At 55.9% G+C, this 230,686-nt stretch carries 201 protein-coding genes, 4 tRNA genes and 2 pseudogenes (1 of these 207 cut by a window edge); 139 read left to right on the top strand and 68 right to left on the bottom strand.

Features of this window, described 5'->3' with window-relative positions; translation table 11 throughout:
- On the top strand, positions 1–419 hold the final stretch of the coding sequence (locus KUV22_RS05380) for an NAD(P)H-quinone oxidoreductase (protein ID WP_222229132.1). 559 nt of this gene lie to the left of the window's left edge; 419 of the gene's 978 nt are visible here — the last part of the coding sequence; the start codon falls outside the window, past its left edge; its stop codon occupies positions 417–419.
- Here KUV22_RS05380 and KUV22_RS05375 read toward each other — a convergent pair.
- Together KUV22_RS05375 and xseA are read right to left on the bottom strand one after the other, a co-directional pair.
- Entirely contained in the window at positions 334–2,517 is a 2,184-nt protein-coding gene (locus KUV22_RS05375) for a transporter substrate-binding domain-containing protein (protein ID WP_222229130.1), read from the bottom strand. The genes KUV22_RS05380 and KUV22_RS05375 overlap by 86 nt on opposite strands.
- 229 nt (positions 2,518–2,746) lie before the next feature.
- The gene (gene xseA, locus KUV22_RS05370; RefSeq protein WP_222229128.1) at positions 2,747–4,123 is read right to left on the bottom strand and encodes an exodeoxyribonuclease VII large subunit; all 1,377 of its coding nucleotides are present in this window, start codon (positions 4,121–4,123) and stop codon (positions 2,747–2,749) included.
- 160 nt (positions 4,124–4,283) lie between these two features.
- Between xseA and guaB the strand changes: the two genes are divergently transcribed.
- Positions 4,284–5,768, top strand: a complete 1,485-nt coding sequence (gene guaB, locus KUV22_RS05365; RefSeq protein ID WP_222229126.1) for an IMP dehydrogenase — start codon at positions 4,284–4,286, stop codon at positions 5,766–5,768.
- Positions 5,769–5,877: 109 nt separating this feature from the next.
- Entirely contained in the window at positions 5,878–7,455 is a 1,578-nt protein-coding gene (guaA, locus tag KUV22_RS05360) for a glutamine-hydrolyzing GMP synthase (protein ID WP_222229124.1), read from the top strand.
- 80 nt (positions 7,456–7,535) lie between these two features.
- On the opposite strand, the gene KUV22_RS05355 is transcribed toward guaA, so the two are convergent.
- Positions 7,536–8,597, bottom strand: a complete 1,062-nt coding sequence (locus KUV22_RS05355; RefSeq protein WP_222229122.1) for a hypothetical protein — start codon at positions 8,595–8,597, stop codon at positions 7,536–7,538.
- A gap of 40 nt (positions 8,598–8,637) precedes the next feature.
- Complete coding sequence (locus tag KUV22_RS05350) at positions 8,638–10,161, bottom strand: adenylate/guanylate cyclase domain-containing protein (RefSeq protein ID WP_222229120.1); 1,524 nt, start codon at positions 10,159–10,161, stop codon at positions 8,638–8,640.
- A 413-nt stretch (positions 10,162–10,574) separates the two neighbouring features.
- Between KUV22_RS05350 and KUV22_RS05345 the strand changes: the two genes are divergently transcribed.
- The 4 genes from KUV22_RS05345 to KUV22_RS05330 all read left to right on the top strand — a co-directional run bounded on the left by KUV22_RS05345 (position 10,575) and on the right by KUV22_RS05330 (position 15,070).
- Positions 10,575–11,393, top strand: a complete 819-nt coding sequence (locus KUV22_RS05345) for a hypothetical protein (RefSeq protein WP_222229118.1) — start codon at positions 10,575–10,577, stop codon at positions 11,391–11,393.
- Positions 11,394–11,487: 94 nt separating this feature from the next.
- Positions 11,488–12,546, top strand: a complete 1,059-nt coding sequence (locus KUV22_RS05340; RefSeq protein WP_222229116.1) for an ABC transporter substrate-binding protein — start codon at positions 11,488–11,490, stop codon at positions 12,544–12,546.
- On the top strand, positions 12,543–14,054 hold the full coding sequence (locus KUV22_RS05335; protein ID WP_222229114.1) for an ABC transporter permease: 1,512 nt from the start codon (positions 12,543–12,545) through the stop codon (positions 14,052–14,054). Before KUV22_RS05340 ends, KUV22_RS05335 begins: the two co-directional genes overlap by 4 nt.
- Before the next feature lie 8 nt (positions 14,055–14,062).
- Positions 14,063–15,070 (top strand): ABC transporter ATP-binding protein, encoded by a 1,008-nt coding sequence (locus KUV22_RS05330; protein ID WP_222229112.1) that lies wholly within the window; start codon positions 14,063–14,065, stop codon positions 15,068–15,070.
- A 610-nt stretch (positions 15,071–15,680) separates the two neighbouring features.
- On the opposite strand, the gene KUV22_RS05325 is transcribed toward KUV22_RS05330, so the two are convergent.
- The 7 genes from KUV22_RS05325 to KUV22_RS05295 form a co-directional block, all read right to left on the bottom strand.
- Positions 15,681–16,451: a TrmH family RNA methyltransferase gene (locus KUV22_RS05325; RefSeq protein ID WP_222229110.1), complete on the bottom strand. Its 771-nt coding sequence runs from the start codon at positions 16,449–16,451 to the stop codon at positions 15,681–15,683.
- Positions 16,452–16,453: 2 nt separating this feature from the next.
- Positions 16,454–17,386, bottom strand: a complete 933-nt coding sequence (locus tag KUV22_RS05320; RefSeq protein ID WP_222229108.1) for a Rossmann-like and DUF2520 domain-containing protein — start codon at positions 17,384–17,386, stop codon at positions 16,454–16,456.
- Entirely contained in the window at positions 17,387–18,142 is a 756-nt protein-coding gene (locus KUV22_RS05315; RefSeq protein WP_222229106.1) for a pyridoxine 5'-phosphate synthase, read from the bottom strand.
- Positions 18,139–18,747, bottom strand: coding sequence for a peptidylprolyl isomerase (locus tag KUV22_RS05310; RefSeq protein WP_222229104.1), 609 nt, complete (start codon positions 18,745–18,747; stop codon positions 18,139–18,141). Before KUV22_RS05310 ends, KUV22_RS05315 begins: the two co-directional genes overlap by 4 nt.
- A 118-nt stretch (positions 18,748–18,865) precedes the next feature.
- The gene (locus KUV22_RS05305) at positions 18,866–19,552 is read right to left on the bottom strand and encodes a TIGR04211 family SH3 domain-containing protein (protein ID WP_222229102.1); all 687 of its coding nucleotides are present in this window, start codon (positions 19,550–19,552) and stop codon (positions 18,866–18,868) included.
- A 50-nt stretch (positions 19,553–19,602) separates the two neighbouring features.
- Positions 19,603–19,902, bottom strand: coding sequence for a YciI family protein (locus KUV22_RS05300; RefSeq protein WP_222229100.1), 300 nt, complete (start codon positions 19,900–19,902; stop codon positions 19,603–19,605).
- A gap of 85 nt (positions 19,903–19,987) precedes the next feature.
- On the bottom strand, positions 19,988–20,764 hold the full coding sequence (locus KUV22_RS05295) for a VC0807 family protein (RefSeq protein WP_222229098.1): 777 nt from the start codon (positions 20,762–20,764) through the stop codon (positions 19,988–19,990).
- 261 nt (positions 20,765–21,025) lie between these two features.
- Between KUV22_RS05295 and KUV22_RS05290 the strand changes: the two genes are divergently transcribed.
- The 5 genes and pseudogenes from KUV22_RS05290 (at position 21,026) to rluB (ending at position 25,953) form a co-directional block, all read left to right on the top strand.
- Positions 21,026–21,922, top strand: coding sequence for a PHP domain-containing protein (locus KUV22_RS05290; protein ID WP_222229096.1), 897 nt, complete (start codon positions 21,026–21,028; stop codon positions 21,920–21,922).
- 46 nt (positions 21,923–21,968) lie between these two features.
- Positions 21,969–22,592 carry an L-threonylcarbamoyladenylate synthase gene (locus tag KUV22_RS05285; protein ID WP_222229094.1) on the top strand — a complete coding sequence of 208 codons (624 nt, stop codon included), beginning with the start codon at positions 21,969–21,971 and terminating at the stop codon, positions 22,590–22,592.
- Between the two features lie 132 nt (positions 22,593–22,724).
- Positions 22,725–23,648: pseudogene (locus tag KUV22_RS05280) on the top strand (segregation and condensation protein A); the annotation flags it as partial.
- Positions 23,649–23,959: 311 nt separating this feature from the next.
- Positions 23,960–25,087, top strand: coding sequence for an SMC-Scp complex subunit ScpB (scpB, locus tag KUV22_RS05275; RefSeq protein WP_222229090.1), 1,128 nt, complete (start codon positions 23,960–23,962; stop codon positions 25,085–25,087).
- On the top strand, positions 25,084–25,953 hold the full coding sequence (rluB, locus tag KUV22_RS05270) for a 23S rRNA pseudouridine(2605) synthase RluB (protein ID WP_222229088.1): 870 nt from the start codon (positions 25,084–25,086) through the stop codon (positions 25,951–25,953). Before scpB ends, rluB begins: the two co-directional genes overlap by 4 nt.
- Before the next feature lie 75 nt (positions 25,954–26,028).
- Here rluB and KUV22_RS05265 read toward each other — a convergent pair whose 3' ends face one another.
- From KUV22_RS05265 to KUV22_RS05255, 3 genes are all read right to left on the bottom strand, one after another.
- Positions 26,029–26,727, bottom strand: coding sequence for an SRPBCC family protein (locus tag KUV22_RS05265; RefSeq protein ID WP_222229086.1), 699 nt, complete (start codon positions 26,725–26,727; stop codon positions 26,029–26,031).
- Positions 26,728–26,885: 158 nt separating this feature from the next.
- Complete coding sequence (locus KUV22_RS05260) at positions 26,886–28,298, bottom strand: ATP-binding protein (protein ID WP_222229084.1); 1,413 nt, start codon at positions 28,296–28,298, stop codon at positions 26,886–26,888.
- Positions 28,299–28,301: 3 nt separating this feature from the next.
- Complete coding sequence (locus KUV22_RS05255; RefSeq protein ID WP_222229082.1) at positions 28,302–29,009, bottom strand: response regulator transcription factor; 708 nt, start codon at positions 29,007–29,009, stop codon at positions 28,302–28,304.
- Between the two features lie 254 nt (positions 29,010–29,263).
- Here KUV22_RS05255 and KUV22_RS05250 point away from each other — a divergent pair, with 254 nt between their 5' ends.
- From KUV22_RS05250 to KUV22_RS05240, 3 genes are all read left to right on the top strand, one after another.
- Positions 29,264–29,782 carry a Spy/CpxP family protein refolding chaperone gene (locus KUV22_RS05250; protein WP_222229080.1) on the top strand — a complete coding sequence of 173 codons (519 nt, stop codon included), beginning with the start codon at positions 29,264–29,266 and terminating at the stop codon, positions 29,780–29,782.
- Between the two features lie 282 nt (positions 29,783–30,064).
- Positions 30,065–30,616 carry a flavodoxin gene (locus KUV22_RS05245; RefSeq protein WP_222229079.1) on the top strand — a complete coding sequence of 184 codons (552 nt, stop codon included), beginning with the start codon at positions 30,065–30,067 and terminating at the stop codon, positions 30,614–30,616.
- A gap of 7 nt (positions 30,617–30,623) precedes the next feature.
- On the top strand, positions 30,624–31,025 hold the full coding sequence (locus tag KUV22_RS05240; RefSeq protein ID WP_222229078.1) for a hypothetical protein: 402 nt from the start codon (positions 30,624–30,626) through the stop codon (positions 31,023–31,025).
- A 40-nt stretch (positions 31,026–31,065) separates the two neighbouring features.
- Here KUV22_RS05240 and dapE read toward each other — a convergent pair whose 3' ends face one another.
- From dapE to map, 7 genes are all read right to left on the bottom strand, one after another.
- Entirely contained in the window at positions 31,066–32,193 is a 1,128-nt protein-coding gene (dapE, locus tag KUV22_RS05235; protein ID WP_222229077.1) for a succinyl-diaminopimelate desuccinylase, read from the bottom strand.
- 104 nt (positions 32,194–32,297) lie between these two features.
- Positions 32,298–33,329 (bottom strand): 2,3,4,5-tetrahydropyridine-2,6-dicarboxylate N-succinyltransferase, encoded by a 1,032-nt coding sequence (dapD, locus tag KUV22_RS05230; RefSeq protein WP_222229076.1) that lies wholly within the window; start codon positions 33,327–33,329, stop codon positions 32,298–32,300.
- 52 nt (positions 33,330–33,381) lie between these two features.
- On the bottom strand, positions 33,382–33,726 hold the full coding sequence (locus KUV22_RS05225) for an ArsC family reductase (RefSeq protein WP_222229075.1): 345 nt from the start codon (positions 33,724–33,726) through the stop codon (positions 33,382–33,384).
- Positions 33,727–33,762: 36 nt separating this feature from the next.
- Positions 33,763–34,443, bottom strand: coding sequence for an endonuclease III (gene nth, locus KUV22_RS05220; RefSeq protein ID WP_222229074.1), 681 nt, complete (start codon positions 34,441–34,443; stop codon positions 33,763–33,765).
- Between the two features lie 9 nt (positions 34,444–34,452).
- Entirely contained in the window at positions 34,453–35,628 is a 1,176-nt protein-coding gene (dapC, locus tag KUV22_RS05215; RefSeq protein ID WP_222229073.1) for a succinyldiaminopimelate transaminase, read from the bottom strand.
- A gap of 71 nt (positions 35,629–35,699) precedes the next feature.
- Positions 35,700–38,435: a [protein-PII] uridylyltransferase gene (locus tag KUV22_RS05210; protein WP_222229072.1), complete on the bottom strand. Its 2,736-nt coding sequence runs from the start codon at positions 38,433–38,435 to the stop codon at positions 35,700–35,702.
- A gap of 62 nt (positions 38,436–38,497) precedes the next feature.
- Positions 38,498–39,268, bottom strand: coding sequence for a type I methionyl aminopeptidase (gene map / locus KUV22_RS05205; RefSeq protein ID WP_222229070.1), 771 nt, complete (start codon positions 39,266–39,268; stop codon positions 38,498–38,500).
- Positions 39,269–39,797: 529 nt separating this feature from the next.
- Here map and rpsB point away from each other — a divergent pair.
- From rpsB to rnhB, 15 genes are all read left to right on the top strand, one after another.
- Positions 39,798–40,547, top strand: a complete 750-nt coding sequence (gene rpsB / locus KUV22_RS05200; RefSeq protein ID WP_010132961.1) for a 30S ribosomal protein S2 — start codon at positions 39,798–39,800, stop codon at positions 40,545–40,547.
- Between the two features lie 132 nt (positions 40,548–40,679).
- Positions 40,680–41,543: a translation elongation factor Ts gene (gene tsf / locus KUV22_RS05195; RefSeq protein ID WP_222229068.1), complete on the top strand. Its 864-nt coding sequence runs from the start codon at positions 40,680–40,682 to the stop codon at positions 41,541–41,543.
- Positions 41,544–41,834: 291 nt separating this feature from the next.
- Entirely contained in the window at positions 41,835–42,575 is a 741-nt protein-coding gene (gene pyrH / locus KUV22_RS05190; protein ID WP_010132959.1) for a UMP kinase, read from the top strand.
- Positions 42,568–43,125: a ribosome recycling factor gene (frr, locus tag KUV22_RS05185; RefSeq protein WP_222229066.1), complete on the top strand. Its 558-nt coding sequence runs from the start codon at positions 42,568–42,570 to the stop codon at positions 43,123–43,125. Before pyrH ends, frr begins: the two co-directional genes overlap by 8 nt.
- On the top strand, positions 43,125–43,886 hold the full coding sequence (gene uppS / locus KUV22_RS05180) for a polyprenyl diphosphate synthase (RefSeq protein ID WP_222229064.1): 762 nt from the start codon (positions 43,125–43,127) through the stop codon (positions 43,884–43,886). Before frr ends, uppS begins: the two co-directional genes overlap by 1 nt.
- 65 nt (positions 43,887–43,951) lie before the next feature.
- Positions 43,952–44,797: a phosphatidate cytidylyltransferase gene (locus tag KUV22_RS05175; protein WP_222229062.1), complete on the top strand. Its 846-nt coding sequence runs from the start codon at positions 43,952–43,954 to the stop codon at positions 44,795–44,797.
- Between the two features lie 30 nt (positions 44,798–44,827).
- Positions 44,828–46,024, top strand: a complete 1,197-nt coding sequence (ispC, locus tag KUV22_RS05170; RefSeq protein ID WP_222229060.1) for a 1-deoxy-D-xylulose-5-phosphate reductoisomerase — start codon at positions 44,828–44,830, stop codon at positions 46,022–46,024.
- A gap of 82 nt (positions 46,025–46,106) precedes the next feature.
- Entirely contained in the window at positions 46,107–47,465 is a 1,359-nt protein-coding gene (gene rseP / locus KUV22_RS05165) for an RIP metalloprotease RseP (RefSeq protein ID WP_222229058.1), read from the top strand.
- Between the two features lie 176 nt (positions 47,466–47,641).
- Positions 47,642–50,212, top strand: a complete 2,571-nt coding sequence (bamA, locus tag KUV22_RS05160; protein WP_222229056.1) for an outer membrane protein assembly factor BamA — start codon at positions 47,642–47,644, stop codon at positions 50,210–50,212.
- 122 nt (positions 50,213–50,334) lie between these two features.
- Positions 50,335–50,850: an OmpH family outer membrane protein gene (locus KUV22_RS05155; protein ID WP_224917054.1), complete on the top strand. Its 516-nt coding sequence runs from the start codon at positions 50,335–50,337 to the stop codon at positions 50,848–50,850.
- Between the two features lie 33 nt (positions 50,851–50,883).
- Positions 50,884–51,939 carry a UDP-3-O-(3-hydroxymyristoyl)glucosamine N-acyltransferase gene (gene lpxD, locus KUV22_RS05150; RefSeq protein ID WP_222229052.1) on the top strand — a complete coding sequence of 352 codons (1,056 nt, stop codon included), beginning with the start codon at positions 50,884–50,886 and terminating at the stop codon, positions 51,937–51,939.
- A gap of 90 nt (positions 51,940–52,029) precedes the next feature.
- Positions 52,030–52,467, top strand: a complete 438-nt coding sequence (fabZ, locus tag KUV22_RS05145) for a 3-hydroxyacyl-ACP dehydratase FabZ (RefSeq protein WP_222229050.1) — start codon at positions 52,030–52,032, stop codon at positions 52,465–52,467.
- A 196-nt stretch (positions 52,468–52,663) separates the two neighbouring features.
- Positions 52,664–53,443 (top strand): acyl-ACP--UDP-N-acetylglucosamine O-acyltransferase, encoded by a 780-nt coding sequence (gene lpxA / locus KUV22_RS05140; RefSeq protein ID WP_222229049.1) that lies wholly within the window; start codon positions 52,664–52,666, stop codon positions 53,441–53,443.
- A gap of 44 nt (positions 53,444–53,487) precedes the next feature.
- Positions 53,488–54,615, top strand: coding sequence for a lipid-A-disaccharide synthase (gene lpxB / locus KUV22_RS05135; RefSeq protein ID WP_222229276.1), 1,128 nt, complete (start codon positions 53,488–53,490; stop codon positions 54,613–54,615).
- A 26-nt stretch (positions 54,616–54,641) separates the two neighbouring features.
- Complete coding sequence (rnhB, locus tag KUV22_RS05130) at positions 54,642–55,253, top strand: ribonuclease HII (RefSeq protein WP_222229048.1); 612 nt, start codon at positions 54,642–54,644, stop codon at positions 55,251–55,253.
- Here the strand turns inward: rnhB and KUV22_RS05125 are convergent.
- The gene (locus KUV22_RS05125) at positions 55,250–56,518 is read right to left on the bottom strand and encodes an HlyC/CorC family transporter (RefSeq protein ID WP_222229047.1); all 1,269 of its coding nucleotides are present in this window, start codon (positions 56,516–56,518) and stop codon (positions 55,250–55,252) included. The two genes, rnhB and KUV22_RS05125, sit on opposite strands and share 4 nt — an antisense overlap.
- Positions 56,519–56,610: 92 nt before the next feature.
- Complete coding sequence (locus KUV22_RS05120; RefSeq protein WP_222229045.1) at positions 56,611–57,414, bottom strand: cytochrome C assembly family protein; 804 nt, start codon at positions 57,412–57,414, stop codon at positions 56,611–56,613.
- 197 nt (positions 57,415–57,611) lie between these two features.
- Between KUV22_RS05120 and ffh the strand changes: the two genes are divergently transcribed.
- The 17 genes from ffh to KUV22_RS05035 all read left to right on the top strand — a co-directional run bounded on the left by ffh (position 57,612) and on the right by KUV22_RS05035 (position 75,416).
- A complete protein-coding gene (ffh, locus tag KUV22_RS05115; RefSeq protein ID WP_222229042.1) occupies positions 57,612–59,036 on the top strand; it encodes a signal recognition particle protein in 1,425 nt (474 codons plus the stop codon).
- 224 nt (positions 59,037–59,260) lie between these two features.
- Positions 59,261–59,500, top strand: a complete 240-nt coding sequence (rpsP, locus tag KUV22_RS05110) for a 30S ribosomal protein S16 (RefSeq protein WP_010132940.1) — start codon at positions 59,261–59,263, stop codon at positions 59,498–59,500.
- A gap of 39 nt (positions 59,501–59,539) precedes the next feature.
- Positions 59,540–60,103: a ribosome maturation factor RimM gene (gene rimM / locus KUV22_RS05105; RefSeq protein WP_222229040.1), complete on the top strand. Its 564-nt coding sequence runs from the start codon at positions 59,540–59,542 to the stop codon at positions 60,101–60,103.
- A complete protein-coding gene (gene trmD, locus KUV22_RS05100) occupies positions 60,103–60,870 on the top strand; it encodes a tRNA (guanosine(37)-N1)-methyltransferase TrmD (protein ID WP_222229038.1) in 768 nt (255 codons plus the stop codon). Before rimM ends, trmD begins: the two co-directional genes overlap by 1 nt.
- A gap of 78 nt (positions 60,871–60,948) precedes the next feature.
- Positions 60,949–61,302, top strand: a complete 354-nt coding sequence (rplS, locus tag KUV22_RS05095) for a 50S ribosomal protein L19 (RefSeq protein WP_010132937.1) — start codon at positions 60,949–60,951, stop codon at positions 61,300–61,302.
- A gap of 255 nt (positions 61,303–61,557) precedes the next feature.
- Positions 61,558–62,313: a DsbC family protein gene (locus KUV22_RS05090; RefSeq protein WP_222229036.1), complete on the top strand. Its 756-nt coding sequence runs from the start codon at positions 61,558–61,560 to the stop codon at positions 62,311–62,313.
- Between the two features lie 433 nt (positions 62,314–62,746).
- The gene (locus KUV22_RS05085) at positions 62,747–63,991 is read left to right on the top strand and encodes a homoserine dehydrogenase (RefSeq protein ID WP_390625230.1); all 1,245 of its coding nucleotides are present in this window, start codon (positions 62,747–62,749) and stop codon (positions 63,989–63,991) included.
- Positions 63,992–64,080: 89 nt separating this feature from the next.
- Complete coding sequence (gene thrC, locus KUV22_RS05080) at positions 64,081–65,472, top strand: threonine synthase (protein ID WP_222229034.1); 1,392 nt, start codon at positions 64,081–64,083, stop codon at positions 65,470–65,472.
- Positions 65,473–65,561: 89 nt separating this feature from the next.
- Positions 65,562–67,292, top strand: coding sequence for a single-stranded-DNA-specific exonuclease RecJ (gene recJ, locus KUV22_RS05075; RefSeq protein WP_222229032.1), 1,731 nt, complete (start codon positions 65,562–65,564; stop codon positions 67,290–67,292).
- 39 nt (positions 67,293–67,331) lie between these two features.
- Positions 67,332–68,243, top strand: a complete 912-nt coding sequence (locus KUV22_RS05070) for a DMT family transporter (protein ID WP_222229030.1) — start codon at positions 67,332–67,334, stop codon at positions 68,241–68,243.
- An 85-nt stretch (positions 68,244–68,328) separates the two neighbouring features.
- Complete coding sequence (locus KUV22_RS05065) at positions 68,329–68,955, top strand: LysE family translocator (RefSeq protein WP_222229028.1); 627 nt, start codon at positions 68,329–68,331, stop codon at positions 68,953–68,955.
- A 76-nt stretch (positions 68,956–69,031) separates the two neighbouring features.
- The gene (locus tag KUV22_RS05060) at positions 69,032–69,523 is read left to right on the top strand and encodes a hypothetical protein (RefSeq protein ID WP_222229026.1); all 492 of its coding nucleotides are present in this window, start codon (positions 69,032–69,034) and stop codon (positions 69,521–69,523) included.
- A gap of 97 nt (positions 69,524–69,620) precedes the next feature.
- Positions 69,621–70,010 (top strand): Cu(I)-responsive transcriptional regulator, encoded by a 390-nt coding sequence (gene cueR / locus KUV22_RS05055; protein ID WP_222229024.1) that lies wholly within the window; start codon positions 69,621–69,623, stop codon positions 70,008–70,010.
- A gap of 96 nt (positions 70,011–70,106) precedes the next feature.
- A protein-coding gene (prfB, locus tag KUV22_RS05050) for a peptide chain release factor 2 (protein WP_100169375.1) occupies positions 70,107–71,202 on the top strand; the annotation gives its coding sequence in 2 pieces (ribosomal slippage) (positions 70,107–70,178 and positions 70,180–71,202; 1,095 coding nt in all).
- Positions 71,203–71,436: 234 nt separating this feature from the next.
- Complete coding sequence (lysS, locus tag KUV22_RS05045; protein WP_222229022.1) at positions 71,437–72,924, top strand: lysine--tRNA ligase; 1,488 nt, start codon at positions 71,437–71,439, stop codon at positions 72,922–72,924.
- A gap of 315 nt (positions 72,925–73,239) precedes the next feature.
- On the top strand, positions 73,240–74,502 hold the full coding sequence (gene gntH / locus KUV22_RS05040; RefSeq protein WP_222229020.1) for a guanitoxin biosynthesis MBL fold metallo-hydrolase GntH: 1,263 nt from the start codon (positions 73,240–73,242) through the stop codon (positions 74,500–74,502).
- A gap of 50 nt (positions 74,503–74,552) precedes the next feature.
- The gene (locus KUV22_RS05035; RefSeq protein WP_261319182.1) at positions 74,553–75,416 is read left to right on the top strand and encodes a hypothetical protein; all 864 of its coding nucleotides are present in this window, start codon (positions 74,553–74,555) and stop codon (positions 75,414–75,416) included.
- Between the two features lie 25 nt (positions 75,417–75,441).
- Here KUV22_RS05035 and KUV22_RS05030 read toward each other — a convergent pair whose 3' ends face one another.
- From KUV22_RS05030 to KUV22_RS05005, 6 genes are all read right to left on the bottom strand, one after another.
- Positions 75,442–76,818, bottom strand: coding sequence for a HupE/UreJ family protein (locus tag KUV22_RS05030; protein ID WP_222229018.1), 1,377 nt, complete (start codon positions 76,816–76,818; stop codon positions 75,442–75,444).
- The gene (locus KUV22_RS05025; RefSeq protein ID WP_222229016.1) at positions 76,799–78,736 is read right to left on the bottom strand and encodes a hypothetical protein; all 1,938 of its coding nucleotides are present in this window, start codon (positions 78,734–78,736) and stop codon (positions 76,799–76,801) included. Before KUV22_RS05025 ends, KUV22_RS05030 begins: the two co-directional genes overlap by 20 nt.
- A 321-nt stretch (positions 78,737–79,057) precedes the next feature.
- Positions 79,058–79,951: a PDZ domain-containing protein gene (locus KUV22_RS05020; protein WP_222229014.1), complete on the bottom strand. Its 894-nt coding sequence runs from the start codon at positions 79,949–79,951 to the stop codon at positions 79,058–79,060.
- A gap of 52 nt (positions 79,952–80,003) precedes the next feature.
- Positions 80,004–80,615 carry a TPM domain-containing protein gene (locus tag KUV22_RS05015; RefSeq protein WP_222229012.1) on the bottom strand — a complete coding sequence of 204 codons (612 nt, stop codon included), beginning with the start codon at positions 80,613–80,615 and terminating at the stop codon, positions 80,004–80,006.
- 55 nt (positions 80,616–80,670) lie between these two features.
- Positions 80,671–81,423: a TPM domain-containing protein gene (locus KUV22_RS05010; RefSeq protein ID WP_222229010.1), complete on the bottom strand. Its 753-nt coding sequence runs from the start codon at positions 81,421–81,423 to the stop codon at positions 80,671–80,673.
- Between the two features lie 36 nt (positions 81,424–81,459).
- The gene (locus KUV22_RS05005) at positions 81,460–82,101 is read right to left on the bottom strand and encodes a LemA family protein (RefSeq protein WP_222229008.1); all 642 of its coding nucleotides are present in this window, start codon (positions 82,099–82,101) and stop codon (positions 81,460–81,462) included.
- Between the two features lie 160 nt (positions 82,102–82,261).
- Here KUV22_RS05005 and KUV22_RS05000 point away from each other — a divergent pair, with 160 nt between their 5' ends.
- The 5 genes from KUV22_RS05000 (at position 82,262) to ung (ending at position 85,761) form a co-directional block, all read left to right on the top strand.
- Complete coding sequence (locus KUV22_RS05000; RefSeq protein WP_222229006.1) at positions 82,262–82,798, top strand: YaeQ family protein; 537 nt, start codon at positions 82,262–82,264, stop codon at positions 82,796–82,798.
- Positions 82,799–82,871: 73 nt separating this feature from the next.
- Positions 82,872–83,354, top strand: coding sequence for a YajQ family cyclic di-GMP-binding protein (locus tag KUV22_RS04995; RefSeq protein ID WP_222229004.1), 483 nt, complete (start codon positions 82,872–82,874; stop codon positions 83,352–83,354).
- Positions 83,355–83,388: 34 nt separating this feature from the next.
- The gene (locus KUV22_RS04990) at positions 83,389–84,393 is read left to right on the top strand and encodes a hypothetical protein (protein ID WP_261319181.1); all 1,005 of its coding nucleotides are present in this window, start codon (positions 83,389–83,391) and stop codon (positions 84,391–84,393) included.
- An 89-nt stretch (positions 84,394–84,482) separates the two neighbouring features.
- Positions 84,483–85,052, top strand: coding sequence for a uracil-DNA glycosylase family protein (locus KUV22_RS04985; protein WP_315857507.1), 570 nt, complete (start codon positions 84,483–84,485; stop codon positions 85,050–85,052).
- The gene (gene ung, locus KUV22_RS04980; protein ID WP_222229000.1) at positions 85,039–85,761 is read left to right on the top strand and encodes a uracil-DNA glycosylase; all 723 of its coding nucleotides are present in this window, start codon (positions 85,039–85,041) and stop codon (positions 85,759–85,761) included. The genes KUV22_RS04985 and ung overlap by 14 nt, the downstream gene beginning before the upstream one ends.
- Before the next feature lie 95 nt (positions 85,762–85,856).
- Here the strand turns inward: ung and ygfZ are convergent, their stop codons facing one another.
- Positions 85,857–86,918, bottom strand: coding sequence for a CAF17-like 4Fe-4S cluster assembly/insertion protein YgfZ (gene ygfZ, locus KUV22_RS04975; RefSeq protein WP_222228998.1), 1,062 nt, complete (start codon positions 86,916–86,918; stop codon positions 85,857–85,859).
- Positions 86,919–87,057: 139 nt separating this feature from the next.
- Here ygfZ and KUV22_RS04970 point away from each other — a divergent pair, with 139 nt between their 5' ends.
- Both KUV22_RS04970 and KUV22_RS17475 read left to right on the top strand, forming a co-directional pair.
- The gene (locus KUV22_RS04970) at positions 87,058–87,303 is read left to right on the top strand and encodes an FAD assembly factor SdhE (protein WP_077404522.1); all 246 of its coding nucleotides are present in this window, start codon (positions 87,058–87,060) and stop codon (positions 87,301–87,303) included.
- Positions 87,263–87,796 (top strand): protein YgfX, encoded by a 534-nt coding sequence (locus KUV22_RS17475; RefSeq protein WP_315857503.1) that lies wholly within the window; start codon positions 87,263–87,265, stop codon positions 87,794–87,796. The genes KUV22_RS04970 and KUV22_RS17475 overlap by 41 nt, the downstream gene beginning before the upstream one ends.
- A 41-nt stretch (positions 87,797–87,837) precedes the next feature.
- Here the strand turns inward: KUV22_RS17475 and nadB are convergent, their stop codons facing one another.
- On the bottom strand, positions 87,838–89,472 hold the full coding sequence (nadB, locus tag KUV22_RS04960) for an L-aspartate oxidase (protein WP_222228994.1): 1,635 nt from the start codon (positions 89,470–89,472) through the stop codon (positions 87,838–87,840).
- 180 nt (positions 89,473–89,652) lie between these two features.
- On the opposite strand from nadB, the gene rpoE reads away from it, so the two are divergent.
- The 5 genes from rpoE to ycjG all read left to right on the top strand — a co-directional run bounded on the left by rpoE (position 89,653) and on the right by ycjG (position 93,941).
- Positions 89,653–90,267: an RNA polymerase sigma factor RpoE gene (gene rpoE, locus KUV22_RS04955; protein ID WP_010132909.1), complete on the top strand. Its 615-nt coding sequence runs from the start codon at positions 89,653–89,655 to the stop codon at positions 90,265–90,267.
- Between the two features lie 239 nt (positions 90,268–90,506).
- Positions 90,507–91,202, top strand: coding sequence for a sigma-E factor negative regulatory protein (locus KUV22_RS04950; protein ID WP_222228991.1), 696 nt, complete (start codon positions 90,507–90,509; stop codon positions 91,200–91,202).
- A gap of 52 nt (positions 91,203–91,254) precedes the next feature.
- On the top strand, positions 91,255–92,256 hold the full coding sequence (locus KUV22_RS04945) for a MucB/RseB C-terminal domain-containing protein (protein WP_222228989.1): 1,002 nt from the start codon (positions 91,255–91,257) through the stop codon (positions 92,254–92,256).
- A 37-nt stretch (positions 92,257–92,293) separates the two neighbouring features.
- The gene (locus KUV22_RS04940) at positions 92,294–92,767 is read left to right on the top strand and encodes a SoxR reducing system RseC family protein (RefSeq protein WP_222228987.1); all 474 of its coding nucleotides are present in this window, start codon (positions 92,294–92,296) and stop codon (positions 92,765–92,767) included.
- Between the two features lie 193 nt (positions 92,768–92,960).
- Complete coding sequence (ycjG, locus tag KUV22_RS04935) at positions 92,961–93,941, top strand: L-Ala-D/L-Glu epimerase (RefSeq protein WP_222228985.1); 981 nt, start codon at positions 92,961–92,963, stop codon at positions 93,939–93,941.
- Between the two features lie 27 nt (positions 93,942–93,968).
- On the opposite strand, the gene mpaA is transcribed toward ycjG, so the two are convergent.
- A complete protein-coding gene (gene mpaA, locus KUV22_RS04930) occupies positions 93,969–94,715 on the bottom strand; it encodes a murein tripeptide amidase MpaA (protein ID WP_222228983.1) in 747 nt (248 codons plus the stop codon).
- Between the two features lie 202 nt (positions 94,716–94,917).
- Between mpaA and KUV22_RS04925 the strand changes: the two genes are divergently transcribed.
- The 7 genes from KUV22_RS04925 (at position 94,918) to recO (ending at position 102,157) form a co-directional block, all read left to right on the top strand.
- Positions 94,918–96,318 (top strand): DegQ family serine endoprotease, encoded by a 1,401-nt coding sequence (locus KUV22_RS04925; protein WP_222228981.1) that lies wholly within the window; start codon positions 94,918–94,920, stop codon positions 96,316–96,318.
- Positions 96,319–96,495: 177 nt separating this feature from the next.
- A complete protein-coding gene (gene lepA / locus KUV22_RS04920; RefSeq protein WP_222228979.1) occupies positions 96,496–98,301 on the top strand; it encodes a translation elongation factor 4 in 1,806 nt (601 codons plus the stop codon).
- A gap of 103 nt (positions 98,302–98,404) precedes the next feature.
- A complete protein-coding gene (lepB, locus tag KUV22_RS04915) occupies positions 98,405–99,172 on the top strand; it encodes a signal peptidase I (protein ID WP_222228977.1) in 768 nt (255 codons plus the stop codon).
- Positions 99,173–99,240: 68 nt separating this feature from the next.
- Positions 99,241–99,693: a DUF4845 domain-containing protein gene (locus KUV22_RS04910; protein ID WP_222228975.1), complete on the top strand. Its 453-nt coding sequence runs from the start codon at positions 99,241–99,243 to the stop codon at positions 99,691–99,693.
- A 3-nt stretch (positions 99,694–99,696) separates the two neighbouring features.
- Positions 99,697–100,377, top strand: coding sequence for a ribonuclease III (rnc, locus tag KUV22_RS04905; protein ID WP_222228973.1), 681 nt, complete (start codon positions 99,697–99,699; stop codon positions 100,375–100,377).
- Positions 100,378–100,448: 71 nt separating this feature from the next.
- Positions 100,449–101,360 carry a GTPase Era gene (era, locus tag KUV22_RS04900; RefSeq protein ID WP_224917026.1) on the top strand — a complete coding sequence of 304 codons (912 nt, stop codon included), beginning with the start codon at positions 100,449–100,451 and terminating at the stop codon, positions 101,358–101,360.
- A gap of 17 nt (positions 101,361–101,377) precedes the next feature.
- Positions 101,378–102,157, top strand: a complete 780-nt coding sequence (gene recO / locus KUV22_RS04895) for a DNA repair protein RecO (RefSeq protein ID WP_315856911.1) — start codon at positions 101,378–101,380, stop codon at positions 102,155–102,157.
- Between the two features lie 12 nt (positions 102,158–102,169).
- Here the strand turns inward: recO and KUV22_RS04890 are convergent, their stop codons facing one another.
- The gene (locus KUV22_RS04890; protein WP_261319179.1) at positions 102,170–105,055 is read right to left on the bottom strand and encodes a response regulator; all 2,886 of its coding nucleotides are present in this window, start codon (positions 105,053–105,055) and stop codon (positions 102,170–102,172) included.
- 187 nt (positions 105,056–105,242) lie between these two features.
- Here KUV22_RS04890 and cysM point away from each other — a divergent pair, with 187 nt between their 5' ends.
- The 11 genes from cysM to KUV22_RS04835 all read left to right on the top strand — a co-directional run bounded on the left by cysM (position 105,243) and on the right by KUV22_RS04835 (position 117,723).
- On the top strand, positions 105,243–106,151 hold the full coding sequence (gene cysM / locus KUV22_RS04885) for a cysteine synthase CysM (protein ID WP_222228969.1): 909 nt from the start codon (positions 105,243–105,245) through the stop codon (positions 106,149–106,151).
- A 28-nt stretch (positions 106,152–106,179) separates the two neighbouring features.
- Positions 106,180–108,432 carry a GTP diphosphokinase gene (gene relA, locus KUV22_RS04880; protein ID WP_222228967.1) on the top strand — a complete coding sequence of 751 codons (2,253 nt, stop codon included), beginning with the start codon at positions 106,180–106,182 and terminating at the stop codon, positions 108,430–108,432.
- Between the two features lie 46 nt (positions 108,433–108,478).
- Entirely contained in the window at positions 108,479–109,306 is an 828-nt protein-coding gene (gene mazG, locus KUV22_RS04875) for a nucleoside triphosphate pyrophosphohydrolase (RefSeq protein ID WP_222228965.1), read from the top strand.
- 256 nt (positions 109,307–109,562) lie between these two features.
- The gene (gene adk / locus KUV22_RS04870) at positions 109,563–110,216 is read left to right on the top strand and encodes an adenylate kinase (protein WP_222228964.1); all 654 of its coding nucleotides are present in this window, start codon (positions 109,563–109,565) and stop codon (positions 110,214–110,216) included.
- A gap of 327 nt (positions 110,217–110,543) precedes the next feature.
- Positions 110,544–111,563: a ferrochelatase gene (gene hemH, locus KUV22_RS04865; protein ID WP_222228963.1), complete on the top strand. Its 1,020-nt coding sequence runs from the start codon at positions 110,544–110,546 to the stop codon at positions 111,561–111,563.
- A 506-nt stretch (positions 111,564–112,069) separates the two neighbouring features.
- Positions 112,070–112,675, top strand: coding sequence for a hypothetical protein (locus KUV22_RS04860; RefSeq protein ID WP_261319178.1), 606 nt, complete (start codon positions 112,070–112,072; stop codon positions 112,673–112,675).
- Positions 112,676–112,916: 241 nt separating this feature from the next.
- Entirely contained in the window at positions 112,917–113,660 is a 744-nt protein-coding gene (gene tsaB / locus KUV22_RS04855; protein WP_261319176.1) for a tRNA (adenosine(37)-N6)-threonylcarbamoyltransferase complex dimerization subunit type 1 TsaB, read from the top strand.
- 23 nt (positions 113,661–113,683) lie between these two features.
- The gene (locus KUV22_RS04850) at positions 113,684–114,484 is read left to right on the top strand and encodes an undecaprenyl-diphosphate phosphatase (RefSeq protein WP_077404466.1); all 801 of its coding nucleotides are present in this window, start codon (positions 113,684–113,686) and stop codon (positions 114,482–114,484) included.
- 135 nt (positions 114,485–114,619) lie between these two features.
- Positions 114,620–115,504: an NAD(P)-dependent oxidoreductase gene (locus tag KUV22_RS04845; RefSeq protein WP_222228960.1), complete on the top strand. Its 885-nt coding sequence runs from the start codon at positions 114,620–114,622 to the stop codon at positions 115,502–115,504.
- Positions 115,504–116,589, top strand: coding sequence for a tRNA-queuosine alpha-mannosyltransferase domain-containing protein (locus KUV22_RS04840; protein ID WP_222228959.1), 1,086 nt, complete (start codon positions 115,504–115,506; stop codon positions 116,587–116,589). Before KUV22_RS04845 ends, KUV22_RS04840 begins: the two co-directional genes overlap by 1 nt.
- A gap of 126 nt (positions 116,590–116,715) precedes the next feature.
- Positions 116,716–117,723 carry a tryptophan--tRNA ligase gene (locus KUV22_RS04835; protein ID WP_222228958.1) on the top strand — a complete coding sequence of 336 codons (1,008 nt, stop codon included), beginning with the start codon at positions 116,716–116,718 and terminating at the stop codon, positions 117,721–117,723.
- 72 nt (positions 117,724–117,795) lie between these two features.
- Here the strand turns inward: KUV22_RS04835 and KUV22_RS04830 are convergent, their stop codons facing one another.
- From KUV22_RS04830 to KUV22_RS04810, 5 genes are all read right to left on the bottom strand, one after another.
- On the bottom strand, positions 117,796–118,830 hold the full coding sequence (locus tag KUV22_RS04830; RefSeq protein ID WP_222228957.1) for a mechanosensitive ion channel family protein: 1,035 nt from the start codon (positions 118,828–118,830) through the stop codon (positions 117,796–117,798).
- A 43-nt stretch (positions 118,831–118,873) separates the two neighbouring features.
- Positions 118,874–119,455 carry a hypothetical protein gene (locus KUV22_RS04825; protein ID WP_222228955.1) on the bottom strand — a complete coding sequence of 194 codons (582 nt, stop codon included), beginning with the start codon at positions 119,453–119,455 and terminating at the stop codon, positions 118,874–118,876.
- 55 nt (positions 119,456–119,510) lie between these two features.
- Positions 119,511–120,281 (bottom strand): esterase/lipase family protein, encoded by a 771-nt coding sequence (locus KUV22_RS04820; protein ID WP_261319175.1) that lies wholly within the window; start codon positions 120,279–120,281, stop codon positions 119,511–119,513.
- A 49-nt stretch (positions 120,282–120,330) separates the two neighbouring features.
- The gene (locus KUV22_RS04815; RefSeq protein WP_222228951.1) at positions 120,331–120,858 is read right to left on the bottom strand and encodes a hypothetical protein; all 528 of its coding nucleotides are present in this window, start codon (positions 120,856–120,858) and stop codon (positions 120,331–120,333) included.
- A gap of 67 nt (positions 120,859–120,925) precedes the next feature.
- Positions 120,926–121,459, bottom strand: a complete 534-nt coding sequence (locus KUV22_RS04810) for a PH domain-containing protein (protein ID WP_222228949.1) — start codon at positions 121,457–121,459, stop codon at positions 120,926–120,928.
- A gap of 252 nt (positions 121,460–121,711) precedes the next feature.
- On the opposite strand from KUV22_RS04810, the gene gndA reads away from it, so the two are divergent.
- Positions 121,712–123,232, top strand: a complete 1,521-nt coding sequence (gene gndA / locus KUV22_RS04805; protein WP_222228947.1) for an NADP-dependent phosphogluconate dehydrogenase — start codon at positions 121,712–121,714, stop codon at positions 123,230–123,232.
- Positions 123,233–123,308: 76 nt separating this feature from the next.
- On the opposite strand, the gene KUV22_RS04800 is transcribed toward gndA, so the two are convergent.
- The 5 genes from KUV22_RS04800 to KUV22_RS04780 form a co-directional block, all read right to left on the bottom strand.
- Positions 123,309–123,860: a DUF4136 domain-containing protein gene (locus tag KUV22_RS04800; protein WP_222228945.1), complete on the bottom strand. Its 552-nt coding sequence runs from the start codon at positions 123,858–123,860 to the stop codon at positions 123,309–123,311.
- Between the two features lie 86 nt (positions 123,861–123,946).
- The gene (rdgC, locus tag KUV22_RS04795) at positions 123,947–124,939 is read right to left on the bottom strand and encodes a recombination-associated protein RdgC (RefSeq protein WP_222228944.1); all 993 of its coding nucleotides are present in this window, start codon (positions 124,937–124,939) and stop codon (positions 123,947–123,949) included.
- Between the two features lie 127 nt (positions 124,940–125,066).
- Positions 125,067–125,714, bottom strand: coding sequence for an HAD family hydrolase (locus tag KUV22_RS04790; RefSeq protein WP_222228943.1), 648 nt, complete (start codon positions 125,712–125,714; stop codon positions 125,067–125,069).
- A gap of 121 nt (positions 125,715–125,835) precedes the next feature.
- The gene (locus tag KUV22_RS04785) at positions 125,836–127,305 is read right to left on the bottom strand and encodes an aminoacyl-histidine dipeptidase (RefSeq protein ID WP_222228942.1); all 1,470 of its coding nucleotides are present in this window, start codon (positions 127,303–127,305) and stop codon (positions 125,836–125,838) included.
- 159 nt (positions 127,306–127,464) lie between these two features.
- Entirely contained in the window at positions 127,465–129,414 is a 1,950-nt protein-coding gene (locus KUV22_RS04780) for a VacB/RNase II family 3'-5' exoribonuclease (RefSeq protein WP_222228941.1), read from the bottom strand.
- Positions 129,415–129,774: 360 nt separating this feature from the next.
- Between KUV22_RS04780 and KUV22_RS04775 the strand changes: the two genes are divergently transcribed.
- The 3 genes from KUV22_RS04775 (at position 129,775) to KUV22_RS04765 (ending at position 135,480) form a co-directional block, all read left to right on the top strand.
- The gene (locus tag KUV22_RS04775) at positions 129,775–130,863 is read left to right on the top strand and encodes a Glu/Leu/Phe/Val dehydrogenase dimerization domain-containing protein (RefSeq protein WP_222228940.1); all 1,089 of its coding nucleotides are present in this window, start codon (positions 129,775–129,777) and stop codon (positions 130,861–130,863) included.
- Positions 130,864–131,125: 262 nt separating this feature from the next.
- Positions 131,126–133,972: a M16 family metallopeptidase gene (locus tag KUV22_RS04770; protein ID WP_222228939.1), complete on the top strand. Its 2,847-nt coding sequence runs from the start codon at positions 131,126–131,128 to the stop codon at positions 133,970–133,972.
- 185 nt (positions 133,973–134,157) lie between these two features.
- Complete coding sequence (locus KUV22_RS04765; protein WP_222228938.1) at positions 134,158–135,480, top strand: metal-dependent hydrolase family protein; 1,323 nt, start codon at positions 134,158–134,160, stop codon at positions 135,478–135,480.
- A gap of 201 nt (positions 135,481–135,681) precedes the next feature.
- On the opposite strand, the gene KUV22_RS04760 is transcribed toward KUV22_RS04765, so the two are convergent.
- Together KUV22_RS04760 and KUV22_RS04755 are read right to left on the bottom strand one after the other, a co-directional pair.
- Positions 135,682–136,437: an SIMPL domain-containing protein gene (locus KUV22_RS04760; protein ID WP_222228937.1), complete on the bottom strand. Its 756-nt coding sequence runs from the start codon at positions 136,435–136,437 to the stop codon at positions 135,682–135,684.
- A 112-nt stretch (positions 136,438–136,549) separates the two neighbouring features.
- The gene (locus tag KUV22_RS04755; RefSeq protein WP_261319174.1) at positions 136,550–137,647 is read right to left on the bottom strand and encodes a hypothetical protein; all 1,098 of its coding nucleotides are present in this window, start codon (positions 137,645–137,647) and stop codon (positions 136,550–136,552) included.
- Positions 137,648–137,813: 166 nt separating this feature from the next.
- On the opposite strand from KUV22_RS04755, the gene gloA reads away from it, so the two are divergent.
- The 5 genes from gloA (at position 137,814) to KUV22_RS04730 (ending at position 142,016) form a co-directional block, all read left to right on the top strand.
- On the top strand, positions 137,814–138,254 hold the full coding sequence (gene gloA / locus KUV22_RS04750; RefSeq protein WP_222228934.1) for a lactoylglutathione lyase: 441 nt from the start codon (positions 137,814–137,816) through the stop codon (positions 138,252–138,254).
- A gap of 38 nt (positions 138,255–138,292) precedes the next feature.
- Positions 138,293–139,405, top strand: a complete 1,113-nt coding sequence (locus KUV22_RS04745) for a hypothetical protein (RefSeq protein WP_222228932.1) — start codon at positions 138,293–138,295, stop codon at positions 139,403–139,405.
- A 64-nt stretch (positions 139,406–139,469) separates the two neighbouring features.
- The gene (locus KUV22_RS04740; RefSeq protein WP_222228930.1) at positions 139,470–140,144 is read left to right on the top strand and encodes a GntR family transcriptional regulator; all 675 of its coding nucleotides are present in this window, start codon (positions 139,470–139,472) and stop codon (positions 140,142–140,144) included.
- Entirely contained in the window at positions 140,144–140,452 is a 309-nt protein-coding gene (locus KUV22_RS04735) for a DUF6122 family protein (RefSeq protein WP_222228927.1), read from the top strand. Before KUV22_RS04740 ends, KUV22_RS04735 begins: the two co-directional genes overlap by 1 nt.
- Positions 140,453–140,594: 142 nt before the next feature.
- Entirely contained in the window at positions 140,595–142,016 is a 1,422-nt protein-coding gene (locus KUV22_RS04730) for a cyanophycinase (RefSeq protein ID WP_222228925.1), read from the top strand.
- A 136-nt stretch (positions 142,017–142,152) separates the two neighbouring features.
- On the opposite strand, the gene KUV22_RS04725 is transcribed toward KUV22_RS04730, so the two are convergent.
- Entirely contained in the window at positions 142,153–142,458 is a 306-nt protein-coding gene (locus KUV22_RS04725) for a hypothetical protein (RefSeq protein WP_222228923.1), read from the bottom strand.
- A 292-nt stretch (positions 142,459–142,750) separates the two neighbouring features.
- Between KUV22_RS04725 and KUV22_RS04720 the strand changes: the two genes are divergently transcribed.
- The 11 genes from KUV22_RS04720 (at position 142,751) to KUV22_RS04670 (ending at position 158,220) form a co-directional block, all read left to right on the top strand.
- Positions 142,751–145,618: a TonB-dependent receptor domain-containing protein gene (locus KUV22_RS04720; RefSeq protein ID WP_222228921.1), complete on the top strand. Its 2,868-nt coding sequence runs from the start codon at positions 142,751–142,753 to the stop codon at positions 145,616–145,618.
- 81 nt (positions 145,619–145,699) lie between these two features.
- On the top strand, positions 145,700–147,226 hold the full coding sequence (gene yfcC / locus KUV22_RS04715; protein ID WP_222228919.1) for a putative basic amino acid antiporter YfcC: 1,527 nt from the start codon (positions 145,700–145,702) through the stop codon (positions 147,224–147,226).
- 17 nt (positions 147,227–147,243) lie between these two features.
- A complete protein-coding gene (gene iadA / locus KUV22_RS04710) occupies positions 147,244–148,416 on the top strand; it encodes a beta-aspartyl-peptidase (RefSeq protein WP_222228917.1) in 1,173 nt (390 codons plus the stop codon).
- Positions 148,417–148,455: 39 nt separating this feature from the next.
- Positions 148,456–148,836, top strand: a complete 381-nt coding sequence (locus tag KUV22_RS04705; protein WP_222228915.1) for a helix-turn-helix domain-containing protein — start codon at positions 148,456–148,458, stop codon at positions 148,834–148,836.
- Positions 148,833–150,161, top strand: coding sequence for a cyanophycinase (locus tag KUV22_RS04700; RefSeq protein WP_222228912.1), 1,329 nt, complete (start codon positions 148,833–148,835; stop codon positions 150,159–150,161). The genes KUV22_RS04705 and KUV22_RS04700 overlap by 4 nt, the downstream gene beginning before the upstream one ends.
- Before the next feature lie 333 nt (positions 150,162–150,494).
- Positions 150,495–151,844: an aspartate aminotransferase family protein gene (locus KUV22_RS04695; protein WP_222228911.1), complete on the top strand. Its 1,350-nt coding sequence runs from the start codon at positions 150,495–150,497 to the stop codon at positions 151,842–151,844.
- Positions 151,845–151,925: 81 nt separating this feature from the next.
- A complete protein-coding gene (locus KUV22_RS04690; RefSeq protein ID WP_222228909.1) occupies positions 151,926–153,311 on the top strand; it encodes a glutamine synthetase family protein in 1,386 nt (461 codons plus the stop codon).
- A 408-nt stretch (positions 153,312–153,719) separates the two neighbouring features.
- The gene (locus tag KUV22_RS04685; RefSeq protein WP_222228907.1) at positions 153,720–154,535 is read left to right on the top strand and encodes an OmpW/AlkL family protein; all 816 of its coding nucleotides are present in this window, start codon (positions 153,720–153,722) and stop codon (positions 154,533–154,535) included.
- A 279-nt stretch (positions 154,536–154,814) separates the two neighbouring features.
- The gene (locus KUV22_RS04680) at positions 154,815–156,242 is read left to right on the top strand and encodes a glycosyltransferase family 4 protein (protein ID WP_222228905.1); all 1,428 of its coding nucleotides are present in this window, start codon (positions 154,815–154,817) and stop codon (positions 156,240–156,242) included.
- Positions 156,242–157,045 carry a class I SAM-dependent methyltransferase gene (locus KUV22_RS04675; RefSeq protein WP_222228904.1) on the top strand — a complete coding sequence of 268 codons (804 nt, stop codon included), beginning with the start codon at positions 156,242–156,244 and terminating at the stop codon, positions 157,043–157,045. The genes KUV22_RS04680 and KUV22_RS04675 overlap by 1 nt, the downstream gene beginning before the upstream one ends.
- Positions 157,042–158,220, top strand: a complete 1,179-nt coding sequence (locus KUV22_RS04670) for a prenyltransferase/squalene oxidase repeat-containing protein (RefSeq protein WP_390625228.1) — start codon at positions 157,042–157,044, stop codon at positions 158,218–158,220. Before KUV22_RS04675 ends, KUV22_RS04670 begins: the two co-directional genes overlap by 4 nt.
- Here the strand turns inward: KUV22_RS04670 and KUV22_RS04665 are convergent.
- Complete coding sequence (locus tag KUV22_RS04665; protein WP_222228903.1) at positions 158,149–158,778, bottom strand: class I SAM-dependent methyltransferase; 630 nt, start codon at positions 158,776–158,778, stop codon at positions 158,149–158,151. The genes KUV22_RS04670 and KUV22_RS04665 overlap by 72 nt on opposite strands.
- A gap of 226 nt (positions 158,779–159,004) precedes the next feature.
- Between KUV22_RS04665 and KUV22_RS04660 the strand changes: the two genes are divergently transcribed.
- Together KUV22_RS04660 and KUV22_RS04655 are read left to right on the top strand one after the other, a co-directional pair.
- Positions 159,005–159,727: an acyltransferase gene (locus KUV22_RS04660; RefSeq protein WP_222228901.1), complete on the top strand. Its 723-nt coding sequence runs from the start codon at positions 159,005–159,007 to the stop codon at positions 159,725–159,727.
- A 23-nt stretch (positions 159,728–159,750) separates the two neighbouring features.
- The gene (locus tag KUV22_RS04655; protein WP_222228899.1) at positions 159,751–160,260 is read left to right on the top strand and encodes a shikimate kinase; all 510 of its coding nucleotides are present in this window, start codon (positions 159,751–159,753) and stop codon (positions 160,258–160,260) included.
- A gap of 132 nt (positions 160,261–160,392) precedes the next feature.
- On the opposite strand, the gene KUV22_RS04650 is transcribed toward KUV22_RS04655, so the two are convergent.
- A complete protein-coding gene (locus KUV22_RS04650) occupies positions 160,393–160,863 on the bottom strand; it encodes an Lrp/AsnC family transcriptional regulator (protein ID WP_010131435.1) in 471 nt (156 codons plus the stop codon).
- 257 nt (positions 160,864–161,120) lie between these two features.
- Between KUV22_RS04650 and KUV22_RS04645 the strand changes: the two genes are divergently transcribed.
- Complete coding sequence (locus KUV22_RS04645; protein ID WP_222228897.1) at positions 161,121–164,717, top strand: indolepyruvate ferredoxin oxidoreductase family protein; 3,597 nt, start codon at positions 161,121–161,123, stop codon at positions 164,715–164,717.
- Between the two features lie 67 nt (positions 164,718–164,784).
- Here the strand turns inward: KUV22_RS04645 and KUV22_RS04640 are convergent, their stop codons facing one another.
- Together KUV22_RS04640 and KUV22_RS04635 are read right to left on the bottom strand one after the other, a co-directional pair.
- Entirely contained in the window at positions 164,785–166,062 is a 1,278-nt protein-coding gene (locus KUV22_RS04640) for an OprO/OprP family phosphate-selective porin (RefSeq protein WP_222228895.1), read from the bottom strand.
- Positions 166,063–166,141: 79 nt separating this feature from the next.
- Positions 166,142–167,086 (bottom strand): TraB/GumN family protein, encoded by a 945-nt coding sequence (locus KUV22_RS04635; protein WP_222228893.1) that lies wholly within the window; start codon positions 167,084–167,086, stop codon positions 166,142–166,144.
- 220 nt (positions 167,087–167,306) lie between these two features.
- Between KUV22_RS04635 and KUV22_RS04630 the strand changes: the two genes are divergently transcribed.
- A complete protein-coding gene (locus KUV22_RS04630) occupies positions 167,307–168,482 on the top strand; it encodes a glycosyltransferase (protein ID WP_222228891.1) in 1,176 nt (391 codons plus the stop codon).
- A 20-nt stretch (positions 168,483–168,502) separates the two neighbouring features.
- Here KUV22_RS04630 and KUV22_RS04625 read toward each other — a convergent pair whose 3' ends face one another.
- The 4 genes from KUV22_RS04625 to KUV22_RS04610 form a co-directional block, all read right to left on the bottom strand.
- A complete protein-coding gene (locus KUV22_RS04625; RefSeq protein WP_222228889.1) occupies positions 168,503–169,549 on the bottom strand; it encodes a glycosyltransferase family 4 protein in 1,047 nt (348 codons plus the stop codon).
- A 241-nt stretch (positions 169,550–169,790) separates the two neighbouring features.
- A complete protein-coding gene (locus KUV22_RS04620; protein ID WP_261319172.1) occupies positions 169,791–170,348 on the bottom strand; it encodes an acyloxyacyl hydrolase in 558 nt (185 codons plus the stop codon).
- A gap of 219 nt (positions 170,349–170,567) precedes the next feature.
- The gene (locus tag KUV22_RS04615) at positions 170,568–171,719 is read right to left on the bottom strand and encodes a sigma-70 family RNA polymerase sigma factor (protein WP_222228888.1); all 1,152 of its coding nucleotides are present in this window, start codon (positions 171,717–171,719) and stop codon (positions 170,568–170,570) included.
- 367 nt (positions 171,720–172,086) lie between these two features.
- Entirely contained in the window at positions 172,087–172,548 is a 462-nt protein-coding gene (locus KUV22_RS04610) for a hypothetical protein (protein ID WP_222228887.1), read from the bottom strand.
- Between the two features lie 174 nt (positions 172,549–172,722).
- Between KUV22_RS04610 and KUV22_RS04605 the strand changes: the two genes are divergently transcribed.
- Positions 172,723–173,055, top strand: a complete 333-nt coding sequence (locus KUV22_RS04605) for a hypothetical protein (RefSeq protein WP_222228886.1) — start codon at positions 172,723–172,725, stop codon at positions 173,053–173,055.
- 102 nt (positions 173,056–173,157) lie between these two features.
- On the opposite strand, the gene murQ is transcribed toward KUV22_RS04605, so the two are convergent.
- Positions 173,158–174,105: an N-acetylmuramic acid 6-phosphate etherase gene (gene murQ / locus KUV22_RS04600; protein WP_222228885.1), complete on the bottom strand. Its 948-nt coding sequence runs from the start codon at positions 174,103–174,105 to the stop codon at positions 173,158–173,160.
- A gap of 198 nt (positions 174,106–174,303) precedes the next feature.
- Entirely contained in the window at positions 174,304–175,116 is an 813-nt protein-coding gene (locus KUV22_RS04595; protein WP_222228884.1) for an MBL fold metallo-hydrolase, read from the bottom strand.
- 433 nt (positions 175,117–175,549) lie between these two features.
- Between KUV22_RS04595 and KUV22_RS04590 the strand changes: the two genes are divergently transcribed.
- Genes KUV22_RS04590 through KUV22_RS04580 form a run of 3 tightly spaced genes read left to right on the top strand, consistent with a single transcriptional unit; the run spans position 175,550 to position 179,049 of the window.
- Positions 175,550–176,476, top strand: a complete 927-nt coding sequence (locus KUV22_RS04590) for a bile acid:sodium symporter family protein (RefSeq protein WP_222228883.1) — start codon at positions 175,550–175,552, stop codon at positions 176,474–176,476.
- Between the two features lie 21 nt (positions 176,477–176,497).
- Positions 176,498–177,241 (top strand): sulfite exporter TauE/SafE family protein, encoded by a 744-nt coding sequence (locus KUV22_RS04585; protein WP_222228882.1) that lies wholly within the window; start codon positions 176,498–176,500, stop codon positions 177,239–177,241.
- A gap of 29 nt (positions 177,242–177,270) precedes the next feature.
- Complete coding sequence (locus KUV22_RS04580) at positions 177,271–179,049, top strand: N-acyl-D-amino-acid deacylase family protein (protein WP_222228881.1); 1,779 nt, start codon at positions 177,271–177,273, stop codon at positions 179,047–179,049.
- A gap of 77 nt (positions 179,050–179,126) precedes the next feature.
- Here KUV22_RS04580 and KUV22_RS04575 read toward each other — a convergent pair whose 3' ends face one another.
- The 7 genes from KUV22_RS04575 to KUV22_RS04545 all read right to left on the bottom strand — a co-directional run bounded on the left by KUV22_RS04575 (position 179,127) and on the right by KUV22_RS04545 (position 187,128).
- On the bottom strand, positions 179,127–180,005 hold the full coding sequence (locus KUV22_RS04575; protein ID WP_222228879.1) for a hypothetical protein: 879 nt from the start codon (positions 180,003–180,005) through the stop codon (positions 179,127–179,129).
- Positions 180,006–180,017: 12 nt separating this feature from the next.
- A complete protein-coding gene (locus KUV22_RS04570; RefSeq protein ID WP_222228877.1) occupies positions 180,018–181,655 on the bottom strand; it encodes a hypothetical protein in 1,638 nt (545 codons plus the stop codon).
- A 386-nt stretch (positions 181,656–182,041) separates the two neighbouring features.
- Positions 182,042–183,304 carry a serine hydrolase domain-containing protein gene (locus tag KUV22_RS04565; protein ID WP_222228875.1) on the bottom strand — a complete coding sequence of 421 codons (1,263 nt, stop codon included), beginning with the start codon at positions 183,302–183,304 and terminating at the stop codon, positions 182,042–182,044.
- A 268-nt stretch (positions 183,305–183,572) separates the two neighbouring features.
- Positions 183,573–184,328, bottom strand: coding sequence for a YciK family oxidoreductase (locus KUV22_RS04560; RefSeq protein ID WP_222228873.1), 756 nt, complete (start codon positions 184,326–184,328; stop codon positions 183,573–183,575).
- 31 nt (positions 184,329–184,359) lie between these two features.
- Positions 184,360–185,025 (bottom strand): HAD family hydrolase, encoded by a 666-nt coding sequence (locus tag KUV22_RS04555; protein WP_222228871.1) that lies wholly within the window; start codon positions 185,023–185,025, stop codon positions 184,360–184,362.
- 19 nt (positions 185,026–185,044) lie between these two features.
- Positions 185,045–185,749, bottom strand: coding sequence for a bifunctional 2-polyprenyl-6-hydroxyphenol methylase/3-demethylubiquinol 3-O-methyltransferase UbiG (ubiG, locus tag KUV22_RS04550; protein ID WP_222228869.1), 705 nt, complete (start codon positions 185,747–185,749; stop codon positions 185,045–185,047).
- An 11-nt stretch (positions 185,750–185,760) separates the two neighbouring features.
- On the bottom strand, positions 185,761–187,128 hold the full coding sequence (locus KUV22_RS04545; RefSeq protein ID WP_222228867.1) for a TRZ/ATZ family hydrolase: 1,368 nt from the start codon (positions 187,126–187,128) through the stop codon (positions 185,761–185,763).
- 245 nt (positions 187,129–187,373) lie between these two features.
- On the opposite strand from KUV22_RS04545, the gene gyrA reads away from it, so the two are divergent.
- The 14 genes from gyrA to KUV22_RS04475 all read left to right on the top strand — a co-directional run bounded on the left by gyrA (position 187,374) and on the right by KUV22_RS04475 (position 204,590).
- Entirely contained in the window at positions 187,374–189,947 is a 2,574-nt protein-coding gene (gene gyrA, locus KUV22_RS04540) for a DNA gyrase subunit A (protein ID WP_222228865.1), read from the top strand.
- 187 nt (positions 189,948–190,134) lie between these two features.
- On the top strand, positions 190,135–191,214 hold the full coding sequence (gene serC / locus KUV22_RS04535; RefSeq protein ID WP_222228863.1) for a 3-phosphoserine/phosphohydroxythreonine transaminase: 1,080 nt from the start codon (positions 190,135–190,137) through the stop codon (positions 191,212–191,214).
- A 53-nt stretch (positions 191,215–191,267) separates the two neighbouring features.
- Positions 191,268–192,371, top strand: coding sequence for a prephenate dehydratase (gene pheA, locus KUV22_RS04530; protein WP_222228861.1), 1,104 nt, complete (start codon positions 191,268–191,270; stop codon positions 192,369–192,371).
- Positions 192,372–194,639 carry a bifunctional prephenate dehydrogenase/3-phosphoshikimate 1-carboxyvinyltransferase gene (locus tag KUV22_RS04525; RefSeq protein WP_222228859.1) on the top strand — a complete coding sequence of 756 codons (2,268 nt, stop codon included), beginning with the start codon at positions 192,372–192,374 and terminating at the stop codon, positions 194,637–194,639.
- Positions 194,640–194,735: 96 nt separating this feature from the next.
- Positions 194,736–195,443, top strand: coding sequence for a (d)CMP kinase (cmk, locus tag KUV22_RS04520; RefSeq protein ID WP_222228857.1), 708 nt, complete (start codon positions 194,736–194,738; stop codon positions 195,441–195,443).
- A gap of 182 nt (positions 195,444–195,625) precedes the next feature.
- Entirely contained in the window at positions 195,626–197,305 is a 1,680-nt protein-coding gene (gene rpsA / locus KUV22_RS04515) for a 30S ribosomal protein S1 (RefSeq protein ID WP_077404278.1), read from the top strand.
- Positions 197,306–197,445: 140 nt separating this feature from the next.
- Entirely contained in the window at positions 197,446–197,754 is a 309-nt protein-coding gene (gene ihfB, locus KUV22_RS04510) for an integration host factor subunit beta (protein WP_010131404.1), read from the top strand.
- A 77-nt stretch (positions 197,755–197,831) separates the two neighbouring features.
- Entirely contained in the window at positions 197,832–198,140 is a 309-nt protein-coding gene (locus KUV22_RS04505) for a LapA family protein (protein ID WP_224916962.1), read from the top strand.
- 1 nt (position 198,141) lies between these two features.
- The gene (gene lapB / locus KUV22_RS04500; RefSeq protein WP_222228855.1) at positions 198,142–199,332 is read left to right on the top strand and encodes a lipopolysaccharide assembly protein LapB; all 1,191 of its coding nucleotides are present in this window, start codon (positions 198,142–198,144) and stop codon (positions 199,330–199,332) included.
- Positions 199,333–199,383: 51 nt separating this feature from the next.
- Positions 199,384–200,100 (top strand): orotidine-5'-phosphate decarboxylase, encoded by a 717-nt coding sequence (pyrF, locus tag KUV22_RS04495; protein WP_222228853.1) that lies wholly within the window; start codon positions 199,384–199,386, stop codon positions 200,098–200,100.
- Between the two features lie 211 nt (positions 200,101–200,311).
- Complete coding sequence (locus tag KUV22_RS17300) at positions 200,312–200,608, top strand: ComEA family DNA-binding protein (protein ID WP_261319170.1); 297 nt, start codon at positions 200,312–200,314, stop codon at positions 200,606–200,608.
- A gap of 63 nt (positions 200,609–200,671) precedes the next feature.
- Positions 200,672–201,628: an NAD-dependent epimerase/dehydratase family protein gene (locus tag KUV22_RS04485; protein ID WP_222228851.1), complete on the top strand. Its 957-nt coding sequence runs from the start codon at positions 200,672–200,674 to the stop codon at positions 201,626–201,628.
- Between the two features lie 71 nt (positions 201,629–201,699).
- Positions 201,700–202,539 (top strand): MraY family glycosyltransferase, encoded by an 840-nt coding sequence (locus tag KUV22_RS04480; protein WP_222228848.1) that lies wholly within the window; start codon positions 201,700–201,702, stop codon positions 202,537–202,539.
- 107 nt (positions 202,540–202,646) lie between these two features.
- The gene (locus KUV22_RS04475) at positions 202,647–204,590 is read left to right on the top strand and encodes a polysaccharide biosynthesis protein (RefSeq protein WP_222228846.1); all 1,944 of its coding nucleotides are present in this window, start codon (positions 202,647–202,649) and stop codon (positions 204,588–204,590) included.
- A gap of 140 nt (positions 204,591–204,730) precedes the next feature.
- Here KUV22_RS04475 and KUV22_RS04470 read toward each other — a convergent pair.
- A tRNA-Asn gene (locus tag KUV22_RS04470) sits at positions 204,731–204,806 on the bottom strand.
- Positions 204,807–204,903: 97 nt separating this feature from the next.
- Positions 204,904–204,979: transfer RNA gene (locus tag KUV22_RS04465), tRNA-Asn, on the bottom strand.
- A gap of 216 nt (positions 204,980–205,195) precedes the next feature.
- Here KUV22_RS04465 and uvrB point away from each other — a divergent pair.
- Positions 205,196–207,235 carry an excinuclease ABC subunit UvrB gene (uvrB, locus tag KUV22_RS04460; RefSeq protein WP_315857501.1) on the top strand — a complete coding sequence of 680 codons (2,040 nt, stop codon included), beginning with the start codon at positions 205,196–205,198 and terminating at the stop codon, positions 207,233–207,235.
- A gap of 150 nt (positions 207,236–207,385) precedes the next feature.
- On the opposite strand, the gene KUV22_RS04455 is transcribed toward uvrB, so the two are convergent.
- Positions 207,386–208,324, bottom strand: a complete 939-nt coding sequence (locus KUV22_RS04455; RefSeq protein ID WP_222228844.1) for a DMT family transporter — start codon at positions 208,322–208,324, stop codon at positions 207,386–207,388.
- Positions 208,325–208,630: 306 nt separating this feature from the next.
- Between KUV22_RS04455 and KUV22_RS04450 the strand changes: the two genes are divergently transcribed.
- The 6 genes from KUV22_RS04450 (at position 208,631) to KUV22_RS04425 (ending at position 216,822) form a co-directional block, all read left to right on the top strand.
- The gene (locus tag KUV22_RS04450; RefSeq protein ID WP_222228842.1) at positions 208,631–209,311 is read left to right on the top strand and encodes an ABC transporter ATP-binding protein; all 681 of its coding nucleotides are present in this window, start codon (positions 208,631–208,633) and stop codon (positions 209,309–209,311) included.
- Positions 209,299–210,264: an HlyD family secretion protein gene (locus KUV22_RS04445; protein WP_222228840.1), complete on the top strand. Its 966-nt coding sequence runs from the start codon at positions 209,299–209,301 to the stop codon at positions 210,262–210,264. The genes KUV22_RS04450 and KUV22_RS04445 overlap by 13 nt, the downstream gene beginning before the upstream one ends.
- A complete protein-coding gene (locus KUV22_RS04440) occupies positions 210,261–211,298 on the top strand; it encodes an HlyD family secretion protein (RefSeq protein WP_222228838.1) in 1,038 nt (345 codons plus the stop codon). Before KUV22_RS04445 ends, KUV22_RS04440 begins: the two co-directional genes overlap by 4 nt.
- Complete coding sequence (locus KUV22_RS04435; RefSeq protein ID WP_222228836.1) at positions 211,295–212,539, top strand: efflux RND transporter periplasmic adaptor subunit; 1,245 nt, start codon at positions 211,295–211,297, stop codon at positions 212,537–212,539. Before KUV22_RS04440 ends, KUV22_RS04435 begins: the two co-directional genes overlap by 4 nt.
- On the top strand, positions 212,539–213,819 hold the full coding sequence (locus KUV22_RS04430) for an ABC transporter permease (RefSeq protein WP_261319169.1): 1,281 nt from the start codon (positions 212,539–212,541) through the stop codon (positions 213,817–213,819). The genes KUV22_RS04435 and KUV22_RS04430 overlap by 1 nt, the downstream gene beginning before the upstream one ends.
- Before the next feature lie 180 nt (positions 213,820–213,999).
- Positions 214,000–216,822 carry a M16 family metallopeptidase gene (locus tag KUV22_RS04425; protein WP_222228834.1) on the top strand — a complete coding sequence of 941 codons (2,823 nt, stop codon included), beginning with the start codon at positions 214,000–214,002 and terminating at the stop codon, positions 216,820–216,822.
- Between the two features lie 150 nt (positions 216,823–216,972).
- On the opposite strand, the gene KUV22_RS04420 is transcribed toward KUV22_RS04425, so the two are convergent.
- Both KUV22_RS04420 and KUV22_RS04415 read right to left on the bottom strand, forming a co-directional pair.
- On the bottom strand, positions 216,973–217,161 hold the full coding sequence (locus KUV22_RS04420) for a helix-turn-helix transcriptional regulator (protein ID WP_222228832.1): 189 nt from the start codon (positions 217,159–217,161) through the stop codon (positions 216,973–216,975).
- Complete coding sequence (locus tag KUV22_RS04415) at positions 217,158–217,583, bottom strand: hypothetical protein (RefSeq protein ID WP_222228830.1); 426 nt, start codon at positions 217,581–217,583, stop codon at positions 217,158–217,160. The genes KUV22_RS04420 and KUV22_RS04415 overlap by 4 nt, the downstream gene beginning before the upstream one ends.
- A gap of 224 nt (positions 217,584–217,807) precedes the next feature.
- Between KUV22_RS04415 and KUV22_RS04410 the strand changes: the two genes are divergently transcribed.
- The 13 genes and pseudogenes from KUV22_RS04410 to KUV22_RS04350 all read left to right on the top strand — a co-directional run.
- A tRNA-Val gene (locus KUV22_RS04410) sits at positions 217,808–217,884 on the top strand.
- 119 nt (positions 217,885–218,003) lie between these two features.
- The gene (gene thrS / locus KUV22_RS04405) at positions 218,004–219,938 is read left to right on the top strand and encodes a threonine--tRNA ligase (protein WP_077404240.1); all 1,935 of its coding nucleotides are present in this window, start codon (positions 218,004–218,006) and stop codon (positions 219,936–219,938) included.
- Positions 219,939–219,991: 53 nt separating this feature from the next.
- Positions 219,992–220,519, top strand: a complete 528-nt coding sequence (gene infC, locus KUV22_RS04400) for a translation initiation factor IF-3 (protein WP_222228828.1) — start codon at positions 219,992–219,994, stop codon at positions 220,517–220,519.
- Positions 220,520–220,663: 144 nt separating this feature from the next.
- A complete protein-coding gene (rpmI, locus tag KUV22_RS04395) occupies positions 220,664–220,858 on the top strand; it encodes a 50S ribosomal protein L35 (RefSeq protein WP_077404237.1) in 195 nt (64 codons plus the stop codon).
- A gap of 36 nt (positions 220,859–220,894) precedes the next feature.
- Positions 220,895–221,254, top strand: a complete 360-nt coding sequence (rplT, locus tag KUV22_RS04390; RefSeq protein ID WP_077404234.1) for a 50S ribosomal protein L20 — start codon at positions 220,895–220,897, stop codon at positions 221,252–221,254.
- 184 nt (positions 221,255–221,438) lie between these two features.
- Positions 221,439–222,452 carry a phenylalanine--tRNA ligase subunit alpha gene (gene pheS / locus KUV22_RS04385; protein WP_077404232.1) on the top strand — a complete coding sequence of 338 codons (1,014 nt, stop codon included), beginning with the start codon at positions 221,439–221,441 and terminating at the stop codon, positions 222,450–222,452.
- Between the two features lie 83 nt (positions 222,453–222,535).
- Positions 222,536–224,926 (top strand): phenylalanine--tRNA ligase subunit beta, encoded by a 2,391-nt coding sequence (gene pheT, locus KUV22_RS04380; protein WP_222228826.1) that lies wholly within the window; start codon positions 222,536–222,538, stop codon positions 224,924–224,926.
- 130 nt (positions 224,927–225,056) lie between these two features.
- Positions 225,057–225,362: an integration host factor subunit alpha gene (gene ihfA, locus KUV22_RS04375; RefSeq protein ID WP_010131375.1), complete on the top strand. Its 306-nt coding sequence runs from the start codon at positions 225,057–225,059 to the stop codon at positions 225,360–225,362.
- Positions 225,343–225,714 carry a MerR family transcriptional regulator gene (locus tag KUV22_RS04370; RefSeq protein WP_222228825.1) on the top strand — a complete coding sequence of 124 codons (372 nt, stop codon included), beginning with the start codon at positions 225,343–225,345 and terminating at the stop codon, positions 225,712–225,714. Before ihfA ends, KUV22_RS04370 begins: the two co-directional genes overlap by 20 nt.
- Before the next feature lie 127 nt (positions 225,715–225,841).
- A tRNA-Pro gene (locus KUV22_RS04365) sits at positions 225,842–225,918 on the top strand.
- 468 nt (positions 225,919–226,386) lie between these two features.
- A complete protein-coding gene (locus KUV22_RS04360) occupies positions 226,387–227,052 on the top strand; it encodes a hypothetical protein (RefSeq protein ID WP_222228824.1) in 666 nt (221 codons plus the stop codon).
- On the top strand, positions 227,042–227,914 hold the full coding sequence (locus tag KUV22_RS17470) for a transglutaminase-like domain-containing protein (protein ID WP_222228823.1): 873 nt from the start codon (positions 227,042–227,044) through the stop codon (positions 227,912–227,914). The genes KUV22_RS04360 and KUV22_RS17470 overlap by 11 nt, the downstream gene beginning before the upstream one ends.
- Before the next feature lie 16 nt (positions 227,915–227,930).
- Positions 227,931–230,686: pseudogene (locus KUV22_RS04350) on the top strand (hypothetical protein); the annotation flags it as partial.

Below are 230,686 nucleotides of genomic sequence, written 5' to 3'. Positions count from 1 at the left end.
TTGCAATCAATTACCGCGAGCAGGATTTTGTGGAAGCGGTAAAAGCGGCAACCGATGGCAAGGGTGCAGACGTCATCCTCGATATGGTCGGTGGCGACTATGTGGATCGCAATATCCAGTGTGCCGCGCGTGACGGGCGCATCGTGAATATCGCATTCCTGCAGGGCGCGAAAGTGGAGGTCAATATGCTGCCGGTGATGCTGAAGCGCCTGACCCTGACTGGCTCTACCTTGCGGCCCCAGTCACCAGAGGTGAAAGCTGCGATTGCGAGTGACCTGCGTGAACAGGTCTGGCCGTTGGTTGAGGCGGGTAAAATTCGCCCGCTGATTGCCGCTAGCTTCCCACTGGCTGACGTCGCGGAGGCGCATCGGTTGATGGAGTCGAGCAGCCATATCGGCAAGATTGTACTGACTGTTTGAAGAGACTAATGAACCATTGATGGGGTGTCTTCATTGGGGGGCGCCAGCTCACATCACCACTGGTGATTTGTGTATAGGACTGGTACAGGTGGCTGATCTTGCGTACATAGGCTATCGGTTCATCCCCATGAACAAAGCCGTACCGCGCCTTTTCGAAATAGCGTGGTTCTGACAACTTACGGATGGCAACTTCCACATTGTCGAACCATTTGTTGGGATCGAGCCCTAGTTTCGCTGCCAGTCGGCGCGCGTCGCGGACGTGGCCAAAGCCGGCATTGTAGGAGGCAAGGGTAAACCAGAGTCTTTCCGTGGCGGGCAGGTTTTCTTCAAAGCGGTCGCGTACCCAGTTGAGATATTTCACCCCGGCGTCGATACCTCTCTCAGGGTCGAAAACCGGTGGGGGAAAGCCCATGTCGCGAGCGGTTCCGGGCATCACCTGCAAAAGACCCTGGGCACCGGTGGACGATACCGCTTTAGGGTCGAAACTGCTCTCGGTCCACATCTGCGCAACGATCATGCGCCAGTCAAAATCATGCCTTTGCGCGGCATCTTTTATCAATTCATCAAACGGTGAAAGCGGTTCACCGGGTTTTATTTTTGCGGTAGATCTTTTTAGAAAAGCGTCATTAGGGCGGAAATAGCGTGTAAAAATAGCTTCCGTCTCGGGATCTTTTCGGTATTTTTTAACGAACCTGTTGAGCCTCCTGAGTAGGCTGCGGTTTCCCCGGATGACCATCCACCCCTGGGGTAGCGGTTCTTCCACCTGTATGCCCACACGTAAATTTGGGTTGAATGCTGCCCGCATCTCAACCCTATGGGTGTCCTCCAGCGTCGCATCGTATTTGCCCTCGGCGACACCGTTGATGATCTGTGCCTGGGAAACATCTTCCGGGGCTTCTTCTACTTTTACGTCAATGCCACCTTCTCTGAGTTGCTTGGCAGCGTCAATGTAAATGGAATGTGCTCTGACCGTCAGGGTACGGCCATTAAGGTCTTCCAGGTTCTTAATCGGGCTATCGTTTTCGTTGCTGATCACGCGAATGCCTGACTCAAAGTGTGTATTGGTGAAATCGACACCTTCGGCCTTGCGCTTGTCTGTAATCGTGGTTGACGCACCGGCAAAGTCTGCCCGTCCTTCCGTTACCCACTTGGTGAGCGATTCATGTGTGGGTACTACGATGACATTTAACTGCAGGTTATGTTCATCGGCGAATAGCTTGGCGAGTTCGTAATCGAAACCCATCAATACACCGCGCCAGATAAAGTAGCTGGTCGCCTTGTTATAGGTTGCGAACCGAATCACGCCGGATTTTTTGATCGCCCGCCAGTCGGGAGCACGGTCTGCAGTATCCTGAATGAGTTGTCGCGTGAGAAAGGTATTAAGGCGGTTTAGCAGGTCCGGCGATGCTTCGCGTACCGCCCAGCTTACGTTGATTTCGTCCCCCACCTTCTGGCCGATCTTGAGGTCACTGCGATAGCTGGCTACTTCGTTCGCAAGGGCCAGGCTGCCGATAGTAACTGCGTTCGGGTAGCGGGCCATCTGATCGAGAAAGTGGTCAGTGTCATCACCCGGTGTTGGGTCAATTTGGATTCGGGCAAATGCCTCCGGGTAGTCCTTCACCAGCTGCTTTCCAAACTGTAAGTGCGCGGTGCCTTCCCATAAGTAGATGGTAGCGCCCTTTAGTTTGCTGATGTCCGAGACATTGGGGCCATCTGCAGTGGACAGTAAAGCGCGATAGGTTTGTGTCAGGGGAACACTCAGGGTAACGGCATCACCCTGAGCGAGGCTCAAGGTGATGTAGTCGGCGACGATGTCTGCTTCCCCGTTCTCGATCATGTCGATTGCAGCCTGTGGGCTGCGTGCGATGATCCACATGGGTTTTACGCCCAGTCGCTTGGCAAACTCGTTGGCGAGAAATCGGGTGCGCTGGTTGATGATGCTGTCGCGGGGCAGCATTTCCGGATAGCCGCCAGTTACATTCGCAAATCGGACATAGCCGCGCTTGCGAATGGCATCGAGATCTCCCGTTTCTGTGTAAGCGCTTGTGGTTGCGACGATCTCCTGGCTTTCGAGCTCTGGTGCGGCGTCTTTGGGCACCGGAGGTTTGCTCGTCTTTTCGCAACCCGCAACAAACATTATCAGTGCGGCGATGAGGGTAAGAAATGTATTCCTCGATGGGCTCGGTCGAGAAGAAAGGTTAAAGCAAACAGGCACAGGCGACAGCTTCTCAGGGAGTAGGCTGTCAATGATAAGGTGCGGGATTAAGGTGCGGAAATCAGGGGCACCAACTGTCGTTCGTGATACTTCACGTGCGGGGTGAGGGGGCTCACTCCCGCACTGGGTGAATCGTATTTACCGTGGCTTCAAATTCGCCACTCGCGAGAATGACCGAAACCTGCTCACCCGCGGTGACTTGCTGGACGCTCTTGATGACCTCACCGTCAGCATTGCGGCTGATGGCGTAACCGCGTTGAAGCACCGAGAGCGGGCTGACATTGTTCAGCATTGCTGCAGCGTGCTGTAGGCGGTCATGTCGACGCGTAATCAGTTCCTTGCAGCTGCGTTGAAGATTTTGGGTTGCGGTCGCGAGCTGATGGCGCTTGGCTGCGATCTGCTGTTCGGGGTGAACCCGCGCAAAGCTACGCAAGCTGGAAGAAAGCAATTGGTGGCGACGTTCTACCTGATTATCCATTGCCGCTTTCAGGCGTAACTCCAGGTGGTCCAGTTGCTGTGCGCGGTTATGTAGCTGCTCGCGCGGATGGCGCAGTCGGTTGCGGGTAATCTGGAGACGTTGGCCCACATGGCGGAGTTGCTGCTGCATGGCGCGTTGCAGCCGGCGGCTGATGGCCGCGGTGGTGTCCAGCAAGGTGGCAGCATTGGCGCTGGCAATTTCTGCGGCGGCGGAAGGTGTTGGTGCGCGCACATCGGCCACCAGATCCGCGATGGTGTTGTCGGTCTCATGACCGACTGCCGAAATGGTCGGTATCGGGCAGGCGGCTAGCGCGCGTGCGACGACTTCTTCATTGAAGGCCCACAGGTCTTCCAGAGAACCGCCGCCACGCCCCACAATCAACAGGTCGTGGCGCTGCAGGTGCCCGGCCAGAGCGATAGCATTGGCAATCTGCTGAGCTGCCCCCTGGCCTTGGACCGCCACCGGGATGAGTTCGACTTTCGCTGCGGGATAGCGGCGCCCCAGTACCTGGATCATATCCCGCACGGCAGCACCGGTAGGTGAGGTGATGATTCCGATGGTGGCTGGCAGGAAGGGCAGGGGCTTTTTCCGAGTCAGTTCGAACAGCCCCTCTGCCTGTAGCTTGGCCTTGAGTTCCTCCAGTCGGCGCATCAGTACGCCAAAGCCAGCTTCTTCCAGATGCTCAATGATTAGCTGAAATTCGCCGCGCCCCTCATACAGGCTGACCCGCGCACGCGCCAAAACTTCGCGTCCGTTACCGGGCTGGAAGCGCACGTTGCGGTTGCGCCCACGGAACATGGCGCAGCGCACCTGGGCGCGTGCGTCCTTTAGTGTGAAATACCAGTGGCCTGAGCTCGGCGCGGCAAAGTTAGAAATTTCACCACCCACCCACAGGAGAGGGACGCTCCCCTCCAAAAGCTGCTTCACTTCCCGGTTCAGTTCGCTGACGGTCATCACCGGACGGCCGTCTGTGGGGAGCGGGTTGGGTGCGCCGGGGGGATTGTTGAGCATTTCGGTCTCTGTTGGGGACATCAGGGCGGCCAATATTGCAGGGATGTGCCGTCAGGTAAAGGGATTTGCCATTCCGGCGTAAATACTCTTTTGTTTCCGCGAAGGTTGCGGCTATAATCGCGCCGATACCCATTCCCGCTCCTTTGAGGTTTGAGTGTCCATGTCTGAATCTCTGCGTATAGCACGCGAAGCCCTCACTTTTGACGACGTCCTACTTGTGCCCGGATATTCCGAGGTTACGGCGAAAGACGTTTCCCTGAAGACAAAACTGTCTCGCAACATCACCCTGAATATTCCGCTGGTGTCCGCTGCTATGGATACCGTGACCGAGTCGCGCCTGGCCATTGCGTTGGCCCAGGAAGGCGGTATCGGCATTATTCACAAGAGCATGTCTATTGAAGAACAGGCTCTGGCGGTACGCGCGGTGAAGAAATTTGAAGCCGGTGTCGTAAAGGATCCGATCACCATCGAATCCGACGCCACCCTGCGCGAACTGATCGCGCTCACCAGCCACCACAACATTTCCGGTGTTCCGGTGATGGAGAAGGGTGACCTAGTAGGTATCGTGACCAGCCGCGACGTGCGTTTCCAGACCAATCTGGAACTGCCTGTGGCCCAGGTTATGACGCCGAAAGAGCGCCTGGTGACCTGCGACGAAGGCGCATCACCGGAAGAAGTGCGCGAACTGCTGCACAAACACCGCATCGAAAAGGTGCTGGTGGTAAATAGCAATTTCCAGCTGCGCGGCCTGATTACCGTTACCGACTACAACAAGGCGGAGCAGTACCCGAACTCCTGTAAAGACGCCGATGGCCGCCTGCGTGTAGGTGCCTCTGTAGGCACCAGCCCGGATACCGATGACCGTGTTGCGGCCCTGGTGGAAGCCGGTGTTGACGTGTTGGTAGTTGATACTGCCCACGGCCACAGCAAAAACGTGATCGATCGCGTACGTCGTATCAAGGAAATGCATCCGCAAGTCGACGTAATCGGCGGCAACATTGCCACCGGCGCAGCGGCGAAGGCCCTGGTAGAAGCCGGCGCTGATGCGGTGAAAGTGGGCATTGGCCCCGGTTCCATCTGTACCACTCGTATCGTGACCGGTATCGGTGTTCCTCAGGTGACCGCGATTGCCGAAGTAGCGGCTGCACTGGCCGATAGCGGTGTGCCGCTGATCGCCGATGGCGGTATCCGTTTCTCTGGCGATATCTCCAAGGCGATCGCTGCCGGTGCTTATTCCGTCATGATGGGCTCCATGTTTGCCGGTACCGAAGAGGCGCCGGGCGAGGTTGAGCTGTATCAGGGCCGTACCTACAAGTCTTACCGTGGTATGGGTTCCCTCGGCGCAATGTCGCGCACCCAGGGTTCCTCCGACCGCTACTTCCAGGACGCCAGCAAAGGCGCGGAAAAGCTGGTACCGGAAGGCATTGAAGGTCGCGTGCCGTACAAAGGCCCGATTTCCGCAATCGTGCACCAGATGATGGGTGGCCTGCGCTCCGCGATGGGCTATACCGGCAGTCTGGATATGGAAATTATGCGCACCAAGCCCGAGTTTGTACGGGTAACTGCTGCGGGCATGGGCGAATCCCATGTACACGATGTGCAGATTACCAAGGAAGCGCCGAACTACCCGGTAGGCGGACGTTAATTCCTGTACGCAAATTTTGTGTCCTGAAAAATAGAAGTGCACTTTAAGTGAACCGCAAACGGACCTCTCAGGGTCCGTTTGCCGTTTATATAACCGTTACGAGTAAGTCATGAGCCAAGACATCCATTCCAGCCGAATTCTGATCCTCGACTTTGGATCTCAGTACACCCAGCTGATTGCCCGTCGCGTGCGTGAGCTTGGGGTTTTCTCCGAGATTCGCGCGTTCGACATGACCGATGAAGAGATTCGCGAATACAACCCGAAGGGCATCATTCTCGCCGGTGGCCCCGAGTCTGTGCCGGAAGAGGGTTCGCCGCGTGCGCCGCAGGCGGTATATGAGCTTGGCGTACCGGTACTGGGTATTTGCTACGGCATGCAAACCATGGCGCACCAGCTGGGCGGCGCAGTGGAAGGCAGTGACGTGCGTGAGTTTGGCTACGCACAGGTAAAGGTGGAAGGTGAGTCTGCACTGCTGCACGACATCAAGGACCACCTGGATGACGCCGGCAGCGCGCTGCTGGACGTGTGGATGAGCCACGGTGACAAAGTGGTAAAAATGCCGGAAGGCTTTGAGCTGATGGCGTCTACCCCATCCTGTCCGATTGCCGGCATGTACAACGCGGAGAAGAAATTTTTCGGTGTGCAGTTCCACCCGGAAGTCACCCACACCCTGCAGGGCACCCGCATCTACGAACACTTCGTGATTGGCCTGTGCGGCTGTGAAAAGCTTTGGACGCCGGAAAATATTATCGAAGACTCCATCGCCAAGGTGCGTGAGCAGGTCGGCGATTCAAAAGTGCTGTTGGGCCTGTCTGGTGGTGTCGACAGTTCTGTTGTTGCGGCCCTGCTGCACAAAGCCATCGGTGATCAGCTGACTTGTGTATTCGTGGATAACGGCCTGCTGCGTAAAAACGAAGGCGACCAGGTCATGCAGATGTTCGCGGACAATATGGGCGTGCGTGTGATTCGCAGCGATGCGGAAGAAGCGTTTTTGTCCCGCCTTGCCGGTGTGGACGAGCCGGAAGCCAAGCGCAAGATTATCGGCAACACCTTTATCGAAATCTTCGACAAGGAAGCCACCAAGCTCAAGGATGTGAAGTTCCTCGCGCAGGGCACTATTTACCCGGACGTGATCGAATCTGCCGCCGCCAAAACCGGCAAGGCGCACGTGATCAAGTCACACCACAATGTGGGCGGTTTGCCGGAAGATATGGCGTTCGAGCTGGTTGAGCCACTGCGCGAACTGTTCAAAGACGAAGTGCGCAAGATCGGCCTGGAGCTGGGCCTGCCGTATGACATGGTCTACCGCCACCCGTTCCCGGGACCGGGCCTGGGTGTACGTATTCTGGGTGAAGTGAAGAAAGAGTACGCGGATATCCTGCGGGAAGCCGATGCGATCTTTATTGAGGAACTGCACAACGCGGATTGGTACCACAAAACCAGCCAGGCATTTGTGGTATTCCTGCCGGTGAAATCTGTGGGTGTGGTTGGTGATGGTCGTCGCTACGAGTACGTGGTTGCACTGCGTGCGGTAGAAACCGTGGACTTTATGACCGCGCGTTGGGCACACCTGCCTTACGAGCTTATCGAGAAGGTCTCCAACCGTATCATCAACGAGATCGAGCATATCTCGCGTGTGGCCTACGACGTTTCCAGTAAGCCGCCTGCCACCATTGAGTGGGAATAAGTCTTAATCGATTAACCTGGGGCCCGCGGGCCCTGGGTTAGTGCTGGCGAGGGCTGTTTGCGGCTCCCGACAAGGGTTGCTTAGGGTTTAGCACCGTTGGGTGTGCTCAATGCTCTCAGGTTTTCCAGCACTCTTTCCGCGCGGCTGATGTTGCCGCGCAGCTCCATATTTTCCGGTGCGAGGGTATGCGCTTCCCGCCATACTGCCAGCGCCTGTTCGATTTCCCCCTGACTGTATAGCTCATTGCCACGCTGTAACGCGGTCTCCAGTTGAGCGCTCACCATTGAATCAAAGCGTGCCTGTAGTGTCTGCAGTTCAGGGTGGTCGGGTGCCTGTTGTTCCAGCTCGGTGAGCTGTTGGCGTGCGCTGGGCAGGTCACCGTTATCCAATGTCCGTTCCAGTTCCGCTGTAGGAATGGGCTGCGCTTTTGTGGGCAAGGGTTTGCGGGCTACGACTTTTGTGCGCCGAGGATTTCGTTTGCGCAACTGGCGGTTGGCTTCTGCGAGGCTTTGTTCCAGTTGTTGTTTGTTTTCTTTATCTTGCACGAGGTCGTCGCTGTACAGGGCTTTGGCGACTTTCAGGCCGCTCTGGGCCAAGCCGTAATCTTTCCGCAGCAGCGCCAGCTCCGCGTATTTCTGCAGTTCTTCAGCAGAAGCGCGTCGCTTGCGGTTGAAATTTTTTAACTCCACCCAGGTCAATACATCGCGGCCCTGCAGTTGCTGCAAGCGCTTGTATGCATCGATGTCTTTTAACAGTTGTTCGCCCTGATGGATCGCGATTTCCATGCGGACGCGTTCACCCCGCAATTTGCGACGCTCTTGAAATTCACCATAGGCGGCGGTGAGTACCGGGCTGGTGGGTAAAACAGCAATAGCGCCCTCGAGCTGCTGAGCTGCGCGGTACCATTCGTTTTTCCGCTCGAGCCGGCTTGCAGATTCCAGCACTTCCCGTTCAAAGCGTTGCAGTTCGCGGCGTAATTGTCGTAGTTGTCTCTGTTGAGATGGCGATGGCGTGTTGAGGCTTTGCAGTTGCTCGAGTTCGGCCGATTGCTGGCGGACGACTTGTACAGTTTCCGCAGGGAAGCCTTCGAGTGTTGGTTGCGTGGTGGGGACTAGGCTGCAGGCAGGGAGCAATGCCGCCATGGAGAAGCAAAAGAATAACCGCTTGAGTGTTATTCGACAGTTAAGCATGGTCGACGGTTTTTTCATCCTGTAGCGCGTTAAAGCTATTGCGCAGTGCCTTCAGATGATTACGCAGCTGCGATTTTCCTTCTTTAGATAAGTCATTCACGGAATAAATCTGCACTGGAGCGGATTTGCCGCGAATCTTTATCGACTGGCCCGCTTGAGCCACAATTCGGCACTGTAAATTATTGTGCAGCTGCTCGCGAATAATAATTTGATCGGGCTCAGCTTCACTGCACAGGCGAGAGGCCAAGTTTACGGCATCACCGACCACCGTGTACTCCATGCGGTCATCAGAGCCCAGGTTGCCTGCCAGCATTGTGCCGGAATTAATACCGATGCGGAAATGCACTTCCGGCTTGCCTTCTGTCAGGCGCTGCTGATTCAGCTCTGCCGCCAGGTGCTGAATCAGCACTCCACAGCTTACCGCGTTAAATGCGTGGTCTGAATCGTCTTCGGCGACACCAAACACCAGCATGGCGCAGTCGCCGATAAATTTATCGACCACACCGCCGTGCAACGCACAAGCGTGGGAAATATACGAAAAGTATTCGTTAAGCAGCCCGGAGACCTGGCTTGGTTCCAGATTTTCCGACATGGCGGTGAAGCCGCTGATGTCGGCAAACAGTACTGTTGCCTCGATGGGGCGATCCACCAGGCGGACTTCATCGAGGTTGGCGAGTACCTTATCGGCAACGCTTTTCGACACATAGCGGGAGAAGACCTGTTCCACCTGCGACTTTTTCAGAAGTCCCGCGGCCATATTGTTGAAGCCTTCAAACAGGTAGCCGAGTTCGTCATTGCGGCGCTGGTCGATGCGGGTGGCGAGGTCACCACGGCCGATGGCCTCGGTGGCCTTCATTAAATGATGAATCGGTAGGGAGAGCCTTCGGCTGAGCCAGTAGGCGAAAAGGGAGGCCAGCAGTGTCATGGCCAGTGTGGCGTAGATGACAGCTTCGCGGGCCTCGGCTGCGGCCTGGTCCATCAGGGAGGCGGACAGGGTGATGACTACCGAGCCGGCCCTTACGCCCTGATAGTTGGCGGGTGCGATAAAGCTGATCAGGCGTTCACTATTGCCATTATTATCCACGCCAAACCACGGGTGGGCGATCACTGCGTTGGATTCGAACAGGGTTTTGCCCAGGTTGGGCAGGCGGCCTGTGCCCGAGAGGGGCTGGCCATCGTGGGCATAAATGGCGGCACCCAGGATTTTCTCTTCTTGCCCCAGATTGCTCGTGAGCATCTGCAGGTTGAGACCATTCTCGGAGAGAATGGGTTCGCTGGCCTGCTTGGCGAGTTGCAGCGCCATGGCGTTGCCAAATTCATCCAGCTGGGTACGGATCAGTTGATTCTGGTTGTCGCTAATCACCAGACCGAGACTGGTCATTCCCACCACCAGAAGGAGGGTCATGACCAGCGCCAGTTTGAATGCGATGGGGACGTGACGCGGCAACAGCCGGGCCAGGCGCACTTGCAGACCGCGGGCGAGTATTCGCAAGTTGTCTTTGGTCTTGGTGATCAAGGTGCGCTCTAGTTTAAATCTTGTTGGTCGTGTGACTCTGCGAGCCGGGACACAGACTATACCAGCTCTTTGCTGCTAGCTCCTCGCTCGTTTGCTGTGCGCAAGTGGTCTTCACCTGAGAATCTAGCCCAATTCGGCCCGGTAGAGGGTCGGATCGGCGCTGGTGAAGATGAAAAAACCGGCCCGGACTGTTAGTATCCCGTCGCTGTTCGCTCCGCTGGGCGCCCGAAATGGCACCAGTTTGATCCGATATGCCGTTTTCTGGCGCCAATATTAGAAGCCTGTTCCAAGCTGCGTCTCGGATGGAGGCAGAACATTGAGTCTTTGCTCCGGACTACTTTATTCCATTTTTGATAATGAGTATCATTTGCGCACTGTCTGTAATAAAGAAACGCAAAAGAGAGTGGGAATTCATGCAAGCTAAATCTTTTATCCGCAAGCCTCGCAATCTCGGCATGGTACTGGGTCTTGTGGCACTGCTGGGTGCCAGCCAAGTTTCCGCGAACGGGGAAATCGGCGATCACGTTAATGATCTGAAGTCCCATATTGGGCAGTACTCAGAAGAGGTGAACTGGCTGGTCGGCAAATTTGGCGCTGTCGTCGACACCTACGAAGAGAAAGGGCAAAAGGGCACCAACACCAATGCGATGCCCGAGTACTGGGAAGAGGTCGATTTCCACTCCGCTATCGAAACCAGTTATGTACCCGTTTACGCCAACATCTGGCAGGGTATTTTCGGCGTAAAACAGGCGATTGATGCCGGCGCACCGATTGCCAAAGTGCGTGAAGAGCAAAGCAAACTGAATCAGGCCCTGTGGCAGGCGCTGGGCGCAGTTAAGTTGGCTGCCCAGTATCAGGAAAAAGGGCTGGTGGCCAAGGTTCAAACCACTGAAGCAGAACCCACCACGGTGCCGGAGACCCTGGACGACATTAAGCACCGCCTGGATCGCGTGGTCGCCAAATACGCAGAGAAACTGCCGGAAGCCGCTACCAGCATCGTTCACGACACCTACCTGCATCGCTTTGAGGGCGTTGAAGGTGTTCTGATCGAACAGGATGCTGATCTGGTGGAAGATCTGGAAAAAGACTTCAACGTAACCCTGCCGCAGGCCATTGACGGCAAGTCCAGTGTTGACGATGTGCGCAAGGTCGTTGAATCCATGCAAGCAAAACTGGATCGCGCGAAGGATCTGGTGGCTGCCGCAGAGAAAAAACGCAAGGACGTTTTTTAAGGTCTTCATAGAAGCCCCAATTCATTCCCCAGGGAAAAGCAGGGGGCTTAATTGCCCTCTGACGAGCTTGTGAATTTTCGATTAAGGATTATCCGTGCAGCGCAGAGCTTTTTTACGTAGTGCCTGTTTGAATAGTTTTGCTGCGGCAGGTGCCCTGGGGGCCCTGCCGTTTTCTGTATTTGCATCTGATGTAGCGGGTGTAAGGCCAGATGCGGTGTCCGTTGATCAATTGCCGCCGCTGGAAGGGGACCTCACCCTGTATCTGGGGCGCGGGGAAGGCGGGCTTTACGAAAACGTCCTCGATGCTATTCGCAAGCGCAATCCCAAGTTTAATTTACAGGTCCGCCGCGGTGTGACTGCGGCGCTGGCTAATACCATTGTTGCCGAGTCCAAGGCGGGCGTGCGGCGGGCAGATGTGTTTTGGGCGGTAGATTCCGGAGCCATTGGCCTTGTCGCCGATGCGGGCCTGGCTCGACCATTGCCGGCCGATATCACCGAAGCATTGCGCCCGGGGTTCCAGTACCCGCAGTGGGCACCGGTGACTGGCCGTATTCGGACCATCCCTTACAACACCGAGCGGGTGACGCGCGCACAAATTCCGGACAGCGTTATGGCGCTGGCGGATAGCGACTTTTCTATTGGCTGGGCGCCGGCCTATGCCTCCTTCCAATCCTTTGTTACCGCCATGCGTTTGCTTGAGGGCGAAAAAGCCACGGCAGATTGGCTGCGCGGCGTAAATCAGCGTGCCAAGAGCTACGCCGGTGAACTGGGTGTCGTAATGGGCGTGGAGCGCGGCGAAGTGGATATTGGCTTTGCCAACCACTATTACACCCTGCGCCTGAAAGCCGGCAAACCCGATGCGAATGTCGACTTGGCGTTTACCAAGAATGATGCAGGCTGCCTGGTGAATGCCTCCGGCATTCTGGCATTAAGCGAAGGGGATCTGCCGATCAACTTCATCCGCTACCTGCTGACGCGCGAAGTGCAGTCCTACCTGGCGCGTGAGGCCTACGAGATTCCTCTCGTCAATGGTGTACAGCCGCCGCAAGGCTTGCCGCCATTGAGTGAGATTTCGCCGCCCAAGCTGGATCTCACCAAGCTGGCTGATTTGCGCCCCACCTTGAATCTGATGCGTCGCACCGGGGTGTTATGACCCACTGGCCCCGGTCCTACCCGCTGGCCGCGCTGATCGCGCTGCTGGCTATCCTGCCCATCGGTGTGTTGTTCGACCTCGCGGCGAGCGAAGCGCAGTTTTTCGACGCGCACAATTTGCGCGTGCTCACCAATACCCTGCTGCTGATGGTATTTACCGTACTTGGCTCGGTGCTGATCGGCGTACCGTTGGCGTTTGTAACCGCTTACGTGCAATTTCCCATGCGCAGGCTGTGGCTGGTGATTCTCGCCGCGCCGCTTGCTATCCCCAGCTATATAGGCGCATTTACCATCTATGCGGCATTTGGCCGTGGTGGTGAAATCCACAATTTGCTGGGTATTCCGTTGCCCGCTATGGATGGTTTACTCGGCGCCTCGCTGGTAATGATTCTCTACTCTTACCCGTTTGTGATGCTGACCACCCGCGCTTCCCTGTTAAGCCTCGATGCGAGCCTGGTGAACGCGGCGCGCACGCTGGGCATGTCTCTGGGAATGAGTCTGCTGAAGGTGGTGCTGCCCCGGGTCGCTACTGGCATTGCTGCAGGCGGATTACTGGTGGCCCTGTATACCCTGTCCGATTTTGGTACTCCAGCGATTATGCGGCTGGATACTTTCACAAGGGTGATCTTTGTCGAGTACAACGCATTTGGTTTGAGCCAGGCGGCGATGCTGTCCCTGCAGTTGCTGGCAATTGTCGGGCTGGTGCTGTTTTTGGAATCCCGGGTGCGCGGCAGTCGCGAGAAACCCGGCCGCCACCTCACGCTCTGGCCCAATGGCTGGCAGCGCTGGATGATTGGTGTGGCCGTTTCCCCGGTGATTCTGCTGGCGGTAGTGTTGCCTCTCGCCATTTTCGCGGTGTGGCTTGCGCGCGAGGGCAGCGCCGGTTTTGACCTGCGCTACGCGTGGAACTCTGTGCACGCGTCAATCCTGGCTGCGGTATGTGCGGTGGTACTCGCGATTCCGGTCGCGCACGCCGCTATTGCCGGGCGCGCGGGCCGTATTATGGAGCGGGTGACATATTTTGGGTTTGGTGTGCCCGGTATCGTAATGGGTACCGCACTGGTGTATGTCGGGCTGAAGCTGCCATTTCTGTACCAGACGCTGGGCTTGCTGGTGCTGTGTTACGTATTGCGATTTTTGCCGCTGGCGGTCAGTTCTGTGCGCTCAACCGCCGAGGGTTTGGATTCAAGTCTGGTAAAGGCAGCGCGTGTATTGGGTGCCAGCCCCCGGGAAGCGTTTCAGCGGGTTACATTACCGCTGACCATGCGCGGTATGATTGCCGGCGCCGCACTGGTGTTCCTCGAGGCCATGCGGGAGCTGCCGGCCACGCTGATGTTGGGCCCCACCGGATTCGAAACCCTGGCGACCTACTTGTGGCGTGTATACGAAGCGGGGTATTTTGGCCGCGCAGCCATTCCCGGGCTGTTGCTGGTGTTGATGTCAGCACTGGGGCTGGCGCTGATGTTGTCCGGTGAGCGCCGGGCTGAACTCGAAGTTTCTGGAAAATAGTCGCGATAATGCTGAACGTTCGCAACCTGTCTGTTGATTACGGCTCCACGAGTGTGGTGGACAATCTCAACCTTGCCCTGGGAAGGGACGAGGTGTTGATGCTTGTCGGGCCGACCGGCTGCGGTAAAACCACTATTTTACAGGCGCTAGCTGGATTGATTCCGGTAACCGAAGGTGAGATTTCATTGGGTGACTGGTGCTCAACAGCCAAGCGCCCGGTGCCGCCCGAGAAGCGCAATGTCGGCATGGTGTTTCAGGATTTCGCCCTGTTTCCCCATCTCACCGTGCAGGAAAATGTGTGCTTCCGCCTGAAAGACACGTCTCTGGCAGACCACTGGTTGAAGCTGCTGGGACTGGAGGCGTTCCGTCAGGCCAAACCCGCCAGCCTTTCGGGCGGACAAAAGCAGCGTGTAGCGCTGGCTCGAACCATTGCACACCAGCCCGCGTTTATTCTTCTCGATGAGCCGCTGTCCAATCTGGATGCGGCCTTGAAAGACAGTTTGCGCTGGGAAATCCGCGAGGCGCTCAAGGCCGCCGGTATCCCCGCGATCTGGGTTACCCATGACCAGGAAGAGGCACTTTCGGTTGGTGACCGTGTGGGAATCCTCAACGGTGGCAAGTTGGAGCAGTTGGACTCCCCAGAGAAATGCTTCGCCGAGCCTGCCAGCCGTTTCGTTGCCCGATTTCTGGGGGAGGCAAGTTTTCTCCCCGGGGTGCTCGATGGGCGCCAGGTAACCACCGACCTTGGCCCGGCACCGGGCATTCCGATCGATGGTGCCCGTGGGCAGGTTGATCTACTTCTGCGGCCAGATGATTTGTCTCTGGTGCCATCTGAAATTGGCAATGGTGTGGTGGACTGGGTGCGCTATGAGGGTTGCTCGCGCCTGTATGCGGTGCAAGTTGGTGACGGCGTGCAGCTCAAGGTGCGTACCAGTCACGAAGTGCAGGCCGAGCCCGGTGCGCGGGTGCAAATGGGGATCACCACAACTCACCCCCTGGCCGCGTTTCCCAAATAACCTCACTCAATCTGTTCCCGTCGGCACTCATTAGCTTGAGGGCCGCGGGGCTGCGTCTTTGCCGTCTCGGCGCCTAATTTCTTTTATACGCTCTTCTGTGGTGCCCGCTGGTTGACCAGTGTTGGGCGCCTGTGCGGTATGTGGGCAAGCCGCTTACTTTTCACCAGTTGACTAATTAAATGCCAAAAATTTTTAGCCCTTTGGGGCTAGAGGGAAAAGCTTTCCACAGCGCAGTGTGAACGAATGCGGGTAGATAGTTACGAAAGAAATTTGTCAATCCTGTTTTGAAGTTTTTTGTAACTTGCTGATTTATAAAGAAAAAACTTATTTGGTTAAATTTTCTTCACAAACTGGTTACAACGGATCATGGGGGCTGGCGGCGTTTTCCCGGGTGTTGTTAACAGAGATATCCACAGATTCTGTGGATTGTGAATAAAATGAGCCGGCAGTTGCTGGCAATTGTGCTACCAGGTGAATTCTGCGGCTGAAGTTTGGCTTCAAGTATGTAAATTGGTCAGATCAGCGGAAGGTCAGTTTGACGCGGCGGTTGCATGCGCCGTCAGATAGTGCGGCGATAATTAGTGGGCGCTGCGTACTTTTTTGCTGGGCGTCAGAACTGATGACGAAAGCTGATCAATGCCGCGGTAATTGCCACATTCAGGCTTTCCACATCATTCTTCATCGGGATGCGAATTTTATGGGTGCAGGACTTTTCCACCGCGGGGCTTACGCCATGGGTTTCATTTCCCAAAACGAATACCGTGGGCGCACTGGTATCGAGCGTACCCAGGGTATCTTGCGCGTGTGAGGAAAGTGCGCAAACGCGCGCGCCCTGCTCACCGAATTTTTGTAGCACGGGTGCCAGCTGGTCACAGCGTAGAATACGGCTCTTAAACAGCGTGCCCACACTGGCCTTGATAACCAGAGGGTCTATTTGCGCACAGCCTTTTTTCGGCAGCAAGATTCCATCGATTCCGCCTGCGCACGCCGAGCGAATAATCATGCCCAGGTTTTGCGGATTGGTGATGCCGTCCAGCGCGAGTAACTCAAAGTGTTTGCCCTGGCTTTTTTTAAGGAAAGTATCGGCACTGCCGTATTTCGGTAGCGCCAGGTCCAGTGCCACGCCCTGGTCCTGCTTGGCATTTTTTGAAATGCGGGACAGGCCTTTGCGGTCCCAGTGGGCGACCTGAATATTGCGTTCTTCGGCCAGTTGTTCGATACGGGAAATCAGCTGGTCCTTGCGGTTACTTTCCGCCAGGTGCAGCTTGTGCACGGGCAGGCTGCTGTCCTCCAGTGCTTCGAGAACCGGCTTGCGTCCATAGATGGTGAGCAGGCTGTCGAAGAATGCGCGTTTTTTCAGATATTCGGGGGAGTCGTTCACGGTTACGATTCGTCAAAAATGGATTGCAGTTGCCGGCGAGCATCTTGGCTCAGGCCGGCTTTTTTCGCCAGAGGCAATGCAGCTTTTCCGAGCGCGCGATACATTTCGGCAAGCGTCGCGGCTTGGATGTCAGGCGTGGTGTCGGAGTCGTTATTGGTTGTGCTGTTTGATTTCGCAAGTTGACGTAGCGCTTCGGCCTGTCGCGCCACCGTTGCGACGTCGCCGCGTACCAGCGGACCGGTAAGCGCCTTGGCCGGCCCCAGAGCAAAATTGTTTTTCACCGTCTGCACCACAATGGGTTCGAGTAGCGCCATTGCGCTTTTGTTATCGATACCGGCGGCCTGAAAGACCTGCAGGCTTAGATCCATAAGTACGGTGAGATAGTTGCAGGCCATTACCGAGCCCGTGTGGTACAGCACCTTTTGCGATGGGCTCAGGTGAATACAGTTACAGCTCAATGCCCTGAATGCCGGCTCAAGAACATCGATCACTTCTTCGCTGCCCTCCAGGGCTACCGTGGAGCCAGGAAGATCCGTGAGCGAGCGTTTGGGGTCGGCAAAGCTGTGTACCGGGTGTGCGCTGGCGAGCAGATCTGCGCCACTGGCGGCAAGCACAGAAGCGGGTAGGGCGCCGCTACAGTGGAATAGCATTGGGGACTTGCCTGCCAGAGGCTGATACTGCGCAATGATTGGGGCCAGGGCGGCGGCCGTGGTTGCAATTTGATCGTCCGGTACCGCCAGCAGCCAGACTTGTGCGTGGGGCAACTTGTTCAGGTCTGAGACGGCAGTACCCGCACCGATAAAGTCCTGGGCTTCACGAGTGCTTGCCGCACTGCGATTGAACAGCCCGGCAATCTCGAACACGCCTTGTTGATGCCAAAGGGTGGCCAGCGTGCGCCCGAGCTTGCCCGCACCTACAACGTTCAGGGATCGCAATTAATTGCCCGCCAGGCAGGTCACATACGCCGCGGTGGCGTCCGCCAGACCCATCTGGATGGCGTCGACCGTCAATGCGTGACCGATAGAGACTTCCTGCAACCCGGGCAGCGTACGATAGCGGCGCAGGTTGATCAGGTTCAGGTCATGGCCGGCGTTCACACCGAGCCCGAGGTGGAGTGCGTGCTCCGCAGCGGCACAGTGTTCGGCAAAGATCTTGTCTACATCGCCGGACTGGTTGGTGACGGCCTCCGCAAAGGGGCCGGTGTATAGCTCGATACGATCGGCGCCCACTTCTTTGGCCAGACTGATCTGGCTTTTGTCTGGATCCATAAACAGGCTTACCCGGATGCCAGCGTCTTTGAGTTGCTGAATCATGGGCACCAGGCGCTCGCCGTCGCGGGTGAGGTCAAAGCCATGATCGGAGGTCAGCTGATCGTTACTGTCGGGTACTAATGTGCACTGTTGTGGTTTGGTTTCGAATACCAGCGGCAACAGGCCAGGATAGCTGCCCATGGGGCCCGCGAATGGGTTGCCCTCTACGTTGAATTCTACCGAGCGTGCAGCGCACAGCGCGGCCAGGTTTCGCACGTCGTCAGGGCGAATGTGGCGCTGGTCCGGGCGCGGGTGCACGGTGATTCCGTGGGCACCGGCGTCCAGACAGGTGCGGCCATGAGCGACCACATCGGGATAGTTCCCCTCGCGGGAGTTGCGAATCAGGGCGATCTTGTTCAGGTTGACGCTGAGTGCAATCACTGGGCGTTTTCTCCGCTATCCGAATCTTTTCGTTTCGCCTTCAGTATACGCACCGCCATGTTGGGTGCGTCGGGATATGCGCGATGTTGGCCGCGCGGCTCTGCGGCGATTTGCTGCACGACACCCATCCCCAGCAATACCTTACCAAATACGGTGTAGCCGGGTTTATCGGCGCTGCCGTCGAGACGGCTGTTGTCTACCAGGTTAATAAAGAACTGGGAGGTGGCGCTGTCGGGAACGCTGGTGCGGGCCATGGCGATGGTGCCGCGCTGATTGGAAAGCCCATTGTCCGATTCATTTTTGATCGGATCGTCGGTGGGCTTTTCCTGAAAATCAAAGGTGAAGCCGCCGCCCTGGGCCATAAAACCGGGGATTACGCGGTGAAAAATGGTGCCATCGTAAAATCCACTGTCGACATACTTCAGGAAATTTTCCACGGTAATGGGCGCCTTATCGGCGTACAGGACCAGCTCAATGGTGCCGAGGTCAGTTTGCAACTCCACTCGAGGGTTGTTGGTAACCGCCAGTGCCAGGCTGGAGAGGCCCAGTAACAGTGTGGCGAGAGCGGTTTGGAATAAGGTGCGAAAGGGCGTAAGGCGTTTCATAATCTCTTCCATTAGCGAACACAAAAAGGCCCGGTCAGTGACCAGGCCCGGAGAGCCGACTAGGGATTCTACCCGTAGCCTCGCGTGTAGGGGAACTCGCGTGTAGCGGAAAGCGGGATCAGTTGGCCCACTCGGAGTGGCGCTTGCGGCGGCGCATATGCGGGGCAATCATTGCGATGAGTGCACCCATTGCCACAGAGAAGGCACCGTACATATAGGTTTTGTGCGAGTCGCTGGAGGACAGGCGTTGGATTTCTGCCTGATCCATAGACTGCTTCTGTTTGAGCAGCTCGTGCTGGTTAAGCAGTTTCTGGTGGCGCTGGTTAAGGGCAACAGCATCCGAGGACAGTGCCTTCAGATCCTTGAGTTCTTTGGCCAGGGCCTGGGCGCGCTCCTGTTCAATCTTCAGGGCGGTGGACAGTTTGGTGTTGTCTTCTTCGAGGCGACGTACCTCACCACCAAGGTCGCCCTGCAGGCTTTCGATATGTTCCAGCCGTTGCTGAGCCTGTACCAGTTTGATCTTGGCAACAGGTTCGGATTCCAGATACTGACGGCGTACCCAGCCCTCTTCACCGCCGGGAGTGCGCACTTGCGCCCAGCCCGTATCCGGAGAATCCTGCAGCAGGGTCAGTTTGGTACCACTGGGCAAACCCCGGTGCAGAATACGGAACTCGTTACCCTGGCCGGAACGCATCGGGACATGCAGCTCGTCGGTAATATAACGTTCGGAGCTGATGGCCAGTGCTGGGCTAGCGGCGATGGCGATCAGGGTAGAGGTAACGGCGGTGGTGAACAGTTTTTTCATGGCCAGTAAAAGTCGAACTCGGAAATCTTGTTTTGGTTTAGCTGGTGCGCTTAAGGCAGAACCAGCTTGTAAGGCTTAACGGTGACCGATGCATAGACGCCGGCACTCATGTACGGGTCGTCGTCGGCCCAGCTCTGGGCTTCGGCCAATGACGGGAACTCGGCAACCACCAGGCTACCGGTAAAACCGGCTTCGCCCGGCTCTTCACTGTCGATGGCGGGGTGTGGCCCGGCGATCAGCAGACGTCCCTCGTCTTTCAGTGCGGTGAGTCGCGCGATATGCGCAGCGCGCGCGGTTTTACGCAAGGGTAAGCTGTTTTCTACATCCTGACTGATAATTGCGTACCACATAAGCTGTGTCGTATTCCTTAGTTTTTTTATGTTGTTGAGTGGCCGGTCGGTCCGTATACAGTGCGCAGTAGGTGCTCGGCCTGATTTACTGCTGCACCATAATTTCTTCCAGTGAGAGCCCGGTCAGTTTGCCGATACGACGGAACAGGAATACCAGCACCAGCATTAAGATAATGGTGGCGGGCAGGGCAATCACGGGGAAGCTGAGGGCGGTCATCTTGCCCAGTTCTTCATTGAACGCTTCGGTTCCGGGAGAGCTTTGCAGTAGTACTTCGGCCAAAATGTAATTCAGCGTGGACGACAGGAAAAAGGAACCGGCAATCATCCACGATGCCTGTTGCAGGGTCCGCTCGAAGGCAGTTTCATTGCCATTCAACGAGAGGCGGTCGGCGATCTTGCCGGTGTCGAGGATGCGATCGTTGTAAATCAGCGTGCGTACCAGCGGCCAGCGGGTATACAGGCTGACAATAGTGGCTACACCCAGCAGTCCGGGAATGGCAGCTTCTTTGATTGCAATGTACTTGGCGTCCAGTTCCAGCAGGCTGATGCCGCCGGTCAGCAGGATACTGATGACGCCCAGGGCGGAAAAGAAGTTGACCTTGCCGGAGCGCAGCAGGTCGCGCAGACCGTAGATAAGGGGGAAGGCCAGCGCTACGACGATCGCCCATTTGGTGCCCAGCCAGTCATCGCCAGACAGCTTGGTAAGGATCAGGGTGGGGATCACGATATTGAGCAACAGGTTGCCGAGCAGGCTTTCCTTTTGCGCGGGTTTCTGTGCTTGCTGCACAGAACTGCCGCCCGCAGTTTCGGGCTGAGGGGCAGCGTTCGTCGTATTTGAATGTGCTTGTTTGCTATCGGTCATGTTCTGTTCCGGTGATAATGCCCGCTGGCTGACGATACAGCTGTCAGTGGCGAAGTTGCTTTCCCCAGTAAGGGGCCTTATCCCTGAAACCGGCAATCCGGTTAGCCCGGCAGGTCTGAAAACCTGTCGGTCGGCGGCGCTTACTTCGCCACCACATGGCCTGTGCAGGATTCCAAACCTGCAACTCTCTGTGACAGCAACCGTTCTCGATGGTTCCGTTTAACGGTGACCATCTGATCTCGCAAAAGTATGGACCTTGCTATGTACACCGCCCGATCTGTTGTGACCGACGATGCTGTTTCTGGTCAGGTCGACCTACACTGCCACAGTACTGCGTCGGACGGTATTTTAAGTCCTACAGCGCTGGTGTCGAGGGCCAAATCCGCTGGTGTGACGCTGTTGGCGCTAACCGACCACGACACCGTTGGCGGGATTGCAGAGGCCAGTCAGGCCGCGGCGGAGCAGGGGGTCACCCTGTTGCCCGGCGTGGAGTTTACCGCATGCTGGGGGCGACGGGTTGTTCACGTTGTCGGGCTCAATGTTGACTGTACGTCCGCAGCCCTCGCCGAAGCGGTGTCAGTACGCGCGGCGCTGCGTCGCGAGCGTGCAATGGAGATTGCCCGTCGTCTGGAAAAGCGTGGATTTGTCGGCGCGTTTGAGGGCGCTCGGCAACTGGCCAGTGGTGATGAGATTGGTCGCCCGCATTTTGCCCGCTGGATGGTCGCCGAGGGGCACGTAACGGATACGGCCAAGGCGTTCAAACGCTATCTGGGAGCCGGCAAAATCGGTGACGTAGCGGTCCCCTGGCCGGATCTCGCGGAAACGATCGCGAGTATTGAGGCCGCTGGGGGTGCGGCGGTACTGGCGCATCCGCTCAAATACGGTTTGACGCGCACACGCTTGCAGGCGCTATTGAGCGATTTCCAGCGTGCGGGTGGCGCTGCCGCAGAGGTGGTGTGCGGCCAGCAAAACCCGGTGCAGACCCGCGAAATTTTGCAGCTGTTGGCGCAGACAAGTAATGGTGAACGGCCGTTACTCGCTTCACTGGGAAGCGATTTCCACCAGCCAGACCAGCCCTGGCGAGCACTGGGTTGCGTGCGCCTGCCAGCGGACGTCGAGCCGGTCTGGAATCTGTGGCAAACTGGCGCCAGTAAATAGTATTCGGGCAGGGAGCGCCCTGTTCACATTGGCAAAGGGGGTATTAATGGCGCAATTCTTCCAGATTCATCCGGAGAACCCGCAGGCGCGGCTGATCAATCAGGCCGCGGATATCGTGTCATCGGGCGGTGTTATCGTGTTTCCCACGGACTCCGCGTATGCGATCGGCTGTCGATTGGGAGAAAAAATGGCGGTGGAGCGCATTCGCGCGCTGCGTCAGCTGGACAAGGACCACAATTTCACCCTGATGTGTCGCGATCTATCCGAGCTCGCCACGTACGCCAAGGTGGACAATCAGATGTTCCGCCTACTGAAAAATCACACCCCCGGCCCCTACACCTTTATTATGCCGGCGACGTCCGAAGTGCCTCGCCGCCTGGCCCATGCCAAGCGCAAGACCATTGGTTTGCGCGTGCCAGATAACCCCATTGTGCAGGCCCTCGTTAGCACCCTTGGTGAGCCGCTGATGAGCTGTAGCCTGATTATGCCCGGTGAAGAGCAGCCGCTGACCGACCCTTACGACATTCGCGATACCCTCGAACATCAGGTGGAGCTGGTGATAGACGGCGGTTTCTGTGGCTTTGAGGCGACCACCGTGGTGGACCTCACCGGCGATGATCCAGTACTGGTGCGTCAGGGTTGCGGTGCAATAGATGAAATTCTCGGCTGACCCTGATGTATAATCGCGCGTTTGGCCTGCCCGAAAGGTGGTCAGTTAGTCGGTCAAGCTGGGTTCGGTGATACAGTGTCCATTGAAGAAATACAAGAAACGGTAGAGGTCGCCTCCGTTGAGGATGAGACCGTGCAGGCGCCCGTAGCTGCCTCAGAGCCTGCTGCCGAGCCCTCAGTGCAAGAGGCTGAAGAGCCTTCAGTGGAAGTGTCCGAAGAGCCGTCTGAAGCGTCTCCTGAGGCACAGGATTCTGTCGCCCCCGACGCTGGGCCGCGTCAGGGCGAGATGCCGTTTGCGATGGTGGAAGGCAAAGCCTTCACCGACCTGCCGAGCGATCTGTACATCCCACCGGATGCGCTGGAAGTCATTCTCGAGGCCTTTGAAGGGCCTCTCGACCTGCTCCTGTACCTTATTCGCCGTCAGAACCTCGATATTCTCGAGATCAATGTGGCCGAAATTACCCGCCAGTACATGGGCTACGTGGAGATGATGTCCTCCATGCGCTTTGAGCTGGCCGCAGAGTATCTGGTGATGGCAGCGATGCTGGCGGAAATCAAATCCCGCATGCTGCTGCCGCGCCCGCCAGAGGCGGAAGAGGAAGAGGGCGAAGATCCACGCGCCGCACTGATTCGCCGCCTGCAGGAGTACGAGCGTTTCAAGACCGCCGCCGAAGATATCGACGAGCTGCCGCGGGTGGGCCGTGATATTCATCAGGCCAGCGCCAGTGGGCCGGATCGCAAGTTGACCCGTCCAGAGCCTGAGGTGGACCTGAAAGAGGTACTGGTGGCCCTTGCGGACGTGTTGCGTCGTGCGGACATGTTCGAAAGTCACCAGGTGGAAAAGGAAAAACTTTCCACCCGTGAGCGTATGACGCAGGTACTGGATTCGATCAAACATCGTCAGTTTGTGCCATTTGTAAACCTTTTCCGCGTGGAAGAGGGGCGCCTGGGGGTGGTGGTTACCTTCCTGGCCGTAATGGAGCTGGTGAAGGAGTCCCTGGTAGAGCTGGTGCAGAACGAATCCTTCGGCCCTATCCACGTGCGTGCCCGCGGTGAGGTTGCCGATGGAAGCGAGCCAGAGGTTGATGAGACGGGAACCGAATATGGTGCAGGTACTGGTGCAGACACTGAGGATGCATTGGACACTGAAATCCCGGCTGAAAATCGCGGTGAAACCAAAGATGGCCGCTACAGCTATGAGTTTTCGTTCGCCTCCGAAGCCGATGCACGAGAGTTTGCGTCACAGGCAGCGGAGCCCGTAGACACGCCGGTTGCCGGCGACGATGTCGAGCCGGAACAAGAATCGAGTAGCACAGCTCGAGTACGTCCTATATCGCTGTTCAGCGAAGAGTGAGTGAAGCGAATAACATGAGTATCGCCCCGGAATTATTGCGCCGGATCGTGGAAGGCGCGCTGATGGCGGCGGGCCAGCCGCTGTCGGAAGATCGCCTGCTTTCCCTGATTGACGAAGGGGAGCGCCCCGAAAAATCTGAGCTGAAGCAGGCGCTGGAAGAGATTGCCGAAAGCTGTGCCGAGCGCGGCTTTGAGCTCAAGCAGGTGGCCAGTGGTTGGCGCTTCCAGGTGCCTGAGGAACTCGCGCCCTGGGTGAACAAATTGTGGGAGGAAAAACCCCAGAAGTACTCCCGTGCGACCTTGGAAACCCTCGCCATTATTGCTTACCGTCAACCGATTACGCGGGGTGACATCGAGGAAATCCGCGGTGTCGCAGTAAGCTCGCATATTGTTAAGAGCCTCTCCGAGCGCGGCTGGATCAAGGTTGTGGGCCAGAGAGATGTGCCGGGCAAGCCTTCGCTCTATGCCACCACCCGAGAATTCCTCGATTACTTCAATTTGAAGAGCCTCGACGATCTGCCGACGTTGGCGGAAATACGCGATATTGAAAGCCTGAACGCGGCGCTGGATCTCGGTGATGGCGCGCCGGTCCCTGAGGGTGACGCGCAAGCTGCCGAGGCGGGCGCAGAAGATGCGGCAGAAGCGGAAGTCGCAGACGAGACTGTGGCGGAAGATGCTGGTGAAGCAGCCGCTCAAGACGCGGATGAGAGCTCGGAAGAGACTGTGGGTGAGGTTGCGGACGAAGACATCGATCACGACACCGACGAAGACTCTGACGAAGAAATCGACGAAGAACCCGTAGCGACGTTCTACGAGGGTGCGCAAAGTAAAGGCCTGTTCGCGGCGGCCGACGAAGCCGCTGCTGCGCAAGTAGAAATCGCGCAGGACGACAGCGAGGTCTACCCTGAAGAGGCGGCAGCAGACGAAAACGTGCCTGCCGTCGAAGAGGAGAGTGCAGCACAGGATCTTTCAGAGGAGTCCGTCACACAAGAGCTGGCCGCCGAGGAACCAGTTGCAGAGGGCGTGCTCGACGAAGACGATCTGCAGCAAGATGCACAGGCGGAAGAGAATCTGCAGGATGTTGCCGAAGGCGACGGGCAGGATGAAGATGAACAACAATCCCCGGAAAACCTCCATTCATGAGTAATGAAGCAGCGCCATTGGGCGAAAAACTGCAAAAAGTATTGGCCAGGGCTGGCATGGGTTCGCGCCGGGAGATGGAGCGAGCCATTGAGGCGGGCCGGGTCACCGTAAACGGCGAAGTCGCCGGACTCGGTGAGCGGGTCAGCGAAGACGACCAGATTGAATTCGACGGCAAGCGCATTTCCGGTGGCGATGAAAACCGCGTACGTGTGATTCTGTATAACAAGCCCACGGGAGAAATCTGTTCCCGTCACGACCCGGAAGGTCGCCCGACGGTGTACGATCGGCTGCCGCGCCTGAAAAGCGGGCGCTGGATTTCCGTTGGACGACTGGACTTCAATACCAGTGGTCTTCTCTTGTTCACCAATAGTGGTGAGCTGGCCAACAAACTGATGCACCCGTCATCGGTCATTGACCGCGAGTATCTGGTTCGCATTCAGGGCGACGTGGATGACGACATGAAAAAGCGCCTGACCAAAGGTGTTTTGCTGGATGACGGTCAGGCGCGGTTTACCGATATCGTGGAAAGCGGTGGTGAAGGCACCAACCGTTGGTTCTACTGTGTCGTTATGGAAGGGCGTAACCGCGAGGTGCGTCGTTTGTGGGAATCGCAGGGCGTGCGCGTCAGCCGCCTGAAGCGCGTGCGTTACGGCAGCGTGTTTATTCCGTCGCATGTACGCGTGGGCCAGTGGATTGAAATGGAGCCCAAGGAAATCGACGACCTGTGTGTTACCGCTGGTCTGCCGAAGCTTGGCCAGCGCACGCTGACCCAGTCGGAAAAAGAAATCCTGCAGCGTCAGCGCCGCAAACTGCGCAAGTCGCCGGTGGCAGCGGGAGGGCGTGCGCCCAAACGCAAGAGCCGTTGATTGGGCGCTGATAGATATGAAAAAGGCAGCCATTGGCTGCCTTTTTTGGTTTGTATGCGCGCAAACTTCGCCGTGTCAGGGTTGAATCTCTTGTTTTGGCTCGCCCAGTTCGTCGCCGCTGCTATCCGGTGACTCTACATCATCACCCTCGATAATCTCGTTTTCCATTCCCGGGTCTACATTTTCCGGTTCAATATTGCTGCCTTCCGAAGGCAGCGCGTCGCGGGTGTCTACCGCGGGAGCGCCCGCATTGGCTTCGGACTCTACCAGCGCTTTGAGCTTGTCGAGCCCTTCGGCATAGGACTCGCCAACCATTCTTGAAACCATCAGTCCCATCCAGCGTGCAATGGGGCTGCCGCCCATGTCGGAACTGAATGACCAGGTGACGTTTGTGCCACTACCCTGCGGTTTGAGGGTGAATTCCGCTTTGGCCTTTCCCTGGGCGCCGAAGTCGAGATCGGTCGCAATCCGGGAGTAGGGCTCGCTCGCGGTAATGGTCTGGGTGCCATTGCCCACGTTGGGATCTTCGCTCTTCCAGTGCATTTCCGCGCCTTTACCTTCGGGGTTCCCGGTATAGGTGTATTCCGTACTCGGATCGATCTGGTACCAGGGCGACCATTTATTGAAGTTCTGGAAGTTGTTTAGGTAGGGGAACACCACTTGTGGAGGCTGGGCGATATACACGCTGCGCTCGGTGGTTGCCTCGCGCGGAAACAGAAAGCCCGCCAGTACCAGCAGAGCCAGGAAAATCAGAAGGTACAGTAACCAGCGCATGGCGGACTCCGGGTAGCAAAGGGGCAAGATATCTGTGTCGACGACTGGCAGCGGCAAACATGATGCTGTGCGGGCGGCCGGCAGCTCGACAAAGTGTACTGGCTAGAATTGTGGTTCGCCAGTCAGCGCGTGGCGCGAATATTTTTCTAATATGACGACTAGAAACCGCTTTCCAGTGTAGGCAGGGTAATGTTCACCGTCAGGCCGCCCTGTGCAGCGTTGCATGCCTCGATACTTCCCTGATGCTGGGCCACGGTGCGCTGTGCGATGGCGAGTCCCAGGCCAAACCCGCCACTCTCGCGACTGCGCGCTTCGTCGGTGCGATAGAAGGGCCGGAAGATCGCTTCCAGTTCAGACTCGGGCACGCCGTTACCGGAGTCGCTAACCTGAATTTGGCAGTGACCCGGCTCGGTGGCGTTGCCGGTCTGAGCGGTTGTTTTCGCCGGAATACCGGTGACGGTCACGGTAGCCTGGCCACCCGAAGGGCTGTATTTGATCGCGTTGCGGAGAATATTCTCTAGTGCGGCGGTGAGCGAACTGCCGCGTGTGGCGACCAATAGTTCTGTGTCGTCGAGGCGCAGGTTGATGGAGACATGCTTTTGTTGCGCCTCATCTTTGAGCTCGTCGCAAAGCGCCGCGAGCAGACTGTTAATTTCCACTACGTCGTCCAGCGGCCGCTGATTGTCGCCACTGACGGGTAGGGAAAGTATGTCGGCGATGATGTCTTCCAGGTAGTCTGCCGCTTTGCCTATTTTGTCCAGTTCCGGGTCCAGGGCGTGGACGTTTTTCTGGCGGGCAATGGCGAGTGCTACTTGCAGGCGTGCCAGCGGCGAGCGTAACTCGTGGGAGACATCCTTGATGAGCCGGCGCTGCTCGGTCATCGACTCCTGCAGTTGTGCCGTCATCGAGTCGAAATCCGCAGCCAGCTCACCCAGTTCGCGGCCGTGACCGTGTAGCGAGGGTGTCACCCGGTAGCTCAGATCGCCCGCCGCCACCCGCCGCGTCGCCACCCGCAGGTTGTCGAGGGGCTTACTCAGATAGCGTGCCAGCAGATAGCAGGCCAGTCCGGAAGCCAGCGTGGCTAGCACCAGGATTGGCCAGAAACTACGCAGGATAAATCGCAGCACCAGCTCTTCTTTACTCTTGCCCGCCATGAACACCACACGCAGGGTTTCGCCACCGCGTCGCTGCACGAAGAAACCGATACTGGGTTTTTTATCCACGAGTCCACGGGTTTCGCGGTTGCGGTAATTCAGGCTGGCAAAAAGAGGGGCCATGTTCCTCGGGATGGGGCGCTGCAGTACTTCCTGGCCAAATTCGTCGATGGCGTATATGCGCTGTTGAACCTCTTTCGGTTGTTGCCCTAGCCAGTGGCCAAAGTGCTCTGTACCGTGTCGGCGGGTCATGCGCAGATTGTGGGTCACTTCGCGGAACAGCTCAACGCCTTCCCAGCGATCCTGTTGCGCGGGGTCGCCAAACTCGCGGATGTGGGTGATGTACACCGCAACCAATACCATGATGACCGCGGTCAGCCAGGCTCCGAAAAAGATTCGTCCAAACAAGCTGCGCATGGTTTACCCCTGAGAGCGGGTGAGCATATATCCTGCACCGCGAATATTGATAATCAGTTCACGGCTGGCTCCCTGTTCGCCCAGCTTCTTGCGAATATTACTGACGTGCACATCGATCGAGCGGTCGTAGGGCATTAATTTTCGCCCCAGCGCCTGTTCGGTGATGATTTCCTTACTGACAACCTGGCCGGCATTCTCCACGAGTACCTTGAGCACGGAGAATTCCGCACCGGTCAGGTTTACCGGTTGCTCGTTCCACTGGCACTGGTGCTCTCGGGGCAGCAGGCGCAGTGGCCCACTGACGAGCACATCGTTGCTCACTTCTTTTTCTTCTGCGCGCCCGCGCCGCAATATGGCGCGTAGTCGCGCCGCGAGTTCACGGGGATTACAGGGCTTGGGGAGGTAGTCGTCGGCGCCCATTTCCAGGCCCACGATGCGGTCCACGGTGTCGCCTTTTGCGGTCAGCATCACTACCGGCAGGGAGTGGCCGGGATTACTGGCATCTTCGCGCAGCTTACGCAGAACCTCGAAGCCGTTGTGCACGGGTAGCATCACATCCAGCACCAGAGCGTCAAAGGCTTCACTGCGGGCCAGCTCCAGGCCGCGACCACCGTCGTTGGCGACCGTCACCTGAAACCCTTCACCCACCAGAAACTCTTCGAGCAGCTCGGTGAGTTCAATATCGTCATCTACCAGCAGGATATGGCTCATGGGGTGAAGTCTCTTTATTGGCGCGGCGGCACTGAATTACTGGAGGAATTATATGCATAGTGCTGGGGCTATTCGGGAAATGGTATCGCGTGTTTTACCGTTCTTAACAAATGTTTACCTGCTTTATCCCCTATTTACACTGCACGAGCCTAGTATGCACCTACCGACTCGGGAAACACGCAAACTCACAGGCCAACCGATTAAGCCGAAACCCAAGTTTGCCTTACAGCACAGCGAAATTTGAGGAATCGAATATGAAACATCTCGTTATAAATAAATGGAAAGCTTTGGCCGGTACTGTGGTTCTCGGCGGCGCATTAGCAACCTCCGGAATGGTCATGGCTTTCCCGGAGGGCGACAAAGGGCACGGATACCACAAAGCGAGCCATCACAAGGGTGGTGACCACCACGATCGTATGTTTGAGCGGCTGGCGGAAAAGCTGGAGCTCACCGAAGGCCAGAAGGCGCAGCTAAAGGCGAATCGTGACGCAGGTAAGGAGGCGCGTGAGGCGGACCGCAAGGCAATGCACGAGGTGCGCAAGCAATTGAAGGAAGCCATCGATTCCGGTGCAGACCGGGCCACGTTGAATAGTCTGGGTACCAAGCTTGGTGAGCTGGAAGTGCGCAAGATGCAGCACAGGGCCGAGATGCGTAAACAGTTCGAGGCGATTCTCACGGATGACCAGAAGGCCAAGATGGAGCAGATGAAGGCCGAGCGCAAGGCCCGTTGGGAGCAGCGCAAAGAGCGTCGTGCGGGCAAGCAGTCAGATTAAGCGTTTCGCCTCGCTCAGTTTTCAGCCAGTCATACTCTCTCGCTGTTGGACTTATCGGTCCCCCAGCATTGGACTCGCCGGCCCCAACCCCAACCGCCGGCAGAGTCCCCATCCTGATGCCCCTGTCTTACAGGGGCTTTTTTTGTGCCTGAGAATGTACCTCTAAATGTACCCCCAAGATTGTCTCTGCGCCTTGCTGAACCCGGCTATTGTTGGGAAAATGCCCGCCCCATAGACGCCCGCCCAAGTGGCAGGGTGGTTTCGAGTAGTTGAGGAGACACTGTGAGTAAGATCGGCCTGTTTTACGGTAGCGACGAGGGCAATACCGAAGGGGTGGCCCAGAGAATCGCCGCGCGCCTGGGAGAGGACCGGGTGGACATCCACGATATCGCGGATGTCACACAGTTGGAGATCGCCGACTACACGCAGCTGATCCTGGGCATCCCAACCTGGGATTTCGGCCAGATTCAATCTGACTGGGAAGACTTCTGGGAAGATGTTCAGGAGATCGACTTTACCGGTAAGACCGTAGCGCTGTTTGGTCTGGGTGATCAGTTCGGCTACGGTGACTACTTCCTGGACGCCATGGGCATGCTACACGACGTCATCGTCGCCAACGGTGCCACTGTTATCGGCTATTGGTCTACGGAAGGGTATGAGTTCGAAGCATCCAAGGCTGAAATCTCGGGGCAGAACCTGTTTATGGGGCTGGCTATTGACGAGGACCAGCAGGAAGAACTGACCTGCGGGCGACTGAACGAATGGTGCCAGCAGATTGCCGTCGAGTTTGATCTGGAGGGTGGTGCCGAGAGCGTCACCCAGCTCGAGGACTGACAGGTTAATGGATAATCCCGAAATGGCGGCGCCGTCCGATTCCGGTTCGCTCGTGCTACAAGACTTCTGGCCGTGGCTCTCTGATCACTGCAACTGTATTTTGCGCGCCGGTACCCCGGACGTCATCATGTACGATCATGATGATTTCCACTGGCGGTTCACCCAGGAAAACCCGCGCACGCTGCTGGTTCAGCTGGTGCGTGGCAAGCGCCTGATCGGTGAAGTGTTTATTGAGCCGGATCTGGTCTCCGCGGTGCGGATGACTCCGGGTGACAAAGATGAAGTGATTTTCGACCTGATGGCCGAAGCCGATGGCGAGGAGCAGGTGATGTATTACTTTGTAATGGCCCACGGCTACGACGGTCACGCGCAGCCGGAGCCCACAGTGCGGCACGGCAGGTTGCATTAACTTCTGGGCGAAGCCTGTAAACCTGCCGGGCCGACTGTAATCAGGCCAGTAGGCCGCGCAAGACTTCCCGGTACATATCCTTTACCAGATCCAAATCTTCCGCTTTTACGCACTCATCCACTTTGTGGATGGTGGCGTTCACTGGGCCCAGCTCCACAACCTGTGCACCGGTTGGCGCAATAAAGCGGCCATCGGATGTGCCTCCCGCAGTGGACAGCTCGGTTTCCCGTCCGGTCACTTTGCGAATCGCTGCCTGCGCGGATTCAACCAGCGGGCCGGCGGCGGTCAGAAAGGGTTGTCCGCTCAGGTTGAAATTGGCTTCATATTTGAGCCCGTGCTTATCGAAAATAGCGCGGGCGCGGCTCTCCAGTTCTTCCGCCGTGGTTTCGGTGGAGAAGCGCCAGTTGCACACGACCTTCACATCACCGGGAATCACGTTGGTAGCACCGGTGCCGCCGTTGATATTGGAAACCTGGAAGCTGGTGGCCGGGAAGAAATCATTGCCCTGATCCCACTCTTCGGCTGCGAGTTCTGCCAGTGCCGGTGCCAGCATGTGTACCGGGTTTTCTGCCAGGTGCGGGTAGGCCACGTGGCCCTGAATTCCGAACACGGTCAGTTCCAGCCCGAGCGAACCGCGGCGGCCATTTTTGATGACGTCGCCGGCGAGGGCGGTACTGGATGGCTCGCCAACCAGACACCAGTCGATTTTCTCGTTGCGCTGTTCCAGCCACTCCACCACTTTCACGGTGCCGTGTTTTGCGGGGCCTTCTTCATCACTGGTAATCAAAAAGGCGATGCGGCCTTTGTGGTTGGGGTGCGCGGCGACAAACTCTTCACAGGCGATGACCATGGCGGCCAGAGAACCTTTCATATCGGCGGCGCCACGGCCGTAGAGCATACCTTCGACGATTTCCGGCTCGAACGGCGGGATCTTCCAGTTTTCTTCGGGGCCGGTGGGTACCACGTCGGTGTGGCCGGCGAAGGCAAACAGTGGGCCTTCTTCACCGCGCACAGACCAGAAGTTGTCGGTATCACCGAAGCGTAGGTGTTCGGTTTTGAAGCCGATTTTTTCCAGGCGTTCGAGCATAAGCTGCATGCAGCCCGCGTCTTCTGGGGTTACGGAGCGGCGACTAATCAGGTCGCAGGTTAATTGTACTGTCGGGGTCATGGGGTGCTTCTGGCTCCGTGGTAGTTGGAGCGCTATTCCTGTATGTGGGCGGGCGGCTGCCGGTCACTTCAATCGAGTTCCGGCAGCGGCCAGTGCGAGACAAATTAGTTGCTGTGCAACTCCGCGTTCAGCTCAATGGCACTTTTGTTGGTCAAACATTCAACCGCGCCGGTCGCAGAGTTGCGGCGGAACAGCAGGTCGGACTTGCCCGCGAGGTCGCGCGCTTTTACCGACTCGGCAACCTCGCCTTTGTCATCCAGTACGGCAACCTTGGTGCCGGAAGTGATGTAGAGACCAGACTCAACAGTGCAGCGGTCGCCCAGAGGAATACCGGTACCGGCGTTGGCGCCGAGCAGGCAGCCTTCGCCCAGGGAGATCACGATATTGCCACCGCCCGACAGGGTACCCATGGTGGAGCTGCCGCCGCCGAGGTCAGAGCCGGCACCCACGAATACGCCAGCGGAAATACGGCCTTCGATCATGCCTGGGCCTTCGGTGCCCGCATTAAAGTTTACAAAACCTTCGTGCATGATGGTGGTGCCTTCACCCAGGTAAGCGCCTAGGCGTACACGGGCGGTATGGGCGATACGGACACCAGTCGGTACCACGTAGTTGGTCATTTTCGGGAACTTGTCCACGCAGGAAACTTCCAGCAGTTCGCCCTTGAGGCGCGCTTCCAGCTGGCGCTGGGGAAGTTCTGCCAGATCGATTGCACCCTGATTGGTCCAGGCCACGTTGGCCAGTTGGCCGAAGATACCATCCAGTTTGGTGCCGTGCGGCTTGACCAGGCGGTGAGACAGCAGGTGCAGCTTCAGGTAAGACTCGGGCACGGACTGTGGCGCGTCGTCACTGTGCAGTACCACCGCAACCAGAGGACGCTGACTGCTGGCGAATTGACGCAAAATGGCTGCTTGCTCTTCGGCGCCGGCACTCGCCAGGTTATCCGCGAGCGGCTGCAGCTGCGCCTCTTCCAGAGCAATCGCGACATTGCCGCCGTCGATATCGAGGGTGCTGGTTACTGCTTTGGCGATATCGTCGGACGGATTTAGCAGCGGCTGCGGGAAGTAGACTTCCAGCCACTCGCCCTTGCTGTTGCAGGTGCCAATGCCGAAGCCAATGCTGTATACGTTGCTCATGATGGTTTCCTTGTACTGAGTCTGATTTTTTTGCGGATTAGATGCGGTCCGCTTATTTGGCGAAACTGGCGTAGGTATCGGCCTTGAAGCCAAACAGGGTATCGCCGCCCTTGGTGAGTACCGGACGCTTGATGAGTGTCGGTGTCTCGTTGGCCAGGGTCGCCGCGCTGGTGTTATCCATAGCGTCTTTCTGCGTCTGATCTAAGGCGCGCCAGCTGGTGGAACGGCGGTTCAGTACCTGCTCCCAGCCGAATTGTTCCAGCCAGCTAGCCAGGGGTACCGTATCCATACCGTCTTCACGGAAATCGTGGAAGCGGTATTCCACTGCATTTTGCTCTAGCCATTTACGGGCTTTTTTTACGGTGTCACAATTTTTAATGCCGTACAGGGTAATCATTTCAAATCCTGTGTCTGTCACGCCGAACCGAATGGATCAGGCCTTTTTGGTTTTCTTGGGGTGTTTTCTTGCCGGATAGCAGGTGGTGCAAATTTCACACACGGTGCCATCACAACCGCGCGCGGAGCAGAATTCGCGGCCGTAAAAAATGATCTGCAGGTGCAGCTTGTTCCACTTTTCTCGCGGAAAAACCCGCTTCAGGTCTTTCTCTGTCTGCGTCACGTTTTTGCCAGAGGTCAGACCCCAGCGCTGGGCCAGGCGGTGAATGTGGGTGTCCACCGGGAAGGCGGGGTGCCCAAAGGATTGGGCCATCACCACACTGGCGGTTTTGTGGCCCACACCGGGAAGTGTCTCCAGTGCTGCCATGTTTTCTGGCACCCGACCGTGATATTCGTTGACCAGAATTTCTGACAGCTTCTGAATCGCCTTGGATTTCTGCGGTGACAGACCGCAGGGGCGAATGACTGCCTGTATTTTCTCGACCGGTACCTTGGCCATGTCGTAGGGGTTGTCTGCCAGTTCCCACAGGGCGGGGGTGATTTGGTTTACGCGTTCGTCGGTGCACTGGGCAGAGAGCAATACCGCCACCAGCAGGGAGTAGGTATCGAAGTGATCAAGAGGGACCGGGGTTTCCGGGTACAACTCTTCCAGCCGCTGGAGAATAAAATCTACACGCTCTTGTTTGAGCAGGTTTTTGGCTGTCATGACATCGCTCATGGGTACTTCTTACTGACAAAACGTGCGGATACGTTGCGCCGCGTCGATACATTCATCCAGGGTGGCGACCAGTGCCATGCGGACGTACTCCGCCCCCGGGTTTATCCCATTGCTCTCGCGGGCCAGGTAGGCGCCGGGCAATACGGTGATGTGTTGTTGCCGGAAGAGCTCCCGCGCGAAGCTCTCTCCATCGCCCACACGAGGCCACAGGTAAAAGCTGGCGTGGGGTTTTTGTACGTCGATACAACCGTCGAGAATATCCAGCACCGCATCAAACTTTTGTCGGTACAGATCGCGATTTTCTTTTACGTGCTGTTCGTCTTGCCATGCGGCAATTGAGGCGTATTGGGTTGGCACCGGCATGGCGCAGCCGTGATAGGTGCGGTACAGCAGGAACTGCTCCAGAATCTTGCCGTCGCCGGCGACAAAACCCGAGCGCAAGCCGGGCAGGTTGGAGCGTTTCGACAGGCTGTGGAATACCACACAGCGCTGGTAATCATCCCGCCCTAGTTCCGCGCAAGCTTGCAGGAGGCCGGCGGGAGGGGTTACCTCATCGAAATAAAGTTCTGAGTAGCATTCGTCGGATGCGATGATGAAGTCATAGCGGTCGGCGAGCGCAATAAGCTGCTTTAAATCCTCCAGTGCCAGAAGGGCACCAGTTGGATTACCGGGCGTGCACAGGTAAAGAAGGCTGCAATCCTGCCAGACACTTTCGGGTACGGAAGCAAAGTCTGGTTTGAATCCGTTTTCCGCCGTGCAATTGATGAAGTAGGGCGAGGCACCGGCCAGAAACGCGGCACCTTCGTATATCTGGTAGAAGGGATTCGGCATCAGCACCTTGGAGCCCGGCGTCACCACTGCCTGGGCAAAGGCAAACAGTGCCTCTCTTGTGCCGTTTACCGGTATCACCTGGGTTTCTGCGTTCAGGGTCGACAGCTTGAAGCGATTGCACAGCCAGCTGGCAATGGTTTCACGCAGTGCTGGCGTACCTTTGGTGACCGGATAATTGGCCAGCGTTGCCAGGTTGTCGATCAGTTCGTCGCGTACAAAGGCGGGCGGTGTGTGCTTGGGCTCACCAATGGACAGCGGGATATGGTCAAGCGTGGCCGGGGCTTCGATACCCTCTTTTAGCTTCGCAAGCTTGGCGAAGGGGTATGGCTGCAGCTGGGACAAGTTTGGGTTCATATTATTGGTCTGTTTACTGTGCTAATTCCTTGCTGACCCGGCGTCGGATCGTTTCCTTGCCATCGCCCCCTTTACGGTTGCGGTGGAAGTGTCGCCTGATGAGCATCCAGTTCCTGACAAATGGCCTGTTGCAGCGTTTCGATTAGCGCGTTGTCGGCCAGAGGTTGGTCCTCGCTGTCGGTGATGTGGAAGATGTCTTCCACGCGTTCGCCAAGGGTGGAAATCTTGGCGTTGTGCAGGCGCAGGTCATGGGTAATGAAAATCCGCGCGATGCGCGCGAGTAATCCGGGGCGGTCAGCGCTGGTGATTTCCAGGGTGCTGTAGGTGTCTCCGGGTTCCGTGGAAATGTGGGCCTGGCTCGCCAGGTGGAACATTTTCAGACGGCGGGGTGTTCGCCGTTTGATGACCTTGGAGTAGTCCTCTACCAGCTTGAGTTCTTCCTGCAGGGTGTTGCGGATCTGTTCGAGGCGATGGGGCTCGTCCAGCAAGGGCTGGCCCGATTCATCCAACACGTAAAAGGTGTCCAGGGTGTAGCCGGCAGCGGAGCTATACAGGCGCGCGTCGTGAATGTTCAGGTTAAGCATGTCCAGACCGGTTACCACAGCGGCAAACACGTTGGGTCGGTCGGGGGTGTACACAAACACTTCGGTGGCGCCGTCGTGCTCACCGGGGCCGGAATTGCGGGTGAGTACCAGGGTATCGCTGTCTTCGTCCCGCTCGGGGTCTTTTTGCAGCTGATAAATCGCCGCGGTGTGCCAGGTGATGCTGTCGGCGCTTTCGCGCACGAAGTAGTCCTCACCCATTTCACACCAGATGTCTTCCACGGAATTACTCGGAATACCCATGGCACGCAGCATGTTGCGCGCCTGAGCCTGAGTTTCCTCGTATATCTCGTCGCGGTCGATGGGGTTTTCCAGTCCGCGGCGCAGGGCGCGCTGGGTGTATTGGTAGAGCTGGCGCATCAGGCTCGCGCGCCAGCTATTCCACAGGTCCGGATTGGTTGCGTTGATGTCTGCAACCGTCAGCGCGTACAGGTAGTCCAGATGTTCGCGATCGCCGACTTCAGCGGCAAAACTGTGTACCACTTCCGGGTCGGTAATGTCTTGCTTTTGCGATACCGCACTCATTAACAGGTGCTTTTCTACCAGCCAGCAGACCAGACGTCGGTCGCGCGCTGAAAGATCGTGTCGGCGGCAGAAGGCGTCTGCGTCGGCGACACCCAGCTTCGAGTGGTCGCCGCCGCGACCTTTGGCAATATCGTGGTAGAGGCCCGCGATATACAGCAGCTCGGGTTTGCGCATGCGGGAGAGAATCTCCGCGGCCAGCGGGAATTTTTCCCAGGCCTCTTTGCTGCGGAAGCTGCGCATGTTGCGCACGACCTGCAATGTATGCGCGTCGACCGTATAGATGTGGAACAGGTCGTGCTGCATCTGCCCGGTGACCCGGCCAAATTCTGGCAGGTAGCGGCCGAGAATGCCGTAGCGTGTCATCCGTGTGAGCTGTTTGGACAGGCCGCGAGGGCTGCGCAGCAGCTGCATAAATAGTTGTGCGTTGACCGGGTCAGCGCGGAAGCGGTCGTCGATCAGGTGTCGGTGTTCGCGAATCAGACGGATGGTAGAGGCACGCACGCCGTCGATCTGCGGGTTTTCCGCCATCAGCACAAAAATTTCCAGCAGCGCGGAAGGGTATTCGGTAAAGGTGCGAGTAACCGCGGCTTCAATAGTATTGCCGCGCAGTTGGAAGCGCTCATTGATTGGCGTAACCGGCAAGTGCTTGCCGCGCTGCAGGATTACCTCATCCAGGAATTGCAGTAGCACATCATTTAGTTCCCGCAGTGCCATCACGATGCGGTAGTAGGTGTGCATGAACTGCTCCACCGCCAGGTGGGTATCGTTGTCTTTGTAGCCGAATTCGCGGGCGAGTTCGCGCTGGTAATCGAACAGCAGGCGCTCCTCGGGGCGTCCAGCCAGCAGGTGGAGGCCGTAGCGCACCCGCCACAGGAAGTCTTCGCCGGATTGAAGAATGGCGAACTCTTCTTCGGTGAAGAAGCCTTTACCTTGAAGTTGCTTGAGTGTGCGTACTTTGAAGTATCGCTTGGCTACCCAGTTGATGGTCTGGATATCCCGGAGTCCTCCGGGCGCATTTTTGATGTTGGGCTCGAGGTTGTACTCGGCTCCCTGCTGCTTGCTGTGACGAGCTTGCTGTTCGGCGTATTTGGCGCTGAAGAATTTATCCGCGGGCCACAGACATTCCGGGGTCATTCGCTTGGCCAGCGCTTCGTGTAGCGCCGGGTTGCCCACAACCGTGCGGCACTCCATCAGATTGGTGGCGACGGTAATATCTTCCTCCGCCATTTCGATGCAGTCATCGATGCTGCGCACGGAGTGACCGATGTCGAGTTTCAGGTCCCACAGGAACGCCACTAACCGTTCAATATTGTCGACGACGGTCGCGCTAGGTTTTTCCGTGGTTAGGATCAGTAGGTCAATGTCTGACCGCGGGTGCAGTTCACCGCGTCCATATCCGCCCACGGCCAGCAGACTGATGGTCTCGGGCCACTGGTACTGGTACCAGGCGTAGTGCAGCAGGCAGTCAACGAAGAGCGCGCGCTCGTACACCAGGGTGCGGACATCCTCACCCTCGCGGAAGCGCCGCGCCATATGGGTGTCCGCGGCACCGACAGCATCTTTGAAAATCTCCAGTAGCGGACGTGCGCCTTCCGCGAGGTCCCGCCGGAAACGGGACTGGTCGAAGAAGAACAGGGGTTTTTCAAAGTGCGGTACTTCAGCCAGCTGCGGAGAGTTCATGTGCGAGGAATCCGTTTAACCCTGTTGATGCCTTACCTTGGGAGTTATGCCGTGCCGCTACGTCAAAAGGACTCTTCTTTGCGCGCGGTGAATACTTCCACGCCATCACCGGTGACGGCCATGGTGTGTTCCCATTGTGCGGATAGGCGGCGGTCGACGGTAACCGCGGTCCAGCCATCGCGCAGTACGCGGCTGCCTGGCTTGCCGGCGTTGATCATGGGTTCGATGGTGAAGGTCATACCTTCTTCCAGCACCTGTCCAGTACCGGGCTTGCCGTAGTGCAGGACTTGCGGGTCTTCGTGGAATACATCGCCGATGCCGTGGCCACAGAAGTCTTTCACCACCGAGTAGTAATTTTTCTCGGCGTGCTGCTGGATCACGTGACCAATGTCGCCGAGAGTGGTGCCGGGTCTTACGATTTCGATGGCCTTGTAGAGGCACTCCTGAGTCACCTTGACCAGTCGTTCGGCGTGGGCCACAGGTTTGCCGACGAAATACATCTTGGAGGTGTCGCCATACCAGCCATCCTTGATGACCGTGACATCGATATTAATGATGTCGCCTTTCTTCAGTACCTTGGACTCAGAAGGGATGCCGTGACAGATCACCTCGTTGACCGAGGTGCAGATAGACTTGGGGAAACCGCGATAGCCGAGGCATGCCGGGATGGCGTCCTGTACGTTGACGATATAGTCATGACAGCGGCGATCCAGTTCTTCTGTGGTGACACCCGGAACCACGTATTCACCGATCATCTCCAATACTTCCGCAGCCAGGCGGCCGGCGGTGCGCATTTTGGCGATTTGTTCGGGTGTCTTTACAGGATTGGTCATGAATTTTTTCCAGGGTGTTTGTATCTGTTTGCGGCAATTTGGGCGCCATTTTGGAGCCAAGTCGGTCAGTTTCGACCAAGTAATTCCAGCGCTTTCGCCGTGGCAGGCTGCGCGGGGCAGCGCTGCAAAGCGGTGGGCTGATCCAGGCCAAGCCTAGAAGCGGCGCGGTATTGTAGCGGAATTACAGGTGCGGGGCATTAAGTGACCCGGTGGCCGCCAATTGTTCGCGTGACCTGATGCTTTCAGGCGGCCACTTTCGTGGCGCCGGTCACACTTCCAGCTGCCCCAGTTATATGGTATAAAGCGCGCCGCTTTGGGCAGTGCCCGAAGTGAAACTAAACAAAGAGTGGTGAGTTTCGCTGCTCTTAACAAACGCCGCACATATACCGGCACATTCACCTGGGTGTCTTTGAGTCACGTAACGTGCTCTCAAGGATTGGTAAATGGGGTATATGGAGGATAAAACCCGGGAAGCATTCGATCCTTTTAATCTGGTCGTCTGCCTCCGCTATTGAATTTGAGGTTTACTATGCCGCAAGTCAGCATGCGCGATATGCTGCAGGCTGGTGTCCACTTTGGTCACCAGACTCGCTACTGGAACCCGAAGATGGGTGAATACATCTTTGGTGCTCGCAACAAGATTCACATCATCAACCTGGAGCACACTGTTCCGGCCTTCAACGAAGCTCTGCAAGTCATCAAAGGTATGGCTGCGCAGAAGAAGAAGATCCTTTTTGTTGGTACCAAGCGCGCGGCGCAGAAGTCCATCAAAGAGCAGGCCGAGCGTGCAGGTCAGCCTTACGTCAGCAACCGCTGGCTGGGTGGTATGCTCACCAACTACAAAACCATCCGCGCTTCCATCAAGCGTTTCCGCGATCTCGAAGCGCAGTCTCAGGACGGTACTTTCGAGAAGCTGACCAAAAAAGAAGCTCTGATGCGTACCCGCACCATGGAGAAGCTTGAGCGCTCCATCGGTGGTATTAAAGACATGGGTGGTCTGCCGGACGTACTGTTCGTGATCGACGTTGAGCACGAGCGTATCGCCATTCAAGAAGCCAACAAGCTGGGTATCCCTGTTATCGGTATCGTTGATACCAACAGTAGCCCGGAAGGTGTTGACTACGTAATCCCAGGTAACGACGACGCCATCCGCGCGATCAAGCTGTACACCACTGCGGTAGCAGACGCTGTACTGGCTGGTACTGCGGAAGCTGGTGGCGCTGCTGCCCAGAGCGAATACGTAGAAGCTAACGACGATCAGCAGGCTGCGGACTCCTAATTCGGGGTTGACGCTGCAGGCTACTGGCGGTGTAACAATTTTTAGTTACGCTGCAGGGAAAAGGGGCCATCTATCCGGCCCCTTTTTTTCAAATCCAACAAAGAATTTGAATCTGAACCCGAGGATTGAATCATGGCGATTACTGCGTCAATGGTAAAAGAACTGCGCGAGCGCACCGGCCTGCCGATGATGGAGTGCAAAAAGGCACTGACTGCGGCTGATGGCGACATCGAAAAAGCAATCGAAGATCTGCGCAAGGCGTCTGGCCTGAAGGCTGCTAAGAAAGCCGGTCGTACCGCTGCTGACGGCGTTGTTGCTGCAAAAGTTGCAGAAGACGGTAGCTACGGTGTTCTGGTAGAAGTGAACTCCGAGACTGACTTCGTTGCACGCGACGAAAACTTCCAGGCGTTCGTTGCCAAAGTGGTTGATAAGGCATTTGCCGATCGCCAGGCAGACGTTGCTGCGCTGATGGAAGGCGAGCTGGAAAACGCTCGTGAAGCGCTGGTACAGAAGATTGGTGAGAACATCGGTGTGCGTCGCATTGAGCTGGTAGAAGCTCCTGTGGTTGGCGCTTACGTTCACTCCAACAACCGTATCGCTGCGATCGTTGCCCTGAGCGGCGGCGACGTTGAGACTGCGCGCGATATTGCCATGCACGTTACCGCGGTTAACCCGCAGGTAGTTAAGCCGGAAGATATGCCGGCTGACGTGCTGGAGAAAGAGAAGGACATCATCAAGGCTCAGCCGGATATGGAAGGCAAGCCTGCCGAGATCGTAGAGAAGATGATGGGCGGTCGTATCAAGAAGTTCCTGAAAGAGAACAGCTTGGTAGAGCAGCCTTTCGTTAAGAATCCTGACGTTACCGTAGCCAAGCTGGCGAAAGACGCTGGTGGCGACGTATCCAGCTTCCTGCGTTTCGAAGTTGGTGAAGGTATCGAGAAGGAAGAAGTGGATTTCGCAGCGGAAGTAGCCGCTCAGGTAAAATCCAGCTCTTGATGCTCGACTCAGTCGGTGACCTCCGGGTCGCCGGCACCAGCGGGGTGCTCCCGGCGTGTTCATTAGAATACTTCCGGGGCACCCCGCTGTAGTATCTGGCTCAGGGGAAAATTCTGTTCAATATCTGAACTATTGAGCGGGAAAGCGATGCAAACTCGCTATTTGGGCCCGGCCAGATAGGTATAGCCATAGGTATAGCGCCGAATTTGTTGTAATGTTCGGCGGGCGCGAACCGGAATTCCGGTTGCGTCTCAACACAGAATTTAGCCCGTAACAGTTGAGGAACAAGGGATGCCAGGTATTAAAGACCGCAAGTACAAGCGAATCCTGTTAAAGCTCAGCGGAGAAGAGCTGATGGGCGAACAGGGGTTTGGTATCAGCCCCAAAGTGCTCGACAAAATGGCCCTGGAAATTGGGCAGCTGGTGGGTATTGGTGTTCAAGTCGGTCTGGTTGTCGGTGGTGGTAACCTGTTCCGCGGCGCTGCGCTCAACGCAGCAGGGCTCGATCGGGTGACTGGCGACCACATGGGTATGCTGGCCACTGTGATGAACGCACTGGCGCTGCGCGATGCGCTCGAGCGCTCCAACATCTCCTCTCGCGTGATGTCTGCCATTCAGATGAGCGGTATCGTCGATCACTACGATCGCCGCGCAGCCATCCGTTATCTGGAGCGAGGTGAGGTGCTGATCTTTGCCGCCGGCACCGGTAACCCATTCTTTACCACGGATTCCGCTGCCTGCTTGCGCGGAATCGAAATTGAAGCGGAAATGGTTCTGAAGGCCACGAAAGTGGATGGCGTATATTCTGCCGACCCCGTGCTGGTGCCTGATGCTACCCGCTATGACCGCCTGACTTATGACGAGGTTCTCGACAAGAAGCTCGGTGTAATGGATCTAACCGCAATCTGCCTCTGCCGCGAACACAACATGCCAGTGCGGGTTTTCCGCATGGATAAAACCGGCGCACTGCTCAATATCGTTGTGGGTGGTGAAGAGGGCACACTGATCGAAGAGGAAGTGAATCGTGATTGACGATATCAAAAAACAAGCTGAAACGCGTATGGGTAAAGCCATCGAAGCGCTCGGCAGCAACTTCAACAAAATCCGTACTGGCCGCGCCCACCCGAGCATTCTCGACGGCATCCATGTGTCCTATTACGGGTCCGACACGCCTCTTTCTCAGGTTGCCAACGTTACCGTTGAAGATGCGCGTACCTTGTCTGTAACACCCTGGGAGAAAAACCTGGTACCAGACATTGAAAAGGCCATTATGAAGTCTGATCTCGGTCTGAACCCGGCTACTGCCGGTGCGGTGATCCGTATCCCGATGCCGATGTTGACCGAAGAAACCCGTAAAAACTTCATCAAGCAGGCGAAAGGTGAGGCGGAAAGCGCGCGTGTGTCCATCCGCAACAACCGTCGCGATGCGCTGGCAGAAGTGAAGGCGCTGGTTAAGGACAAGGAAATCTCCGAGGACGACGAGCGTCGTGCAGCGGATGAGATCCAGAAGCTGACCGACAAGTACATTGCCGAGGTGGAAAAGGCACTGGCGGCAAAAGAAAAAGACTTGATGGAAATCTGATGTCTGCCGGCGGTACTGGTGTGGCAACACATATGCAGGCGGGACCGCGACATGTCGCCATCATTATGGATGGAAACGGCCGCTGGGCGGCGCGTCGGGGCCTGTCACCTTCCGCCGGTCATAAAGCGGGTGTCGAGCGTATTCGAGACCTGATTGAGGCTTGTAAGGAGCGCCAGATTGAGGTGCTCACGCTGTTCGCCTTTTCCAGTGAGAACTGGCAGCGGCCACCAAAAGAGGTGGAGTTGCTGATGACACTGTTCCACTCCTATTTGCGCCGGGAAGCCCGGCGCATGCAGGAGCAGGGTGTTCAGCTGCGTGTGATCGGTCGCCGTGACCGCTTCTCTCCCCGGGTGCAGCGTGCCATTGTGGAGGCGGAAAGCCTCACGCGTGATGGCGAAAACGGCACCCTGGTGATTGCCGCGGATTACGGTGGTCAGTGGGATATCGCGCAGGCTGCGCGGACCCTAGCTGAGGAAGTGGCGAGAGGTGAGCGTACTCCTGACTCTATCGACGAGGCGTCGCTCGGTGCACATATCCTGTTGTCGGACCTGCCCGCGGTGGACCTGGTGATTCGCTCCAGCGGCGAGCAGCGCATCAGTAACTTCATCTTGTGGCAGGCGGCATACAGCGAGTTCTATTTCACGGATACGCTGTGGCCGGATTTCGACGTTGAGGCGCTTGACTTGGCGCTGGATGCGTTTCGCCAGCGTGACCGCCGTTACGGTGGGCGCAGCGAGGACGGGCTGGAAGCCCAGGCCTGAGTCGGCAGGGGCCGACTGTTTTGGGGATTCGGGTTAGCAAATTAGAAGGTTTTAAGGGTTTAACGGTGCTAAAACAAAGAATAATTACCGCGCTGGTGTTGGTTGCTCTTTTCCTGGGGCTGCTGTTCTTCGTGCCATTGCAGTGGTTCTCCATTGTAATTGCGGGTGTCATCCTGCTGGGTGGCTGGGAGTGGGCCAACCTATCCAACTTGAATCGCGCACTGCGGTTCGTTTTTCTCGCCGCTTTGGGCGGTGCACTGGTGCTGACAGCACAGTACGTATTCGATTTTGATTTCTCCTCTCCCGACACCGACCGTGCACGCCAGATTCTGGCGGTGGCTTGTGGCTGGTGGGCGCTGGCGTTCCTGTGGGTACAGGGCTATCCGGCCAGTGCCATGTTGTGGGGTAACCGCTGGGCGCGTGGGTTAATTGGCCTGGTAGTGCTGGTACCCGCGTGGTTGTCGGTGGTGATTTTGCAGGGGCTTGAACACGGCGCCTGGCTGGTGCTGTTTGTGGTGGCCGTCGTGGTTGCCGCCGATGTGGGTGCCTACTTTGTCGGGCGTAAGTTCGGCAAGCATAAGTTGGCGCGAGAGGTGAGCCCGGGCAAATCCTGGGAAGGTTTTTTCGGTGGCCTTGCCGCCTGTCTGGTTCTCGCGTTGGGTGTGTCGGTTGCGTTCGATCTGCCGACCAAAAATACCGTACTGTTTACCATCGGTGTACTGGTGACGGCACTCGCATCCGTTATCGGTGACCTGGTCGAAAGTATGTTCAAGCGTCACCGCGGCATTAAGGACAGCAGCCGAATTTTGCCGGGGCATGGCGGTATTCTTGACCGATTGGATAGCCTCACGGCGGCGTTACCGGTTTTCACTATGGCGGCGCTCGCCAGCGAATTGCCCAAGTATCTCTGAATTTCTTGGGCGCAGAGGTAGTTCGATTTCATGCAAACCATGACCCCACAATCTGTCTGTGTGCTCGGGTCCACCGGTTCCATCGGGGTGAGTACGTTGGATGTGCTCGCCCGTCACCCCGAAAATTATTCCGTATATGCGCTGACTGCGCGTGACCGTATTGAAGAGCTGGCGCAGCAGTGTCGGCGCTTTGTGCCACGCTATGCGGTGGTGCTGGAAGAGGGGAAGGCTGCACAGCTGCGCGCGACTCTGGCGGCTGAGAAGTTGTCTACCGAGGTGCTGAGCGGCACCGACGGTTTGTGTCAGGTAGCGTCAGATCCCGAGGTTGCCATTGTGATGGCGGCCATTGTCGGCGCAGCTGGTTTGCGCCCGACACTTGCCGCCGTGCAGGCGGGCAAAAAGGTCCTGCTGGCGAACAAGGAGTCGCTGGTAATGGCGGGGCCGGTGTTTATGGCTGCCCTGGTCGAAAGTGATGCATCACTACTGCCGATCGACAGCGAGCACAACGCCATTTTTCAATGTCTGCCGTATCCCTGTGATAGCCTCAGCGAGGCTGGTGTGGAGCGTATCCTGTTGACTGGGTCGGGCGGGCCTTTCCGCACCGCGGACCCTGAGAGTTTGCATCGGGTTACGCCGGACGAGGCCTGTAATCACCCCAACTGGTCCATGGGGCGGAAGATTTCGGTAGATTCCGCCACCATGATGAACAAAGGCCTGGAGTTTATCGAAGCCTGTTACCTGTTCCACGCGGTGCCGGAAGATATCCAGGTGGTCGTGCACCCGCAGAGTATCGTGCATTCCATGGTGCAGTACCGCGATGGCTCCTTACTGGCGCAGATGGGAAACCCGGACATGCGTACGCCCATCGCACACGCGCTGGCATTCCCCCAGCGGGTGGAGAGTGGTGTAAACGCGTTGGATCTGATCGGCGCCGGACGGCTGGATTTTGAAGCGCCGGATGAGTTGCGTTTTCCGTGTCTGCGTCTTGCGCGCGAGGCCATGTTGGCGGGTGGAAGTGCGCCCACTATCCTCAATGCGGCCAACGAAGTGGCTGTGGAGGCTTTCCTGGCAGGGGAGCTCCCGTTTACCGGCATCGCACAGTTGATCGAAAAGGTCATGGAGACCACTGTCGTGGTTGAACTGAAAGACCTTGAGACAGTCGAACAGGCTGATCGCGAGGCACGTGCGCAGGCTCACCAGGTTTTGGGAGAGCTCTGCGGCGCCTGAAGAATGGCGAAGCCGTAGGCCGGCATGTAGGGCATAAGATAAAGGGCGTAAGCCATTAACGAGATCATAGTAAGCTGACCCCATGTTAGATTTTCTACAAACTGCAATCTGGGCGCTGGTCGCTCTCGGTGTGCTGGTGAGCTTTCACGAGTTTGGCCACTTCATCGTTGCGCGCTGGTGTGGTGTAAAGGTACTGCGTTTCTCGATTGGCTTTGGCAAGCGACTCGTGTCGCGCTATGACCGGCACGGCACCGAATTTACGGTATCCGCCATCCCCCTGGGTGGTTATGTCAAGTTTCTCGATGAGCGCGAAAGTGCGGTGTCCCCGGAAGACCTGGATGGGGCCTTCAACCGCAAGAATGTGTGGCAGCGTATTGCGATTGCGGCTGCCGGCCCGCTCGCCAATTTCCTGCTGGCAATTTTGCTCTTCTGGGGCGTGTTTATGGGCGGTACCTCTGGTCCCGTCCCGATTGTGGACGATGTGGAGCAGGGGAGCCTTGCTGCGTACGCGGGCCTGGAAGAAGGCCAGGAAATTATCGCGATCGACGATCACCCGACCCCCACGTGGCAGGCGCTGAATTGGCGCTTGGCGAATCGTCTGGGCGATTCAGGCGATATCAAGTTCTCCGTACGCTATCCGGATTCTGCGCTGGAGTACCACATGTATGCGGATATTGACCGCTGGCTGGCGGGTAAGGAGGTCGCGGATCCCCTGGCCGAGGTCGGTGTCAAACTGTGGATTCCGCAGGTCAGTATGCAGCTTGCCCAGGTGGTGGATGGCAGTCCCGCGGCCAAGGGTGGTCTAGAGGCTGGTGATGAAATTATCGCCACCGATGGGCGTGATTTCAGTGATTGGGAGCAGTGGACCACCTATATCAAGGCGCGTCCGGAGCAGCAGGTCGCGGTTACGGTGCTGCGCGATGGTGTGGAGCAGGTGTTTTCAATCACGCCAGACGAGGTCACGTTAGACGGTGGCGAAAAAATAGGCCGTATCGGCGTCTTGCCGGTTGCGGCATCCTGGCCCGAGGAGCGGGTACGACGTTATCACTACGGTGTATTGGGCGCTTTGAATAAGGGCCTGGAAGAGACCTGGAGCAAGACGGTATTTACCCTGAACAGCTTGAAGAAACTGCTGTTTGGCGAACTTTCTACCCGCAACTTGAGCGGTCCTATCACCATTGCTAAAGTGGCCGGCACTTCTGCGGACGCGGGCTGGCAGTCATTCCTGTCACTGCTTGCTCTGTTGAGCATCAGTCTCGGTGTGTTGAACCTGTTGCCGATCCCGGTTCTCGACGGCGGTCATCTCCTCTACTACGGTATTGAGGCGATTAAGGGGTCGCCCGTTTCGGAAAGAGTGCAGATGATTGGTCTGCAGGTAGGTATGGCTATGGTGCTCGGTATCATGGCGCTGGCGCTTTATAACGACATTTTGCGCCTGTAGTGAATTTTTTGCCTGTACCTCGGGTCTCATTGAGGGCAAAGGTCCTCTTGGTGGGCTTTTAAGACGGTCAGGCGCCACTTTTACCCCAGGGGTAAGTGGACTGATAGGGACCTTGATCCCAGTGAGTTGGGCGTTACGCCCTCATGGAATTGCGAATAAACACTCGGAATTAGTAGATGAAAAATTTCCTGAAAGCGGCTTCGCTCGGCCTAGCTCTGCCCATTGCCGCTTACGCCCAGTCGTTTGAGGTCAACGATATTCGCGTTGAGGGATTGCAGCGGGTTTCAGCGGGTACCGTGTTTGCGGCCCTGCCTGTCCGGGTCGGTGATGAGATTGAGAGCGTGGAGATTCAGAGTGCCACGCGCGCATTGTTCCGCACCGGGTATTTTCAGGATATCCAGATTGGCCGTGAGAATGGTGTATTGGTCATCACCGTGCGTGAGCGCCCGGCGATTTCAAAGATTGAGATTACCGGTAACAAGGCGATCAAGACCGAAGACCTGCTCAAGGGTATGAATGACAACGGTCTTGCGGAAGGGCAGATCTTCAAACGTGCGACTCTCGAAGGCCTGGCCCAGGAACTCGAGCGTCAGTATGTGGCCCAGGGGCGCTATGGCGCCAGCGTAACCACCGAAGTGAAAGAGCTGCCACGCAACCAGGTTGAGCTGAAAGTTATTGTGGACGAGGGCTCCGTCGCCGCGATCAAGCACATCAATATTGTCGGTAACCGCGCGTTTTCCGACGATGAACTGGCAGAAATTTTTGAGCTGCAAACCACCGGCTGGTTGTCCTGGCTGAATAGTGACGACAAGTACTCCCGCGAGAAACTTACCGGTGACCTGGAGCGTTTGGAGTCTTATTACCTCGACCGTGGTTATCTGGAATTCAAGATCGAATCCACCCAGGTTTCCCTGAGCCCGGACAAGCAAAGCGTATTTATCACGGTAAATATCAGTGAGGGTGACGTCTATACAGTTTCTGAAGTGGAGCTGGCGGGCGACCCCGTTGTTTCCGAAGAGGAAATTCGCCGTTTGTTGCTGGTGCGCAAAGGGCAGACCTTTTCTCAGGTGTTGATGACCACCACCTCCGATTACATTACCAAGCGCCTGGGCAACGAGGGGTACACCTTCGCCGAGGTGAATGGTATGCCGGAAGCGAATGAAGACGATAAGACCGTAAAGGTCACCTTCTTTATTGATCCGGGCAAGCGTGCCTATGTACGCCGCATCAATTTCCGCGGAAATACGCGCACCTCGGATGATGTGTTGCGTCGCGAGATGCGCCAGATGGAAGCGGCCTCTGCGTCTTCCGCACGCATCGAACAGTCCAAGGTGCGTCTGGAGCGTCTCGGCTTCTTTAAAGAGGTGCAGGTAGAAACCACTGAGGTTCCCGGTACTTCCGATCAGATCGACGTGGAATACACCGTTGAGGAACAGCCCTCCGGTACCATTGGTGGCACCGTGGGTTACGCTCAGGGCAGCGGCCTGGTACTGGGTGCCAACGTTCAGGAAAACAACTGGATGGGCACCGGTAAGTCTGTTGGCTTTGCGGTAAATACCTCCACCTATCAGTCGGTACTGAACTTCTCCTATACCGATCCCTATTTCACGCCGGACGGCGTGAGCCGTGGTTTCAATATTTTCTATCAGGAGCGGGATTACTCCGAGATTAACCTGTCGAGCTATAACACCACGACCTATGGTGCAGGCTTGAGCTTCGGCTATCCGATTTCTGAAATTTCCCGCATCGGCCTGAATATTGGTTTCAACCATCTCGAGCTGAGTACGAGCAGTAGCTCCGTGCAGGAGATTATTGACAGCCCGCGTCCGATCAGCGGCATCGATAGCGATATTCTTGCGTCCGACCAAACCATAGTGTTGGAAGAACTGGAGCAAGCGGTAGCGGATGGGGTTGCACTGGATCTCAGCATGCCGCTGGATGAAAGCCTGCTGAACACCGATCTGGACGGTTTTGTGGACCTGTACGGTGACGAGTTTGATACCTGGTCGGTGACGGGCTCCTATGCGCGCTCCACTCTGAACCGGGGTATCCTGGCGACCCGCGGTGCCTCCCAGCGCGCATCTGTTGAGATCGCGTTGCCCGGTGGTGATCTTGAGTACTACAAGTTCATTTATACCGGCCAGTACTTCCGCCCGCTGACCAAAAATCTGACCTTGCGTCTGCGTACCCGCCTGGGTTACGCCGATGGCTATGGTGACCTCGAGGAGCTGCCGTTCTTCGAAAACTTCTACGGCGGTGGATTTGGCTCCGTGCGTGGTTTCGAGCGCAACACCCTGGGGCCGCGTTCCACGCCTGCAGAATTCTATTCAACCACTGCGTGTGCTGTAGATGACGAGGGTAATGTCACCAAAAGTTGTTACCTGCTCGACCAGAATACTGGTGAGTTGATTACGACTTCTACTGGCCGTAACCCGCAGCCTTTCGGCGGTAACATCCTGGTGGAAGGTAGTGCGGAAGTGATTTTCCCGATTCCTTTCGTTAAGGATCAGCGCTCCATGCAGTCCGCGTTCTTTATCGACGCGGGTAACGTGTTCAGTAACAGCTGTGGGGTGACTCAGCTGAACTGTTATGACATCGCGGTGGAAAACCTGAATGTGTCCGCCGGTGTGGGCCTGACCTGGATCACCGGCTTCGGCCCGCTCACTTTCAGCCTGTCGAAGGCGCTTGAGCAGAACGAAGACGACGATGTGGAAGTATTCCAGTTCTCGCTGGGTAATAGCTTCTAACCACTGGAAATTGGCTTCGGGAGTGTTTAGGGTTGAGTCCCAGTTGCCCGAAGTGGTTTATCTGACGTAAACGGCTCCTGTGGAAGGGGCCGAAAATCTAAAGAAAGATGGAGAATAAGAAAGTGTTCAAATTTGTAAAAGCAAGTGCGATTTTGCTGGCAGGCCTGTTGTTTGCGGGTGCCGCCAGTGCACAGACCAAGGTAGCCGTGGTAAACATCCAGGCTGCGATCATGAGCACTGAGAAAGCCACGTCCAAAATCAATGCGCTGAAAACCAGCTCTGAGTACTCCCAGCTGCAGAACGGTGCCGAGAGCATCCGCGCGGAAATGCAAAAGCTGGCAGAAGACGCTCAGAAAAACGGCGTTACCTGGTCTGAAGAGAAGAAGGCCGAGCAGCAGCGCAAAATCAACTTCAAGCGTTCCGATTTCGAAACCACCGTGAAAAAGCTGCGCGCGATGGAAGGACAGGCGGTTCAGGATCTGCAAAAAGAGCTGCTGCCAAAAGCCAAGACCGCTCTGGAAGAGGTGATCAAAGAGCAGAAGCTGGATCTGGTACTGGACGCGAGCGCTGCCGTATATGCAGGCAAGTCCGCCAACCTGACAGAAGAGCTGGTTAAGCGTCTTAACGCAAGCAAGTAAACAGCGTTCTTCAGCTTCGAATAAGGTTTAGTGATGACGAACAAACAGCCAACTCTGGCGCAGTTGGCTGAGATGCTGGGCGCAGAATTGCGCCTGGCGCCTGGCGCCAGTAGTGAGCAAGTACCTACAGGGTTAAACACCCTGCAAGACGCGGTTGCTGGTGAAGTGAGCTTCCTTGCCAGTGCAAACTACCGTCGCTTCCTCGAAGAGACCAAGGCTTCTGCAGTATTGGTGTCCGCCAAAGACGCAGAGGCTTGTCCGGTCAGCACATTAATCGTCCCCAACCCCTATCTCGCTTTTGCGAAAGCGACAGCGATTTACGATCAAACACCCACGCCCGCGGCGGGTATCCATCCCTCCGCCAGTATTGATAGTACTGCGGACATCGGGATCGATGTGTCTATCGGCCCCGGAGCGGTGATTGAGGCCAATACCCGCATCGCATCGGGTGTGATCATTGGTCCGGGCTGTGTCGTAGGGGAAGGCAGTGAAATCGGTGCAAATACCCGGTTGTTCCCCAATGTGGTGGTCTACCATGGTTGCGCGATAGGTGCAGACTGTACCGTACACAGTAATACGGTAATTGGGGGCGATGGTTTTGGCTTCGCTCCTGCAGATGGCCAGTGGACCAAGATCCATCAGTTGGGTGGTGTCGAAATTGCCGATGAAGTGGAGATCGGTGCCTGTACCTGTATTGACCGTGGCGCACTTGGCAATACGGTGATTGGACACGGTGTCAAGATCGACAACATGGTGCAAATCGCGCACAATGTGCAGATTGGTGACTACTCAGCCATGGCCGCATGTTCGGCGGTGGCGGGCAGCGCAATTATCGGCAAGCACTGCACCATCGCTGGTGGTGTCGGTATCGTCGGTCACGTCACCATCGCGGATCGCAGCCATGTGACTGCGCGTACTCTGGTTACCAAATCCATTGAAGAGGCTGGCTCCTATTCCAGTGGGGCGCCCTTTATGGACAGTCGTAGCTGGCGTCGCAATGCAGTGCGCTATGGGCAACTCGATCAGATGGCCCGACGCCTGAAGGCGTTGGAGACAGCATTCAAGCAACAGGAGCAGGCACCAGATTAGGTTGGACCTGCTTGCTGGGCTTTTTCACAAGATTCATTCGAAGTTTCGGGGCGTTTGGCGCCCCGAAGTGGTTTCTGGGGACAAATCGCCATGATGGACGTACAGGAAATTCGTCAATACCTTCCGCACCGCTATCCTTTCCTACTGGTAGATCGTGTGGTCGAACTGGAAGAAGGGAAGTCGATCAAGGGTTACAAGAATATCTCGATCAACGAAGAGGTATTTAACGGCCACTTTCCCGAAGTGCCTATCTTTCCAGGTGTGATGATCGTCGAAGCGCTGGCGCAGGTGTCCGGCATTCTCGGCTTTAAAACTCTGGGCCAGAAACCGGAAGACGGCTATTTGTATCTGTTCGCCGGTATCGACAATGTGCGCTTCAAGCGTCAGGTTGTGCCGGGTGATCGCCTGCAGCTCGAGTCGGAAGTTGTGTCCGAGCGCCGCGGAATCTGGAAGTTCGCAGGTAAAGCGAGCGTAGATGGTGAGCTTGCGGCGTCCGCAGATATCCTTTGCGCGGTGAGAAAGGTCTAAGCGATCTACGCCGATTGCGTTGAACAGCGCAAACCTTTGCCAGCTTGGGCTGGCACCAATGTGACTAAATTGATTTTTATATTCGCGATTCGCGGGTAAAGTATCGCCGTAGTTTCTGGCGCCAGTGTGCGGATGTGTGTTCGCTGCTTGGTGCCCAGTCGATCATGCATCGAGCCGGTGAGGAGAAAGCCACAGCATGCAGACCAAGATCCACCCAACTGCCATTGTCGATGATTCGGCAGTGATCGGAGAAGGCGTGCAAATTGGCCCTTACAGTGTTGTGGGGCCCGATGTAGAAATCGGCGACGGCTGTGAGATCGCTTCCCATGTAGTGCTGACCGGGCCTACCAAGCTGGGAAAAAACAACCGCATCTACCAGTTTTCCAGTGTCGGCCAGGATACCCCGGACAAAAAGTACAAGGATGAACCAACCACTCTGGTGATCGGCGATAACAACGTAATCCGCGAAGGCGTCACTATCCATCGTGGGACGGTGCAGGATCGTGGAGAAACCACCATCGGCAACGATAACCTGCTGATGGCGTATTCCCATATTGGGCATGACAGTGTGATCGGCAACCACACAATCCTGGTAAACAATGTGGCGCTGGCAGGCCACGTGTACGTGCGCGATTGGGCGATCCTGAGTGGTTATACGCTGGTACACCAGCACTGCACCATTGGTGAGCACGCATTTACCGGCATGGGTGCTGGTATCGGTAAGGATGTGCCGGCCTACGTGATGGTTGCGGGCAATCCAGCCGAAGCGAAAACCATCAATGCGGAAGGTTTGCGTCGCCGGGGATTCAGTCGTGAAGATATCGCCCTGATCAACAAAGCCTACAAAATTGTCTATCGCCGCGGACTGACCACCGATGAGGCGCTGGAGTCGCTGGCGCAGTTGCGACAGGAGTCCGAGGCCATTCAGCCGTGGATTGATTCTCTGCAAAACTCCACTCGCGGGATTGTCCGTTGAGCAACAAGCCTGTAAAGCCGCAGGGTGAAACCTTGCGTGTCGGCATGCTTGCCGGTGAAGCTTCTGGAGACATTCTCGGCGCTGGTTTGATCCAGTCGCTGCAAAAACGATTCGACAACCTTGAGGTTGTCGGTATCGCAGGTCCGCGCATGCAGGCGGTTGGCGCCGAGTCTCTGTTTCCGATGGAGCGATTGTCGGTGATGGGGCTGGTGGAGCCGCTAAAGCGCCTGCCTGAGCTGCTCAAGATTCGTCGCACTTTGCGCGAGCATTTCATTGCTAATCCTCCCGATGTGTTTGTCGGCATTGACTCTCCGGACTTCAATCTAGGCCTCGAAGAGGCGCTGCGCGGCGCCGGTATCCCCACGGTGCATTATGTGAGCCCTTCGGTGTGGGCGTGGCGCCGCGGGCGTATCAAAAAAATTGCCCGCGCCGTGGATCACATGCTCACGCTGCTGCCGTTTGAGGCGGACTTCTACCGCGAGCACGATGTTCCGGTGAGTTTTGTGGGGCATCCACTCGCCGATGAAATCCCACTTGAGGTGGATGTGGAGGCCGCACGACAGTCTCTGGGATTTGCCGCGGAAGATCAGGTGGTTGCCTTGTTGCCGGGAAGTCGCGGCGGAGAGGTGCGTCTGCTAGGGCCGCTCTTTCTGCAGGCGGCAATCTGGTGTCAGCAGCGCCGGCCCGCGCTAAAGTTTGTATTGCCAGCCGCCAATCCTGAGCGCCGGCAGCAACTGGAGCAGCAGATTGCTGAGTTGCCTGGTGCAAGTGAGTTATCCATGACCTTGCTGGATGGGAATTCCCAACAGGCTCTCGCGGCCGCAGATGCGGTGCTGATCGCGTCAGGCACGGCGACGCTTGAAACCATGCTCATGAATAAACCCATGGTTGTGGCCTATAAAATGGCAACACTGTCCTATGCCATTTTCTCCCGTATGTTGCATACACCCTGGGTTTCGCTGCCCAACCTGCTGGCGCAGCGCGAGCTGGTGCCGGAAATCCTGCAAGACGACGCGACGCCTGAGGCCCTGGGCGGCGCTGTGCTGAATTACTTTGATGACCCGCTGCTCGGTGATCGGTTGCGTCGTGAGTTCAGCGAGATGCATCAGGAATTGCGCCGCAATGCCTCTGAAAAGGCGGCGGATGCCGTGTGCACATTGCTACAGAAATAAGCTTTAAAGTCCGGTTTCTTTTCGTTATGCCCAAGTCTCCATTGCCTCCCTATGTCTCTCCCTACACCGGTACTCTGTTGGCCGGCGTGGATGAAGTTGGGCGTGGACCGCTCGCTGGCGATGTTGTTGCGGCGGCGGTGATTCTTGATCCGCAAAACCCCATCGAGGGCCTTGCGGACTCAAAGAAGTTGAGTGAAAAGAAGCGGGAGGCGCTGTTCGAAGAAATCCAGCAGAAGGCCATGAGCTTTGCCATTGCCCGCGCCACGGTCGAAGAAATCGACCAGCTCAATATCTTGCATGCGAGCCTGCTGGCGATGAAGCGCGCGGTGGAGCAATTGTCAGTGCAGCCTGAGTTTGTACTGGTAGACGGGAATCGCAAGCCGCAATGGCACTACCAGTGCGACACCGTGGTGAAAGGTGATGACCGGGTTGCCGCTATCGCCGCGGCGTCGATTCTAGCCAAGGTGACCCGCGACCGTGAAATGGTAGAGCTGGATCGCGTCTATCCCGGGTACGGGCTGGCCGGACACAAGGGCTACCCCACCAAGGCGCACATGGAGGCGCTCGAACGCCTAGGGGCGACCCGGGTGCACAGAAAAAGCTTTGCGCCCGTTAAGCGCCAACTGGAGCTGATCTAGCGCTCTTTCTTGACTCGTGCGCTGGTGATCATCTTGTCGGAAACTTCGACGATTTCAATCAGGTACTCCTGGATGTAAAGGCTGATGTTGCCTTCCGGGATGCTTTCCAGATGTTCCATGATCAAGCCGTTGAATGTCTTGGGGCCGTCGGTCGGCAGTTCCCAGTGCAGGGTGCGGTTGATCTCGCGAATGGATGTGCCGCCGTCCACCAGATACCAGCCATCACCCTGTTCGATGATTTCCTCATCATCGCTGGGCACTGGGCTTGCGGTAAAGTCACCGACAATTTCTTCCAGCAGGTCTTCCAGGGTCACGATGCCCATGACCTCGCCGTACTCGTCTACCACCAGCCCCATACGATGCTTGCGCTGCTGGAAGTTCATCAGCAGGGTGGGCAGCGGGGTGGCCTCCGGTACAAAGTAGGGTTCGATCAGATGTGTTTTGAGGCTTTCTGCAGTCAGTTTCTCCGGGCCGTCGCGGAGTAGCTGTGCGGCGCGGCGCAGGTGCAGAATACCGACGATCTTGTTGATGTCGCCACGGTAAACCGGTAGGCGGGTAAAGCTGCTCTCGGCCAGTTGCTGCAGGATTTCCTGGGCGCTGTCGTCAAGGTCCACCCCCTTGACCTCGTTGCGAGGGATCATGATGTCCTCGACGGTCGCCTGGTCCAGATCCAGTACGTTGAGCAGCATACCTTTGTGTTTGGTCGGCAGCAGTGCGCCGGATTCAAATACCACCGAGCGCAGCTCTTCTGGAGCCAGGTGCTCTGCCTCGGACTCTTTGCCTGCTTCCACGCCGACCAGGCGGGCCAAGCCGTTGGAGACACTGCCGACGAGTCGTACCAGTGGGGTGAGTAGCCAAAGAAGAGGGCGCAGTATGACGCTGGCGGGAAAGGCGATTTTCTCCGGGTGCAGTGCGGCGATGGTTTTAGGGGTGACTTCCGCAAAAATTAGCACCACGAGGGTGAGGGCGGCGGTGGCGTACCAGACTCCGGCTTCGCCGTAGAGTCGGGTAAATACCGCTCCCGCAATGACAGACGCCAGAATGTTGACGATATTGTTGCCGATCAGGATCACCCCAATCAGCTTATCCGGGCGAGCGAGAAGCTCCATGGCGCGTTTGGCGCCGCGGTGACCGGTTCTGGCTTGATGCCGCAGGCGATAGCGATTGAGCGCCATCATGCTGGTTTCGGAGCTGGAGAAAAACGCGGAAATAATGATTAGCAGGCCTATCAGGGCAAAGAGTAGGCCGGGCGGCAGGTCGTTCAAGGGAGAGCTCTTTCTATTGGAATAGGCCGATATTGAATCAGAACGCTTGAGCCCGCAACTGTGCGGGCCCGGGTGGTGTAAATCGGGGTGGATTACTGCTGGGGAAGAAACACTTCTAGCGCCAACTTGCTGCCAAAAAAGGCCAGCATCAATACGGCAAATGCCGACAGGGTCCAGCGCACAGCGGTGTTGCCGCGCCAGCCCTTTTTCCAGTGCCCCCACAGCAGGATGCTATACAGAATCCAGGCAAAGATGGACAGGGTAGTCTTGTGGACCAGTTGCTGCCCAAACAGATCGTCGACGAACAGTGCACCGGTAATCAGTGCCGCGGTGAGCAGCAGCTGGCCGAAAGCGATCAGTCCAAACAGCAGGCTTTCCATGGTTTGCAGTGGCGGCAAAAAACGGCTGATGCCGCCGGGGCGGTGGTTGTGCAGCTGCTGGTTGAGCCAGTAGAGATAGATGGCCTGTAGTGTCGCCAGCGTGAGCAATGAATAGGCGGCAATCGAGAAAAACGCGTGGGCGGCGATCCCAGGGGAAATTTCCGCACGGGGGGTGGGTCCGCTCCAGGCATGCTGGGCACCTATGAGTGCCAGGGCCGCGAGTGGCGCGATCACTAGAATCAGCAGGGTCAATTTGTGACGGAGTGACAGCAGGAGCAGCAGCAGTCCCACCGTCCAGGTAATCAAGGACATTACTGCCAACAGGTCGAAGCGAAAGCCGTCGCTGGCCAGCAGGGTGTGGCTGAGAGAGAGCCCGTGGGCGACCAGAGCCCCTGCAAACAGCCCCAGTAATAGCGGCTGTTTGGTGTTTTGCGGTTGTCGATACAGGGTGGCAGCCGCTACACCTGTAGTGGCGATATAAAGTGCTATTGCCATCCAGTGGGCGAATGCCGCCATTGGGGTGTGTCCGTTTTGCTGTTTCTTTATTTGTCTGGGCGGGCAGTGTGTCACAGCGCGCCTGTGCTGGAAAGCCCGGCTGGGCTATACTGCCGCGTTTTTGGGGTTCCGGTACCCTGTTGCGCGCCTCCGACGTGTTCTGAGGCATGGATAAGAAGGCGCGCGGTACCGAGGCGTATACGATTTGAGAAGGTGATATGTTCGATAACCTGAGCGACCGATTATCGTCGGCACTGAAGAAAGTCACAGGTAAAGCCCGTCTAACGGATGACAATATCCGTGACACGCTGCGCGAGGTGCGCAAGGCTCTGCTGGAGGCGGATGTGGCGTTGCCGGTGGTCAAGGCATTCGTACAGCAGGTGCGGACCGCAGCCGTCGGTCAGAAGGTCAGCAAGGCGCTGAACCCTGGGCAGCAGTTCGTCAAAATCGTACAGGATGAGCTGGTCAAGGTAATGGGTGAGGCGGCGACCCCGCTAAACCTCGCCGTGCAGCCACCGGCTGTGATCCTGATGGCGGGTCTTCAGGGTGCTGGTAAAACCACCAGTGTTGCCAAGCTCGCCAAATACCTGCAGGAGCGGGAAAAGAAAAAGGTGATGGTGGTGAGTGCGGACGTCTACCGCCCCGCGGCCATCAAACAGTTGGAAACCCTGGCCGGCGAAGTGGGTGCGATTTTCCAGCCCTCGCAGCCAGAACAAAAGCCCATTGATATCGCCCGTCAGGCGATGGACGCCGCGCGCAAGCAGTTTGCCGATGTGTTGATCGTGGATACCGCCGGTCGCCTGCACGTCGACGAAGAGTTGATGGGCGAGATTCGCGAGCTGCACGACTTCCTGGATCCGGCGGAAACCCTGTTCGTAATCGACGCCATGATCGGTCAGGACGCGGTGAATACGGCGAGCGCCTTCAACGATGCGCTGCCACTGACCGGTGTGATTCTGACCAAGGCAGATGGTGACGCCCGCGGTGGTGCGGCGCTGTCCGTGCGCCACGTGACTGGTAAGCCGATTAAATTCATCGGTGTCGGTGAAAAAACCGACGCGCTGGAAACCTTCCACCCGGACCGTATCGCTTCCCGGATTCTCGGTATGGGCGACATCCTGTCGCTGATCGAGCAGGCCGAACAGACCATCGACAAGGCGAAAGCCGAGAAGCTGGTCAAGAAGGTGCAGAAGGGCAAGGGCTTCGATCTGGAAGATCTGCGCGACCAGTTGCAGCAGATGCAGAACATGGGTGGCCTGGGCGCGCTGATGGACAAGATGCCGGGGATGGGCGGTCTTGCACAGGCGGCGCAGCAGGCAGATATGGGTAAGGAGTTCCGTCGTATGGACGCGCTTATTAGCTCCATGACGCCGGAAGAGCGCCGCAACCCGGATATTTTGAGCGGCTCGCGCAAGCGCCGCATTACCGCGGGTTCCGGTACCCAGATCCAGGACCTGAATCGCCTGCTCAAGCAGCATAAGCAGATGGGCAAGATGATGAAGAAGCTCAAAGGCGGCGGTATGGGCAAGATGATGCGCGGCCTGGGTGGCCTGCCCGGTATGGGCGGCATGGGTGGCGGTGGAATGCCTGGCGGCATGGGTGGTCTGCCGGGCGGCCTGCCCCCGGGCTTAAAGAAAAAGTGATCGGATGTGGGCGTCACAAGATAGTTGGCGCTGGCAGCGGATTCGCCGCTATACAAACCCGGTTGCGTACATTAGAATACGCCGCCTTTCAGCGGGCTCCGACTCGTTGAACCTTGATTTAAAAGCAGATTTCCGCTCCGGCGGCATCTGATATTACCGCCGAGAGGCGGGATGTTCCGGTCAACTTTTCTGACCGGTTAGTGTTGAAACTACAGGATAGCTACATGGTAACCATTCGTTTGGCTCGTGGCGGTGCGAAGAAGCGCCCGTTTTATCACCTGACTGTGACCGACAGCCGCAAATCTCGCGACGGTCGTTTCATCGAGCGTGTTGGCTTCTTCAACCCGGTTGCTCGTGGCCAGGAAGAGCGTCTGCGCGTCGACCGTGATCGCGTTGAGTTCTGGGTAGGCCAAGGCGCCCAGCTGTCTGACCGCGTCAGCAAGCTGCTGAAAGAATCTGCTTGATTCTTTGATCCCTGATCATCTGTATTCCGGGGTGTGCCAGTGGCTGAGCATTCGGTAAATAGCGAAGAATTGGTCACAGTAGGGCGCATCACCTCGGTTTACGGAGTCCGTGGCTGGGTAAAGGTGCATTCCTATACTGAGCCAATGGAAAACATACTGCAGTACTCGCGCTGGTGGCTGCAGAATCCTGCCGCTAATCCCGCTAAGGGGGTTCCCCAGTGGCAGCCTCTGGAGATTGATGCTGGAAAGCGTCATGGCAAGGGGCTGATTATTCACATCAAGGATGTGGATGATCGGGATATCGCCGCGCAGTTTTGTCAGAGAGATATCGCAGTCGTCGGTGGTGAAATGCCACAACTGGATGACGGCGAATACTACTGGCACCAGTTACAGGGGCTGCAGGTGGTAAGTACGTTTGAAGGCCAGGAAACTCGCTTCGGTGAAGTTGCCCGGCTGATGGAAACGGGCGCCAATGATGTGATGGTGGTGCGCGGGGGTGACGATGGGCGAGAGCGCCTGATTCCGTACCTTCCCGGCGAGTTCATCACCGAGGTCGACCTTGAGGCCGGCGTGATTACCGTCAACTGGGACCCTGAGTTCTGATGGCGGCCAAGCGCGTAGCGCTGGTGAGCATTTTCCCGGAGATGTTCGCAGCACTGACTGACTATGGTATTACCGGTCGGGCAGTAAAAGACGGTCTGTTGGAAGTTCGCTGCTGGAATCCGCGGGATTTCACCAGTGATCGGCATCGCACTGTGGACGATCGCCCCTACGGCGGTGGTCCGGGCATGGTGATGCTGGCCGAGCCTTTGTCCCAGGCTTTGGGCGAAGCGCGTCGTTGGGCTGAAGAGACTGGGCCCGCCAGGTCTATCTATCTGTCCCCGCAGGGGCGGCAGTTGGATCAGCAGGGCGTGGAGCAGCTCTCCCAATCGGGCAACCTGGTTTTATTGGCCGGTCGCTACGAGGGGATTGATGAGCGCATCGTCGAGTCGCTGATCGATGAAGAGTGGTCGATCGGTGATTACGTACTGAGCGGTGGCGAACTGGCAGCCATGGTAATGGTGGATGCGGTTACGCGGCTGATTCCAGGTGCGCTGGGGCACAACCTGTCTGCGGTGGAAGACTCTTTCGCGCAGGGCCTGTTGGATTGCCCGCACTATACCCGCCCGGAAGAATTTGCGGGCAGGTCGGTACCGGAAGTATTGCTCTCCGGTAACCATGAAAAGATTCGCCGCTGGCGCCTTAAGCAGGCGTTGGGTCGGACGCAGCAGCGCCGCCCAGACTTGCTCGAAGCGTTGGCGCTGTCTCCGGAACAGGCGCAATTGCTGGAGGAGTTTCTCCAGGAATCTGCACCGGATGAACAGGATTAATGTCGGATTCGCCGTGAGGCGAGAGTAATTCGGCGATCTAGCCGAGAGGCTACACAAAACCCTTTTGGAGAACTCCAAATGACCAACAAAATCATTCAGCAGCTGGAACAAGAACAGCTGAAATCCGAACTGCCAGCTTTTGCACCGGGCGACACCATCGTTGTTCAGGTAAAAGTAAAAGAAGGTAACCGTGAGCGTCTGCAGGCGTTTGAAGGTGTTGTGATCGGCAAGCGTAACCGCGGCCTGAACTCTTCCTTCACCGTGCGTAAAATTTCTCACGGCGTTGGCGTTGAGCGTACCTTCCAGACCCACAGCCCGCTGGTTGACAGCATTTCTGTGAAGCGTCGCGGTGACGTTCGTCAGGCTAAGCTGTACTACCTGCGCAGCCTGACTGGTAAAGCTGCTCGAATCAAAGAAAAACTGGCCAAGTAAGTTTTTCTTGTTCGAAAGAAACCGGAGCCTGGCTCCGGTTTTTTTATGCCCGCTGTTTTACCTTTCCTGTAGGGGTCTCTAGTTGGGATTGGCGTTTGCGGTGATTGTGTAGTAAAACGCGTCAAACGCCCATAAAAGCGATAACGTTTGATCGGTTGGATGCCATACTGGGCTGGAACCTGCCCCCGTCGGGATGGTCAGAGTAAAGATCTGGCGCGGGTTAACCGTGACGAATAACACCGGAGTAGCTCCATCATGAATTTTCTAGCCAAGCCACTGAAGCCTCTCGCCGCATTGGCTGCCACCGCCGCACTGTTGCTGGCGCAGTCTGCCACTGCTGTTGATGACACCGTGGCGAAGCAGATTAAAGCCAAGTTGACGGCGGGTAATCCGGGAGCCAATTTTGGCGAGGTGCGCGAGAGTGCAATGCCGGGGCTCTACGAGGTTGAGGTCAACGGTGGCAATGTCTTGTTTGTATCCAAGGATGGCGGTCACTTTATTGCCGGCGACCTTTTTGAGGTGACTCCTCAGCGTGTGGTTAACCTGTCCGAGCAGCGTCGCGGTAAGAATCGCGCCAAGGTGATGGGCGAGCAGGACCTGAGCGAAATGATCGTGTTTTCGCCCAAAGGTAAGACCAAGGCCCACGTGTATGTGTTTACGGACGTAGATTGTGGTTACTGCCGCAAGCTGCACGACGACGTGCCCGAGCTGAATCGCCGCGGTATCGAGGTGCGCTACCTGGCGTTCCCGCGCGCGGGGCTCAACTCCGTAGGCTATCGCAAAGTGGCCACGGCCTGGTGTGCGGATGACCCCAACAAGACACTTACCGATCTGAAAAACCGCAAGAACGTGCCGCTCAAGGTGTGTAATGACAACCCGGTGGCCGCTCAATACAAGCTGGGCAACGAAGCCATCGATGTGCGCGGAACCCCGACCATCGTGATGGAAGACGGCACCGTGGTACCGGGTTATGTGCCCCCGGAAACCCTGGCCAAAGCGTTGGGTATCTGATTCGCGAGGATCGCTTTCCGATGGAAGTCTTTGGGGTATTTGCCTCAGAGCGCGAGAAGGGCCGGCTTTTGCTGGCCCTTTTTAGTTTCTGGCTTTTCTGTCTGTCGAGGTGTGGTGGGCTAATGTCTAAGCGGCTTGCTGCTTTAGTGATCGCCTGGCGCAATTTAATTGACATTTTCCCCCATATCTCAGTAAGGTTGTCGGCCTTTTTTCGATTTTTACGCCAGTTATTGCGCTGTGTACCAGCTAGTTAGTAGTTAGTAGTAGTCATGCGCGGAGGGAAGTTGTGAGCGCATTCGCCGACGAAGCCACCAAGGTCTCAGAAAACTCTACATTTGCGGGTCGTGAATCCGCCTCAGATGCCCCTGCGCCTGCCGCAGTGAAAATTGGTATCTGCGGTCTCGGCACCGTAGGTGGCGGGACAGTCAATGTTATGACGCGCAACAGCGCGGAAATTGCTGCACGTTGTGGCCGTTCGGTCGAGATCGTGCAGGTTGGTGCACGCCGGGACAACCCGGATTGCGATACCAGCAATATCAATGTCTCCCGCGAAATTTTTGATGTCGCCAACAATCCGGACGTGGATGTCCTGGTGGAGCTGATCGGTGGTACTACCGTGGCTCGCGAGCTGGTATTGACCGCGATTGCCAACGGCAAGCACGTGGTGACCGCAAACAAGGCGCTGATTGCCGAGCACGGCAATGAGTTATTTGCTGCGGCCGCCGCCAAGGGCGTGACCATCGCCTACGAAGCCGCAGTGGCAGGCGGTATCCCCATTATCAAATCCCTGCGGGAAGGTTTGGCCGGCAACCGTATCGAGTGGTTGGCGGGCATTATCAATGGCACCGGTAACTACATCCTGACTGAGATGCGCGAGAAAGGTCGCAGCTTTGAAGAGGCTTTGTCCCAGGCGCAGGCGCTGGGTTATGCCGAGGCCGACCCCACCTTCGATGTGGAAGGCATCGACGCGGCGCACAAGCTGGTGATCATGGCGTCTCTCGCCTTTGGCATGCCGTTGGCGTTCGACAAGGTGTTCACCGAGGGAATCAGTGGCGTCGCCAAAGAAGATATTCAGTACGCAGACGAGCTGGGTTACCGCATCAAGCATCTCGGTATTGCCCGTCGCACCGGTGAAGGTGTGGAGCTGCGTGTGCATCCAACCCTCATTCCCGAGCGCCGCCTGATTGCTAATGTAAACGGGGTAATGAATGCGGTGCTGGTCAACGGCGACGCTGTTGGTCCGACGTTGTATTACGGCGCCGGTGCCGGTGCCGAGGCGACGGCCTCCGCAGTGATTGCCGATATCGTGGATGTCGCGCGTACCCTGAATGTGCGCCCCGACCAGCGTGTACCGCTCGCCGGCGTGACCCAGGAAAGCCAGGGCGACCTGGATGAAGTCCTGTCGATGGACGATGCGGAAACCAGTTACTACATGCGCATATCCGCATTCGATAAGCCGGGTGTGATGTCCAAGGTGGCAACCATCTGTAGCGAGCAGGGCATCAGTATTGAAGCGCTGATCCAGCACGAGCCTGCGGAGGGCGAAGAGCTGGTGCCGGTGGTGTTACTGACCAGTCGCGCACGCGAGGCCCAGCTGCAGGAAGCGGTTAGCCAGATTGAGGCGCTGGATACGATTCAGGGGCCTGTGGTGCGGATTCGCGTAGAACCGCTGGGCTAATACCTGCCGCGACAACTCAAACGCCGGCGAGGGGATTTCCCGTTCGCCGGCGCTCTATTCATTAAGCTATTGCGCCAAATCGAATTACCGTGAAATTTATCAGTACCCGCGGCCACGCGCCGTCCTTGAGTTTTGCCGACACCGTTCTGACCGGACTTGCCAGTGACGGCGGTCTGTATGTGCCGGAAAAATTGCCCACCTTCACCCGCGATGAAATCGCGGAAATGGCCGGCCTCAGCTATGAGGAGCTGGCCTTCCGCATTATGTGGCCGTTTGTGTCCGAGGATCTGAGTGAAGAGGAAATGCGTGGCGTGATCGAGCGCGCCTACAGCAGCTTCCGTCATTCCGCCATTGCGCCGCTGGTGCAGACCGGCCACAACGAATGGGTGATGGAGTTGTTTCAGGGGCCGACTCTGGCGTTCAAGGATTTTGCTCTGCAGTTCCTCGGCCAGCTGTTTGATTTGCTGTTGAAGAAACGCGGTGAAAAGGTTGTGGTGCTCGGCGCGACTTCCGGTGATACCGGTTCTGCGGCCATTGAGGGCTGCCGTCACTGCGAAAACATCGATATTTTCATCATGCACCCGCACAACCGTGTGTCTGAGGTACAGCGCAAGCAGATGACCTCGGTGCTGTCGGACAATGTGTTCAATATTGCCCTGGAGGGTAATTTTGACGATTGCCAGAACATGGTGAAGGCGAGCTTCGCGGACCAGTCGTTCCTGCCGGACGGTCGCCGTCTGGTAGCCGTGAATTCGATTAACTGGGCGCGGATCATGGCCCAGATCGTCTACTACTTCCACGCGGCGCTGAGCCTTGGTGGGCCGCACCGTGCGGTCAACTTCTCTGTGCCCACCGGTAACTTTGGCGATATTTTTGCCGGTTACCTGGCACGGGGCATGGGGCTGCCGATCAACCAGCTGGTGATCGCCACCAACGCCAACGACATCCTGCACCGCTGCATCAGTGCCAACGATCACTCGCCGCAGCCGCTGGTGCACAGCCTGTCCCCGAGCATGGACATTATGGTTTCCAGCAACTTCGAGCGCCTGTTGTTTGACCTGCATGGCCGCGATGGTGCGGCGGTAGCCCGTTTGCTGGCAGATCGCAGTGCACCGCTCAAGCTGGATGAAAGTGTTCTGGAGAAGGCGCGTACCCTGTTTTCCTCCGAGCGCGTGGGTGACGAGCGTACGGTCGAGGTGATTCGCCAGGTGTTTGAATCCACCGAGTACCTGCTCGATCCGCATACCGCCATTGGCGTGGAAGCGGCGCGCAAGGCGCGCAAATCGCAGGCCGAACCCATGGTTTGCCTGGCCACTGCGCACCCGGCCAAGTTCAGCGAGGCGGTCGACAAGGCGCTGCCGGGTACCAAGGTGCCTTTGCCGCACCATATGGCGGATTTGATGGAGCGGGAAGAGCGGTTACAAATCCTACCAAACGAACTTTCTGCGGTACACGATTTCATCTCTCACGCACTCGGTTAACCGCCGCTTGAGCGGTGCCCGCGTCCGGGTAGAATGGGCGGCTTGCCGGTGTAAATCCGGCCCCCCAGGAACCTGAGCGACCGGATGCGATGAGCGCGATTATTCGACGACGGCCAGTGGATTTCTCCTCTGGCCGTTTTACGTCTTCTACCCCCGAAATTCTCCAGCGCGTGCTGTTGGGCCGCGGTGTCCACAGTGAAGATGCACTGGAGCATCAGCTTGCCCGCCTGCACAGTCCGGCGAATATGCGAGGTATGGAAGCCGCGGTAGCGTTGCTATCCGAGGTCATACGGAACCAGCAGAAGATTCTGATCATTGGTGACTTTGACGCGGACGGTGCCACCAGTAGTACGCTCGCGGTGCTGGCGCTGGGCGCGCTCGGCGCGGGCCCGGTGGATTTCCTGGTGCCCAACCGGTTTGAGTTCGGCTACGGCCTGACCCCGGAAATTGTCGAAGTGGCCCGGGAGTACAACCCGGATCTTCTGATTACCGTGGACAACGGTATCAGTAGTATTGATGGTGTCGAAGCCGCGCGCGCAGCGGGGCTCAAGGTGATCGTCACCGACCACCATCTGCCCGGGCAGGAACTGCCAAGGGCGGACGCCATCGTCAATCCCAACCAGCCCGATTGCGATTTCCCGAGTAAAAACTTGGCCGGTGTCGGGGTCATTTTCTACCTGCTAAGTCGGGTAAAGAGCGCCCTGCAAGCCGCTGGCTGGTTTGAGGAAACCGGCATTGCTGCGCCAAATATGGCGGAGTATCTGGACCTGGTTGCCCTGGGTACGGTGGCGGATTTGGTGCCGCTGGATCACAACAACCGTATTCTCGTGCATCAGGGGATTGCGCGCATTCGCGCGGGCCGTTGTCGCCCCGGTATCCAGGCATTGATGGACGTCGCTGGGCGCAATATTCAGCGACTCTCCACCGGCGATATCGGTTTTATCCTGGGGCCGCGCATTAACGCGGCCGGACGTTTGGACGACATCGGTACCGGCATTCGCTGCCTGCTCACCCAGGACCCGGAGGAAGCCCGGGAGCTGGCGGTGGAGCTGGACGGCCTGAACCGCGATCGCAAAGCGATTGAGGCGGGTATGCAGCGGGAAGCCATGGCGGCCCTCGACCAGCTGCAGTTGGCGGAGGATGGGCTGCCGTGGAGTTTGTGCCTTTACGACAGCGCCTGGCACCAGGGTGTGGTCGGTATTCTCGCCAGCCGCATCAAGGAAAAGTTTCACCGCCCGGTGATTGCCTTTGCAGATGGTGACAACGATCTGGTGAAGGGATCTGCACGCTCCATACCCGGGCTGCATATCCGCGATGCCCTGAGCGATGTGGCCGCAGCGCACCCGGATCTGATCAGCAAGTTTGGTGGCCACGCCATGGCCGCGGGCCTCAGCCTTCCGCTGGAAAACCTTCCGGCATTCAAGGAGGCGTTCGAAGCCGCAGTGCGCAACCGTATCCTGGAGTCGCAGCTGCAGGCGGTGATTGAAACCGACGGTGCACTTCACGAGGCTGAATTCACCATGGAAACCGCGGGGCTCCTGCGCAGCTGCGCACCCTGGGGGCAGGGCTTTCCGGAACCGGAATTTGATGGTGAATTTTTGCTGTTGCAGCAGCGCATTGTGGGAGAGCGCCACCTCAAGATGGTGGTCGCACCGGTAGATGCGCCACAGAAAGCCCTGGATGCCATCGCCTTTAACGTGGATACCGATATGTGGCCCTCCCAGGCTGAACGTGTCCATTTGGCGTTCAAACTCGATATCAACGAATTTCGCGGCCGTCAGTCCTTGCAGCTGATGGTCAGCCATATCCAGCCGGTTTGATTGTTTACTGGTAGACGCGTTTTTTATTTTGGAAGTTGTATGAAACAAAATCAGGCGAGAGCGGAGTTATTGCTGCTGTTGGCGGCGCTCTTCTGGGGCGTTGCCTTTGTTCCCCAGAAAATTGCCATGGCGCATATCGAGCCGTTGGCATTCAACGCATGGCGTTTTCTTTTGGGTGGTTTGTTGCTGATTCCCATCGTCTACTGGTTGGGGGGACGCAGGAATTCGAAACCTGTGGAGGAGGGGGCTCCATCGATAGCCCGCTCGTGGCGTAATTGCTTGCCGGGCGGTGCCGTGCTGGGTTTCTGGCTTTTTCTTGGTGCGGCTTTGCAGCAGGCGAGCCTGATTTATACAACTGCAGGTCGTGCGGGTTTCATCTCCGGTTTTTATCTGCTGCTGGTGCCGATAATCGGGCTGTCCCTTGGACACAAGACCAATCGCTGGACCTGGGGTGGTGTCGCCCTGGCGCTAATCGGTCTCTACTGGCTGGCGGATTTCAGTGAGGAAACCCAGCTGATTGGCGACCTGATGGTATTTGCCAGCGCCTTCGTATTTGCGATTCAGGTCCTGTCTGCGGACTATCTGGTGCATCGCTACGATGCGCTGCGACTGGCAGCGATTCAGTTTTTAGTGTGTGGTGTGCTGTCGGCAATCGCATCACTGCTGATCGAGCAGCCTACCTTGCAGGCTGCCTGGGATGCTGCCTGGCCGATCGCGTACATGATGATCTTCTCCACCGCGATTGCGTTTACTTTCCAGTTGTTGGGACAGCGCAATGCGGCACCATCCCACGCCACCGTCATTATGAGCCTGGAGTCGGTGTTCGCGGTGGCCGCGGGCTGGCTGTTTTTGAATGAAATGCTCAGTGCGAAAGAGCTGGTGGGTTGTGGCCTGATGCTGGCGGGTATGTTTGTCAGTCACTATGGCAATCACAACGGAACGCACCATTAAAACTCCAATAACGCTCCATTGAAGTTTGGTGAGCGTTTTGGAGCGGCTATTCGGTATTTGAGGTCGGCATTGGAGGTTTTGCTGAGTGATTGATTTGTCCGTGTTAGCGGTATTCATCCCCACGTTTTTCTTTGTCTCGCTTACGCCGGGCATGTGCATGACGCTGGCTCTCACTATGGGTATGGCGCTGGGTGTCAGGCGTACTCTGTGGATGATGCTGGGAGAGTTGGCCGGGGTTGCTCTGGTGGCTGTTGCCACCGTCGTGGGGATTGCCGCATTTATGTTGCAATACCCGCAGGCATTCCAGTTATTTAAGTACTGTGGCGCCGCGTACCTCGCCTATCTCGGTGTGCAGATGTGGCGCTCGCAAGGGCAAATGGCGCTGGCGGAATCGTCTGGCCAGATGTCGATGTCCATTCCGGCGCAGTCACTGGTTTCGCAGGGGTTTGTCACCGCGGTTGCCAATCCCAAAGGGTGGGCATTCTTTGTCGCGCTGCTCCCGCCGTTTATCAGCCAGAGCCAGCCTGTGCTGCCGCAGATGGTGGTATTGCTCAGTTTGATCCTGCTGATGGAGTTCGCGTGCATGTTGATCTACGCCAGCGGCGGTTACAGTTTGAGTCGCCTGCTGCAGCGCGCCGAAAGCGTCAAGTTGATGAATCGTATCGCGGGCACCCTGATGATGGGCGTGGGGGTGTGGCTCGCGCTAAGCTGAACGTAAGCCAGTAAGGAAACCCCCAACTCAACCGCATTAGATATGGCGTGAGTGGGTAGAGCAAAGGAGAGCAAACATGTTTCAAACACTGATTCGATTGGTGGTTGTCGCCTCGATTGCCGTGGCGGTGGCGGGTTGTGACACTTCCCGTGATAAAGCTGGGAATGACAAGCCCAATGATGCGGCGCCACCCAAGGAAGAGAAACAGGCGCCTGCGACAGCGGAGCCTCAAGCTGCCGCCGGCGCGCAAACCTCGACCGATGCCAATATGTGGGTGATGCAAGCGCGTGGTAATCGCCAGTGCGAAGGCGGCGGCCGCAGTCTGCAGGCAAGCTCCGCGCAATTGGTGGAAAACGGCATCAAGGTTCAGGAGAGTCGCTGCGCTACCCGCACCGATCGCATGTACCCGAGTGTCTGTGGTGGCGCCACCGGTGATGTGCTGATCCACAAAATTCCCGCAGGGTTTCTCGATGCTGCCCTTGAGCTCGGATTTGACCCGGCCAAGCCAGGCCAGTACCAGCTGGGTGACTGCCCGCAGGAGACACCGGGAGGGGCTGCCTCTCGTTGATGTGGAGGTCCGCATCTCCCCGGGTAGTTCGCGTCTTGACCTTTCCCTAAGGGGAGGGCGCAAGGTGGTGGCCTATTGCGAATAAGAGGGAGGGGAGATGAATATTTCACAGGCTGCCCGGCAAGCGGGACTAACGCCAAAGGCACTGCGTTACTACGAATCTATCGGGCTGCTTGTCCCGGTCCGTGGTGAGAATGGCTATCGAGACTATGCCGCTGCCGACGTGGCCACATTGCAGTTTATTCAGCGCGCTCGCGCCTGTGGGTTTGCCATCGAAGAGGTGCGTGAGCTGCTGAGCCTGTACCGCAACCCCTCTCGTCGCAGCCACGATGCCAAGGCGCTGGTTGCGGAAAAGCTCGCCCAAGTGGAGCGGCAGCTGCAAAGCTTGCGCGTCATGCGCGAGACCCTCGCCGAACTGGCGGACTCCTGCCCCGGCGATGACTCCCCCAATTGCCGTATTCTCGACCAACTTGCCGGCGGAAAGTGAGTGTTTCCGGGGCTGGCGCTCTGCTGCCCCTTATGTCTGCGGCCGTCCTGAGGTAGAATGCGCGCCCGAATTTAACCGACAGAAGCCGACGCATCTATGGAAATCAATCCGCTTCTAAACCAGATGAAAGACCTCGAAGAGCGCACCGACGTTCTTAGGGGGTATCTTTGACTACGCTGGCAAGAAAGAACGCCTGACCGAGGTCGAACTGGAACTGGCCGAGCCTAGTGTCTGGGACGAACCCGACCGCGCCCAGGAACTGGGGCGTGAACGCTCCTCCCTGGAAGCCGTGGTGAAAACCATCGACGACCTCGATAGCGGCATCAGTGACTGCCGCGAACTCCTCGAAATGGCCGTGGAAGAAGACGACGAAGACTCCGTCGAGGAAGTCTCCAGCGAACTTGGCAACCTCCAGCAGCAGTTGGAAACCCTCGAGTTCCGTCGCATGTTCTCCGGCGAGACCGACCCCAACAACGCCTATCTGGATATCCAGGCCGGCTCCGGTGGTACCGAAGCTCAGGACTGGGCCGAGATGCTGCTGCGCATGTATCTGCGCTGGGGCGAAGCTCACGGCTTCAAAACCACCCTGGAAGAAGCCTCCGCTGGCGAAGTTGCGGGCATCAAGAGTGCCACCATCCACTTCCAGGGCGAATACGCGTTCGGCTGGCTGCGCACCGAAACCGGTGTACACCGTCTGGTGCGTAAGTCTCCGTTCGATTCCGGCAACCGCCGTCACACCTCGTTTACCTCTGTTTTCGTCTCTCCGGAGATCGACGACAACATCGAGATCGAAGTGGACAAGTCCCAGGTGCGCGAAGACACCTACCGCGCTTCTGGTGCCGGTGGTCAGCACGTGAACAAAACCGACTCCGCCGTGCGTTTGACCCATATCGAGTCCGGCATTGTCGTGGCCTGTCAGAGTGAGCGTTCCCAGCACCAGAACCGCGATAAAGCGTGGAAGATGCTGCGCGCCAAGCTCTACGAGCAGGAGATGCAGAAGCGCAACGCCGAAAAACAGGCGATGGAAGAGAGCAAATCCGACATCGGCTGGGGCAGCCAGATCCGCTCCTACGTTCTGGACGACCAGCGCATCAAGGATTTGCGCACCAGTGTTCAGACCAGTAACTGCCAGGCAGTGCTGGACGGCGACCTGGACCAGTTTATTGAAGCGAGCTTAAAAGCCGGGCTGTAAACCTAAGCCCAAAGCACTTTTTGCTTTCGAAGTTAAATACTTCAAATCGAAGGCGGAGTGCTGGGGATTCGGTTTCGAAAGCGTCGGCAACAGGGATGTTGCCGACGCAGCGTACAGGGACGTATCCACAGCGGTTTCGAAACCGAATCTCCAGTGCTTTGCCGCCACGGACTTTGATTAGAACTTTTGAGAGCTACGAAGTCCGCAACACACCCAAAAGACATGTGATAGACCATGAGCAACACACCAACTCAGCAAGACGAAAATAAACTGATCGCCGAGCGCCGCGCCAAACTGAGTGCCATGCGTGAGAAGGGCAATGCCTTCCCGAACAGCTTTCGCCGCGAAGACCTCGCCGCCGACCTGCAAAAAGAGTTTGGTGAGAAAACCAAGGAAGAGCTGGAAGCCGAAGGCAATACCGCCTGCGTCGCGGGTCGTATCCTCGCCAAGCGCGGTCCTTTCATGGTTATTCAGGACGTCTCCGATCGCATCCAGCTGTACGCCGACAAAACCGCACAGAAAGATATCAAAGAACGCTGGGGCACCTGGGATATCGGCGACATCGTCGGCGTAAAAGGCACCCTGCACAAATCCGGCAAGGGCGACCTCTACGTAAACTGCGAAGACTACAGCCTGCTGACCAAAGCACTGCGCCCGCTGCCGGAAAAATTCCATGGTATCGCCGACCAGGAAATGCGCTACCGCCAGCGCTATGTCGACCTGATTGCCACCCCGGAATCCCGCGACGTTTTCCGCATTCGCTCCGAGGTCATCAGCTACATTCGCAGCTTCCTGAACAACAACCAGTTTATGGAAGTCGAAACGCCGATGCTGCAAGTGATTCCCGGCGGTGCTACCGCGCGTCCGTTTGTCACCCACCACAACGCGCTGGATATCGACATGTACCTGCGTATTGCGCCGGAACTGTACCTCAAGCGCTTGGTAGTCGGTGGCTTCGAGCGGGTTTACGAGATCAACCGTAACTTCCGTAACGAAGGCCTGTCCACGCGCCACAACCCCGAGTTCACCATGCTCGAGTTCTACCAGGCGTATGCGGACTACAACGACCTGATGGATTTGACTGAGGCCATGATTCGCGGCATCTGCACCGACGTACTTGGCAGCACCACCGTGAACTACCAGGGCAGCAGCTACGATTTCGCCAAGCCGTTCGACCGCATCAGCGTGTTCGACTCCATCCTGAAGTACAACCCGGAGCTGAAAGCGTCCGATATCGACAATATCGACAGCGCGAAAAAGGTTGCAGAAGGTCTGGAGATTCCGCTGAAGGACATCTGGGGCCTCGGCAAGATTCAGATCGAGATCTTCGAGAAAACCGTTGAGCATCGCCTCGACCAGCCGACCTTTATCACCGAGTACCCGACGGAAGTTTCCCCGTTGGCACGTCGCAATGACGAGAACCTCTTCGTTACCGATCGCTTCGAGTTTTTCGTCGGTGGCCGCGAGATCGCCAATGGCTTCTCCGAGCTGAACGACGCGGAAGATCAGGCGGAGCGTTTCAAGGCACAGGTGGCCGAGAAGGAAGCTGGTGATGACGAAGCCATGCATTTCGATGCCGACTACATCCGCGCGTTGGAGTACGGCCTACCGCCGACTGCTGGTGAGGGCATCGGTATCGACCGACTGGTGATGTTGTTGACCGATTCACCGTCCATTCGTGACGTATTGCTGTTCCCGCATATGCGTCCTGAAGGCGCCTGATCGCCTCCAGTGATGGTTTGGTACCGCCGGCAATATTTGCTGGCGGTGCCATTAGCTGGAACTTTCATTTTCTTCTTTTCTTTCGTTTCCTTTCTTTCTCTCTTTTGTCGCCGTGTTTATCTTCCCTCGGCATTTCATTTCTGTCTCTTCTTCTTTGCCAGCGGTTGCGTAACTAAATCTTCACAACTAGACCTAGGGGTATAGTCGGGCAAAGTGTGCCCGATAATCTTTGGGCTCCCAGGGCGACTTTCGTATGGCTGTTTCCGGGAATGGCGCGCGATACGTTGACCAACGGGCGAATGTGTTGAGGGTCTTATGGCCGACGAGCGATTACCTTGGCGGCAGGTTTGCGTGGTATGCCTGCTGTCTTTATCAGTCATCGCATTTTGGGCGACTATTACCGCCGAGCTTGTTAGCAGTGCGCACGCGCAAGAGGCGCGGCTGCAACAGAGGAGTGAAGGTCCACCAGCGACGCCACCGGGGCGCATCGCTTCACCTGTTCGTGGCAATACATATCCCGCGAGCTACTTCCCCAACACCGAGTTATTAAATGCGGATGAAATGCGTATTACCGCGCTGGGTACCGGTATGCCCAACCAAACACGTGCCGCAGTTTCCATCTCTTATCTCGTGGAGCTGGGAAATGGGGACAGCTTCCTGTTTGATATTGGCTCGGGGTCCATGGCCAACCTGTTTTCGTTGCGACCAGATTTTTCCCGGCTAGACAAGGTATTTGCCAGTCATTTGCATATTGACCATGTCGGTGACTTCATGGGCTTGCACATTGGCGGTTGGCTGTCGGGGCGCTATACGCCCATTCATTTCTATGGCCCCAGCGGATCTACGCCAGAGCTTGGTTCAAAAGCGTTTGTAGACGCCATGCAAAAAGGTTATGCATGGGATTTGGCGACACGCACAGGCGCACTTCCCGACAAGGGCGCAAAGATCGTGGTGCATGAGTTTGATTACATGCAGGAAAATGCCGTTGTCTATGAAAAAAACGGTGTGACGGTGCGTTCCTGGCCTGCGATACACAGTCTCGATGGCTCGGTAAGCTACAGCCTTGAGTGGAATGGGTTGAAGTATGTTTTTGGCGGCGATACTTATCCCAACAACTGGTACATCAAGTATGCCAAAGACGCCGATGTCGCATCCCATGAGTGTTTCCTGCCACCGGATGAGCTGGCCAAGTATTTTGGTTGGGATCTAAAGCAGGCTACCTACGTTGCCACGAGAATCCATACATCACCGGATGCGTTTGGCAAAGTCATGTCTGCCATTAAACCCCGTCTTGCGGTGGGGTATCACTCGGTTCAGTCACCAGAGAACAATGCGGCCATTATGGATGGAGTGCGTGCCACCTACAGCGGACCACTGGCCCTGGCGCGCGACTTGATGGTTATCAACGTCACCAAGGATGACATCACCGTGCGCATGGCCACGGTGGATGAATATGTGCTGCCGCCGGCGGTCAGTGAAGCCTACAAAAATGCGCCGCGTACCGAGGAAAAAAGTCCTTCTGAAAAGGTAGAGGCGGGTAAATGGCAGGGCTACACACCGCCGCCGATGCCCAAGTAATGATTTAATGGGCGCCCGTTACAAGCGTGCATCAACAGGGAAATATTTTCATGGACTCGGCAATGGAAATTCGACCGCTTAGATATGGGCCGGTAGTTTCGTTTGTATTTTTGGCCGCCATTTATCTTATACCGATTACGTCGTTGGCGCAGGGCGCGGAAAAAGAGTGGGAGTACTCGCTGACCCCTTATCTTTTTTTGCCGGTTGCAACCGAGGGAACCTCAACGGTGGCCGGTACCGAGGCGGATCTGGATCTGGACCTTTCAGATGTGCTGGATATCCTGGATATCGCGTTTGCCACGCGTTTTGAGGCGCGGCGCGATCGGTTCGGCATTCTCGCGGACCTGTATTACGTGTCCTTGAGTATGGATCAGGGGGCGACGCTCAAACCCGCAGTGAACCCGGAGCTGGACTTAACTGCCACGTTGAATGTCGACGTCGATGTGCGCCAGGGTTGGTTGTCCCTACAGGGCATGTACCGCGCTTTCGAATCATCGGTAGGGGCGAAGTATCCATGGGCGTTGGATTTGTCGGCGGGCGCGCGGTGGAATTACCTGAAGCAGGAAATCGATACAAACCTGGGAATCGATATTTTCCCGGGGCCGGGGATCCAGCAATCTCTGGGCGGTACGGAAACCTGGTGGGAGCCAGTGGTGGGCTTTCGTACTGGTATAGAGGTATCCAGCTGCCTGACACTGGCGCTGCGCGCCGATGTCGGTGGTTTTGGTGCTGGCGGTGATGACCTGCAGTGGGGGGTTCTCGTGGGCGCGGAGCGCGCGTTCAACGACCGTCACGCGCTGCGATTTGGCTATCTGTTCTATGGCATCGATTACGCAACGTCTCGTGCAGATGGCCGCTTTGCCTACGATATTGACCAGCACGGTCCCTATTTGGCCTACAGCTGGCGATGGTAGTAGCGGGCCTCTCTCTTTTTCCCTGTTATGTCGTCAGCGCAGTAACAAACTGGTAGCTGCGGTCCAGTGTCCAGAACAGTGCAATGGCACTGCAGCTGAATGCGATGCCGGTACAGAGGGAGTGCTCCAGGCTTTCCCGCCGATTCCTGATCAGTAACAACAACGGCCAAATCGCCAGAATAATCAGGGCCTGCCCTAACTCCACGCCGATGTTAAACGCCAGCAGGCTTTGCCAGATGTTTGGCGCGTCTACTTTTAGAATCTCGTGTAACACGAAGGAAAAACCCAGGCCATGGAGCAGGCCCAGCCCACAAGTGCCGACGATAATCCAGCGCTCGCTGCGCCGCAGTGAGCCAGGTGCGCTGCTGTTGCGTTTGCGCCGTGTGGATATCGTCATCCATGCCGCATAAATAATGGAAAGCGCAATGCCGGTTTCTACCAGCGGTACAAACCAGGCACCAGAGGGAACCAAGCCAAAGAAGCCCGCGGACAAGGTGACACTGTGACCCACAGTAAATCCCGTCACTCGCCACATTAGCGCAGACAGCGAGGCGGCACCGATAATCAGGCACAGAACGAATAGGACATGGTCGAGACCAGCCAGAATGTGAACCACGCCTTCGTGGATAAAGGTCGCCATGGCACTGGAAGTGGAGTGACTGATTTGAATGGGCTCATTCAGTAAGCCACTGGAACGGAAAACCTGTGTTTTGCCATCCCGGTAATCCAGTATCAGATTCGCTGTTTTTTCTTGATCTGGAAGATTTGGGTTCAGGAAGCTGGCAAGGCGATAATCCTCCCCACGCGCGATACCCGGATAGTGCAAGCGGATATCGATCACCGTATCGCCCACATACTGTTGTGGGTTGCTTGTCTGGGATATGGTTTGCACATACCCCTCGCGGAGCTGTTGCTCGTCAAGTGAAAAGGCAACTTGAGCTTCTTGCAGTGTGGCAAAGTCCGGTTCACTTCCCACTGCATAGAGTCGTACATCGGTTACCAGGCCATTTAGTCTCTGATCGCCACTCTCCAACTGCAACGCAGACTCGGCAATAGCGCCCAGCCCCTGTGGGTCGGCATAGAATTGCTCAAAGTCCACAAAATGTACCAGCCGGCCTTCTTCCAGTGCATTGCGGGAATAGGGGGCTGGCGCGGGCAATACTCTGGAAGCCTCGTTTGTGCCGACTTTATCCGCAAGTAAATAGGGCAGTGGCAGGCGCAGATAGATGGTGGTGCCATCAGCGGTATGCTCCACATGAAAGATACGCACGTTTAAATTCAGCAGGAAATGTGCACTGGCGGGCGTCGACGACGTTATCAGCGCGAAACCCAGTAGCATCAACATCCATTGGCGCAATTGTGCTACCGCGCTACTGCCCGATTTATTGGCGTGGTGTGGCATTGGCAGTGCTCCCTGTTTGCGTAGAACCATTGGCAGGCTGTGTGTCCTGTCGCCAAGTTTTTTGCGGCTCAACCGATTCGCGTATGGTGATGGGGGTGAACGCGGCAATCTTCCATATTCGTTCATGCTCCTCGAGATCCAGCATGGCGCGGATATCCAGCAGCTTGCGATCGCTGTGTCCCCAGAACGGCCCCTCATTTCTCGTTTGCCAGGTACACAATGCGCGGTATGTTTGCCGTGTCCCGGAGGAAGTCTGTTCGAGCGCCTCTATCCGCAGGTTGGAAATCTCGGAGACGTAACCGCGATCTCCGGTGATGGTCAGTGGGCGAAAAATGGGATCAAGCGCGTCCCGGGTTGTCTTTAATGCTTGCTCAGAAACCAGTTGCGACAAGGAGCGTTCGAACTCTGTCGATTCCTGTTCAAGGTAGGCATCCGGTATTTCATTCAGTAGTGAATAAATGATCTTAGAAAATTGCTCGCTATCGGGTGACGCCAGGGCAGGCAAGGGGATAGCGAGCGAGCTCTGCATCGCCAGTGCAACACTGAGAATAATGCCAAGTGCGGGTGTGGCCAGAGCCAGCACATGATCCCGGGTGTTGCGAAAGCGGAATATACAAACGCCGAGTACGGCGAATGCGACTAGGGCACCCAGCCCTTTGCCGGATAACGTGAGCCGTTGTTTATCAAGAGTGACGGGACTAACCGTGGGCTCGTCATAGGATGTCAGGAAGTTCTGCCACGCGAGGGTTGGAATGGAAGGGGTTAGTTGGGTTGGAAAGGGGCCGGCGGGATCCTGTATCAGAGAGGGTACCCGCTCCTCGAACGGGCTGAACAGGTCCCAGTCTACTTCCACATTTTGTGGCAAGCCGTCCACCGGAAAGCGCGCACGGTAGCCCATCAGCAGGGCTCCCAGTGGAATATTTTCATTGTCTTCCAGGGGAAGGAATCCGGTACTGGTGAGCTTCAGGAAAGTGACCTCGGTCGCCTGCGGTTCTATCATTTTCTGATCAACGGCGAGAGGGTTGCGACTCTGCAAGAATGCCAGTGCCTCGGTGCGCAACTGTGACTTGAGCGGATCATCGAGTGTTAACCAGGCGTCGAAGCTGTTACCGGACCAAGTGGCCATGTCGCGAGGGCGAAAAATAATTTCGTGGCGAATTTCTCGCGGTTGAATATAGAGGTAGGAATGGAGGGGGAAACGCAACTGGCGCTGAATCCTGGGGGTGATGATTTGTGTTTGCCATGGATCCTGCCGGTTTATTTGCCACGTCACGGAGCGCGATAAGTAGGCGTAGTTGCTCACCGGCATGGCGCCGTGGCTGGAGATAAAGCCGATGGTAGCTGTGCTAAAGTCTGTGTGATCCAGAGGTGGGACGACCGTAATTTTGTCAGCGCCACCCAGGTGATAGCGGCTGTATACCTGGAGTACTTGTTTGTCCTCCGGCATCGACGGCAATTTTCTTCCGGTGCGGGGATCAATTTTTCCTGCAAATGGAGAATATCTGGGGGATCTGGTTGCCGCGTTTACACGCAGGTCGACGGGGTCGTGCACGCCATTCTCGGTCTCCACCCGAACGTTGATATTTGAGTATTTATCGGCTTCAGCCACCAACCGATTAAGGTTTTCATGCCCCTTCAGCGCAGGCCAAAAATGATGTGCGTCGTCGATGGAGATCTCCAGCGTCAATAATAGATGTTCGCCTTCAAACGCAAACTCGGCAATATTGGGTGCAGTTTCCGCGCCGGTAAGGCTCAGGTAGTCGGCTGAGACTGTTCGGGTAACGACTAACAAAAATATAAGTACAAGAACGGATATACAGAATCGTTGTTTTATATTTGGTTTAACCCGCATTGCAGAGATGGAGTGATTATCAAGGAGGTTCCCTTCGCCTTTAGTTACTCTGTTATTCCAATTCATGACCGGCTTACCGTCAGTTGGCTGGGTTTGAATGGTTGAAAGGCAGAAAATCAAGCAACCCTTTCATTGACCGAATGTTAGATCTGCCTCTTTTCGGTGTTGTTTGCGTTAAAGTTATTCCGCCTATGCCCCTCAAGAGTCACCTGCCATAGGGTAATCGCCCTTAGCGCAGGTTCAGGGGGATTTTCATTTTTTGCATATGCTGAAATGAGCGCTTGTGTGCCTGCGACCAAAATTATTTGCCGTCAGCGCCAGAATCGCGGTTTAGGACGTTGTTGTTATCAATCAATCGCGGAACAGGCGGCTTGGTGTCGTTTGCCGTTAACCGCGGATACCCAGCGGTCCGGCAGGCAGATAGATGGTTTCTGTGGAGGAGCTTCCCTGTCGCTGAATTTCCACTTCAACGGAAGAGCCGGGCTTTGCCTGATAAACCTGGGTGCGCAGGTCCCCCATATGGAATACGCGCTGATTGTTGTAGCGAATGATTTTGTCGCCGGCTCTTAGCCCGGCATCATAGGCCGGTGCAGACTCTATGATGCTGCCGATTTCCATCTCGGTGCGCCCGCCAAATGCATTGAGGTATTGTTCGAACTCCGCCGGATTCAGCTCCTGCTCAAATACACGTCGAGGATTGCTGTAGGTCTGGATTTTTTGCTGCAATGCCAGCGCGCGTTCCGAGCGTTTGTCTTTCATATGGTGATATTCGTAACTGTACTGCATCTGTTCGTACTGCAGGCGCTCCTGCCTATCAATGATTAATACGGCACGTTCAGGGGTGAAACCGGCATCGATCAGACGCTTTACTTGATTGTCCCGCTGGCGACTGAAGCGATTTTCAGTCCTCTGCCGGTTTCCATTCACTTGTGGGATTTCCGCCGGCGATTGCGCCATGGACATACTGGAGCGGCGTCTTTGCGGCGCTTCGGATTCTGGCGCTACCTTCGCGCTCAGTTCGCTCACCAGTTCCAGTAGTTGTCCCTGGATTTTCAAGGTCTGGTCGAGGGTCTTCTCTACCGAAGCAAGGCGCGCCTCAAGGCTGGATTTGCCTGGCTCCGGAGAAGTAAATAGTGAGGGCGACGTCACCGACCCTTTCGCTTGTACGCCAGGTTCACCAAGGAAAGCCATTGCAGTGCCGATCACTACCAGCAATCCAATACCTATGGGGATTCGGTATTTAAGAATCTGGGGAGGAATATTGGGCAGGGCGCGCAGCATTGGACCACCTATAAGCTTTTATCGCGGTCGGAAAAGGGAAAGCTGCGGTAAATTATAGAACGACTAGATGATTGGGCAGTTCGTTCTTGATGACGGTGGCGGGTGCAGCTTCTTCGAGCAGCTCGCCACACTTCTCAACACAGTGCACAAAGGCCTCACCGGTTTTTCCCTTCCGCACTTCGCGAATAAAATTCTCGACAATATCCTGCCAGGCTTCATTGGTGATTTGCTCTGCGAGACCGCGGTCGGCGAGTATTTCGACATAATGTTCGGCCTGAGAGACAAAGATCAATAAGCCGAGGCGGTCCTTGGTACTGTGCAGTTCGTGTTCAAGGAATTGTCTGCGTGCGAGATTGGCGGCGCGCCAGTATTTGATTTTTTTCGGAACCAGCCACATGGTCAGCGGCCGCCAGCGAAACAGCACGGCGAGTACAATAAACAGAATCCACTGCAGGGTGAATGCCTGCTGGTATTCGATCCACCAGGGTAAAAATTGCATCAGCGGCGCCATCAATAGCGCGATGAAAGCGGCCCAAAGGGTAGATATATACAGGTAGTTGTCGGATTGGCCGGCCAATACCGTTACCACTTCGGCATCGGTTTTCGATTCCACCTCTTTGATGGTTTCGGAGAGAGTGCGTTTTTCGTTTGCGTTTAGCATCATTATTTTCAACCGCAAGGGCCTTGATATCAGCTACCAGGGTTTCGAGCCATCAGAGTTACCAGCCACCAGAGGCGCCACCGCCACCAAAGCCACCGCCTCCGCCACCAAATCCACCGCCAAAGCCGCCGCCACCATAACCGCCGCCAAAGCCTCCGCCGCCGTAATAGCCACCGTAGCGGCCGCGGCGATAACCAGTGCTGCCGGCAGGCGCTCCCAGAACCGAGGCGCCAAAAATCTGCAGCATCACGAACAGCAGGAAGATACCCACCAGCAATGCCAGTTGGCGGTTATCGTCACTATCGGTGGTTTCCGGCACATACTCGTTTTGGGTGGCGGCAATAATCGACTCGACGCCGGCGGTAACGCCGCCATCAAAGTTGCCGATGCGAAACTCTGGCAATATTTTGGTGTGAATGATGTTGGAGGAAATCGCATCGGTTAACGCACCCTCCAGACCATACCCGACCTCAATGCGAACCTGGCGATCCTGCGGGGCAACAATCAGTAGTACGCCGTTATCTTTGCCTTTCTGCCCGATCTTCCAGTGGCGACCAAGCTGGTAGCCATACTCCTCGATGGTCTGTCCCTGCAGGTCGGGCAGGGTAACCACCACAATTTGGTTGCTACTGATCTTTTCCTGTTGCTGGAGGAGCTCCGATAGTTGGTAGCGCGTGCTTTGGCTGAGCAGGTTGGCATTATCAACGACACGGCCGGACAGCGTCGGAAACTGGATGTCCGCCAATGCCGCCGTTGCCCACAAGGCACCGGGCAACAGTATTAGAAACAGGGCGATCCGCCGGATCGTCATTGTGCTTGATTCCGCCACGAGGTTAGTCGAAGTGCGTTATTGGAAGTCGACTTCCGGAGCCTTTTCAGCGTCTTCAGAGGTGGCGTGGAAGGTGTCGCGCAGCGGCATATCGCTATAAAGCACGGTGTGCCAGATTCTGCCGGGGAAGGTGCGAATCTCACGGTTGTAGCGTTCTACCGCAGCGATATAATCGCGGCGGGCGACACTGATGCGATTTTCGGTGCCTTCCAGCTGGGATTGCAGTGCCAGGAAATTCTGGTTGGCCTTGAGATCCGGGTAGCGTTCAACGACTACCATCAGGCGGGATAGGGCGCTGCTCAGTTGAGACTGGGCGGCTTCGAATTGCTGGAGTTTCGCCGGGTCGTTGATAATGTCAGAGTTAACCTGCATGGAATTGACCTTGGCCCGCGCCTCGGTGACGGCTTCCAGCGTCTCTTTTTCATGCGCCGCATAGGCCTGGACGGTTTTGACCAGGTTGGGAATCAGGTCGGCGCGGCGCTGGTACTGATTCTGTACCTGTGCCCAGGTGGCTTTCACATTTTCATCAAAGCTGGGAATGTTGTTGATACCGCAACCACTGAGCCCAAAGGCGATGACTGCGATCAGGGCAAGATGCCATCCGCGTCCCTTGCTGAGCTGGTGGTGTCCCTGGCGTGAAAGTTTGAAAGTAGCGTTCATGCTGTCGGTCCTTTTTCCCTGATCCCTGGTCCCCGACCTCTGGTTCCCAGTCTTATAGGTTACGAACCAGACAATAATAGTCTTCAATCCGGTATTTTCGGGCAAGAGTTTTCCGGTTGGAGCGGTAACAACACCTTAGAGAGCTGTTAGAGAGTAGGCAATGGCACTTAAAGCGACCATTTTCAAAGCGCGACTGCAGGTCGCGGATATGGATCGGGATTACTATGCGGAGCACAGCCTGACGCTGGCGCGACACCCCTCGGAGACCGACGAGCGCATGATGATTCGCTTGCTGGCGTTTGCACTGAATGCCAGCGAAACCCTGGAGTTTACCCGCGGACTTTCCAGTGACGATGAGGCTGATGTCTGGCAGCACAATCTGAGCGGGGAAATTGAAACCTGGATCGAAGTGGGCGTACCAGCGGAAGAACGGGTGCGCAAGGCATGTGGACGCGCAGATCAGGTCATGGTCTACGCCTATGGCCAGCGTACCGCACCGGTCTGGTGGCAGAAGATGGAGGCGGCCACTGCACGGTTTGATAACCTGCAGGTGTTTTTCCTGCCTCCAGAGCAGTGTGCGGTGCTCGCCGGTCTGGCGGAGCGTTCTATGGAGTTGACCGCGACAATTCAGGATGGGCAGCTGTGGCTGGCCAGTGCCACACAGACTGTGGAGGTTCAGCCGCAGCGCTGGAAATAGAATTTTTAATCCCGCCGATTGGGCGGGGCATTTGAGCGGGCCACGTGAACTGGCCATGTTAATGGAGAATAAAATGCCGTCTTTCGATATTGTTTCAGAAGTCGATAAACACCAACTGACCAATGCTGTGGATCAGGTAAATCGCACCATTACCAATCGTTTCGACTTCAAGGGTGTGGATGCGCAGGTGGAGATGAAGGAGTTTGCCCTGACTTTGCATGCGGAATCCGATATGCAGGTGAACCAGATGGTGGATATGTTGCGGGCTGCACTGATCAAGTGCGATATCGACCCGCTGGCGATGGATGTAGGTGAAGAGGAACAATCCGGCAAGCTGGTCAAGATTGGCGTTACATTAAAAAATGGTCTCGACAAAGATCTGTCAAAAAAGATTGTTAAGATCATCAAAGACGAAAAACTGAAAGTGCAGGCCGCGATTCAGGGTGATTCGGTACGTGTCACCGGCAAGAAGCGCGATGATCTGCAGCAGGTGATCGCCATGTTGCGGGGGAAGGAGCTGGAGCAGCCGCTGCAGTTCAATAACTTCCGGGATTAACGCGATTCCTGACGAATCTACCGAGGAAGGACCTTTGAAGATTTTTAACTGCATGCGCCAAAGCGTTACCGGGCTGGGCATTGGTATTTTCCTGAGCTTGGCTGGGAGCGGCGCTTACGCCAATGGCGCACCGGTACAGCCGGCGAAGCTGCTGGGCGCTTGGTGGGTTGACGGCAGTGAAGATCTGGATATCTCGGGCCTCAGTTTTTGCGACGGCGAGTTGCTCGCGGTTGCGGACAAATCCTCGGAAAGAATCTACCGCTTGCCAGTCCAGGCGGGTGCCGAGCGCGTTACCCTGGAGCCGAAAGCGCGGTTTGCCCGTCCGGGTTTACCGGACGATCAGCCCGTTCCGCTGAAAGTGCGCGCGCTGCACTACGTCAGCACTCCACTCAGTATGGATTTTGAGGGCATCACCTGTGATGCCTCCGGTGTATACCTGCTCAGTGAGCGACACAATCGTATCGCGCAGCTCGATTCTGCGGCAAAGCGTGCGCAATGGCTGACTCCGCGCTGGTCTGAGTCTGCACGTGCGCGCGGTTACCTGCAGATTTTTAACGCCGAGAGTGAAGGGCTTGTTAAGGCAGAGGGCGATTTTTGGGTCGCCCTTGAGCGTGAACCTCGTGGCCTGCTGCGACTGAAGCGCGACGAGGAAGTGGGGCAGGACTTCCGTTCGCTTCCCGAAGTGGCGGGTCTCGATTTCCGCGGTCGGGCCGAAGACGTTACCGCACTGGCTTACTACGATGGCAGCCTGTTCACGTTGGAGCGTAACGCCTTTGCCGTGTGTCGGCGGGAGCTCACCAGCTTGCGTGCCGAATGGTGCGTGCACTACCGGGATATTGAGGAGGCGCCAAAGTACGTGTATCAGGATACCCGCTTCGGTAAAGGAGAGGGGCTGGCGATCAATCAGCAGGGTATCTTTGTGGTGCTGGATAACAATGGGGTAGCGCGTGTTGCGGACGCTGAAGACCGCCGCGGCCTGATGTTACATCTGGCCATGCCCGAGTTTGCCAGCGATTCTCCACGCAATGGCACGCGGTAAGCGCGAATGCCTTAACGCCCAAGTATCTCAACGCCCAATTACCTAAGTTCCCATTGGCCACTTCCAAGCTAGATCAATTACTCAGCGATGTGCGGGCTTGCCGGCTGTGTGAGGAGCACTTGCCACGTGGGCCGCGGCCGGTTCTGAGCGCGGCAAGGTCGGCTCAACTGCTGATTGTCGGGCAAGCGCCCGGTACCCGCGTGCACGAGACCGGTATACCCTGGAATGATCCCTCCGGGGATCGCCTGCGAGACTGGCTGCAGCTGGACCGGGAGAGCTTTTACGACCCATCGCGCATCGCCATTGTGCCCATGGGATTTTGCTACCCGGGGCGCGGAAAGGGCGGCGATCTTCCTCCCCGGCCGGAGTGTGCTGCGACCTGGCACAGTCGCCTGCTGGCATTGATGCCGAATATCCAACTGACGTTGCTGATCGGGCAGTACGCCCAGCGCTTCTATCTGCCCCACTGGTATGGCAGCATTACCGAAAATGTGCGGCATTACGCCGATGCACTGCCCCATGGTTTTTTTCCGCTTCCCCATCCCAGCCCGAGGAATACCCTGTGGTTGCAACGTCGCCCCTGGTTCGATCAGGAGGTAGTACCGGCGTTACGCGCGCGGGTTCATCAGGTTTTAAAGGTCGATAATGCTGGTTCCTGAAAGTATCAAAATTCACCCATCCTGGTTCGCCGTATTGGAATCCCAATTTGGCCAGCCGTATATGATCGAGCTGCGGAAATTTTTGCAGCAGGAAAAGCAGGCCGGTAAATCGATCTTTCCGCCGAGCGCACAGGTTTTCAATGCCTTCAATTCCACGCCTTTCGACCAGGTGAAAGTCGTGATACTCGGGCAGGATCCCTATCACGGCGCGGGCCAGGCGCATGGCCTGTGTTTTTCGGTTATGCCGGGTGTGCGGGTCCCGCCATCGCTGAAAAATATTTACAAAGAAATGGAGTCGGATCTCGGTATTGCACCACCTGACCATGGTTGCCTGCAGCCGTGGGCGGAGCAGGGCGTTTTGTTGCTAAATGCCACGCTGACCGTGGAGGAGAGCAAAGCGGGGGCACACCAGGGGCGCGGTTGGGAACAGTTTACCGACGCGGCAGTACACGCGCTTGCCGAGCAGCGCGATGGTTTGGTATTTATTTTGTGGGGTAGCTACGCGCAGAAAAAAGGTGGGTTTATCGATGACCGCCGCCACTTGGTGCTGCGCGGCCCACACCCATCGCCACTGTCAGCACACCGGGGCTTTTTTGGTACACGCCCATTTTCTCAGGCCAACGCCTATTTGCAGCAGCAGGGAGACGTGCCCATCGATTGGTCCTTGCCACCGGCAGAAGCGCTGCAGCGGGTCGCGGTAGAAATTTGAGCATTACACTCGATGAGCGGTAGGCTACCGCTCATCGACTAGGCATTTGAGACAACCGCTTGAAATAGTTGCTTGAAACAGCCGCTTGCTCCGGCTCACGCCAAGGGGTCGGCATCCGCATCGTACGGCAGCTCAAGCAGCTCCAGTACTCGTCCATCTTTCAACTGCAGGCTTTCCCCATCGGCCACTTTGCTCTTGGTCAGCACCGCCAGTAGAGCCGTATCGTCTCCCTGAGAGCTGGCCTGCACAATATTGCCGATGCTGGATCCGCCCGCCGCAGTAAAGATTTCTTCGCCGGGTGCCGGCAGCTCGCCACTGTCAATTTGCGCGCGGTACATGCGTCGCTTGGTTGCCCCCAGATACTGCATACGCGCGACCACTTCCTGCCCGGTGTAGCAGCCCTTCTTGAAGCTGACTGCGTCCAGCAGATGCAGGTTCAGCATCTGCGGGATAAATACTTCGCTGGTGCTGTGATAGACCAGTGGCACGCCGCTGTCGATCAGTTGCAGTAGCCATTGCTGGTAGCTTCCCGGTTCGGCGCCATTGCTGGCAAGTTTTTGCCAAATGTCTGCTGCTTGTTCCGCGGGTACCTGCAAAACCACATTGCGCTCACTCAGGCCGGCTGCGAGCGCCGGGTGCCCATTGTGATCAAAGGGACGCAACTGGTGAGGGAGCAGGTCGGAGTCGGGTGTATTCGACAGCGCCAGTAGGCTATTGGCTGCCTGGCAGGCGTCGCGGCCACAGAGGGCCAACCAGCGCTGCTCTTCACTGATATCACTCAGCTCGGTCTTGAAGAAAACCGCATATTTCTTCAGTGCGGCGAGGGCGGTGGCTACCAGATCGCGCGGCATCAGTAATACAAACTCGCTCTGGCTGAGCTTCAGTGCGAAGAAGGCGCTGATCATACGACCCTTGGGGTTGCAGTGGCTGCCCAGTGTCAGCTGCCCGTCGGGCAAGTTGACCAGGTCGCAGGTGAGCTGACCCTGCAGGAATTTCTGGCTGTCGGGGCCATTGATGGCAATGGCGCCCAGAGGGCTCAAGTCGATGAGCCGCAGTGCGCCCTTACTCTCAGGTTTATCGTTGGCGAATTCGGCATATCCGTCCCGCCAGAGGGCGCCCTGGGTGCTGAGAAAATCCTGCCACTGCTGTTGATCCATGCTGAACTCGCTGCCTGAGAAATGTACATATGTGCGCCTTCGCGGCGCAACGTGAGCATCTCATAATTGGGGGTTTTGCGGTTGGATTTCAACTACCGCTATACTGCGCGCACTTTGAATTGTGGCTTGAGAACGAAGTATGGATCGCAACCGCCTGTTTTGGGCCAGCCGTCGCGGCATGTTAGAGCTGGATTTGGTGTTGCTGCCGTTTCTGGAGAATGTGTATGACACCCTCTCTGAGGACGATAAGCAGCGATATATCAAATTGCTGGATGAACAGGATCAGGACTTGTTTGCCTGGTTCCTGCGTCGAGAAGATCCGCAAGACCCCGAGCTGAAGAAGATTGTCCAGATCATCCGCGACAATACCGGTCTCCAGGAGTAACTCCAGGAATAATCCGGGGGATACGCGCGCTGCCTGCTCCGGGAAATCTCCCGCAAGCACCCACGCCCGCGGTGGTAGGGGTGACGCGCGCGCGGCGCGCCTCACCTGTGACCTTGTACCGTCACGTCTACTCCGCCTGTGCCTTCTGCTGATTCTTGCCCAGAGTACTCTCCTGTTATTTGTTTCTCGCCTTCCCTGGTTAGTGGTTTATGCGCTCATACCTGTGGCCTTGCTTTACGGCGTATTTGAATGGCGTCGACTTGGCGCTTCGGTTGGTCGGCTATCTACCGCCGAGCGGCGCTGGTATTGGCAGGTGAAGGGCGGAGCGCGACGGGAGTTTCGCTTTGTCGGCGAGCTGACCTTGTGGCGCTGGTTGATCGTAATTAACGGCAAAGATGTTGAGGGGCGCCGTTTGCGCCTGGTGCTGGCGCGAGATGCCGCCACTGCAGATGAGTGGCGGCGGCTATTAGTCGCCTTGCGTTACTCGCGTTGATGTCGCTCTTGTGCCATTTCGCGCGAGTTTATTAGCGGAAATCACGGGCCAATAAAGTGCCGCTGGTCGGCAAAGTTCTCCGGTACCAGAATGGTATCCATAGCCAGTTCCCGCAGTCCCGGATAGTCCAGCGAGTAGTGCAGTCCACGGCTTTCCCGGCGATCCAGCGCAGAGCGGATAATCAGCTCAGATACTACTGCCAGGTTGCGCAGTTCAATCAGGTCGCTGGTAATTCGGTAATTCGCATAGAACTCCCTGATTTCCTGCTGCAACAGTTTTACCCGGTGCTCCGCCCGCAGCAGGCGCTTGCGGGTCCGCACGATACCGACAAAGTCCCACATAAAGCGGCGCAACTCATCCCAGTTGTGCGAGATCACCACGTCCTCATCGGAGTCGGTTACCCGCGAAGCATCCCAGGCCAGTGCCTCGCGCGGTGGGGCGACCTCGTCGATGGAGCTGTCGATATGCATGGCCGCTGAGCGCGCGTAAACCACACACTCGAGCAGTGAGTTGCTGGCCAGGCGGTTGGCGCCGTGCAGGCCGGTAAAAGTGGTCTCGCCAATCGCGTAAAGCTGATCCAGATCCGTACGGCCGTGCTCGTCGACCATCACACCGCCGCAGGTATAGTGCGCCGCGGGAACCACCGGAATGGCCTCGCGGGTTATATCGATACCGTATTCGAGGCAGCTCTTGTATACGGTGGGAAAGTGCTCGCGCACAAAGTCCGGGTCCTTGTGCGAAATGTCCAGATACAGGCAATCGGCACCCAGCCGTTTCATCTCGTGGTCGATGGCGCGGGCCACGATATCCCGTGGGGCCAGTTCGCCGCGCTTGTCGAAGCGATCCATAAAGCGCTCGCCACTGGGCAGCTTTAAGTGTGCGCCCTCACCGCGCAGGGCCTCGGTGATGAGCATGGACTTGGCTTTGGGGTGGTACAGGCAAGTGGGGTGGAACTGGTTGAATTCCATGTTCGCAACCCGGCATCCGGCACGCCAGGCCATGGCGATACCATCGCCGCTGGCGCCATCGGGATTGCTGGTATAAAGGTAGGCTTTGGACGCACCGCCAGTGGCGAGCACCACCGCGCGCCCCTGGAACACCTCAACCTCTTCCGTTTCTTTGTTGTGTACATAACATCCGCCGCAGCGGAAGCGACCGGTCTTGGGGTCCGGCTGGCGGATCAGGTCAAGGGCAATATGGTGTTCAAAGCAGTCAATGTTCGGCGTGTTGCGCACGCGCTCAAGCAGGGTGCTGTGTACCGCCTGTCCGGTGGCGTCGGCGCTGTGAATAATACGCCGGTGGCTGTGGCCACCCTCTTTGGTCAGGTGGTATTCACCATCTTCTTCGCGGGTGAAATCTACGCCCTGATTAATGAGCCAGTGAACGGCGTCGCGGCTGTTTTCCACGGTGAAGCGAACCGCGTCGGGGTGGCAGAGTCCTGCTCCTGCATCTAATGTATCCGCTATATGCGCGTCTACAGAGTCGGCCTCGTCCAGTACGCCTGCGATGCCGCCCTGGGCGAACCAGGTGGAGCCATCTTGCAGGCGCTGTTTGGAAAGCAGCGCCACGCGGTGGCGTGCAGCGAGGTGAAGCGCCAGGGTTAAGCCGGCGGCACCACTGCCTACAACTAGCACGTCGTAATTGTTCTCGCTGTAGCTGTTCTCGTTAGGATTCACGGGTCCGTTTGCCTTCTCTCTTGTGGAGTTTTATTCGTCTCAGGGGGCGCGTAGTATACGCCATCTTGAAAAATTACCGATTTGTCAGGAACTTATGACCAAAATTTGGTGTCTTGGACTCAATAGAAAAAGCATGGCTGAGGCGCTGCAAAGTGTCTGGGCCGCGGTTTGGAGTAGGGGATGACAGGGCAACAGGCGTCACCAAGTGATCGCCAGCTGGTAGAACGGGTACAGAAAGGCGACAAGCGAGCCTTCGACCTGTTGGTGTTGAAGTACCAACACAAAATCATGGCGGTGGTTAGCCGCTATATCAACGATCACGCCGAAGTGCATGACGTGGTGCAGGAAGCTTTTATCAAGGCTTACCGGGCCCTGGGCAATTTCCGTGGGGAGAGTGCCTTTTATACCTGGATGTACCGCATCGCGATTAATACCGCCAAAAACCACCTCGTTTCTCGCAGTCGCCGTCCCCCTTCATCGGATGTGGATCTGGAGGACGCCGAATTCTATTCCGGCGCCGATTTGCTGCGGGATAACGAAACGCCAGAGAACCAGCTGTTCCGTGATCAACTGGAAGCGGCGGTGCACCAGGCGATCCGCGAGCTACCGGAAGATCTGCGCTCGGCTGTTACCCTGCGCGAGATGGAGGGGTTGAGCTACGAGGAAATCGCCGAAGTCATGGGGTGCCCGGTGGGCACCGTGCGCTCGCGCATTTTCCGCGCGCGTGAGGCCATTGATCGCGCAGTTCAAGCGACCATGGCTGGTGAGCCGGAGTCCGTTGACGGGCGCAGCTAGCTTGGCTGAATTGGGCGAGTGGTTATTTTTTAATCTATTTTGTTTTATCGGGATAGCTTGTCGAGAGGTTTCTGGCCTAAATCCAGAGCCTGACCGGGACGACAGGTAAAAATATCGACGAATTCACACAAAATTTGTCTGCTAGGTAAAACTTTTTTGCGAAGCCCGGGTCTGACGTATTAACAAACAGGGTGTGAACTAGCGCCCAAAGAATTGCACTGAGAAGAGGGTTTACCCGTATGTCCCACGGGAGTCATCAACAGCGCCTGAATGAATCGCTATCCGCATTAATGGATGGCGAGGCCAACGAGCTGGAAATTCAGCGCTTGCTCAAAGAGTCTGACGCCAATGGTGCTTCAGACGGTGAGTTGGGTCACCGCTGGTCTCGCTACCAGTTGGCCGCCAGCGTGATGCGTGGTGAAAAGGTGGCGCCGGTGGATATGGGGCTCGCCGCGAGTATTTCCGCAGCGATTGCCGACGAACCGTCGCTGGAATCTGCACAGCAGGCTTCGGCGAACGATGCAGGTAATGGCGTGGCGAGTAGCCGGTGGTGGCGTCCACTCTCCCGCGGCGCCGTGGCTGCAACCGTCGCATTTGCCGCCATTTTGGGTGTGCAACAGATGCAGGCCCCGCAAGTGCAGGGTGACCTGGTTGCGGAAGTCGAGGCTCCCCAGCCCCAGCCAGTGACTACCAGTCCGCAACCCAGTAGATTTTTGACCCCAACATTGAATACGCGGGCGGTAAGTACCGCGCCACAGCTGGTACCCGAGCAGCGGGTTGGCCCGGCCCCTCAGGTGCAGGTTGTGCCCACGCCAGAGCTGATGCGACATTTGAATCGAGTAATGGTTGAGCACTCAGAGCAGGCTGCTCGTATTGGTAGCCAGGGTATGGTTCCCCATGCTCGGGCAACCTATGGGGAGCGCCCATCGGAGTAATGGCGGCTGCCGGAGGAGCCTCCGGTTGTCTCGTTGTTGAGCGAAACAAAGCATGACCATGGCAAAACTGATTTTTCTTACCCTTCGCAAAGCCAACAGTTCACTGTTGGCTTTTTTACTATTTGCCTCGCCACTGGCCTTCGCCCAGGGCAGCGCGCCTGCGGACAATCAAGAGATCCCGCAAGATGCCCGTGACGCCACGGCGAGTGAAGCAACCCGTGTGTTGCTGGCGCGGCTGGCACAGGCGGTCGCCAACCTGGAGTATCGAGGGTTGGTAACCTTTGAGCATGTGGGCTCCATGGAAACCCTGGAAGTCGTGCACGGTATTCGCGATGGCGAGCAGGTCGAGCGTATTCGCTATCTGACCGGCAGTCCTCGCGAGAAGGTGACCCGTAGCGGAGACGATCAGTGTCGCCCCAGCGGCAGCGTATTTCCCCGTTCCGGCCTGCTGAGTGCTGCCGGGCTGCAAAATGTTCAGTCCAATTATGCGTTTTTAATCCGCGGAGAAGAGCGCGTCGCCGACCGCGAGGCGATTGTGCTTGAGGCTCGCCCCCGGGATCTGCACCGCTTCGGGATGGTGATCAGTGTCGACAAGGAAACCGGCCTGCCACTGAAGTCCATGCTGATTGCCCCGGCGGGACGGGTTCTCGAGCGCTTTCAGTTTGTCGAACTGGATCTGACGCCGGTAACCGATGATGAGTTGAAGCCTCAGACCCCGTCGACAGAGCCAACTACCGGTGCCGAAGCGGCAAAATGCGCGAATGTGGAAAGTCGCTGGCGTCTCGGTTGGGCCCCCAGCGGTTTTAAACCGGTTGCCGTGCAGGCGCTAAGCGATGGGCAAATGCTGGTATTTAGTGACGGCCTGAGTACATTCACCGTGTTTGTGCAGCAGCTGCCGGAAATGAACTACAAGGGGCGCGCCGTGCGCGGCGCCACCGTGGCTTACATGGATCATATCGATGTCAATGGCGCACGTTATACCGTGACAGTGGTGGGCGAAATCCCCGACAATACCGCGCAATTGGTGGCCAAAGCGGTCACCGAGGCAAACTGACGGCGCGGGTTGGGCGGATAGTACGGTAAGGCACGGCATGATCGAAGAGCGCGGAAAAGTGGTCGCCGTTGACGGCGACGCGATTTGGGTAGAAACCGTTCAGCGCAGTGGTTGCCATGGCTGTGCGGCAAAGTCCGGATGCGGCACCGGCTTGCTTGGAGACTTCTGGGCAAGCGCATCCCGTGTGCGTGTACAACTTCCTCCTGCAGAATCTCAGGCGGTCCAGCTGCACGACACCGTGGTGATTGGGATTGGTGAGCGTGTGCTGGCAAGTAGCGCGCTGGTGGTTTATCTGGTGCCGCTGGTACTTTTGGTTGCCGGCGCGTTGGCTGGGCAGGCGTTGGGCTCTGAGCCGCTGGCGATAGCCGGTGCACTGCTCGGTTTGTTTGCCGGCGCCCTGGCGATTCGCACATACAGTTACCTGCGCCGCGGCGATGCGGCGCTGGAGCCCCTGTATCTACGTCGAGAACAGCGCAATCCCTGCGCAATTCCTGTTACCTCGGTCAGCTGAGCGCGCCCGAGGGCTCGCTTAGCACGCGCCGGTCCGTTTCTCACTGTTCTCTGGGTTTTCCTCAATTCTTCGCAGATTTCTCGCTGGTTCAAGCGGGCTTTTCCCTGCTATCTCACGAACTGTTTCTACACTGAAGGTGACCCATTGGCCGGCCCGCTCCGGGCATGACGGATACCAATAAGAGGAGATAGGGATGGCAGGGCAAAGGGAAGCTGACCGGGTTCAAGCCTTCGAAGGCCGCTGCTACGCGGAGAGTTGGCCATTAAAAACCACCTTTGTGATTTCCCGAGGAGCTCGCAGCGAGGCCCGGGTGGTTGTGGTGGAAGTTGAAGCGGAGGGAGTTTCTGGCGTTGGCGAGTGCACACCATATCCCCGCTATGGAGAAAGCTTGGAATCTGTGTTGGCAGAAATCACTTCGGTGTTGCCGGCGTTGCGCCAGGGAATTTCGCGCAGCCAGTTGCAGGAAGTTATGCCTGCGGGGGCGGCGCGCAATGCGGTAGATTGTGCGATGGCCAACTGGGCAGAGAAAAGGCACCGTCAGAATTTTGCCGGGCCTGAGTCTTTGCCTACCGTGCAAACCCTCGTGATTGCCGGCCCGGACGAGATGGCGGAGGCGGCGAGTGCCGCGGAACAGTCCGGTGTCACCGTACTCAAGCTCAAGCTTGACCATAAGCAGGTGCTGGAAAGAGTGGCGGCGGTGCGCGCCGCTGCGCCCGGCTGTGAGCTGGTGATCGATGCCAATGAGGCCTGGTCCGCCGATGGCTTGCCCGCTCTGTGTGATGCGCTTGCGAAGCAGGGAGTGTCCATGCTGGAGCAACCGCTGCCTGCGGGGGATGACCGCGCCCTCGCAAATTTTACCCATCCCATCCCCATCTGTGCCGACGAGAGTTGTCACACCCGGGCAGACTTACCGCGGCTCACGGGGCTGTATGAGATGGTCAATATCAAACTGGATAAAACGGGCGGACTCTGGGAGGCGCTGCTCCTCGCAGATGCTGCGCGCAGCCATGGGTTTGAGGTCATGCTGGGCTGCATGCTGTGTACCTCACGCGCAATTCGCGCAGCCTGGCCGCTGGGGCAGGGGGCGCGGTTTGTGGACCTGGATGGTCCTACCTGGCTGGCAAAGGATGTCGACCCGTTGCAGTTCTTTCACGGAAGGGTGTACTGGACCTGAGGCGCGTGTCGCGCTGCAGGTGAGGTTTCAAGGCTGGTAGCAGAGCAAATCTGTCATCACCTGCAGGTAGTCCTCAGTCGCTGCATCGGTGGAAATGGGCGGGAACTCCAGGGTGATACAGGGATGCTGGTGTTCGGCGCACCAGGTACCGAAGGATCCCGGGGTCTGGTAGCCAAGTTCACACACAAGTGGCAGCTCGATACGTTCCGCTAGCCAGTGCCCGAGGGGGCTCTGCAAGGGGTCTTCGACACAGGCCAGTGGCTCGTGGATAGAAACGATCCAGGCCGGGTCTAATTCCCTGACTAACCGGCAAAGTGCCTGGGTTTCCGGTTCTGATCCAGGCCGCTCACCGGTGGAGAGGAATACATCGCGCTCTTCCGCCGCGTTGTTCCAGCGATATACGGTGCCGTTGGGTTGCCAGTTAATGGTGGCAAAGTTGCGATTCAGGTCGACGCCGTGGGCGTTGCAGCGGGTGCCAAGCTGGCAGCCGTCTGGGTTGACCGCCAGTATGACATGGTGGCGCCGCAGTCCCGCTTCCAGCGCGCGCAGTGCGCAGGAGAGTGTGACCACCGCGGTCACTTCGTCTCCGTGCGTGCCAGCCATCACGATTCCCGAGTGTTCATCGCGCACTTCTGCCGGAAAGTAGTAGAGCGGCGCGCCCAGCACCGATTCCCCATACCGCTGCCGCTCTGAGTGGAATTGGCCACGCTGCGGACGCGGACGCAGTTGCGTCGGGGCAGGATGTTTGTGAACCGGCAGTTTCTGGGTGCTCATGCAATCCTTAACACTGATTTACACTAAAGAATGCGAACTTTTTAACGCAACACCGAACTAAGAGGGTGTTATGGCGGGTTTCATCAGTCGATACCCGCCATTTTGGAAGCCATCTGGATAACACCAAGTGATAACCAAGCGGCTGCCAAATCTAAATGATGTTTTGACATATTAGTAAAAGGGCTTATCAGGGGTGATATATATGGTTGCACGCTGTTCGCAATTCCTTCTCGTGCTTTGCTTGTTATTTTCCACTTCGGCGTTTGCACGCGGACTGCCGGAGCTGACAGATCTGATTGAACAGAACTCCCCGGCGGTGGTGAAAATCAACACCGTGGAGCGCAATCGCGCATCCCGCAACTCGATCCCTCCGCGCTATCAACAAGACATTCCGGATATATTTCGCCATCTGCTGGAACCCCGTCAGCGCCAACAGCGCCCGGTGGCAAGCATGGGGTCCGGATTTATCATTTCTGAAGATGGCTACGTGGTCACCAATAATCACGTGGTAGATGGTGCCGACGAAGTGCGCATTACCCTGACCGACCGCCGTGAATTCGAGGCCAAGGTGGTGGGTACCGACCCGCGCTCAGACCTGGCGCTGCTCAAAGTGGAAGGCGATGACCTGCCCGTGGTGCGCTGGGGTGACTCCGAAGGCATCAAGGTTGGTGAGTGGGTGGTTGCCATCGGCTCCCCGTTTGGCCTGGACTACTCCGCCAGTGCGGGCATCGTGAGTGCCATGGGCCGCAGTATCCCCAATGAAAGTCGCGAAAACTACGTGCCGTTCATCCAGACCGACGTGGCGATTAACCCGGGTAACTCCGGTGGCCCGCTGTTCAACCTGGAGGGTGAAGTGGTTGGTATCAACTCGCAGATCTACACCCGCAGCGGCGGTTCCATTGGCCTGTCTTTCGCGATCCCTGCGAGCCTCGCGCAAGATGTGGTTGCCCAGCTGAAAGAGAAAGGTCGCGTGGATCGCGGTTGGCTGGGTGTGGGTATCCAGGATGTGGATCGCAAACTCGCCAAGGCCATGGGGCTGGGCAAGCCGGCGGGTGCTCTGGTTGGCCAGTTAGAAGCCGGCTCTCCAGCGGAAAAGGCTGGTATCCAGGTGGGCGATATCATCACCCGCTTCGACGGCCAGAAAATCGTATCTCAGGGTGATCTGCCACATGTTGTCGGCCGCACCCGCCCGGGCGCCGAAGTGCCGGTACTTCTGATGCGCGAGGGCAAGGAGCGCAAACTGTCGGTACGCGTTGGCGCGCTGCCCGGTGACGACGAAGGCTTCGCGCAGTCCAGTGTGACCAGCTCAAGCGATGTTGGCGGGGTACTGGGGTTGGTGGTTGAAGACATCCCCGACAACCTTAAACAGCGACTCGGCGTAGAGAATGGCGTGCTGGTGAAGCAGGTTGTGCCGGGCAAGGCCGGTGCCAATGCGGGCCTGCGCAGCGGCGACATCATCGCCCAGCTGGGATTCGAACAGGTGGAATCGCTCAATGACTACGACAAGGTGGTGAAGAAGCTACCGAAAGGCGAGTTGTTGCCGATCCGCTTCTTCCGCGGTGGCCAGCCGACCTTCCGTACCATTCAGATCGAAGAAAGCTGAAGCCAGCAAAGCCAGTGAGTACATGGGCTCGGCGTCGTGATACGGCGCCGAGCCCAGTTGTTTCGAGGGTTGCAGACAGATTGGATGCACTTTTTGCGCAACCTGTTAGACTTGCGCCCACAACGCGGCCCGGTCCGCTCATTAACTCACTGATTTTTAAAAGGTTTTATCCTCGCAGTGGCCACTGATCTCTCCCATATCCGCAACTTTTCCATTATTGCCCATATCGACCACGGCAAATCCACTCTGGCAGACCGCTTTATCCAGGTCTGCGGTGGCCTGAGCGACCGTGAGATGGCGGCACAGGTACTCGATAGCATGGATATCGAGCGGGAGCGGGGCATTACCATTAAGGCCCAGAGCGTTACTCTGGACTACAAGGCCCGTGACGGCAAAACCTACCAGCTGAACTTTATTGATACCCCAGGGCACGTGGATTTCTCCTATGAGGTTTCCCGCTCGCTGGCCGCCTGTGAAGGCGCATTGCTGGTAGTGGACGCGGCCCAGGGCGTAGAGGCGCAATCCGTCGCCAACTGTTACACCGCCATCGAGCAGGGTCTGGAAGTGATCCCTGTTCTGAACAAGATGGACCTGCCTCAGGCGGAGCCGGAAAAGGTCGCGGAAGAGATCGAAGACATTATCGGTATCGATGCCACCGAGGCGACGCGTTGCAGCGCCAAGTCGGGCCTCGGTATTGAAGACGTGCTGGAAGATCTGGTGCGTCTGGTACCGCCACCGGAAGGTGACGTGGAAGCGCCGTTGCAGGCACTGATTATCGATTCCTGGTTCGATAGCTACCTGGGCGTCGTGTCTCTGGTGCGCGTGGTGCAGGGCACCCTGAAGAACAAAGACAAGATTGTTACCAAGTCTATCGGCCGTGCCCATGTGGTCGATAGCGTCGGTGTATTTACCCCCAAGCGCAAGGAAACCGGTGAGCTCAAGGCCGGTGAGGTGGGCTTTGTGGTGGCCGGCATCAAGGACATTCACGGTGCGCCTGTTGGTGACACCCTGACGCACGCTAAAGAGGCTGAGACGGTTGAGATGCTGCCGGGCTTCCAAAAGGTGAAGCCGCAGGTTTACGCCGGTCTGTTCCCGGTAAGCTCTGACGACTATGAAGCCTTCCGCGACGCGCTGGACAAGCTCTCCCTGAACGATGCTTCCCTGTTTTACGAGCCGGAAACCTCGGACGCACTGGGCTTTGGCTTCCGCTGTGGCTTCCTCGGTATGCTGCACATGGAAATCATCCAGGAGCGCCTGGAACGTGAGTACAACCTCGACCTGATTACCACTGCACCTACTGTGGTGTACGAAGTGGAACTCACCAACGGCGAAACCATGACCATGGATAACCCCTCGCGTATGCCGGATCTGGGTATGATCGAGGAAATGCGCGAGCCGATCGTTGAAGCCAACATCCTGGTTCCGCAGGATTACCTGGGTAACGTGATTACGCTGTGCGTGGAAAAGCGCGGTATCCAGAGCGATATGCAGTATGTGGGTGGGCAGGTTTCCCTGCGCTATGAACTACCGATGAGCGAAGTGGTGATGGACTTCTTCGACCGCCTCAAGTCTGTAAGCCGCGGCTTTGCTTCCCTGGATTACAACTTTGTGCGCTTTGACCCGGCAAAACTGGTACGTCTTGATATCCTGATCAACGGTGAGCGGGTGGACGCTCTGGCGGTGATTTTGCACCGGGACAACGCCCAGCAGCGTGGCCGCGCCCTGGCTGAGAAAATGAAAGAGTTGATTCCACGTCAGATGTTTGATGTGGCGATTCAGGCGGCTATCGGTGGTCAGGTAGTCGCTCGTACCACGGTAAAAGCACTGCGCAAGAACGTAACCGCGAAGTGTTATGGTGGTGACGTGACCCGTAAGAAGAAGCTGTTGGAGAAACAGAAAGCGGGTAAACGCCGCATGAAGCAGCTGGGTAAAGTCGAAGTTCCGCAGGATGCATTCCTTGCGGTGCTCAAGGTTGATAACTGATCGAGCGCGTTACGGATAAATCTGAAATAAAGCGGCTGGGGTGGGGTACATAGTGTCTTCCCTGGCCGTATCTGATAAAAAATAGTCGGAAAGAGACAACTGAATGGATATCAATTTCCCCCTTATTTTGCTGTTGCTGGTTGTGGTGACAGGGGTGATCTGGCTGTTTGATGCACTGTTTCTGGCGCGGGGGCGCAAAGCGGCCAAGGGGCAGCCGGTGCAGGAACCGGTAGTTGTTGAATACGCCAAGTCGTTTTTCCCTGTGTTGGCGATCGTGTTTGTACTCCGCTCCTTCGTGGTGGAGCCTTTCCAGATCCCTTCTGCGTCCATGGATCCGACGCTGGAAGTCGGGGACTTTATCCTGGTCAACAAGTACGCCTATGGTTTGCGCCTGCCAGTGAGCCGCACCAAAGTGGTGGATATCGGTGAGCCCAAGCGTGGCGACGTGATGGTGTTCTTCCCTCCGCACATGAATGAGACCTACTACATCAAGCGTGTGGTGGGTTTACCGGGGGATGAAATTCGGGTGGAAAATAACCAGCTGTATGTGAACGGCGAAGCGATGCCGCAGGAATTTATCCGATTTGATACGCAAAACCCTGGACGTGAGCTGATGTGGGAGACCCTCGACGGTCACCGCCACCTGGCCGCCAAGCAGCAACGCCCGGGCCCATACGGCAATATTCGCACCGTTACCGTGCCGGAAGGTTACTACTTCATGATGGGTGACAACCGTGACAACAGTCTGGATAGCCGCAAGTGGGGCTTTGTGCCGGAGAAAGACATTGTCGGCAAGGCCTTTGCAATCTGGATGCATTGGGACAAACTACTAAGCCTGCCCAGCTTTAGCCGGGTTGGTGGGATCGACTGACTGGTCGCTCCCGTTTCAGTGGCGGCTCGCGGTTCAGTGACAACAACGATAACAACAGGTAGGTCAGCATGGCATTAAACACACAATTTTCACGTGCTTTGGCAAAGCAGCGGGGCATGAGTTACTGGGGCTGGTTGGCCGTCATTGCCGTATTTGGCTTTGGACTGACCGTGGTATCCAAAATGGGCCCGGCCTATGTGGATGCGCATTTTGTGGAAGAGGGTTTGCACTCCTTGGCCAAAAACAGCGGCGTTCGCGAGATGAGTAACACTGAAATCAAGCGCGAGCTGGACCGCTTTTTCACCATCAATAATGTGCGCGGTGAGCCGACTGACTCGGTAAAGATCATCCGTGGTGCCGATAGCACTTTGGTCAGTATCAATTACGAGCTGCGCCAGCCACTGTTCCAGAATGTGGACGTGGTAATGAAATTTAACAAACAACTGAATACTGCCAAGCCCGAGCTGTGCTGTGAGCCGCTTGTGGACCTTGAGCAGTTTCGCAAGCGAGATGACTACTAACCGGTGACAGACCTCCATCTGCAACGACTGAGTGGCCGCCTAGGCTACCAATTTACTAACCAAGAGCTATTGGACCTGGCGCTGACGCACCGCTCCCTTGGCAGCCGCAACAATGAGCGCCTGGAGTTTCTGGGCGACTCGATTCTCGGGTTTACCATAAGTGCGGCCCTGTACGAAAAATTCCCCGAAGGCCGTGAAGGCCAGATGAGCCGCTTGCGCGCTCAGTTGGTGAGCGGCGAGACCCTGGCAAAGGTCGCGCGCGAGCTGGAGCTTGGTGAGTGCTTGCGACTGGGCGAGGGAGAAATGAAGAGTGGTGGCCATCGCCGCGCGTCCATTCTCGCCGACGCGGTAGAGGCCATTATCGGCGCGATATATCTGGATTCGGGACTGGAAGCGGCCCGTGAACGGGTTCTGGCCTGGTTTGCCCCGCGCTTGCAGAGTCTTTCTCTGGAAACCGCCAAAGACCCCAAAACCCGGCTGCAGGAGTGGCTGCAGGCACGTCACAAACCGTTACCCGAATACCAAGTCGTGGAAGTAGCTGGTGAGGAGCACTCCCAGCAGTTTATCGTGGAGTGTCGGGTATCTGGCCTGGCTGCACCGGTAAAAGGTGTTGCCAGCAATCGCCGTGCCGCGGAGAAATCCGCCGCCGCAGAAGCCTATGCCCAACTGACCGGGCAGGGCTGACCCTATAATCCCCATCTGACATTTTGCCCGACCTGCGGATGCAGGCGGGCTCGACCGGCTCGGAGACCCCCTTGAGCGAACCCAATACCCAAACTTCCCGCTGTGGCTATGTAGCCATTGTCGGCCGCCCGAATGTGGGCAAATCCACCTTGCTGAACCATTTGCTGGGGCAAAAGATTTGTATCACTTCGCGCAAACCGCAGACGACGCGCCACAACATGCTGGGGATCAAAACCGAGGGCCCTAACCAGATTATTTTCGTGGATACCCCGGGATTGCACGCGGGGGAAGAAAAGGCAATTAACCGCTATATGAACCGCGCGGCGATCAGTTCGACCCGCGATGTGGACGTGGTGGTGTTTGTGGTAGAGCCAGCGAAATGGACGGAAGGTGATGAATTGGTGGCGCAAAAGCTGCGTGGCCTCAAGTGCCCTTTGATTGTTGCGGTGAACAAGGTCGACCAGCTGCAGGACAAGAACGCGGTGCTGCCGCAGCTGCAGGCGTTGGCCGAGCGCTTCCCCGAGGCCGAGATAGTGCCCATTTCCGCCCTGCGCACCTCTAATCTCCAGTCTCTGGAAGATGTGATTGTTGAGCGCTTGCCTGAGGGCATGCACTTCTTCGAAGAGGATCAAATCACCGACCGCAGCTCCCGTTTTCTCGCGGCAGAAATTGTACGTGAGAAAGTTATGCGTCAGCTGGGTGCGGAAATCCCGTATGCGGTTACCGTTGAGGTAGAAGAGTTCAGCCAGGAGGGCAAGGTACTGCATATCAGTGCTGCAATTCTGGTCGAGCGGAATGGTCAGAAGCGTATTCTGATTGGTACCAAGGGTGAGCGTATTAAACAAATCGGCCAGCAGGCGCGCGTGGATATGGAGCGTCTGTTCGACAGCAAGGTGATGCTGAATCTTTGGGTCAAGGTTAAGTCCGGTTGGTCCGACGACGAGCGCGCGCTGCGCAGTCTCGGCTACGTGGACAAACAGTAAACGTCTGGCCCATCGGCGTGCAGCAGCTCCCCCCGCAACCCGCCTATATTTTGCATTCCCGTCCGTTCCGGGATTCCAGTTTAATTCTGGATTTACTCACGCCCGAGTACGGGCGGATTGCCTGTATCGCCAAGGGTGCACGCCGCGACAAGCAGCGGCGCCAACGGGCGTTACAGCCGTTTGCCCCCCTTCTGGTTACCTTGCTCGGGCGCCGAGACCTGAAAACCCTTGGGCCAGTGGAAAGTGCCGGCCAGCCATTGTGGCTAAAAGGGCGCGCGGTTTATGGCGGACTCTATGCCAATGAGCTGTTGTTGCGCTTATTGCCGGAAGGGGAAAGTCTGGTTGCGGTGTTTGCGGCTTATCAGCGTCTGCTGGAGTGGCTTGCGCAGTTATCGGGCGACAGCAGCAGTGAGCTGGAGATGCCACTGCGAGTATTTGAATTACAGCTGCTGCATGCACTAGGTAGTTGCCCCGAGTTGGGCTATAGCTCTATCGAAGGTGCGCCGATAAGCCCAGACTCTGTGTATCGATTGACGCAGGAAGACGGCTTTGTACCTGTGGCGATCCCGCCAGGGTATTTGCCGCGCGGGGCGGACTTCTTCGGCCGTCATCTGCTGGCGATGGCCCAATTGCTCGGCGGTGAAGCCGCGTCTGATGAGCACGCCTTCCCTGAAACACTATCGGCGGAAGTGCTGATGGAAGCCAAGCGGCTTACACGATTGTTGCTCAGCCCCTTGCTCGGCAACCGCCCGATGAAAAGCCGCGAGCTATTCCGCCAGGTGTATTCTGTGGAATAGCGCAGAGATGCGTCAGTGAGTTTCAGCTTCTTCGCATTCGATACCAAACAGCGCTTCCAGATCCTGATCGGCACCCCAATCGCGCAGGCCGCGAATCTCTTTTTTCACCAGTTCATATGCCGTTTTAAAGGTGCTGCCATCCAGCTCCTGCGCTGCACTTGCTGAGTCGCACTCCTGAACGGGGCGCAGCAGTTCCTGCAGTTGTCCGGTGGCGTTGCGCAGGCGTGGCACGCCGCAATAGCAGCAACCACCATGCAGGCGGTGAGTGCGCTCAAATAGTCCTTTGTAATCCTCACTCTGTGCCAGACGGGCGAGCTCCTGCTCGTCTTCGTGCAGGCCTTTCAGCAGCATGCGCAGCAGGTCGCGCGCGAGGCCCGCATCCTGATTGGCGAGATTCAAACTTTCGCCGATATCGACCAGGCGCGGTTCCACCGCTGCGGTTTTGGTGTCTGGTGCAGTCGTGCTGCTTACTTCCATCCAGCGCTTTACGGTGTGTGTCAGCTGTGTCTCGCTGACCGGCTTGCTCAGGTAATCGTCAAGCCCGGCACTGAGCAGGCGAGATTTCTCCTCGGTGCCTACATGGGCTGTGAGGGCGATGATGGGGGTGCGGCGGCCGGATTCCCGCTCGCGGATCCGTTGTGTGGTGGCGATACCGTCCAGCCCGGGCATCTGGATATCCATAAAGATCATATCGAAATGCTGACTTTGCCACTGCTGGAGCGCCTCTTCGCCGGAGCCGGCGATCAACGCCTCAATATGCTGCGCGCGCAGCAGTTCGCTCATCAGCTTTCGATTGGGTTCGTAGTCGTCGACCACCAGCACTCTGGGTTGCGTGGGCCAGGGCAGGGCTGGGTAATTGCCGGTTTGCGGGCGAGACTGCGCCTGTTGCGGAACCGTGCGCTTCAGTGCGCGGAGCAGACCATCGCGGCTTACCGGTTTGGCAAGGAAGGCCAATACTCGGGTGCGCAATGCATCGTAGCAGCGTCGCAAGTCCACTGGAGATCCTTGCACGATCACTCGACATTGGTAGGTATCGACCAGCTGTTGCACAGTACTGATAAAGCCTTCGAAATCGTCGCCGGCAAGGGCGGTATCGATAATCAGTCCATCGGGAAGGGCGTCGTGGCGCCACATCTGCTCCACGGCGGGTACCAGGCTCTCTCCGTCATTGTGCTCAAGGGGAGCCGCCCGCCAATGGCTGAGCTGTTGGTAGATCTGTGTACGGGTGATGGGGTTGGGGTCCACGAGCAGCAGGCGGCACCCGGGGAACTGCTCCCGGGTAACTGCGACCCGATTGCGGTCGATGGTGAGGGGCAGTTGAATCCAGTAGCTGCAACTGCCCTGATCATTGTCTTCGAGACCGATTTCCCCGCCCATGGATTGCACCAGGTTACGCGCAATGCCGAGCCCCATCCCGCTATTTGAAAGCTGGTGTTGCGCGGTCGCACTGGTGAGCAGGAGGCGCATTTCACGGCGACGCTGTTCGTCGCCGCGCGCACCGTTGTCGGTGATCGTGATGCGCACCATCAGTTCGGATTCTTTGCCACTGAGCACTTCGATACGCACCGGAATGCTGCCATTTTCAGAGCTGCGGATGGCGAGGCTCACCAGGTTGGTCAGGATTTGCTTGATACGCAGGGGGTCGCCGATTTGAGATGGCGGCAGCTGCGGGTCGACGAACGGCACCAGTTCCAGATTATGTTCATAACCGTAAGGCGCGAGGATCTGCAGTGTCTCTTCAAGAACCTGGCCCAAATTCATGGGGCTGTGATCGAGCACCAGATTGCCGGACTCGATACGCGAGAAATCCAGAATGTCGTTAATGGATGTCAGCAGGTTCTCCGATGACCGCAAGATGGTCTGCAGATAATCCTGCTGTAGCTGGTCAACCTCAGTTTTCAGCAACAGGTTGGTAAACCCGATGATACCGTTGAGCGGGGTGCGAATTTCGTGGCTGGTGTTGGCGAGGAAGGTGGACTTCACCCGACTGTTTTCCTCGGCTTTTTTGCGGGCCATCTCCAGCCCGATATTTTGCTCTTCCATTGAGTCCAGCGACTGACGCAGGTCCTCCATGGTCTGGTGCAAGCCCTCCTGGTAGTCCCTCTGGTATTCCGAGAGGTTGCGGGCCATGTGCCCAATTTCTTCACCCAATTGATGTAGCTCGAGGTTTCTGGAATTGGGGACTTGGGTCATGAAGTTCCCGCTGCCAATGGATTGCAAGGTGCGCTTGAAGCGCTCAAGGCTGTGTGATGCACGTTCGGCGATGGCAGCCGCCCAGACCAGTGCAACCAGACTGCACAGGATTAGCCCGATCAGACCGACCAGAGCCACTTGATAGGTGCCCACCAGGAAGTAGGGGCGGTGTAATTCGATACTCAGCCAGCAGTTGGCGTTTTCGCCAATCAGGGGCTGCATCACGTGCAAGCTATTCAGGTCCTCGTATATATGTGCATGTTTGCCGCGCAGCTCACTGGCTGAGAACACTGTTCGTGGACGCGGGCCGACGCTGGAGATGAGCTTAAATTCTTCTGCACCCTGCGGGTTGAGATCAGCACGGTAGAGTTGCACCGAGCGAATCATGCCGCGCTCGAGCATCAGTGCCATCAGGCTCTTATCGAGCCACTCGATACGCTCTTCGAAGGAGTGTTCACCGCTCAGGTGGATCAGCTCCACCAGAGTCTCTGCGCTAGCGCGGCCGTGACTCAGTAGCAGGTCCCGGCGGTCTCCCGCCTGCTGCAGAGTAAACAGCAGGCACAGCAGAATGGTCAGAAGAAGTGCTGGGGTCATCGCGTAGCGGAACAGCAGGGCGCGTAGCGATAGGCGGCGTCGCCTGGATGCGGCACCTGACGGCGACATCTTAGGGCTGAATGAAGGGTCAGAGGAGCGGGATTGAACCATGTTGCCTGACTGCGCTAATGCGTATTGTGTTATTTTTGTCCGATTCTACCCTTGCTGACGGTAGAAGCCAGCCCCATTTCACGCTTTCAGCAGCTGGAAATCTGTGGCACGCCCTTGCTCGATTCGCAGTGTCGCCGGCTCGGAGGTAGAATGAGCGCCCGCCTAGGCCGATGGACCTGTAGTAACGATGGATTTTCCGACGGATTACCCGACGATTGCCGATTGTGTTGGTAACACTCCACTGGTGCGCTTGCAGCGTATTCCGGGGCAGACCAGCAATACTCTACTGCTGAAACTGGAAGGCAATAATCCAGCTGGGTCGGTAAAAGATCGCCCGGCGCTTTCCATGATCACCCGCGCTGAGGCCCGGGGACAGATTCGTCCCGGCGATACCCTGATTGAGGCTACCAGTGGCAATACGGGTATCGCATTGGCGATGGCAGCCGCAATTAAAGGCTATCGACTTATCCTTATCATGCCCGAAAGTGCTACCGATGAGCGCAAGGCTGCAATGGCGGCCTACGGAGCAGAGTTGATTCTTGTTACTTCTGAACAGGGCATGGAAGGCGCGCGCGATCTGGCATTACAAATGCAAGCCGAAGGCCAGGGATTGGTACTGGATCAATTCTCCAACCTGGACAACCCGCAGGCGCATATTGATAGCACTGGCCCGGAGATCTGGAGACAGACCGGCGGCCGGATAACGCACTTTGTTTCTTCCATGGGCACCACCGGCACCATTATGGGGTGTGGCCGCTATCTCAAGCAGCAGAATCCGGATATTCAAATTGTTGGCTTGCAGCCGACCGAAGGTTCTGCGATTCCAGGTATTCGCCGCTGGCCTCAGGCTTATTTGCCTAAAATATTTGTCCCGCAGGAAGTTGACCGGGTGATGGATGTTGGTCAGGCGGAGGCGGAAACCATGACCCGCCGACTGGCTCGTGAAGAAGGTATTTTTTGCGGAGTATCCTCCGGTGGCGCCGTTGTCGGGGCATTGCGACTCTCTGCCGAAGTGGAAAATGCCACCATCGTGGCGATTATTTGTGATCGCGGCGATCGCTACCTCTCCTCGGGTCTGTTTAACGCCGACCAGTAAACATGATTTTGATCGCGAGTTTAGACCATTGGTACAGGTTAGAAAAAATTATCCGCGCTTAGCTGACGGCACCCTGGACCGGGAGGCGTGGCTTCGCCACATTCAGTCCATGGCCCAGCTCGATGGCGGTACCGTCGTCAGTCTGCGCAAAGCTGTGGAGATGAGTGAGGACGCGGAACAGCGGGCCATCGAAGCGGAGAACATCTGGGCGGAAGGCGCGAGCAGTTTCCTTACCGGCCTGGAAATGGTGGAAATCCTCGCGGATCTGCAAATTGACGGCGAGGCCCTGTGCGCGGCCATGCTGTATCGCGCAGTGCGAGAAAAGCGCTTGCCGCTGAAAACCGTTGAAGCGGAAATGGGCGAGACCGTCGCCAAACTTATTCGCGGCGTATTGCGCATGGCGGTGATTCGCAGCCGCAGTGCCGATACTGGTGAAGAAAATCAGAGCGGTGCGGTCGAAGAGCATTCAGAAAATATCCGCAGGATGCTGGTCGCGCTGGTTGACGATGTACGGGTTGCGCTAATCAAGCTTGCGGAGCGCACCTGCGCCATTCGCGCGGCAAAAAACACAGATGAAGCCAAACGGCGCCGGGTTGCCCGGGAAGTGGCCGATGTCTATGCACCGCTGGCGCACCGCCTGGGTATTGGTCATATCAAGTGGGAGCTTGAGGACCTGGCATTTCGCTACCTCGAACCCGATGACTATATGCAGATTGCGCGCCTGCTGGACGAAAAGCGGCTGGCGCGACAGGAGTATATCGACGATGTACTCAGCCTGTTGCGCAACGAGCTGCACAAGGCGGATATCGACGGCGAAGTATTTGGGCGTGCAAAGCACATCTACAGTATCTGGCGGAAAATGCGCCGGAAAAATATCGGGTTCTCGCAAGTTTACGATATCCGCGCGGTGCGCATTCTCGTCCCTACCGTGCGCGATTGCTATGCGGTTCTGGGTATCGTCCACAACCTGTGGCGAAACATCCCCAATGAATTCGATGATTACATTGCCTCACCCAAAGAAAATGGCTACCGCTCCCTGCACACCGCGGTAATTGGCCCGGATCGCAAAGTGCTCGAAGTCCAGATTCGGACTTTCGCCATGCACGAAGAGGCGGAGTACGGGGTTTGTGCGCACTGGCGTTATAAGGGTACCGATAAAAAATCGGGCCAGTTGGAAGGGCAAGACGGCTACGAGCAAAAAATTTCCTGGTTGCGTCAGGTATTGGACTGGCACGAAGAGGTGGGGGGCAATCCCCTGCAGGACGACCTGCAGGCCAGCGATGTAGATACGCGCATCTATGTTTTCACACCAGATGGACATGTGGTGGACCTGCCCAAGGGGGCGACGCCCCTCGACTTCGCCTACCGTATTCACACCGAGATCGGTCACCGCTGCCGTGGCGCCAAGGTGGACGGGCGCATTGTGCCGCTCAACCACGAACTGCAGACGGCCAATCAGGTGGAAATTCTCACGGGCAAGCGGGAGTCACCCAGTCGCGACTGGATCTCGCGCAGCATGGGCTATATCACCACATCCCGTGCCCGCGCCAAGGTAATTCACTGGTTCAAGCAGCAAGCGCGAGATCAGAATGTCGCGGAAGGCCGCTCAATCCTTGATGGTGAATTCAAGCAGCTAGCACTCCCGGACTTTGACTACGAAAAGTTGGCGCAGAAACTCAATATGCACTCGCTGGACGACCTGTATGCGGCCGTCGGGGCGGGGGATATTGGTGTGGGCCAGGTTTTGAATGCCGCGCAGCGCATGGTCAAAGTGGAGCAGGACGAACCGGTCCTCTCGCTGACGGCACCGGTTGCGCGCGAGGGGCAGGCGGATGTCTATATTGATGGTGTGGGCAACCTGATGACCCATATCGCCGGTTGCTGTAATCCGCTGCCGGGCGACGAGATCATGGGGTACATCACCCTTGGCCGCGGCGTTTCCATTCACCGTAAAGACTGCGCGAATATGCTGCGTATGCAGGCGGATGAGCCTGAGCGGATTCTGCAGGTGGAATGGTCGGAAAAGCCCACGGAAGTTTATGCCGTAGAAATTATGGTGGAAGCCTACGACCGACACGGTCTGTTGCGGGATGTCACCACCATGCTGGATAGTCAGCGTATCAATATTACGGCAATGCAGACCCACTCCAACAAAAACAAGCACACTGTGGATATGGTGATTACCGCGGAAATCCATAACTTTGAAGAATTGAGCCAGGTATTGCACCGTATTAACCAGTTGCCGAATATCGCTTCAGCGAAACGGCGCATATTGCACTGATAACGCCTGCTCATCCTGAATATCTGCGGACTGGAAGGCGCGGAAAATGAAGCAAAACTACAGCGTTGAAGATCTGCAGTACCTGATGGCTCAGCTGCGGAACCCGGATGGCGGTTGCCCCTGGGATCTCAAGCAGAGCTTCGCCACCATCGTACCCTCGACGATCGAGGAGGCTTACGAAGTTGCTGAGGCGATCGAGCAGGAAGATTTTGAACACCTGCACGAAGAACTCGGCGATTTGCTGTTTCAGGTAATCTTCTATGCGCAACTCGGGCGTGAAGAGGGGCACTTTGACTTCACCCGTGTTGTCGACACTCTGGTACGTAAGCTGGTGCGCAGGCACCCGCATGTATTTCCGTCGGGTGAACTCTACGGAGAAAACGCCACCGCGGAGATCGACGAACAGCAGGTAAAGGCGAACTGGGAAGCGATTAAGGCTGCGGAAAGGCAGGAGAAGGGAGAGGGCGGCACTCTGGACGGCGTGGCCACTGGATTGCCGGCACTCACCCGAGCGGCGAAGCTGCAAAAACGTGCTTCACAAGTCGGCTTCGATTGGCCGGAAATCGACGGCGTGCTTGGCAAGGTCGAAGAGGAATTGCGTGAGCTGCGCGAGGCAATCGCTAGCGGTGACCGCGAGCATACCAGCGAAGAGCTCGGAGACCTGTTGTTTTCCTGTGTCAATGTGGCGCGTCATCTGAGGCAAGACCCAGAAAGTGCCTTGCGCAAGAGCAATCGAAAGTTTGAGCAGCGCTTTGGTGCAGTGGAGGCCGCGCTGCGGGCTCGGGACCTGCAGCCCACCGACGTTTCTCTGGAGGAGCTGGACAGGCTCTGGGACGCAGCGAAAAGCGCTGGGAGTGACCCCGCAGAGGCGTAACGCTTGGCAGATTACTTGGCTTGGGCCGCGCTCTACGCCTTGGTTTTTTCTGTTTAAATTTTCGCCATTTTGGTGGCGATCTGCTTTAATTGATGGCCAAATTGTAAAAAAATTACCAAATTCGGCCTGACCACATGCGGGCTTGTCCTGTGTTGGGGCAAAGTGTAAGGTAGCGCTCTTTTCTCGGGGCGCCGCCGGAATCACCTGTCCGGAACAACCAATAATGGCCTCGGCATGATCTGGAGACTATCTGTTTATGCGAATCATACTTCTGGGCGCGCCTGGCGCCGGTAAAGGGACTCAAGCCCAGTTCATCACCGAGAAGTTTGGAATTCCTCAGATTTCTACTGGCGACATGCTGCGTGCTGCCGTCAAGGCCGGCACACCGCTGGGATTGGAAGCCAAAGACGTTATGGCCGCAGGCAAACTGGTTTCCGACGATCTGATTATTGCTCTGGTCAAGGAGCGTATTGCTCAGGACGACTGTGCGAATGGCTTCCTGTTCGACGGTTTCCCTCGTACCATCCCTCAGGCCCAGGCGTTGCTGGATGCAGATGTATCCATCGACAACGTGCTTGAGATTGCCGTGGATGATGAAGAAATCGTTCAGCGCCTGTCGGGTCGTCGCGTGCACGAAGGTTCTGGCCGTGTATACCACTTGGTGTACAACCCGCCCAAGAACGAAGGTGTGGACGATGTAACCGGTGAGGCGCTGGTACAGCGTGCCGATGACACCGAAGAAACTGTGCGCAACCGTCTGTCGGTTTACCACGAGCAGACCGAACCGCTGGTTGGTTTCTATCGTGAACTGGCGCAGCGTGCGCCGGAAACTGCGCCCAAGTACAGCAAGGTAGAAGGCGTAGGCTCCATGGACGAGATCCGCGAAAAAGTGATTGAAGCGCTGAGCTAAGCTCTGTGCTCTCTCCGATAGCTGCACATTCTGTTTCGCGCTGCTTTCGCACCTTTGCGGCAACAGAGTGCAGTAACATAAAGCTCCTTCGGGAGCTTTTTTTATGCAGCGATATTTTGGCCGCCGGCGTTAATCCAAACGGGTGATCGGGGTGTATAGGGTTGTGGTTCGATCCATCTCAAGGCAATTGACCCTCCGAACAGTGGGTTTACCGCGAACCAGAAGCTTGTAAAATTTCGCTGAACCCTGCTCGGTGGCTGCGCTACATTCGCTGGCCTCAAGAGATCTGAAGTGGGGTCTGCAAGACCAAAAGGAGCCCATTGCAACATGGCGCATGCGATTATCCTGATGAACCTGGGCACCCCTGCGGAGCCAACCCCAAGTGGGGTTCGGCAGTTTCTCCGGGACTTCCTGTCCGACCAGCGGGTTGTAGAAATTCCTCGGCCAATCTGGGCGATGATTCTGAATTTGTTCATTCTGCCGTTCCGGCCGGCCAAGATCGCCCCAGCGTATCGCGAGATATGGGGGCAAGGGCTCGACGGTGAGGCCGTTACCGGGTCGCCAATCACCTATTACACACAGCGGCAGGTGGCCCTTTTACAGCAGCGACTCGATGCGGTGGCGCAGGGGCAATTTACCGTGACCTACGCGATGACCTACGGGGCTCCGTCCCTGAAAGAGACCGTGTCACGGCTACAGGAAGAGGGTGTATCTGGGTTCACCCTATTGCCGCTTTACCCGCAATACTCCGCGACCACTACGGGCGCTATCTACGATCAGGTGGCGGACATCATACGCGCATCGCGCAATGTTCCCGATATCTCGGTGGTGCACGAATACTGGCAACACCCAGGGTATATCGCGGCGTTGGCGAATTCTGTACGTGAACATTGGGCAAAACACGGTGCCGCAGAAAAGCTCCTGATGTCTTTTCACGGGATTCCCAAGGCGAATGTCCGCAAGGGCGACCCGTATTACCAGCATTGCTGCGGCACCGCGGAACTCTTGGCGGAATCCCTGCAGCTTCCGAGAGACAAATGGGAAATCACTTTTCAATCCCGCTTTGGTAAAGCGGAATGGTTGCAGCCCTATACCGATAAAACTCTGATTGAGTGGGGGCAAAACGGCGTTGCCAGTGTCGATGTCATTTGTCCGGCGTTTTCGGCAGATTGTTTGGAGACTCTGGAAGAAATCGCGGTGGAGAATCGCGCTAACTTTATTGATGCGGGTGGTGCGGAGTACCGATACATTCCTGCACTCAACGCCCGTGCGGATCATATGCAAGCTCTGGAGGCTATTGTACGCGATCGATTGCCTGCGGCCGTTTTTCATCAAACAAATGCATGAGTTTTAAAATTTTCTTTTCCTGATACGGCGTCCGCCTGACTATTTCGTGTGAGGTTTCAACGGAAAATTTGTAAAAAATCCGTTGAAACCCAAAAAATATCCAATAATTTTGTGTTTTTTGGTTGTTTTTAATCTTTTTTTCTTGCAAACCCTCCTTTTTTTATTAACTTTGATACAGCCGCGTCATTTTTAATGGCTGGGCTGCTCTCAATTGTTCAAAGTTGGTCGAAACACACTTCAGTGTTCACAGTGACTTCTCATATAGAGAAAGGAGACTAGGGATGGCACGAGTCGCAAAGAAAAAGGCCAAGGCAAAACGGGTAGCAAAACCGGCCGCCAAAGCCGCAGCTACCGCCTCACCGGTGGTAACCAAAGCGCAGAAAGCGGTTGATTCTGCGGCGAAAGCTCTGGATGCGCAGTTGGATCGTGTAGGCAAAGCGCGCGCCCGGGTACAAAAATCCAATACCGCAGCAGCAAAGAATTCACTCGCATCTGCCAATAGCAAGTTGCGTGAGCTGCGCGCCAAGCTGGCGGTGGCAAAACTCGGTCTTGCCAAGGCAAATGCGATGGATTCCGTTCGTCAGGCGGAAGAGTCGGCGAAGAAGGCTGTTTCAGAGTTGGCAGAGAAGTTGTCTACTAATGCCGATAAGGATTTGGATAAGGCATTAAAGGCATTTGAAGCACGCTGGAAAAAGACACGGGCCAAGGCTGATGCCAAGAAAGTAAAAGCCGCCGAGAAGAAGGCAACAGCCAAAGTAAAAGCCGCGGCTAAGAAGGCAGCAGCTAAGGCCAAGGCGTTAGAGAAGAAAGCCCTGACCAAAGCTAAAGCGGAAGCGAAAAAGGCCGCGAAGAAGGCGAAAAAGAAAATCGCAGCCAAAAAATCTGCCGCCAAAGCTGCGATAAAAAAAGCCGTCGGGCGCCCCAAGAAGGCCGCAGCGAAAAAGGCAGCAGCCAAGAAACCGGCCAAGAAAGCTGCCAAGAAAGCAGCTAAGAAGGTAACCAAGAAAGCGGCCAAGTCGGCACCGAAGAAGGCTGCCCGTCGTGGGCGTCCGCCAAAGGCAGCGGCTAAAAAAGCCGGCGCGCGCCGTGGTCGTCCGCCGAAGAAGGCTTGATTGGTAACCCCTTGCACAGGCGCATGGGGGCTAGACTGTGATGAGAGCCCCGGGGCCAAACCCCGGGGCTTTTTTATTTCCCCATTTCGCCGGTTGCGTTTGCCGCTGGCCATGCCACAATTCGTCCCCAATCTCTTAGGCCGAGCTCCCACGTCTCTGCAGCCAGCAAAGCGTCGGATACCCATGGCCGGCGGCGTTTGTAGCCGTTTACTTTGATCTCACCGAAATGGGGCTCTATCCGTTGAAAATCCTGGCAGTCGATACTACCTCCGGTGCCTGTTCTGTGGCCCTGTATGACCAGGGGCAGGTAAAAGAGACGTTTGTCCGGGCCGAGCGTGACCATACCCGCAGGCTGCTGCCGATGGTGGAGCAGGTATTGGGCGAGAGCGGATACAGCCTGGCTCAGCTGGACAGCCTGGCAGTGAGCCAGGGGCCCGGCTCGTTTACTGGCCTGCGTATCGCGATTAGCTGCGTACAGGGGCTGGCGTTCTCTGCGGACCTTCCGGTTGTCCCTGTTTCTAGCTTGGCTGCACTGGCTCTGGGTGCCGTGCGAGAGAATCCGGAATGGTCGGCATTAGAAATGCCTGTTTTGGCCGCACTGGATGCCCGTATGCAAGAGGTGTATTGGGGATTGTATGATGTGGCTAATCCCGGGCAGGCGCTGTTACCGGATCAGGTGTCATCCCCGGAGCAGGTGATTGCTTCTTTAGAGTCTGCCGGCTATGTGACAGCGGATGAGTCCGACGTGGAACGCGGTGAATCTGCGCTGCTCGCGGCAGGTCCCGGTTGGAGCTACTCAGAACTCGCTGCGTTGAACCCTCGAGCACTGCAGCTGGATGCTGGTATTCACGCGCAGGATATTGCTGTGCTCGCTGCGGATTTGTGGCAGCAAGGAAAGCAGCTCACCGCCGATACACTGCAACCCGCTTACCTGCGTAACGAAGTTACCTGGAAAAAGCGCGAGCGGATTAGACCATCCAAATAATCGTTTTATGCAGTTGAAATAGTATGGAAACCTTTCAGATTGTTATCCTCGCCCTTATTCAGGGGATTACCGAATTTCTGCCCATTTCCAGCTCCGCGCATTTGATCTTGCCGAATCAGGTACTGGGTTGGCCGGATCAGGGCTTGGCGTTTGATGTGGCCGTGCATTTTGGTTCTTTGATGGCGGTACTTATTTACTTCCGCAAGGACGTTTGGCATTTGATCTGCGATGGCCTGGGAGGCTTTAAAACCGGGCAGTTCAGCGATGAGGGGCGGCTCGCCTGGCTTATCGTTCTGGCTACCATTCCCGCCGGATTGGTGGGCCTCGCGTTTAAAGACTTTATTGAAACTCACCTGCGGTCATCGGCTGTTATTGCGGCTACCACGATTATCTTTGGCCTGTTGCTGTGGTGGGCAGACGTCTACGGTAAACGACTCGATGGTTTGTCCAAGCTGAACTGGAAAAAGGCGCTGATGATCGGTGCTGCACAGGCCCTGGCGCTTATCCCCGGGACCTCGCGCTCCGGTATTACCATGACGGCCGGGTTAATGTTGGGCATGAAACGGGAAGCGGCAGCACGCTTTTCTTTCTTGATGTCGATCCCAGTTATCGCCTTGAGCGCGCTGCTGCTGACCCTTGAGCTGCTCGATACGCAAGCGGTGCCCTGGGGTAGTATTTTCCTTGGTGTGATCCTGTCCGGGATTAGTGCCTATCTGTGTATCCACTTTTTCCTGCAGTTTATTAGTCGCATCGGTATGGCACCTTTCGCCATTTATCGCTTGCTGTTGGGTGCGGTACTGATCTGGTTGATTGTCTCAGCTTGAATCCGCTAGTAGCTGGCTCGGTCAGGGCAAAGGATTGCACAGCGTTGACCGGGAAACTCTGACCCGCATAACTCTGACTTGCACAACTCTGACTTGCACAACTCTGATCCGCACAACTTCGACCCTGGAGTAACTATGAAGGCAACTGTCGCGTTTATCGGCCTTGGTGTCATGGGTTACCCCATGGCGGGCTACCTTTCCCGGGCCGGGTACCAGGTTCGGATTTACAACCGTACCGGGAGTCGGGCCAGCCGGTGGCTTGAAGCGTATCAGGGGGAAGCGTTTGCGACGCCTGCCAAGGCCGCAGAAGGGGCTGAAATCGTTTTTGCCTGTGTCGGTAACGATGATGACCTGCGTCAGGTAACGGTGGGTCCAGACGGCGCGTTTGCTGGCATGGCGCCGGGGAGTCTGTTTGTGGATCACACTACCGCGTCCGCTAATGTGGCGCGTGAGCTGGCAGACAAGGCCGCGGAACATCAGCTTGGCTTTCTGGATGCACCGGTATCCGGCGGTCAGGCGGGTGCCGAAAACGGGGCGCTCACGATCATGGTCGGTGGTAGCGAAGCAGATTTTCTGAGGGCCAAACCTTTACTGGATTGCTATGCGCGCGCAGTAAACCTGCTCGGACCGGTGGGTAGTGGTCAACTGTGCAAGATGGTGAATCAGATATGCATTGCCGGATTGGTACAGGGTTTGTCGGAAGGGCTGCACTTCGCCCGCGCCGCAGGCCTTGATCCGGAGCAGGTAGTGGAGGTGATTTCCAAAGGCGCCGCACAAAGCTGGCAAATGGAAAACCGCTATAAAACCATGCTTGCGGGCGATTACGAGCACGGCTTTGCCGTGGATTGGATGCGTAAAGATCTGGCGATTGTCCAAGACGAGGCTCGACGTAATGGCGCTCTATTGCCTGTGACTGCACTGGTGGATCAGTTCTACAGCGAAGTGCAAGCGCTTGGCGGGGGGCGTTGGGATACGTCGAGCCTGTTCGCCCGCCTGGAGAACGTGCGTAAGTTCGACTGATGCGAGTTTTACTGCTGTCAGCCTACGATGCGGAAAGTCACAAGCGCTGGCGGCGCGGGCTGGTGGCTGCCTTCCCCGGTTGGGAATGGACGGTGCTCACCTTGCCTGCACGCTATTTCAGTTGGCGTATACGTGGCAATAGCCTGAGTTGGGCGATGGGGCCAGAGCGGGTGACACTCGAGCAGTCATATGACTTAGTGATTGCCACATCGATGACTGACCTATCTGCATTACGCGGGTTGGTTCCCGCACTGGCGGCTCTTCCTACTCTGGTTTATTTTCACGAAAATCAGTTTGCCTACCCGAAAACCGGTCTCGCCCACCAGTCGGTGGAGCCACAAATACTCAATCTCTATACCGCTTTGTGTGGCGATCGTGTTGTGTTCAACTCTGAATTCAATCGCCGCACCTTTCTCGAGGGTGCGGCGACCCTCCTGAATAAGCTACCGGATTGTGTTCCTCCTCAGGTTATGGAGCATGTCGCCACGCGTAGTCTTGTGATGCCGGTACCACTGGAGCAGGAACTGTTTAATTTCGCCTATGGTAGTGGCGGAAAACCGGATTACTTCACCATCAGCTGGGCCGCGCGTTGGGAATACGATAAGGGGCCGGATCGCCTGCTGAGTATTTTGGAAAGTTTGGAGACTGCCGGAGTTGATTATCGGCTGAATTTGCTCGGTCAGTCGTTTCGCAAAGTGCCATCGGAACTAATAGAAATTCAGGATCGATTTGCGCATCGCTTACTGCAGGTAGGTTTTGTTGAAAGCCTTGAGGAGTATCGCAAGATACTTGCCGTCAGTGATGTATTTCTTTCCACTGCGTATCACGAGTTTCAAGGATTGGCGGTAATGGAGGCGACAGCTCTGGGCGCAATCCCGCTCGTGCCGCATTCCATGGCTTATCCTGAAATTTATCCGGCGTCCTGCTTGTATGAGTCGGCGGCTGGGGCTGTTCAACGGATGCTTGCCCTGCAGTCGATAAAACAGCGGGGAGGGACACTGGAGCCGGTGCCGATGGCCCACTATGGTTGGGATAACTGGCGGGAGCCCTACGAGAACGCAATACGAGCTGCGTGCGGACCCTAACACTCTCTGGGTGATAGTGCTCGATACATTATCTGGCTGGTTTAGTCTGAATCGTTAAGCCGGTATCATAGCGCCCCGCGCAATGAGTGCGCCGGATACAAGTTTTCAGTTGGAATGTTCACAGCTATGAAGAAACAGCGGGTTCTTACCGGGATTACGACGACAGGCACACCTCACCTGGGTAACTATGTGGGCGCGATACGCCCGGCAATTGAGGCCAGCCAGGACGCTGACAACCAGTCGTTCTACTTCCTGGCGGATTACCACGCGCTGATCAAGTGTCAGGATCCGGAGCTGGTGCACCAGTCGACTCTGGAAATCGCCGCGACCTGGCTGGCTCTGGGGCTGAATACCGATAATGTGGTGTTTTACCGCCAGTCGGACATCGTGGAGATTCCAGAACTTACCTGGCTGCTGACCTGTCAGACCGCCAAGGGCCTGATGAATCGTGCGCACGCGTACAAGGCGGCGGTCGACGCTAACCGCGATGACGGCCAGGATTCCGACTTCGGCATCAATATGGGCCTGTACAGCTACCCGATCCTGATGGCAGCGGACATTCTTATGTTCAACGCAAACAAGGTTCCGGTGGGCAAGGACCAGATTCAGCACATCGAGATGGCGCGTGATATTGCTGCGCGGTTCAATCACCACTACGGCGAACATTTCGCGCTGCCGGAAGCAGTGGTGGACGAGCACGTATCCGTTTTGCAGGGGCTCGATGGTCGAAAAATGAGCAAGAGCTATGGCAATACGATTCCATTGTTCCTGCCCGAGAAGAAGCTGAAAAAGCACATCAACAAGATCAAGACCAACCTGCTGGAGCCCGGCGAGCCGAAGGATGCGGATACCTCAACGGTCTTCCAGATCTGGCAAGCATTTGCCACTCCGGAGCAGACCGCCGAAATGCGTCAGGCGTTTGCTGATGGTATTGCCTGGGGAGAGGCCAAAAAGCAGCTGTTTGAATTGATCAATGGCCAAGTGGGCGAAGCCCGTGAACGTTACGAGGCTTTGTTGGCCAACCCGGCCCAAATTGAGGTTGAGCTGGAGAAGGGCGCAGAAAAAGCTCGCGCTTACTCCGCGCCCTTCCTTAAGAAGCTACGTGAAGCGGTGGGCATCCGCAAAATCGGCTAAACCCGACACCAATTGCTGCTCCCTCAAAGTAGGGGGCGGCTTTCAACGTTAAAGCACCGCTGATCAAGGGAGTTAACCGCGATTTCGTGGCTGTGCTTTTGTCGCCTGGCTGTTCCCTTGGCAGTCGCCCTTGGTTTCCACCTTGGCCTTCCACCGCGCCCGCGGGGAGGCTTGCTTGCCCTTTGGCCATCCCTCGCGCTGTACTCCGCGTTCTCCATCGGTTTCATCGGTTTCATCGGTCTGGTCATGGAACAGGTGGACCTGAGTTTCGAAGGGCATGTCGATACCAGCCTCGTCGAGCGCGGTTTTGACTCTTTCGATAAACTGAGCCCGCACATGGGTGACGTCCGTTTGCAAGCTGTTGGTCCACCAGCGGGCGCGAATCGTGACCCAGCTTGCTTCCAGGCCCCAGGGGAGGGCCTCTGGGGCCGGTTTCTGGGCCACCCCTTCAATTCCTTGTAATGTTTCCAAAATCACGCCACAGGCTTTGTCGATCCGGTCACTGTAGCCAATGCCGATGTCGAAATCGCTTCTTCGCATTGAGCGCGCTGTTTTCACCAGAATAGCGCTGGTGTAGATATCGCTATTTGGGATTACCATTCTCTGCCCATCGTAGGTATTGATAATGGTGGCCCGGGTTTCAATGCGTTTTACGGTGCCTTCGAAGTCAGCAACCTGGATTTGGTCTCCAACCTCAAATGGCTGCCGGATCAAGATCAATAGGCCAGCCAGCCAATTCTGCAGAATATCCTTGAAGGCAAAGCCGATTGCTACAGACCCGACTCCGAGACCAGCAATCAGGTCTCCCGGCTTCAAGCTGGGCATGACGACCGTGGCGGCGATTAACAGCCCAGCGAGGATAACTCCCCACTTTACGAGGCTGCCAAGCACCTCACCTAAATTGGAGCGATTGCGGCGGTTTAGATAGCGATGGACCAGAAAGCGCAGGAAAGCGCCGACGCAATAGAAGACCACTAGTACAACGAGCGCTACGGCAAAATTTGGCAGTAGTTTGACCGCACTGTCGACCCAATTGTCTACCTGACCGATAGCCTGGCTTAGATCTGCATCAATTTGCGTAGCTGTGTCTTGCGATTGTTCTTGCACGGTGTTGAATGCTACTCCGAGCGTTATTTCGTTCGTGGAAATGTCATCCCGGGTTACTGATTCGAATGTTCAGGGTGAAATCAGCGCGCTCGTCCTTCTTGGCAGCAGCTTCCATAAGAAAGACCACTATCCGATAGGTGCCATCGCGCGGTAAGGTCACGGAATAACTGCTTTTTCTGCCGCGACTTTCGTGGAGAGCACGTGTTGATGCAGGCGCGGTGATACGAAACCCCACTAGCGCATGATCGCTCAAGATATTCAGTTGCAGCTGTTGTCCGGTATTTGCAGCGAAAAGGTATTCCCGGGTGCGCTCACCCTGGAGGGAGCCCTTTATGCCATTCGCGACAAGCTGATTCTCACTGTTCTCGCTTAACTGGATTTTTGCCGGTTTGATGTGTGCGCTGCGGTGCTGCGCTGACTGTGATCCTGTGCCCCCGACTGTTGGCGGAGCCTGGTTCACATCGGCGTATACGGCATGGCTGGACAGATACACGAGCAATATGAGCAGGCTGTGACGAAGTTGCCACGCAGCACGAGAGATTGCTAATTGGTATGCAGCACTCGGGAAGGCATCACGGGTTCTGGGCGTATTGATAGCGCTGGAGAGCGATGACGGACGCTGCACTGAAGATCCTGCCGGTAACGGAAAGATCCAAAAGTGTAGGCTGTCGAGCTCAAAATTAGTCGCGCGATTTCGGGTTAATGCCGCTTTGGAGAGATGATACTTCGCGCATGAAGGTGCCGCGCTTTAGAAAGTGAATCACCTGCGCGATTACTTTGCGATTTTTCATCATGAATACGTGGGTGACAGGCATTTCAATGTGGTCTTTCATTCCCTCCAGACGGGTCCTGGCAACGGTGACTTTACCGTCATCCTTTTCCGGAAGCATAGTGGAGAGAATCGGGTTGATACTGCGGGTGCCGGCGATAATACCGAGCTCAAAGTTCGCTGCACCTAACTTGTTGGGAACGCTCATTTTGCCTGTGCCCAGCTGCAGCCCCGCTTCGCCAAACATAAACTGAAAGCCCGGAAAACTTCCCAGGTTGTCCACGACTTCGCTACCCGCATTAGGTGGGCCGAGCATCACTACCCGCCCAAGGTTTTCGACTTTCACTTTGCCGAGGTACTGGCGAACCAGAATGCCTCCCATGGAGTGGGTAACAAAATGTACTTTGCTTTGGTTATGTTCTTTGCCGGACAGCTCCGCACAGCGGTCCAAAGCGGGTGCAATGGCTGGGCCCGCCAGCTTTTCGATGGGGTGATCGGTGGAGGGGTAATCCACGTTGACCGTAGCGAACCCTGCTTCGGCAAGCGAGGAATCCAGCTTTTGCATGGAATGGTCGGATTTCGCGAGGCCGTGCAACAGAATCACGCAGTCTCCGGCGAGCGCGGAGGAAGGCAGCGAAAGTATAAGTGTGACGATAGAGAGCGCGGGCAACAGGGGTTTCATGGTGTTCAAGAATTCCATTTCTCGGGGTAGATACTCAAGTACCCAGACGTTAACTCCCGTCAGACTCTGGGTCAAATGAAGCAGCGAGGCGACTCGGATTTTTCTCCTTGCGCGAACGGCTACTGCGTTTGCTATCAATTTCCACTTGCAGCGTAAACGGCGCTGACTCGTTGCGGCGGGCCGCACTGCGCATCATATAGATCTGGATCGTGTAAGTGCCGCTGGTGGCAAGCTTTTCGGAAAAACGCTCGCCTTTGATTGACCCAATAAAGATTGCTGCATCACCGGGGCCGGTACCAGGGCCGTAAACGTTGAAGTAGGTGGCGGTATGAGGGGAGGTGAGCGATATCGTCATCTGCTGCCCGGCCTTTGCAGCGAGGGTGTAGTTGACGCCGTCATAGCCCTGGATTTTTCCGGAAACGGAAGCGCCGGTGGCACCCTTGGCAAACTGCAGGGGTTCGGTACGCGATTCCCCGGCCAGGCTCAGCCAACTCGCCACCAGCAGGCAAATGAGTGCTGCAATCTGTAGGCGAGGGATGGCGTGCTCTCTATTCGGATCGTCGCTGTAATTCTGCATTCACTGAGTGTAGTTCAGCGCCAACATTTGGTGGCAAAGTCTCGGCCGGAAAGGCTTGAGACAAGTGTTACGAGGTCACTGTGGAGCCTGCCAGTTTCTGTGCGACCTGCACAAATAGCTGCGGCTTGTCTGGGGTAACCACCACCGTCGAGGTTGGGAGTTTAATGACTACGGCCTTTGCCGCGTCGGTGGCGTAGGCACGATAGCGCCCGAGCTTTTTGTTGCGAAACAGTCCCAGATAACTGAACAATCCGCCGTTACCGAATAGCTTGATGGAATCGTCCATTGCCTTCGCATCCAGGGTTACCGATTGCAGCCCGCGCAATGAAACCCGGCTACGCCAACCAGGGCGCAGTACCAGCAGGTGGTCACCCTCCAGCTGATACCCCCTTACGGTAAACAGTGCGCATAGCACCAGCAGCACCAGTGGTAGCCAGATTCCCAGGTGGTACAAGGGTGGTGACTGCTCGGGCTCCTTTACCAGTAGAAGCGTGCTGATCCCGATCAGAATGACACTCGCCAGAAGCGTCAGTAGCTTCAGCTCTCTGCTCCAGGGGGCATTAAAGCGTGCCGGTTTCAACTTGGGGGACTGCTCGGGCATCGTCATAGGTCTCTTAAAAGCATGAAACGGCTCAAGAATAGTTCTCGGCTCGTCGGTCAGGGCTGAAGTGTACCCTCGCTTCCCCGGTGTGAGAAACCGGTGAATGCCCTGTGGTGCTACTACAATGGCCCCATTGTCAAAATGCGCTCCCGCAGCGCCGGTTCGATTGCTATACTCCGCGCCCTTTGAGCGAGCGGCGGCGTTCGGGCGAACCCCGCGGCAACACAAGATTCCTGCGCACTGGAGAACTACATGTCAGAAACACTATGCGATATCGGCTTTATTGGCGCCGGCGTGATGGGGAAAAACCTGATCCTCAACCTGGTGGACAACGGATACCGCGTGTGTGCCTTCGATCTGGACCATAGCCGTCTGGAAGATCTGTTGGAGCAGGATGCTAAAGAGCGCGGTGATCAGCCTCCGCGGGTTGAAGTGTGTAACTCCTACACGGAGCTGCTGTCCCGTACCAAGGCGCCCCACCTGGTGATTCTGTCCGTGCCGGCCGGTGCCCCGGTCGATGATGTCTGCAACAAGCTGCTGGATGCCGGTCTGCAGGCCGACGATATTGTCATCGACACTGGCAACAGCCTGTGGACCGACTCGGTACAGCGCTGCAAGCGTTACGAGGGCAAGCTTATCTTCTTCACCACGGCAGTTTCTGGCGGTGAAGTAGGGGCACGTTTCGGGCCGTCCCTGATGCCCAGTGGTGACCGCTATGCCTGGGCGCGCATCGAGCCGGTCTGGCATGCGATCGCCGCAAAGGTTGACCCCGCAAGCGGCCAGCCAATCGAGCGTTTCGAGCCTGGTAACCCAGTAAAAGAGGGCGAGCCCTGTGCCGCTTATATTGGCCCTATCGGCTCGGGACACTTCGTCAAAATGGTGCATAACGGCATTGAGTACGCCGATATGCAGATGATCTGCGAAGTCTATGACGTGATGCGCAGTGCGCTGGAAATGACCCCCAGTGAAATTGCCGCCGTGTTCCGCGAGTGGAACAAGGGTGTGCTGAACAGCTATCTGATTGATATCAGTGCCGAAGTTCTGGATACCCGCGATACAGAAACCGGCGAGCCACTGGTCGATGTGATTCTCGATCGTGCGGGCCAGAAGGGCACCGGTCTGTGGACGGCGGTTAGTGCACTGGAAGTTGGTTGCCCCGCGCCAAGTATTGCGGAAGCGGTATTTGCCCGTTCACTTTCCACCCGCAAGGTATTGCGCGGACGCGCGGCGAAAAAACTGATCGGCCCGGAAATTGCCCCGGTTGCAGAAGAAAGGCGCAAGGAAGTCATCGAGCAGCTGCACGATGCACTCTACTGCGCCAAGATTTGCGTTTACGCTCAGGGTTTCGACCTGATGAAGCTGGCGGCGCGGGAGCAGGGCTGGCAATTGAACTTTGCTGAAATTGCCAGAATCTGGCGTGCCGGCTGTATCATTCGCGCGGTGTTCCTGCAGTCCATCAGCGATGCATACGAGCGCGATGTGAAGCTGTCTAACTTGCTGCTGGACGATTTCTTTATCCAGCAGATTGCCGAGCACCAGGGTAACTGGCGCCGTGCGGTGGCCGACGCCACCATCGGTGGTATCCCGGTTCCGGCACTGTCCTCGGCGCTCAGCTACTACGATGCCTTCCGCCGCGAATCCCTGCCGGCAAACCTGCTGCAGGCGCAGCGCGATTTCTTCGGTGCACACACTTTCTCACGTGTGGACAAGCCTGAGCAGGAGAAGTACCACGTATTGTGGAGTGAGCCTGGCCGACCGATGCAAAAATTGTGATTGCTAGCTTTAGTAAATGAAAATGGCCGCTACTAGCGGCCATTTTTTTGTGTGAATAATTTGAGTGTCGGTGCGCTTAGCGCCGTTGCGACGGGAAGCTGCGGAAAGCTTCTCCCACGGCCTGATCCATCGCGCGGGTGGGGTTGTTGAGTACTCTGCGCGTTACTGGCTTGTTGGCCTGGCCGCGCCAGACCACACGCTTTTGTCGAGTATCCAGTATGTCTACCGTCAGGTGGCCCTCGGTGTATTGGCTAACGTTAGCGTGATAGCCGGGAGGCAGGTTGTTGTAGTACTCCTCGAGATATGGATAGCGCGCGGCGGCAAAGCCGAGGTTCGAATTTCTCGGCATTTTCACCTGACGATTGGCGAACACATGCACGTTGACCAGTACATCCGGGTTATCGCTCGGCATCATGCCGCGAGACATCAGCTCTTGCGACACGGCGTTGTGGGCGAGGCTGGTGGCACGGCTCGGTGTACCGTTTTGCGGAACAAACCCGAAGGTTTGGTACTGGGCCATACTGGCGGACTGCTGAGAAGAGGTGTTGTTGGCGCAGCCGCAGAGTATTAGCAGCGCGGTAATCGTGAGCGGGAGCAGGGAAAACAGGGAAAATTTACGGAAGGTCATAGGCCAATCCCGGTGGTATTAAACAGGGTGTTCTGTTCAGCCTAGACCGGGATTGGCGCATTTTCACACGCGAAACTAAACAGTCATCAAACGACTTCTTCCACTTCGCTGCTCACCTGCCGGTCGTGTTCCTCGCGGCTGGCACGGGCAACGATTTCGTCCACGTTGGCGGTATCGGTATTGAGCCCGCCAAAGGCGGCCAGCAAATCTTTCAGCAGTGCAGAGATTTCGAGGGTCATAACCGAGAATTCAATGTCGAAACGCTGAGCAGCATTATCCGCATCGACGTTGTCAGCTTTTTCGGTAACCTCGTCACTGAATTTCAGGCGCTTAATCGCCAGCTGATCGTCCACCATCAGTTCGACACCGTCGCGCCACACCAGCCCCAGCTTGTGCACCTGCATCCCAGCGACGAGATGGTTATGGATCTCCTCCGCGCACAGGTCCTGGTTTTTACAGCGGATGACACTGCCGGACTCCTGCGGGTCGCGTAGCTCGCACTCGTGACCAAACTCGAAATTGGTGGGTGCTTCAGGTGCTGTCAGCCAGTGGGTCATGGACTGCTGAGGGATATTCTTTGCGGCTACCGGCACCACCGACAGGCTGCTGATGGCTTCGCGCAGGTTTTCCAGCAGCTCTTCCGCCGCTTTCGCGGAAGATGCGTTGACCACGATCCAGTTATCCTTGGGATCAATGTAGGCAAACTGCAGGCGCGAACGGGCGAAGGCTTTTGGTCGCATTTCCAGCAGCACTTCATCCTTCAGGTTCTGCCGTTCCTTGCGGCCCACACTGCGGGCCTCTTTTTCAGAAATAGCCAGCGCCATTTCTTCAACCTTCTCGTTGACCACGGCCGCAGGGATCACTTTTTCCTGTTTCTTGGCGCATACCATCAGGTAGCCATTGGCGGCGTGTACCAGCTCGGTGCCGTGACGCCCCAGCGGGGGTACCCAGCCGTAGCGCGCCATATCCTGGCTGCCGCAGGGGGTGAAGGTATCCGGTTCCAGCATCTCGTTGAGCTGTTCCGCGGACAGGGTGAATTCTCGGGTGAGGCGGTAGACGCGCAGGTTCTTAAACCACATAGATCAGGCCGTTCGCTGTATTTTAATCAGTATGCTTAAAGCGGCCGGGCATTATGCGTCAGCCGGCAAAAAGGGGCCAGCAGATGCGCTGGCCAAAGCAGGATTGCTGGTCACCAGCCTCAGATGACTAGGCTCGGCAAAACTGCTCGCCAATTTCCTGCGGGCGCGCAAATAGGTAAGCCGGTTGATGCTCTTGCAGCTCTTCGCGGGAGCCATAGCCCCAGAGTACGCCCGCGGACTTCAAGTGATTTTTGTGCGCGGCGTTCAGGTCAAAGTGACGATCGCCGATCATTAGTGTGTTGCGGCTAATGGTGTTTTCCGCCAGCAGCTTTTCCAGTTGCTGCCATTTCCCGATACCTACGTCACCGCCGCTGACGAATTCAAAATAGGGCAACAGGTTGAACTGTTCGAGAATACGAGTGGCAAAGTCGGCGCGTTTGGACGTGCAAACGCCGAGACGAACGTTCTTGTTTTCGCGCAGGGTCTCCAGCATTTGGTTCACCCCTGGGTAGAGGGTGTTTTCGGCGTAGCCGGTGTCTCCATAGCGCTCCCGGTACTTGCCCACCATGGAGCTGACAAATGCATAGCTGGTATTACCCGTGAGGTTACCGATCGTGTGTTCCAGCGGAGGACCAATGTAGGGCGTCAATTCTTCTGCCGCTCTCGGTGCCTGGTCGTGGAAAACCAATGCGTGATTCATGCAGTTTACAAAGCCTACCGCCGGATCACTCAGTGTGCCGTCCAGATCAAAAAGCAACCACTCGTACTGTGCCATAGAAAGCTCCTGATTATTTTTGATGTTGCGGGAAGCGTGCCGCGCTATTTTCCCCTGTCTGGGTAGGGAATACAAAAAAGCCCGGGTTTGAAGCCGGGCTTTTTCGCACAAGATGATCTGTTTAGTTGCTGGGAATTGCCCCAACAACCTTTACAAAATAATCCCAGAAATTTGCCACGCTCTGGATGTGCACGCGCTCTTCCGGCGAGTGCGCGCGACGAATGGTGGGGCCGAAAGAAACCATATCCCAGTTAGGGTACGGTTTGGCCAGCAGGCCGCACTCGAGGCCGGCATGGATCACTTTGACCTCTGGCTCGCTACCTTCCATATCCTTGTAGACATCCTTCATTAGCGCCAGCAGCGGCGACTGCATGTTTGGGGTCCAGCCGGGGTAGTCATTTTCCAGTAGGGCATTGGCGCCGGCCAGCTGGAAGGCTGCAGCCACATTCAGCCCGTGCTCATCACGTGCGCTGTCTGACAGGCTGCGTACCAGGCACTGGATGCGCACTTGTGCGTTGCCGTTTTCGGTTTCGGTGACGACGCGCGCTAGGTTGTTGGAGGTATCGGCAATGCCTTCGAGCGCAGTGCTCATACGCTCCACGCCGTTGGGGCAGCAGCGGATAGCACGAATCAGCTTCAGCTGCGCTTCGGCATCCAACACACTTGCCGGTGCATCGGTGGTCTCCAGCGCGATATCCAATTTCGCTTCGTTATCCAGTTCCGCTTTGATGATTGCTGTGGCCTGCTGGAAAATTTCCTGCAGCTGCGCCGCCTGTTCCGCAGGCACGGTAATCACGGAAAACGACTCGCGCGGAATCGCATTGCGCAGGCTGCCGCCATCGAGGCTGGCGATTCGCAGTGCCGGAATTTGCTGCAGGGCGGCATCGATGATGCGGTTGGCTATCTTATTGGCGTTGCCTCGTCCCTTGTCGATATCTAGCCCGGAGTGACCGCCGCGCAGGCCGCGTACACTCAGTTTGAACGCCTGATGGCCGGCGGGTAGAGGTTCTGCGGTGTAGGGCAGGGATACATTGATATCGACACCGCCGGCACAGCCCACGTACAGCTCGCCTTCGTCTTCGGTATCGAGGTTCAGCAACAGGTCCGCTTCAAAGTGGCCTGGCTGCAGATGTTTCGCGCCAGTCATACCCGCTTCCTCGTCGATGGTCAGCAGGGCTTCCAGCGGCGGATGCGGAATATCGGTGGATTCCATTAATGCCAGAATCGCGGCCACGCCGATGCCGTTATCAGCGCCGAGGGTAGTGCCTTCTGCGGTTACCCATTCACCATCCACATAGGGTTTGATGGAGTCGGTCAGGAAATCGTGCTCGGTGTCGGCATTTTTCTGCGGCACCATGTCTACGTGGCTCTGCATCGCCAGAATTTTGCGATTTTCCATTCCCGGAGTAGCGGGCTTCTTCAAGATTACATTGCCGACCTGATCTAGCTTGACGTCGAGCCCGCGACCTTTCGCGAAATCGACAATGTACGCCACTACCTGGTCTTCATGCTTGGACGGGCGCGGGATCTCGCACAACTTTGCGAAGTGTTTCCATAGGGGCGTTGGGTTCAGTTCAGCGATGCTCGACATGTGTTTTCCTTGTGGTGAGACCGCCTGATACAAAGCGAACAGGCGGCCAGAGGATACGGCCGGTGGGTGGGGCCGAAAGCACCCACGAGCTTGTGGCCCGCGGTTGGAGGTTTAGTCTTTTTTGTATTGCAGCCCTGCGCGTAAACGCCGGGTTCGGAATTACTCGCTAGCCGCGGCTTCCGCAACCAGTTCGAACGCAATGCGTCGTTTATCGGTATCTACGGCGCTCACTTTTACGCGCACTTCTTGATCCAGCTGGAACTGCTCTTCTCCGCGGGTAATGCGCAGGCGCTTGCCGTCGAAGTCGAATGGATTCTTTTTGCTGTTAAAGCGCACAAATCCATTGATGCCGTTGTCGTCCAGGCGTACGCCGATACCCGCACCGTTGACCAGAGTGATTTTGCCAGTAAAGGTCTGGTCGATTTTGTTTTCCAGATACTGGCAGTACAGCCACTGTTGCAGGGCGCGGTCTGCCTGGCGGCCAGTGGTGACACTCTGCTGCAAGGCTTCACCATGTTCGTCGGCCAGGGTTGGCAGGGTTTGCTGATCGGCAGCGGCACGCAGTACCCGGTGGTTGTGCAGGTCGTTGAACTTGCGGATCGGCGAGGTCACGGTGGCGTAGTGAGCAATGCCCAGGCCGAGGTGCGCGGCGGCATTGCCGGACAGCTCGCCCGGGCGCAGCATGCGCTTGAGCACCGCCAGCGTATTCTTCTTCTCTGCATCCTCATCGGCTTCAAGGGTTTTTACCAGCTTGAGGTAGACGTCGAGCTGGTGCAGGTCCTGCTCTGCGTACTCCGGCATTACGTCTTTCAGCAGGGCGCGGATCTCGGTCATGCGTTCGTCGCGGAAACCCAGGTGGATGGAAAAGCAGCCGGCACCGAGTTCAGCGAGTTTGTCGCCCGCCGAAATATTCGCGGCCAGCATGGCCTCTTCAACCATGCGCTGGGCAGAAGTGCGTTCCTGCTTCTCTATGCGCTCGATCTTGCGCTTTTCATTCAGAATCAGGTCGTAGTCCGGACGATCTTCCATTACCAGGGAGTGGCCGGAGCGGTACTGCGCACGCGCTTTGCTGAGGGCGTTCAGTTCGCTAAGGGCCTGGTGCTGGGTTTCTGGCACTGCAGCGGCATCGCCATCGATGTACTGGGCAACCTGGCTATAGCTCAGCTTGTGTTGGGAGCGGATCGCGGCAAACTCGTACTCGAAACCGTTCAGCGCGCCGTCTTCGGATACCGCAATATGCATCACCAGAGCAGGGCGCAGCTGACCTTCCAGTAGGGAGAAACTGTTCTCGCACAAACCTGCAGGCAACATTGGCAGGGTTTCGCCGGCGAGATAAACACTATTGGCCCGTGCAAGCGCGTCTTTGTCTAGCGGGCTGCCGGCTTCAATCAGGCTGGAGGGGTCAGCTACGGCGATGTGCAGGGTCCAGCCTGCGTCGGTTTTCGTAATCGCGATGGCATCGTCCATATCGCGGGTGCTTTCAGAATCGATGGTGACAAAGCCGAGTTCTGAAAGATCCTTGCGGTCTGTGCTGATGCTTTCCAGCTGCGCGGGAATGGCTTCTGCCTGTTCGAGCGCACCTTTGCTGAAGGCGTTGGACAGGCGGTGCTGGGCGACCACAAATGCGTGCTCGATGCCGGCCATATCGGGCTTGCCGATTACGCTTTCTACCTTTGCCTGAGACTTGCCGTCTTTGAAAGGGTGGCGGGAAATGCTGCAGGCGATGAACTCCCCCGGTTGTGCCTTGCCGCGGCCTTTGGGTGGCAAGAAGATCCAGCGCGAAAACCCGTGCTCGCTGGGCTGGATAAAATGACCCTGGCCTCGCTGCACGTATTGACCCACCAGATACTTCAATTCCGTGGAGATCAGGCTATCCAGCTCTGCGGACAGCTTGCCTTTATCTTCTTCGGTCAGGCTCACCTTGACGCGATCGCCAGGGAAAACCCGATCCATTTCGGCCGGGGGCAGGAAGGCCTCGCGCCCATCATCCAGTACCACAAAGCCGAATTTACCGTTGGCGCCGCGTACGCGGCCTTCGGAAAATTCCTTAGTGGAGCGGATATCGGACTTCAGCTGGGACAGCTGTTTGAGGGCATCGGCGTTGAGCATAACCAGGTCTCTGTAAATCTCGGTAAATCGACTGCAAGGAGTGTAGGGCGCGGATTCTACCAGACGAAGCTTTACAGGCCAGTTGCGCTATGGCGAACAACGTCTAATTTGCTCATGAAAGTAGATGAATTTGTGACCATCAGCGGGTTTGAGTTGCTGGAGAATGATCTATCCTAAAAAACGATGCATTTGGTGATGGTTGTGATACTGAATGGTCTTGATTGGCAAAGATTGCAATGAAAATCTGCACCTGCTGGATATATTCTAAGGGACTTACAATAAATCGCGGTTGCGGACTGAGCTGACAAAATCGGCCGTGTCTGGCGCCGTGGAACATCCGACCTCCGGAGAGGCAAGAAAATGAGTGTTTTTTCCCACCCTGCCTACGATAACCACGAAGAAGTTGCTTTCTACCACGACGCCAAAAGCGGCCTGAAGGCAATTATTGCGGTACATAACACCAACCTTGGCCCAGCTCTGGGCGGTTGCCGCATGTGGCCCTACGCGGACGATGCAGAAGCCCTGAACGATGTTCTGCGCCTTTCCCGCGGTATGACCTACAAATCTGCCATGTCCGGGCTCAAGCTTGGCGGTGGCAAGTCCGTGATTATTGGCGACCCGCGCAAGCAGAAGACTCCGGAGCTACTGCACGCAATGGGCGACTTCCTGAACACCCTCGGTGGCCGCTACATTACCGCGGAAGATAGCGGTACCAGCGTCGCCGATATGAAGATCATTGGTGAGCGCAGCGAATTTGTTTCCGGAGTGATTGCCGGCCAGGAACACGGTGGTGATCCTTCTCCCTCTACCGCATACGGCGTATTTGTCGGTCTGAAGGCTGCGGCACAACATCGCTGGGGTCGCGAAGACCTGAATGGCATGAAGGTATCTATTCAGGGCGTGGGCAATGTGGGTTTCCGCCTGGCCAAGCTGTTGAAAGAGGCCGGTGCCGAGCTGTTCGTGACCGATATCTTCCAAGAGAACATTGATCGCGCGGTGAATGAGCTTGGCGCGACCGCGGTCGGCGCGGATGAAATCTTCGATCTGGATGTGGACATGTTTGCTCCCTGTGCCCTGGGTGCAATTCTGAATGACAAGACCATTGAGCGGCTCAAGGTTGGCGCCATTGCCGGCGCGGCCAACAACCAGCTGGCGGAAGAGCGCCACGCGCAGGTGTTGAAAGAGCGCGGCATTCTTTACACCCCGGATTACGTGATTAATGCAGGTGGCATCATCGATGTGTATTACCAGCAAATGGGACAGGCGAAGGGCGAGTATGACGCTGACCAGGTGAAGGCGCATATCGAGACCATTGCTACCACTATGCACGAAGTCTTCGAACGCGCCGAAGAGTCTGGCGAAACCACGGCGCATATTGCAGACCGTGTTGCCGAGGAGCGCTTCGGTCACGAAGACGCCTTGAACAAGTCGGATTCCGCTGCTGCTTAATTCTTTTTCCGGGCCTAAGCGCCCGGCTCCTCCTAATTCCTCTGGCGAACTTATCGTCTCTCTGTGAGGTATTCTTCGGGCGCTACGGCGCCCGCTTTTTTGCCTACACTGATACTCGCGCGGGCCTTGCGGCTGTCATGCATGCGGCGTGATCAGTATCGCGAATCTCTATTCTCTCTCTTCCGCCCGTTACGCCTTCTCAAAAAAATCTGTGTCCGTTCATCAAGTGAGCGGGCAAGTGCCAGAACCAGGATAATTGACAATGGATATGCGATTTTCCCGTGTGATTTTTCCGCTACTCACCGCCATATTTTTCCTGGGGGTGACCGGTTGCGACAGGCAAAAGTCTGGGGAAGGTGGCCAGGAGAATGTGCACAAGGCATTTCAGGTCGATAAAAAAGCGGCCGCCAGCAGCAAAGCGGCTGCCACCGGCAACGAAGCCTATGTGGGGGCCCCCGAGATCGATCTGCCTTTTCACAAGGAGGTCCTGGATAACGGCCTAACCGTGATTGTGCACGAGGATCACAAGGCGCCGGTGGTGGCCCTCAATATCTGGTACAAGGTGGGGTCGAAAGATGAGAGTCCGGGTAAAACCGGCTTTGCCCACTTATTCGAGCACCTGATGTTTAACGGCTCGGAAAACTATCCGGGCGAGTACTTCGAACCCTTCCAGCGCTCTGGTGCCACGGATATGAATGGCACCACTAACAACGATCGCACCAATTACTTTGAAACGGTTCCCACCGGTGCCCTGGATATGGCGATGTGGATGGAGTCCGATCGCATGGGGCACTTTAAAGGCGCGATCAGCCAGGAAAAGCTCGACGAGCAGCGGGGCGTGGTCAAGAACGAGAAGCGTCAGGGGGAAAATGTACCCTACGGTAAAGCGTTTGATGTCATCGCTGCCAGCACGTTCCCGTCCGATCACCCCTATTCGTGGAGCACCATTGGTTCCATGGAGGACCTGGACAATGCCAGCCTGGAAGACGTGAAACAGTGGTTCTCCGAGTACTACCAGCCCGCCAATGCCATTCTGGTGATCGCCGGCGATATCACCGTGCCGCAAGCCATGGATATGGCGCGCAAGTACTTTGGCAATATTCCCAGTACTTCGGTGCCGCCGGAGATAAAACACTGGGAGCTTCCCTCGCAGGTCAACAAGCGCAAGGAAATGACCGATCGGGTACCACAAACCCGGATTTACAAGGTCTGGAACGTGCCGGCAATTGGCAGTGCCGACGAAGATGCGCTCGACCTGATGACCTCATTACTGGCCAATCGCAAGAACTCACTGCTGTACCGCCGCCTGGTGCGGGATGAGCAGGTGGCCACCAGTGTGAGTGCCTATTACTACGGCCGCCAGCTTGCCGGGCAGCTCATTATTACTGTGGATGTAAAACCCGGGCAATCGGTTGAGAAAGTGGAAAAACTGCTGAACGAGGAGTTGCGGCAGTTCGCCGACAATGGCGTCAGTGCGGATGAGTTGCGCCGCATCAAACAGAGCCAGTTCGCCTCGGTCGTCAAAGGGCTGGAAAAAATAGGTGGCTTCGGTGGTAAAACCGATATCCTGGCGCGTTCAGAATTTTACTATGGTGACCCTGCTGCACTCATCGATGGGTTGGAAGATTACGCCAAGGTGTCGGTGAGCGATGTGCAGGACGCTGCACAGAAGTGGCTCAAGCCCGAGCACTTCACGCTGGTTATTTCCCCGGAGGATAAATACCAGGCGTCGGCACACGATGTCGACCGCTCACAACTGCCCGCCATCGATAAAAATGTCGAACTAGAACTGCCCAAGCAGCAAGAATTTACCTTGAAGAATGGGCTTAAAGTTGTACTGGCAGAGCGTCACGATACGCCGGCGGTATTTATGAAACTGCAGTACCGCGGCGGCGCTTCCGTAGATGGTGATAAGCCGGGCCTCGCATCTGTGGTGGCGCGTATGCTGAGTGAGGGGGCAGGGGATTACGATAGTCTCGGCTTCAGTGCCCGCCAGGAAGAGCTGGGGGCGAGTATCGGCACCGGTAGCGGGCTGGACTACAACACCATCAGTTTCAGTGCTTTGAAGTCGCAGCTAAAGCCATCCCTAGAATTGTTTCGCGATGTCATCACCGACCCCAAGTTTCCAGAGGAAGACTTAACCCGGGTTAAATCCAACTGGCTCGATTCGATTCGCCAGGAAGAGGCGCAGCCCCAGGGGCTGGCCATGCGCAAACTGCCGCCGCTTCTGTATGGTGAGAACCACCCCTACAGTGCGCCGCTCACCGGCTCCGGTACCCCGGAAGCCGTCTCCTCCATTACCCGCGATGATCTGGTGAATTATCACGATACCTGGCTACGTCCCGATAATGCGCAGCTGACCATCGTGGGTGATGTGGATAGAGATGAAATCGAAAAACTGCTCAACGACACTCTGGGCAAATGGCGCGCGCCGAAAGAGCCGCTGCCAGCGTTGGACATTGCTAGCGTCGAGCGCCCGGACAGTGCGCGTATATTCCTGCTGGATCGCCCGGGTGCAGAGCAAAGCTATGTGATGGCGGGCCTGCTGATGCCGCCCTGGCAACCGGAAGGCGCGGAAGCGTTCGATGCAATGGCGTCGGCGGTTGCCGGTAAATTTACCTCCCGTATCAATATGAACCTGCGCGAAGACAAAAACTGGTCCTACGGCGCGCGGGCGGTATCCATGGATGCGGAAGGGCAGCGCCCGTATATTGTCATTGCGCCGGTACAGACAGATAAAACCGCCGCGGCCATGCAAGAAATTTTGAAGGAATACAACGCTTATCTGAATGATCGCCCCATCGAAGACAACGAGCTGAATGACTATAAAGATGACGAGGTTCTGAAGCAGAGTGCGCGTTTTCAGACCAAAGGGCAGCTGCTTTCCAGTATTGCCTGGCAGATCGAGAAAGGCTTGCCGCCGGAATACATCGCGGACTACCCGCAGCGTGTCAGCACCTTGACCAAGGAGCAGGTGGTGCAGGCAGCCAAGGACAATCTGGCGCCTGATCAGTTTACCTGGGTAATCGTTGGCGACCTCGACAAGATCAAGGAGGATATCGAAGCGCTGGACCTGGGCCCGGTGCAGGTGCTGCCTACCGAGCAGTGACCGGTGGCCGGCGCGACGTCTGGTCCCGGACGGGCCTCCCATGCAAAAGCCTGGTGTTTGCCACGCCGGGCTTTTTTTATGGCGTCAAAATACGTTAAATTGCGGGATTGGGTAGGTAACTACCCTAACTAAAACCAATAAATCCGGGGCGTGGCAGCATCGACCCCGAAGTTTCCGGGGCTAACATGATCACTCTGAAGCACACAATTGTCTCGGCAAAGCGTCTACTTGGCGGTTTGCTCGGGTTCACCCTGCTCACCCTTTCGACCCTTGCTCAGGCGGAAAAAATCGCTGTACACGCGGGCTGGCTGTTCGACAGCGAAACGGGCCGCCTGATGGAAAAGCGCACCATTCACATTGATGACGGCAAAGTAGAGTCCGTCGAACGCGGTTTTCACCAGCGCGAAGGGGAGCGGGTGATCGACCTGAGTGGCTACTCGGTATTGCCCGGCTTGATGGATATGCATACCCATCTTTCCTACGAATTCGGTCCTCGCACCTACACCGAAGCCTTCACCTGGAACCCGGCAGACTACACGCTGCGCTCGGTAAATACCGCGGAGCGCACCTTGAAGGCCGGCTTTACCACCGTGCGGGATCTCGGTGATAGCGGCAATGTGACCGTGAGCCTGCGCAACGCCATCAATCGCGGCGACATCGTTGGCCCGCGGGTGTACACCGCCGGCAAGTCCATTGCCACTACCGGTGGGCACGCCGATCCAACCAATGGCCACAACCATCGCCTGATGGGTAGTCCTGGGCCTGCCGAGGGCGTAGTGAATGGTGTTGCAAGCGCCCGTGAAGCCGTGCGCCAACGTTACAAAGACGGCGCCGACCTGATCAAGATTACCGCCACGGGCGGTGTGTTGAGCGTGGCCAAGAGCGGCCAGAATCCGCAATTTATGCAGGACGAGCTGGAAGCAGTGGTACAAACCGCCAAAGACTACGGCTTTACCGTGGCGGTTCACGCTCATGGCAAGGAAGGCATGGAACGAGCCATTCGCGCCGGGGTGGACTCCATCGAGCACGGTACCTACATGGACGACGAAACCATGAAGCTCATGGTGAAAAACGGTACCTGGTATGTGCCGACGTTACTTGCCGGTGACTGGGTAACCCAGAAGTCGGCGATCGAAGGTTTCTTCCCGGAAATGGTGCGCACCAAGGCGGCAAAAATTGGCCCGCTGATTCAAGATACGTTTAGTCGCGCACACAAGAAAGGTGTGAAGATTGCTTACGGTACCGACACTGGGGTGAGCCGTCACGGCGATAACGCGAAAGAATTTGCCCTGATGGTGGAGGGCGGTATGAGCCCGGCGGACGCGATCCGCTCTGCGACCTGGAACGCAGCGCAGTTGCTGCAGGCCGAAGATGAGCTGGGCAGCATTGCGCCCGGCAAGTGGGCGGACATTATTGCGGTCGTCGGCAATCCGCTGGAAGACATTACCACCCTGGAGCGGGTGCAGTTTGTGATGAAAGGTGGCGAGGTCTACAAACAGCCTGAGTAGCTTTCCTCGCCATTACCTAGAAAAGCACTTCGTAGCGGATTCGTGGCGTTGACGCCAGCGGGTACAGCCTTGTGAGACACGCGGTGAACCCTTCCCTGGGGCTCGGCACCGCCATCCCTGGCGGTGACGGTCTCACAAGGCTGCACCCGCTACCGCCAACTTCTCGTCGGCCGTAAAATATTTCCCAATCTCTTATTGGGTTTACTTGGCCAGTTCAAATACCAATTCTAGGTGCACAGAAACCGAAGTTTCGCCCGGTGCCACGGGCGTACTGGCACTATCTGCCATTGCCACTTCGGCGCGCATCATTGGTCGCGGCATGCCGCCGTGGCTGCCTTCCGCAATACTCACAATCCGGCGCACTTTGGTTCCCAGAGATTCCGCATAGGCTTCTGCGCGCGTCTGCGCCATTTTTAAGGCTTTCTCACGCGCTTCTGCTCGTAGTGGCTCCGGGTCATCAATAGAGAAGCTCGGGCCGTGGATCTGATTTGCCCCCTCCGCAGTTAGCGCATCGATCACTCCACTCAGGTCATCCAACTCACGCACGGTGATGCTGACACTGTTGCGCGCCTGATAGGCGACGATTTTGCGTTCGCGGTTGGGTTGGTAATCGTAGCGGGGCATCAGGCTGATGCCGCTGGTTTGCACATCCTTGTTGTCGATGCCGGCCTCTTTGATCGCCTGCATCACCTGTTCCATTTGTTTTGCGTTGGCCTGCATGGCCGCCTTGCTGTCGTCAGCCTCGGTGACCACACCGGCAGAAATCGTGGCGATATCCGGCACCCGGCTGGCTTCCCCCTGCGCTGAAATGGAAACCAGAGTGCCGGTGGGGCGGTTGCCGGAATCACTGCCGCAACCGCTGGCAAAAATGGCGATCCCCGCGATGAGGCCAGCGGATAACAGTTTTATCGAGTTGCGTCGGGTGTTGGCGAGCGTATTGGAAAGAGTGTTGTGCATAGCGAATCCTTTTTCTTGCCGGAGTGACTGCTGACCGAGTGATTACTGACCGAGTTACTGTGGCTAAAGTTACATCGTAATGATGGCTATTATCGCGTCAGCTAACTGAACATCAGGTGAATAGGCGCACGAAGCTTTCTTCCTCCGGGTGGTAGAGCGCAAAGCCCAGTCGCAGAAGTTGCTGGCGTCGATCGCAGAGCACATTTTTCTCGCGCAGCGTTGCTTGCAACTGCTCGGCGCCTTCGGCACTACCACAGCGGAATGTGAAGAAGTGGCCGTGACCGTCTTCCAGGTCGTGTGCGATCAGGTTCTCGCGGTTCAGAATGGGGTGGTCTGCAGCATCCATGGCCGCGAGGAAGCGTCGTTGATTGTTCTGTACATAGCGGTGGATGGTATCTACGGAAATACCTTCCTGCTGGTGAAGCTCCAGTACCGCCAGTGCCTTGTACAGCGGTGAGAAATCGATGGTGGAGCCGGCAAAGCGCAGCCAGTCGTTGCCAAATCCTACACCTTCGCCGCGATTCTCCAGCTCCGCCATCTCCGCAAACCAGCCCGTATACAGCGGCCGCAACTGGCAGTCGCGCGGGATGGTCATAAAGCACATGCCTTCCCCGGCACCCAGATACTTGTACGAGCCTGCGGTATAGAACACCTTGTCGGCCACCTTGCCGAGATCGGTGGGGCGGGCATAGAACCCGTGGTAGCCATCGATCACCATGTGCGTGGCTTCTGGCTTGCGCTCCGCCAGTGCCAGCAGTTCCGGAAACGCGACCCCGGAATCGAAGAATACCTGGCTGGCGTAGGCCAGCTGGTAGCGGCCGGATTGCAGCTCCTGCTCAAACCTGGTCGCCAGCGTTGCGTAAGGCTGGGTGGGGACGCGGGTGACCTGCACGTTGGGCAATTCTTCAAGCCGCAACAACTGGCGGGCAAAGCTGTAGAATTCGCCATCGGTGGTCAGGATGTGCAGTGGCTGGCTCAGGTCGAAGGCACTCAGCAGGCGGTAGACCAGCTCGTGGGTGTTCGGGGCCAGGGCAACCTGCTCTGGGGCCGGCAGGTTCAGGGTGCTTGCTATACCCCGCTGGAAGGCGGGTATCTTCTCGCCGAAGATCTTGTCCCACTTCTGGTCTGCCATTGCGGCGGCGTCGTACCAGTATTCGTTGACCGCATCCAGGGTCACGTCGGCCCAGTAATGGTGGGAGTGACAGGCCATATGTAGAACCGGTAGGTCGCAGCCTGCAGAGGCGGCTTTTTGAGCCCCCTGTAAAAAATGTCGATAGTATTTTTGGTACATTTCGTTCTGGAAACTTTATTGGGGATGATTAGATTGTCATCCAATGGACGTATCGGGATTGTAATCCCGCAAAGGAGGCGTTGCAGTGGAATATTTGCACACAATGGTGCGTGTCACCGATCTGGATAAGTCGCTGGAGTTTTATTGCGACAAGCTTGGTCTGTATCTGGTCCGGCGTACCGATTATGAGAGAGGGCGTTTCTCCCTGATTTTTCTCGCGGCGCCCGGGGACAAAGACAGTGCGGAAGCGGAAAAGCGCCCGTGCCTCGAGTTGACCTATAACTGGGACCCGGAGACCTACACCGGCGGCCGCAACTTTGGTCATCTGGCTTACCGCGTGGACAACATCTATGAGACGTGTCAGCGCCTGATGGATATGGGGGTGACGATCAATCGCCCGCCGCGTGACGGCCACATGGCGTTTGTGCGTTCCCCAGACAATATTTCCATTGAGCTGTTGCAGAAAGGTGACTCCCTGCCGCCGCAGGAGCCCTGGGCCTCCATGGAAAACACCGGAGAGTGGTAACCACTCCCGGTCTTCGCAGTAATAGAAGAGAGCTAAAGATGGCCAACCCGAACAAATCCCGCAGCTGTGTCGTACTAGCCGGCGCCAATGCCGCTCGTCGAGTGCGCGATGAAGGCTTGAACCAGAGCATGGTATCCACTCTAGTGGGCGCTTCTGGCGGCCCCAAGTGGCTTTCCATCAGTCAGCTTGACCGGGTATTGATCGGCGAGTTTTTCCGCGACCGGAGCAGGCCGATTGCCACGCTGGGATCCTCCATCGGTAGCTTCCGCAACATGTGCTATGCCACCGCCAACCCAATGGAGGCGCTGGAGGTTCTGGAGTATGGCTACATCAACCAGACCTATGCCAGCGAGCGCCCGACGCCTGCGGAAATCACCTCAAAAGGGGAAGAGATCCTGCTTCGGGTTCTGGGAGAGCAGGGGGCCGCGCAGGTTGCCAGTAATCCGGTATGGCGCAGTCATTTTGTGACCGTGCGTGGGCGCGGGCCACTGGCCAGTGAGAAAAAGGCGCTGTTGGCGCCAGCATTACTCGCATCTGCTTTGGCCAATGCGGTCAGTCGTCGCAGTTTGCAGGCTTTTTGGGATCGGGTGGTGTTCCATGCCGGTGATGCGCCAGCGGTGGGCTTCCGTAACCTGAGTACGGTCAACACGCCGCTGAACCCGGAGAACGTCTGCCCGGCGGTGCTGGCCAGCGGCTCCATCCCTCTGGTGATGGCCGGCGTGCCGACTCCCTCCGGGGCGCCTGCGGGTAACTACCGCGACGGCGGTATTACCGATTATCACTTTGATCTCGGGTTTGAGCACCCGGAAGGGCTGGTGCTGTACCCTCATTTCTTCCCGTATATGGTTCCGGGCTGGTTCGACAAGAGCCTGCGGTGGCGCTGGGTGCGCGGCGGTGCCATGGATAATGTGATTTTGGTGGCACCATCACCGTCGTGGGTAGCCAAATTGCCATACGGGAAAATCCCGGATCGCGATGACTTCGTCAAGCTGTCCACCGAAGAGCGCCTCAAGTATTGGAATGCGGTGACCGAGGCCGGTAAACGGGTTGCGGAGGATTTCTTCGAAATGTGGCAAACTGGCGCCATTGCCAACGAGCTTATCGAGGTTGGCAGTGATGAAGAGCCTCACCGGCTGGCAATGTCCGCGTGAGGTATAGCTGAGGGGGCAACCTCGCAACCGCGCCACGAGTGAGTGGAAGAGCAGTGGAAGACCAGTGAAAGACGCCGAATTTACTCAGCCGCAGGAAGAGTTCCGGACCACCCAGGAGCGGGTGTACTACCAGGTGCGCGACGCGATTCTCCGGGGTCAGTTTTTGCCCGGTAATCCTATCACGATTCGCGGCTTGGCTGCCGAGCTCGACTGCAGCCCAATGCCGGTGCGCGAGGCCCTGCGCCGGCTTACGTCTGAGCGGGCGCTGGAACTTTCCGATACCCGCCGCGTGACCGTGCCGAGCATGACGCGGGAAAAGCTGGACGAAATTTGTGCTGCCCGGGTGGCACTCGAGTGCCAGGCCGCGGCCCAGGCGCTACCGCAGGTGGGAGATGCCGAGCTTGAAACGCTCAGAGGGCTTGACGATCGGGTAACCGAGTCGCTGGCAAAAAACGACATACAAGAGTATGTTGCCGCCAACCTCGAGTTCCACTTCACCCTGTATCGCCTTGGGCATCCGCATATTATTTTGTCATTGATCGAGAGTCTCTGGTTGCAGACGGCACCTTTGCAGCATTTGGTCTTCCAACGCTTCGGTGTACAGGAATTACCAGATCGCCATCAGGACTTGATCGACGCGATTGCGGCAAAAGATGAACAGCGCGTGCGCACTGCCATTCGTCAGGATATTGAAGAGGGGCTGGGCTCCATTTCTGCTGAAGAGTTAATGCCGCACTGATGTTCAGTTACATTCATATTGTTCTCCACTTCCTTGTTCCTCTCGCTATTGCCTGGTTTTTCTTTCGCAACGAATGGAAAAAGGCCGCGTTGTTTATGGTGGCTGCGAATCTGGTAGATCTCGATCATTTACTGGCTACGCCGATCTACGACCCGGGTCGTTGCAGTATTAATTACCATCCGCTGCATAAATTACTGCCGATTTCTGTGTATGGTGCGATGATGTTTTTACCTTGGAAGCCCGTGCGCTGGCTGGGTATTGGTCTGATTACACACATGTTGTTGGACGCACTCGACTGCAGTTTCTAGCATAAACTGTTCTGTTTTATCCCTAACTTGCCTGTTTTCTCCCTTTGGCCGCGGATGACGCTTCCGCGGCCAACCTCTTGGGTAATCTTGTGCCGTAGCCATAGATTGGCGATAACAATAACGACGCATAGAGGAACCTAAGGTGAAGAAAAAACTTATCCCGCTTTTTTTGCTTTCCGCGATGAGTCACGGCGCGCTGGCCTGTGTCTCCGCGGAGACCGAATCGAATGATGCCGAGGCCGATGCCGATGGCCCTGTATGTTCTGGTCAGGCGGTTGCTGGCAACATTGCCAACCGCAGGGATCAGGATTGGTATTACTTCAATATTGATACTCCGTCCGATTTGGATATTTTTCTCGCGCACGACAGCGGCGACGACTTTGATTGGCACCTGTACGACGCATCACAGCAGCTGTATAGCGCCGAAACAAGCAACCGCCCCGAGTCAGCCAGTGTCAGTGTCGACGGTAATGGCCTGTACACCCTCAAAGTAACTCGTTACTCCGGCCGAGGTGACTACACCTTGAGTGTCGACGGCATTCCCTCCAGTAGTGGCGGTGGAAGTAGTAGCGGTGGCAGCAGCAGTGGGGGCAGCAGCGGCGGAAGCAGCGGTGGCGGCGACTGTAATGTTGGCACGCGGCCGGCAAAGCCGGGCGGTTTGACCCGATACATTACCGGCAATGAAGCGGATGTCTGCGTAAACCAGACCTCCGGCGGTTTGCTGGTGATGGGCGGCGGTAGTGACGTCGATGCCGCGTTTACCCGTCGTGTCGAGCCGTTGATTGGCGGTGGCGATGTGGTTGTATTGCGCACCAGCGGTAGCGATGGCTATAACGACTATCTACTGGGCCTGCTCAATGCAGATTCCGTAGAAACCCTGATTGTTGATCGTCAACAGCATGCTAATGATGAATACGTTGCCTGGGCCGTGCGCTCTGCCGAGTTTGTATGGATTGCCGGCGGCGACCAGTCCGACTACCTGAATCAGTGGCAGGGCACTCCGCTCCAGCAGGCCCTGGACGAAGTGATTGCCCGAGGTGGTGTCCTGGGCGGTACCTCTGCCGGTGCGGCTGTGCAGTCCGAGCACATCTACGACCCTGACGGCGTGCTGGGTGCCTACTCGTCCGAAGCGGTGAGTGATCTGTGCCATGAAAACACCAATATTTCTGATGGCTTCCTGACCACTGCAATCATGCAGGGTGTGATCGTTGATACGCATTTTGCTGAGCGCGATCGTATGGGCCGCCTGATGGCCTTTATGGCGGGGCTGCCTGCGGGTATTCAGGGTATCGGCGTCGACGAAGCGACTTCGATCTTCTTTACCCCGGATGGCAGCGGTGTGGTTGATGGCGCGGGTAGTGTGTACGTTCTGCAGGAGGACGGTCAGAGCAGTCGGACTCAGGCGCAATGTGGTCTGCCAGTGGTTTACGAAGACGTGCTGCGCTACAAGCTGGGTGAGTTTGACCAATTCAACCTCTCCACCGGTGCCAGCAACGTGACGCCGAAGCGCATTGGTATCGATGGTCGCTCCAATAACTTCTATATCAATCAGCCGTATCAGTAACTTCCTCTGCGGTTAAAAACGTTGTGATTGGGATGGTGAATCGGGAGGGGAATTTGTTCCCTTCCGGTTCACCTTCGACAAGGTTCTTTCCCACAATATCGCAGATACGCCACAAAACAATCGTCGATATCGCAGATTATTCGGCTGCTGGCTGTATCTGCTTCTGAATTAAATTCTGTAGCAGAAAACCTTTACAGGTTTTTTTCATCGTGATAAAAATTGGTGCGTGATCGATAGTAATCTGATTTGGCTCTGCTTCTGACGCGATAGCCGAATCAAGAGAACCACCGGTCTGACTCTCAAGTTCAAGTGTGGTTAATTGGTTAAACCTACTTGATAAACAGTGCAAGGCATTAAGAGCAAAATGAACAAGGCTGCTACTGTCACGCGCTGCTCCTCCAACTACTACCTCAGCGAGTGGTTTGACGAGTAGCTTCCCCACCTCGGTTTAACCGGGGGCCCCGCTTATTTATGCGCGGGTGCAAGGAAGCTATAAGTCGGTTTTTTCCGTTCTTATTTCCAGCCCAATTTGTCGAACTCTGTTGGCATTGCTTGTGCGTTGCTGTGGTGTCGATGGTATGGGTTATTGCACTGCATTGCCGCCGGTTTTTCCTGGGAAATCTTCTGCGAGTCTGAAGTGTCGATTGTTGATGCTTGCAGTTCGCGCAATTTCGAATCTCACAGAAAAACTAAACAACCATCGGAGACAGGAATTTTTCCTGGAGGGCAATAAAATGGATAACAGAACCCAACTGAATAAAACGCCACTGAGTAAGGCGGTGCGACTGGCACTTGGCTGCTCATTGATTGGCAGCAGTGCGTTCGCAATGGCACAGGAAGCACCAAAAGGTGCAGATGCGTCCGTTGAAGAAATCGTTGTTACCGGTACCCACATCAAGGGGCTGGATACCGAAGGTGCAGTACAGGTCGTACAGATTGATCGCGACGACATCGAAGCTTCCGGTGCAACTTCTCCCATCGAAATTCTGCAGCAGCTGTCCCAGACTGGTGGCGGCAGCGGCACTTTCTCTACCGCCACGTCCGGCGCGCTCTCCAGTGACACTCCCGTAGGCGCCGCCGGCGTTTCCCTGCGCGGTCTGGGCGCTAGCTCCACTCTGGTGCTGGTGAATGGTCGCCGTGTTTCCGTGAGCTCCTTCGCCAAGGGCCAGGAGTCTTTCGTCGACGTAAACTCTATCCCGCTGTCTGCTATTGAGCGCGTGGAAGTGTTGCCCAGTGGTGCCGCGGCCACCTACGGTGCCGACGCGGTTGCAGGCGTTGTGAACTTTGTACTGCGTGATGATTTTGACGGTTCTGAAATTTCCCTGACTCACGGCAACTCCACCGCCGGCTCCGATGAAGGCAAATACAACCTGAACTGGGTATGGGGCCGTGAAGGTGAGAACAGCCACACCATGGTGGTGGTTGATCTGTTCTCCCGTAACGCAATGTACGACCGCGACCGCAAGTTGACCGCGAACTCTGTGCGTCCGAGCCAGCAGGGTGTTTACCCGAGCTTCAATGACTTGTTCCTGGTGTACTACGACCAGACTGAAGGCCCTGCGTCCGGCGGCTGTCCGGAAGATCAGTTTGATTTCGGCAGCTTCGGCGATTACTGTGAATTCAATACCAATGCGGTTGCCGCAACTCAGGATGAATACGAGAGCGCGAGTGTCGTTGCCACGTTTAATTACGATATCTCCGACAATCTGGAGTGGTTTAACACCCTGATGCTGCAGACCAGTGAGTCTCGTGGTACCTCCGCTCCGGCAAACTTCTCCCGTGCGCCGTTCGATCCGGAAAGCCCCCTGTGGCCAGAAGCCCTGAAAGCAGATCTGGTTGAGGAAGGTTCCTTCCACCCGGATTATCCAACCAGCGATTTCAGCGATTATTACGGTTACCCTATTTTCGCCTGGGGTAAGTTCCCAGATGCACGTGCGGTCGAGGTGGAAAGTGAGGCCATGCGCCTGGTGTCTGGCCTGCGTGGTGAAGTAAACGACTGGAACTGGGAAGTTGCCGCTAACCTGGGTCGCAGTGAATCCGAGCAGCGCGGAATTTCTGGATTGTACAAGGCGGATGCTTTCTACAATGCCAGCGTCGGTAACCTGTGTACCGATGGTTCTGTTGTCGATCGCTGGGAAGTAGACCTGGCACGCCCCAGTGCTAGTTTTGGTGCGGGTGAAACCTGTGAGGACCTCGGCAAAACCACTGCCTGGTACAACCCATTCGGTGGTCAGATTGATCAGATAGCGGAGATGGACGATCTGATCCGCACCGACGCAAAGCGTGGTGGTAAGTCCAGCCTGTACGCCATTGATGGTAATATCTCTGGCAGCTGGATCGAGCTGCCGGCCGGTACTGTTCAGGTGGCCTTTGGTGGTGAGTTCCGCCGTGAGTCTGTGATAGATACTCCGTCTGGTGATGCAGTTTCTACCACCTTGAACCCCGAGCCGATTCTGGGCTTCAGCTCCACTTCTGCAGACGCCGCACGTAACCAGTGGGCGGTCTACATGGAGCAGATGATTCCGCTGGCGGCCAACACCGAGTTGCAGTTCGCCCTGCGTTACGACCACTACGATAACTTCGGTGGCGACACCAACCCCAAGGTTGCCCTGCGCCATGCGTTTAACGATGCAATCATCTTCCGTTCCAACTGGTCCACTTCCTTCCGTGCGCCATCTCTTGCGCAGGTTGGTGCGGGTACCTTGCTTTCCAGCTATTCCGTCGACTGTAGCGTAACGCCTGTGGCCTGTGACGGTCTGATTGACGAGTCAGGTGAGTCTCTGCTGTCCGAAGATGTGAGCAATGATGAGCTGAAGCCGGAAACTGCTACCACCTGGGGTGCGGGCTTCCTGCTGAAGCCGAGCGAAAATACCGAGATCTCTATCGATTACTGGAATATCGAGCATGAGAATCTGATCGGTGTGGAAGAGGATGACTTCATCCTGCGCGCGTTCAATGGTGACTTCGCGGTAGTAGGTGAAGGTGAGCTGCCAACAGGTCAGCCTGGCCTTGAAGTGGCAGGTGGCTTTGTAGTGGATGCGCACTTCCAGCTGTCCAACCTCGGTTGGCAGAAGACCAACGGTGTAGATCTGGCGTTTACCCAGTACTTTGACACCGAAAACTGGGGTAACTTCCGCTTCACTCTGGACGGTACTTACCTGAACGAGTTCGACAAACTGCCATCCGATGCGTTGGGTATCGTGAAAGAAGCGGGTAACTACACCTATCCACGTATCCGCGCCAATAGTTCCCTGCGTTGGACCTACGAGGACTGGTCATCTGCTCTGACCGCTCGTTACGTTCACAGCTATATGGACGACCCGAGCCCGCGAGTACTGGATTCCGTATTTGAGGAAGGCAACGAGTACTTCGCATCTCGCGTCGACATTGACGATGAAGGTAATGTGGAAGTCGATAGCTGGGTGACCTTTGACCTCCGTGTCGCCCGTGATTTCGACAACGGCAGCTGGTTGAGCCTGCGCGTCAACAACCTGTTCGATAAGGAGCCGCCGCTGGTACTGGGCACTGGCGCCAACGTTGACCACTTTAACCATAACTCCATGGGGCGTTTCTACACCATGAGCTACGGTTACGCGTTCTGATCGGCGTCTCACAGGACCTGATCCCAGCGGGCGTGCGTTGCACGCCCGCTGGTACTTTTCTATTTAATGCGGTTTATTCCTATGCAAACGAGCGATACCAACTCTTCTGTCACTAGCGTTTCCGAGTCAGTGGAATCGCAGGTGCCTAAGACCTGGGCCATGCCGGATACCTACCTGATATTGCTGGGGGTAGCCGTCGTTGCGTTTGCGCTGAATTTTTTAATCCCTGCGGGCACATTCGATACCGTCACCAATGTGGTGAATGGGGTAGAACGCAGTGTGATTGACCCGGCCAGCTACAAGCAGGCAACCGACGAACCGGCAGGTTTGGCACTGTTTGCAGAGGGTGGGGGTATTGGTTTTCTGAATTTTGCCTTTGAGGGCATGGTGTCCGGCAGCAAGTGGGGCGCATCGATTGGTGTGTTCGCGTTTATCCTGCTGACCGGTGGTGCCTTCGGCTTGATATTTGCCAGTGGCTCCGTTGAGCGGGGTTTGTTTCAGGTGATTGCGCGCAATCGCGAAGCAGGGCACCTGTACCTGGCAATACTGTGCTTTCTATTTTCTCTCGGTGGGGCGGTGTTCGGTATGGGCGAAGAGGTCATTCCTTTCACCCTGATCGTTGTACCCCTACTGGTTTCCATGGGTTATGACAGTATTACCGCTTTGCTGGTTACCTATGTCGCAACGCAGGTAGGCTTCGCCACATCCTGGATGAATCCTTTTGGGGTAAGCATTGCCCAGGGTATTGCCGGGGTTCCTTTGATGTCTGGCAGTGGCTTGCGCATGGTTCTTTGGTTGCTGGCCACCTGTGGCCTGGCGGCATACACCATTTTTTATGCCCGTCGTATACAGCAGAAACCTTCGCGCTCGCTGGCTTATGCCTCTGACCAGGTGTTTCGTGACAAGTCCGTGTCAACCAATGCATTGCAAACCATGGTCCGCGGAGATGGCTGGGTACTACTGCTGTTCTGTGCGGGTATCGCGTGGATGATCTGGGGGGTGGTGGAGCGCAGTTATTTCCTGCCCGAAATTGCCAGTCAGTTTTTCACCATGGGTATCGTTATCGCCGCGGTTTCCATTGCCTTTGGCCTGAATGGGCTCACTGCCAATAAGGCTGCGGCGGCGTTTAAAGAAGGCGCGCAGCAGCTGCTGCCTGCGGCGATGGTGGTGGCGTTTGCTAAAGGCATAGTGCTGTTGCTCGGCGGCGATGACCCGCAGGGTGCAAGTATTCTAAATACCATCTTGCATGTGGCAGGCAATAGCCTGGCGGATGTATCGGGCGCGGTTTCCGCCTGGTTTATGCTGGTATTTCAAACCGTATTTAATTTCTTTATTACCTCCGGCTCCGGTCAGGCAGCGCTGACGATGCCAATCATGGCACCGCTTGCGGACGTGGTGGGCGTTACTCGTCAGACCGCCGTGCTTGCGTTCCAGCTTGGCGATGGCCTCACCAACATTGTGGTGCCCACGTCCGCAGCATTGATGGGATGCTTGGGTGCGGCGCGTCTGGATTGGGGTGTGTGGATTCGGTTTATCTTGCCACTGCAAGGTGCGCTGTTTTTATTCGCGTCGCTGGCAGTATTGGTTGCCGCCGTGTCCGGCTTTTAATTTCTAAGCAGTTTTTTATGTCTCAAATTACTCTGATAAAAAATGCGGAGGTATTTGCCCCCCGTAGTATCGGCCGCTGTGATGTGTTGGTGGCGGGCGACCGGGTAGCAAAAATCGATCAGCATCTGTCTTTGCCGGAGAACATCGGCCAAGTGGTGGATGCCGATGGTGCCTGGTTGATGCCTGGTCTGGTTGACTCGCTGGTGCATATCACTGGAGGCGGTGGCGAAGGTGGCTTTGGCTCACGCACGCCTGAGCTGAATGTACGCGATGCGATTGCCGGCGGCGTTACCTCCGTTGTCGGTGCCTTGGGTACCGATGCGATTACCCGCACCCTGAATGAGTTGTTCGGCAAAGCCAAATCCCTGGAGGCGCAGGGTATTTCGTGCTTTATCCAGACGGGCTCTTATCAAGTGCCGGTGAATACCCTGACCGGTAGTGTCCGTGGTGACATCATCCTTATTGATAACATCATTGGCGTTGGTGAGTTGGCGATCTCCGACCACCGTTCATCTCACCCAACCCGTGATGAATTGACGCGCATCGCCGCCGATGCGCGGGTCGCTGGGATGCTAAGCGGGAAGGGCGGTGTAGTCAGCGTGCATGTCGGGGATGGCGCTGGCCGTCTACAGCCGTTGTTTGATGTGGTTGAAAATTCCGAAATTCCCATTGCCCAGTTTTATCCGACACATATGAACCGCAACCGGTCGCTACTGGAGCACGGTGTCGAGTTTGCCTGTGCCGGCGGCTTTATCGACTTCACCACGTCGACCACCGATGAGATCTTGGCGAGTGGCGAAATGCGTGCAAGTCAGGCGCTGGCGCTCGCGCTGGAGCTGGGTGCGCCCATAGATCAGCTCACCTTTTCTTCAGATGCGCAGGGTTCACTGACAAATTTCTGCGACTTGGGGCAATTGCGGGATATGGAAGTGGGAGCCATCACCAGCCTGTTTGATGAGTTCCGACGTGCCGTGCAGGATGAGCAGCTGGACTTGTCACGCGCGTTGCAGACGGTCACCAGCAACCCGGCGCGGGCGCTCGGTCTGAAGCGCAAGGGACAAGTAGCTCCCGGTCGCGACGCGGACTTACTGCTGGTAGATCCCGAGCGATTCCAAATTACTCATGTAATGGCACGTGGCCGCTGGCAGTTGTTTGACCAGTCGTTGCAGACGGCTCAACACTCTGAATAGCGAGGTTCTGCTGTGGCGGTTTGGCAAGATCGACAGTTATTGGATGAAGCGCTTGCGTTGATGTGCAACAACCTCGCAGAGCCACTGCGCACCGCGGAGTTGGCCGCTTATCTGGATATTTCGGTGAAAAAGCTGGAGCGTATATTCAGCCGCTTCAAGGGCATATTACCAGCACGTTTTTATCGTGAGTTGCGCCTGCAGCATGCACGCGTGCTGCTGCTGGAAAGTGAGCAGAGTATCGATGCTATCGGGCAGCAATGCGGTTTCCGCTCTGCCTCGCATTTTAGCCGGTGTTTTAAAGAGCATTTTGGGCGGAGCCCACGAGGAGAGCGGATGTTCGGGGAGCCTTCCGATGCCGCGCTTCAGTTTTGTGTGGATTCGCCAAAGTTGGAAAGTTTTCGGGTAGGGATGAGTTTATGAAATTGTGGCGTATTGCGAGTCTGTCGCTGTTCGTGTTCGCGCTTGTCGGAGCCGGTTGCTCCAGCAAAAGTGATGGGGCGCTGGAAAAAGTTGCATCGACAGAGTCGGATGTAACCCATGTTGCCAGCGAATCCGGTCGCTTGTTAATTGTGGGCGGTGCGCTGAGAAGCGATAACAAGGATGTCTATCGGGCGTTTATCGAATCTATACCTCCTCAGCTGCCCAGCGTGGCGATCGTACCGGCGGCTTCCGGTCGACCCGCGCACTACGCACAACAGTTTGCCGACGATCTGCGCCACTTCGGTTTTGCGGGTGACATTCGTGTGCTGCCCATCGCGGTAAAGGATGATGCCTCGACCGAATCGGTGGATGAAAGTCTGTGGCGTGATGGTGGCAACGACGCAGTGCTTGCGGAGGCGTTGGCGGATGTTGGTGGTATTTGGTTTGTGGGTGGGGATCAGACCAGAATCACCGGTACATTGCTCGGACCAGACGGGGAAGATGGTCCGGTGCTCGCCGCGATACGCGCACAGCTGTCGCGTGGCGCCGTTGTTGGCGGCACCAGCGCCGGCGCAGCGATTATGAGTAAAACCATGATCGCCGCGGGAGACTCCTTGAGTGCGCTGACACTGCCCAGCGTTGAAGTGTACGCGGGCATGGACAGTCAGGAGTCTGGACAATTGTTGCTGGCTCGGGGTCTCGGTTTCCTACCCTTTGGTGTGGTGGATCAGCACTTTGATCGCAAGGCCCGTCTTGGACGCTTGATCCGGGCGCTGGGCTTTTCCTCTGACGCGGCTTCCCAGGTTGGCTATGGGGTGGATGAAGACACCGCACTGCTGGTAAACCTCGAAAACAAGACCATGAAAGTGCTGGGTGCTGGCAACCTGGTGGTGGCAGACGGCCGTACGGCGCAGTTCGCGCCTGAAGACGGGGCATTCGCGGCCGAAGGTTTGCGTCTAAGTGTTTTGAGTGCGGGGGACACCCTGGCTTGGGAAACCGGCAAGGTAACGATCTCTGGCAGTGAAACGCCGGGCAATGAGGCCTTCGGTTATCATGCGACCCAGGGCGCCGGTATCGCACTCGCAAACCAGCGCCTGGATCATTTGCTCGGCTTTTCCTTGCTGGACAATCGAGAAGTGCGTGAGTTGCGGCGCTACGCGTTTAACGACGAAACGGGGCAGGGGGTATTGTTCCAGTTTCAGCAGACCGAGCAGTCTCGGGGCTTCTGGCGCTATGGCTCTGGTACCAAAGATCAGTACTCGATCGTTGATGTTGCCCTGGATGTGGTCCCGGTTGCGGTCACCGTGACCCCGGCTTCCAGCTAACTTTTCAATTTCTACCGGCTGGTCCATGTGATTTACCTCATTGACCGGCTGGTCTGCTATTTTCTCGGCGTTTCAGGCCGTTTCTCGGCCTTGCCTCTCTACTTTCTTTACTCCCTCGCGATTACTGGTCTCAAACCGCGCAACTACTCGTGGCCCGGTGGCACTAGGCTAGTGCTATTCGTGCGGCGGTGGCCTCTTTGCGACTGAGGTGCGACTGAGTTGCGAATAGCGGTTGCACCACTTCCGGTCTTGCCTCTAGAATGTGATCACATTTTACGGCGCTGTCTGCAATGTATAGATGGCGCAGGCGTTTTTCGATTCAGGAGTGAGTTCATGAACAAAAATCAGCTACAACAGCATGACCGCGATCACCTGTTGCATCCGTTTACCGATTTCCACGACCTTGGCAAACAGGGCACCCGTGTAATCACCAGTGCGGAAGGTCCGTACATCACCGATATTGATGGCCACACCATGCTCGACGGCATGTCCGGCCTGTGGTGTTGTAACCTTGGCTACAGCCGTCGGGAAATCAGTGAAGCCATCTACGAGCAGCTCAACAAGCTGCCGTTCTACAACAGCTTCTTCCAGTGCACCACCGTGCCCTCCATTGAACTCGCCGACCTGCTTTCCGAGGTGACCCCGGCTGGTATGAACAACGTGTTCTTCACCGGTTCCGGTAGTGAGGCCAATGACACCAACCTGCGAATCATCCGTCGCTACTGGGATCTGAAAGACCAGCCGCAGAAGCGCATTGTGATCTCTCGCCAGAACGCCTATCACGGTTCCACTATTGGTGGTGCCAGCCTGGGTGGCATGAGTGGTATGCATAAGCAGTTCCAGGCGCTGGACTACATTGAGCACATTCAGCAGCCATACTGGTTCGGTGAAGGTGGTGACATGTCACCGGAAGAGTTTGGTATCTACGCCGCGCGTTGTCTGGATGAAAAAATCCAGGAACTGGGGCCGGAAAAAGTAGCCGCCTTTATCGCCGAGCCAATTCAGGGTGCGGGTGGTGTGATTATTCCGCCGGAAACTTACTGGCCGGAAGTGAAGAAGGTTCTGGATCAGTACGACATCCTGCTGGTAATGGACGAGGTGATCTTTGGCTTCGGACGTACCGGTGAATGGTTTGGTGCGGATTACTACGGTATGAAGCCGGACCTGATGACCTTTGCCAAGGCAGTTACCAATGGTTACTTCCCACTCGGCGGCACCATGGTGAGCGACCGTGTGGCGGAAGTCATCAAGGCCAAGGGTGGTGAGTTTACCCATGGTTATACTTACTCTGCGCACCCGGCAGCCTGTATGGCGGGTATCGTGACCGTCAACATCCTGCGCAATGAAAAGATCATTGAAAACGTGCGTGATGTCACTGGACCATACCTTGCCAAGCGCTGGGCGGAACTGGCTGATCACCCAATCGTGGGCGAGGCGCGAACTCTCGGCCTGGTAGGTGCACTGGAGCTGGTGAAAGATAAAGGCAGCCGCGCGCGCTTTGACGATGACTGCACTGCTGGTGCTGTTTGTCGCGATATGAGCATCAAGAACGGACTGGTGATGCGGGCAACGGGCGACACCATGATTATTGCTCCGCCGCTGATTCTGGATACCGCACATATTGACGAGCTGGTGGACAAGGCGCACCGTGCGCTGGATGAAACCGCCAAGGCTATGGCGTAATATCCAAACTAGGCCTCCACTAGATTTGTAGTGGGGGTCGTCCCCTTTCAATAGCATCCTTCAACAGCGTGAATCCCTTTTATGGCAGCAAAAGAAAAATATCAGCCGCCCGCGGAAATCCTCGAAACCTCGAATGCGTTCCTTGCGGATCACCCGGACCTTAAATGGATCGAAGGCTTCGCCTTCGACATTAACGGTGTGCCGAGGGGGAAGTGGCTGCCCGCAGATTCCGCCAAAAAATTATTGAAGGGTGGCTTGCAAATGCCCCGCAGTGCCGTGAGCCTGGATATTTGGGGTCGCGATATTGAAAACAGTCCGCTGGTATTTGCCAGTGGTGATAGTGACGGGGTGTGCCAACCGGTCTCGCCAATTTGTCTGGCGCCATGGCATCGGGAGCAGACTGCACAGCTGCACATGCAGTTGCACGAAGCCGACGGTTCTGTGCTTTACGCAGACCCGCGCGCGCAACTGCAGAAAGTGGTTGAACGCCTCGCGCGTCTGGGGCTGAAGGCCGTGTGTGCTACCGAGGTGGAGTTCTACCTGTTGCGAGAGGACTCCGATGAATTGGGGCGCCCGCGTCCGGTTAGTGACAATGACAGCGAGCTGGTGCCTTCTACCGATGTGTACGACCTGGCAGAGTTGGATGCCCAGCGGCATTTCTTTGCCGATGTGCGCGCTGCCTGTGAAGAGCAGGGAATTCCTGCTGACTCTATTCTGTCTGAGTGCGCACCCGGCCAGTTCGAAATCAATTTATTGCATAGCGATGACCCGGTAAAAGTTGCCGATCAGACCTTGCTGTTCAAACGTCTGTTAAAAGGTGTTGCACGCAGCCATGGGCTTCGGGTTAGTACCATGGCCAAGCCATTTGGAGAGCTCGCCGGGAATGGTATGCATGTGCATATGAGTCTGGTCGATAAAGATGGCAATAACGTCTTTAACGACGGCACCGATGAAGGCTCTGAATTATTGCAGCAAGCCGTGGCGGGTATGATGGCGACTGCTAATGACGCCATGGCAATTTTTGCCCCTCACGCGAACTCCTACCGCCGCTTTCAGGAAAGCAGTCATGCACCCTTGAATCTGTGTTGGGGCTATGACAACCGGACGGTGACATTCCGTATTCCCGCTAGTGAGCCAGCTGCGCGCCGCATTGAGCACCGTATCGCCGGTGCCGATGTGAATGCCTATCTGGTGTTGGCGGCAATTCTTGCCGGAGTTTGTCATGGTTTGGAAAATAAGCTCCAGCCAGGCGCACCGGTGGAAGGTGATGCGTATCAGGTAGAGAGTGAACAGCTCATCAATACCTGGAGTGGCGCGCTCAAGCGCTTCGAGCAAAGTGCATTGTGGCGTGAATACCTTGATCCGGAATTTGTAGATCTGTTTGTATTATTGAAACGACAGGAGCAGGCGGAAATTGCCGCGCGAGTTACTGACGTTGAATACCAGAGTTATTTGCATCGCGCGTGATTTGCCTTCGATAAATACTTTAATGACAGAGCTTCGGCTATTTAATCCGCCACGGCTTTGCTCGGCGCAGTTTACCGCCACAATGCAAAGGGTTTGATGACAGTTCAGGAAGTAGCAGTGCCTGCTCTGCTATACCTAAACACAGACAACTGAGTACTTGTTTGCTCAGTGCGTCGCAAACTCTCCTCCTGAAAGTGTGTTCGAGAAATCTGGCCCGCCCTATGGCGGGCATTTTTTTTGGTCGAAAACTTTTTGCAGAAATTTCTTCCCATTTGCGGCTTAAACCTTAGGCAGTACTTGCTGTTTTTTAGAAAACTCCACCTATACTGAAACTAACCGCACGCACGGGTCATTTTTTGTTCGTTGTCCCCGGCGGCTATGGAGCATTTAGTGTTAAAAGGAGTTACCATGCGAACCAAGTCTCTTCTTCTGCCGCTGGCGATTGCCGCCGCCAGTGCGACCTCACCGGCGATTGCCGACTTTACTGGTGGCGATTTCATATTCCGCGTCGGCGGTTCTTATATCGACGCGGATAGCACCTCCGCTTATTCCAGCCGCAACGTTATCGATATTGTGGATCCAGATGATCCGGATGCGACGATTCCGGTAGAGATTCGCGAGCGTATTACTTTCGATAGCGACTCCTCTTGGTTTATTAATGGTACTTTCTTTGTCGCCGACCACTGGGCGGTTGAGTTGTATCACATGAACCAGGCTGACATGGATGCGGACTACACCATAACTGCCACTGGTCAGGATATCGACATTCGCCGCCGTGATAACCTGCGCGGATTTGATACGAGTGTGACCAGCCTGTTTGCCAACTGGTATCCGGTGTGCGTAGAAAGTTGGGTCCAACCGTATTTTGGGCTGGGCGTAAACTACACCGACATCAAGCAGGATTTCCTGCGGCCAGTATTCATTGAGGATGTGATTAACGATAACGGGCAATTTGTTGGCCGGGCAGATCGTGGTCTGATGAATTTCGGTAGCTCTTGGGGTTGGACTGCTCAGGTAGGTATCGACATTGAGTTCGGCCGCAATGCTAACTGGCTGTTCAATGCCTCTGCGATGTGGGTGGATGCGGACCCAGAATTGGAGTTGGGTGTTGATAATATTGCGCTCAGAAATGATATTGTCTTCGACACCATTCGTATCCGCGAGGACCTGGACTACGATTCCTGGATCTTTAATCTGGGAGTGGGCTATAAGTTCAGCTTCTGATCGAACAAATGCTCCAGACTCCTTTGTCTTGGCCCGCCAGGTGTGGTGGGCCGAGGCTTTGTCGTCCCTTTCAGGGGCGAAATGTGCCGTGTACCGGTAGATTTTTACCCTGATTTGGCGGTTTTGGACTGAGTGGTCTGGCCTTCGATGTGGTTGGGTTTTGCCTAGCAGTCATATCCCCGCCAGTGTATTCTTCGCCCCATCCAGAACCGGCAAATTCCGGTTGCTAGCGGCGGAATCGGATTAATTGCCCGCCAGAACAATAATTACGGGGAATTTATGACCGCCTTGGGAAATCACACCGACGGTCCATCGGCCGAATCCAGGCCCCTGAATATTTGCTTGCTCGGATATCGAAGTCATCCCCACTGCGGTGGTCAGGGTGTTTACCTTCATTACCTGAGCAAGGCGCTTACGGATGCAGGGCACAAAGTGGACGTGATTTCTGGGCAGCCCTACCCGGAACTCGACCCGCGTGTGCGCCTGATCAAAATGCCAGGCCTCAATTTATACGAACACCCAAAACCCACTCGTGCACTGAAATTCAAGCATTTATTGAGTTGGGCAGACTTTTACGAATGGTTTGGCAAACTCACCGGTGGCTTCGTCGAGCCATATACCTTTGGCCGGCGAGTTGCCCGTTACTTGCGCAAGCACGGTCGGAATTACGACGTGGTGCACGACAATCAGTCGCTGTGCTATGGCTTGCTGGACATCGAAAAGTCCGGCCTGCCTGTGGTGGCAACTATTCATCATCCGATTACCCGTGATCGGCAGCTGGCGCTGGATGCCGCGCCGGATTGGTTTTATCGGTTGCTGGTGCGCCGCTGGCACAGTTTTCTCGGCATGCAGATCCGGGTGTCTCGTAAGCTGAAGCACATCGTCACCGTTTCCTCGCAGTCGTTCGACGACATCGTGTCGCAGTTTGGTGTGTTACCCGAGCAGCTGAAATTGATTTACAACGGTATCGATACACAGCTGTTCAGGCCGCAAGCCGACGTCCACCAGAACCCCATGCGTATTATGACGACTGCATCGGCAGACCAGCCGCTGAAGGGGCTGCGTTTTCTGTTGCAAGCAATGGCTTCGCTACGTGCCCGCTATCCGCAGTTGGAATTGCTGGTGGTGGGTAAGCTGCAGGAGGGCGGGGCGACCGAACAGCTGCTGCGCGAACTTGACCTTGAATCCAGTGTGCGTTTTGTATCGGGAATCTCCAATGAGGAAATGGCGCGATATTACGCCTCTGCGGGCATGGTTGTGTGCCCATCTCTTTATGAGGGCTTTGGGCTTCCCGCAGGTGAAGCCATGGCCTGTGGGGTGCCGGTGATTTCCAGTGATGGCGGTGCACTACCCGAAGTTGTTGGTGATGCCGGGATTGTGGTTCCCGCTGGTGATAGTTCTGCTTTGGCGCGCGCGATCGAACAGGTGCTGCAAGATCCAGCTTTGCACGCGTCTTTGGGTAAAGCCGGGCGCCGTCGTATCGAAGAGTTGTTTTCCTGGCAAGTGGCTGCCGAGAACTTGGTGGCGTATTACCGCAGCGTGATTGTTAAGGCCGCTCAGAGCGCGACGACGAGTGCTACCTCGTTACGCTCTCAACCACAGGCTTTTCCAGGTGCATCGTCAGCGGTTTCTACTGAGCAGACGGATTATGTTAATGCCAGCGATGAGATTGATCCCAATACCAATAGTCGGGGAGCCGCTGCCTGATGATTACGGTTGACCCCAAGTTGCTGAATTTGCGGCCAGGGCAGCGTGTGCTGGATCTTGGTTGTGGCGAAGGACGCCATGCGATTCATTTCTCCATCACTGACCAGGTCGAAATTTTTGGCGTCGATTTGAGTGCGCAGGATTTGGCCACCGCAGCCGAACGCGCGCAACCCTTTGCAGACAGTGGCCAGCAAGCGGGCAGTTTACAGTTCTGTGTTGGTAATGCGCTGGAGTTACCGTTTCCTGCGGATCATTTTGACGTGGTCATTTGCTCAGAAGTACTCGAGCACATCGAGGACTATCAGGGCGTGCTTGGCGAAATTCTGCGAGTGTTAAAGCCTTGCGGCGTATTTGCTGCAACCGTGCCGGCATTTTTTCCCGAGTGGGTGTGCTGGAAATTGTCCGATGCCTATCACCAGGTAGAGGGCGGGCACATTCGTATCTTCCGCGAAAAAGGCCTGCGCAAAGCGATCGAATCCCTGGGGTTCAAATACTTTGCTCGCCACAAGGCGCACGCTCTGCACGCGCCGTTCTGGTGGCTGAAATGCTTGTTCTGGGAGCAGGATGACAAACCCATCCTGCGCCAGTATCACCGTTTCCTGGTGTGGGACATGATGGAGCGCCCGATGCTGACACGCGGATTAGAAGCCGTATTGAATCCAGTACTGGGTAAAAGTGTTGCCTTGTATTTTGTAAAACCATCAGCCGAGCGTGATGTACCTGTAGCGCAGGATTCATCAGTTGTGTCAGCACAAGCTGCGCCGGCAAAACAGGCCGCTTTGCCAGAGGAGTCGACGGTATGAGCGGTGTAATGGGTACGCTAGCGGCTTCCCCTGCGGTTTCTTCTACAGAACAGGATACGGACGCCACACCTGGTGGAAACGCGTTTCCGCTTCTGCCGAAAAATTTTGTGCGGACGAGTGCGGATTATATTTTGTCGCAGCAGCAGGCGGATGGATGTATCCCCTGGTTTGAAGGGCACTATGCAGACCCTTGGGATCACGTGGAAGCGGCTATGGGCCTCAGTATTGCCGGAGAGTTTGCCGCCGCTGAGCGGGCATATGCCTGGTTGGCGACCCAGCAGTTGGATGATGGCAGTTGGTGGGCGGCCTACCGCGACAATAAAGTCGATAACGGTGAGCGGCGCGAATCAAACTTCGTCGCTTATGTTGCCACCGGGATCTGGCATCACTATCTCATTTCGGGTGATCGCGCTTTTCTCGCGCGTAACTGGGGTATGGCTGAGGCCGCGCTGGAGTTTGTACTGAAGCTGCAGTCTGCTCACGGAGAAATTCAGTGGGCCGTGGATAGTGACGGTGCGCCCATGGAGGACGCGCTGATCACCGGGTGTGCCTCCATCTTCAAGAGTCTGGAGTGTGGGATCAATATTGCCACGGTGTTGCAGGTATCCAAACCCGAGTGGTTCGAAGCGCGCGAGCGTCTGGGTGTGGCACTGCGGGAAAAACCCCATCGATTTGACCGCACCTGGGAAAGCAAAGCGCGCTTTTCCATGGATTGGTTCTACCCGGTATTGACCGGTGCTTTCTCCGGCGACGCAGCCAAGGCGCGCCTGCAGCAGAAATGGGACGAATTTGTGGTGCCCGAATTGGGGTGTCGTTGTGTAAATGATGAACCCTGGGTGACCGTAGCCGAGTCCTGCGAGTTAACCATGGCCTTATTGGCGGCGGGCGAGATGAGTAAGGCGCGTGCTTTGTATCGCGGTTTGCACCGCTGGCAAGACAGCGATGGCGGTTACTGGACGGGTTACGTGTACCGGGATAGAGCGGTGTGGCCTGAGGAGAAAACCACCTGGACGGTGGGTGCCATGCTGTTGGCTGCGGATGCACTGGCAGGGCTTACCCCTGCCAGCAAACTGTTCACCAGCGTGAACCTGGTTAATAGCGCCTCAGAGTCGGCGCAGGATACCGAGAGTCTCGACCATCTCCACCAGCTCGAACTGGCCGGAGGCCAGCGCTAGTTTGTAGATGTCATAGGGCGCCTGCCCACCGTCTTCCGGATTTGGGAAGATGTCGTGAATGGCCAGGAATCCACCGGGCACAATATGGCGCGACCAGCAACGATAGTCGTTGAGGGCGGCCTCAAAGGAGTGGCCGCCGTCGATAAATACGAGGCCCAGAGGTGTGTTCCAGTGGCGCGCTGCCACGGTAGTCGGGGCAACCACGGGAACCACATGTTCCTCAAGCTGTGCCGCGCGCATATTGGTGCGGAACGCGTGGAAACTATCCATAAGTTGGCTGCGATCATCGAACAGCTCGCGATCGTGGTACTCCTCGCCAGGCTGATGTTCCTCGGATCCACGGTGATGATCTACCGCAAATAAGGTGTTGTTCATCAGTTTGCAGGCACTGCCCAGGTAAATGGTGGATTTCCCACAGTAACTGCCAATTTCCAGGCAGGGGCCGCGGTCGCTGGCTTCAGCGGCAAGCCGGTACAGCGCCGCGCCTTCACTGTCAGCGAGAAAGCCTTTCACGGTGTTGATATCCAGGGGGAGTTCTAACGGCAGGGCTGCGTCCATTTTCAGAGTATCTCGCGACAATATTTAGTGAGTTAAGTGTTGAGTTGAGCGTGACGGTACGTGTTACACCGCCGTTTTGCAATGTGCTGGCTCGACAGCTTTGCTGACCAGATCTGTCGCAGTTACGGTTAGAAAATAGCCGTTGATACTGTTGGTTGTGCTGATGGTCACAGCGTTTTTTTACAGCAGATTCTAAAAACAAGTATCAGGGAATATTGGCTTTCCAATGCGAAAGGATCATAGACCATACTGGCTGAAGCGCGCTTTGCTGAATTTTCGCAACTGGCGCTGCCGACACTTCTTGCTGCCCCAGTTCGACGCAATCGGACACGAGCCGGAAGTTATGCACCCGGCTTCGGTGAAAGTGTTCGGCAATAATATTCGTCTGGGTAACTTCCCCCATTTGATTTCTACTCCGGATAACTGCATTCGCTTCACTGCCATGGGGCACCGTGGAGGCGATGCCCACATCGCCATCGGAGACTACGTACTGATTTCTCCGGGTGTGCGCATCTCCGCCGGCGAGTCCATCACCCTTGGTGATGCCTGTATGCTTGCGGCAAATGTGTACATTTCCGACTCGGATTGGCACGGCCTGTACAATCGCACGCGGCCGTTTCGCTGCACCGCACCGATATCCATTGGTAACAACGTCTGGATCGGAGACAGCGCGATTGTCTGCAAGGGGGTGTCGATTGGAGATAATTCGGTAGTGGGGGCGGGCAGTGTGGTTACCCGAGATGTTCCCGCAAACACGGTTGTTGCTGGCAATCCTGCCCGTGAAATCAAGCAGATAAACCCCCGCCGTCGCATGATTACCCGGGAGGCACTATTCGCCGATAGCTTCCGGCAGGCGCACAATCTCGATGAATTAGATAAAATGCTGCTCACAGGTAACAGCCTGTTGGGGTGGCTGAGGTCAGTGATATGGCCGCGGCGAGGGGATTAACGCAGTTTGGATGTCGAATAACAATGCATAAACAGGGCAGTGTGGTACTGATTGGTATGCCGGGGGCCGGCAAAAGTACCCTTGGGGTATTGCTGGCGAAAGAGCTGGCCAAAGACTTTGTAGATACAGATGTACTGATTCAGCTGCGGGAAGACAAGACGCTGCAGGAAATCATGAACGAGTCGGATTACCTGAATCTGCGTCGTATCGAAGGGGAAGTAATTGCCGTGGCGGAGCTACCCAATCATGTGATAGCCACCGGTGGCAGTGCGGTGTACAGCGAAGAGGGGATGCGCAACCTGCTGAAGTTTGGTCCTGCGGTGTTCCTGAACTGTTCCGCCGATGAGCTGCGCCGCCGTATTCACAATTATGAAAGCCGCGGTATTGCCAAGGCGCCGGGGCAGAGCTTTGAAGAGCTGTTCGAAGAGCGGCAGGCGCTGTATCGCCGTTATGCGGATATTGTCGTGGATTGTGATGGACAGGATCTGGAGCAGGCCCTGGGGCAGGTGGTTGCGAGGCTCGAGGCTCGCTGAGTCTGTCCGACTTGCTCGGTCAGGGCGGCATGGCTTTGGGCTAATACCACGATATTCTTGAGATGGCTGCCAGGTTTGCCTGGACCGGGAACACGAGTCCCGGTCCGGCATCCGACACTGGCCGCAACCCGATTAGAGCGGCAGCTGAGTGGTGTATTTGACCTGCTTCAGTGCGAAGGTCGAATTCACCGAAGCCACGTTTGGCAGATGCACCAGCGAGCGCTTGAGTAGTTGCTCGTAATGCTCAACACTGTCTACCACTACGCGCAGTACATAATCTTTATCGCCACTGGTGGAGTAACACTCCACAACTTCCTGGACGTCCTGCACTGCCGATTCGAAATTGTTCAACGAATCTTCATCATGGTTGTGTATGGTGACATAGCAGTATACTGTGACCCCTAGGTCAAGTTTACGCGGATCCAGGAGGGTGACGCGCCCACGGATGATACCTTCGGCTTCTAGGCGCTTGATGCGACGCCAGCATGGGGTATGGGAAAGACCCACTTTGTCTCCCAGCTCAGCCATGGAATAATCGGCGTTCTCCTGTAGCGCCCGCAGGATCTTGCGGTCGAAATCATCCAGGTCGGTTGAGCGCTTCATATAAACTCCTGTCCTACATTTTATCTATTGGCCGAGATGGCTGTCATAATTTTACGTGTAAACCCGTAAATAAAGCAATGTTTCCATGTGCTTTAAGCACTAGTATGACCTGACCAAGCCGTCGCTAGCGCTGGTTGTCGGAAAACGACCCGTATGAATTGGCGCCAAAACCGGCGACGAGCGCCCCGAATCACAATAATTACCGGAAGCCCGCAGACCTGGCGGGGCTTCACAGATCAGCGGGAAGAAGTAGGCGTATGAGCGAGCAGAAAGTGGCGTCTGGATCGAAAACAGAATCTCAGGCGGAAACGGTTCAGGATCAGGCGATCACCGATCACAAGGTTGCTGAATCTTCGGTGTCTCTCGACGATCGGTACACCACCCTCAAGGGGCGGGTTCTGTTGTCCGGCATTCAGGCGCTGGTGCGTCTGCCCATCGACCAGATGCGGGTCGATTCCGCGCGCGGCCTCAACACCGCCACGTTTATTTCCGGTTACCGTGGATCTCCCCTTGGCGGTTACGACCAGCAGCTGGCACGTGCCAAGAAAATGCTGGATGAATACAACATTCGCTTCACCCCCGGTGTAAACGAAGAACTGGCGGCCACTTCCGTCTGGGGCTCCCAGCAGGTTGGCTTGTTTGAAGGTGCCGAGGTCGATGGCGTCTGCGGTATCTGGTACGGCAAAACCCCCGGGGTTGACCGCTCCTGTGATGCGTTCCGTCACGCCAATGCGGCCGGCTCCTCGCCGAAAGGCGGAGCGCTGATCATTGCAGGTGACGACCACGGTTGTAAGTCATCGTCTTATCCTGGGCAGTCCGAATTCGCCTTTGTCGACATGCATATTCCGGTGCTGAACCCCTCCACTGTGCAGGAAGTACTGGATTACGGTTTGTACGGGCTGGAGTTGTCGCGCTTCAGTGGTTGCTGGGTGGCGATGATTACCCTGGCCGAGAACATGGACAGCGCCTCCACCGTCGAGGTGGACCCGGCGGGGGTATCCTTCGAATATCCCGAAATCGAGCGCCCGCCAGGCGGTCTGAACATCCGCAAGCAAGACAATCCGCTGGAGCAGGAAGAGCGCCTGTGGCGCTACAAACGTCCAGCAGCACTGGCATTTGCCCGCGCCAACCAGCTCAACAAGCTGGTGCTGGATAATCCAGGCGCGACGCTGGGTATTGTGACTGCCGGTAAAGCGCATCTGGACTTGATGCAGGCATTTGAAGACATGGGCATCGATGAAGCCCGTGCCCGCGAGCTGGGTATTCGTATCCTCAAGGTCGGTATGACCTATCCGCTGGATGTACCCGGAATTCAGGAATTCGCCCGCGGCCTCGATTCGCTTCTGGTTTTGGAAGAAAAGCGCAGCCTGATGGAAGTGCAGCTGAAGGAAGAGCTGTACAACGTGCACCTGCGCGACCCGCATTTCCCGCGTATTCTCGGCAAGGTCGACGAACACGATAAGCCGCTGCTGCCCATGTACGGTGAGCTGTCACCGGCGGTTGTGGCACAAGTGCTCGGGTATCTGCTGGGTGAAGACAATCTCAACGAGCGCGCCAAGCATCGTCTGATGCGGTTGGATGCATTGGCCGAACGTATTTCCGCACAGGCCGGCTCCAGTGTGGCCCGCCTGCCGATGTTCTGCGCCGGCTGCCCGCACAACCGCTCGACCCGTGTGCCGGAAGGCAGCCGGGCACTTGCCGGTATTGGTTGTCACTACATGGCCCAGTGGCTGGATCGTGAAACCTTCACCTTTACCCAAATGGGCGCCGAGGGTGTGAACTGGATTGGGCAGGCCGCCTTCACCAGTGAGCCGCATGTGTTTGTGAATCTCGGTGACGGAACCTACTTCCACTCCGGAATTCTCGCGATCCGCGCTTCCGTCGCAGCCAAGGTCAATATTACCTACAAGATTCTGTTTAACGACGCCGTGGCCATGACCGGTGGCCAGCCCCACGATGGGGAGCTGCATCCGGATATGATCTGCCGCCAGGTATTGGCAGAAGGGGTCAAGCGCGTTGTGCTGGTGATGGACGACACCGACAAATACAAAGGCGCGCTGAGCTTCCCTGCGGAAGTGGAAATTCGCCACCGCGACCATATGCCGGCGGTCATGAAGGAGCTGCGCGAAGAGCTCGGCTGTACCGTGATTATTTACGACCAGACCTGTGCCACTGAGCTGCGCCGCAAGCGTAAGCGCGGCCTGTTACCCAAGGCCGAGGGACGCCCGTTTATCAACGAACTGGTGTGTGAGGGCTGCGGTGATTGCGTCACTCAGTCGAGCTGTATTGCGGTAGAAAAAGTCACCACCCCCCTTGGCGACAAGCGCCGTATCAACCAGACATCCTGTAACCAGGATATGTCCTGCGTAAATGGTTTCTGCCCGTCGTTTGTCACCGTCAAAGGTGGCAAGCTGAATAAGCGCGCCGGCGTGGGCGATGCCCTATTTGATGCGGCAGAAAAACTACCTGCCCCCGAACTGCCAGACCTGGACGAACCCTATAACCTGCTGGTCACCGGTGTTGGCGGTACCGGTGTTGTCACCATTGGTGCCTTGCTGGCGATGGCGGCGCATATCGAGGGTAAGGCGTGCAGTACACTGGATCAGACCGGTCTGGCGCAGAAGGGCGGGGCGGTTTACTCCCACGTGCGCTTTGCCAACCGCCCCGAGTCGCTCAAGGCCGTGCGGATTTCCGATGGCCGGGCGGACGCGCTGATGGCATGTGACCTGATTGCGGCGGGTAACCTGTCTGCAAGCCTGGCGAAGCTGGATGAGACGCTCAGCCGCGCCGTGGTAAATACCCACCTGAGCCCGACCGCCGCATCGGTTCTGGACCGCGAGGATATCCATTCTCCCCAGGCGGTATTGGATACCATCAAGGACGCAGTGAAAGAACTCAACGTGGTGGAGGGGCACAATCTCACCAAGGCCGCCCTCGGCGACACCCTTGCAGCAAATATTTTCATGCTCGGTTTTGCCTGGCAGAAAGGCCTGATTCCACTGGGGCTTGCGGCGATTCAGGAAACCATTCGACTGAATGGCGTTGCGGTTGAAGGTAACTTGCAGGGGTTGGCCGCCGGGCGTCTGGCGGCCGCAGATCGCGAAGCACTGGATGCCTTGCTGTTTAAGCAAGAAGAGACAATCTTGCCCCAGGGGCTGGAGGAAATTGTCGCGCACCGGATGGAGCATCTTACTGGCTATCAGAACGCAGCGCTCGCTCGTCGCTATCGCAACCTGGTGGACAAGGTTAAAGCCGCGGAGATTCTCAAGGTGCCGGGCAGTGAAGCGTTGGCGGAGGTTGTTGCACGCAACTATGCGAAGCTACTGGCTTACAAAGATGAATATGAAGTGGCGCGCCTGTATAGCGATGGCCGTTTTATCCAGTCTCTGCAGGAAAATTTTGCCGGTGACTTCGAACTCGAATTCAACCTGGCGCCGCCACTGCTTAGCCGGTTTGATGAGAACCTGGGGCGTCCGCGTAAAATGAAATTCGGTGGCTGGATGCACAAGGCATTTTCCGTCTTGTCCAAGCTGCGTTTCCTGCGCGGTAGTATGCTGGATATTTTCGGTTACACCGAAGAGCGCAAGATGGAGCGCGGCTTAATTAGCGAGTACGAAAAGATTGTCGACGAAGTGGTGGGGCGTCTGAGCGCTGAGAACCACGCCGCGGCGCTCGAATTGCTGCGTTACCCCGATCAGATTCGTGGTTACGGGCTGATCAAAGAGGAAAACGTAGAACTTGCTCACGAAGCCCGCAACATCGCGCTGCAGCGCTTCTATGACCCGCAGGCGAGTGTGCCGGGCGGATCCTCGGTGGAGGTGTTTGATCCCGCCAAGGCGCAGCAGGTCGGTTAACGAGGTTGTGTGTGACAAAAAAGCGAGCCAATTGGCTCGCTTTTTTGTTTGCGGGAAATTGGGGTGCTTACCAGGCCATCTGTACCCGGAGGCCCAGTTGATTGGTGTTGTCATCGGTAAACTCGTCGTCACCGAAAATTAGGTTCAACATCACGCGTACGTTGCGATTGGCGTAATAATTTAGGCCGATCTGAGCACTGTTGGCTTCCAGTTTGTAGATGTCCCGGTTTTGCATGGTGTCGTAACGGGCAGTGAGTTCCCAAGCGCCACCCCAGAGGCCATTGCCTGATGGTTTGGCGGAATTAAAGGCGCCGCGCTTTTCTTTGTAGGTTTTGTGCTCACCGGTGATCATCCAGCTGCCCTGAATGTACCAGGTGCGTACATGCTGATCATCGATATAGCACCCTAAATCCGGGTCGCAGAGGAAAGGGGGAGGTGCGCCGAACTCGTCTTCGAAATCGAGCTCAGACAGGTAGTAGTCGGCTTCGAAATCGCCAACCACAAACTCCGATTGAAAATAGACTGGGCCATAGCTGCCTGCGAGTTCCACCGACACGGTAGAGACATCGTCACCAAATTCGCCGGGGCTGAGGGCAATCAGCTGTGATGGGCCGCGGCGCCCGGCATAATCGGCTTCGGCGGCAATATCTTTGGAGTCCTGGTTTGGGTTTTCAAAATTGAATGCGGTACCCAGGTGGAGCGTTGCGTGATCGGTGTTGATTGGGTGCCAGGCGAGGCGGCCAGCGGCGCCAACCCCTTCATTACGGGCGGTGCCCGCGTCGCGCAGGTTAAATGCCATCAGCCCTAGAGTGAAACAGTCCAGCACTCCCGTCCAACCAATTCCCTGTTGGAACTGGAAGCCCTCGTATAGCCCCGTGGCGCTCGAGAAGGGGCGCTCGAGCATGGTAATTTCATTGGAGCTGGTCATTTCCGCCATGGAGCGAAACGGCTTGAACTGTCCAATGCGCACTTCACCATTGAGAAACTCATGCGCGATAAAAACGTCGCGAAATCCCCGCCCCGTGGAACCGCCGGCAAAATCCTGTTCGAGCACGTATTTCCAGTCGTAGATATTGCCTTTCAGGGTAATCCGCGCCCGACGAAAATCTGTGGTGCTGACAGGATCTTCAATATCAGTATCAAAGAGGTAGGTGTCAAAATGGATGCGCCCGCCGAGGGATGCGGAGAAATTACCGTCGTCAGACGTGATTTTCAGCCCGCCTTTGGTTTCCGCTTCGTCTGCCATGCTAGTAGCTGCACCAGACAGCAATGCTCCCGCCACCAGGAGGCTGGGCGTGATCATTGAAGTGCGATTGATAGGGTAAAGAGGGGTGAGAGTGGACACCGCGCCATTCCTTTGCAACCAATTGGATGCAGTTTAGTCGGCCTGGAAAGCAGCGGTGTGCCAGGAGTTTAAAAGGGGGTTAAATTTGTTTTACAGTGAAGCCGTCTTGTTCGAGCAGTTCGGTGATGGACTTTTCTCCTACCAGGTGCCCCGCACCAACCACCACAAACAGGGTGTTATGCTGGCCGCTCAAGTCCTGTATTTTTTTTGCCATATCCTGGTTGCGCTTGTAAAACAGCAACTCGTATAAGGGGCCGTATTCCGGATGCTCATCCAGTCCTTCACGGATTACCAGATCGTAGATTTTCTCCTGGTCGCCACTCTTCCAGGCGCTGGTTATCCGCGGTACAAAACTGTCCATATCGGAGAGTTGTTCAAGGGTTTGCTGCAAATAGAGCTCCGGGTTGTCCAGGCTGTTTAGCATTTGGATCTGCCCAAGCACACTCTCCAGCTCCAGTATTTGCGTATTGTTGCGATGTGCCTGACTCAGGAAGTGCCGATCAATACCTGCTTTGGGATCGAGCCCTCTCGCCTGCATCTCAATCAGGCTCAGGGTAATCATCGCAATGGCCGGACGCAGTCGGCTGAAACTGGCTTCAGGAATTTGTCGCTGGTTCAGCCATTCCAATAGCTGGCCGTAGACTTCTGGTGATACGTTGTCTTTAAGCTGTTCGCCAGGGGGGTAGACCGACTCTTGCATGACCTGCATTTGCAGGGCGGCATTAGATTCCATGGCGAGAATGTCTGCTTCAACAACCAGGGCATCGCTGCTTTTGTAGGCGCGCTCAATTTCCTCCCGCAAAGGGTAAAAACTTTTGTCGGCCAAATGAATTGAGCCCAACAGGTAGACGGTTTGCCCATCCTTCTGAGCCTCCAGTAACAGCCCGCGATCACTAGCCGCCTGGGCAGTATGTGCCTGCAGCAAGAATAAGGCCGCCAGAACCCAAATGGTTTTTTGCCAAAGCGCCAAACTTACTAGTTGGGCGTAAAGTCGAGTACCGATAGTGGGAGAGTGATTATTCATAAGCTATTTCCATTTGCTTATCTGTTTGCCAATTTACTTTTTGGTTTGTATTTAACCAGCCAGCCTCGTGATTTGTGTTAACGACATTGTACCGTTATGCGCGATTAGTTGGCGTGCGTTTTGTGAACCGCGCCGGGAAAATGAAATTTGTGCGTTCTGGCGCATAATTCAGCGGTACAATAAACCACATGTAAAGAACGATGTGCGGGAATGGAGAAACATGCGAATTGTTCAGGTGGTACCGTCGATGGAAGGCGGCAAGTTAGCGCAAGAAGCCCTTGAATTTGCCCAAGAAATGGCCCGGCAAGGTCATGAATCTTCGGTGATTTCTTCCGGGGGTTCTCTAGTGTCTCGCCTGACTTTACATAATTGCCAGCATTTTGAGCTGCCTGTGCACCGCAAGGGTTTGATTAATGGCCGGCTGCACCGCAAGGTGCGGAAGCAGCTGGAGTCCTTACAGGCCGATGTGTTGTTGTGCCGCGATAGCCTGTGCAGTTGGCATGGGTGGAAGATTTGGCAGGCACTTCCAGAGGCCGCGCGCCCGCGTCTGATTACTTTCCTTCATCGATGGCCACAAGGGGGTATCTTTGGGGGAGGCTGGATGAAGGGCGCCGTTGCCCGTGGCGAGCTGGTTTTTACTGCCTCACAGGATCTTGCCCGACGCTTGTCAAAGCGCTTCGAGATACCGCTTGCCGACCCTGAAGGTTCGCCCAAGCCATTTACCGTGCGCCACCTTTATCGCGGAGTAAACGTACGAGAATTGGATCGACGCGCTCCCGTGTCGGGACATTGGCAGCAGCGCCTGCTTAATAACTATCCTCAGCTCGAGGGAAGAAGCTGGCTGCTATTGCCTGGAGAAATTGGTCCGGGAAGAGGGCAGGACAAATTTCTGGAGCTGCTCGCTCAGCTGAAGCAGAAGCGTGAAGACCTGTTTGGTCTAGTAGTGGGTGAGGTTGTACCGGGGCAGGAAAAATTTGCTCGCGAACTCGAACGGCGAGCGGAGTCCATGGGGCTTGCCGAACATGTCGTATTTCTCGGGCCGCGCAGAGATATGCGCGAACTTTATGCCAGCGCGCGCATTACCTTTGAACTGGCGGACCCATTATATGCCGACGGCCGGGTGGTTTCTGAAGCGCTCGCAATGGGATGCCCCGCAGTAACGCTCGGTGGGCCGGGGGCGGAGGTGTTGCAACAGTGCTTTCCTCAGGGGCTACCCCAGAGTTTGACTGCAGAAGGTGAGGATGTTGCTAAGTGTCGCGATTTGGACGAACACCTTGTAGCAAGATGTTTGGCGATTCTGCACGAGCCTGAGGCGATCGACTTCAGTGGGTTCAGCCTCGAAGAAACCGGTGCGCGTGCGGTGGATTGGTTCCATAAGGTGAACGGAGTTTCCTAGAGGGGTTATCTCCGAGTAGCTTACTGGGAGGCTACCGCTTCCGGGATAAGTTGGGTGTATACATCCCAGGTCGCTCTGCCCATAGCGTCCAGCGTGAAGCTTTCGGCAGCTTGTTGGAATAGAGGTTCGAAGTCACTAAGCAACTGCGTATTTTTGAGTGCGCAGTCGATCTTTTCGGCAATGTGTTGAGCCTGCACATTGTCTAGCAGATATTCCGCTGGAAGGTAGTCGATCGCATTTCCGGCGCGGTTTGCGAGCACAGGTCTTCGGTGTAATAGTGATTCGATAAGCGTGTAGGGCGTACCTTCCACTTCCGCGGGAATTACCACCAGATTTGCCGCCTGCATGAAATGCCCGATGGCGCTGTTGCTTGAAAAGAACTCTACGCGGGTTTCGATACCCCCGACTTTATCACTCAGCCGCTTCACATGTTGTTGCAGGCTTTCTTTCTCTGGTCCGTCACCTAGCACCATTAGGCGCACGTCTGGCAGCAGGCTAATAGCTTCGATTATGGCATCAATACAGCGTGCCTTTATCAGGCGGCTGGCGACCAGTACCGTTGGTTTATCGTTCAGCGGATCGGGTAGTGGGCCGTACTTTTGACTGGATGCCTGTATTTCAACGCCATTGGGGATGATATTCCAAGCCAGCTTGGAGTTGGCGACGGTGTTTTCACTAATTGCAATACGTGCGTCAAATGCACTGGCCAGCTTGTCTCGTGGGTGACGAACATTGTGCCGGGTGATTACTTGGTGGGTTTCGGTAAAAGGCTGTACCGCCGCGAGTAGTTGCGCCGATTTTGAGCCATGGCCGTGGACGATCTGGTACTCACCCTTGCGAATCAAGTTGGCCAGTCGCCACACGAGGTTTGGGTGGTGACGACTGCGGTCTGTATTGAGCGGAATAAACTGAATACGTTCATCCAGAGTAGGCAGGTAACGGGGGTGCGCGATCACTGCGACCTGGGCATCGGTATGGCGCACCTGCCAGCCGGCCAGGTCGGCGACATGCTTTTCTAGCCCGCCGTGTTCACGGCTGGCAATCAGGTGGCAGATGGTCTGGATCATACGGCTATACATCCGGTGTATTTGCGCCGCGCAGGTTTTTAGTGTTTGGTGCGAGATATGCAGGTGGGTGCGATATCGGTACGGCGCCTTGGCAGTCACGTATCACGCGTGCTGCTAGAGTGCGACCATTGTCCCTGACCGATGTGACAATCTCTTTATGTAATTGTTACGGTTCGCTTTCCGGGGCCTGCTTCAGCTTTTCTGCAGGGTAACCCGATGGATGGCTGACCGTGGCCCACTGTTAAAACTTTGCATGCCAGTTCAGTGACGCGAAATCAAAGCCCGGATTGGGGGTATTGGTGTAGCCATTGGAAAAGTGGCTATAGCGGACGGACAAGGTGTGGCCATTATCCAGCGTATAACCCGAGCCAAAGTGCAAAGAAAAATTCAGATTGGTGGACAAGTCGATATTGCCAAAACTGCGCTCGGTTAAATACGCCGCGCCGACACCGACTTCACCAAATAGACCTTTGGCTTCCCGCTGCGGATACCACCGCAGAACCGGTTTGAGCTCCCAGATCTGTTGCTTCTGTCTTTCACCACGATGATGGATCCGCATATGGCTATAGCTGACCTGAGCCCACCACTGGAGTCTGTGACTGCTGGGGTAATCATAAAACTGGTAGGACCAGTTCGCCCCCAGCATATCGGCGCCGGCATTGGAGCGTTGCTGGATCAGGGCACTGCTGATGCCCTTGCCACCGCTAAATATCCACTCCTGATTGCCGTCTGTCCCGGTAAAGCCGGCGTTGGCATTGCCAGAGGTCAGCATCAGGATAGCGGTGCAGAACAGGGCCATTAAATATTGCGGGGTTGCCAGAATAGGGCGCACTGGCTGGTTGTTTGCACTGAGCAGACAAGCGTTATCACAGTCAGGATGACGAGGAGAGAAGGGCATCATGCAATCGCCGTTTATTGCTGTTAGAGGCAGTATTACAAGGTTAGCGGGATTCTCTGTGAAGACAAGGTCTGCGCCCCGTGTTTCGGGGCGCGTCTACAAGGGTTAGTTTAATTTACCTTAACGCCACTGGCGCTTCAGTTGCCGCAAAGCGTCGGAGTGCAGTTGTCTTGCGCGCTCCTGACTGAGGCCCAGCTGCTCTCCGATAACGCGGAAAGAACAGTCGCGGTCCGATATCAAACCGTAGCGTAGGCTGAGTACCGTACGTTGCCTTGGCGGCAATTTGTTGACGGCGTCTCGCAGCCGCTGTGCCAGTTCCTGGTTGGACACCAATTCATCGGTATTGAACATTTCACCGGCCGGTGCGTAATCCAGACGAGTGCTGCTCTGGTCGTCAGAAATAGGGTCATCCAGTGAGCTTGTCGGTCCGGGCAATTTCAACAGGCTCTGCACCCGTTCAATATCCAGCCCGGTTTGCTTGGCGATGTTTTCGTCAGAGGCCGACAGGCCCTCCGAGCGAACCTGATTGATCGCGCGATAGATATTGCGCAGGTCATCCTGAACGTTCGCAGGCTGGCGCACCATGTCGTCATTACGCCGCAGGGTCAATTGGATTTCCTGCTGGATCCACCAGTACGCATAGGTGGAAAAACGGTATCCCATCTGCGGCTTGAAACGTTCAATGGCTTTCATTAAGCCCACATTGCCTTCTTGAATCAGATCGATAAAAGGCACCGAAGGGTTTCGGAAACGCTTCGCGATGGCGATGACGAGCCGCAAGTTGCATTGGATGAGCTTTTTGCGTTGCGCCTTGAATTTCTTCATCAAATTTTGCAGCGCACTGCGGTCGCGCTGAGAAATTTTGCCTTTCTCGAGTAGCTCATCCGCTTTCGCGATGATCAGCCCGTGATCATAGGCACCGGTGCTACCGCGTTGCTCGACGCCCTCGCTGCGCAAGTCCACTAGCGTGACGCCGCGCTTCTGCAACAAGGCGATGATTTTTTCTTCCAGGTCCCTTAAAAGGCAGGTAGTGGTGTGTTCATCCTCCGGTGTCAGGAGGTCTAGCCGATACAGGTGTTTGAGGTAGTTCTGCATCGGGGTGCCGACATTGTCGCCGAGGGAGTCCTCGGTGCTTGTGTCTTCCTCGACGGCTTCCCCGCGGGGTTGCATGGATTGGTCCGGGTCTTCTTGCTGGAAGTTGCTCCCGGTTACATTGTTGCTATTTTCCTTCAGCCACTGGTCATCCCTTGTTTCGATATTTACTCGGGACAAAAGTCTGAACCTTATGCTGTGGCAGCGTAGTTTTACCTTGTGGACCACGCTGCTGCCGTTAGATTACCGGCGTCATCCTTTCGCAGGATCGCGGCATGGCGCAAAAATTGCCATGCGGACCATTTGACTATAGGTGAAGGGAAGAATTCCGTGGGGAAAAATGCCGAGAATACGCGACCAGTAAGTACGTTCAGGTGAGTTTTGAAGCGTGGGTCAGCATATTGGCTGCTGTTTCACTGTTGCCGATGCAAAGTGACGTAAGTTGGACGAAATTCCGTTATCTTGATTTTGGTTATTTGGGAGTGTTGAGTTAGACAATTTAGGTCTATCCGCACCTTTCGGTGCGGACTCACCGGTAGTGACCAGATTACTTAATCCGTTTTACCCGGAGGGCGCGTCCCCCTTCGGTCTTCCGCATAAAGAAAGAGCCGAGTGCCCCGCGCTCCAGAGTAACCTGTTCACCGCCCCGCCAGATAGTGCGTCCGCTGTCGGTCTGCCGCCATACTTGACCATTATCCAGAGTAAAGGTGTATTTACCGTAGGCACCTTTCTGGGCGCTCTCGATAGTTGCCGTAATCGATTCAGGGGCTTCTTGAATCGCCCTTTTTTCTTCCTGCCCGAAGCGCTGCTCTACATGTGTTTGCAGGTTGTTCGCGAGCTTGTCGTAGCAGGCCAGCCGCTTACTGTCGTCGCTAAACTCGGTGCAGCGCTTTAATTCCTCCTGCACAGTGTCCGCCATGGCAGGTAAACCAAAAATGGAGGTTACCAACAGTGGGGATACTAGCCACAGCTTGAAAGAGGGGGGGCGTTTGTTGGTGGATTTGCGCATAAAGTCAGTTCCGTACGTTAAGTCTGTGGCGCATTGTATCACTACTGCACGTCCTGCCATGCATTTTGAGTTACCTGTCACACTTCCTTTGGGCACGCCGTGGAAGAATAGTCGTGCGTGAATGTAAAAAAATCATAAAGCATCATTGTAAACAACACACAGGGGTAGCCGACTATGAAGAAACTGTTGATTCCCGCAATTGCCATTGCCGCCATCGGTGGTTATTTCTACTACACCAACCTGGATACTGCTGCACCTCAGGCTGAGGCTGTTGCCGAAGAAGAGCAGATTGTTGAAGAGGTTGAGGCAGCCGTAGCAGAAGCGGAAGAGATGGTCGAGGAGACCGAGCAGGCGGGCGATATCATGGCGTCAGCGGAAGAAGACGTGTTTGCCGATGTGCCTGAGGCCATGGGTCATGCTCTGGACGAAACTTCAGAGGCGGTAGCTGAGGAAGTGGCGGAAGCCGTTGAAGAAGCTGCCGACGAGATCGATCACAGCGAAGAGTAATTTTTTGCTGAGTGTCGGAGGGGGTGGCTCTCTCCCTCAAGAAATACCCGGGCAGTCTATTGTTCGGGTATTTTTTTGCCCGAAGCTTGGGTGCAGATAGGGTCAGTTTTTTCCGATATTTTGCAGTGCCAGACGTAAAAAGCCATCCGCATTATCCAGCTCAGCTTGCGCCTCTTCCTGCTCCAGTCCACTGAGTATGATCATAATCGCGAGCTTGGCATTGTGATCGCAGCGATCCAATACGCGGTCGGCTTCCTCGTAGCTCACCCCGGTGGCTTCAACCACGATGCGTCGGGTGCGATCGACCAGCTTGAGGTTAGTGGCCTTAACATCCACCATTAAATTGTAAAAACTCTTGCCAATACGAATCATGCTGGCGGTTGTGAGCATGTTGAGTACCAGCTTTTGTGCGGTTCCTGCCTTCATTCGGGTAGAGCCAGTGAGTACTTCCGGTCCCACCTCCGGGAGGATCGCAATATCGGCCTCCTTGGCGATTGTGGCCGATTTGTTGCAGGCCAGCGCCACGGTAGTGCAGCCCAGTTTACGTGCATAGCGCAGCCCGCCGGTGACATAGGGGGTGCGTCCGCTTGCAGCAATACCTACCACCATATCTTTGCTCGTGAGTTGGATCTTTCTGAGGTCTTCCTCACCCAGTTCCGGGCTGTCTTCTGCACCCTCCTGTGCGCGGTGCACCGCTTCCTCTCCGCCGGCAATCAACGGCACGACCATACCCTCGGGTACGCCATACGTTGGAGGGCACTCAACGGCATCGAGAAGGCCGATGCGGCCGCTGGTGCCGGCGCCCATGTAAATCAGGCGCCCACCAGCCTTAAACGCATCCACGGCTTTATCGGCCGCTTGAGCAATTTCCGGCAGTACGGCCCGTACGGCAGTGGGGACACCGCTGTCGGCATCGTTGATTTTTTCCAGGATTCCCAGTGTGGGCAGTAGGTCGATGTCCTGTGTGCTCGGATTGCGCGACTCACTGGTGAGTACACCCATTTCTTCGCTAATGGACCCTGGAGTGGCGTCGTGATTGGACTTGGTCATATCCCTCTCGCCGGCGAATGGTTGCGTGGGACTTGTTGGTCACAATAAATGCGATCCCAGATCGGAAAAGTGTAATCCGTAGAGCGACGGTGGACCACCATGAGAAAACACGGACATGTGGTGGAGGTGGGGCAGGTAACGGTGTCGCGCACTCTGAGGGGCGAGTTCGGCAGTGTCTGGGCGCTGCCGAGAGGCCAGTTAGTGGTCGCCCAAGTTTACTTTCAAGCTGGCGCGAATCAATCGCTGCTTGCTGAACTCAAAACCGGTGATGATTGCCAGCATCGGTTCTTTACCCAGCAGCTTGCGAGTGACTTCCTTGGGGGAATAGCCTTGCCTGCGTAGATCCTGAGCATTACTGGCGAGGTTGAGTAAGAATTCGTACTTTTCCCGCAAGCGCAGATGCCCGTGTTCCACGACTCCACGATGGGGGCAGAGAATGGTATCAAAATCCTGCTCGAGGATGTCTCGAATACTATATAGCAGGGTGGGTAAATGCTCGCCGTTATGGAGCATCTTCAAATAATTGGCAATGTATAGATCCGCACTGAACAGCCAGCCCCGCTCGGGTAGCAGGTAGCAGGTCATATCCACCGAGTGGCCAGGAGAAAACAGTGCTTTCAGTGGTTCTTTGCCGATGTGCAGCTCTTCGGGTAAGGGCGCGGCATCGGCCCAATAGGGCTCACCCCATACGAAACGCCGAATACCGGGCACCGAAAATCGCTGGCATAAGATTTCAACGGTTGCAGGCGGTGCAAGAGGCTGCACTTCGGTGAGCTTTTGGATCGCGCCGGCATTACCGCTGTGGTCCTCGTGGTGGTGCGTCAACAGGAGCTGGCGCATTGGACCGGACTGGACAAACGACTTGACGTGTTTCCACTGGTTGCTCGGTCCACAATCAATCAATGTACCGTTGAGTCTGTAAACCACGAATGAGGAGTTTACACCCATATTCAGGCGGCCGACGCGCAGGGCATCCAGGTCGTGGTGACGGAAAGACTCAATTACAGACACGCGTTACCTGCTCCGGCTTATCGAAATGGGAAGAAAAGTGGACACATAGAATGGTGGCATTGTCCGGTAGCGGGCAGGGAGGAGGGAATAGCCGATTCGTGTGATCTGCATGACAATTTTAGTCGCGCTGACCAGGAGTACCCCCGGTTCTGTTAAATGCGGACATCAGGAGTTTAGAGTCCATTGCAAATTCGGTTCGACTTGCCTAGTGTTGGCGCTGCTAATTCCTGAGAGTTGGCTACCAATCACTTCACGGGTAGTCTTTAACGGACATTTGCATGTCCTTATTTGACCTGCAACACAGCTCGACGGTTGGAATATGCTTTAGTCCCGTCAGGATCCTGGCTAGGTATGCCGAGATGTCACTGAATCTCAATGCGTCTGGGCGGTCAGCTCCCTTGGGAGATTAGATAATAACGATAGCGGCGGTGGTATGGACCCAGTCTCCCTCGACTTCAATCCCGAAACTCTCGTTGCGCTCAATGTCATGATTGCGATCATGATGTTTGGTGTCTCGCTGGAGCTCAAACCCGACGATTTCAAACGCATCGCCAGGAACCCAAAAGCGCCGATTATCGGGCTGGTACTGCAGTTTCTAATACTGCCCGCGGCCACCTGTGCGGCAACCTGGCTGCTCAAAATCGACCCCATGCTGGCAATGGGTATGATGCTCGTGGCTTCCTGCCCCGGGGGTACCTTCTCCAACATTATGACCTGGGTGGCGCGCGGGAATGTGGCGGTGTCCGTCAGTATGACTGCCGTATCCAGCGTCGCTGCCAGTGTGCTGACGCCACTGAACTTTGCACTGTATTCCTGGCTGAACCCCCACACTCGTCCACTTCTCACTGAAATTGCCATGGACCCAATCGGCTTGTTGTTGGTGGTGATTATGGTGCTCGGTGTGCCCCTTGTACTGGGGATGCTGGTAGGTGGGCGTTTCCCTGGGCTGTCTCGGAAAGTAGAGAAGCCGCTGCGCCTGTTTGCCATGGGGCTTATGCTGCTGCTCGCTGCCATAGCTTTCTTCAAGAATACCGATCAGTTCTTGCAGCATTTCAATTTGTTCTTCTTCCTGGTGGTTGCCCACAATGCACTGGCGCTGTTCCTGGGTTATTGGGGAGCCAAGCTGTCCGGCCTGCCGCCAGCCGACTGTCGAGCAATTTCCCTGGAAGTTGGTATTCAGAACGGCGCCCTCGCGTTGGTGATCATCTTCACCTTTTTCCCCAATGCATCCGGTATGCTGCTGATTGCCGGCTTCTGGGGAGTCTGGCATTTGGTCAGTGGCATCACCTTGTCTACCTATTGGTCTCGTCGGCCTTTAGAAGCCTCCGTTCAAACCCATCAGATTCAAAATAAAGCGTAAGCGATTTCAGGAGTTGTAGTAGTGGAAATCCTTTGGGTTCTCTTCGGCCTCATTATTTTGTTGGCCTTTACGCTGGAGGCAATTACCGGTTTCGGCAGTATCGTGGTGGCGCTGTCGCTGGGGCTGTTGTTCCTGCCGATCGACATGATTTTGCCGATTCTGGTTGCTCTGAATATTCCCATGACCAGCACCTTGGCATTCAAGAACCGCCATAACATCGACCTGCCGTTGCTGTTTAAAACGATTCTGCCGGGTATGTTGCTGGGCACATTGACTGGTTACTTTGCGAAACCCTATCTGGATGAGGAATTCCTCAAGCAGGCGCTGGGTGTGTTAATCATCTGGTTCTCCGGCCGGGAACTGTATCGCCTTTACCATCAGTTTGATGATCGCGCCAAGCCTGCCTGGCTAACACGTTTCATTACGTATTTTGCGGGTATCACCCATGGCCTGTTTGCCAGTGGCGGTCCGTTGCTGGTGTATGCGGTGGCCGGCACCAAGATTGATAAGGCACGCTTCCGCGCCACCATGGTTACCGTCTGGTTCAGCATGAACTGCCTGCTATTCACCGCATTTTTGCTGGACGGCCGTATGCAGCCGCTGTTGATCAACGTGGTCTGGTATCTGCCATTGCTGGTGGTCGCGGTGAAGCTGGGCAACTATCTGCACGACCGACTGAATGAAAACCACTTCAGAATCGGGGTGTATACCCTGCTATTTGTGACGGGCGTGATCCTGATCGCAAGTCGCTACCTGACTCAATAACGATAACTAGAACCGGCGGTACCGCACCTATGTACGACATCATTATTAAAAATGGTACTTACTTTGATGGCTCCAGGGCTAAGGAAAAACTGGCCCACGTTGCCATTAAAGATGGAAAAATCGCGAAGGTCAGCGAGCAACCGCTAGATGAGTCTGCGGCTGGTAAGGTTATTGATGCCGCAGGTAAATGGGTAACCCCGGGCTTTCTCGAGATCCACAGCCACTATGATGCCGAGGTTGTTGCCGCGCCAGCATTGAAAGAATCCGTGCGTCACGGCGTGACCTCCATCGCTATTGGTTCCTGCTCCATCTCCATGGTCAACAGTGCAGCGGAAGACTGCTCCGACCTGTTTACGCGGGTTGAAGCGGTGCCCCGCGAGGCGGTACTGCCAATCCTGTTTGAAAAGAAACAGTGGACCGACGCCAAGGGATACCGCGAGTTCTACGACCAGCACCCACTGGGCCCTAACGTGCTGAGCTTTATCGGTCACAGCGACATGCGTGTAGCGGCAATGGGTATCGACCGCGCCACCAGCGATGTAAAGCCCACTGAAGAAGAAATGCAGGCAATGGAGCGCATGCTGGAAGAGGCGCTGGATGCGGGCTGCGTTGGCATGTCTATGATGACCACCAAGCTGGACAAAATGGATGGTGACCGCGCCTGGAGCCAGCCGTTGCCGTCAACTTTCTCTACCTGGTGGGAATTCAAGCGCCTGTTCAAGATTCTGCGCCGCCGCGGCGCGATCCTGCAGGGCGCCCCGGATGCGGTAAAGAAAGTCAATGTGTTTGGCTTCCTGTGGCAGGCCCATGGTCTGTTCCGTAAGCCGATGAAGGTCACCATGCTGACCGCGCTGGACCTGAAGTCCAATCCGTTCCTGCATCTCATTACCCGCGCCAGCGGCTGGCTGGCAAACAAGGTACTGCGTGGCAATTACCGCTGGCAGACCCTGCCGGCACCGTTCACCGTGCACCTGGAAGGGCTGAATGTGAATGCGTTTGAGGAGTTTGAGACCGGTGCTTTGCTGCGGGACATGAAAGACGAGTCAGAGCTGTACAAGAAGATTAACGAGCCGGAATTCCGCAAGGAATTTAAAAAGCATATCTCTGAGATCTTCACCGTGGGCCTTTGGCACCGCGACTTTAGCGATGGTTGGATCACCCATTGCCCGGAAGAGTCCTTGGTGGGCAAAAACTTCAAAGAAATCGCCGATACCTACGGGGTAGAGCCTGTCGATGCCTACTTTGATTTGGCAACCAAATACAAAGAGCAACTGCGCTGGAAAACCAATTACTCCAACGCGCGCCCACATATCATGCAAAAGCTCATCAAGAGTCCTTCCACTCAGATTGGCTTTGGCGATAGCGGAGCGCATATCCGTTCTCTCGCAATGTACAACTTCCCGCTGCGCATGCTGAAGTATGTATTTGATGCAGAAAAAGCGGGCTCTCCGTTTATGACCAATGCCGAAGCCGTGCACAAGCTGACCGGCGACTTGGGGAGCTGGTTCGGCCTGAGCGCCGGCTACATCCGCGAAGGCGATCGCGCCGACGTGGTGATCCTGAACCCCGAAGGTGTGAACGATGATGTGGACCAGATCCACGAAGCACCGATGGAAGGCTTTGGTATGGATCGTCTGGTTAAGCGCAATGACGATGCGATTGAAGCCACTTTAGTAAACGGCAAGGTGGTGTACCAGAAAGAGGGCGCGACTGCCGATAACTTTGCTCACGATTTTGGGGCGTCAACCGGTTACGGTAGGTTCCTTGTGAATGCTGAGGTTTCAGGATTAAAAATGGCGGAAGCTTAACGATGTTGGGGCAGCACCATAATTTTGGTGCTGCCCCAACAAAGTTCATACCATCTCTCACTAGCAGCTGACGCCTTCTATTGAGTTGCCTCCACTTTTGCTTCCTGATCTGCGCTCGCGACCGCAGAGACGTTCGTGACGCTTACTTGGGCTCCGGCAAATACTGGGCCCGAAAAATTGCTTTTTGCCGCAAGCGCTTCATTGGCGGTGTTTACGGTGAGCTTTTTCAGGGTTTCCAGGCTTTCGATGTGCAGGAAATTACCGTCTTCCGGTAAGGTCTCGTCGTATGTGTCTCGAAACCAGCGTCGCCCGTGTGTAACCACTTTGCCCGTCGAGTCTTTGGCCGATGGCAGGCCAGGGAGCATATAGTCCATCGTAAAGTCCTTGTAGAACTCCTCAATTTCCTTGGGATCATGAAAATCCGAAAAATCGATCTCGAACTTATTGGTCACACTGAAATAGGTAAAACCGGTCACCTGAGTTTTCGGGCCACAGATCGGTTCTACCATTCGGCTGGTTTCGATCGGGTCGCGCATAATTGAACAGCCTTCAAATATGATTTTGGACTGCACTGTAACGCCGGATTTCTTCAATGCTTCCCGAACGGCTGTAAGGCTGGGGTTGGCGCCACCGATCAGCAGATAACCGGGCCCCGAATGCACATCGATGACGAGCGTATCGATCTTGCTGTACTTGCTCAGAATTGCAGAGAGTGCAGCTAGTGACGTGGCCCCCACCAGCTTTGCCTGCGGATAATAGGCGCGCGCGAGTATCGGAGCGAAGTCGCGAATGCCCGCGTCGCCGTCATCGTAAATCATCAGCGTCTTGATTGAGGAGCCCTTGGCGGCGGGAGACCCGCCGCCGGTGGCCGCCTTGGTATCTGTCACCGGTGTCTGCGTCAGCATCTGTGCGTTAAGCATGCGCGTGACATCGATGACGGGATGTACTGGAGGCATGAGGTTTGCTCCTTATTCCGCGGTTTCGGCCGCGCACAAGCGGTTCAGATCTACGATGGTTTCCAGGCGGTCCTCAAGCTTGGCCTCGGCAATCGCCGTTTGCACGATACGCTCGCGATCATTCGCCAGGGTTTCTTTGTTGGCAGCGGCGCGCTGAATCGTCATTGCGTACTCATCCAGAGCGTCAGCCTGGCCCAGCAGGGCTTCAACGATGACACTGTCGGTGCGCATGGTGATGCGCGAATCATTCAATAGCACGCCATCCACCGGGTTTGTCGCATCTTCCTGATGGAGTGGCCCGGTCTTGAAGCGGTAATAGCTGGTTGGGGTTGGCACCGGGAACTCGCCGTCTTCATCCAGGGTGGCGGGAGTGATTTCGATGCGCGTGCCGTGGTCCACCAGATTGACGCGCTCCAGAGTGGGAACCATTACATCGTCACGGTCGGCGATAAAGCCAGCAACTTTCAAAATGGCGCGGGCCGCTTTCGGAATCTTGTGCTCAACGACAAATTCCTGCAAAAAGCCCAGCAGGCCGGAAATGGGCACTTCGCGCCAGGAATCGCGACGGCCATTGGTGAAGGCTATGCGTACGTCTTTAAGGTGCAGTTTGGTAATGTATTCCTGGTTAAGTTCGCGGAATACAAAGTTGAGCACGCGGCGCATATTGGCGTTGCTGATGGTGCGCTCGATGATCGTCTCGGAGCCAGATTCTTCTTCGCGCTCGGAGCTGCTGGTTACCGACATTTCACGTTTGCTAGAGGCTTCGGCGGCATGTTCTTTAACCGATTCCGCGGCCTGTTTGGCGAACTGCTCACGGCCGCTGGAGTATTCACCGCTGCCGCCGCCGGAGACGCTGGCACTGCCGAAGCCCCAACTGGCGGAAACCTCGGCTTCCACATGCCACTCTTCGGTCTTTGATTTTGTTTGCTTGTCGGTGGTCTCGTTTTGGATTTTATCTGCGAAGCGCTCGCGCGCAGACTGTTCGTGGGAGTCAATGATGCTTGATGATTCCTGGCGGCTTTCCTTGGTACTCTGCCAGGTACGCATGGAGATCTTCGAGGTTTCCCCGGGGAGCAGGGTAAAGGTCTTTACGGTTTTACCCATACCGTAGTCGCCCAGAAATGAGCTAACGCCATAGCGTTCGACGAGAAAGATCTTTGGTTTTTCCGACGATTCGATCGGGTGCGGGGTATAGGTCAGGTTACCTGCCCAGCCAACGGAGGGTACCATTACCATACCGTTATCAATATTTTCCTTGAAAACATCCGGGTCGATGGCCTTATTGAGGGCGTTGATGGTATTCAGTTGTTGACTGTCGGTTGCACGTGCCTTGGGTTGATCCAGGAAATCGTTCGGCAAGCGGGTCACTCGGGTGCTGATGCGGTGAATGCTGTCACTCAGGAAGTTCTGTATCTTATTGTCGTTGGGCAAGAGCTTGTCTTTTACCTTGGGTTTAATCCCAAGCGAATCTTTGTATGAAGTGCCGGCGGATTTAGCCAGCGAGGTAAAGTCTTTGAAGCCCAGTCCTAAATCCAGCTCGATGATGCGTCGACCGGTGTGGGCGCCGGGCAGAGGTACCTGATAGTTGATCTTCGCGGGTTGTCCGGCTTCGCTAAATTGGATCGCTTTAGGATCGATTTTGTCTGACATGAGTAAATTCCTTTTTGTGTTCGGGGTTTTTATATCCGGTGCTGTAAATCCTTTTGCATCCGGAGAGTGACTGCGCATATTTTCAGTATGTTTGCTTACGAAGTTGCTTTTCTTATTGGGTGTGAAGCGGCTCCGCAAGTTGAAAGCGCGGCGAGAATATCAGAGGTATATTTGTGGAGTAAGTCGGCGCAAATGTTTCTGGCGACACAGTATGTGCTTCCAGTTCGACTTTCGAGAGCAGGAACACTGCAGGCGGTTGATTTGCAAAGAAAATTGCTGGATAGAAGTGATAAGTGAAGTGAATTACAACGGCTTACATAGACTTACACGCAGATTACATGGTGTTTAATCTGCCGTTGTATGTTGTGCAAGTGCTTTGTATGGAATCAGTTCTGTGGAGTTGCCAGGCGCTGGACAATTGTCCGGCTAAACGCTTCCATGGGGATTTCCGAGAAGCCTGTTGCAAACCAGGCGACGACGGTATTTGTGGCGGGCGATACATACAAACCCTGCCCGTTCATGCCGCTTTTATACAGGTCTCCGTCTTTGAATACTGCATCCCACTGATAGGTGTTGGATAGAGGTTGTTCCCTGAATTCTTCGGTAAGTCTGGGGCCGAGTGACCCCTTAAGAAAATTGTCGGAGATGCCGGAAGTTTGCATCTTTTTAATGACGGCGTCGGATACGATTTGCTCTTTACTGATCTGTTTCCAGCTCGGTGTAAATAGCATGCCGAACCTTGCCATGTCGCTCAGGCGTGAGCTGATCAGCCCGTGAATGATGCCGTTGCCCTGCGGACTAAGCCCCAAGGAGGCGTCGCCTTCCATACCAGACTTTATCCAGATTTTTTCTGAGATCAATTCGGCAAGTCGTTTCTGAGTCACGGCTTCTATGATCAGCCCTAACATCTGAGTGTTGGCGGAGGAGTACTCGAAGCGCTCTCCGGGTTCGCGGAGCTTGGGTATTTTGTACAGCGCCTGGTTGTGGGTGTAGGTGGTGCCGTCCGGTGCGGGCAGGCCGACTTCGGCGCGAACAAAGACATTGTACGGCGTGTTGCCGCTGCGGCTAGCGGGGTTTTCTTCCAGGTCGAGACCGGTCTGCATGTTCAGTATGTCGATTACCTTGATGTACGCCCAGGCGGTTTTCTTGGCCTCGACCAGATAATCAGAAACGGTTTTTTGTACGTCGATTTTGCCTTCTTCCTCCAGCATTGCGATCAGCAAGCCGGCAAACACTTTTGCATTTGACATCCATGCATGGCGGTCGGTCCGGCGCATACCCGGGTACATCTCGTATACGACTTTGCCTTTTTTAACCACCATTACCCCCTGGACCGGTGAATCCGGGGACGTAATCATATCTTCAAAGCGAATATTCTTGGTGTCGGCGCTAAGGCTTGTATTGCCGACTATCTGGGAGCGAGCCTGGGCAAGTTCCGCGACAGGGCCGTCACGGCTGATCACGGCATGGGGTAAAAACTCAGAAAGATGGAAGTAGGAGTAAGCGCCGGACTCGGTAATGTTGAGAAATTTTTCCAGCGTCCATGCATCGTGCAGTCGCTGAGCATCACTCAGGCTATAGCCGTTTTTAAGTTCCGATACGGAGAAGTCTTCGGTGGGTGTTGCGTACGGATCCTCTTCTGCGTTCACAAGTAATATCCCAATACTGAAAAAAAGGCTGAGGCATACGCAGGCGGGAAGCGTAAAGGGTCCGATTTTTTCACTTCTCATTACCGACACCGTTCAAGTGCTTTTGCTTTTACGCGATAAGTGTAGGCTTTGATTTACAAGGGAAGCGGGCCTCACCTGTTAAAGCGATTGAGGGGGTATCGTTGTTGGGGGCGAAATCAAGAACTGAGCAGGCTATGGGGGAGGGGGCTCAACCCGCGTTGACGGGCTGAGCGGATGGGCTGGCTATTTAGTCTTGTGCGTTAAATTGTTTGCCGTTTACCCCGAGGCTGTCGTCGCCCACCAGGTACAGATAGGTCGGCATAATTTCTTCCGGGGTAGTAACAGTCGCTGGGTCTTCTGCCGGGTAGGCAGCGGCCCGCATATTGGTACGAGTGGCGCCAGGATTAACGCTGTTAACACGAATGTTGGATACGCCATCCACTTCGTCTGCCAAGACCTGCATTAGGCCTTCGGTGGCAAATTTTGAAACCGCGTAGGCGCCCCAGTAAGCGCGTCCTTTCAGGCCCACACTGGAGCTGGTAAAGATGATCGAGCCGGCTTTGGATTCTTCCAGCAGTGGTAGCATCGCCTTGGTCAGGCCAAACGCTGCATTCACGTTGATCTGCATGACCTGTTGCCAGTTGGCGTAGTGGTAGTTGGCAATCGGGGTGCGCTGGCCGAGTACGCCGGCGCAGTGTACCAGGCCGTCAAGGCGGCCAAATTCCTGGTCCACACCCTGGGCCAGGTATTCCAGTTGTTCCCAGCGTACGTCAGAGAGGTCGACGGGCAATATGGCTGGCTTTGCGCCACCTGCTGCTTCGATCTCGTCGTAAACGGCTTCCAGTTTGGGGACGGTGCGGCCCAGCAGGATGACGGTGGCGCCGTGGGCGGCGTAGGCCTTTGCGGCAGCGCGGCCAATGCCGTCGCCGGCACCGGTCACCAGAATAACTTTATCTTTTAGCAGGTCTGCGGGTGCTTGGTAGTTGGTGATGGTTTCAGACATCAGAATTCGGGCTCAAGAATAGAGAATGTAATTATTTGTTCAGGTAGTGCTGTTGCAGCAGTGGCCAGATTTCATCGGCATGATGGATCACATGATCCGCCCGCCAGTTTTCTGGATCGTCGCCGCTGTCGATGTAGCCATAGCTGCAGGCGATGGTGGGCATACCCGCGGCGCGGCCGGCCATGATGTCGCGCTCGTGATCGCCGACGTATACGGATTCCGTTGGCAGGCAGCCAATACGGCTACAGGCGAGCAGAATGGGCTCCGGATCGGGCTTTCTGTTAGTGACGTCGTCGGGGCAGATTACGGCACCAGGGGTGGGCAGGTGCGCAAACGCGCGCATGAGAGGAATGGTATAAGCCGATGGCTTGTTGGTGACCACGCCCCAGGCAATGTCGTTTTCGGCTAATTCGTTCAACAGGCGCTCGATACCGGGAAAGGGGACCGTGTGCCTCGCCAGATGCATCAGGTAGAGATCCAGCAGGCGTTGGCGCAAATTGTCGAAGCCGTGTTCGCCTTCGTCTACCCCAAAGCCGAGGCGGACCATGGCGCGGGCGCCATTGGATACGACTTCGCGAATGGTGGCATCGGCCAGCGGTGGCAGTTGTTCTTGCTCACGCAGCTGGTTGAGCACCACCACGAAGTCCGGGGCAGTGTCAAACAGAGTGCCGTCGAGATCGAAGAGTACAGCTTTCATAAATGGGGTACTTCTGGGGTTATTCTGCCGGGCGAGTGGTGTGCATCAGGTAATTCACGTCGACGTCCCTCGGGTTCAGTTTGTACTGTTTGGTGAGGGGATTGTAGGTCATACCGGTGATATCGCGCGCTTGCAGGTCCGCTTCACGTACCCAGCGACCGAGTTCTGACGGGCGGATGAATTTAGCGTATTCGTGGGTGCCCTTGGGGAGCAGGCGCAAGACGTATTCTGCGCCCACCACCGCAAACAGCCAGCCTTTCGGTGTGCGGTTGATGGTGGAGAAAAAGATATGGCCGCCGGGTTTGACCAGTTTTGCGCAGGCGCGGATCACGGAGGCTGGGTCCGGAACATGTTCCAGCATTTCCAGGCAGGTAACGATGTCGAAGCTGGCAGGCGCCTTCTCCGCGAGTTCTTCCACCGGAATGCGCTGGTAGTCAATGGATACGCCACTTTCCAGGGCGTGCAGCTTGGCCACGTTCAGGGGGGCTTCGCCCATATCGATACCGGTCACCTCAGCGCCGCGCTGGGCCATGGCTTCCGACAGAATACCGCCGCCACAGCCCACATCGAGGAGCTTTTTGCCGGCAACGGGGGCGCGCTGATCAATATAGTTGGCGCGCAGGGGATTGATCTCGTGCAGGGGCTTGAATTCACCCTGCTGGTCCCACCAGCGGCTCGCGAGCTGTTCAAATTTGGCGATTTCCGCCGGGTCTACGTTGGTCATTTGGGTCCTGCTTACTTGGACAGACCGGCGATTCTATCACGCCAGATCTCCGCCCGTTGCTTCACTTCTGCTTCATTCATCGTGGTGAGCACGCGATCTTTCAATAGTTGTTTGCCCGCAACCCATACATTGCGCACGTTGTGGCCATTGGCGGTGTAGATCAGCTGCGAGGTCGGGTCGTGTAGGGGCTGCTGCTCCAGCGCATCGAGGTCAATCGCGCAGAGGTCTGCGGCTTTACCAATTTCGAGGCTGCCGGTGACGTCGTCGATGCCGAGCGCACGTGCGCCGTTGATGGTCGCCATGGCCAGGGCTTGGTGGGCGGGCAGGGCGCTGGCATCACCGGAAACCGCCTTGGCGAGCAGTGCTGCGGTGTTGGTCTCCATCAGCATATCGATGCCATTGTTGCTGGCTGGCCCATCGGTGCCGATGGATACATTGATGTCGGCGTCGAGCAGCTTGGCTACCGGGGTGAAGCCGGAGGCGAGTTTGAGATTGGAGCGCGGGCAGTGACTGACGTGGGCGCCGGTTTTGCTGATCAGTGCAATATCAGCATCATTCAGCGCGGTCATATGTACGCTCAAGAACTGCGGTGACAGTAGCCCCAGCTTGTGCAGACGCTCGATCGGGCGCAGGCCAGTATCGGCGACGGCTTTTTCCACTTCTCCCGCCGTTTCATGCAGGTGCATTTGTACCGGCATGCCCAGCTCGTCGGCGTAAACGGCGATTTTCTGCAGCGTGTCGTCGCCCACTGTATACGGGGCGTGGGGGGCGAAGGCGAGGCCGATGCGGCTGTGGGAGCGATAGTCATCCCGCAGTGCAAGCCCCTTGTCGATCGCGTCAAAGCCGTTTCGGGACCAAGCATTGGGAAAGTCGATGATAGGGAAGGCAATTTGCGCACGGATGCCGGCTTCGCGTGCCGCGGCAGCGGTGGCCTCCGGGAAGAAGTACTGATCGGAGAAGGTAGTGGTGCCGCTTCTAAGCATCTCGGCGATGCTCAGGCGGGTACCATCACTGACAAACTCTGGGCTGACCCACTTTTGCTCCGCAGGCCAGATATGTTTTTCCAGCCAGGTCATCAGCGGCTGGTCGTCGGCGAAACCACGCAACAGGCTCATGGCTGCATGGTTATGCGTGTTGATCAGGCCAGGAATCACCAGCTGGTTGTCGAGTTCGTGTATTTCATTTGCTGTAAAGCGTGCGCGGGCTTCGTCGCTTGGCAAAATCGCGCTGATGGCCCCGTCCTTGATTGCCAGTGAACAATTTTCATACACCCGTTGCTCTGGCACTACCGGAATAATCCAGCGGGCATGAATCAGTGTATCGACTGTCTGTTTTTTGTTCGTTTTCTGTGCAGCTTCGCTGGAGTTCTGGTTGGCCATTGTGCGTTTTTTGTTCCGGTGGAAAGGCGCAAACTTTAGCGGTGCCGGCGACCGTGAACAAGTCTGTACAAGTCGTCCTTCTAAGCGTCAATTGTGGTAGAATCGCCCGCTTGATCGGGGTCCGTGACTTGCTGGCCCCACCAGATTCAAGCCTGTTGCTGCTTTTACCCCTGTGAGGGCGGCAGTTGCAGGCGAAGCCGGGGCCAACCCGCTGGCGGCGTTAACGATAAGGAATGCCTGAAAATATGGGCGAATTAGCCAAAGAAATTTCTCCGATTAATATCGAAGAAGAGCTGAAGCAATCCTACCTCGACTATGCGATGAGTGTGATTGTGGGCCGTGCGCTGCCGGACGTGCGCGACGGGCTCAAGCCGGTACACCGGCGCGTGCTCTACGCAATGAACGAACTCAAGAACGACTGGAACAAACCGTACAAAAAATCTGCGCGTGTCGTGGGTGATGTAATCGGTAAATACCACCCGCATGGTGACAGCGCGGTGTATGACACCATCGTACGTATGGCCCAGCCGTTCTCCCTGCGCTACATGCTCGTAGATGGCCAAGGTAACTTCGGTTCCATCGATGGCGACAGCGCAGCGGCCATGCGATACACCGAAATCCGCATGGACAAGCTGGCGCATGAGCTGCTGTCGGACCTGGATAAAGAGACCGTCAACTTTATCGACAACTACGATGGCTCCGAGCAAATGCCGGAAGTGCTGCCATCGCGCGTGCCCAACCTGCTGGTAAACGGTTCTTCCGGTATTGCGGTTGGTATGGCGACCAATATCCCACCGCATAACCTGAGTGAGGTGGTGAAGGGCTGTCTGGCGCTGATCGACAACAGCGAGCTGTCTGTCGACGAGCTGATGGAATATATCCCGGGCCCGGATTTCCCCACTGGCGCCATCATCAACGGCCGCGCCGGTATCCTGATGGCCTACCGCACCGGCCGTGGGCGTATCTATATCCGCGCCAAAGCGGAAGTGTTGCGCGATGACAAGTCGGGCCGCGAGACCATCATCATTCACGAGATTCCCTACCAGCTGAACAAGGCGCGCCTGATCGAGCGCATTGCCGAGCTGGTAAAAGAGAAGAAGATCGAAGGTATTTCCGAGCTGCGTGACGAGTCGGATAAAGACGGTCTACGCATCGTGATTGAGCTCAAGCGCGGTGAGCTGGGCGATGTGGTGCTGAACAACCTTTACTCGCAGACCCAGCTGGAAAGCGTATTTGGTATCAACATGGTGGCGCTGGTCGATGGTCAGCCCAAACTGTTGAACCTGAAAGAGCTGCTGGAATACTTCATTCGCCACCGTCAGGAAGTGGTAACCCGCCGTACTGTATATCTGCTGCGCAAGGCGCGCGAGCGCGGTCATATCCTGGAAGGCCTGGCGATTGCCATTTCCAATATTGACCCGGTGATTGAGCTGATCAAGTCCTCTGCCACGCCGGCCGACGCCCGCGAAGCGCTGCTGGCCAAAGGTTGGCCGGTAGGTGAGGTGCAGCAGTTCCTGGAGCGTGCCGGCGCCGATGCCTGCCGCCCGGACGACCTGCCGAAAGAGTTTGGTATGCGCGACGGGGCTTATTACCTGTCGCCGGCCCAGGCGCAGGCGATTCTCGAGCTGCGTCTGCACCGTCTGACCGGTATGGAGCACGACAAGCTGCTGGCCGAATACAGCGAGCGCCTGGAACAGATTGCGGAATACCTGGAAATCCTGGGCAGCCCTGTGCGCTTGATGGAAGTGATCCGCGAAGAGCTGGAAGTGCTGGAAAAAGAGTATGGCGATGAGCGCCGTACCGATATCGTGGCTTCCCGCCAGGATCTTTCCGTCGAAGATCTGATTACCCCGGAAGACAAAGTTGTGACCATCTCGCACGGTGGCTACGCCAAGAGTCAGCCGCTGGCCGATTATCAGGCACAGCGCCGTGGCGGTATGGGTAAGTCGGCGACTCAGGTGAAGGACGAAGATTTCGTCGAACACCTGCTGATTGCCAACTCCCACGACACGATTTTGTGCTTCTCTAATAAAGGCAAGGTGTACTGGCTGAAGGTGTACGAAGTACCCACCGCTGGTCGTGCCTCCCGTGGCCGCCCGATGGTGAACATGCTGCCGCTGGAAGAAGATGAGCGCATCAGTAGCCTGATGCCGGTGTCGGAATACGATGAAGACCACTTTATTTTCTTTGCGACCGCGAATGGTACCGTAAAGAAAACCCCGCTGACCGCATTTGCGCGTCCACGTAGTGTGGGTCTGCGTGCGATCGAGTTGGAAGAAACTGATCGCCTGGTGGCAACCGCCATTACCGATGGCAGTCGCGATGTATTGCTGCTGACCAGCGCTGGTAAAGCGGCGCGTTTTGCCGAAGAAAATGTCCGCTCTATGGGTCGGGTATCCCGCGGTGTACGCGGTATCCGCATGGCCGAAGGTGTATCCGTAATCTCTATGGTGATCCCGGAAGAGGGCGGCTCGGTGATGATGGTTACCGAGAATGGTTACGGTAAACGTACCTCTACCGCCGATTTCCCCACCAAGGGGCGTGGCACTCAGGGTGTGATTGCCATTGCGGAAAGTGAGCGTAACGGCGCGCTGGTTGGTGCCTGTCAGGTGCACCCGGGTGAGGAAATCATGTTGATTTCTGATCAGGGCACACTGGTTCGTACCCGCGTCGATGAGGTTTCTGTACTTGGTCGTAACACCCAGGGCGTGCGTGTCATTCGTTTGAAGAGTGGTGAGCAGCTGGTTGGTCTGGCGCGGATCCAGGAGACCGACGATGAAGAAGGTGAGGGTGCCGGAGACGGCGCTGCCGAGGAGTAACCTCTGACCCCGATTTATCTCAAAAAGGCTGCGAATCTTCGCGGCCTTTTTTGACTTTAGTGGCTGGCATTTTCTTGCTGGCGAAAGCTTTGTAATCGGCAAGGGTGAAAACGGGGTTTGTGGATCTCGCGATTCGGCTCTTGGCCAAAGTTTTAATTCAATCTGTTTTCTCTGTGGAAGTGAATCAATGAGAAAGTTCAATTTCTGTGCGGGACCTGCGGCGTTGCCGGAGCCGGTATTGCGGCAGGCACAGGAAGAGTTGCTGGACTGGCAGGGACTGGGCTGTTCCGTAATGGAAGTTAGCCATCGCTCGCCAGAGTTTACCCAGGTGGCGGAAACTGCCGAGCAGGATCTGAGGGATCTGTTGGCAATCCCAGATAACTACAAGGTGCTTTTCCTGCAGGGTGGTGCCACCGGCCAGTTTAGTGCCATTCCCTGGAACCTGTTTGGGGGTGCCAGCAAGACTGCGGACTATATCCATACCGGACAGTGGGCCGCCAAGGCGATCAAAGAGGCGCGTCGCTACGGTAATGTGAATATTGTGGCGTCCTCTGAGGATCAGAACTTCAGCTACGCGCCGGCCGCGGATAGCTGGCAGGAAAGCGATGATGCGGCGTACTTCCACTACACGCCCAACGAGACGATTGGCGGCGTAGAGTTCCCTTACATTCCCGAGGTGAAAAGCCCGCTGGTTGCGGATATGTCGTCGACCATTCTTTCGCAGACCATTCCGGTCGATAAGTTTGGTTTTATCTACGCCGGGGCGCAAAAGAACATCGGCCCATCCGGGATTGCGGTGGGTATCGTGCGTGATGACCTGCTTGATCGCGCCCTGCCTGATATCCCGCGCAGCCTCAACTGGAAAATTGCCGCGGACGGCGGCTCTATGGATAACACACCGCCGACCTTTGCCTGGTATCTGTCAGGGCTGGTGTTCAAGTGGCTGAAGGCCCAGGGTGGTGTGCCGGCAATGGCGGAGCTCAGCGAGAAGAAGTCTGCATTACTGTATGAGTTCCTCGATCGCAGTGCGTTTTTCTCCAGTCCGGTGGCGAAGGAAAGCCGGTCGCGCATGAACGTGCCGTTTGTACTTGCAGACGAAAAACTGGACAAGCAATTCCTGAATGAATCGGAAGCGGCCGGGCTGCTCAACCTCAAAGGGCATCGCTCCGTGGGTGGTATGCGTGCGTCCCTGTACAACGCCGTGCCATTGGAGGCGGTGGAAGCCCTGGTGGCCTTTATGGCGGATTTTGAGCAGCGTCATGGTTAATGAACGCCCTAGTGGCGATTTAGTAATGGATTTTACGAATTTAGGCGAGAGTTATGTCTGAAGATAAGCCAAAGCAGGATCCGCGCCTGCTGGAACTTCGCGATCGCATCGATAGTCTCGACAGCGATATTGCGCGACTGATTTCCGAGCGTGCCAATTGCGCGTTGGAAGTTGCTGAAGTCAAAAAGAGTAACGGCGAGGAAGCGCTTTATTATCGTCCGGAGCGTGAAGCTCAGGTGTTGCGTCGCGCGATGCAGCGTAACGCGGGTCCGCTGACCGATGAAGAAATGGCGCGTCTGTTTCGCGAAATTATGTCGGCCTGTCTCGCGTTGGAAGAGCCTATTAAGGCTGCGTACCTGGGGCCTGAAGGTACCTTTACCCAGCAGGCTGCGCTCAAGCATTTTGGCCACTCCGCGGTATCCAAGCCATTGGCTGCGATTGATGAGGTGTTTCGCGAGGTGGAGGCCGGTGCCGTAAATTACGGTGTGGTTCCGGTAGAAAACTCCACCGAAGGCGTGGTGAACCATACCCTCGACAACTTTATGACCTCTAATCTGAAGATTTGCGGTGAGGTGGAGTTGCGCATTCATCAGCATCTAATGATTTCTGATATCACTCGCAAGGATTCCATTACCCGTATTTACTCGCACGCGCAGAGCCTGGCGCAGTGCCGCAAGTGGTTGGATTCCTACTATCCGAACGTGGAGCGCGTCGCGGTTGCCAGCAATGCAGAAGCGGCCAGGCGCGTAAAGGGTGAGTGGAACGCTGCTGCAATCGCCGGTGATATGGCGGCCGACATGTATGGTCTTAAGATTCTCAATGAAAAAATCGAGGATCGTCCGGATAACTCGACCCGGTTCCTGATCATCGGCTCTCAGGAAGTGCCGCCCAGCGGTGACGATAAAACGTCGCTGATGGTTTCCATGCGCAACGAGCCTGGTGCGCTGCACGATCTGCTGGTGCCTTTCCAGAACCACAATATTGACCTGACTCGGGTGGAAACCCGTCCTTCGCAAAGCGGTAACTGGACCTATGTGTTCTTTATCGATTTTGTCGGCCATTGCGACAGCGAAAATGTCGCTGCGGCGCTGAAGGATGTGGGTGCCTGCGCGTCCGACATGAAGGTGCTCGGCTCCTACCCGCGCGGAGTGCTGTAAATGTCGGCGATGGATGCTGCTGGACGGAAAGCCTCGGGCCAAATCGGCCGCTTGGTCGTCGTGGGTCTTGGGCTAATCGGTGGCAGTTTGGCGCTGGGCTTGAAAGCAGCCAGTGGTTGTCGTGAAGTTATCGGCGTTGCGCGTCGTCAGCAAACCTGCGAGCAGGCGGTTGCGCTGGGCGTGGTGGATCGTGCGGTTACCGAGATCGCCCAGGTGCTTCCCGAGCTGGAAGCCGGCGATGTGATTTTTGTCGCCGTACCCACACTTACCGTTGAGTCGGTGTTTGCACAGCTGAAAGATCAGCTACCTGCTGGCGTTACCGTCACCGATGGTGCCAGCGTGAAGGGTAGCGTCATTGCTGCAGCGAAAAATGTCTGGGGTGAGGTGCCGGAGTTTCTGGTGCCCGGTCACCCGATCGCGGGGTCTGAGCAAAGTGGCGTCACCGCCGCGCGTGACGATTTATACATTGCCCACCGGATTATTCTCACGCCGCTTGAAAATACTGCTTCTGAGCATGTCCGGCGTATTGAGCGCATGTGGCAGGCCGTCGGTGCGGAAGTGCTCAGTATGCCTGTTGGTGAGCACGATGAGGTACTTGCTGCGACCAGCCACCTGCCGCACGTGATTGCATTCGGTCTCGTGGATACTCTCGCGCACGATGCGGAAAACGAAAATATTTTTCGCTATGCCGCCGGCGGCTTTCGGGACTTCACCCGTATAGCCTCCAGTGACCCAGTGATGTGGCGTGACATTATGCTCGCCAATCGCGATGCAATTTTAAAATCCATCGATCTCTACACCTCCAATCTGGGTTCCTTGCGCAGTGCCATTGCCAGCGGCGACAGCGAACACCTGATGGGGGTTTTTACCCGGGCCAAGGCGGCGCGGGATCACTTTACAAAAATGCTGGCCAAAAAAGCGTATACGGAAACTATGGAAGCGAAGGAAGTAACTTTTGTCGCCCAGCCGGGCGGTGCGGTAAATGGTGATCTGCGGGTGCCGGGTGACAAGTCCATGTCACACCGCTCAATTATGCTGGGTTCCCTGGCAGAGGGTGTCACCGAAGTGGAGGGGTTCCTAGAGGGGGAGGATGCCTTGGCCACACTCCAGTCGTTCCGCGACATGGGAGTTGTCATTGAAGGGCCGGTAAATGGTCGCGTCACCATCCACGGTGTGGGCATGCACGGCCTGCAGGCGCCTCCTGGCCCGCTATATGTTGGCAACTCCGGAACCTCCATGCGATTGTTGGCGGGTCTGCTGGCAGGTCAGCAGTTTGACACTGTGTTGACCGGGGATAAGTCCTTGTCCAAGCGTCCTATGAATCGCGTAGCCAATCCTCTTCGTGAGATGGGTGCCGTTGTTGAGACCGGCGAAGAGGGGCGGCCGCCACTCAAGATTCGTGGTGGTAGTGCCTTGAAAGCCATTGATTACACTTTGCCGATGGCAAGTGCTCAGGTGAAGTCCTGCGTGCTGCTGGCGGGCCTGTATGCCGATGGTGAAACCAGTACCACTGAGCCGGCTCCTACCCGCGACCACACCGAACGTATGCTGTCCGGCTTCGGCTACGATGTGCGCCGCGACGGCCCGCGCGCGAGCCTGCAGGGTGGTGGCAAGTTGGCGGCCTGTCATATCGATGTGCCGGCAGATATCTCCTCCGCGACCTTCTTTATGGTGGCGGCGTCCATTGCCCCGGGATCCGATGTGCTGCTGCAGCATGTGGGCATCAATCCAACGCGCGATGGTGCCATCAACATCCTGCGTGCCATGGGTGCCGACATAACGCTGGAAAATACCCGCGAAGTGGGTGGTGAGCCGGTAGCGGATATTCGCGTACGCTACGCGCCATTAAAAGGCATCAAGATCCCCGAAGATCAGGTGCCTCTGGCCATTGATGAGTTCCCGGCGATTTTTGTGGCGGCATCCTGCGCCGAAGGTGAAACCGTATTGACTGGTGCGGAAGAGCTGCGGGTGAAGGAAAGTGACCGAATTCAGGCAATGGCCGACGGCCTCAAGATCCTGGGTGTGGATGCTGAGCCCACACCTGATGGCATCGTGATCCAGGGTAAAGGTGGTAGTGACCAGCCTGCCGTATTCGGTGGTGGAGAGGTAGATAGTCTGGGTGATCACCGTATTGCCATGTCTTTTGCGGTGGCCGCCTTGCGCGCTGGCGCGGACATCCGAATCAAGCATTGTGCCAATGTGGCGACATCCTTTCCCAATTTCGCCGAGTTGGCTCAGGGAGCAGGGATGAATCTGGAGGTGCGTTAAGCGCATCGGTCCTTTATATGGGGTGCGCAAAGCGCACCTCGACAATTTTTTCTGCCAACTGCAATACCAGCCAACTAAAGTAGTATCGAATTAGTGATGACTGATATGACCACCAACACTTCAACATCCACTGTACCCGCACCGGTTGTGACCATCGATGGCCCAAGTGGCTCGGGCAAGGGCACTATCGCCAAGTTACTGGCCGATAAGCTTGGCTTTTCCTTGTTGGACTCTGGTGCCTTGTACCGCCTGACGGCGTTGGCAGCACTGAATGCCGGCGCCGATCTGGAGGACGAGTCAGCGGTTGCCAGTATCGCGGCTAATCTGGATATCCGCTTTGCCATCGCCGGTGGCGAGGTGAGTGCGGTCCTGGCAGGTGAGGATGTCAGTCGCGATATCCGCATGGAACGGGTAAGTATGGCGGCGTCCAAAGTGGCGGCTTTGCCTGCGGTGCGCGATGCGTTGCTGCAGCGCCAGCGCGATTTCCGTGCGCTGCCTGGACTGGTGGCTGATGGGCGCGATATGGGTACAACGGTGTTTCCCGACGCGCCGGTCAAGGTGTTTCTGACCGCAAGTGCCGAAGAGCGTGCGCGCCGTCGTTTCGATCAGTTGCAGGGTAGGGGGGTTTCTGTTAGCCTCCGCGACCTGCTGGAGGACATCCGCGCCCGTGACGACCGGGATATGAACCGCGCAGCCTCCCCTTTAGCCCCTGCAGAAGATGCTGTGGTGCTGGATAGCACGGACATCGATATTGACGGTGTTCTGCAAAAAGTGCTCGAGCTGGTACAAAAAAACATCAGTTGAGCCAGACTGGAAACAGTTTTTTAGAATTTGATTTTTTTAACAGCAGCGGCCGGGGTCAGCCAGAATTGCCCGGCCGCTGTTGTAATCTAACCCGCGTACTGGCAGCGCGGCGGGGTCTGAGCTGAAGATTGACTACGTTTTACAGTCATCCACGGCCGGGCCTACCCAAATAGGTATGAGTAATGACCGAGAACTTTGCTGAGTTATTTGAAGAAAGCTTGAAGAGTGTTGAGATGGCGCCTGGCGCTATCGTGACCGGTATGGTTATCGACATCGATAAAGACTGGGTGACCGTTCACGCGGGCCTGAAGTCTGAAGGTGTGATTCCTGCAGAGCAGTTCAAAAACGAAAAAGGCGAAGTCGATCTGCAGATCGGCGACGAAGTACAGGTTGCCCTGGAAGCCGTAGAAGATGGCTTCGGTGAAACCCGTCTGTCCCGCGAAAAAGCCAAGCGCGCTGAAGCCTGGAAAATCCTCGACGCTGCACACGCTGCAGACGAAGTGGTTAAAGGTGTTATCAGCGGCAAGGTTAAAGGTGGCTTTACTGTTGACGTTGCCAATATCCGCGCGTTCCTGCCGGGTTCTCTGGTAGACGTTCGTCCGGTTCGCGATACCGCGCACCTGGAAGGCAAAGAGCTCGACTTCAAAGTGATCAAGCTGGACGCCAAGCGCAACAACGTTGTTGTTTCCCGTCGCGCCGTGATGGAAGCAGCCAACAGCGAAGAGCGTGAAGCACTGCTGGCCAGCCTGCAAGAAGGTATGGCGATCAAGGGTATCGTGAAGAACCTGACCGACTACGGTGCATTCGTAGACCTGGGTGGTATCGACGGCCTGCTGCACATCACCGATATGGCTTGGAAGCGCATCAAGCACCCGAGCGAGATCGTGAATGTTGGCGACGAAATCGAAGTAAAAGTACTGAAGTTCGACCGCGAGCGCAGCCGTGTATCCCTGGGCCTGAAGCAGCTGGGCGAAGATCCTTGGGTATCCATCAAGCAGCGTTACCCGGAGAACAGCCGCGTGAAGGCTGTGATCACCAACCTGACCGACTACGGCTGCTTCGCCGAGCTGGAAGAAGGTGTGGAAGGTCTGGTACACGTTTCCGAAATGGATTGGACCAACAAGAACATCCATCCGTCCAAAGTTGTCAACGTTGGCGACGAGGTAGAGGTGATGATTCTGGATATCGACGAAGAACGTCGTCGTATCTCCCTGGGTATCAAGCAGTGTCAGGAAAATCCGTGGGATGCCTTCGCGCGTAAATTCGCTAAAGGCGACAAGATCTCCGGTAAGATCAAGTCCATCACTGACTTCGGTATCTTCATCGGCCTGGACGGCAGCATCGACGGTCTGGTTCACTTGTCCGACATCTCTTGGAACGAAGCAGGCGAAGAAGCTGTTCGCAAGTTCAAGAAAGGTGACGAGCTGGAAACCGTTATCCTGGGTATCGACTCCGACCGCGAGCGTATCTCCCTGGGTATCAAGCAGCTGGAATCCGATCCGTTCTCTGATTATGTAACCACCAACGATCGCGGCAGCATCGTAATGGGTACCATCAAAGAAGTTGATGCCAAGCAGGCCATCATCACCCTGGCGGATGAAGTAGAAGGCGTTCTGCGCGCTTCTGAAATCAGCCGCGACAAGGTTGAAGATGCTCGCAATGCCCTGAAAGAAGGCGAAGAAGTTGAGACCAAGATCACCAGCGTGGATCGTAAGAACCGCGTGATCAGCCTCTCCATCAAAGCTAAGGATCAGGACGACGAGAAGCAGGCCATCAAGGATCACAGCAAGAAGCAGGCTGAACAAGTTCAGCCGGCGACTATCGGTGACCTGATCAAGGCCCAGATGAATAACAAGGACTAATAGTTCTTTGTTATTTGAGCTTCGCTCTCGATGAGTTGAAGCTATGCGAAAGCCGGACTGGGGTTGCCCAGTCCGGCTTTCTATTAGATGATTGCCGCTATTCCAGAATAATCAATGACTTAGAAAGGATTGCGGATAGCATGACCAAGTCTGAACTGATCGAAAAGATCGCTCTGAGGTTGGATCAGCTGCCGGTGAAGGATGTGGAGCTGGCGGTTAAAGTCATGCTGGACACGATGTCGAGTGTTCTGGCTGAAGGGGAGCGGATAGAGATTCGTGGTTTTGGCAGTTTTTCACTGCATTACCGTGCGCCGCGGACCGGGCGCAACCCCAAAACCGGTGACTCCGTCGAGCTGGCGGGGAAATATGTGCCTCACTTCAAACCGGGAAAAGAGCTCAGGGATAGAGTTAACCAGCAAATGCAGCGCGATACGCTAGAGAGTGCGTAATTGCCGAGCTGGGCACAGTGAACTAACACTGTAACGGAATTTAGATTTTCACACTTCTTCCGGAATCGGAGGTTCGTTTGTCATTTCTGCGCTGGATATCGCGTTTATTATTCGGGATATTGGCCCTGGTGTGCATTGCGCTGGGTGTCTATTTCGCCGTTGATAACCCCGAAAGTATTACCCCACGGTTTGCCGGCTACCCCTTGTTTGCGGGTAGTGTTGGCTTCTGGTTGATTGGTTTCCTACTGATCGGCGCATTATTGGGCTTTTTGGCCAGTTTGCTGCCATATTGGACCGAACGCCACCGGGTTAAGGCGCTGGAGCGCCAACTGCTGCGCACCGAGCGCGAATTACACACCGTGCGCCGCCAGGTTGCTGGAGACTAAATTGAGCGACCTGACGTTTTTCATTTTCATTTTTGCGGCCATCGGTATTGGATGGTACCTGGGGCGTAAAAGTGGCAAAAAGAAAGGCGCCAAGAATCGGCAGCACAAGGCCCTGGCGCAATCCTACGCTCAGGGGCTGAATTACCTGCTCAGCGAGCGTCACGATGATGCCATCGAAAAGTTTATCGATGGTCTCGAAGTGAGTAGCGCCACCTTCGAAACCCATCTGGCTCTCGGCAACCTCCTGCGCCGGCGTGGCGAGCACGACCAGGCCATCCGGGTGCATCAAAATCTACTGGCCCGCCCCAGCCTTAACCGCATCAGCCAGCAGAAGGCGCAGTTGGAGCTGGCGCGAGATTATATTGCTGCCGGTTGGCTGGATAGGGCTGAGCGATTGCTTCAGGAGCTCGTGGAGACCTCGTCGGAGCTGCGCAGTACCAGCTTGGAATACCTGATTGAGGTGTATCGAGACGAGCGTGAGTGGGCCAAAGGAATTCACGCGGTCAATCTGTTACATGGCCGCCGCTTCAAGCGCTTGCCCAGCGAGTGGGCTCCGATTCAGGCCCACTTTTGTTGCGAATTGGCGGAAGAGGCCATAAACGCGAAAGATTATCTGAGTGCACGCAAGCACATTGATGCGGCGCTTGGTTATGATCGTCACTCTGTTCGTGCAAACCTGCTGCTGGGTCGCCTGGAGCATATTCTGGGGCGTCCACGGGAGGCTATTCGGGTCCTGGAGCGTGTTCCCAAGCAGAACCCCGATTACATTCCTGAAATTCTCGAGTTACTGATTACCTGTTACGAAGCGATTGGCGATGAGCGCGGTCTCGAGCACTATCTGGAAGGGTTGCAGAAGGAGCACCCCTCCAACAGTGTGCTCATTGCGTTGACCGATCGTATTCACCAGCAGCAGAGTGAGTCGGAGGCCGCTGCCTATATGGGTAAGCAGCTGGCAATGCGGCCTTCGCTGCGGGGGCTCGGTCACTTTCTCAATCTACATATCGATAGTGCGGAAGGGCGTGCGCGGGACAACTTGTTTCTGCTGAAGAGCCTGATCGATCAATTGATCGCAAGCAGGCCTCACTATCGTTGCAATAACTGCGGTTTCTCCGGCAATCAATTGCACTGGTTATGCCCCAGCTGCAAGCGTTGGGATACCGTCCGTTCGGTAAAAGGAATTGAAGGCGAGTAACTTCCGTTGCTGCCCTTCGTTCATCATCACATTCAAGCACCGAGGTGTTCTTTGACTGATTCTGTTTCTTCTCCTGTCATCGTGGCATTGGATTACGATAATGCGGAAGATGCCCTGGCGATGGCTGGGCGGCTCGATCCTGCGACCTGCCGGGTCAAAGTGGGTAAAGAGCTTTTTACGATTGCCGGTCCAGATTTGGTGCGCAAACTGGTAGCCAGTGGTTTTGAGGTTTTTCTTGACCTCAAATTTCATGATATTCCCAATACGGTTGCCGCTGCGGTCCGTGCCGCGGCCAATCTCGGCGTCTGGATGGTAAATGTCCACGCATCCGGGGGTGAACGCATGATGCGGGCGGCTCGTGAAGCACTGGAGCCTCTCGGTGCAAAGCGTCCGCTGCTGATTGGAGTAACGGTGCTTACCAGCACGGCCGAGGAAGAGCTGGCGCCGGTAGGGGTAACGCGAGAGCTAAATGAGCAAGTGGTTGCCCTGGCAAAGCTTGCCAAAGAGAGTGGTCTGGATGGTGTGGTATGTTCCGCGCGCGAGGCGAATGCGCTCAAGGCGGAATGTGGCAGAGACTTTGCGCTGGTGACCCCCGGGATCCGTCCTGCAGGTTCTGCGGCAGACGATCAGCGCCGAATCGTGACACCAGTTGATGCTGTTAAGGGTGGTTCTGATTATCTGGTGATTGGTCGGCCCATTACCGGTGCTGAAAACCCTGCTGAGGCGCTGGGTGCAATTGTCGAGGATTTGCGTCAAGCACAGAATTAACACGGTTGTGCAGGGTAGGTGACGAGGCGTATGCAGCTGTAATGGCGTGTAATCGCTTTATAGTCAAAAGCTGCGTAATTATTTGGTAAAGTCACTGCGCCTGTGGAGTTTGTTGGTCCCACGGATTGAAGACCAAGACACGCTGACGAATGCCTGCATGGATAGGGCGCTCGTCATCAGCGTATTAACGACTGTAAAAAAGGATTTTGTCATGAAGTTGTTTCGTATACCCGCCGTCGTGCTGATCGCCATTACTTTGACGCTGAGTGCGTTGCCTTCTTTTGCTGCGGAAGAGGCAGTAGTGAAGGAAGTGAAAATGGTGAGTCTGAATACGGCCACTGCGGAAGAGTTGGCCGATGCTCTGGATGGTGTCGGTGTGACCCGAGCGGAATTAATTATTCAGTATCGGGAAGAGAACGGCAGTTTTTCCAGCGTGGAAGAGCTGCTGGAAATCAAGGGTATCGGAGTTGCCACGCTGGAGAAGAATAAGGATCGGATCCAGCTATAAGTGACCGAGAAGTACAGCGCCTGAGGGCGCTGTCTTTTTTTCTGCTTAAGAGACGTTGTAAAAATGCGCTGGGTGATTGTTGGGAGTTCGGGGTATATCGGTTCGGCACTGAGTCGCTATTTATTGGCGGCCGGTGATACCGTGATTTCCGTTTCTCGCCGCTCCGAAGGGCCTGCAGGGACCATTCATCACCAGGTGGAGACGCTAAGCCTAAAAGACTGTGCGGGTTTATTTTTGGCGGGCGATAGAGTCATTTATGCTGCCGGTATCGCTTCTGCCGGGGAGTGTCGACGGCGGCCAGACATGGCTGAATCGGTAAATTGTCATTTCCCTGCCGAGCTGCTGGACGCTGCGGCCGTCGCACAAGCCGACTCATTTTTATATCTGTCCAGTGTAAAAGCAGTTACGCCACCAAATGGTCAGCTGGCGCGCGAAAACGACGGGCAGCCGGCCACTGATGCTTACGGCGGAAGCAAATGGAGCGCGGAGCAAAAAATGCTTGCGTCACCGGCGAAAATTCGTGTCAACGTTTTGCGCCCTGCCGCCGTTTATGGTGAGTACCAAGGCGGACGTGATGCCGACTTGGTTGGTACGAGTCCGGTTGCAAAGAAGAGGGCAATGGCCTGGCGACAAAAATTTCGATTGTGGGGGCGCATTATTCCGCGGGTGCCCGCTACGGGCTTTCGTAGCTTCGTGGCGCTGGATGACCTGCTTGCCGCTATTCGACTGATTGTTGAATCGGATTGTGATCGCGAGGTGTTTATTGCCGCTGAGCCGCAGTATTGCGACCTAAGTTTAATTGGCTCTGCGGCCAGCGGCCGTATCATGAAGAACAGCTACTTTTTGACCGCACTGCTGGGTGTGGTGATTCGGTCGCTTTCGGCGTCGGGAGTTAAGACAGGTTTGCTTGAAGTAGGGCGGAGTGAGCTTTATAGTTCGGCCAGATTAAGAACCACGCTGAATTGGCGGCCGTTACGGCGCTATCGTCAATTTCTGCAAGCGGTAAATGAGGGCAGTTGATGGGTGTGGTTTCAGAGCAGTGGGTGTCGCTGTTCGTTTCCTGTGCGGTTGCAGGCGCGGTAGCGCTGCTAGTGCTGCGTATTCTGCTTTCGCGATTGCGTGAATTCGCACTGGATACACCAAATCACCGTTCTTTGCATGAGACACCGGTCCCTAGAACTGGTGGCTGGGCGTTGCTGGGTGGTGTATCCGCCGGCTTTCTGGTTAGTGGTGCATCGATTTCTCTTGGCACTTTTTTTGCTTTTTTTCTGTTGCTGAGTATTTCATTCGCGGATGATTTGCGCCCTCTGAGTGCTCGCTTGCGATTTTTTGTTCAAATTCTATCCGTCTGTATCCTGTTGTACGGAATACTTCCTGTATTTCCAGGTGGGCTTGCCTGGCTATTGTGGCCCGTTTTGGTGCTGTCGGGTGTTTGGGTCGTCAATCTGTACAACTTTATGGATGGCATGGATGGTTTTGCCGGGAGTATGACTGCCATAGGTTTTACGGCGTTGGCAGTGATTTGTTTCTGGCGCGGCGCTGAAGACCTGGGGAGCATCTGCCTGCTGGTGGTGATCAGTAGTGTGGTTTTTTTGCACTACAATTGGCCGCAGGCGCAAATTTTTCTGGGGGACGCTGGTTCGACAGTACTTGGGCTGGCGGTATTTGGGGTCAGCATGGTGGGTTGGCAGCAGGGTGTTTGGGGGCTGCTGGTTCCGTTGCTGATATTCCTGCCGTTTTGGCTGGACGCGACGATTACGCTGCTGGTCCGGGTCTTCCGTGGGGAGCGCTGGTGGGAAGCGCACCGTCAGCACCTGTACCAGCGACTAGCGCTAAAGTATGGGGTTAAGACGTCGTTACGAATTGAGCTGGCCGTGATGGTTAGCACGTCTCTTGCCGCGTTACTGCTGGTAAAATCGGGTATGGCATAAGAGCCCGCCGTGGCTATCGACAGGCTTTCGAGTCGGTAGGACATTTTAGTTGTATATAAAAAAGGAAGGATCCTTAGGATCCGTTACGGATATCTTTTGGGGGCCAGGTGAATAGCTTTTACAAAGCTGCACAAAAAAACTACAAGCCAGTTTTAATGCTCAGCTATGACCTGCTGATGCTCACGGCTGCGTTTTTAATGGCGATGACAATTCGCTTTAATGGCGCGAGTTTGGTTACCGAGCCTGCCATGGCGCTCTGCCTTGGTATGACCCTTGTTTCCAGCAGCTTTATTTTCCTTCGCCTAGGTCTCTATCGCACGGTTATCCGTTATATGGGGCAGCAGGCGATCGTCGCTGTCCTGCAAGGCGTTACCGCATCTGCCGTGGTGCTCGCGGTAGCGTCCTACCTCACCTATGCCGGGGTGCCTCGTTCGGTCCCGGTTATTTACTGGTGTTTCGCGCTGATTACCGTTGGTGGGTCCCGCTGGCTGGTGCGACTCTACTATCAAATGGCCTTGGAGATTCACAAGACGCGGGTGGCAATCTACGGTGCTGGTACTGCCGGTTTGCAGCTCTACAAGGGCCTGATTCACGGTGAAATGTACAAAACCGTGGCCTTTTTTGATGACAATGCCTCCAAGCAAAACACCTTGATTGACGGTGTTTTGGTCTACAGTCCAGCCAATATTCATGAAGTAATCGCTGAGCGCGATATCTCTGAAATCCTCCTGGCAATGCCCGGAGTGCCCAAGCGCCGTCGTCGGGAAATTACCCGCAGTCTGCGTGAGCGCGGCATCGTGGTGAAAGTCATTCCGGGTATGGAAGAGTTGGTTGATAGTGCAGGCCGGGTGTCTGATGTTTCCCAAATCTATGAAAACATCCTCGGTCGTGCCCCGGTAGAGCCGCAGAAAGAGCTTGTCTCTGAGTCGATCTCCGGCAAGGTGGTGCTGGTGACTGGTGCTGGCGGCTCCATCGGCTCGGAGTTGTGCCGCCAGATAGTGCAATGGGCGCCGGCCAAGCTGATCATGCTGGAATCCTCCGAGTTCTCCCTATATCAGATCGAGCGGGAGTTGCGGCAACAGCAGCAGGATGAAGACCTGCAGGTCGAAGTGACGGCGCTGTTAGGGGATGTTCGCAACCGGATTCGTGTTGGCGAAATTATTGATTCATTCAAAGTGCAAACCATTTACCACGCGGCGGCTTACAAGCATGTTCCTCTGGTTGAGCAGAATGTGGCGGTCGGTGCGGAAAACAATGTATTGGGCACGCTTTCAGTGCTCGAGGCGGCGGAAGCCTATGGGGTGGAGCAGTTCGTTCTGGTATCCACCGATAAGGCGGTGCGGCCGACCAACGTGATGGGGGCAACCAAGCGGCTGGCGGAGCTGATCTGTCAGGACTTTGGTCGTCGATTTGGCCGAACCCGGGTGTGTATGGTGCGTTTTGGTAATGTACTTGGCTCTTCAGGGTCGGTTATTCCTCTTTTCTCAGACCAGATCAATGCCGGTGGCCCGGTCACCGTTACTCATCCGAAGGTTACCCGCTTCTTTATGACCATTCCCGAAGCCGCGCAATTGGTGCTCCAGGCGGGCAGCATGGGACGCAAGGGTGAGGTGTTTGTGTTGGATATGGGTGAGCCGGTGCGCATTCTCGATATCGCGCGACGTCTGATCCAGATCATGGGGCATACTGTGCGTGATGAAGCGAATCCGGATGGGGATATTGAGATTCAGATTACCGGTTTACGTCCTGGCGAAAAGCTGTACGAAGAGCTTTTGCTGGGTGATAAGGTGGCCGGTACTGATCATCCGATGATTATGCGTGCCGAAGAGGAGCGTTTACCGAGTGAAGAGTTGCAGGTGTATCTGTCGGAGTTGAAAGACGCCTGCGCGCGCCAGGACTGTGCTGAAGTTCATCGCTTGCTGGTGGATTCGGTGAAGGACTACGCCCCCAAGCAGCAGCTGATCGATACTGTCTGGTCTCAGTTGGCTGCGAGTGAGGAGGCGGTACGCAAGCCTGAGGTTGCAGAGGTACGTCGTTTACCGACTGCATGAGGCTTGGTTTGCGAGGCGCAAGTGCTGCCTGCTTGCTGGCAGTCAGAGTGCATTTCGTGCTTGCAGGCTAGAGCTTTGAAGTCTGAAAAGTGCAGGCAATAAAAAACCCCGCTACCTGAAAAGGCGCGGGGTTTTTTATTTGGCTCCGCCTGCTGGGCTCGAACCAGCGACCCAATGATTAACAGTCATTTGCTCTACCAACTGAGCTAAGGCGGAATAGTGGGGTGAGGCGCTTCTCTCTGAAGCAACTCGAATAGAGCAATGCTCTAAATAAAAACCCCGTAGCCATTCCGGGCTCCGGGGTTTTTGAATTTGGCTCCGCCTGCTGGGCTCGAACCAGCGACCCAATGATTAACAGTCATTTGCTCTACCAACTGAGCTAAGGCGGAACTGTATCTGATCGGCGGCTTGGTTACCGTCTCGGTCAGATGGCGCGTATCTTATAGAGCACCCCAGAACAGGTCAACCCCTTTATCCAAAAATAACTCTTTGATTTTTCAGTGTTTATTTTCTCGCCGTCACGGGAGTAGTTAGACGGCATTTGTCCCTTGGTGGCGTACGCGCCTACAATTTCCCACTTCACGTGGTGTTTGTGATGCGGGAAGATGTCGTCGAAATTGATTGGTGAGAAGTCTATGGAACCTCGTCCGTTTGAAGTGGCCAGCAAGTACGAGCCGGCCGGTGACCAGCCAGCCGCGATTGAGTCTCTGGTTGAGGGAGTAGGGGATGGTCTTGCTCATCAGACGCTACTCGGGGTGACCGGTTCTGGTAAAACATTCACGATGGCCAACGTGATTGCGCGCTTGCAGCGACCCGCAATCGTCATGGCGCACAACAAGACGCTGGCAGCGCAGCTCTACGGCGAGTTGAAGGAGTTCTTCCCGCGCAACGCGGTGGAGTATTTTGTCTCCTATTACGATTACTACCAGCCAGAAGCCTATGTTCCGTCCTCGGATACCTTTATCGAGAAAGACGCCTCGGTCAACGAGCATATTGAGCAGATGCGGTTGTCTGCGACCAAGGCTCTGATTGAGCGCAAAGACGTCATTGTTGTGGCAACGGTATCTGCCATTTACGGTCTCGGTGACCCGGATAAATACCTCAAAATGGTACTGCACCTGGATCGCGGTGATATTGTCGACCAGCGAACCATTTTGCGTAGGCTGGCGGAGCTCCAGTACACCCGTAATGATGCCGATTTCCGACGTGCCACCTATCGGGTACGCGGGGATATTATTGATATCTATCCTGCTGACTCCGATTTGGAGGCGGTAAGGCTTTCTTTGTTCGACGAAGAAATCGAAGAAATTACCCTGTTTGACCCGCTTACTGGCGAGGTGCTGAGCAAAGTGCCGCGCATCACGATATTCCCCAAGTCCCACTATGTGACCCCCCGGGAAACCATAGTCAGCGCGATCGACCAGATCAAAGACGAGCTCAAGGGGCGTCTCAAGCAGCTGCGGGATAACAGCAAGTTGCTGGAAGCGCAGCGACTTGAGCAGCGCACCAAGTACGATCTGGAAATGATGCAGGAGCTCGGTTACTGCAACGGCGTCGAGAACTATTCGCGCTACCTCTCGGGGCGCGACGCGGGGCAGCCGCCGCCCACGTTATTTGACTATCTGCCTCACGATTCCTTGTTGTTTATCGATGAGAGCCACGTAACGGTGCCACAAATTGGCGGTATGTACCGCGGCGACCGTTCGCGCAAGGAGACTCTGGTGGAATACGGTTTCCGGTTACCTTCCGCGCTGGATAACCGTCCGCTTAAATTCGAGGAGTGGGAGCATCTTTCACCGCAGACCATTTTTGTATCGGCCACGCCGGGCAAATACGAAGCGGAGCATGCAGGTGCGGTAGTGGAGCAGGTGGTGCGGCCTACAGGTTTGGTCGACCCGGAGGTGGAGGTGCGCCCGGCGGCGACCCAGGTGGATGACACACTCTCGGAGATTCGCCGATGTGTCGATAAAGATCAGCGTGTGCTGATTACTGTACTTACCAAGCGCATGGCTGAGGACCTTACCGAGTACCTGCAAGATAACGGAGTACGGGTGCGTTATTTGCACTCCGATATCGACACGGTGGAGCGGGTGGAAATTATTCGCGACCTGCGTATTGGTGAATTCGACGTGCTGGTGGGAATTAACCTCCTGCGCGAGGGGCTGGATATGCCAGAGGTTGCTCTGGTGTCCATTTTTGATGCGGATAAGGAAGGGTTCTTGCGTTCCGATCGTTCACTTATCCAGACGATCGGCCGTGCGGCCCGCAACTTGGAAGGGCGGGCCATTCTGTATGCGGATAAGGTGACTGATTCCATGCGTCGTGCACTGGATGAAACCCGGCGTAGGCGTGACAAGCAGTTAGCGCACAACGCCGAGCACGGTATTACCCCCAAAGGTATTCGCAAAAGTGTTGCGGATATTCTCGAGGGCGCGGTGGCGCCGGGTGTGCCGGCGCGCGGGCGCCGCAAAGTGGCTGAGAAGGGGGCGGATTACAAGGCCGATCAGAAGCCCCTTACGGACCAGCAGCGCTGGGCCCGTATCGAAGAGCTGGAAGAGCAGATGTATAACCATGCTAAAAATCTGGAATTTGAAGCGGCCGCCAAGCTGCGTGACGAAATTAGCAAGTTAAAAGATGGTGCCTAATCGAGCTTGCGGGCCGCGTGACAGGTTAAAAAAGGGGGGTAATGAGCCCCCTTTTTTGTTTGATTTTCTTGGTGATAGCTTCGTGGTGAATGAAAGCGGATATCTGTTTTGCAGAGAATGGCAGATCCAGTTGAAGCGCCTCCCGGTTACTTAGCGCTTTTTTCTAAGCAGGCTCAGGCTGCCAATAATAATCGCCATACCGACAAGGTGATAGGCTCCAAATGGCTCACCTAGAATCCATGCGGCAGTGAATAGAGTAAATACTGGGCCAATACTGCTAATGGCTCCAGTCCTGGTTGAGCCGATGTGTTCAATGGCTGCATTCAGCAGTAATGTTGGCAGTACGGTGCATACGAACGCCACGGTAAGCGCATAGGCATATACCGGCCAGGGTTGGAGCAATCGACTGAAATCCCCCTGGATTGAAAAATGCCCCATGATTGCGACACTGGCCGCCAGCATGGCCAGCGCGGTAAATTGCTGGCTGCCAAGCCGGCGAATGATGCCCTCACTAAATGTTACGTAGGTAGCGAAGCACAATGCGCTGGCAAAGGCGAGAAGAGCCCCCCAGCTAAGAGGGGTAACTGGTACCCAAGCCGGGACCGGCGTGCCCGTACTGAAGCCCTGATCTTGCCAGTAAATCATAAAGATTCCGCAGTAAGCGCCGGCCACACAGATAATTTCGCGCTTACTGGGCCGTCGGCCAAGAAAAAGAAATCCAAGCAGCAGAACGAGCGTAGGGTACAAGTAGAGAACCAAACGAGCAAAATTTGCACTGATGTAGCGCAGGCCCTGTAGGTCTAGGTAGCTGGCTAAATAGTAGCTGCATACACCCAGTGCGATAACCTTTACCCAGTCATTTCCGGACATGGGGGTCCAGTTTTTACTGGAGGCAATATAGATTGCAATGGCCAAATAAAAAGGTAGAGCAAACACCATGCGCAGCAAGATAAACGTTTCGACATCGACACCGTAGCGATAGGCAAGCTTTACAAAAATGGCTTTGAGGGCAAAAAGAGCGGCGGCTCCCAGCGCCATTAAAAGACCCGCTGATATCCCTTGGGTTGACTGCTGGTTTGATTGGATCACCACGTGTCCCGTGCAAATGAACTGATGATTGGCTCCTGGACCCCGCCGGGAATACCGGGGGTACTGTTGTCGCGTATTACTCTCGTCTTATTGATGTCAGGCGATACTTGCCTGGCATTATCTGAATAGAGGTAGTATCGGTTTGGGCGATAGAATTAATTGTGTGCAATATACAAAATAATTATATAAAAGAAAGTCTTAATGTTACTGTTTGCTTGCTATGCCGCGAAAGGCGGATATCTGCGGATAATCAAATAAATTTTTTGTTTTAGCTCAATCTCTGGATTGAGCTATGGCGCTGTAATAATGATTAAAGTCTCAGAGTTGCGTCGGGAATACGGTAGTGGTGATGCTCAGGTGGTGGCACTGCAATCGGTATCCCTTGAAATTGCGGAGAACGAGTTCGTTGCCATTATGGGGGCTTCGGGCTCTGGCAAGTCCACCCTGATGAATATCCTTGGCTGTCTGGATCAGCAGACGTCCGGGGAATACTGGCTGGATGGGCAGGCCGTAGGCAGTTACGACGATGCGGCACTATCGCGTATCCGTAATCGCAATATTGGCTTCATCTTTCAGACCTTCCATCTCCTGCCACGCCTCTCAGCTTTACGAAATGTGATGTTGCCCTTGCGCTATAGCGATATTTCCGAGCGCGAAGCGGAATCTCGGGCACGTACCATGTTGGACCGTGTGGGTTTGGGCCACCGGTTGGATCACAAGCCATTCGAAATGTCAGGGGGGCAACGCCAGCGGGTGGCGATTGCTCGGGCTCTGGTCAATCGTCCAAAAGTGATCTTTGGCGATGAGCCCACCGGTAATCTGGATACGCGTACTTCCGAGGAAATCCTGATCCTGCTTAAAGAATTGCACAGTGAAGGTCAGACCATTGTCATGGTTACGCACGAGCCGGAGATTGCCGAGCATGCGCAGAGAACCATTCGTATGAGTGATGGGCTGGTAGTCGAGGACTCACTATGCGCACAGTAAGCTTATTGCTTGGTCTGGTGGTGACTCCGGTAGTTATCCCGAAAGTGGTAGCCGAACCGCTTCTGCTCAGTGGGGAGGTTAGGGCAGAAGACAAGCAGCATTTTGTCGCGCCAATGACAGATGACTGGCGAGTGGAACTACAGTGGTTGATGCCTGAAGGTCAGATTGCGGAGCCGGGTGAAATTGTGGCGGTTTTCGACGGTTCTGCGATTCAGGGCAAGATTGATGCTGAGGAGGTGGCGCTCAAGAGGGCGCGGGAGACCTTGCAGCAACAGGAAACTCAGCAAGCGGAACTGGTCTTGCAGAGTGAATATGCCCTCAAACGCGAAGCGCTTTTACTCAAGAAAGCCGCTATTGATGCCGCAATTCCGCCGCAGTTTCTGAGCGCGTATGAATATGAATCCTTTCAGGTCGCTAAAAAAGACGCTGAGTCCAAAGTTTCCAAAGCGAAGGATGCTTTGGAGCAGGCGCGTCTAACCCGCGACGTAACATTGCGCAAGCAGACAATTGCCATTGACCGCTCATTGGAAAACCTTGCATTCGAGGAAGAGCGGTTGGCGTCTATGAGTGTGCGCGCAGAGCGTGCGGGCCCGGTCTTGTATGGTAAACATCCATGGACTGGAGAAAGGGTGTTTGTGGGCATGAGTGCGCAGCCCACCTGGCTAATTGCCGAAATTCCCTCACTGAACGATCTCTATATAGAAGCCTGGCTCCATGAGGTAGATGTTGATCGTGCGAAAGTAGGGCAGGAGGCAATCCTTACATTTGACTCGCGGCTGGACTTACGCCTGCCTGCCAAACTCGACTACATTGCGACCCAGCCTCAGAAGCGAGCCGAGTGGGGTGTCGGGCTGTATTACCGTGTCAAATTTTCATTACTGGAACAAATAGAATTGGAGTTACTGCCGGGTATGGGCGCGCGTGTTGAGCTGCTGGAGGATGCTGGTAAATGAAAAGTTTCCCTTTTCTCCGCTGCGGCGTGATGTCGATGCTACTAATTTCGCTACTCCTTACGGCGTGTTCTGACCCGCAGAGAGCAGCTACGAAGGATGCCAGCCGGCCAGGACTTTCTATTACTGGTGAGCTAGAAGCAGAAAACCACGTAAAAATCGCGCCACCGAGTATTTCCCGTATGTGGAACTACAGCATCAAACAGTTGGTTCCTGAAAATACCCATGTGAAAAAAGGGGATTTGATTGTCGCCTTCGATGATAAGCCGGTGCGGGATCGCTTGATCGAAAAAAAGTCTGAATTGGCCCAAGCTCGTAGCGAACTAAAAAATACGGTCCGCAAGGTTGAGCAGACGGCAAAAGATGACGTGCTCGCCATAGAGGAGAAACGGGCAGAATTTGATAAGGCGGAGCGGCGCGCGGCGATTATTGACCAGTCGCTGTCCAAGAATGAGCGGATGAAGTCGGCAATTGACTTTGAAATAGCCACTAATGACTTGGCATTGGTCCGGGAACTGGCTGACTTGCACAAAAAGTCTGGCAAGTTGGAGGTATCGCTGGCAGAGCGCAAGGTAGATACCCTATTTGCTGAAGTAGATTTGCTGCAAAAACAGGTCGATCGGCTAAAAGTCCATGCGCCAATAGGGGGCTTGGTGCAGTACATTCCCAATTGGCAGGGGGAGAAACCCTCCCAGGGCGAGTCGGTCCGTTTTGGGCAGCCCGTGGTGTTGTTGTCAGACTTAAGCCGGATGCAGCTGCGGGCCCAGGCAGATGAGGTGGACCGCAGCAGCCTCGCTTTGGGTGCGCCCGTGGATGTGGTGGTAGATAGCGCGCAAGGCAAGACGTTGACTGGCAAAATTGCCGAGCTCGGGCGGGTTGTGCGGGATCGATCCAACAACGACCGCAGGCGAGTTATAGACCTGCTGGTTGCGATTGATAGTAGCGAAGAACTCAGTCTCAAGCCTGGTATGACTGCCACGCTTAACTTGGCCGGAGTTACCCGGGAGTTGTCTCTGGGGGCGGGAGGCAACGAATGACCGTATTTCACATGCGCAAGCGACTTTTCGGGCCAGCGCTCATTTTTCTGACCCTCGGCGTCTTGTCAGGATGTTCGGAGGCGAACAGACAGCCGTTGCTGCATACCGTTCAAGCTACCACGAGCGCTGCTTTTGTTCCCGCGCATGGAGAGCTGGAAGCTCGGTCAGCGGCTTCCATTCAGGCCCCTCAGGGGCGTCGCCCCAAGTTCATTGCATGGATGCAGCCCGAATATACTCGCGTATCCAAGGGAGACGTCATCCTGCGCTTCGACGGCGCCAGTATGGAGCGGGAGCGCAGTCGCAGCGCCGGAGACTTGAATGTAGCGCGGGAAGATCTGCGTGAGAAGCGCGGCGCACTGGACAGTGAAGAAATGGAAATATTCCTGGATATTTCCCAGGTCGGCACGGAAAAGGAGTTTGCCGAGAAGTTTGCGGTTCAGGATGACCTGCTCAAATCGCGTCTGGAGATTTTGGACGATGCGCTGGATGCGCAGTATCTTGATTCCAAGCTTGGCTACCTCGGCTGGAAAAATGAGCGCTTTACAACCCGCGCGGGCGGTGAGTTGGACGTGCTTTCGGTACAGGAAAGCAAACACAGCAAAAAAATTGAGCGCCTGGATCAGGATCTGGCCAAGCTTGAGGTGGTTGCTCCTCACGACGGCTTGCTGGTGTATGAAGCGAACTGGCGGGGGGAGAAACCCCGCGTTGGCTCCCAGATCTGGCCGGGGAGAAAGGTAGGAGACTTGCCGGATGTGAGTGTTATGCAGGCGCGGCTATATGTGTTGGACCGTGAAGCCACAGGTCTCGCCGAGGGACAGTTTGTCGAGGTTTGGGTAGAGACCATGCCCGAGCGCCGTTTGCCGGCGAAGGTTACGAGTGTGAGTCCGGCGCCGCGTTCCATCGAGCGGGGTAATCCGCAAAAATATTATGAGTTGGTAGCGGAATTCGATCAGCAATACCCCGATATCTTCAAGCTCGGGCGCGGGTTGCGAGCAGAGGTGCGTATCCGCGAAGAAGCGCTGCGCGTGATCATTCCCCTACAAAGTGTTTTTCATCGTCCGGAAGGCGCCTATGTGTTCGTGTGGCAGGGCGACACGTTTGTCGAGCGTGAAGTGTCGCTTGGCGATGCCACGCCCACCCATATTGAGGTGGTCGATGGGCTGGAAGCTGGTGAGGCTATCTCTCTTTATGAAGTTTCTGGCCTACTTGGGGGTGTGAGTGCTCCGGGAGGGCGTGATTGATGAGTTTGCTCGAGAAGCTACATGGGGTAATACCCGATGGTTGGCGGCCGATAATGCTGACATTTGCCGATGCGTTGTCGGAATTGAGTCAGCACAAATTACGCACTCTGCTGACATTGCTCGGGATGATTTTTGGTGTGGGTGCCGTCATAGCGATGTTGAATATCGGTAAGGGCGCCGAGCGCGAAGCCTTGCGTATGATCGAAACCATGGGGCTCAACAACCTGATTGTACAGGGCGCAGATGTGCCGGATGACGAGCTGTACGAGCAGCGCAAACAGTCCTCTGGTTTAAGTCTGCGTGATGGCGAAGCCGCAGTGAGCACCTTTGATTTTGTCTCGGCCTTTGCCGCACAGAAAAGCTTACCCACCTACAGTGTGTTTAGTGCTCACGGCAAGAGTGATGCGTCCGCCAGTGGCGTCAGCGGCGACTATTTTGCTTTGTCACCCTTTAAGTTGAACGCTGGCCGGTTGCTCGGGCCCGAGGATGAATCGACGCTTGCGCAGGTGGCGGTGCTTGGGGAGTCCGTTGCTGGGCAGTTGTTTCCTGAGTATTCCGCGCTCGGTGAAATGGTTAAAGTAAACCATCTCTGGTTTCGGGTAGTGGGTGTGCTGGATTCCCCGTTTGTCGATGGTGCGGAATTTGAAGGGGTAAAACTCGGTACCGAGCAAAACCAGATCTTTATTCCGCTTTCTACAGCTGATCAGCGTTTTGCCCGTGAGACCCTCGCCCCCGAGCTCAGCGAGTTGAAATTCCGCTTGGTGCCCGGAACGGATGCGCGGGAAGCCGCGCGGGCCCTGACGCACCTGATGGAGCGCCGCCACAACAGTGTGGAGGATTACTCTGTGGTTGTGCCGGCTGCCTTGATGGCCCAAAAAATGGAGACCCAGGCCATCTTCAATATTGTCATGTCGTGTGTTGCCGGTATTTCATTGCTGGTAGGTGGCATCGGTATCATGAACATCATGCTGGCGACGGTACTGGAGCGGACCAAAGAGATCGGATTGCTACGGGCGATTGGTGCCACCGAGCGGGACATTCGTATTCAGTACATGGTTGAGAGCTTCACCATCGCGATTCTTGGTGGCTTGCTCGGCATTGTGTTTGGCGTATTACTTTCGGAGGTGATTGCCCTGTATGCCGGCTGGCCGGTGTCCTGGTCTATTGGCGCAATCGTACTGTCGTTTACGGTTTGTGCCTTGGTGGGGCTTGTGTTTGGCGTCTATCCGGCAATCAAGGCATCCCAGCTTAATCCGATCGACGCCCTGCAAAGTGATTGAGGCTCCACATGGTAATTTCGCTCTTATTCACTGTGGTGCGAAAGGCGCAATTTTCCACTCGCTTCGTCGCTGGGTTAGATCCGAATATCGATTCGTGAACAAATTCAAATGGATGAATTGCCTCACCTATCGGGTGTAGGTATAAACGGCTTCGAGAAAACAATAAATAAGGAAATCGTAATGCAAAAACTGCGCACACTATGGATGCCTGCTGCTCTGAGCTTGGCGCTTACCGCCTGTGGTGAGCCTGACCAATCTGTGGCAGCGGCGCCAGCCAGCAGCTCGTCGCCGACGGAGGCTGCGGCAGAAGTTGCTCCGCTTGCTATCGACTACGAAAAGTTCACCTTGCCAAATGGCCTGCGGGTGATCGTGCATGAAGACCGCAAGGCACCGATCGTTGCTGTGGGCGTTTGGTACCACGTCGGATCCAAAGATGAGAAGCCCGGCCGTACGGGTTTTGCACACCTGTTTGAGCATCTCATGTTCAACGGCTCAGAAAACTACAACGATGAGTATTTCAAGCCGTTTGAGAAGGCCGGTGCCACTGGTATGAATGGTACTACCTGGCTGGACCGCACCAATTACTTTGAAACCGTCCCGAGCAATGCCCTTGATATGGCGCTGTGGATGGAATCAGATCGTATGGGGCACTTGCTGGGGGTTGTTACCCAGGAGCGTCTCGACGAGCAGCGCGGTGTTGTGCAGAACGAAAAGCGCCAGGGGCAAAACCAGCCCTACGGCAAAGTCTGGGAAAAGATGCAGGAAGCTATTTTCCCGGAAGGGCACCCGTACTCCTGGACCACCATTGGGTCCATGGAAGACCTGAATGCGGCCACGCTGGAAGATGTCCATGAATGGTTCAAGCAGTACTACGGTGCTGCGAATACCGTTCTGGTGCTCGCTGGTGACATCGATGTCGAAACTGCCAAAGAAAAGGCTGCGCATTACTTCGGTGACATCCCCGCCGGACCGCCGCTGGTTAAGAAGAAGGCGTGGGTCGCCAAGCGAGACCAGTCTTCCCGCGATCAGATGTACGATCGGGTAGCGCAGGCACGCCTGTATAAAGTTTGGAATACCGCTCACCTGGGTCATGCGGATGCCGATGCCATGGAAGTAGCGGCACAAGTACTGGGTAGTGGTAAAAATTCCCGTCTGTACAAGCGCCTAGTCTATAAAGATCAGATCGCAACCAATGCATACGTGAGCCATTACCAATTTGAGTTGGCCTCTATTTTTCAGGTGATCGTGGATGCCAAACCCGGTGTGGATCTGGCCAAGGTTGAGAGCGCGGTGAATGAGGAACTGGCGAACTTCCTCGAGAGCGGCCCGACAGCCGCCGAATTGAAGCGCGTAAATATGAGTACCTACGCGAGTGCGGCGCGAAATCTTGAGCAGATTGGTGGCTGGAGCGGTAAGGGGGTAATGCTGGCCCGTGGTGAACTCTACCGGGATAACCCCAATGCAGAGCTAGACAGTATTGCCGCCCAGCAAGCATTGGCTCCGGAAGCTGTACACGAGGCTGCCGTGCGCTGGCTCGCAAGCGGTGATTACAACTTGGAAGTTCACCCTTTCCCGGAGTTTGAGACTGCTGCCACGGGCGCCGATCGTTCCGGCCTGCCGGACCTGGGGGATTTTCCGTCGGTCCCATTCCCGGAGCTGCAAACCTTCGAAATGGATAACGGACTTAAGGTGGTATTAGCTGAGCGTAACTCGGTGCCGGTGGTTGATATGCGTCTGGTGTTCGACGCAGGTTATGCCGCTGACCAGGGCAAGAAGTTGGGTACCTCCAGCTATGCCATGTCCATGCTGAGTGAGGGCACCACGAGCCGCTCCGCGCTTGAGATCGCCGAACAGCAGGAACTGCTGGGTGCGCAGATCGGAGCCTGGTCCGATTTGGATGCATCCACCGTCTCTCTGAATACCTTGCGTAACAACCTGGATGAGTCCATGCAGTTATACGCAGATATTCTGATGAACCCGCAGTTTTCCGAGGAGGAAATCGACCGCAAGCGGGGACGTTGGCTGGCAAACATTCAGCAGGAGAAAACCCGTCCAGTACAAATGGCCATTCGCGTACTGCCGCCGCTGCTGTATGGGGAGGGGCATGCGTATAGTATCCCGCTGAGCGGTAGCGGTACCGAGGAATCCATCAATTCCCTGGTGCGTGAAGATCTGCTGGATTACCACCAAACCTGGCTGCGTCCGGACAACGCGACCCTGGTGGTGGTAGGGGACATTACCGCGGATGTACTCAAGGCGAACCTGGACAAGTACTTTGCCGATTGGGCCAAGCCCGAAGCGCCGTTGCCACAGAAGAACCTGGCTCAGGTTGATCTGCCAAGCGCTTCTCGAATCTACATCATTGATAAGCCGGGAGCAGAGCAGTCGATTATTATCGGTGGTTTGCTTGCGCCATCGGAAACCGTTCCGAATCGCGAAGCGATGCACATGATGAACGATATTCTGGGTGGTGACTTCACTGCGCGTATCAACATGAACCTGCGTGAAGATAAGCACTGGGCTTATGGTGCATATTCCTTCCTGGTCGGCGCTAAAGGGCAGCAGCCTTTCCTCGTCTATGCGCCAGTTCAGACGGACAAAACCAAGGAATCTCTGCAGGAGCTGCAGCGCGAGTTAGGTGAATACATTGCCAACCGCCCGGCAGAAGATGAAGAGCTGCAGAAGGTGAAAAGCAAGCTGGTGAATGAATTGCCTGGTCGCTTTGAGACCATCGGTTCTGTTGCTGGCGCGGTTGCGTCCATGGTGAAGTATGAGCGCCCGCTGAACTACATGGATGGCTATGCAGATGAAGTTCGTGGGGTCGCGCTGCCTGAAGTTCACGAGCTGGCTAACAGCATTATCAAGCCACAGCAGTTTGTGTGGGTGGTAGTGGGGGATAAAGGCAAGATCCAAGATGGCATCACTTCTCTCAATATCGGGCCTCTCGCTGAGCTGAATGTTGACGGCGAACCGATGGCTGCAGATATTGCCAGCGCCCAGTAAGCTGGATGTTCGAAAAAATTGGGGGAGGGCAGGGATATCCATTTGTATCTCTGCAGAGTTTAACTTCCCCCAAGTTTGCGGCAGCCAGAGGTGATTCTGGCTGCCGTGTTCCTTCCGCCTATGAGCTAGTCATCGCCTAATCGGCATCCGCTAGTCTTCAAAAATTTCTTCTATCGGCCTTTCAAGCAGTCGCGCAATCTTGAATGCGAGGGGTAGGCTCGGGTCGAATTTGCCCGTTTCGATGGCGTTGACTGTCTGGCGTGAAACGTCGAGCAGCTCAGCGAGGTTGGCCTGTGTCCAGTTACGCTCCGCGCGCAATGCCTTGATTTGGTTCTTCATATGTAGCGGAGCCTTGCTTGGACAATACCTGCCATGTAGCTGAAACCTAGTGCACCCAGAAGCACCGCAGCGGTAGGTTCTGGTATTAGCCCACCGGCAAACAAGATACTACCGCCGGAAAATACCAGTAGTCCTCCAGCGCACGCCAAGGCCAGAGCTTCCAGCTGAATCTTCCGTTCAAGCTCGTCCGCACCTGTAATAAAGTTTTTGTAGGCCCGCAGGAAGCCCATGGCAAAGAACAGGTTTACTGCGGTACCTGCCAGAGTGATCCAGGCGCTGTCATAGAGCTCGAGGCGGGCGGGAAATCCGGCAGCGGCAAGTGAAATAATCCAGGCGATTCCCCATTTGAGTACTTGCCGTTCGTTGCGGTTGTCTTGTTCGCGCAGCTGCGGTCCGCACAGCGCTTTGATCAGTTTGATCATTCTCGTATCCCTCCGATTCTTTGATGTAAAGTATGCTTGACATGTAGGTTAGTGGGGGCGGGTTATTTATGTCAAGCTTGCTTTACATTTTGTGTGTGGATTGACGCGCCAGTGCGCGCTTGTATTCTGTAAGAGAAAAATCTGGCCGCTTGTGTTGAAATGGCTGAATCACGGTGCTAGAGTTCGCGTCCTCTGCAGCACGGGACATCCGGTTGCACAGTTCTAGACCCGTAGCTCAGTTGGTTAGAGCGCTGCCTTGACATGGCAGAGGTCAGCAGTTCGAGTCTGCTCGGGTCTACCAATTTCTCGCGGACCTTTTCCTTTCTTTCGATCTGGTTCGTTTCGGGCGCAAGCCCACACTCACACAAGTGAATCACGCGGTCTTACGTAGGGGTCGCCACTGATAAATAAGGAAGTGCAATGCCTGTTGTCACCCTCCCTGACGGTTCCCGTCGCGAATTTTCCAATCCTGTATCTGTATTTGACGTTGCCAATGATATTGGTCCCGGCCTCGCGAAAGCTGCGCTGGCAGGTGTCGTTGACGGTAAGGAAGTGGATACCAGTTTTGTTATTGATCACGATGCCGACCTGGCGATCGTGACCGATCGCCAGCCAGAAGGCCTGGAGATCATTCGCCACTCTACCGCGCACTTGCTGGCCCAGGCGGTCAAGCAGCTGTATCCGGGCGCCCAGGTCACGATCGGTCCTGTGATCGACGATGGCTTCTATTACGATTTCGCGTACGAGCGCCAGTTCACCCCGGAAGATCTCGAGAAGATCGAAAAGCGCATGGAAGAGCTGGCCAAGGAAGATATTCCGGTAAGCCGCCGCCTGCTGCCGCGCGACGATGCGGTTAAGTACTTCCGTGAAATGGGTGAGGAATACAAGGCAGAGATCATTGCCAGCATTCCCACCAATGAAGATATTTCCCTGTACCGTCAGGGCGACTTTGAAGACCTGTGCCGTGGCCCGCATGTGCCGTCCACCGGCAAGCTCAAGGCCTTCAAATTGACCAAAGTGGCTGGTGCATACTGGCGCGGTGACTCGAACAACGAGATGCTGACCCGCGTTTACGGCACCGCCTGGGGCAGCAAGAAAGAGCTCAAAGCGTATCTACACCGTATTGCGGAAGCGGAAAAGCGCGACCACCGCAAGCTGGCGAAGAAGTTCGACCTGTTCCATATGCAGGAAGAAGCGCCCGGTATGGTGTTCTGGCATCCCAATGGCTGGACCGTATACAGCACCGTTGAGCAGTACATGCGCCAGCGTCAGCGCGAGCGCGGCTATAAGGAGATCAAGACTCCGCAGCTGGTGGACTTCTCTTTGTGGGAGAAATCCGGTCACGCAGACAAGTTCGGTGACGACATGTTCACCCTCGAAAGTGAAGAGCGCCAGTTTGCTATCAAGCCGATGAACTGCCCCTGTCACGTACAGGTGTTCAATCAGGGGCTGCGTAGCTACCGCGATCTGCCGTTGCGACTGGCGGAGTTCGGCTCCTGTCACCGCAGTGAGCCGTCTGGATCCCTGCACGGCCTGATGCGCGTGCGCGGCTTCGTTCAGGACGATGGCCACATCTTCTGTACCGAAGATCAGATCCAGTCTGAAGTGTCTGAATTCATGGATCTCCTGCATGAGGTCTACAAAGACTTTGGCTTTGACGAAGTGATCTATCGTTTGTCTACCCGCCCCGAAAAGCGCGTCGGTTCCGACGAGAGCTGGGACAAGGCGGAGAAGGCGCTGGCGGACGCACTGAATGCGGCTAATCTGGACTGGGAAGAGCTGCCGGGCGAGGGCGCCTTCTACGGGCCCAAGATCGAGTTCTCCCTGAAAGATTGTCTCGGTCGTGTATGGCAGTGCGGCACCATCCAGGTGGACTTCTCCATGCCGGGCCGTCTCGATGCGCAGTTTGTGGCGGAAGATGGCTCCCGTCAGAACCCGGTGATGTTGCACCGTGCGACCCTTGGGTCCTTCGAGCGCTTCATCGGTATCCTGATTGAGAACTACGAAGGTGCTTTCCCGACCTGGCTGGCGCCCCAGCAGGTTGCGGTGCTGAATATCACCGACCGCCAGTCTGAATATTGCCGCGATATCGAGTCCAAGCTGGGTGGTGAGGGCTTCCGCGCCGCTGCTGACTTGAGAAACGAGAAGATCGGCTTTAAAATCCGCGAGCACACGCTTCAGCGTGTTCCTTATCTGCTGGTAATCGGCGATAAGGAAGTGGAAAACCAGACGGTTGCCGTGCGGACACGTAGCGGTGAGGATCTCGGAACCATGACGTATGAGTCATTCCTTGAGATCCTCCGCCAGGACGTGGACCGCCGCGGCCGTTCGTCTATTGCGGGCGCAGCTGAATAAGCGCCCCAATAGCTTTTTTTGAGTAACCGGAGACGAGTGTTATTAAACGAGATATGAAAGGACGGTCCAAAAAGGCCCGCATTAACGATCAGATCGAAGCTTCTCAATTGCGATTGATTGGTGCGGATGGTGAACAGGTAGGCATTGTCACTCTGGATGAGGCGCTGGAAGAAGCGCAGAAGGCCAGCCTGGATCTCGTTGAAATTGCTCCGGACTCAGATCCCATCGTCTGTAAGATCATGGACTATGGTAAGCACGTATTTGAGGCCAAAAAGGCAAAAAATGCGGCTAAGAAGAAACAAAAGCAGCAGCAGATCAAGGAAATGAAGTTCCGTCCCGGTACCGATATCGGCGACTACCAGATCAAGCTGCGCAACCTGACCCGCTTCCTCGAAGCTGGGGACAAGGCAAAAGTATCCCTGCGCTTCCGCGGCCGTGAAATGGCCCACCAGGAGCTGGGTATGGAAATGATGCAGCGCATCGAGAAAGACCTCGAGGAGCTGGGTACGGTGGAGCAGCGGCCAAAAATGGAAGGCCGCCAGATGATCATGGTCATCGCGCCCGCCAAAAAGAAAAAGTAAGGCGCAGATACCTGGTATCTGAGTCTTCTTTTCGGGATGTGATCGGGCGACGGCTGCCTTCTCACTCCCGCACAGTTGCAGGCTTCGGCCTGTAACCAATTAACAGAACCCATTCGTGGGTCACTATTCACTTTGGAGTACAAAATGCCGAAAGCAAAAGTACACAGTGGCGCTGCCAAGCGCTTCAAGAAGACGGCTTCGGGCTACAAGCACAAGCACGCTAACAAGAGCCACATCCTCACCAAAATGACCACCAAGCGTAAGCGTCAGCTGCGCGGCACCAACACTTTGAACAAGTCTGATGCCACCCTGGTCGATCGTATGATGCGCGCCAAGTAATTGGCTGCACACGTTAAGTTTTAAGAGGATATTGATATGGCCCGTGTAAAACGTGGTGTAGTGGCGCGTCGCAGTCACAAGAAAATTCTGAAGCAGGCTAAAGGTTACTACGGTGCGCGTTCTCGCATTTTCCGTGTAGCCAAGCAGGCAGTCATCAAAGCTGGTCAGTACGCTTACCGCGACCGTCGCGTTAAGAAGCGTAACTTCCGCGCTCTGTGGATCACGCGTATCAACGCCCAGTCCCGCGCTGAAGGCCTGAGCTACAGCCGACTGATTGCTGGCCTGAAGAAGGCGGATATCGCACTGGATCGCCGTGTTCTGGCTGATCTGGCGGTATACGACAAAGCCGCTTTTGCTGCCGTAGTTGAAAAAGCCAAGGCAGCCCTGGCAGCTTAATTAGCGCCTGCAGAATAAATCGGCCCGCAAGGGCAGATTTGTGCTTTAAAAATAGGGAAGGGCTGTTTGGCTCTTCCCTATTTTTTTATCAGCAGCATACGAATTTCTGACGCAGAGGCTTGCTATTATCCGCTGCGTCTCAAAATAACAATTGTCACTCATCGATTAGAACGAGAAGGTTTCAATGCAAGAATTGCAGTCCCTCACCGAGCAGGCGCTGGCGCTGGTAGAAAAGGCCGGCGACCTCGCGGCACTGGACCAGGTGCGGGTGGATTACCTGGGTAAAAAAGGCCAGATCACCGCATTGCTGAAAGGTCTGGGAAAACTGTCTGCGGAAGAGCGTCCGGCGGCAGGGGCCAAAATCAACGAGGCTAAGCAGCAGGTGCAGGAAGCGATCAATGCGCGCCGCACCGCGATGGAAAAGGCTGCTATCGAAGAAAAGCTCGCCAAGGAAACCATCGACGTTACCTTGCCAGGCCGTGGTGAAGAGCAGGGCAATATGCACCCGATCACCCGCACCCTGCGTCGCATTGAAGAGATCTTCCAGCGCCTGGGCTTTACCGTAGAGCAGGGCCCCGAGGTAGAAGGGGACTACTACAACTTCGAAGCGCTGAATATTCCCGCCCACCATCCGGCGCGGGCCATGCACGATACCTTCTACATTGATCCCTCCACGGTTCTGCGTACGCACACGTCTTCTGTGCAGATCCGCACCATGGAGAAAACCAATCCGCCCCTGCGCATTATCTGCCCGGGCCGCGTATACCGCTGTGACTCCGATGTAACCCACTCCCCGATGTTCCACCAGATCGAAGGTCTGGTTATCGATGAGGGTGTGAGCTTCGCGCACCTGAAGGGCTGTATCGACCAGTTCCTGAAAGCCTTCTTTGAAGCGGATGTGCCGGTGCGTTTCCGTCCGTCCTACTTCCCGTTCACCGAGCCGTCTGCAGAAGCGGACATCCAGTGCACCGCCTGCGGTGGCGAAGGCTGCCGTATCTGTTCCGGCACCGGCTGGCTGGAAGTACTTGGTTGCGGCATGGTGCATCCGAATGTATTCGCGTCCTGCGATATCGACAGCGAAAAATACTCCGGCTTTGCCTTCGGCCTCGGTGTCGAGCGTATGGCCATGCTGCGTTACGGCGTAAACGACCTGCGCCTGTTCTTCGATAATGACCTGCGCTTCTTAAAGCAGTTCTAACTCGAATCCCGACTAAGGGGCCTGCAAGCAGGCGAACAAACAACCGCGTATTGCGTAAACGAATTAAGAATTAGAGAACGACTATGAAATTCAGCAACGCCTGGTTACGGGAGTGGGTAAACCCGGACCTGACAGCACAACAGCTGGCCGACCAGATCACCATGGCGGGCCTGGAAGTGGACGCCGTAGAACCAGTAGCCGGCGCATTTTCTGGGGTCGTAGTGGGTGAGATCGTCGCCTGCGAACAGCACCCAGACGCCGACAAGCTGCGCGTGTGCAAGGTAAAAGGGCACCCGGAAGGGGAGATGCAGGTCGTATGCGGCGCACCCAATGCGCGCACCGGCATCAAGATCCCGTTTGCGCTGGTGGGTGCCAAGCTGCCCGGCGACTTCAAAATCAAGAAAGCCAAGCTGCGCGGTGTCGAAAGCTTCGGCATGTTGTGCGCACAGACCGAACTGGAACTGGGTGACGACAACGACGGTATCTGGGAGCTGCCAGAAGAGGCAGTAACCGGCACCGACCTGCGCGAATACCTGCAGCTCGACGACAGCACCATCGAAGTCGATCTGACCCCAAACCGTTCCGACTGCCTGGGTGTAGCCGGTATTGCCCGTGAAGTGGGCGTACTGAACCGCTGCGAAGTCACCCCGCCTGCCATCGAGCCGGTTGCCGCAGTAATCGATGACAGCCTGCAGGTGTCCCTGTTGGCCGAAGACGCCTGCCCGCGTTATGTGGGCCGCGTGATCCGCAATATCAATATCGATGCCGAAACACCGCTGTGGATGCAGGAACGCCTGCGTCGCAGTGGCCTGCGTAGCATCGATCCGGTAGTCGACGTAACCAACTATGTGCTGCTGGAGCTGGGTCAGCCCATGCACGCCTTCGACCTCGCCAAGCTGAACGGTGGCATCAAGGTACGTATGGCAGAGCAGGGCGAAAAGCTCACCCTGCTGGACGAGCAGGAAGTGGAGCTGAAAGCCGATACCCTGTTGATCGCCGACGAGAAAGGCCCACTGGCCATCGCCGGTATCATGGGCGGCCTGGATTCCTCCGTAACCAAAGCCACCAAGGATATCTTCCTGGAAAGCGCTTTTTTCAGCCCGCTGGCCATTGCCGGTAAGGCGCGTTCCTACGGCCTGCACACCGATTCCTCGCACCGCTTTGAGCGCGGTGTGGACTACCGTCTGCAGGAGAAGGCCATCGAGCGCGCTACCCAGCTGCTGCTGGATATCGTCGGTGGTGAGCCCGGCCCTGTACACGTTCGCGAAGTTACCGAAGCCATGCCTGCAGAGCGTCGTATTACCCTGCGTCGCGCCCGCGTAAGCCGCGGCTTGGGTATCCAGATGAGCGATGCCGAGATCGTCGAGATCATCACTCGCCTGGGCCTGGAAAAGATCAGTGAAGACAGCGAAGGCTGGACCTTCCTGGTGCCGAGCTTCCGTTTCGATATCTCCATCGAGTCCGACCTGCTGGAAGAGCTGGCGCGGGTGTATGGCTACAACCGCATCCCCAGCATCAGCTTCGAAGCAGCGCTGGATATTGTGCCGCGTGCAGAAGCCCAAGTAGCCCAGTCTCGCCTGGAGCAGACGCTGCTGTCCCGCGGCTATCAGGAAGCGATCACCTTCAGCTTTATCGATCGCGACGCCTCCGCCAAGTTTGATCCTGCGGTTGAGCCTGTGGCCCTGCAAAACCCCATCAGCGCTGAGCTCGCAGTGATGCGCACCAACTTGATGGCGGGCCTGGTAAAGACCCTGCAGTACAACCTGAACCGCCAGCAGGACCGCGCGCGCCTGTTCGAAACCGGCCTGCGCTTTGTGCCGGGCAATGCCGAATCCGGTGAAGGCCTGCAGCAGGAGCGCATGATTGCGGGCCTGATCTACGGCAGCCGCCAGCCAGAAGGTTGGAGTGGTTCCAAAGACGTTGTAGATTTCTACGACATCAAGGCGGACGTGGAAGCCATGCTGGCGCACTACGAAGCCGATGCCGAGTTCACCTTCGCACCGGCCAAACACCCGGCGCTGCACCCGGGCCAGTGCGCTGAAGTGCTGCGCAATGGCAAGTCCGTGGGCGTACTGGGTGCGCTGCATCCAGAACTGCAAAAGGATTACGATCTGCCCAAGGCGGCTTTCCTGTTTGAATTGAGCCTGGACGGATTGGGTCAGGCGGTCATTCCTGCCTTTACTCCCTTATCTAAGTTCCCCGAGGTGCGTCGTGACCTGGCGATCTTGGTGGATGCGGAGATTCCTGTGGGTCAGCTGGCAGAAACCGCTGTTGAAGCAGCCGGCGAATTTTTGACGGACTTCAACATTTTTGACGTCTATCAGGGCAAAGGCATTGATTTACATAGAAAAAGTGTCGCTATGGGCTTGACGTTTCAGCATCCCTCGCGCACCCTTAACGACGAAGAAATCAATGCCGCAGTCGATGCGGTAGTCAGTCAACTAGAACAAAAATACAACGCCAGCCAGCGTTAAACCGGTTTTGCTCCGGGATATGCGCGGCTGATGCGCGTATCCCGAGAGCGTCTGCTTCCGGGTTCCAAGCCAATGCGGTACCAGGCTTAAAACCGGAGTCGACGCCTCTGAATCTGTTGGGCAGGAACCAATGACAGAGGCACTGACTAAGGCCGGGCTCGCCGAGAAGTTGTACGAAGAGCTGGGTTTTAACAAGCGCGAAGCGAAAGAAATCGTCGAATTCTTTTTCGAGGAAATCCGCAACGCTCTTGAAAATAATGAGCAGGTTAAACTGTCAGGGTTTGGCAATTTCGACCTGCGTGATAAAAGCCAGCGTCCGGGACGGAACCCCAAGACTGGCGAAGAGATTCCTATTTCCGCAAGAAGGGTTGTTACCTTCAAGCCAGGACAAAAACTCAAGGCACGAGTAGAAGAAGATGCTGGAAGCGAGTCATAACAGTGAACTCCCCGTAATTCCGGGGAAGCGCTATTTCACCATCGGTGAAGTCAGTGAACTGTGTGCAGTGAAACCTCACGTACTGCGCTACTGGGAACAGGAATTCCCGCAGCTCAGCCCGGTAAAGCGCCGCGGAAACCGTCGTTATTACCAACATCAGGACGTTGTCCTCATCCGCCAGATCCGCGCACTCCTGTATGAAGAGGGCTACACCATTGGTGGCGCTCGTCTGCAAATGGAAAGCGGCGGCACCGAAAAAGACAAAGACCAGTCTGTACAGCTGCAGCAGGTGATCCCGCAAATGATCGCTGAACTGGAAGGTGTGCTGGAATTACTGGAAGTCAAAGCCTGACCCAAAAAGGCGCAAAACGGGCTTGCATTCCCACCGTACTTCGGTATGATTTGCGCCTCATCGCCAAGCGATGCCCCTTATAAATCAAGCACTTACGTAATTTTCACGCCGCTTGATTTCCTCCTGTCGGAGTGTAGCGCAGCCTGGTAGCGCACCACACTGGGGGTGTGGTGGTCGTCGGTTCAAATCCGGCCACTCCGACCATTTCCCAAAAAAGCCCGCTTTATGCGGGCTTTTTTGTTTCCCGAAATAAAATCCTTTTATTTGTTGTGCTGGGACAAGGCTTCTTGTTTTGATTTGGTGTGTATCTATTCATCGATCAGGGGCGGTTCACGTGTAAACAGGAAAAAATGACCAACTTGGTACGCAATTAACAAATAAAAATTTAAAAATGATTGCTTGTTGAGTATTTTGGTGTTGACGATGTGACGTCTATTTCATTACGATGCCGCTCGGTAAATGCAGTAGTTGTTTAGGCTGCGAAAGTATTACAACTGCGAGTGGTTTGGTGTGACAGGAAGTTTCACGTCCACATTCTGTGTATTTGTAGCATGCTTTGCTTTATGTGATGGCGTGTTTGCAAATAGTACTGCGAGCTCTGCGCATAAGTGTTGTGCGCCTGGGGCCGTTTCCAATTACTTTTCGTCAGTTACCCGCAATGGGGCCGCTGAAATGGAAAGGTGCTTTATTCGTGCGAGCGAAGTTGAAGATGGTGCTAATGACTATCTTGTTGTTGACGTCACTACAACGCCACAGGAATTTATTCCTCTCCCTGTAGATATCAGCCTGCCTGCGCGAAAAATAAAATCTTCCCCCTATTTGAAGCGCAAGCCCTTGCTGATTGTTGCTGAGTCTTATAAGCGGCATGCAATGCTGAGCTTGTGCTCTGAGCTTATCCAAAGTGGATTTTCCTCGCCCAAGATTTTGATACGCGATACATATCCTGGAGATCGAGAAGCTCCAATTCGGGAGGTATCTCCTGAAGACTTTATCGTTGAGGCGGCCAATTTGGGTGTTGCTGTGCTTGCCCTTAGTGAGGAAGTAGCCGCAAAGCTGGAAGGGTTCGGTGTGCCAGCTTTGGCTTTGGTTGGTGATGTCGATTCACAAGCTGCGCTTAGTGGCGAATTGGCAAGCTTTTCGAAAGGTTACATTCCTATCTTTTTGGTGGGTGACTCAAAAGCGCAAGAGTCGCTAACTAAATATCCGATTCTACACCCTCTGTCATCCGTATTTATTGTACGCGGTGGCATTGACGCTATTGGTAATTCACTGAAATTTAGTGCCTTGCATTCATTGCAGAGAAGTAATAATGGGGAGGCGCTAAGCTGTGCGAGGTAATCGTATCTGCCAGGCTTTTCTGGCGTTCGTACTGTTAGTCTGTGTGGGACTGTGGCTCAATTTTGGGACCTTTGGGGTGGCGCCTCGATATGATCTTTCCAAGACGGTACGCTACGGTTTTCTTGTAGAAAATAACACTTCTTCCAATATTGAAGGTGCGAGCTTCAGGGTTTTCGCACCTGTAAAGAAGAATTCTTATCAAGAAAACACCGAATTAACTGCAAACTACCCGTTTAAAATTGAGTTGGATGAGCTTGGAAATCAGGTATTAGTTTTTGACGTTGGAGATATTGCCCCCCTCTCTCGAAAAGTTATCAATATTACCGCTACGCTGAAGCTCGCTGGTTACGCTCAAGTGTTTAAAGAATCGGATAACGATAAATATTTGATATCCGAGCGCAACATTCAAGTTGATTCCCCCGTAATTAGGATGATATCTAGGGAGATTAACCCAAAATCTGGTGAAGAAGCCCGTATAGCAAATTGGATATCGGAAAATATCACAGACGTTGGGTATGTTGCTGAAGACCGCGGCGCCCATTACGCGTTGGTAAATAGAAAAGGTGACTGTACCGAATTTTCCTCTGCCTTTGTTGCATTGGCCAGGGCAAGCGACATTCCCTCCCGGATGATCGGTGGATTTGTGATAGACCGATCTGGAAGGTTACAGGCGAATAATTACCACAATTGGTCCGAGTTTATGCGTGATAACGCATGGCATATCGCTGATCCACAAAATAATATTTTTGACTCAGGTTATGGGTCATATATCGCTTTTTATAATTTTAATGAACGCTCCCGCATGAATAATAGTCATCGTTTTTTGACATATGATTCACGGTTGAGTGTGCAGATGCTTTAGACCAAAAGGCCTGTTTATGAACAAAAGTTTAGCTTCCTTTGCGCTATTTCTGTTTTCTGTTGCAGCTTTTCTCGGAAGTTCTGCTTTGGCGGCACAGACTATATTGGTCAATGACACCACCATTTCCGAATCTAATCTCGATTATGAGGGTGAAGATTTAGTTGTTGATGGTGCCATTCTTACCGTGGATGGCAACCATAGCTTTTCTAGTGTTCTATTGAAAAACGGTGCGACCTTGCGGCATTCCGTTGGTGCAGCTTCCGAGCTGCGGCTTAACGTTGCAGGTATATTTGAAATCGATGAAAGTTCCAAAGTAGATGTTTCTGCGCGGGGACGTCTGGCTACCGATCCTGATTGCTCGGGCTGTGGGGGGGCGTATGCTAGTGCGGGTGGCATGAACCCGGCTCTGGGTTTTGGTGATTACACAAAGCCCGCCATGTATGGGGAAGGCGGTGCACACACTGCAAGTGGGGCAGGGACACGGGGGGGAGGCCGTTTTTACCTTGATGCCAATAAGTTAATACTGGCAGGGGGTATCTTCGCAAATGGTGAATCTCAACTAGATTACTTTGAGGGGGGCTATGCGGGTGGTGGCGCCGGTGGTTCAATTTCAATTTATGTCGATGTACTTGAAGGTAACGGATTAATTTCTGCGAACGGTGCGGGTGCAAATACAAGTCATGCAGGAGGCGGTAGTGGTGGCAGGGTTGCGATCTACTACGGCCCAGAGAGCGAGTTTGATTTTGTCGGATTAGTCTCTGCCAAGGGTGGGACGGGCAAGGTAGGTGGGGGACCAGGCACAGTCCATATTAATGACCGAGCCATTGATCGTCTGTATGTAGAAAACAATGGTGGAGAGTATGGGTCTTTGGCTCATTGGGTTGTCGAGAGTGGTGCTCCAGGCGTTCGCAGTTCCGGTCAAACTCCGAGTGCAAGCTATTTCGGTGGGTATTACTACCTGTATGGTGGTGGTAATAATTCAGAGTCAAGCTTTTATCAAAATGTAAAAATTCCCTATTCAACGTTTACTCAAGAAGAAGTGGCTTCTGGTGAAATTTCACTGGGTATCAGCTGGCTCCAATCATCTTGGAGTTCATCTGATAGTGGTGAGGTGGTTTTTCGATTTCGGGACGTCGAGGGTGACGTAATTTCTGAAGTTGCGAGTGGTTTGGCAACTACTGCTGCGAAGGAATGGGAGCGTAAATTCTATTCTTCATACATTCCACCACGAACTCACTCCGTCGATCTTGTTTTGCATTCGGTACGCGGAGCAGGTAGTAACAATGATGCATACTTCGATAATTTAGATTTAAAGATTTATCGAAATATAGAGAGTGAACCTGCTGAGAGCTCCGGGAGTTTGTTTGTAGACAACCACTCTTCTGGTGAGAATGTTGAGCGATATCGTATTTCTGGTGTAATCGGTTCTGAGATTTATCTGAGAAACTCGCGTGTAGAACTAATAACTGGTGCGCAGGTTTTAGGATCTGGGTTTGTTGGTGGTCAGACGGGAAAAAGCATAGTTCATCTAAGTGAGGGGGGCGACTATGGCGAAAACGGATTCCGTGTTGATCGGGTTGATGTAATTGCCTCCGGTTCCCATGAAATTAATGGACGCTTTAGTCTCGTCAATAGCGCCTATGTCACCATGCCGGTCGCTGAAGAGGCAGATGCGCCTTTATCAATAAATGCAGAAAACGTATTTGTAGATAGTAGCTCGAAAATTGATGTTTCAGGTAAGGGGGTTTTGCCGTCAGGTGGCATTCATTGGAAGTCCGGCGGCAGCTATGGCGGTGTCGGCGGTATCGATCCAGTGTCCGGCAGTGTAAATTCAACTTTTGGATCTATGACGGAACCGACAGATTTTGGCGTTGGTGGTTATGGCGCGGATGATTCAAGCAAGCACTCCCGTGGTGGCGGTGCAGTCAAGCTCGTCGCTACCAAAAAAATCGAAATTTACGGAGACATCCTTGCAAACGGAAGTTACCTTGCTGACGCCGGTGGCGGCAGTGGTGGTTCTGTTTGGATCGAAGCCGCCGAGATTGTCGGCGGCAGTGGAACATTAATAGAGGCGTCAGGTGGTTATGGGTACCGATCGGGAATAGGCGGTGGCGGCCGCATTGCACTCTACTATGGTGCCATGTCTGGAATTGTTCCATCGGATGATATATTTGCGCGCGCTGGCACTAATTACTCAGGCGCCACCGGTTATGGCGGCCCGGGAACGGTTTACCTTTATGACCGCTCTCTGCCGTCTGAAAATGCGCGCTTACAAATTATTAATCGGAGTAGCAGCGAGACTTACCCCCCGTATATATTGAGTGGGGAAGTCGAGATTCCTATTTTTTTCGAACATTTGCGCGTAACAATCGATCAAGATGTTAATTTGACTGCGCCAATTACATTCAAAGATGCGAAAGTTGTTTTGAATGATGGGGTGCATTTAGGTTCCCCAATTTCAGGTAATAGCTTCAGTTCCGTTTATGTCGCGGCAGAGGGTAATTTCACAGTACCTAATAACAATTTGGTAGTAGATGGCTTCACCCTGGAATTGCCTCAGGATTACAGCTTTGAAACCATTACCCTCAAAAACAGCGCTAAGATAACCACCCCTGCAGCTTCTGAGGGCTTTACCGCTGGTATTACCCTAAATGCCACAGATTTCTATGTCAGCTCCAATTCATATATTGATGTAAGTGGCAAAGGGCGTCTCGCGGAATCTGGCAGGCATTGGAAATCCGGTGGTAGTTACGGTGGCTTGGGTGGCATAGA

Origin of the sequence: Microbulbifer agarilyticus, assembly GCF_019800665.1 — a bacterium.
Classification (GTDB): domain Bacteria; phylum Pseudomonadota; class Gammaproteobacteria; order Pseudomonadales; family Cellvibrionaceae; genus Microbulbifer; species Microbulbifer agarilyticus_C.
This window is presented reverse-complemented; position numbering and strand designations above follow the sequence as displayed.

Coding starts and splice junctions, on each gene's coding strand:
- xseA (WP_222229128.1), bottom strand. CDS start 4,123: ATGCTCAACAATCCCCCCGGCGCACCCAACCCGCTCCCCACAGACGGC.
- guaB (WP_222229126.1), top strand. CDS start 4,284: ATGTCTGAATCTCTGCGTATAGCACGCGAAGCCCTCACTTTTGACGAC.
- guaA (WP_222229124.1), top strand. CDS start 5,878: ATGAGCCAAGACATCCATTCCAGCCGAATTCTGATCCTCGACTTTGGA.
- KUV22_RS05355 (WP_222229122.1), bottom strand. CDS start 8,597: ATGGCGGCATTGCTCCCTGCCTGCAGCCTAGTCCCCACCACGCAACCA.
- KUV22_RS05345 (WP_222229118.1), top strand. CDS start 10,575: ATGCAAGCTAAATCTTTTATCCGCAAGCCTCGCAATCTCGGCATGGTA.
- KUV22_RS05335 (WP_222229114.1), top strand. CDS start 12,543: ATGACCCACTGGCCCCGGTCCTACCCGCTGGCCGCGCTGATCGCGCTG.
- KUV22_RS05330 (WP_222229112.1), top strand. CDS start 14,063: ATGCTGAACGTTCGCAACCTGTCTGTTGATTACGGCTCCACGAGTGTG.
- KUV22_RS05310 (WP_222229104.1), bottom strand. CDS start 18,747: ATGAAACGCCTTACGCCCTTTCGCACCTTATTCCAAACCGCTCTCGCC.
- KUV22_RS05305 (WP_222229102.1), bottom strand. CDS start 19,552: ATGAAAAAACTGTTCACCACCGCCGTTACCTCTACCCTGATCGCCATC.
- KUV22_RS05300 (WP_222229100.1), bottom strand. CDS start 19,902: ATGTGGTACGCAATTATCAGTCAGGATGTAGAAAACAGCTTACCCTTG.
- KUV22_RS05295 (WP_222229098.1), bottom strand. CDS start 20,764: ATGACCGATAGCAAACAAGCACATTCAAATACGACGAACGCTGCCCCT.
- KUV22_RS05290 (WP_222229096.1), top strand. CDS start 21,026: ATGTACACCGCCCGATCTGTTGTGACCGACGATGCTGTTTCTGGTCAG.
- KUV22_RS05285 (WP_222229094.1), top strand. CDS start 21,969: ATGGCGCAATTCTTCCAGATTCATCCGGAGAACCCGCAGGCGCGGCTG.
- scpB (WP_222229090.1), top strand. CDS start 23,960: ATGAGTATCGCCCCGGAATTATTGCGCCGGATCGTGGAAGGCGCGCTG.
- rluB (WP_222229088.1), top strand. CDS start 25,084: ATGAGTAATGAAGCAGCGCCATTGGGCGAAAAACTGCAAAAAGTATTG.
- KUV22_RS05265 (WP_222229086.1), bottom strand. CDS start 26,727: ATGCGCTGGTTACTGTACCTTCTGATTTTCCTGGCTCTGCTGGTACTG.
- KUV22_RS05260 (WP_222229084.1), bottom strand. CDS start 28,298: ATGCGCAGCTTGTTTGGACGAATCTTTTTCGGAGCCTGGCTGACCGCG.
- KUV22_RS05255 (WP_222229082.1), bottom strand. CDS start 29,009: ATGAGCCATATCCTGCTGGTAGATGACGATATTGAACTCACCGAGCTG.
- KUV22_RS05250 (WP_222229080.1), top strand. CDS start 29,264: ATGAAACATCTCGTTATAAATAAATGGAAAGCTTTGGCCGGTACTGTG.
- KUV22_RS05240 (WP_222229078.1), top strand. CDS start 30,624: ATGGATAATCCCGAAATGGCGGCGCCGTCCGATTCCGGTTCGCTCGTG.
- dapE (WP_222229077.1), bottom strand. CDS start 32,193: ATGACCCCGACAGTACAATTAACCTGCGACCTGATTAGTCGCCGCTCC.
- dapD (WP_222229076.1), bottom strand. CDS start 33,329: ATGAGCAACGTATACAGCATTGGCTTCGGCATTGGCACCTGCAACAGC.
- KUV22_RS05225 (WP_222229075.1), bottom strand. CDS start 33,726: ATGATTACCCTGTACGGCATTAAAAATTGTGACACCGTAAAAAAAGCC.
- nth (WP_222229074.1), bottom strand. CDS start 34,443: ATGAGCGATGTCATGACAGCCAAAAACCTGCTCAAACAAGAGCGTGTA.
- dapC (WP_222229073.1), bottom strand. CDS start 35,628: ATGAACCCAAACTTGTCCCAGCTGCAGCCATACCCCTTCGCCAAGCTT.
- KUV22_RS05210 (WP_222229072.1), bottom strand. CDS start 38,435: ATGAACTCTCCGCAGCTGGCTGAAGTACCGCACTTTGAAAAACCCCTG.
- map (WP_222229070.1), bottom strand. CDS start 39,268: ATGACCAATCCTGTAAAGACACCCGAACAAATCGCCAAAATGCGCACC.
- rpsB (WP_010132961.1), top strand. CDS start 39,798: ATGCCGCAAGTCAGCATGCGCGATATGCTGCAGGCTGGTGTCCACTTT.
- tsf (WP_222229068.1), top strand. CDS start 40,680: ATGGCGATTACTGCGTCAATGGTAAAAGAACTGCGCGAGCGCACCGGC.
- pyrH (WP_010132959.1), top strand. CDS start 41,835: ATGCCAGGTATTAAAGACCGCAAGTACAAGCGAATCCTGTTAAAGCTC.
- uppS (WP_222229064.1), top strand. CDS start 43,125: ATGTCTGCCGGCGGTACTGGTGTGGCAACACATATGCAGGCGGGACCG.
- ispC (WP_222229060.1), top strand. CDS start 44,828: ATGCAAACCATGACCCCACAATCTGTCTGTGTGCTCGGGTCCACCGGT.
- rseP (WP_222229058.1), top strand. CDS start 46,107: ATGTTAGATTTTCTACAAACTGCAATCTGGGCGCTGGTCGCTCTCGGT.
- bamA (WP_222229056.1), top strand. CDS start 47,642: ATGAAAAATTTCCTGAAAGCGGCTTCGCTCGGCCTAGCTCTGCCCATT.
- lpxD (WP_222229052.1), top strand. CDS start 50,884: ATGACGAACAAACAGCCAACTCTGGCGCAGTTGGCTGAGATGCTGGGC.
- fabZ (WP_222229050.1), top strand. CDS start 52,030: ATGATGGACGTACAGGAAATTCGTCAATACCTTCCGCACCGCTATCCT.
- lpxA (WP_222229049.1), top strand. CDS start 52,664: ATGCAGACCAAGATCCACCCAACTGCCATTGTCGATGATTCGGCAGTG.
- lpxB (WP_222229276.1), top strand. CDS start 53,488: ATGCTTGCCGGTGAAGCTTCTGGAGACATTCTCGGCGCTGGTTTGATC.
- rnhB (WP_222229048.1), top strand. CDS start 54,642: ATGCCCAAGTCTCCATTGCCTCCCTATGTCTCTCCCTACACCGGTACT.
- KUV22_RS05120 (WP_222229045.1), bottom strand. CDS start 57,414: ATGGCGGCATTCGCCCACTGGATGGCAATAGCACTTTATATCGCCACT.
- ffh (WP_222229042.1), top strand. CDS start 57,612: ATGTTCGATAACCTGAGCGACCGATTATCGTCGGCACTGAAGAAAGTC.
- rpsP (WP_010132940.1), top strand. CDS start 59,261: ATGGTAACCATTCGTTTGGCTCGTGGCGGTGCGAAGAAGCGCCCGTTT.
- trmD (WP_222229038.1), top strand. CDS start 60,103: ATGGCGGCCAAGCGCGTAGCGCTGGTGAGCATTTTCCCGGAGATGTTC.
- rplS (WP_010132937.1), top strand. CDS start 60,949: ATGACCAACAAAATCATTCAGCAGCTGGAACAAGAACAGCTGAAATCC.
- KUV22_RS05090 (WP_222229036.1), top strand. CDS start 61,558: ATGAATTTTCTAGCCAAGCCACTGAAGCCTCTCGCCGCATTGGCTGCC.
- KUV22_RS05085 (WP_390625230.1), top strand. CDS start 62,747: ATGACGCGCAACAGCGCGGAAATTGCTGCACGTTGTGGCCGTTCGGTC.
- recJ (WP_222229032.1), top strand. CDS start 65,562: ATGAGCGCGATTATTCGACGACGGCCAGTGGATTTCTCCTCTGGCCGT.
- KUV22_RS05070 (WP_222229030.1), top strand. CDS start 67,332: ATGAAACAAAATCAGGCGAGAGCGGAGTTATTGCTGCTGTTGGCGGCG.
- KUV22_RS05060 (WP_222229026.1), top strand. CDS start 69,032: ATGTTTCAAACACTGATTCGATTGGTGGTTGTCGCCTCGATTGCCGTG.
- cueR (WP_222229024.1), top strand. CDS start 69,621: ATGAATATTTCACAGGCTGCCCGGCAAGCGGGACTAACGCCAAAGGCA.
- lysS (WP_222229022.1), top strand. CDS start 71,437: ATGAGCAACACACCAACTCAGCAAGACGAAAATAAACTGATCGCCGAG.
- gntH (WP_222229020.1), top strand. CDS start 73,240: ATGGCCGACGAGCGATTACCTTGGCGGCAGGTTTGCGTGGTATGCCTG.
- KUV22_RS05035 (WP_261319182.1), top strand. CDS start 74,553: ATGGACTCGGCAATGGAAATTCGACCGCTTAGATATGGGCCGGTAGTT.
- KUV22_RS05030 (WP_222229018.1), bottom strand. CDS start 76,818: ATGCCACACCACGCCAATAAATCGGGCAGTAGCGCGGTAGCACAATTG.
- KUV22_RS05025 (WP_222229016.1), bottom strand. CDS start 78,736: ATGAATTGGAATAACAGAGTAACTAAAGGCGAAGGGAACCTCCTTGAT.
- KUV22_RS05020 (WP_222229014.1), bottom strand. CDS start 79,951: ATGCTGCGCGCCCTGCCCAATATTCCTCCCCAGATTCTTAAATACCGA.
- KUV22_RS05015 (WP_222229012.1), bottom strand. CDS start 80,615: ATGATGCTAAACGCAAACGAAAAACGCACTCTCTCCGAAACCATCAAA.
- KUV22_RS05010 (WP_222229010.1), bottom strand. CDS start 81,423: ATGACGATCCGGCGGATCGCCCTGTTTCTAATACTGTTGCCCGGTGCC.
- KUV22_RS05005 (WP_222229008.1), bottom strand. CDS start 82,101: ATGAACGCTACTTTCAAACTTTCACGCCAGGGACACCACCAGCTCAGC.
- KUV22_RS05000 (WP_222229006.1), top strand. CDS start 82,262: ATGGCACTTAAAGCGACCATTTTCAAAGCGCGACTGCAGGTCGCGGAT.
- KUV22_RS04995 (WP_222229004.1), top strand. CDS start 82,872: ATGCCGTCTTTCGATATTGTTTCAGAAGTCGATAAACACCAACTGACC.
- ung (WP_222229000.1), top strand. CDS start 85,039: ATGCTGGTTCCTGAAAGTATCAAAATTCACCCATCCTGGTTCGCCGTA.
- ygfZ (WP_222228998.1), bottom strand. CDS start 86,918: ATGGATCAACAGCAGTGGCAGGATTTTCTCAGCACCCAGGGCGCCCTC.
- KUV22_RS04970 (WP_077404522.1), top strand. CDS start 87,058: ATGGATCGCAACCGCCTGTTTTGGGCCAGCCGTCGCGGCATGTTAGAG.
- rpoE (WP_010132909.1), top strand. CDS start 89,653: ATGACAGGGCAACAGGCGTCACCAAGTGATCGCCAGCTGGTAGAACGG.
- KUV22_RS04950 (WP_222228991.1), top strand. CDS start 90,507: ATGTCCCACGGGAGTCATCAACAGCGCCTGAATGAATCGCTATCCGCA.
- KUV22_RS04945 (WP_222228989.1), top strand. CDS start 91,255: ATGACCATGGCAAAACTGATTTTTCTTACCCTTCGCAAAGCCAACAGT.
- KUV22_RS04940 (WP_222228987.1), top strand. CDS start 92,294: ATGATCGAAGAGCGCGGAAAAGTGGTCGCCGTTGACGGCGACGCGATT.
- ycjG (WP_222228985.1), top strand. CDS start 92,961: ATGGCAGGGCAAAGGGAAGCTGACCGGGTTCAAGCCTTCGAAGGCCGC.
- mpaA (WP_222228983.1), bottom strand. CDS start 94,715: ATGAGCACCCAGAAACTGCCGGTTCACAAACATCCTGCCCCGACGCAA.
- KUV22_RS04925 (WP_222228981.1), top strand. CDS start 94,918: ATGGTTGCACGCTGTTCGCAATTCCTTCTCGTGCTTTGCTTGTTATTT.
- lepB (WP_222228977.1), top strand. CDS start 98,405: ATGGATATCAATTTCCCCCTTATTTTGCTGTTGCTGGTTGTGGTGACA.
- KUV22_RS04910 (WP_222228975.1), top strand. CDS start 99,241: ATGGCATTAAACACACAATTTTCACGTGCTTTGGCAAAGCAGCGGGGC.
- KUV22_RS04890 (WP_261319179.1), bottom strand. CDS start 105,055: ATGGTTCAATCCCGCTCCTCTGACCCTTCATTCAGCCCTAAGATGTCG.
- cysM (WP_222228969.1), top strand. CDS start 105,243: ATGGATTTTCCGACGGATTACCCGACGATTGCCGATTGTGTTGGTAAC.
- mazG (WP_222228965.1), top strand. CDS start 108,479: ATGAAGCAAAACTACAGCGTTGAAGATCTGCAGTACCTGATGGCTCAG.
- adk (WP_222228964.1), top strand. CDS start 109,563: ATGCGAATCATACTTCTGGGCGCGCCTGGCGCCGGTAAAGGGACTCAA.
- hemH (WP_222228963.1), top strand. CDS start 110,544: ATGGCGCATGCGATTATCCTGATGAACCTGGGCACCCCTGCGGAGCCA.
- KUV22_RS04850 (WP_077404466.1), top strand. CDS start 113,684: ATGGAAACCTTTCAGATTGTTATCCTCGCCCTTATTCAGGGGATTACC.
- KUV22_RS04845 (WP_222228960.1), top strand. CDS start 114,620: ATGAAGGCAACTGTCGCGTTTATCGGCCTTGGTGTCATGGGTTACCCC.
- KUV22_RS04840 (WP_222228959.1), top strand. CDS start 115,504: ATGCGAGTTTTACTGCTGTCAGCCTACGATGCGGAAAGTCACAAGCGC.
- KUV22_RS04835 (WP_222228958.1), top strand. CDS start 116,716: ATGAAGAAACAGCGGGTTCTTACCGGGATTACGACGACAGGCACACCT.
- KUV22_RS04820 (WP_261319175.1), bottom strand. CDS start 120,281: ATGAAACCCCTGTTGCCCGCGCTCTCTATCGTCACACTTATACTTTCG.
- KUV22_RS04815 (WP_222228951.1), bottom strand. CDS start 120,858: ATGCAGAATTACAGCGACGATCCGAATAGAGAGCACGCCATCCCTCGC.
- KUV22_RS04810 (WP_222228949.1), bottom strand. CDS start 121,459: ATGCCCGAGCAGTCCCCCAAGTTGAAACCGGCACGCTTTAATGCCCCC.
- gndA (WP_222228947.1), top strand. CDS start 121,712: ATGTCAGAAACACTATGCGATATCGGCTTTATTGGCGCCGGCGTGATG.
- KUV22_RS04800 (WP_222228945.1), bottom strand. CDS start 123,860: ATGACCTTCCGTAAATTTTCCCTGTTTTCCCTGCTCCCGCTCACGATT.
- rdgC (WP_222228944.1), bottom strand. CDS start 124,939: ATGTGGTTTAAGAACCTGCGCGTCTACCGCCTCACCCGAGAATTCACC.
- KUV22_RS04790 (WP_222228943.1), bottom strand. CDS start 125,714: ATGGCACAGTACGAGTGGTTGCTTTTTGATCTGGACGGCACACTGAGT.
- KUV22_RS04785 (WP_222228942.1), bottom strand. CDS start 127,305: ATGTCGAGCATCGCTGAACTGAACCCAACGCCCCTATGGAAACACTTC.
- KUV22_RS04780 (WP_222228941.1), bottom strand. CDS start 129,414: ATGCTCAACGCCGATGCCCTCAAACAGCTGTCCCAGCTGAAGTCCGAT.
- KUV22_RS04775 (WP_222228940.1), top strand. CDS start 129,775: ATGAGTGTTTTTTCCCACCCTGCCTACGATAACCACGAAGAAGTTGCT.
- KUV22_RS04770 (WP_222228939.1), top strand. CDS start 131,126: ATGGATATGCGATTTTCCCGTGTGATTTTTCCGCTACTCACCGCCATA.
- KUV22_RS04765 (WP_222228938.1), top strand. CDS start 134,158: ATGATCACTCTGAAGCACACAATTGTCTCGGCAAAGCGTCTACTTGGC.
- KUV22_RS04760 (WP_222228937.1), bottom strand. CDS start 136,437: ATGCACAACACTCTTTCCAATACGCTCGCCAACACCCGACGCAACTCG.
- KUV22_RS04755 (WP_261319174.1), bottom strand. CDS start 137,647: ATGGCCTGTCACTCCCACCATTACTGGGCCGACGTGACCCTGGATGCG.
- KUV22_RS04745 (WP_222228932.1), top strand. CDS start 138,293: ATGGCCAACCCGAACAAATCCCGCAGCTGTGTCGTACTAGCCGGCGCC.
- KUV22_RS04735 (WP_222228927.1), top strand. CDS start 140,144: ATGTTCAGTTACATTCATATTGTTCTCCACTTCCTTGTTCCTCTCGCT.
- KUV22_RS04720 (WP_222228921.1), top strand. CDS start 142,751: ATGGATAACAGAACCCAACTGAATAAAACGCCACTGAGTAAGGCGGTG.
- yfcC (WP_222228919.1), top strand. CDS start 145,700: ATGCAAACGAGCGATACCAACTCTTCTGTCACTAGCGTTTCCGAGTCA.
- iadA (WP_222228917.1), top strand. CDS start 147,244: ATGTCTCAAATTACTCTGATAAAAAATGCGGAGGTATTTGCCCCCCGT.
- KUV22_RS04700 (WP_222228912.1), top strand. CDS start 148,833: ATGAAATTGTGGCGTATTGCGAGTCTGTCGCTGTTCGTGTTCGCGCTT.
- KUV22_RS04695 (WP_222228911.1), top strand. CDS start 150,495: ATGAACAAAAATCAGCTACAACAGCATGACCGCGATCACCTGTTGCAT.
- KUV22_RS04690 (WP_222228909.1), top strand. CDS start 151,926: ATGGCAGCAAAAGAAAAATATCAGCCGCCCGCGGAAATCCTCGAAACC.
- KUV22_RS04685 (WP_222228907.1), top strand. CDS start 153,720: ATGCGAACCAAGTCTCTTCTTCTGCCGCTGGCGATTGCCGCCGCCAGT.
- KUV22_RS04680 (WP_222228905.1), top strand. CDS start 154,815: ATGACCGCCTTGGGAAATCACACCGACGGTCCATCGGCCGAATCCAGG.
- KUV22_RS04675 (WP_222228904.1), top strand. CDS start 156,242: ATGATTACGGTTGACCCCAAGTTGCTGAATTTGCGGCCAGGGCAGCGT.
- KUV22_RS04670 (WP_390625228.1), top strand. CDS start 157,042: ATGAGCGGTGTAATGGGTACGCTAGCGGCTTCCCCTGCGGTTTCTTCT.
- KUV22_RS04665 (WP_222228903.1), bottom strand. CDS start 158,778: ATGGACGCAGCCCTGCCGTTAGAACTCCCCCTGGATATCAACACCGTG.
- KUV22_RS04660 (WP_222228901.1), top strand. CDS start 159,005: ATGCGAAAGGATCATAGACCATACTGGCTGAAGCGCGCTTTGCTGAAT.
- KUV22_RS04655 (WP_222228899.1), top strand. CDS start 159,751: ATGCATAAACAGGGCAGTGTGGTACTGATTGGTATGCCGGGGGCCGGC.
- KUV22_RS04650 (WP_010131435.1), bottom strand. CDS start 160,863: ATGAAGCGCTCAACCGACCTGGATGATTTCGACCGCAAGATCCTGCGG.
- KUV22_RS04645 (WP_222228897.1), top strand. CDS start 161,121: ATGAGCGAGCAGAAAGTGGCGTCTGGATCGAAAACAGAATCTCAGGCG.
- KUV22_RS04635 (WP_222228893.1), bottom strand. CDS start 167,086: ATGAATAATCACTCTCCCACTATCGGTACTCGACTTTACGCCCAACTA.
- KUV22_RS04630 (WP_222228891.1), top strand. CDS start 167,307: ATGCGAATTGTTCAGGTGGTACCGTCGATGGAAGGCGGCAAGTTAGCG.
- KUV22_RS04625 (WP_222228889.1), bottom strand. CDS start 169,549: ATGATCCAGACCATCTGCCACCTGATTGCCAGCCGTGAACACGGCGGG.
- KUV22_RS04620 (WP_261319172.1), bottom strand. CDS start 170,348: ATGGCCCTGTTCTGCACCGCTATCCTGATGCTGACCTCTGGCAATGCC.
- KUV22_RS04610 (WP_222228887.1), bottom strand. CDS start 172,548: ATGCGCAAATCCACCAACAAACGCCCCCCCTCTTTCAAGCTGTGGCTA.
- KUV22_RS04605 (WP_222228886.1), top strand. CDS start 172,723: ATGAAGAAACTGTTGATTCCCGCAATTGCCATTGCCGCCATCGGTGGT.
- murQ (WP_222228885.1), bottom strand. CDS start 174,105: ATGACCAAGTCCAATCACGACGCCACTCCAGGGTCCATTAGCGAAGAA.
- KUV22_RS04590 (WP_222228883.1), top strand. CDS start 175,550: ATGGACCCAGTCTCCCTCGACTTCAATCCCGAAACTCTCGTTGCGCTC.
- KUV22_RS04580 (WP_222228881.1), top strand. CDS start 177,271: ATGTACGACATCATTATTAAAAATGGTACTTACTTTGATGGCTCCAGG.
- KUV22_RS04575 (WP_222228879.1), bottom strand. CDS start 180,005: ATGCCTCCAGTACATCCCGTCATCGATGTCACGCGCATGCTTAACGCA.
- KUV22_RS04570 (WP_222228877.1), bottom strand. CDS start 181,655: ATGTCAGACAAAATCGATCCTAAAGCGATCCAATTTAGCGAAGCCGGA.
- KUV22_RS04560 (WP_222228873.1), bottom strand. CDS start 184,328: ATGTCTGAAACCATCACCAACTACCAAGCACCCGCAGACCTGCTAAAA.
- KUV22_RS04555 (WP_222228871.1), bottom strand. CDS start 185,025: ATGAAAGCTGTACTCTTCGATCTCGACGGCACTCTGTTTGACACTGCC.
- ubiG (WP_222228869.1), bottom strand. CDS start 185,749: ATGACCAACGTAGACCCGGCGGAAATCGCCAAATTTGAACAGCTCGCG.
- KUV22_RS04545 (WP_222228867.1), bottom strand. CDS start 187,128: ATGGCCAACCAGAACTCCAGCGAAGCTGCACAGAAAACGAACAAAAAA.
- gyrA (WP_222228865.1), top strand. CDS start 187,374: ATGGGCGAATTAGCCAAAGAAATTTCTCCGATTAATATCGAAGAAGAG.
- serC (WP_222228863.1), top strand. CDS start 190,135: ATGAGAAAGTTCAATTTCTGTGCGGGACCTGCGGCGTTGCCGGAGCCG.
- pheA (WP_222228861.1), top strand. CDS start 191,268: ATGTCTGAAGATAAGCCAAAGCAGGATCCGCGCCTGCTGGAACTTCGC.
- KUV22_RS04525 (WP_222228859.1), top strand. CDS start 192,372: ATGTCGGCGATGGATGCTGCTGGACGGAAAGCCTCGGGCCAAATCGGC.
- cmk (WP_222228857.1), top strand. CDS start 194,736: ATGACTGATATGACCACCAACACTTCAACATCCACTGTACCCGCACCG.
- rpsA (WP_077404278.1), top strand. CDS start 195,626: ATGACCGAGAACTTTGCTGAGTTATTTGAAGAAAGCTTGAAGAGTGTT.
- ihfB (WP_010131404.1), top strand. CDS start 197,446: ATGACCAAGTCTGAACTGATCGAAAAGATCGCTCTGAGGTTGGATCAG.
- KUV22_RS17300 (WP_261319170.1), top strand. CDS start 200,312: ATGAAGTTGTTTCGTATACCCGCCGTCGTGCTGATCGCCATTACTTTG.
- KUV22_RS04485 (WP_222228851.1), top strand. CDS start 200,672: ATGCGCTGGGTGATTGTTGGGAGTTCGGGGTATATCGGTTCGGCACTG.
- uvrB (WP_315857501.1), top strand. CDS start 205,196: ATGTCGTCGAAATTGATTGGTGAGAAGTCTATGGAACCTCGTCCGTTT.
- KUV22_RS04450 (WP_222228842.1), top strand. CDS start 208,631: ATGATTAAAGTCTCAGAGTTGCGTCGGGAATACGGTAGTGGTGATGCT.
- KUV22_RS04445 (WP_222228840.1), top strand. CDS start 209,299: ATGCGCACAGTAAGCTTATTGCTTGGTCTGGTGGTGACTCCGGTAGTT.
- KUV22_RS04440 (WP_222228838.1), top strand. CDS start 210,261: ATGAAAAGTTTCCCTTTTCTCCGCTGCGGCGTGATGTCGATGCTACTA.
- KUV22_RS04435 (WP_222228836.1), top strand. CDS start 211,295: ATGACCGTATTTCACATGCGCAAGCGACTTTTCGGGCCAGCGCTCATT.
- KUV22_RS04430 (WP_261319169.1), top strand. CDS start 212,539: ATGAGTTTGCTCGAGAAGCTACATGGGGTAATACCCGATGGTTGGCGG.
- KUV22_RS04425 (WP_222228834.1), top strand. CDS start 214,000: ATGCAAAAACTGCGCACACTATGGATGCCTGCTGCTCTGAGCTTGGCG.
- KUV22_RS04420 (WP_222228832.1), bottom strand. CDS start 217,161: ATGAAGAACCAAATCAAGGCATTGCGCGCGGAGCGTAACTGGACACAG.
- KUV22_RS04415 (WP_222228830.1), bottom strand. CDS start 217,583: ATGATCAAACTGATCAAAGCGCTGTGCGGACCGCAGCTGCGCGAACAA.
- thrS (WP_077404240.1), top strand. CDS start 218,004: ATGCCTGTTGTCACCCTCCCTGACGGTTCCCGTCGCGAATTTTCCAAT.
- infC (WP_222228828.1), top strand. CDS start 219,992: ATGAAAGGACGGTCCAAAAAGGCCCGCATTAACGATCAGATCGAAGCT.
- rpmI (WP_077404237.1), top strand. CDS start 220,664: ATGCCGAAAGCAAAAGTACACAGTGGCGCTGCCAAGCGCTTCAAGAAG.
- rplT (WP_077404234.1), top strand. CDS start 220,895: ATGGCCCGTGTAAAACGTGGTGTAGTGGCGCGTCGCAGTCACAAGAAA.
- pheS (WP_077404232.1), top strand. CDS start 221,439: ATGCAAGAATTGCAGTCCCTCACCGAGCAGGCGCTGGCGCTGGTAGAA.
- pheT (WP_222228826.1), top strand. CDS start 222,536: ATGAAATTCAGCAACGCCTGGTTACGGGAGTGGGTAAACCCGGACCTG.
- ihfA (WP_010131375.1), top strand. CDS start 225,057: ATGACAGAGGCACTGACTAAGGCCGGGCTCGCCGAGAAGTTGTACGAA.
- KUV22_RS04370 (WP_222228825.1), top strand. CDS start 225,343: ATGCTGGAAGCGAGTCATAACAGTGAACTCCCCGTAATTCCGGGGAAG.
- KUV22_RS04360 (WP_222228824.1), top strand. CDS start 226,387: ATGGAAAGGTGCTTTATTCGTGCGAGCGAAGTTGAAGATGGTGCTAAT.